Source organism: Isosphaeraceae bacterium EP7 (assembly GCA_038400315.1).
Lineage (GTDB): Bacteria > Planctomycetota > Planctomycetia > Isosphaerales > Isosphaeraceae > EP7.
Genome location: CP151667.1, coordinates 1,614,805 through 1,845,490 on the forward strand (window position 1 = coordinate 1,614,805; position 230,686 = coordinate 1,845,490).

Sequence of the window (230,686 nt, forward strand, 5' to 3'; positions counted from 1 at the left end):
ACGAGGAACCCTAGCCTCTCGGCGCCTCCGGGTCAATGATGGCGACGCCTTCGGGGGTTGTTCCGGGGTGACGCATCGGTCAAGATGTGAGATGAGTCGCCCCAACACGGAGGTCTCCGCCATGCCGCTTTCCGCTCGCCGCAGGCCAATTCGCGTCGCAGGCGTCTCGCACCGGCCGGGCTCGGGGACCGACACGCCGGAGGGGACCGACCGGTTGATGGCCAAGGCCGGCATGCTGATCGAGCGGGCGGCGCGGATGGGGGCGGACCTCGTTGCCTTCCCCGAAATCTACCCGCAAGTGACCGTCGTCGACCCCTACCATCACGCCGAGCCCGCCGAGGGGGGGACGCTCGATCGGGCTCGCGAGCTGGCACGCAAGCATCGGCTCTATCTCGTCTGGCCGAGGGTCGAATATTCGACCGAGCGGGGGATCCGCAACACGTCGATCCTGATCGATCGCGCGGGTGACGTCGTCGGCCGATACGACAAGATGTTCCCCACTCCCGGTGAGATGCAGCAGGGCGCGATCCCAGGGACGGAAGCCTCTTGCTTCGAGACCGATTTCGGCCGAGTCGGGATGCTGATCTGCTTCGACCTGAATTTCAGGGAAGTCCGGGAGTCGCTGGCGGCGGGAAAGCCCGACCTGGTCGTCTTCTCGTCGATGTACCGGGGCGGGCTCCAGGCCTCGGCGCTGGCGTTCGAGCTGGGATCGTTCGTCGTCACAGCCATCGACGCCGAGCTGGGGCAGGTGATCGACCGCTGCGGGCGAGTCCTGAAGGAATCGACGTATGAGACCTTGACGCTGGCGTCGATCAATACCAACAGCGTCGCGCTCCACATGGACGACAACTGGGGAAAGATGGACGCGATGCTGGCCAAGTACGGGCCGACTCTCTCCTTCGACTACCACACTCGCGAGGGCTTCTACGTCATCGAATCGACGGGACAGGCCGACGTCTCCGAGATCAGTGCCGAATTCGGGCTGATCCCGGCGGACGACTACTGGGCGCGAACCCGTCGGGTGAGGGCGGAGGCCCTGGCGAAATTCGACAAGGCCCGTGCAGCTCGCGGGTGAGCCTTCGTTTTCAGCGTTTTGGCGGCAGCAGCTCGACGACCGCGGAGGTCATCGCGGCGATGCCGGTGCGGATGCTTGGTGCAGGGTCGGGGGCGAAGAGGGCCGAGTGCAGCGAGGGGAGGGGCTTGTCGCTGGCCTTGAACTCGGCGACACGGGCCGCTGGGATTGTGCCCAGGCGGAACATGAAGGTGGGGACGCCGTCCCGACCGTAGAGGCCGAAGTCCTCGGCCCCCATCGTGGGATCGACGTTGACCAGATTTGCCTCGCCGATCGCGCGTTTCAGGGCGGGGACGACCTTGGAGACGAGGTCGGGCGTGTTGATGGTCGGGGCGGTCCCGTACGCCACGGTCACCGAGGGCGCGGGGGCCTTGTGGCCCTGGGCGAGCGCCTCGGCGCGGCGGCGAATCCCGCTGAGGAGCAGGTCACGGATGTCGTCGCGGAAGGCGCGGATCGTGAGCTGGAGGCGGACCTCGTCGGGGATGATGTTGTGGCGGGTCCCGCCGTGGATCGAGCCGACGGTGACCACGGCGGGCTGAATCGGGCTGATCTCGCGGGAGACGATCGTCTGCATGTCGAGGACCAGCAGCGACGCGAGCACGATCGGGTCAACCGTCTTGTCGGGCATCGCGCCATGGCCCCCTTTGCCGCGGACGACGACGTCGAGCGAGGTGGAGCCCGCCATCGCCGGGCCTGAGATGTAGCCGATCTTGCCGGTCTCGAGGTCGTGCGCGACGTGCAGGGCGAGGGCGAAATCGGGCCTGGGAAAGCGAGTATACAGGCCGTCTTCGAGCATCGCCTTGGCGCCACCGATGGCTTCCTCGGCAGGCTGACCGATCAGGATGACGGTGCCCGACCATCGGTCCTTGTGGTCGACCAGCCAGCGCGCGGTGCCGACGAGGCAGGTCATGTGGATATCGTGGCCGCAGGCGTGCATCACGGGGACGGCCTGGCCCGCGTCATTCTTGCCGGTCGCCTTGCTGGCATAGGGAAGCCCGGTCGCCTCGGCAACGGGCAGGGCGTCCATGTCGGACCGGACGAGGACGACGGGCCCGTTCCCGTTCTTCAGGATCCCCACCACGCCGAGCTTGCCGACGTTGGGGGTCACCTCGGCGCCGAGCCCGGACAGCTCGCCGGCGATCCGCTTCGCGGTCTCGACTTCCTGATAGGAAAGCTCGGGGTGGGCGTGCAGGTCGCGATAGAGGGTGACCAGGCCGTCGATCTTGCCATCAAACCAGGGGTCCTGCCCCCTGGCCTCGACGGCGATGATCGCAAGGAGGCAGGAGGCCAGCAGGGTGCGGGTCATCGTTGAAGGTGCCTCGTGGGGTGGTCGGCCCGGTCGTCCTCGGTCGCGGCCCGGTCTGGGGCGTTATTCCAGGCCCATCTGCTTGTTGTAGGCGAGCGCCTTGGCGTGCTCGGCCTCGGGGATCTTGCCGCAGCGTTGGTAGATGACGGAAAGCGCGGTGTAGCTGAAGGTGTCGTCGGGCTCCAGTTCGACCACCTTCTTGGCGTGCATGATCGCCTTCTCGGTCTCGGCCAGGTCGGTGAAGAGCTTGGCGAGCATGCCGTGGCCGATGGCGAAGGCGGGGTCTTGCGCCACCGCTTCTTCGAGCTTGACGACGGCGGCGGGCTTGTCGCCGGCGTCCCTCAGGTCAACGGCCTGGTCATACAACTCATCGGGCGTGGGCATAGGGCGTGGCTCCGCGGCGGGTCTCGACTCTCGGGCAATCAAGTTTAGAATGCAGCGGCCCGGATTGACAGGGGCCGCCCAGACGACCGACCACCACCCACGAGCCAACCGACCGATGAAATACAACCCCCTGGGCAAGACCGGCGTCCTCGTGAGCGAACTCTGTCTGGGCACGATGACGTTCGGCGAGGGCTGGGGATTCGGCGGGATCGATGCGCCCCAGGCCGACGCGATCGTCGGGGCCGCCCTCAACGCCGGGATCAACTTCGTCGACACGGCCGACGTCTACAGCGAGGGGCAGTCGGAAGTCCTGCTCGGCGGTGCGCTCCAAGGCGAACGACGCGACCGGGTCGTGCTGGCGACCAAGGGATTCGGCCGGATGGGCAAGGGGGCCAATGACACGGGCCTGAGCCGCTACCACCTGATCCGCGCCTGCGAAGCCTCGTTGAAGCGCCTGAACACCGACCGGATCGACCTGTATCAGATCCACGGATCGGACGCGGCAACGCCCATGGATGAGGTGCTTTATGCGCTGGACATCCTGGTGAGGTCGGGCAAGGTGCTCTATGTCGGCGAGTGCAACCTGGCCGCATGGCAGACGGCGCAGGCTCTGGGTCGGTCCTCGACGCTGGGCCTGCCGAAGTTCGTGAGCGCCCAGATGTATTACAGCCTGGTGGGCCGGGACGTCGAGCACGAGGTCGTGCCGCTCTGCCTGGATGAAGGCCTGGCTCTGCTCCCGTGGAGCCCGCTGGCGGGCGGGTTCCTCACCGGCAAATACCGTCAGTCCCAGGCGAAGCCGCCCGAGGGAAGCCGGTACGCAACGAGCAAGTTTGGCGAGTTCCCGCCCCGCGACAAGGAGCTTGGCGAGCGCGTGGTCGACCGGCTCGTCGAGCTGGCCGAGGCACGAGGAACCACGCCGGCCACCCTGGCGATCCGCTGGCTGCTGTCGAAGCCCGCGGTGGCGTCGGTGATCATCGGGATTCGAAGGCTGGAACAGCTCGCGGATAACCTGGCGGCGACGACCCTGGAGCTGACTCCCGCGGAGCTCGACTCGATCGACGAGGTTTCGCGGCCCGCCGCGTTGTACCCGGCCTGGATGATCCAGCGGCAGGCACGGAATCGGGTCATTTAATGCGGGAATTATGGCTCAAGGTGCGAGCCGGCGCGGCCGACAAGCGACGTTGACGGGTCGCCAAGGCTGGCGTACCATCCCGCCCGCTCGGGTCGTCTGATCCCCGAGGAAGACCTTCAGGGAGGGAGGCACTCGCATGCACGTCGCGCTCGCACTTCTGGCCATGTCCGCGGCCCCGCTGGCCGCCAATCCGCAACCGCCCACGCTCGACAAGCAGGTCTCCTTCGAGATCCGCGTCGTCGAGATGAAGGGGCTGGGCTGGAGGGCCGACTTCCAGCAGCAGCTCAAGCCCGTCTCGACCCGCGAAGGCAAGTCGGCCTGGACGATCGACCAGGTGGTCTTGAAGTCGCTCCTGGAAGAGTGCAATGAGACGACCGCCGCGCCTCGGGTGACGACCTTCGAAGGGGCGGACGCCACGGTCAAGACCGGCAAGCCCTGGAAGATCGTCTCCTCGGTTCGAGAGGTCGTCGACGCCCCCAAGGGCGTGATCAAGGGTGCCGCGTACCTCCCCAAGGTCGCGTCGGTTGACAGCGGCGACTCGGTCAAGGCCTCGGGCCGTCAGCTCGAGCAGGGGATGCTGGTCGACGTCTCCTGGGACGTGCAGCAGGTGCTTGCGTTGCACAACGTCACGCACAAGGGGGTCGAGGTCGAAGGCCAGGGCAAGATCAACGCGCAATATCAAGTGCCCGAGATCGTCAAGGACAGCTACAAGGGCGAATGGCTCGTCCCCGAAGACAGCGCCCTGGTGCTGAGCATGGGCCCGCGCACGGTCGCAGGCCCCCTGAACCTCGCCCAGGTCCGCGAGCGGGTCCTCGTCGTCACGGCCCGTCACGTGTTGACCCCGGCCGAGGAGAACGAGGCCCTGACCAACCAGGCGACCTTCTCGACCCCGCCGGTCACCGCGCCCGAGCCCAAGGCCTGGATGCCGACCCCGACCCCGCCCAGCCGCGCCCTGCCGCAGGCCCCCGCGGTCGACGGCTCGCTCCCCCCGCTGCCCGACGACACAATGCACGTGACCCCCGAGAGCGGCGACGTCGACCCCAAGGCCACCCCGCAGATGCGGGCCCCCGAGAAGAAGCCCGGCGAGGAGGCACCGAAGGCCGTCAAGCCGGCTGGCGAGCCCGAGAAGCCGGTCGCCGATGCCAGCCATGTTCCCGCCCCTCATCGGGCGACGGCTCGGGTCGAACCGCCGGTCAGCGGTGGCCCCGTTCTGTTTGGTGAGAACTTGGCCGACGTGGGACCCGATCGCCAGGAACCCTTCCAGAATCGGACGTATGCCGACATCGTCATAGATGTTAAGGAGATTGCTGCGGGGAAACTCATCCCCGGGGTTGGTTCTAAGAGCACCGACGACCTTATCCTCCAAGGAATCTACCTCCAGAGTGCTCTGAATAAGGCCAAACAACAGTGCGATCCCACGACCCAGCGATCTGTTGCAACCGGAGGGTCCGTGTCACCGGCTTGCGCGGCCAGCAGTTCTGATTTTGATAAATCATTGTCGGTGGCGGCGGACGGCTTTCCCTTGGCGGATTACATGCGCGAGATCGCCATCGGGCGAGCTGAGCCCTTCCCAAACGGGTCACATGGGGACATCGTCACAAAGGTCGATGAGTCGCCCAAGGGCCGGGCGATGTTCAGCACCGCAGCCTCTAGCTTCACCGACCGCCATCCCGAGCTTCTCCATCCTTCGGCGACCGTCTTCGACTCGCAACTGCTCAAGTCCGGTCTCACCGAGAAGATGGGTGCGATCATGAGCGCGAAACTCGATTTCGACGCCGAGGCACTCAGCCGACTCCAGACCGAGACGAAAGTCACGCGGATCCCGATGGCCGGAAATCTGGCCCTTGAGATTACCGCCCGCGTGGTGCCCGCCCCCAAGGTGGCCAGCGACGCGGCCCCGGAATGCCCTCTGGCGAAGTAAGCACGTCAGACTCAACACAAGCCGTCGAGACCCGCCCGCGCCGCTCGCTGAACCGGCGCGGGCGGGTCTGTTCGCACCTTGAGGTTCTGGCCCGTACGGATACGTTGGCTTATGATCTGGGGTCATTCCGCCCCATTCGAGACATTTCGACGAGGTCCGCCGCCATCATGCCCGACCCCCGCTGGGATACGCTCGCGGAGTTGCTGATCAACCACTCCACCAGGCTGGCGCGGGGGGAGAAGATCCTCATCGAGTGCTTCGACCTGGAGGATAGCACCCTGCCTCGGCTCCTGGTGCGCAAGGCGGCCCGCAAGGGGGCGCATGCGCTGGTGGAGACGAAGGATACGCGGGTGGTGCGCGAGATGGTGCGCAACGCCACGGCCGAGCAGATGCGGCTGATCGGCGAGACCGAGCTTTATCGGATGGAGCGGGTCGACGCGTATATCGGGCTGCGGGGGGCGCGGAACATCAACGAGATGTCGGATGTCGCGCCCGAGCAGATGAATTTGTATAACACGCACTTCCTCAAGCCGGTGCACTTCGACTGCCGGATCAAGCACACCCGCTGGTGCGTCCTGCGGCTGCCCAACGCCAGCATGGCGCAGCAAGCCGGAATGAGCACCGAGGCGTTCGAGGATTTCTACTTCGACGCCTGCACGCTCGACTATGCGCTGCTGTCGAAGGCTCTGAAGCCGCTGGTCGACCGGATGAACGCGGCCCGCGAGGTGACCATCACCGGGCCCGAGACTGACCTGCGGTTCTCGATCGAGGGCATCCCCGTGATTCCCTGCGCCGGAGAGATGAACATCCCCGACGGCGAGGTCTTCACCGCCCCCGTGCGCGACTCAGTCCAGGGCTACGTCCAGTTCAACACGCCGACCGTCTACCAGGGGAACTCGTACGACTCGGTCCGGCTCGAATTCAAGGACGGCAAGATCATCCGGGCCGACTGCAAGGGGGGGGACGTCAAGAAGCTCCGAAGGATCTTCGAGACCGACGACGGGGCGAGCTACACCGGCGAATGGTCGATCGGATGCAACCCTCGCATCCTGCATCCGATGCGCGACATCCTGTTCGACGAGAAGATCGCCGGCAGCTTCCACCTGACCCCGGGCAATGCCTACGACGAGGCCTTCAACGGCAACCGATCGAAGATCCACTGGGATCTCGTCCAGATCCAGCGCGAGGAGTACGGCGGCGGCACCATCTCGTTCGACGGCGTGCCGATCCGCGTCGACGGCAAGTTCATCCCCGAAGACCTGCAGGCGCTCGACCCCGAGTGAGGCCCGGTTGCTCGATCAAGGGCGGGCGGCGGCCGTCGCGGTCGGTGGGCTGATCCAGAGATAGTGGCCGACGAGCAGGCCGCCGACGAACGAGAGCGCCAGGCCGAGCAGGACGAAGAACATCCAGGCCGTGACGACCGACGGCGAGAGGGTCACCTCTCGGCCCCGACCGCGACGCGACGCGATGTCACGGTCGACGACCCTGGGCGGATCGAGGCGGATCTCGGCGGCGATGATCTCGTCGGGGATGAACGGGGCCGTCTCGGGCGGCTGGACGAGCAACTCGGCCGAGAAGGGGGGGGCGACGTCGGTCGAGGCGCGGAAAGGGCTCGATTCGCGGCGGATCACCGGGTCGACGAGCCTGGTTGGCGCGATCTCGATTGAGCCCAGGTCGAACTCGAGGACGGGGTCGCCCGAGAGCCGCTCGGGCGTTGATGGGGCCTGAGCGGGAAAATCAAATGACCCGGCCGGGACAGGGGCCGGCGGCTCGATGGCGGATTCCGGGGCCACCGATTCGACGGGCTCGGCTTCGGGGGTCGGGACGAGCAGCTCGGCCCGGCAACGCGGGCAGGTGGCGGTACGGCCGACCTTTGAGGCGGAGACGCCCAGGAGCTGGTCGCAACGGTAGCAGCGGAATCGGACGATTGGGGCAGACATCGCGGATCAATCTCCGGGGTCGTTGCTGCACCGCTCCAGGTTATGCCCGGGCGATCCCGACGCCAATGGGCGTGATCCCGCCGGGGCCCGATCCCGATCGATTGAACCAGCCGTGCGCCCGAGGAAGATCCGGCGCGAGCGACGGCGGGTGTCTGCTTGACCGGCCGGGTCGGTGCCCCACAATAGAATCGTTGCCAGGGATCCCGTTGACGCGCAACCTGACGCGGCCGGGCCGAAGACACGCGGGCGCGGGAGGCCCTTCTCGATGCGACGGATGCGCAAGTTGCTGGAGAGGGCGGCGTTCGGCCTGACGCTGACCGGCCTGGTCGTCGCGGCCAGGGCGGACATCGTCACGCTGAAGAACGGGACCGTCCTGAAAGGGGCGGTCGACAAGGATAACACGGTTGTCTCGGTGTTTGACGGCCTGAAACGGGTGATCGTCCGCGACACCAAGATCGCCAAGACCGATCCCGAGGCGACCTACGCCAACGCCGAGTCGTTCCGGTTCATCCAGCCGCTGGAGAAGCACGCCGGCAGCATGCCCAGGTACGCCATCGGCATTAAGGCCGGCCCCTGGAGCGACCGTGCGAGGCGCAGCTACCAGTATGTCGGCCCCAAGTCTTCGAAGCCCGTGGCCATGACCCAGGCGATCATCGACCTGGGCCCCCGGATCTCGAAGCTGCGCGGCGTCGATGAGTTCTGGACCGGGCAGATCCCCACGTCGACCCTCCCGCGCGACGTGGTGATGGGCCTGCTTGGCAATATTATCCAAAAGGAAAATAAGAGCGAACGACTGGCCAAGGGCCGGTTCCTGATCCAGGCGGAGTGGTACCCCGAGGCGATGGCCGAGCTGGCCTCGATCGAGGCCGATTTCCCCGAGGAGAAGGAGAATATCGGCGTGGCCTTGAGGAACATCCGCGACCTCGAAGCCCGCCGGGTGCGGGCCGAGATCGACGTGAGGCGCTCGGCGGGGCAGCCGAAGAAGGTGGCCGAGCTGCTGAAAGGCTTCCCGACCGGCGAAGGGGTCTCCGAGGAACTGCTCCAGGAGGTGCGCGACCTCCTGAAGCAGGACGAAGATCAGGCCGCCGCGGATCGGGCCCTGGCCGAGCAGATCAGGACACTCCCCGATGAGCTGATCGAGGTCCAGGACAAGGCGGACTGGAAGAATCGCATGATCGAGGTCCTCCGGTTCTTCGACGAGGCACCCGATGCGATCCGCCCGAGGTTCGAGCCCCTGCTCAAGGCCGACTCCAGCCTCGATGCCCGGGGAAAGCTGGCGCTGGCCGTCTCCGGCTACGTGCTCGGGGCCGAGGGGGCGGTGTCCAATCTGGACGACGCTTCGACGCTCTGGAAAGCCCGCGACATCGTCCGACGCTATCTGGCCTCCCGCCCCGAGGATGACCGCCCGGCCATGGCCGCCGAGCTGCAGGCGCTAAGCAGGCCGGGGCCCGACGGGGCGACGCTGCCGATGGATTTCACCACGGTCGGCCGCATCGCCAGGGTGCTGCCGCCCCCGTTAATGGACTCGAAGGAATCCCCGAAGGCCATCCGGACGCATCGGGTGCGCGACGACGCGAGCGAGTCGCCGACGGAATACACCCTGATGCTTCCGCCGGAATATCACCCGCTGCGGAGCTATCCGCTCGTGGTCGCGCTGCACTCGGGCCGGGGCCCGGCGTCGGCGATCGACTGGTGGCAGGCCGAGGCGACGCGTCGCGGTTACATCGTGCTGGCGCCGGAATACAACCTGCCCGACCAGTCGCCCGACTATCGCTATTCCGCCACGGAACATGCGGCGGTCGAGCTGGCCTTGCGCGATGCGCGGCGGCGGTACTCGGTGGACTCCGATCGCATCTACCTGGGCGGCCAGTTGCTGGGAGGGAACATGGCGTTCGACTTCGGCCTGGCTCACCCCGACCTGTTCGCCGGAGTCGTCGTGGTCTCGGGCCTCCCCGCGAAGTACGTCCCGCGCTACACGCAGAACGCACAGAACCTCCCGCTTTACGCAGCTTACGGCGAGTTTGCTCCTGCGGCGAACGAAGTCATCTTCGGTACGCTGCTCAAGCCGCTGATCTCCAAAGGCTGGGACGTGACTTACGTCGAGTATCAGCGGAGAGGGCTCGAGGAGTTCCCGGAGGAGGCCGTCCCGGCCTTCGATTGGATGGACCGGCGGCGGCGAGACCCCTATCCCAAGGCATTCAAGTTCGATTCGGCGCGGGGGAGCGACAATCGGTTCTTCGGCGTGGTCATCGACTCCCATCACAACGGCCGGACCACCGAGCCCGATGCGGTCGACCCCGTGGGCAAGAACCTCAATCCGGCGCGTGTGGAGCTGAAGATCGGCGCGAGCACCAACCTGGTGAACCTCAAGACCGCCGGCGTCCGCAGGCTCTATATCTGGCTGGGGCCGGCCGAGGTCGACTTCTCGAAGCGGGTCGAGCTGCGGGTCAATGACAGCCCCAAGCCCGTCTACCGGGCCGTTCCCCCCGTCTCGTTCGGGCCGATGCTGGACGACCTGCGGATCCGCGGCGATCGGCAGCAGATGTACGCCCTGAAAATCCCGGTGGGATAGTCGCCACGTTGGCGGATGGGCATGATTAATGCGATCTGGCCCGGCCGGCCGCCCGCATCCTCAAGTGACGGATGCAGGGGCCGGGCCGTCCGTGCTGCAAGAGATTCCGAGGGATTGACTCGTGACCGATGACTTTCGCACGCCGGAATGGGTCCGCGACGCGGTGTTCTACCAGATCTTCCCCGACCGATTCGCGTCGAGTCTGAGCGTACCTAAGCCGAGCGGGCTCGATGCATGGGGTTCCGCCCCGACCTACTACTCATACCAGGGCGGCGATCTTATCGGGGTCGTCGAGAAGCTCGATTACCTCCAGGATCTCGGCGTCAACGCGGTCTATTTCACCCCGGTCTTCCAGTCTGCGTCAAACCACCGCTATCACACGCACGACTACGAGAAGGTCGACCCCATGCTTGGGGGGAACCAGGCGCTGCGAAGGCTCGTGGACGAGGTGCACGGGCGGGGGATGAAAATCGTCCTCGACGGCGTGTTCAACCATGCCAGCCGCGGCTTCTTCCAGTTCCACGACATCCTCGAGAATGGGCAGAACTCGGCCTATCTCGACTGGTTCACCGTGACCGGCTACCCGCTCAACGCGTATGAATCGAAGAAGCCGCTGGGCTACCACGCCTGGTGGGGGCTGCCGGCCCTGCCCAAGTTCAACATCAAGACGCCGGCGGTGCGGGAGTTCATCCTCGGCGTCGCCCGCAACTGGATCGACTTCGGCATCGACGGCTGGCGGCTCGACGTGCCGGGGGAAATCGAGGACGACGACTTCTGGCGGGCCTTTCGCGAGCGGGTCAAGGGGGCGAACCCCGACGCCTACATCGTCGGCGAGATCTGGCGCGAGGCCCGGCACTGGCTGCAGGGAGACATGTGGGACGCGGTGATGAACTACGTGTTCACCCGCGCCTGCATCGGCTTCTTCATCGGCCGCGAGATGGACGTCGCCGAGGTCAAGCAGACGAGCTTCAAGGCCATTGAGGTGGCCGATGCTCCCCAGTTCGCGCAGAATCTCCGCGACCTGATCGCCCTGTATCGGCCCGAGGTCACGGCCGTCCAGCTCAACCTGCTCGACAGCCACGACATGGCCCGGTTCGTCACCCTGGCGGGCGGCGACCAGTCGGCCCTGAGGCTCGCGACCCTCTTCCAGATGACCTACACAGGCGCCCCCTCGATCTATTACGGCGACGAGGTCGGCCTCTCCGGCGGCCACGACCCGGCCAACCGAGGCGCCTTCCCCTGGGGCCATCGAGACGACTGGGACACCGCGTTGCTGGCCGACTTCCAGAAGATGATCGCGCTCCGGCATGCCAGGCCGGCCCTCCGTCGCGGCAGCTTCGAGATTCTGCACGCGGCCGATGACGTCTTCGTCCACCTCCGGGCGCTGGGCGACGAGAAGGTGGTCGTGGCCTTCAACGTGTCCAGGTCGACCCGAGTGGCCGATGTCAACGTTTCCGGCAAGATCGCCGACGGCGCGGTGCTCGACGAGGTCTGGGCCGATGAGTCGGTGCGGGCCGAGGCGGGGATGCTGCGTGGGATCAAAATCCCGCCGCGATCGGCCAGGGTCTTCGCCACGCCGGCGGGTGCCCATCGATGAGCGGAATCGACGAGATCCCCCCCTCGTGGCGCATGCCCGAGGGGGTGGATGCCTCACTCTGGACTTATGCGCGATCGGTGCGGCTCGCGGCGGAAGAAGACTCCTACTTCGACGGCCACCCCTTGTTCCGTGTCGACCGCCAGTTCCTGCTCGACCGACTGACCGAGCCTGGTCGGCTCGTCGACCTGGGATGTGGCGCGGGCCGCCTCACGCTGGAGTTCGCCCGCCGTGGCTTCGATGCCGTCGCGGTCGACCTGAGCCGGCCGATGCTGCGTCAGGTCGGTGCAAAAGGGGCGAGTGAGGGCCTGGACGTCCCCAGGGTCGAGGCGAATCTCTGCCACCTGCCGTTCGGTGCGGACGAGTTCGACTCCGCCCTGCTGATGTTCAGCACCCTGGGGATGGTCCGAAACGAGCAGGCGCGGGATCGCGTCTTGGAGGAAGCCGCGCGCGTCCTCCGCCCTGGAGGTCGGCTCTTCCTGCATGCGCACAACCTCTGGCTGAACCTACACGACCCGCAGGGGCGAGCCTGGTTGATCGGCCGAGGGTTCCGATCGCTGGCCCGGAAGGCCGGCCGGGGCGACCGGACGATGACCTATCGGGGGATCGCCGGGATGACGGTCCACCTCTTCACCTGGGGCGAGCTTTCATCGGCGATCGGTCGGGCCGGGCTGGTCATCGAGGAGGCCCTGCCGATCAACGAGATCACGGCCGAGCCGATCAAGCGGCCAGGCTTCTTTCCCTCAATCCGCGCCGGTGGGTGGCTCGTCGTGGCTCGCAAGCCGGGGGCCTGACCGTCAGATCTGGTAGTCGAGCACCGACTGGATGTCGTCCGGCCCTTTGGTGGCGGTCCCCCGGAACCTTAGGCGTGGGTCTTCGATGGTGACGGTGGTGTAGGGCTCGACGGTCCGCGTGATCCAGGCCGAGGAGCCGATGACCGAGTGGTGGCCGACCACGGTCTTGCCGCCGAGGATGGTGGCATTGGCGTAGATGACCACCTCGTCCTCGATGGTCGGGTGCCGCTTGATATTGCGGAGGATCTCCCCGGTCTTCTCGTCGCGCGGGAACGAGAGGGCCCCGAGGGTCACCCCCTGGTAGAGCTTGACCCCGTCGCCGATCTGCGTGGTCTCGCCGATGACCAGGCCCGTCCCGTGGTCGATGAAGAATCTGCGGCCGATCGTGGCGCCGGGGTGAAGGTCGATGCCGGTCTTGGCGTGCGCGTATTCGGTCATCATCCGGGGGATGAGGGGGACTTCCAGCTTGTACAGCTCGTGCGCGATCCGGAAGACGGCAATGGCCGCGAGCCCCGGGTAGCAGAAGATGATCTCGTCGAGACCCTTGGCCGCGGGATCGCCGTCGTAGGCGGCTTGTGCATCGTCGGACAGGATGTTGCGCAGTTCGGGGATCGTCTCGAGGAACCGGATCGCTTTGAGCTGGGCCTCGGCCTCGAAGTCGGTCTCCAGGTCCTGCGAATCGCAGCTGTGCCTCATGGACCGGGTGATCTGCTGCGTCAAGCGGTCGTGGAGCGAGTCGATCAGGTCGCCGACGTGATAGCCGACGTTGCCCATGTGCAGGTTCTGGCGCCGGCCGTAGCCCGGGAAGATGATCTCGCGGAGGTCGGCCAGGATCTCGACGACTTCCCGATAGCTGGGCAGCGGCGTATGGCCGAGGTGGTGGATCCGGCCGCACTCCTCGTACGTCTCCAGGATCCGCTCGGTGAGGGCGGGCAGTGTCTCTTTCAGTCGCGTTTCGGTCGACATGGATGGACCATCCCCCGCCGTCGTCGCGACGGCCCGCCTGGCGTACATGCGTCGAGCGATTGTAGGACCCACGCCGGCGTCCGGTCAATCCGAGCCCCCGACACTCGACCTCGACATCCCGCCGCTCCTGGTTGCCGAGCCCTGCCTGGAGGTTACGATTGCTCCATTCACCCGCGAGACGCCGCGCGAAAGGCCCCGACGATGCAGCCAGCGAAGCTCGATCCGACGCCCCTCTTCGACCTCTTCCGGGGGAACTATGCCACCGAACTGCTGACCTCGGCGGTGGCCCACTTCGACGTGTTCGGAACGCTGGCGGATGGCCCGATCGGCTTCGAAGCGTTCTGCGAGGAACTCGGACTGGCGTCCCGTCCTGCCAATGTTCTGGTCACGGCGCTCCGGGCCATGGGCCTGATTGCGGTCAACAAAGCTGGCCAGCTTAAGGCAACGGAGCTGGGCTCGACGTTCCTGGTCCCCGCGGTCGGGCACGACATCGGCGGTTATCTGGGCCTGGCGGCGAAGTCGCCCGGTGTGGTCGAGATGGTCGAGCGGCTGCGGACGAACCGGCCGGCAAACGCCGAGGAAGGGGAGCCTGGCGCGGCGTTCATCTTCCGCGAGGGCCTGGCCTCGGCCATGGAACTCGAGGTCGAGGCGCGTACGCTCACGCTGGCCCTCGCGGGACGGGCCCGCAACGTGGCGCCCGTGCTGGCGGACGTCTATCCGCTCGACGGGGTGAGCACCTTGCTCGATGTCGCCGGCGGTTCTGGACTTTATGGAATCGCCTGGCTCCTGCGGCATCCGGACCTGCGTGTGATCCTCTGGGACCGGCCCGAGGTCCTGAAGGTTGCCGCCGAGCTGGCCGCCGAGCATGGCGTGGCCGACCGGCTCGACCTGGTCGCGGGCGACATGTTCAGCGACCCGGTCCCGGCCGGGGCCGACGCGATCCTCCTTTCCAACGTGCTGCACGACTGGGACGTTCCCGAGTGCCGCATGCTCGTGAACAAATGCGCCGAGGCCCTGGGTCCGGGGGGCCGACTCTTGATCCACGACGTGTTTCTGGACGACGACCAGGGCGGCCCGTTGCCGATCGCGCTTTACTCGGCGGCCTTGTTTACCACCACCGAAGGCCGGGCCTATAGCCGCGCGGAATACGCCGGCTGGCTCACGGACGCGGGTCTTGAGCCGGCCCAGAGTGTCGCGACGCGGGTCCACTGCGGGGTCTTGCCCGCGACGAAGTCGGGTGCGGCCTGAGGGTTGCCGTTCGATTCGACTGGTCAAGCCGGGCGCGGCTTCGGTAGCCTAGGCACGACCAGAGCATAAGTTGAAGGCCGACGCCGGTCCGGCGGGCCGGGCAGCCCTTTGAGAGTTTTGACCGCCATGATGATCAAGGCAAATGACATCCGTCGGGGAATGGTGATCACGATGGAGGGGACCGATTACGTGGTGGTCGACTTCGCCCACCACACCCCGGGCAACCTCCGCGCGATGGTCCAGACCAAGCTGAGGAACATGAAGACGGGCACCCTGATCGACAAGCGGTTGCGCTCGGTCGACCAGATCGAGGTCCCCTACGTCGAGACGAAGGAGTACGAATATCTATACTCCGCCGGCGACGAGCACGTCTTCATGGACAGCGAGACCTTCGACCAGATCTCCTTCTCGCCCGAGATCCTGGGCACGGCGATGCAGTACTTGCTGCCCAACAACAAGGTGATGGTCAAGTACGTCGCCGACAAGGCAGTTTCCATCGAAGTGCCTGCCTCTATTGATCTTGTGGTCACCGACACCCCCCCCTCGATGCAGGGTGCGACGGCGACCAACCAGTACAAGGAAGCGACGCTGGAGACCGGCCTCAAGGTGCAGGTCCCGCCGTTCATCACCCCCGGCACGAAGATCAAGATCGACACCCGCACGGGTGAGTACGTCGAGCGCGTGACCAAGTAAGGTCAAGCCATTTGAGGGCCCGGGACTGCCCGGGCTGGCGAGTTGAGAGAAGCAGGTTCAACGAGGGCGGGGCAGCACGGATGGCCCGCCTTCGATGGCCTGGCAGGCTAGGGCCGGGGGAAGGCCGCGACGTCGCGGGATCGGGCCGGTGATCGGTGGCAAGCTGGCGGCGGCCTGAGTAAGATCGTGCCCCAACCGGTCGAAGGATCCTGCCGGCAGGTCGATGCTCCACATCCACTGAATCGACGACACTCGGCAAACTGAGCATAAGGAGGTGCTGCTGTGCAGAGCCAACCCGAATCGACCCTGGTCGTCTCGCCCGACGATCGTCTCTCCAGCCTCGATCAGTCCCTCTCCGCTCAGACTCCCTCGACGCCGCAAGCCGCCGCCCCGATGGGCCTGCTGACCCGCGCCCGCCTGGCCCTGAAGCTGGCCATGTGGCCGGGGACGAATTGGGTGAGCCGCGACAAGTCGAAGGTGATCCACCACCTCCTCGTCGGCTCCGACGACCAGCCCGTCCGAACCCTCGATTGCGGCTGCGGCAACGCCTACTTTGCGTATGAAGCCTTCAAGCGAGGTGCAACCTGCACCGGGATCACGATCTACGACTGGGAGCGGCGGAAGTGCGAGGAGATGCGGGACTACCTGCAAGTTCCCGAAGCCCGCATGCAATTCCAGGTCGGCCGCCTGGACCTGTTCGCCGATGACCCGTCGAACCACGAGAAGTTCGACCAGGTGATGATGTTCGACGTCATCGAGCACATCATGGATGCCCGTGCGGCCCTCCGGCAGGTGCATACCCTGCTCGACGACGACGGCTTCGTCTACCTCACGACCCCCGACCGCGACTGGCAGGGCAACGCGTCGCGCGGCCGGGTCTCGCGGACCGAGGACGGCTGGCACGTCCGCAACGGGTTCACGTTCGAGCAGCTCGAAACGGTGCTGGAGGAGAGCGGCTTCGAGCCGATCGACCGCCTGCGGTTCGGGACGAACGGCTCGACGCTGGTGACCCGGCTCCAGCACTCCGTCTTCCGCTCGTGGATCGACCCGCTGACGGTCCTCTTCTTCCCGCTCCTGAAGCTTCTGTCGCTGGTGCCTGGGCGTGACACCCATACGATCTTCGTCCTGGCGCGCAAGCGGCAGATCTGAATCGTCCGCCGAACACCCTCTTGCCCCGCGAAGCGAGACCCCTCGATGGCCGACCCGCTGCGTCTGATGGTCGTCGGGGCGCATCCCGACGACGCCGATTACAAGGCGGGGGGCCTCGCGGCGCTCTATCTGGAGCGAGGGCATGAGGTCCTGTTCATCTCGGTGACCAACGGCGAGTCGGGCCATCATCGGATCAGCGGCCCCGAGCTCGTCGAGCGGCGGCGGGCCGAGGCGGCCGAGGCGGGGCGTCGGGCGGGACTGACCTACGAGGTCTGGGACAATCCCGACGGTCGTCTCGTCGCCGATCTGCCCCGGCGCGAGGCCCTGATCCGGTCCATCCGCCGGTTCAAGCCCGACCTGCTGCTGACCCATCGACCCAACGATTATCACCCCGACCACCGCCAGACGAGCCTGATGGTGCAGGACGCTGCCTACCTGCTGACAGTGCCGCCGATCTGCCCCGACGTGCCGCACCTGCGCCGCGACCCGGTGATCGCCTATCTTTCGGACACATTCAGCCGCCCCTATCCGTTCCACCCGACGGTCGCCCTCGACATTGGCGCGGCCTGGGATCGTAAGATCTCGATGCTCGACGCCCACGTCTCGCAATTCTACGAGTGGCTGCCCTACAACATGCGAATCGAGGACAGCGTCCCGGCCGATGCGGCGGCACGTCGCTCGGGCCTCGAAGAATGGATGAGGACGGGTTCGCTCGAGCTTGCAGGGCGGATCAGATCAAAACTGGTCGCAACCTACGGTCCCGATCGAGGGGCCTCGGCCACGCTGGTGGAGGCGTTCGAGGGGTGCGAGTACGGGGCCCCGCTGGACGAGCCGGCGATTGCAAGGCTGTTCCCGATGCTACCCACGGGCGACGAAGTGACCCGGTAACGGGCGCTAGACCCGCGCCGGGGCCGGGGCTATCATCGAGTTCGATGCGGTTGATGGCCGTCGTTACGCCGTTGGAGTCAGCACCTTGGATGCCGTCACGCGTCTGCTCTCGGATCTCGTCTCGATCCCCAGCGTCAACCCGATGGGGAGATCCCTGAAGGGGCCGGACTTCCTGGAGACGAGGATCGGAGACTACCTCGACTCGTACTTCCGCGACCTCGGCGTCTCCTACACACGCGAGCCGGTCGCCCCGGGCCGCGACAACATCATCGCCCGGTTCGAGCCGCCCGGTTCAAGGTCGACGCTGCTCTTCGACGCCCACCAGGACACGGTGCCCGTCGACGGCATGACGATCCCTCCGTTCGAGCCCTCGATCCGCGACGGCCGGCTGTACGGCCGGGGCTCCGTCGACATCAAAGGGGGCCTGGCGGCCATGCTCGCCGCGTTCTCCAGGCTGGTGCGCGAACGCCCCGAGGGGGCTGCCACGGTCATCATGGCCTGCACGGTGGATGAGGAATTCACCCACATCGGGTCGTCGGCGCTGGCCCTGAATACGCGTGGGGCCGATCTCGCGGTGATCGCCGAGCCAACCCTGCTCGACCTCGTCGATCGCCACAAAGGGGCCGTTCGGTGGAAGATCAGGACCGCCGGCGTGGCCTGCCACAGCTCGACTCCGCACCTGGGCGACAACGCGATCTACCGGATGGCCGGAGTGCTCGACGCGCTCGCGGAATATGCCGGCGAGCTGGCACGGTCGGAGCCCGACAAGGTTCTCGGGCCGCCGAGCCTGTCGGTGGGGCGGATCGATGGGGGGCTGAGCGTCAACGTCGTACCAGACTGGTGCGAGATCGACATTGACCGGCGCCTGATCCCCGGCGAGACCGGCCCCGACGCGATTGGAAGGGCCGAGAGCTACGTGAAAGCCCACATCGCCAGGCCCGATCTCGTGGAATTTCTGCCGCCCTGGGTGAACATGCCCGCGCTCTGCCCCGACGCCGAGCGACTTGGCCCCTGGCTCAACCCATTGAAGGCCGCCATCCAGTCGATCCGTGGCGTCGCGCCCAGCGTGCACGGGGTGCCGTTCGGGACCGACGCGGGCCCGATCGGCGCGACGGGGCTCCCGTGCGTCGTCTTCGGCCCCGGGGATATTGCCCAGGCTCACACGAAGGATGAGTGGGTGGATCTCGACCAGGTGAGGGCCGCAGCAGAAATCTATCACGCGATGGCAATCGAGGTGGGCCGGGCCGGTCGCTGAGGCCTTCGAAATAAGGCAGCCCCGGCGGTCGGGAACCGCCGGGGCCGATCGTCTGCCGGGACAGGGAGGGACGCCTCGGAGAGGTTGGTCGCCCGGAGAACGTCATCGCGGCCTTGGCCGCGATGGCGGGTTCAGAAGACGTCGAGGGTGAAGTGATTCCCCTCGTAGTACTTCATCTTGTTCAGGCCATGCCAGCCGTTGGGATGACGGACCCCGAGGTGCCGCTTGCCGCCGTAATAATTACGGTACATCGGACCCTGGATCTGGGGGACGATCCGCTGCTCACGCGGGTAGACGTACCAGCCGTCGTGCAGCGAGCGGTATTCGTGGCCATTGCCGGGGACCTGCGGGGGCGTGTAGGGCCAGTGCAGATAGTCGCCCCAATCCTGGGCCTGCGCCGAGGCGGAGACGCTGAGGATCGCGATGGCCAGCAATGCAATCTTGCGGAGCGAAGTGAGCGACACGATCCACCTCCGTGTAGAGAGTCGATTCGCAGACGTTGGGAAGCATGACACGCGGACGGATCGCGGGCGGGAACGGGCCGAACTTTTTTCGGGGCGGGCGACGGGTTGCGCCAGGTCCACGGATGACGACACCTCCGGGAGTTCTGACGATGGGACGATTCCGACCGCTCGACGGGATGATCCAACTGCTGGCGGTGGTCGCGGTCGCGGCGATGATCGGCGAGACGTCTCGCGCCGAGGCTCCTCGTCCGGAACTCGACCGACTGAGGAATCACGTCGAGGTCCTCGCCTCGCCCGCCTTCGAAGGTCGACGTGGGGCAGGGGCCCGCAAGGCCGAGGCTTACGTGCTCGACGCCTTCAAGAAGCTGGGCCTCGAACCGCTCTTCGGCGACTCGTTCACGCAAGACGTCCCCGATAACGACCCCGCACGTATCATCGGCCGCAATGTCGGCGTGGTCATGCGCGGCTCAGACCCGGCCCTTCGTGATGAGTACGTCATGCTCGCGGCGCATTACGACCATCTGGGGGTACGCGACGGCGTCCTCTATCCGGGTGCCGACGACAACGCATCGGCCGTGGCGATGTTGCTGGAGACGTCCAGGTCGTTCGTCGAGGCCGACGTGAAGCCGCGCCGGAGCGTCATCTTCATGGCGTTCGACCTGGAGGAGTTTGGCCTATTCGGATCCCGCTATTTCGCGGCGCACCCGCCCATGCCGCTGGAACAGATCAGGCTGTTCATCACCGCCGACCTCATCGGCAGGTCGCTCGGAGGGGTCTGCGAGCGTGACCTCTTCGTCATCGGCGCCGAGAACTCACCCGGCGTTCGCCCCTGGATCGAGGAAGCGTCCGTGGGCCGCGACCTGCGGGTTGGGCAGCTCGGGGCCGACGTCCTGGTCCTCGACCGTAGCGATTACGGCCCGTTCCGGAGCCGCAAGGTGCCGTTCCTCTTCTTCTCCTGCGGCGAGAGCCCCGACTATCACAAGCCGACCGACCTGGCCGAGACCCTGAATTATCCCAAGCTGGCCGAGGTCAGCCGGGTGATGCACGACGTCGTCCGCAAGGCCTCGCTCGCCGATTCGATCTCGGGCTGGGTCGCAACCCCGTCCAACACGCTGGACGAGGCGGTCACCGTGCGCGATATCCTCACGACGCTCCTGAAGCATGAAACGAAGCTGAGCGTCGGCGCGGCCCAGAAGTACCTGATGAAGGCGACGTTGCGCACGCTCGAAGACGCCATCGGCCGGGGGACCCTCACCCCCGAGGAACGTGCCAGGATGGTGCAAGTCGTCCGGCTGGTGATGTTCTCGGTCCTCTAGCATGCGGACGGGTCGCCCCCGTCAGTCGGGCCGGATCCGAGGCAGGGCGGGGGGAATCTCGCGGATCTGCGGGACATCCGGCTCGATCAAGGGCATCGGTTCGAGCTGAGGAATCGCCTGCGGGTCGCCCGGCCGCGGCGCCGGGGCGTCATCGACAGGATCAAGGCCGAGGCCCGGCATCGGGGCGTCCGGGTTGCCGAAGTCGAGCGGGTCGGACGGGCCTCCCGCCGGATTGGCCGCGACCTGCCGCTCCTGGGCGTCGACCATGGACAGGAGATACGCGGGCCAACCCTGCCCGACGGCCGCCTCGATGATCACGACGGGGTGGTCGCCAACCATCTCGATGCGTTGAGGGGCGGCGGGCTCGGTCGCCTTGAGATAGTTGAGGGTCGCCCTGGCACGGTCGAACTCGCCGCGGGCGGCGAAGAGCTGGGCCCGAAGCCCGAGTGCACGCTGACGTTGTCGGGGAGTCTCCAGGCCGGGCTCGATCGCGGAGAGAGACGCCTCGGCGGCCAGGTAATCGCCCTTGAGATAGTCGAAGAAGAGGCGGGCCTCTGCGAGCGCACGCAGGGTCGAGGGTTCGGCGGGGGGGGCGTCGGCCGGCCTGTCGCACATGGCTCGGCCAAGCCTGCCGATCTTCTTGAGACGCAGGCCGGCTTCAGACGTGAGGGGGAATTCGCCCACGACGGGCAGCCAGGTCGGTCTGGCGATCGGACGCCCCTCGTCGGTGGGGGGGACCGACGGGTTGGCGACAATCCCGCGTGCCGCCGAGGCGAGCGTGGCGATCCAGTCCAACCGCGCATCGTCGTCGGCCGCGATCAGGGTCGACTTGTTGGTCTCGAGGTCGAAGACCAGCGGCGGCGACTGGCTCTCGATCGGCCCGAGCCTCATCGCCAGACCCTTGCCCGACGGGGAGACCGCCAACGAGCCGATCGGCAAGGCGATATCAACGGGATGGAACTGGCGGTAGACCTGATTGGCACGCGGCAGGCACCAGACGATCGTCGTGTCGCGCCCTTCGATCGCGGTGGCGAAGAACGCGTTGTCGCCGTCGCGATCGAGCGCCATCGAGACCCCCTGGAGCGACTTACCTCGGGTCAGGGTCTCGGGGACGAGGATCCGGATGGGGAGGGGGACCGGCGGCGTCTCGTCGACCCTGACCCGGATCAGGTCGGCCTGCTCCGAAGGGATCCGTGCACCTCGCGCCTTGGGCCGGCGCGCGACGGCGAAGACCGAGAGCCCGTCGCGGGACCACGCGGCCGGCTGCATCGAGGCCCCGACATCGGCCAGGTGTCTCGGGGCTCCCAGTGAGGCGTCGAGGCAATAGAGAGCCTGGGGCTCCCCCCCCCGGACGTACGCCAGACGGCCGCCGACCGGCGACCAGCTCGGCAGGTAGGCATCCTCAAGCACCTTGACCACCCGGCCGTTCTCGGCCCGGACGATCGCGAGGCCCCTGGGCTCGAGCGTGGGGACGGCCAGATATCGGCCATCGGGGCTCCAGGAAACCGCCAGGCCGGGTAATTCGGCGAGATGCTCATTGTCGAGCGGCAGAGGTTGGCTGAACAGCTCGCGACGTCGGTCGAGCCCCTCTCGGACGACCAGCTCGTAACGCCCGCGACCACCCGCCTCGGGGACCACCTTGACGTAGGCGATCGCCGAGCCGTCGGGGCTCCACCCGGGGGACGAGATGGGGGCCGTCGATTCCTCGATCAGGACCGGCGTCGAGCCGTCGGTCCGGGTCGCCCAGAGCCGGTATCCGGTCGGCTTCTCGACGCTCGCAGGGCGTCGCGCATCGGACTCGAAGATCCAGCCGGCGGGAAGCCTCGACCCGGCGGGCCGCACCGCGGAGGTGTAGGCTAGCCAACGCCCGTCGGGCGACCAGAAGATCGGGGAATAGAGGCAGCCGGAGAACGCCGTGACGAACGCGGCCAGGCACGTCGCCCGGGCGAGATGGGTCTTCATCGGCGGTCTCCCTTGCGGGGCGGGGAATGTCCGGGCGGGTCGCCTTCGATCATATCCGCCGTGGTCCGGGGCGTCGATCGGGTCGCGGAGTCGAGCCATTTCAAGCAACAGATTTCGGAAACAGGGCTAAACGGGTAGTCCAGGAAATTTGGGCGAAATCGGCGAATTCGGTCCTTCGGTTTGACCTTGGCCGTAGACGGAGTAAAGTTTCCTCGAAGGCAACGAAGACTCGTCTCGGGCCGCTCGCCCCAGTGCGGGGCCGTCCGAGAGACTGCTTGTAGTCTCGGCGTCTGCTTCTTATGGTGTAAGATTCGTCCCGGGAGCCGCCGGGTGCATCCTTTGCCCGTCGGATCAACGGAGATCCCCGGGGCGGCCAGTCCACAACGCGGGGCCTTCCATGCGTTTCGTGCTCATTGATCGCATCATCGAGATCGAGTCGGGCCGGTCGTTGGTGGCCTTGAAGAATCTTTCGCTCGCGGAAGAGTATCTGGCCGACCACTTCCCCGGTTTCCCGGTGATGCCGGGCGTCTTGATGCTCGAGGCATTGACTCAGGCCGGCGCCTGGCTCCTGCGTGAGATGGAAGACTTCGAATATAGCGTGGTCGTCCTGAAGTCGGCGAAGACGATCAAGTACGGAAGCTTCGTCGAGCCCGGACGGCAGCTCTCGATCAAGGTCGAGCTGCTCTCGCAGGAAGGCCGCGACGCCGTCTTCAAGGGGACGGGCACGGTCGAGGGGCAGTCGGTGGTGCAGGGGAAATTCACCCTCACGCGCTACAATCTCCGGGAGAAATCTCCCGGACTTTACGCGACCGACGCCGCCCTGGTCGCCCACCTTCGCGATCTCTACTCCAACTTGCTGAAGGGGTCGGTCGGCTCCAAGGCGATGACCCGGATCGTCGTCCAGCCTCAGGCCACGACCACCACCTGACCGCCTTGGGGAGGGGTGAGGCGTGAGGGTGGAGTTGCAACGAATCGTCATAATCGACACAATGTTCCTCGCCCACGAGCCTCAGGCCCGACCTCGACCGAGGCCGGCAACCCTCCTCGCGATGTCTTCGACGAGCCCGAGGCGACGTTCTACGATCGAACGGCAGGACTGAAGTCCATTCGATCGCCGGCCGATGTAGTGAGGTAACTTGGTTGCCTCGGCGTCGATCGGGCGCTGACCCCCGCGGAGAGGGTTGTGGCGTTCCCGCAATTCGAGGATTCTATGCCTTCACACGACGAGATTTACCAGAAAGTTCAGACGACCCTGGTCGACGCCCTGGGCGTTGATGAGGACGACATCACCCCGGGGGCAACCCTTCAAGGTGATCTCGGTGCCGAGAGCATCGACTTCCTCGACATCGTCTTCCGCCTCGAGCGGAACTTCGGCATCACGATCCCCCGCGGCGAGCTCTTCCCCGAGAATGTCGTCTCCGACCCCGAGATGATTTCCGGTGGCAAGCTGACGGCCAAGGGCCTCGCCGAGGTCAAGGCCCGGATGCCGTACGCCGACCTGACCGAGTTCGCTTCGAACCCCGAAGTGGACCGCATGGGCGACCTGTACACCGTCGAGATGCTCGTCCAGTACGTCTCCAGCAAGGTCTGAGCACCTGCTGGTCGAGCTGACCCGAGGCATCCGACATGACCCGGCTGACGCAACGGCGTCAGGCGTCAATTCGATTGACCTGACGCCGTGGTCGTCTCCTCCTTGTCCGACGCTCCTCGAACGCGTTTCCTTCACGCCGGCACCCGCCGGCCCGTCCGGTCTGCGCGGATACACCCGACCATGCGCTGGATTTGGATCGACAAGTTCCTCGAGTTCCGAAGCGGCGAATTCGCCCGAGCCGTCAAGAATTTGACGCTCGCCGAGGAGCATTTGCACGATCATTTCCCGGGATTCCCGGTGATGCCCGCCTCCTTGATTATCGAGGGGTTGGCACAGACCGGCGGAATCCTGGTCGGGGAAGCCAATAACTTCACCGAGAAGGTGGTCCTGGCGAAGATCCCTCGGGCCGAGTTCTTCGGCGTCGCCTGCGCCGGCGATCAGCTGATTTACGAGGTGACGCTGAAGGACCTGCGTGAGCAGGGCGCCTTCGTCGAAGCCAAGGCGTTCCTGAACGGTGAGCTCCTGGCCGACGTCGAGATCTTCTTCGCCCACCTCGATAAGTCGCGGGTCAACCAGATCTTCGGGTCCAAGAATTTCGTCTTCACCCAGCAGATGCTCACTGTCCTGAACCTGGCCAAGGCCCAGGCGGCGGCCAAGGAAGTGGCGGCCGCTGCGGCCCTGACCGTACCCGCCGACGGGCAGGCCGACGGGGTGACCCCCGTGCCCGCCTCGACGTCCAACGACGGCATCTGAGGGTGACCTCTGCCCGTCTGCTCGCCATCGACCCACGAGTCTCCTCCGTGTCTCCCCTTGACTTAGAGCGCCCGTAGACCATGGCCCGCAACGACCGCCGAGTCCTCATCACCGGCTTGGCCGTGATCAGCCCCGTCGGCATCGGCGCCGAGGCCTATCGCGCCAGCCTTGCCGAACGTCGAGGTGGGATCGGTCCCATCCGCTCGTTCCCCGTCGCGGGCCTGCCCAGCTCCGCTGGCGGCGAAATCGCCAATTTTCGCGCCCGCGATCACGCCGTCCCCAAGCACGCCAAGGCCCTGCAAAAGAGCCTGAAATACATGGCGCGTGACATCCAGCTGGCCGTCGCCGGGGCCGAGCTGGCCATGGCCGACGCCGGCTTGATCGATGGCGGCGTCGATCCGACCCGGATCGGGCTCGACCTCGGTGCGGGGCTCATCGCCACCGACCTGGACGAGCTGGCCCCGGCCATGCAGAAGGCCTTCCCCAATGGGAAGACGCTCGACTACAAGGCCTACGCCCGTGAGGGGATCCCCCTCATCCCGCCGATCTGGCTGCTGAAGTATCTGCCCAACATGCTGGCGTGCCACATCTCGATCCTGATGGATTGCCAGGGGCCCAGCAACTCGATCACCGAGAACGAGGCCGCCTCGAACCTCGCCATCGGCGAGGCGACCCGGATCATCCAGCGCGGTCGGGCCGACGTGATGATCGCCGGCGGGGCCGACACCAAGATCCACCCGATGAGCCTCGTCCGGATCGGTCTGGCCGAGCAGATGAGCAACTGGGCCGGTGATCCCGCGGCCGCCTGCCGCCCATTCGACAAGGATCGGGCCGGCATCGTCCCGGGCGAAGGGGCGGGCATCCTTATCCTTGAAGAGGCCGAGCACGCGGCACGCCGCGGGGCCAAGGTCTACGGCGAGATCCTGGGCGCCGGTTCCGGCTGCGATGCCCATCCCGCCGGCGGACAGGACCCCGAGGGGAAGGGGACCGAGGTCGCCATCCTCGCCGCGCTCCGCGACGCGGGCCTGAAACCCTCCGACATCGGCCACGTCAACGCCCACGGCTCGGCCACCCGGATCTCAGACCTGGCCGAGGCCCGCGCCATCCGCCGTATCTTCGGCGACGGCCAGTCGGTGCCCGTGACCGCGCTGAAGGGCTACATGGGCAATCTCGTCTCGGGCTGCGGGGTCGTCGAGGCCATCGGCAGCCTGCTCGGCGTCAATTCGGGTTGGATCCCCTCGGTCCTGCATTGCGACGAGCAGGATCCCGAGTGCGGATTAGACCTGGTCCTTGGCCAATCGCGGCCGACCGACAATCCGATCTTCGTGAACACGAATCTCACACGCAACGGTCAGGCGGCCGCCCTGGTCATCCGGGGTCAGCGGTCGTCGGGCTGAATCCCTCCCGGGTCGGCCTCGTACTCTCCCACCGTCCGTCGCATCGACCTCGGGCAAGGAACTTCGCATGCATCGTCGAGTCGTGGTCACCGGGATGGGGATGGTCACGCCGGTCGGAAATGACCTGGAATCCTCCTGGAAGGCGTTGCAGGAGGGGAAGAGCGGCGTCGGGCCGATCTCGCTGTTCGACGCCTCGTCCTTCTCCACCAAGATCGCCGCCGAGGTCAAGGATCTCGATCTCTCCAGGTATGTCGCCGACGTCGACCGCTGGAAGCATTGCAATCGGAACACGATCCTCGCCATCGCCGCCGCCACGATGGCCATCGCTGACTCCCGGCTCGAAGCCTTCGACGGCCTCGACCGGACCAGGTTCGGCATCTATCTGGGATCGGGCGAAGGCCAGCAGGACTTCCCCCGGTTCGCCGCCCTGATCTACCAGACGACGCAGCACCTGGCCGCGGACGACAAGCAGAACGGCCGGGTCGAGACCGCCTCGTACATCAGCGAGGGGGTCCACTTCCTGGACAAGATGCACGAGGCGGAGCAGGAGCCGGGGACTCCCTCGGGACACCTCGCGAGCCTTTTCGGCGCCCAAGGGCCGAACTCGAACTGCCTGACCGCCTGCGCCGCCAGCTCGCAGGCCATCGGTGAGGCCGTCGAGATCATCCGCCGGGGCGAGGCCGACGTCATGCTGTCGGGCGGCACCCACAGCATGATCCACCCGTTCGGCGTCACCGGCTTCAACCTGTTGACGGCCCTCTCCACGCGCAATGACGAGCCGACCCGTGCCAGCCGCCCGTTCGACCGGGACCGGGACGGGTTCATCCTCGGCGAAGGGGCGGGGATGATCGTGCTGGAAGGCCTGGAGCACGCCCTGGCTCGCGGGGCCACGATCCACGGCGAAGTCGTCGGTTACGGCTCGACGGCCGATGCATTCCGCCTGACCGACACCCACGACGAGGGGCGGGGGGCCATCGCATGCATGAAAGAAGCCCTGGCCGATGCCGGCCTCCAGCCGACCGATATCGACTATATTAACGCCCACGGGACCAGCACGTCGGTCAACGACTCGATCGAGACTCTCGCGATCAAGGGGACGTTCGGCGACGCGGCATACCATGTGCCTATCTCGAGCACGAAAAGTATGATGGGTCACCTCATCGCGGCCGCTGGCAGCGTCGAGGCGATCGTCTGCTTGCTCGCGATTCGAGACGGGGTGGTCCCGCCGACGATCAACCTGGAACATCCGGGCGACGACTGCGACCTCGATTACGTGCCCCACACGGCACGCAAGAAGGACGTCCAGGTCACCCTGTCCAACAGCTTCGGCTTCGGCGGCCAGAACATCTCCTTGATCCTCAAGCGATATACTGGCTGACGTCCCAGGTTCACCTAAGACGACTCAACTCCTCTCGCCCGACCCACCGCCGTCCCGATCGAGCACCGAGACTCCTCCCCCAGCGACGACTCCGGAGCCCCGCCGTGCCATCCCCCCTGACCCTGGCCGTGCTTCTCCCCGTGCTGGTGGTCTTACTCACCGTCGCCGGGTTATTTGCCTATATTTGGTTGCGATACGGCCCCGTCGTGGCCCGGATTTTCGAGGAGAAGCCCCTGTTTCTCCCGCTCCGGATCGAAGCCAAGCCCGGCGAGGAGGTTCGATTCCGGACCTCCGACGGGCTGACGCTGGCCGGCACTTATCTTCCCAGGCGTACGCAATCGAGGGCCGGCGTCGTCGTCTTCTCGCATGAGTACCTGAGCGATCGCTGGGGCGTTGTCCCCTACATCGACGGGCTCCGCGACCTGGGCTTCGACCTCTTCACCTTCGATTACCGCAATCACGGGCGGAGCGAGTCGAAGACCGACTACGAGCCGCTCCAGTGGGTTTCCGAATACGAAATCCGCGACCTGAAAGCGGCCCTGGCTTACCTGCGGACGAGGCCCGATGCCGACCCCGCCGGCGTGGGCCTCTTCGGGGTCAGCCGCGGCGGCACGACGGCCCTCTGCGTGACCGCGGCCGAGCCCTCCGTCTGGGGTGTGGCCACCGACGGCGCGTTCCCGATCCGCGGCACGATGATGGCCTACATCCAGCGCTGGGCCGAGATTTACATCCACTCCCGGAGCATCTTCAACAAGATGCCCAAATGGATGTACCGGTTTGTCGGCTGGGCGGGCCGGTCCCGTTCGGCACGTCGCTTGAATTGCTCGTTCCCGGATGTCGAGCGGGCCACCCGACAGATCGCCCCTCGCCCTCTGTTCATGATCCACGGCGAGAAGGACGCGTACATCTCGCCGGCCATCGCCCGGGGCCTCTTCGACGAAGCGGGCGATCCCAAGGAGATCTGGATCGTCCCGCTGGCCAAGCACAACCGGAGCCGCGAGCGTCAGCCCGAAGAGCACTTCGCCAGGCTCTCGAAGTTCTTCCGTGCGAATGCCCCTCGCAGCATTTCCGAGCCCGTTCGACAGGCCACCGAAGTTGTCCGCGAGGAAACGAAGGTCACCGAGCCCGTCATCGCGACAACGGTCTCGGCCTGACCTCGAGCACCGAGTCCAGCCAGTCGATCAGGTCGGTCATGTACCGGTCGGGATCGGGCTCGAATTCCAACGTGTGATGCGCCTCGGGATATTCGATGACCTTCCGGTCGGCACTCGCAAGTTGATCGAAGTAAGCACGGGTTTGAATGTTGTCCACGATCCGGTCCTGGCCGCCCAGCATCAATAAGATGGGCTGGGTGACCTTGGCCGGGATCTTGCGGACCTTCAGGTCGAGGAACGTGCTCGCCGCGAGCAGGCCGGCGGTGGCCACGCGCAGCGACAGCGAGTCGGCCGCGATGAAGGCCTGGCCGGCTGGCTCGGCGGTGAACAGGGCGGGGTCGGCCAGCGGGATCGGGAACGTCTTGCGGCGGTTGGTGGCGAAGGCCACCGCGATCCGCAGCTTCTCGACGAAGGAGACCCCGACCCTCGGCCTCAAGCCGGGGCAGATCAGGGCGAGCGCGTCGATCCGGTCGGGCCAGAGGCCCGCGGCGACCACCGCGAGCTTCCCACCCCAGCTGATCCCGGCAAGGGCCAGCGGCACGTCCGACTTGCCTCGGACGAAGGCCGTGAACTCGCCGACGTCGTCGACCAGCCTGCGGGACGACGGAGTATGGCCCCGATCCTGGCGATTGGCCCCCGAGCCGCGACGGTCGGGAAAATAGGCGACGTAGCCGCGACTGGCGAGGTTCCGGCCCATCCTGTGGTACCAGCCGCCGTGGCTCTGCACGCCGTGGAGGACCACGCAGGCCCCCCTGACCGATCCTTCGGGATGCCAGGTGGTGACGTGGATCGGGTAGCCGTCGGAGGCCGTCCAGGTCTCGGAACTCGGTTCAAGCATAGTCGAGATGCACCTTCCTGACGGTCAACGCGTCGAGGCCCTGCTCATCCACGGTGACCCCGAGCCCGGGCCCCTTGATCGGCCAGGCAAGCCCGTGGATCGTGAAGTTGACGCCCTTTGTCGTGATATTCCTCGCCAGGACGTGGCGGTCGTACGAGCCCTCGACGTAGCGGAGCCCGCGCAGATTCGAGGCGACATGTCGGCCGGCCGCCGAGAGCACCCCGGTTTCGCCCGGGTGGCAACCGAGCTGCACACCGAGGCCGGCGGTGTGGGCCATCGCCACCAGTCTCAGGCTCGGGAAGATTCCTCCGCACTTGGAGAGGCGGACATTGAAGAGGTCGGCTAGCCCCGCCTCGATGGCGCGCCGGCCGTCGGGCTCTCCGCAGAGCGACTCGTCAAGCATCACCGGCACGCCCAGCTGGGGTCGGAGTGACGCCAGGCTTCCAACGTCCTCGTGCGAGACCGGCTGCTCGAGCGCCGACGGTCGGCTGCCCAGGAGCGGGGCGACTCTTTCGATCAGCTCATGGGGTGCCCACGATTCATTGGCGTCGATCCGGATGTTCATCCAGGGCCCCAGGACCCGCCGCAGATTTCTGAGCCGTCGGGGGTCATCCTGCCCATCAACGCCTACCTTGATCTTGGTCTGCGAGAACCGGTAGAGGCGAAGTTTGAGGGCCGAGTAGAGCTCGCGCCGTGGGTCTTCGGCCGTGATCGCGCCGCTGTACCAGACCACGCCTGGCTTGGCCCGCAATGGAAGGCCCGGCACCTCGGCCATCCGGAGCGCCTCGCTCGCGGAGACGCCGAATGCCTGGCCGTAAGCGTCCAGGATCGCCAGTTCCAGGGCGCACCGGGCGGCGTTGCCGTCCATCCCTCGGGGATCGTCCTCGATCGAGGGGAGCGTGAAACGCTCGAGCGAACGGACGACACTCCGCATGTCAGAGGGTCGGCCGATGGCCCGGGCGACATCGACGCCGGAGAGGGCCCGGAAGGCCGTCTCGATGGTCTCGCCCGTGACGTAAGAGCGCGGGACCCCCTCGCCGACTCCGACCCGGCCGTCATCAAGGCGGACGCGTACGATCAGGTTGTCGCTGGTCGTCCGGTCGTGCGACGCGTGCTTGATGCGGCGTTTCAGCGGGACCGCGACGTGGTGAACGTCAATGGAAGAGATCAGCATTCGACGGCCCGATCGCGATGCATCGCACGCCCCTGCAAAAGAGCCGATCCGGGACTTCAACCGGCAACGGCGAGCCTCGGCTTCGAAGCCCGATTTGTTCGTCCTCGCCCGTCCAAACCGGCGATCCTCACCGACCCGTCGCCGACGTCCCTGACCCGTTGAGAAGGTACAGGCCCATCCCCAAGATGACCAGCCCAGCCGCCAGACCCAGGGCCCTCGACCCTCGACCCTTCGGTCCGAGGATTGATGGGACGATACGCCCGGAAGCCCAGGCCACCGTGGCCAAAACCAGCCCCATCCCCAGGCCGAACGCAATCAGCAGGATCAGCCCCAGGCCGAGTCGGCCCAACGCCTCGGCCAGCACGATCAGGCTGATGGCGTCCCAGCAGGGGACCAGGCCCGCGACTAGCCCCAGGCCCGCGACCTGCCACGCTCCTTTCATGGGAGGGAGGTCGTCCGTGGGAGCCTCGGCATGCTCGGGGACGCCCGAGACCCAGCGGCCCAGCTTCCAGGCACCGATGGCCGCGATCAGAAATCCGGCCACCCGAGTCAGCCCGTCGTCGATCTCGGCATATCGAGCGGTGCGCGTGGCGCGCAGAAGGCCGGCGACCGCGATCACGGCCCCGGTGTGGGTCAGCGTCACGGCCGACGCCAGAACGAACGCCAGGCCTCGTCCGCCGCCTCGACCCACGGAGACCGCCGCCACCAGCGACTTGCCATGCCCCGGCTGGAGCGAGTGCGCCGCCCCCAGGCCGATCGCGATCAAGATGAGAGCCGCGACCGACCAGCCACGCTCCGCGTCCAGGAGGCTCGCAGTCTGCCTGGAGAGCCAACCCCGCTCTTCCTCAGGCCGAGGCGGCTTCTGTTCGCTGACCTGGAGATTCGACGCAGTTCGTACTGGTCCAGGAGCCTGCGATGGTACGTAGAAGACCTCGACCTGCTTCGTCCGCTTTTCCTCGGAGTCGGAGAGCTCCCAGACGGCGCGGATGGGGATGTCGCCGACGTTCGCCGATAGCTCATCTCCGGTCAGCGTGATGCCGGGTTCTCCGGCGATCGCCAGCCTGCTTGTCCCTTCGCTGGCCGCGTAATTCGTGTCCTGGAGCCTGAGCCGACCCTTGGGCGGGATCCCGGCGATCATCCGGAACTCGAAGCGAGGGTGTCCCTCGACGACGACGTGGGAGCGATCGATCTTCAGGGCGATCTCGGCTCCGTCCACCGAGACGAGCAAGCCCTTTGCGTTCAGCGGGCCGGTCACCTGGGCGTAGATCTCGAACAGGGATCGTCGGTCGAGATTCGGCGGGATCTCGGCGAGGCCGCGCAAGTCCTGGACGAGCGTCAGCTCGGCCAGACTCACCTCGTACTCGACGATCAGCCGGCCGGGCTCGATCCGTGCCTGGATCGATCGGTCGACTCGCGCGTTGGGGATGTCATGGCCGCGAGCGTCGACCGCGACCACCGCAAGCCAGAAGATGAGTGCGGCGAGGCGGCGCATCGTGGGCACCGGCCTCAGTAGAACTTCTGGAGCGCCCGCGCGACGACGTAGATAACGACGTGCTTGCTGACCGGCTTGGCCAGCACGCAGAAGGCATGCGCCGAGAGGGCTTTGCGAAGAAGATTATCGTCGCTGGCCCCGGAGACCAGGATCATCGGCAGCATCCCCTTGATCTGGCGGACGATCTCCATCGTCTCCAGGCCGGTGAGGCGGGGGAGATGCATGTCCATGAGGGCCAGGTGGATGACGTTATGCTGCGCGATGTCGATGGCTTGCTCGCCACTCTCCGCCAGCAAGGTTCGATATCCTTGCGGCTCGAAGATATCGCGCAACGTTTCTCGGGCGACGGGGTCGTCGTCCGTGATCAGGATCGAAAATGGATGATCGGCAACCATGGCCACACATCATTCGCTGATGGAGCTCGGAACCGGGGCAAGAGGGGGGTCTAGCAATTCCATTGCCGGAGTCTTGCTCTTCCATTTTATGCGGCCGGTTTGGTGACGGAAACAGCTTTTCCCAATCGGGTTAAAATTTGTGACAATTTGGGGATTTCGATCCCCAACTTTCACGCCGCCCGTTCGGTGCTCGCCAGAATGGCAGTCACTGCGTCGTCGTCTTGACGGGCTCGGTGCTGCTGCCCCGCGCAAGCCGGCCGAATAAGCCCGAGGGCTGTCCCCATCGGGCGTTCGGGTCGAACGCATCGACCGAGGCGAGTTCGGGCAGATCGACCTTGGGCGGGTCGAAGACATACCGCTCCAGGAGTTGTCCCTGGGCGTCGGCCGCCAGGACCATCGCGGGCAGTGAGGTGGTCGTGTCGAGGTAGACCCGCCAGTGCTCTCCGCTCGGCGTCACGCGAGTCAGGACGTAGCAGGCGCGGCCAACTTCCTGCGGAGACTCGACTCCGGCGTATTTCACCCTGCCCACGGCCGGGTCGTTCGATCGAGCGGGTGCCTCGACGTTCGCCAGAATCGTGTCGAAACCCGCCTCGGTAATCGGGTGCCGACCGCTGCGCATCACTAGCGGGCTGTCGGGTGCCAGCGAGAGCCTCGGAATCAGCGGATTGGGCATCTTGACGTGCATCTTGGCATCCGGCCCGTTACCGGCAAAGAGGACCTCGCGACCCTTGTTGGGGCCGTCGGGCCACTCGATCCGGACCGCCCGAGGCGACCTCAGGATGCTCAGCGTGATGTCCTCGACCGGCTGCAAGTCGGAGCCGACCCGCTCCTGGCGGCGGACCTTGACCTGATAATTGCCGATCGCGTCGAGCTTGGATCGGGCATCGGCCAGGACCTGCCTCATCTTGACGTCTTCGTCTTCGTCTTCGTCTTCCGACTTCGGCCCGGGCTCGTTCACGGGAGCCCCGGCGATGACCGGCGGGACGTCGACGGGCGGGACAACCAGCTTGGGCACCGAGATGTCCGGCAGGTCGAGCGGCGGCAGGGCATTGGGGGCGGGCCTGGTCGCTGCGGCCCGGATCCTCGAAGATTCCTGGGCCGCGAGCAGGGCGCCCGGGGTCGGGGAATCGGTCGGACCCGCCGCGGGCGGGGTCGACGGATGGGCCGTCGAACGGGTGACCGTTGCCTTGCCGTCGGCCGAATCCAGGTCGATCAGGTCGCCGACCAGCGATGGTCTCGAGGTCTGGGCCCGGGGAGTGAGGTCGCCCGCGACCGGGATCGGGATCGGTCCCGACGTGCTCGCCGACGGCCCGGGGACCACGACGTCCTTGCCCAGGGTCGGCCGACGATGGTCGCGGAACCGTGAGCAGCCATGCAAGGCGGGCGAGACGGCGACGAACGAGGCGAGCAGCAGATGGGCTGCCCGCCGGCGGCGCGCGCGATCCTTCGCGGAATTCATTGCGAGATCCCTCCCTCGACCGGCTCACTCCGCTCTGAGTTCGCGGCGCGGCAACGTCATATCTCAATCGACCGTTCCGGACAACCCGAGATCGAGGGCCTCCGGTCAGGTCGGCCCCGCCTGCGTGGGCTCGTCGCAGACCTGGAAACCTTGCAGGGCTTCCAGGTCGGGCATCAGGAGCGGCTGCTTATATTGTTCGACGGTCCCGCCGCTCCTCGCCAATCGCTTCCGCTGGAAATCGGCCCATGATCCGGCGGGGATCCGGCGTGCGCGGATCGGGGCGAGGCGGAGGGTTGATCGCTTATTCTCGTATTCGACGTTCAGAGCCTGAAGCTGATGCTCCATCTCCGAGGCCATCCGGCACGCGAGCTCGGAGTCGGCGTCCCCCTCCTCGATGAGCAGGACGTAACCGGGCGGGTCTCCCCACTCCGGGAGCAGCAGGAACGACTTCAGCCTGATCCCGAGCGCCCGCTGGGCCAGGTCGCCGGCCGCCACGACCTGGAACTCCGAGAGCTTCTCTCCGGTCAGGCTGGAGTAATGGGCCCCTTTGTTGAGGAACTCGATAAGGGGGGTCTCGCCCCGGTAGCCCGCGCACCGCACCAGGTCCTGGATGTGGTAGCGGTAGAGCCCGCCCGCCGTGGTCGGCAGGATGAAGTATCGCTTCCCCTCCTCGAGCTCGGTCGCCCCCAGCACGTCGGGCTGGTCGGCGTCCCCCTGGTCCTCGGGGATGAACTCGAAGTAATGATGGCGGATGTCGAGCAGGCCCGCGGCCGTCCCGTCCTCGATCGGGATGGTCATCCGCCCTTCCGACGCGATCAGGCCGACGTCGCGCACCGGCGTCTCGCCGAAGTATTCGGGATAGCCGCGCAGGTACGAACCCATCGTGCCGCCCGTCCAGTTGGAGAGGAACTGGAGGTTCGGCCAGTAATCCTTGGGTAGCAGGCGGCCCGTCCGCTCGACGATCCGCTCCAGCCGTCTGGCCGCATTGGGGCGTCGCCAGCGAGTCCGGGGCCGGATGGCCCGGCGCACCTCGTCGGGAATGGTCCATTTCTCGGAGACCGTGCCGTCCGCGAGGTCGCGGATGAGCGTCTCCTTCTCGCGATCGCCGAGGCGAGCGATGGCCAGGATCGTGCTCGGATTGGCTGCGATGACGGTGCCGACGTCGCGATACGCCGAGAGCCTCAACGCCACATAGTATTTGGATTCGACGTCCTTGATCCGCGACGCCGACGGGTGCATGCAGTAGACCGTCCGGACGAGGAGGCTCTGCATCTGCGACGTCAGGCCCGTGATCGCCCCGCAGGGAATCCCCGACGGTGTGACGCTCTCGCGCCAGTCGCTGGCGAGCTGGAGAATCGGCTTGAGCCCCGCAGTGAGCATCGCGGGATGGTCGTCGAAGGCACGAATTCCCCAGATCGTCCAGCCCTCGCGATAGCCGTCGAGCGACTCCTGGGTTACCGGGATCGTCTTGGGCCGGGCCGTGGTGCCCGACGTCATCGCGAACATCCGGACCGTTGTCCCGGCACCGAAGAGGGCGCCGATGTCGCCCTGCCGGACCCGCGCGATGTACGGCTCGTGGCCGTCGTAACCCCGCACGGGCACATGCTTCCGGAAGTCCTCGATCGACTTGATGGCGCCGAAATGATGGTCCCGGCCGAAATCGCTGCCGGCGTGCCGCGCGACCATGCCCAGTAGCAGGCTGCGCTGGACGGCGCCGGCGCGGGCGGTCTGTTCAAGAAAGCTGGCCGCCAAGGCACGCGAGCGATTCGTGAGCGGAAGTCCGGCGAGTCGACGGATCGTGCCGATCATTCGGGTTCGACCTCGGCTCTAGGACCTGGAGAGAATGGGAGGGATGGGCCGGCGCGTTCGATCGGACGCCGACATCATGAGGCGAATCGTAGCAGGCGGAGAATCTCTGTCAACGCAAAGGCCGCCGCAGCCGGTGATTCCTCCGGTCCGCGGCGACCTGATCGGCGTCGTTGGCCAGTCAGGGACCGGTCAGGGTCGGGTCATCTCGGACTTCTTGGCCTTGAAGCCCGCTTCGATCAGCCCGAGGGTCGTCTTGGTGTCAAACCCTTCGACGATCGTCACATCGACACCGCGGCGGTCGATCGCGTAATCGGTGCCCCTCACGGAGCGGCGGAGGGCGTCGGCAGGTTGGTCGGGGGTCTCGGCATCGGCGTTCATCTTGGTCGCCTGGAACCGCGCGTAGCCCTGGGCAAATTCCTTGGCGTCTTCCTCGGTGTCCCAGGTCAAGGCCCAGACGAGGCCGAGCTTGCCGCCGGGCTTCTCGAAGACGGCGTAGCGGTCGCCGTCCCAGCCGGCCGCCGCCTTCTTGCCGCCGTGCTTGTTCAGCAGGACGCTCGTCTGCATCTCGCCGACCACGTTCCGGCCCAGCTCTTTCCAGTCAGGGCCGGCGTCGAGCGTGCCGAGGTCGATGAGGGTGGGGACGTCGGGCTTGGCCTGGTACTTCTCGGGGTGGAGGATCTGCTCGGTCGACAGCGGCGGATTCTTGTACGCCTCGTCGATCCCTTCCCAGCCCTTGTCATTCGTCAGCTTGGAGACGAAGACGAGGCCGCGGAGGTAAGGGAAGACAAGCGACTCGATGAGCACGGGCGGGGCCTTCTTCAGGCTGGCGCCACCGGCGAACTTCATGAACGGCATGATGAACGACATGGTTCGTTCGAGGTCGGCCGAGGGGAGGACGGTGATCGCCTTGCCCTGCCAGTCGTCCATCTGCGCGGCCATCATCGTCAGGGTGGCCTCACCCTCGATGAGGGCCGAGACCGCCATCGCGGCGTCGTCGTTGCCCTTGGCCGCCTTCTGGAGTGCGGCGAGGTCGTAATGCTGGTCGGCCAGGGCGTGCGTCAGCTCGTGGGCGAGCACCGTCTTGTTCTGGTCCTTGTCGAACCCGCCGGTCCGGCCGAGGAGCTTGTCGAGGAACCCGACCGGCTTCTTGTCCTTCTCCTTGACCTCGGGCTCGCGGATCAGGTGCATCGTCTTGGTCCGAGGGTCGTAGAACGCGGCGATCTCCTCGGAATAGACCTGGACCATCGTCGCCTTGAGGTCGGCGTTGCGCGGGAGGAAGCCGAGGGCCTTCATGCCCATCTCCATCGCCCGGAACTCGCCCGGTGTCGAGTCTTCGTCCAGCTCCTTGACGAGGAAGTCTTTCAACGCTTCGCGTGCGGTGACGTCGCGCTTGACCTCGGTCTTGAACGGCAGCTTGCGCATCACGGGCAGGAGCTTCTCGAAAGCCTGCTTGTATTTGAGGACGGCCTGGTTGGTATCCGCCTTGTCGGCGAGGTCGTCCCCCTCCTTCAGAAGCGTCTTGCCCGCCGTAATTCCCGGTTCCGTGTCGTCCGCGGCATGGGCCCGTTGAGTCAGGGCCAGCGCGGCCGTCAGGAGCGTCAAGGCGGCGACCCGAGTCAGCAGCATGGTGGGAGGCCTCGTCCAAGGGGGTCGAATCGGAGTCGTGCCCCGCGTTCAGGCTTCGCCAGATTCGGCGAAGTTTCGGGGGAGGGATGATCCATCATTCATTATGGACGAGGCCGGTCTCGGTCGGCTAGCGGGGGGGGCGAGGAGACGCCGGCCTGGTTGGCCGGGGGATTTCCCTGGGCGGCCCGTTCCGCGGGGAACGGCACGGCCAGAAGCTGCTTGGCCGCCCGGACCCAGACCTCCCTCAGGTCGCGGGCGGATCCACGCTGTGAGATCTTCATCCCCTCGTCGTACGCGAGGATCCCCAGGATGTCCGGCTCGCTCATCCCCTTGGACCGCATGAACTCGATCCGACCATTTCGCGTGAATTTCGTCTTCCGCGCCGAGCCCTTGAAGGCCTTCGCCACGGCGTCCTCGATCTCGGGCTGGACCGGCAGAAGCGACCGCTCGCGAAGCTCGCTAACCTGCGTCCCGAGCGCATCGCCGCGTCCGGCCAGCACCCGCCGCAGCTCGGCGCGGAACCTGGGACGCTGGGCATCGGCGCGCTTCCGCGCCTCGGCGACCTCGACCTTGCGACGTTCGAGGCTCTGCTGCTTGTCCCGCTCGGCGAGCTTCGGCTTGATTGCCTCGATCGCGCGGATCTCGGCCTTGCGCTCGGTCGACTCGCGCTGGATGTCCTTCAGGACCTGATCGCGGGTCAGCTTCGGAGGCTCGGCCGCCGGTTTGACCTCGGCAACTTCGGCCTTAGCCTCGCCCGGGTCGACGGCGTCCGGCGGCGGGACGAGGGCCTCGATGCCCGCCAGGGGTTCGCTCTCGGGCGCCGCGATGGGGGTCGGGGACGGCGGCAATTGCGTTGGATTCGCCGCTGCGAGGGGAGCAAGGGGGGCGAGTTTCGGTTCCGACGGATGGGCAAAGCCGATCGAGGCGGGCTTCGAAGGCTCGCCCTCGATGTTACCGAGGACGATCGAGGGATCGAGGATCGAACGGATCTCGAGCTGAGGCCGCTCGATCACCGGGACGGGCTCGGGCCCTTTCGACTCGTCGGAAACCTGAGGCTCGGCAGGGTTTACCGGCCGGGTCGCGACTCGATTCGATGGCCCCTCGGTGGGATGGGGGAAGCTCTGCCGATAGACCAGGATCCCCAGCGCGGCGGCGATGAGGAGCAGGGCGGGGAGCATGACCAGCGGGACGCTGGCTCCTCCCTTCTGCACGATCACGATCCGAGCTTCGCCGGCCTCGGGAGCGTGCAGGATCGGGGTCGGGTCGACGGCCAGTTCCCCGGATTCGTCCGCCGCCGGTCCCTCGTCAATTCGAGTCTCGGCCATCGCAGTCTCTCCAGAACGAAACGAACCCGGCGAAGCGTCGGTCATCTCGAAGAGGGCTCATCCGCCGCCGGATCCGCCCACGCCCGTGCCTCGGATCGTCTGGCCCATCGGGTCGAGCGCCGCCATGATCTGCTCGGCGGCCGGCAGCGGTGACACCGAGCCTTTGAAGGAATCGGCGAGGGGACCGTACAGGTCCGCCACCTCGTCGCCCGTCTTGCCGGCGACAGACAGGGCGACCTCACGGACGGTCCGGCCCGTCTTGTAAGCCAACTTGGCGATCGCCGCAGCGCGATCATAGCCCACGATCGGTGCCAGCGCCGTGCACATGGCCAGGCTCCGCTCGATCGACTCCGCGCATCGAGCCTCGTCGGCAATGAGGCCGGCGACGCACTTATCCTGGAGGTGTTGAGCCGCGGTCGTCAGCAGCGCGATCGATTGCAGCAGGTTGTAGGCGATCACCGGCATCATCACGTTCAGCTCGAAGTTAGAGCCGACTCCATTGGCCCAGGCGATCGTCGCGTCGTTGCCTACGACCTGCGCGGCCACCATCATCACGGCCTCGGGGATGACCGGATTGACCTTGCCCGGCATGATCGAGCTGCCCGGCTGAAGCTCTGGCAGGACGATCTCGCCAATTCCACACCGCGGGCCGGAGGCCAGCCATCGGAGATTGTTCGCGACGTTGGACAGGCTGATTGCCACGCTCCGGAGGGCCGCCGAGGCCTCGAGCGCCGCGTCGCGACCGGCCATCGCCTCGAAGGGGTTGTCGGCGGGCCTGAAGGTCAGGCCGGTCTGCTGGGTGAGCCGGGCAGCCATCCGCTTCGGAAAGTCGGCGTGCGTGTTGATCCCCGTGCCGACGGCCGTCCCGCCGATCGGCAATTCCGCCAGGGCTAGCCCGGCCGCCTGCAATCGTCGGATCCCTTGGGCCACCTGCGCCGCGTAGCCCGAGAATTCCTGGCCCAGCCGGATCGGGACCGCGTCTTGCAGGTGGGTCCGGCCGATCTTGACGATCGGGTCGAACGACCTGGCCTTGGCGTCGAGCCCCTCGCGCAGCAATTCCAGCGAGGGTATCAGGTGTTTCGAGATCCCCTCGAGCGCCGCGACATGGATGGCCGTGGGGAAGACGTCATTGGACGACTGCCCCATGTTCACCGAGTCGTTGGGGTGGACCGGGGACTTGCCGCCACGGCCGGCTCCGAGGATCTCGTTGGCGACCCCGGCGATCACCTCGTTCGTGTTCATGTTCGACGACGTGCCGCTGCCTGTCTGGAACACGTCGACGACGAACTGGGAGTCGTACCGCCCCTCGGCCACCCCCTGTGACGCCTGGGCGACGACCTCACCGATCTCGGCGGCGAGCAGCCCCAAATCCATGTTCACCTGCGCCGCGGCCCCTTTGATCAATCCCAGGGCCCGGATCATGGCTCGCGGGATGCGCAGGCTGCTGATCTGGAAATTGAGCTCGGCCCGCCTGGTCTGGGCGCCATAATACGCCTCGGCCGGGACCTCCATGCTCCCCATCGAGTCGAGTTCAGTTCGCGTCATGGCGGTCCGCCCGGGTCATCGTTCGGCCCGGGCAAGCCCCCCGGACCGTCTCTCTAAGTCCCGGCGATCTTACCAAAATGAGCCCCTCTGGGCACACCCAAGAGGTCTCTACGGGGTCCGCATGCGGACGGATCGGGCGATCCCGGAGAGGCGACTGACCAAACCGCCCCGCGCTTCGGGCCAACTGTAAGTTCAGGTACTCAGGCCGAAGTCTTCGCGTCCACGACTGGCCAGAGACCAACCCGGACGTGATCCACGGGCGGATGGGTCGGGCAGGCCATTCGACGGAGTGAGACTGAAGACCGATCATGGGCATGACGGCTTGTTGAATCAGGGGGGAGTCGAGATGAATCCGACAAATTAGGTCCTCACGACGCGTTGAGGACCTTGAGAGTTGTGATCCATCCCGAATTGAACTCTCCACGCCTGGGATCTCCACGAACCATATCTCCATCGTGGCCCGGCGCACCACATCGCACTCCAACGCCTTCATCACCTTCAGATTCAGCCTCGCCCCTTTGACGTGGATCGTCTTGATTAAGCCAATCGTGGAGGGAATGCCCTTCCAACTCAACGACCGGGCGAATCCCACCAACGGCTCGATCGATTCCAGCAGCGGCCTTCTCTACGAAGACGGCCCGGGACGGAGTCGCGCGGCTCGGAACGTCTGACGGACGAACCGTTTCACCCGGCGTCTTAGCCCGATCGCATCGAGAAGCCCGATGGCGGCGCGGGAGGAGGCGTCGAGGCCGGCGTAAAGTCCCAGGAGCATGAGGTGGCGCAGGCTTCGGCGAAAGTGGAAGAGGTCCGCAAATGGGATGCTCCGGGTCGAGAAGACCTCCTTGTGCAGCCCATCTCCATCGGCGAAATCGAATGTCCGGTGCTGGCCCTCAGCGAACAGACGTTCCAGCGCGAGGTAGAGCAGGACGATCCCCGGGGACCAAGGATTGAACTTGGGGTCATGACCGGCATATCGGTACAGGAGGTCATTCCCTCGCGCCACGCAATGAAGAAAGGAGACGGGATGCTCGCGGTGGAAGAGGATGAAGGAGCGCACCATGTCCTCGGAGGCGAGCCGCGATAACTCCCGCAGTATCCCTGCCGATTGAGCCCGCTGAGAATCGCTTGTTGGATCGGCAACTCGGCGTAGGCGTAACCACAGGGTCGATCATCTGACGGCAGACCAAGTCGGTTCCGATGCGAGCGGTCTAACTTCGGTCCTCGGCGATTTCCATGATGTCGTCCAGGAGTCGACGCATGCGGACCTCCGCAAGGCGACGCCCCCCGACGGATGAGGCATCGAGGCAGGTCATGCCGCATTGCAACTCAGGCAACATCTCGCCGATGGTGACCCGGCTCCAGCCGAGATGGTCGTCGGCCCGGCGTCGGGTCGCCCCATCCCATGGCCTTGGCGGCCCTGGCCATGAAGGGTCGCTTCTTGCTGCGATTGTGGATCTTGAAGGTGTCGATGAGGACGGGAAACTTCTCGGGGAGGACGCACACCGTCGCTCCTGAACTCACTGGGGGTAAGTCGTCAGGATACGGGATACCGATTTGCTTTCAAGGCATTAAAATGCATGAATACCAGGAACGTGGGAATGCATGGCAAGCGAGGAGGACCACCCCTCAAGCCGGCAGTGCCACGTTCGTCAGACCGTGTCGGGGCCCGGTTGCGAGCAACTCAGCCCGGGCTTGGCGGTTGGTTGGTCGGCCTCCGGAAGGGGCCAGGAGACGAGCTGGATCTCGGGTCCCTTGATGGCCAGGAAGGGGCAGGGCGGGTGCTCGGTCCAGGTCCCGCTGTTGAGGTATCGGACCCCGTCGACCGTCACGTCGAGCGCGAGATGGGTGTGGCCGCAGGTCACCGCGAGGAAACCCTTGCTCCGGGCATAGTCGATCGCCCGCTGCTGCACGAGCTGGCTATTACGCTGGAATTTCTTGGTGACACGCCGCAGCCAGCGGGACGCCCGGTGGGGCATCGACTTCTGGAAGTAATAGTAGATGCCGCATGCGAAGTTGGTCAGGAACGCATAATTGGTGACGACCGTGTCGAACTGGTCGCCGTGCAAGATCAGGAGCCGGACCTGGCCGTTGTCGAAGACGTACTCGTCATGGATCTCGACGCCGACGATGTGACTGACGATGTCGGCCGCGCCGTCATGGTTGCCGCGCAACCAGACGACCCGCACGTCGTCGCGGTCTGAGTTCCTGCGGATCTCCTTCAGGCAGGCGAAATGCCTCTTCGAGAGGCGCTTGAAGTTCAGGTCATCGAAGATATCGCCATTGATGATCAGCTCGTGGGTGTGGTCGAACGCCCAGGTCAGGAACTCCTCCAACAGCCTGGCCTGGCAGACGTCGCTACCCAGGTGCAGATCGCTCAGCACGATGCCGTCGTAGATCAGGTCACCGATCGGCACATGCGCGGTCTTCAGGTCGTCCATCGTGGCCCTTGATTCCGAATGTTCGTGGAGGGCAGAGGTCGGGTCTCGGTCCTCTGCGAGGGTCTCAAAAACGTCGGCCGCGTTCGGCCCGCTACCAGCCGGCGTAATAGGCCATCCCGGGATAGTCGCGGACGAACCCCGCCTCGGCCAGCCAGGGGGCCGCCGGGCTCGCCAGCGTGGCAGCCCCGTTGTAGGTTTCGACCTTCAGGACCCGCCGACTGGAGGTCGCCAGGCTTGGCAGCAGGCCGACCGCGGCCTTCAACTCGGCCTCGGAGGCCGCACCCAGCCCGGTCAGCCGCTTGCCCGTCCCCTCGACGATCAGGATCGGCCGGCCGCCCATCAGGACGATCCAGTTCGAGGCATTGCGAAAGAGCCTGGCCGTCCCCCCTTCGAGCAGCGGCACGTCGAGCGGCGCCCCCGAGCCGTAGAGGTTGGCCGGGTCCAGGGTCGGAAGCAGGATCGGGGCCGCCGATTGGCCGGAGTTCGCCCATCGCGCAAGAGACTCGATCGTCTCGGCCTCTGCGAACTGGACGCCCGAGAGTCCCTCGACGAAGTGGCCCCGACGCAGCTCGCCGCGCATCTCGGCCCGGTCCAGGAACGGGAAGAGCTCGCGCCAGGGGGGGCACCAGGGCTCGACCGCCACGGTCTCGCGGCAGAGCACGCCGAATCGATCCAGGACCGCCGCCGCCCAGGCCAGGGCCGAACCTTCCGCGTCGCCCTCGGGGGCCGAGACGAGTGACCAGCGCCCTTCAGGACGATCGGTCACCGGCCGCCTGGGCAGCCGCCCACGCGTGCGCGACGCCGCTTTCGCCTCCACCAGCGCCTCGGCGCGTGCCCGCGATCCCGGACGGACCGGGTCGAACCGGTCATTGGTGACCAATCCACGGGCGACCAGCGTCGCCAGCGACGATCGAACGCGGAATGGTTCCATCGATGCTGAACGCGCCAGGTCGGGCACGAACGAGGCGCCGAGCGTTCCCAGGGTCGCCAGAATTGTCGCCGGATCACCCGAGAGCAGCTCGGCCCCTTCGACCACGGTCCAGTGGCCGGGAAAGTCGCGTGGGAGGATCGAGACCGAGGGGTCGGCGCGGGCGTCGGGGGCCTCGGCCCGCCAGGTCCAGCCGCCCGACGTCAGCGCCGAATCGAGCCAGGTCGGGCGATAATCCCCGAGGCGCCTGGGTAGCACGTCCGACTCCCAGACCTCGGCGGGAAGGGGCCGCCCTCGAAGCTGGTCCAGGACCGTCGTCAGCGCCGCCTCGCCTCGCAAGGGCGCCTCGGCCGCGACGTGCTGGCGGGCCAGGACGAAGGCCGCGAAGACCTCGGGCGCCACGGCGAGGGCTTCTTTTCGGCGCAACGCGATCGTGATCCGCCGGGCTTCTTCCAGGTTCCGCCGGTCGGCCCAGCGCACCCCGTCGGGGTCGTCTACCCGCACGAAATCCTCGGCATGTGCCCGTCGTTCCAGCACCTCGGTGGCGATCGCGGGGTCGATCGGGTAGCGCGAAGTCAGCTCGGCCAACCCGACCAGGGCCCTCGTCCGCATGTAGCGGCCCAGCACCGTCGCCATCGCCAGCTCGTCGGGCGGGTTTGCGAAGGCAAGGTCGAACGTGGCCAGGTCTTCGGCGTGGATCCAGCGACCCGGCCTCGCGGTCCCTTCCAGGTCGATCCGGCAGGCCCGATGATCGTCGGCCAGGTCGCGGAGAAACCCGGCCATCGGCCCGACCACCTCGTCGTCGTCAAGGTCCCCCAGCCGCCTCAGTGTTTCGGCCATCTCCTCGACGCTCCGAGGTGGTCGGCCCACCCCGCGCAGGCGGCCGTCGACCCGGCCAATGGCCGCTGGGTCGAGCCAGTTGGGGTCGGTCGAGGCCGACGCCAGCAGCGGGTTGAGCATCGCCTCGTCCACGGCCCTGGTTGTTGTCCCCCGATCGGCACGCTTGGGCTCGTCCCATTCGTACATGAATTTCAGGGTGAATTGGAAGGTCAGCTCCGAGGTGAACGGCGAGGGGATCTCATTGCGCCGGCCGACCACCTTGATCTCGCCCGAGGCGAGCCTGTCCAGGAAGATCCGGAGCCTGGGAAGGTCGAGGTCGTCGTCGATGCACTCGCGGTAGGTCTCGACCACGATGGGGAAATCGGGCGACTTGCGGACCACCTGGAGCAGGTCCTTCGCCCGCAGCCGCTGGAGCCAGAGCGGCGTCCGCTTGGATGGGTCGGGACGTGGCATCAGCAGTGCCCGGCCGGCGTTCTGGCGGAACCGCAGGCCGAACAGCGGGCTCTCGCCCAGCGTATCGCGGATCAATCGCTCGGCCAGGGCACCATCCAGCCCGCTCAGGATGTCGAGCGGCGGGTCGTCCATCCTCGGCAACCGGATCAGCACCCCGTCATCGGCCGAGAGGCAGGCCGCCTCGATCCCGTACCGCTCGCGCAGACGCTCTTGCAGCGCCAGCTTCAAGGCGTTGTGCAGCTTGCCGCCGAAGGGGGTCAGGATCGCCAGCCCCAGCTCTCCTGCCGGGTCGTCGAACGCCTCCACGAGCACCGTCCGGTCGTCGGGCGCCGCGCCGGAATGGCGGACCTGGCGGCCGACGTAATCTCGCAGGCGTCGGGCCGATCGTGCATCCAGCCGACACTCCTGTTCCAGCCAAGACAGGAGCGATTTGTCGTCCAGTCGCCCCGAGATTTCTCGGGTCAGCACGCCAACCGCCTCGCCCAGCTCGGCCGAGCGTGTCGCCCCTTCGCCGCGCCAGAAGGGCATCAGGGCGGACCTGCCCGCGGCCGGCGAGACCACCACCTTCTGCGGCTCGATGGCGTCAATCTTCCAGGTCGACGTCCCCAGCACGAACGTCTCGCCCACCCGTCGTTCCAGCACGAATTCCTCGTCGAGCTCGCCAAGCTTGGGCCCGTTCTCGCCGAGATAGAGCGGATATTGCCCCGTGTCGGGGATCGTCCCGCCGCCGACCAGGGCCATCCGCTGGGTGCCTGGAAGGGGAGCGAGCGCATTGTGCACGCGATCCCAGCTCAGACGCGGGCGCAGGTCGCGGAGCGACGCGGCGGGGAATCGGCCCGAGACCATCGCCAGCACCGCCTCGAACGCCTCTGGCGTGAGGTCGCGGTAGGGGTAGGCGCAGCGCATCAGGTCGAACAGCGCGGGGACATCCCAGCGATCCATCCCCACGCAGGCGACGACCTGCTGCGCCAGCACGTCCAGGCAATTCGTCGGCACCCTGAGGGCCTCGACCTGGCCTGCGATCATGGCCCTGGCCAGGGCCGCGGTCTCCAGCAGGTCTCCCGTGGTCTTCGCCAGCATCCGACCACGGCTCTTGCGGCCGACGATGTGACCCGCGCGGCCAACCCGCTGGAGCCCGCGCGCGATGCCGCCCGGCGACTCGACCTGGCAGACGAGGTCGACGGCCCCCATGTCGATTCCCATCTCAAGCGAAGCTGTCGACACGACCGCCGCAAGCTCGCCCTGCTTCAACGCGTCCTCGGTGCGTCTCCGCTCGTCCAGGTTCAGGCTGCCGTGATGGGCACGGACCAGCGGAGGATGCTCGCCGTCATCGCCGGGGCCGCGATCGACCTCGGCCTTCTCATTCAAGCGGCTGGTGAGCCGTTCGACGATCCGCCGATTGTTGGCGAAGATGATCGTCGACCGATTGGCGCGGATCGACGCCAGCAGGTCATCCTCGATGGCCGGCCAGATCGACCCCCCGGGCGGGCCGTCGCCGCCGGTCAGGGTCACCTCCAGCTCAAGCTCCTTGCGCCTTCCCGCGTCCACAATCGTCACCGGCCTGGGGACGAGGCGTGTTGAGCCGTCGGCCGTCGTCTCGATTGAACGGCCGCCGAGGTAGCGGGCGACCTCTTCTAGCGGGCGCTGGGTGGCCGAGAGGCCGATCCGCACGAATCCGGCCGGGTTGATGGCCTGGAGCCGCTCCAGCAGGATGGCCAGGAAGACCCCTCGCTTGTTGGGGCAGAGGGCGTGAATCTCGTCGACGATGACGTGCTCGAGTGCCCCGAGAGTCTCACGGGCGCCGCTCGTCAGCAGGAGGTGGAGCGATTCGGGGGTTGTGATCAGGATCTCGGGCGGACGACGACGCATCCTGGCCCGCTCGGCCTGCGGAGTGTCGCCTGTTCTCAGGCCCATCGACAGCGGGCGTAGCGGGGTTCCGGCCGCCTCGGCACCGGCAAGGATCCCTTCGAGCGGGTCCTGCAAGTTCCGCGCGATGTCGGCGTTGAGTGCCTTCAACGGCGAGATGTACAGGATCCGCGTCGTCGGCCGCGAGATCGGGTTTCGCCAGAGGTGGTCGAGGCCCGCCAGGAATGCCGCGAGCGTCTTGCCCGAGCCCGTGGGCGCGAAGAGCAGGGTATTCTCGCCCGCGGCGATCGCCGGCCATCCCTGCCGCTGCGGCGGGGTCGGCTCGCCGAAACGGGCGCGAAACCACTCTGCGACCGGGGGAAGGAACAACCCCAGCGGATCGCCGACGCCCTCGGCCTCGGCCATTTCCGGTCGCACTCGTCGATTCGTTCTCACTCGACGATTATGGACCATCGAGGCCCGTCGAACAATCCGTTACTGAACAGACGATTCCGTCGGGACCGTTAAACCTACCGAGTGACACTCGGCGTCGATCGCGTCATCGATCCAACCGCGGAGCATCTGGGCGACGCTCCGCTGATTCCGCCTCGACAGGGCGATCAACGCGGCGACCCTGTCGGATGAGAGGAGCAAGCCGATTTCGATGACATTCAAGCGATCGCTACTGCCCAAATCCAGTGCGGAACCGCCCGCCATTGCGGCGATCCTGGTTCGTTCCATCGGATGTTCCCCCCGGCCTTGGGAGTTTCTTACGAGACGAGTCGGTAAGTAAGGCAAATCGGGGGCCATCTCGTTGACCAGGTCCGTATTTTACCGGAACACGGTGATGACCAAAATGACCGCGATGCCCAGTAAAACGGCAACCAGAATGAAAGCATAGAGCCAGCGTGAGTCGTCCTGGTTCGCGTCGGCCCCGACCTTTGGACGCAGCGTATCTCGAGGATTCACGATCACGGCGGACCTGGGCTTGGGCAATGGTCGGGACATTGGAGCCGGGGCGGGGGTGGGGTCGCCGAGGTCTCGCAGATTGGCCAGGCTGATCCCTGAATCTTCGGTCATCAAGAGTCGAAGCTCGTCGTCGTCGAGCTCGGGGGGAGGCGGCCGGAACGCACGCGCGGCATCGGCCTCGGCACCGAGGATGGCGCGGACGATGGCAGGGTCGGTCCAGCGGGCGAGGTCAACCCGCAGCTCGGCCGCTGACTGATAACGATGGTCGGGCTCCTTGGCCATCAGCTTGCGGACGATCGCCCCGAACGTGGAAGGGACGCCGCGAGCGACCGTCTCCAACGGGTCGGCCTCGACCATCCGTTGCTTGAAGATCTTGTTGACGACGTCTCCCCCTTCGAACGGGGGGCGCCCGGCCAGGGTGAAGTAGAGCGTGCATCCCAGCGAATAGAGGTCGCTGCGGCGATCGGCGTGCGAGGCATTGCCCAGTTGTTCGGGGCTGGCATAGTCGAGCGTGCCGATGACGGTGTTGGTCTTCGTCAGCCGGTGAGCCTCCTCGTCCATGTCGCGGGCCAGGCCCAGGTCGAGGATCTTGGCGTCGCCTTCGGGCGTCACCATGATGTTCGACGGCTTGATGTCGCGATGGACCAGGCCCCCTCCGTGGGCGGCCTCCAGGCCGTCGAGGATCTTGAGGAAGAACCGGGCGGCGTCGGGCACACGCAAGGGGCCGCCGTCGTCCGACTTGACGACGTGGTAGAGGCTGTCGCCGGGGATGTACTCCATGACCATGAAGTAAACGTCGCCCTCGTTGCCCACCTCGAAGGTCCGTGCGAGGTTGGGATGATTGACACGGGTCGAGAGTTCCATCTCGCGCTGGAACCTGAGCAAGCTCTGCTCATCCTCCTGCGCTCGCTTGGGGGGCAAGACCTTGATCGCCACGAGGTCGCCGCGCTTCGGCCCTCGGGCGAGATAGACCTTGCCCATTCCCCCTTCGCCCAGGGGCCTGAGGATGGTGTAGCCGCCCACGAAGAAGCCGCGCGTGGCACCCGCCAGGATCTTGCGAGCCTGGTAGGACGTCAACAAGTCCTTGGAGATCAAGTGGCGGGCAAGCCTGACGGCGGCTTCAGGATTCTCGGTCGGCGCAACGGCCGCGCGGGCCCGCTCCAGGTCATCGGGCTTGACCAGGGCGGAGCGGGTCAGATTCTCGACGAACTCGTCGAGTCGCGGCATGCCCCGTCACCTCTGGTCGCTTGGGTCGGGGAATCGGCCGAAGTCCGGCCGGCACTCCGCCGATCGGCCGTCACTCGACGTGGACGACCAGGCAGGTGACATTGTCCTTCGAGTTATTGGCCAGCGCGCGATTCATCAGCAATCGGGAGGCCAGTTGTGGGTCGTCATTTTCCGCAAGGATGGTCGCGATGTCCGCGTCCTCGACGACTCCGGTCAGGCCGTCGGAGGCCATCAGGAACCGATCACCCGAGGCGATTGGCAAGACCCGGACGTCGTCGGGCCCGCCCCTCGCGTCCTTACTTCCCAGATACAAGTACAGCACGTTTTTGAACTTGTGGAATGGGACCTCGGACCGCGAGATCGTCCCGGCCTCGCCCAGGGCGTCGGCCAGCGAATGGTCCTTGGTCAACTGCTCCAGCTTGCGATCGCGCAGGCGATAGGCCCTGGAGTCGCCGATCCCGGCGACGTAGACGTGGTCGCGGCGAAACTGGGCGAGCACCACGGTGGTGCCCATGTTGGAATATTCGGCGCCGATGTGCGACTGGGCCAGGATCTCCTGGTTGGTCACGGCCACCGCTTCCTTGATCGCACGCGACGTCTGAGGCTGGTCGAGCGCCTCACCCACCAGGCGTTTGGAGAGCTCGCGCGGGATGAGGGTGACGGCCATCGAGCTGGCCTCCTCGCCGGCGAGTTGCCCGCCCATCCCATCGGCGACGATGAGCAGGCTCCCCAGGTCGAGCACCGAGGGACTCTCGAAGTCGACGTCCTTGCGGCCATCGTGGCGCACCGGCGGCAGGCCGGGGACGAAGAAGTTGTCCTCGTTGTGCTCGCGGTAGCGCCCCACGGTCGAGACCACGCCGACTTTGAGTCGCAACGGCCCCGCTGACGTCTTGGGCGTGGGATCGCCGGGCGCCAAGCGGCCCGCGGCGTTCGCGTGGGCGCCGACGTCGGGGGAAAACAGTTTACGCATCCAGGTCGCTAGGCCCACCTCGTCCGCCCTTCTCGTCACGCCGGACGCCCGATCTTCGCTCGACGGCGAGCGAACCTGGGCGAGCGGGGGCAGGGTCATCGCTCGGCGACCGGGGCTAGCCCCGGGTCATCGTCGGGCATGCCCACTCGATCAGATCTTCGACCCCGACCGAGCGATATGTCAGCAGCAACTCACCCGCCTCGAACCCGGCCGTCTGACCGTGATATCGGTTCATCGACTCCACCAGCCGAAAAATCCGGCTTTTGGCCGCCGGGAATTGGCTGCCGTACGCCCGGATGGCCTCAAGCTTGATGTCCATCGTCTGGCCGATGTCCGAGATGATTGACCCGGACGATTCCGGCAAGTCCAGGCTATTCAAGGCGATCGGGAAACTCAACTGGTTGGAAACCGAATGGACCGGCAGATTGTCGAAGTGCTCGTCCCACTTCGTCAGGCGACTGTAGAAGACCGCCGCGTCGGTGATCAGCATCGCCTGATAATGATCGGGAGATGCCATCACTGTCTTGCCGCCGAAGCCCAGGACCAGCCTGGGCCGGTGCCTGCGGAACACCTTGGCCAGCGCCACGCGGGCCTCGAAGGAGTCGAACAGCCGCCGGTTGGGCAGGTTCAGGTTGATCCGCTTGTGGACTCCGAGGATCTCGGCGGCGCGCCTGGCCTCCTCCATCCTGGCATCGGGGCCGGGCGAGAGCGGAGTCGGCTCGCCATCGGTCAAGTCGACGATGCCGACCTTGTAGCCCTTCAGGGCCAAGTTGGCGAGCGTCCCCCCGCAGGCGATCTCCACGTCGTCGGGGTGAGCCCCGACGGCGATCAAGTCGAGCTGAATATCGCCCGAGTCAGACGTGCCCAAAGCCAGTTCCCCGAAACCATTCGTCCCGAGAGGGACGGCAAGCTCTCTATTATAGAAGACGAACCCGGCCGTGGGCAACGCGCGCCCAATTTCGGCATATCCACTTCTGAGCGTTTCCGTTCAGTCGGCACCTTCGGGCTTCTTGACGACCGCCAGCAGGAACGACGGCATCACCGGCTCGAATCGGACGCGCTCGAATTGCTCGATCCCGCGGCTCACCGCCACGTTCCAGAGCTTGACCTCGCCGGCCAGCGACTTCAAGGTCTGGTAGGCCGTCAGGAGCCCGTCGATCGTGGCGACATTCACGGCCATCCGCCCGCCCATCGAGAGCCTTGCGTAGGCCGCGTTCAGCACGGCGTCGACCTGCCGGCCGGTGCCGCCGATGAAGATGGCGTCGGGATCGGGCAGGCCCACCAGGGCCTCGGGAGCGCGGTCGACGATGGGCCGGACGTTGGTGACGCCGAACGCCTCGGCATTGGCCGAGATCAGGGCGGCGTCGGCCGGGTCGGGCTCGATCGCGTAGACCACTCCCTGATCGGCGAGCTGGGCCGCCTCGATCGCCACCGAGCCGGAGCCCGCCCCCACGTCCCAGACCACGCTCGAAGGCCGGATGTCGAGCTGCGCCAGGGCGATCGAGCGGACCTCGGCCTGGGTGATCAGACCGCTCTTGGGCTGGCTCTGCACGAATGCGTCGTCGGGGTTGCCGAAGATCCTGAATTTACCCGATCGGCTCGCCTGGTCGGGCCGATTCGGCTTCCGGACCAGGATCAGCACGTTCAGGGGGTTGAAGTCCAGGTCGACCAGCTCGTCCAGCTCGGCCTGCGTAACCCGCTCGTCGGCCGAGCCCAGGTTCTCGCAGACGTAGGCCCGGAAGTAGTCGATCCCACGCTCCAGAAGCGCCTTCGCCAGCCGCTTCGGCGTGTTCTCGTCGCTGGAGAAGAGGCCCACCTTCTCGGCGGTCCTGATCCGGTCGAGCACCGCGGCTAGCGGGCGATCGGCCAGGCTGGTGAGGTAGGCGTCTTCCCAGGTTTCCTTCACGCGGGCGAAGGCGAGCTGCATGCTGCTGACGTGCGGCACGACCTGGAACTGGTCCTTGCCCAGGCGCTCGGTGATGTAACGGGCGACCCCGTAGAAGAGGGGATCGCCGCCGCTGACGAGCACGGGGTGGTCGAACTCCAGGGCATCGCGCACCTGGCGAACGGCACGGGGCATGTCGGGGTCCAGTTCGACGAGCTTGGCCTTCGTCGGCCCGATCAAGCCCAGCGTGGTCGTCGCGCCCAGGATCACGTCGGCCCCCGAGAGCACAGCGCGAGCCGCCTCGGTCAGGCCAGAAAGGCCGTCGTCCCCGATCCCCAAGATGACCAGCTTCGCCCGAGACTCGGCCACCGCCCGCCCTCCCATCGCCTACATCGACCGGGACGACCGCCCCGGCGCAACCCAAGGATGCGCCACTCGGGCCGTGCGTTGCAACCCCTCAACGGGCCGGTTCGTTACGCTCACTCGGGCACCCCTCGGGGGCGCATGGCAGCAAGTAGCCTTCGATCGCCTGCGCGAAGACCTCCGCGTGCGTAAAATGAGGCTGGTGCCCGATCAACGGCATCAGGACCCCCGTCGCCCCGGGCAGTTGGGTCCGCAGCAGATCGAACTCCGACTGGCGAACGATCCGGTCCTCATTCCCGTGCAGCAGCAGGATCTCGACCGGGATCTGGGCCAGCTTCGGCCGCAGGTCAAGACGCGTCAGGAGCGACGTCCGATGGGCAATCCCGGCGATCGGCGTCAGGCCGTTCTGCTCCAGGTAAATCGGCCAGCGGTCGGCGATCACCCGGGGGAACTGGTTCTTCGAGTTGTGCTCGAGGATGGTTCGTCGCAACGGCAGTCGGTCGATCGTCCCCGGCACACGCCGGCCGACCGCCAGGGCCAGCTTCTCGGCGAACGAGAATTGACGGTGGGCGAACGCGCCTTGCAGCACCGCCTTGGGGAACCGTCGAGGCTCTCGGAGCAGGGCACCGAGCGTCACCGTGCTGCCGAAGGAGGTGCCGACCAGGAACACACGGCCGATCCGCAGGTGCTCGATCAGGTCGAAGACGTCGTCGACCAGATTCTCATGGGTGATCGAGGCCAGTTGGGCGGTGTCGTCGGGGTTGTCGCCGGGGTAGTCGAGGACGATCGTCCTGAATCGCGCGGCCAGCCGGTTGAGGGTCAGGGCGTAGCCTCGATACGTCGAGGCGATGCCCGGCAGCAAGATCAAGGGGGGGCCGGCGCCCAGAACCCGGTAAGTCATCCGGTGCCGCGGGCCTTGCCATTGGCCCACCTCGGCCTGGGCGTCGTAAGCGGCGATCTCGGCACGGAAATCGGCCGGGGCGGGGCAGGCAGGGCGGGCGCCTTCGTCGGCGTCCGGGGGGCTCGCGTTCGATGACACGTCAGGGCGCCTCGGTCGTCTGGTAGGAGACGCTGGCGAAGGAGACGCAGCAGGTGCGGCCTTCGTCCACGGCCTGTTGGTAGTTCAGGACGAGTCCCTCGGCCGGGCCCATCGCCTGAAGCATTGTATACGTCGCCGCCAGGCCGCAGACACGCCAGCGATCCTGGACCTTCGTCGCATGGCCGAACCAGCCAGCCGCGTCGCACCCCGTCGCGTGGCCGAGCATCCCTTCGTCGAACGAGCGAATCGTCCCCAGCAGTTCGGCGGAGACCGGATCGGGGTCGCCGAACTCCGGCCCGACGTGGCAGAGGTCGATCCCGGCGATGTAAACCACCTTGCCGGGGGCCTCGCGCTCGGCCTGCTTCAAGGCCTCGATGAACTGGCGGACTTCGGCGTCCTCGATCGGCTCGGCTCGGCGTATCATCAGGTCGTAGAACGACCCGACCAGGATCGGCACGATCCGGAACGGCCGGTCGCCCAGCACATACTTGAGGAACACCGCCTGGAACTCGACGGAGTGCTCCATCCGATGCGCCAGCTCGTCGTCGAAGTAAGTCGGCCCGGCGAACTCGGCGATCCGGTCCACATAGTCGCGATCGGTTTCGACCAGCCCGAGCGGGGTGTCAAAATCCTTCCGCGTCAGCACGAATCTGCGAGCGCACGCCTGATGTGCCACTCCCAGGATGACGAACGTGTCGGCATCGGATCGTTCGGCCAGCGCCCTGTACGCCCAGCTATAAGCCCGACCGCCTCGTCGGAAGTCGATATGAGGGCTGAGGATCCCGCGCAGTCGCCCGTCCACGTCGCCGACTGTCGGCTCGCCCGCCCCCCCTTCGCCGGCGAAGCACTGGAGCAGCTGGGCCTGGAGCGAACGCTGGGTGCTGGCGTAGGAACGACCCGCGAAAGCGGGCGGGCGCACGCGGCTCTCGGCGTAATCTCGGCGGAACGCCTGGAAGGTCGGGCCGTCGAGCACCAGGGCCTGGTCGAGCTGCTCCGTCAGGGATTCCAGGTCGGCCAGGTCGATGAAATGGCCGGTCTCTCGAAGGGCGAGCGCCTGGATCGCGGCCAGCGTGCGCGTGCCGTCGAAATGTTGGACAACCCTGATCCAGGCGTCCCACGGGACCAGCATCGGCTGGGCGAAGAGGCCCAGAGGGTCCTCCAACGCGACGAAGGACCGCCCGTCATGGTCGAGCCGCCTACCGGAGAGCGGGCGGAGCTTGGGCCGGTCGAGAGGAGGCATTTCAGCGATCCTCGAAAGGCCGGGGAGCCTCCGAACGTCGCGTCAGGCCCGGATCCGCGATCCAGCGGCCGTGCGCGAGGAACCCCCGCCGGGATTGTCGAGGTCGGGCGGGGTTGCGTCAAGCCTGCCCGCCGCGTGGGCCGACCGGCGGCCCGGCGATCAGCGGATTGGTCCAGGTTTCCGGCGGCAGGTCCCGGGGAGTGATCACTGGCATCGTCGGGGCCTCTCGTTCTTCGCGGGGCCATCATGGGTCGGCACGGAATGGTAGGCCCCGGATCAAGTCTGGTGCGTTTTATCGACGCGGGCCGCGAGACCTCAGACCGTCCGAGACGATCTGGAGCCATTTTGGAATCTCTGCTAATGTGCGCCGGCGTCACGCCCGACGGACGAGCCGATTGCTCGGCGGCGGGCTGTACACGGAAGGAGTGACCCATGCGACGGATCGTCTGGACGTTGTTCTCGCTGACCGCACTGACGACGATGGGAGTGCGCGCGGCGGGGCAGACGGCCGCGCCGGCGCCCAGGAACGCGCCGCAGGCCCAGGCCCGGCCCAAGGCCGCGACTCAAGGTACCCCGGCCAAGCCCCAGGAAGCCAGGATCCCCAAGCCCGCGGTCCCGCCGCTCTCGCCGGCCGAGATCGCAGCCCGCCAGAAGAAGATGGACGACCTGCTCGTCCGCTGGGAAGCGTCGAGCAAGAAGGTCACCCAGCTCGACGTCCACATGACCCGGATCGACAGATCGGAGAACTGGCCCGCCGAATGGTACGACGGCCGGGCCATCCTCAAGGCTCCCCACTTCGCCATGATCGATTTCCGCGCCATCGAGATCGATCCCGCGACGAAGAAGCCGGTCAAGGGGCCCGACGGCAAGGCCAAGAGCAAGGCCCACCAGAAGGTGATCTGCGACGGCTCGAACGTCTGGGAATACAAAGACGAGACCAAGCAGATCTTCATCTTCCCGCTGGGCAAGGAGCAGAAGGAGAAGGCCCTCCTCGAAGGTCCGCTCCCCTTCCTCTTTAACATGCGGGCCGCCGAGGCGACCAAGCGGTACAAGATGACCTGGAAGGAAGAGAAGAACGACGCCACGATCATCGAGATCGTCCCACGCCTGGACATCGACCGCGACTCGTTCAGCAGGGCCTTGGTCCGGCTGAACAACACGACGCTGATGCCCGACGCCATGATCCTGTATGACCCCAACGGCAACGACTGGCAGGAATACAGCCTCGACGACGTCCGGCCCAACGCCAAGATCAACGACGACAATTTCAAGGGCGTGATGCTCGCCGGCTGGAAGGTCGAGAAGAACTCGCCGACCAAGCCCGGAGCTGCCACGCCGGCGACGGCCCCGGCAAGCGCCGACCCCGCGTCCCGTCAGCCCTCGGCCCGTCGCGCCCCGGCCAACCCGCCCAAGACACGCTGAGATTCGCGGATCTCGCCCGTCTACGGGCGTGTTTGACGGTCGTTCCGGGGGGGCCTATAATGGGCTCGTCGGATCGGCCTCCCCGGCCAAAAATGCAGGGGGCCGGTCGACTGCGGGGGGTGGTGGCATGGACCGCCCGCCCCCGGCAACCGACCGTCGCCCGCCTGCCCGGCGTGGCGGCGAGATCCCGGAGGGAGCCTCCCGGCCATGATTCGCACCGTCCTCAAGCGACTCTTCCCGGCCCTCCTCTTCACGCCGGTCGTCCTGGGCTTCGCCGTCGCGGCTCGCGCCCAGGACGGGCCCCCTCGGGCCGAGAATCCCGACAAAAACGGCCCGGTCGAGCCGGCCGAGGTCGTCCCCGGACAGTTCTTCCCGATCATCGAGCCCATCGACGGCGACCTGATCGAACGCACCGCCATCGCGGCACGCCAGGTCATCGACCGAGCCCGCACCGAAGAGTCCAGGCCCGTCCTCGTCTTCGAGATCAGGCCCGGCACCGCACAGCCCGGCAAGGCCAGCTTCGGCACCGCCTGGGACCTGGCCAACGTCCTCTCCACCCGGCTCGCCGGCGCGCGGACCACCGTCGCTTACATTCCCGAGCCCCTCACCGGCTACGCCGTGCTGGCGGCACTCGCTTGCGACGAGATCGTGATGGCCCCCGGCGCCTCGCTCGGCCCGATCACCCCCGAGGGCGAGGTGGTTGACCAGGCCGCCGTCGAGCCCCTGAAGATCCTCGCACGCCGCAAGGGGCGCGAGCCCGACTTGCTGCTGGGCATGCTCGACAAGGAGGCCGACCTGCGGGCCGTCCGCGCCGACAACAAGCAGGTCCACTACGTCCTGGCCCAGAACCTCGCCGAGTTCAAGGCCTCGCACGTCGTCCTCGACGACCAGCCCGCCTGGGAGGGGGGCCGTCGCGGCGTGCTCTCCGCCGAGCGGGCACGCGACGAGGGGTTCGTCAAGCTGCTCGCCGAGAACCCCTCCGACGTCGCCAACGCCTATCGACTGGCCGGCCAGGCCTCGGGTGCCGACCCCACGCTCGGCCAGGTCATCCGGCCCGTCTGGATTGAGATCGAGGGGACGCTCGACAGCGTCAAGGAGTCGTACCTCCGCAGACGCATTGAGCAGGCAAGGCAGGAGAAGGCCAACCTCATCTTCTTCGCGATGGATAGCGACGGCGGGATCGACAAGTCGGCCGATAACATCGCCGACCTCATCGTCAACACCAAGGACATGAAGACGGTCGCCTTCGTCGACGGCAAGGCGATGGGCGTCGCGATCCTGGTCGCCCTGGCCTGCGACGATGTCGTGTTCCTTAAAGGAGCCCGGATGGGCGACGTCAGGCGCCTGATCACGGGCCGTCGAGGGCAATCCGAACCCCTCTCCGACCTGCAAATCAGCAGCCTGGCCAGCCGCGCCGAGACCCTGGCCAGGCAGAACGGCCACCCCTCCGCCGTCGCCCGCGCGATGGTCGACCCCGAGAGCATCGTCCTCCGCGCCAAGGACCACAAGACCGGCGCGGTCGTCTACGTCCTCCGCACCCAGGTCGAGGCCGAGCCCGCGCGATACACCGTCGACGAGACGATCAAGGACGCCGGCGATGTCCTGACCGTCACCGGAGAGGACGCCGCCTCGTTCGGTCTGGGGCAGGTCGTCAACGATCGTGAGGACTTCAAGGGGCTCTACGGCCTGAGAGGCAAGACGATCAAGGTCGACGGCCCCACCTGGGTCGACGGCCTGGTGACGACCCTGAATGACCCATTCGTGAGCTGGATCGTCCTGTTCGTCGGGCTCTTCATGCTGGTCCTGGAGCTGAAGCTGCCGGGAATCGGCCTGCCCGCGATCACGTCGGCGCTGGCCTTCATGCTCTTCTTCTGGAGCCGATACCTCAGCGGCACGGCCGACCAGCTCGAGATCATGCTGTTCGTCATCGGCATGGCCTGCCTGGCGATGGAGCTGTTCGTCTTTCCCGGGTTCGGCGTCTTCGGGATGAGCGGGATCCTCCTGATCCTGGTCAGCATCGTGATGGCCAGCCACACGTTCATCTGGCCGACGCAGGAGTATGAGTATCGCCAGCTCGGCCAGACGCTCCTCCAGATGACCCTGGTGCTCGGCACGGTTGGCGGCGGCGCGGTGGCCCTGGGCCGTTACTTCCCGTCGATGCCCATCTTCAACCGGCTCATCCTGAAGCCCGAGCCGTGGGACGCGCCGTCGGACCCGACGGTGAAGCCCTCGGCCGACGGGATGCTCGACTCGCTGACCTTCCTGATCGGCGAGACCGGCCGCACGACCTCGGTGCTGCGGCCCAGCGGCAAGGCCAGGTTCGGCGAGCTTCTGGTCGACGTCTCGGCCGACGGCTTCTATATCGAGCGCGATCGGCTCGTCGAGGTGGTCGAGGTTCAGGGCTCCCGCGTCATCGTCAAGGCAATGGGGAGCTGAGCCGGAGGCGCCCCGTTCCGGGGCGCTCCGGGCGTGCCGGCGGCGTCCGTTCGCTCGACAGTGCGACGCCGGCTGTGCTACATTCGCGGCGATTTCCGGGAGAAATTGGCCGCGCGATCGCTGCGCGAACTCCCGGAAACAGGGAGCGAACACCATGCATCAGGGACGTCCGATGACCATCACCCTCTTCGGCCTTGCCGCCGCGACCGGCCTCGCCTTGATGTTCGCGGCCGGGTCCGCCGAGGCCGCCGACGCCAAGACGATCGTCGTCTTCGACACCAGCGCCGGCCCGATCGAGATCGAGGTCGACGGCGAGAAGGCCCCGATCAGCGCCGCCAACTTCCTCAAGTACGTCGACTCGGGCTTCTACGACAACCTGATCTTCCACCGCGTGATCCCCGGATTCATGGTCCAGGGCGGCGGCATGGACGACGCCATGAAAGAGAAGTCCAAAGGTCAGGCGGCCCCGATCAAGAACGAGAGCGGCAACGGCCTGAAGAACTCGCGCGGCGCGCTGGCCATGGCCCGGACGAACGACCCGGATTCGGCCACCAACCAGTTCTTCATCAACCTCGTCGACAACGACTTCCTCGACAAGGCCCGGTACGCGGTCTTCGGCAAGGTCATCTCGGGGATGGACACCGTCGACGCGATCGCCAAGCAGCCGACCGCCACCAAGGGGTTCCACGAGAACGTGCCGACGAAGCCGATTTACATCAAGTCGGCCAAGCGGAAGGCCAGCTGAGGCCAGCGAATCGGCCGGCAGGGAGGTGTCGCAAATGAGTCTGGGCTCTCAGCCTTGACCCATGCCGGCGGCCATCCTACGATAGTCGCGTTCGAGGGGCGGCGTGCCGATATAAGGTGCGTCGCCCCCTCAATTTTGCCGATCAAGATCAACGCGCCGACCCTGGAAAGGAGCGGAACGTGGCTCACGTTGTCGCCGAGCCCTGTTTTGACTGCAAGTACACCGACTGCGTCGTCGTCTGTCCGGTGGACTGTTTCTACGAAGGCGCGCAGATCCTCTACATCCACCCCGAAGAGTGCATCGACTGCGAGGCCTGCGTGCCCGAGTGCCCGGTCGAGGCCATCTTCCACGAAGATAACCTGCCCGACGACTGGAAGGACTTCACGGCCCTGAACGCCGAAGAAGCCCCCAAGTGCCCCTGCATCACCGAGCGCAAGGACGCCCTCGAAGGCGAGTCCTGCACCAAGGCCGCGAAGTAACCGGAACCGCCGCCCGGCGGAATGCGGAATGACGAAACCCCGGCCAGACGCCGGGGTTTTGCATTTCGAAGCCGATCAAATGCGACAGCAAGCCCCCCGTCGAGGCGGGCCCAGGGCTGGGCTTGCGTCGGGGGCAGGATCAAACTCGATCGCTCAGCGACGTTCGTCGCTGGAGATCGACTCGCCGCCATTGCGGGTCATCATCTTCACGAGGACGAGCTTGTTGATCTGGTTGGTCACCTGGCTGACGCTGCCGTCGCAGAAGGCGAAGTTGACCAGGCCCGGGTGCTTGCTCATCCAGTAAGTGTAATAATTGACCCCGGCGATACGGATCGGCTTGTTGAGCGTCCGATCCATCGTGGTCCGGACGCAGCAGTCGAACCCCTGCGACCAGGTGCCGACGAGCGACTCGCCGAACATGATCGTGTTCGACGTGCCGTCGGTGATGTCGGCAAGCCCGGTCTTCGAGTTCATGTAGTTGGTGCCGTTGTCATAGATCCCGCAGAGGGTCGTCGGCGGGCTTTCCACGCAGTCGGGGAGAGTGCCTGCGGCCATGTTGAATCGGTAGTCGGACGGCCCGAACTTACTGATGGTGCTCGCGGTCCCGGACGTGGTGGCGGTGGCCGCCGCCTTGCGGTTCGAGGGGCAGACGAACAGGTCGAGCGTCCGCCTGAGGCTCGTCGAGTTCGACCATTCCGGCTGAACCACACCCTTGGCGTCGAGGTAGGTCGGCGGGACCTGGAAATTCATCTCATCGAAGAGATTGCCCTGCTCCATGTGGGTGAGCAGGCCGGGCAGGCCCCCCCACTGGGTCGGCAGTGCGATATTCGGGGCGCAGACCGGGTTGTTCGGATCGGACTCGAAGCAGATCCATCCCGCGGGGAAGTAGTTGAACGAGTCGTGATATTGCTGAGCGGCGAGGGCGAGCTGCTTCAGGTTGTTGATGCACTTGGCCCGATTGGCCGCCTCGCGCGCCTGCTGCACCGCCGGCAGGATCAGGGCGACGAGCACGCCGATGATCGCGATGACCACCAGCAGCTCGATGAGAGTGAAACCGACACGTCCGCGCTTGGAGAGAGGCTGGCGACGCATGACGCGACCCCGCGATGAGGACAAGGGACTGACAACCGTCGTCGATTGCTAAGATAATCCATCCACCCCGTCAATGTCACCCTCGTCGGAGAAAGATTCGTGGCGATGACGGGCTAAGCCAGCTCGACCGTCCAGTAGGCATCGTCCAGGAAGCTCTTCCAGCTGAGGTAACGCCGGTTGGCCAGCTTGAGGCGGAGCGCGGGGCTGGTCCTGGGCTCGACCGGCTCGCGGATCAGGCGCATCGAGGCCTCCGTCGGCGTGCGGCACCCCTTGCGCACGTTGCACTTGAGGCAGGCGCAGACGAGATTCAGCCAGCTCGCCCCGCCCCCCTGGCTGCGCGGGACGATGTGATCGAGGCTGAGCTGGGCGGTGGAGAACCGCTTGCCGCAATACTGGCAGCGATTGCCGTCGCGGGCGAAGATGTTGCGGCGGTTGAATTTGACCTTGCGGCGCGGGAGCCGGTCATAGGCCAGCAGGCGGATGACGCGGGGGACCTGGATCTCGAACTGGACGGTGCGGACGTAGTCGTCTTCCGGCTTGCGGAAGGCGGCCCTCGCCTCGGACACTTCGCGCCAGGACGGGAAGTCGAACGACTGATACTGGCCGTCGTCGACGGTGACAACCTCGGCCAGCTCCTTGACGAGCAGCCGGAAGGCCCGTCGCGCCGAGATGACGTGGACGGCCATGAAGAATTTGTTGAGGACCAGGACGCTGGAGTCGAGCGGCTGGAAAGCTCCGAGACTCATAAACGAGAGGCTCCCCGGTTACCGATCTTCTAGAATCGGGCGGTTCGCGGGTCGACCGTCGCTGGGCGAGGTCGGGTAGCCGGGGGTCGAGGCCGGCCGTCGTTTTGGTCGTTGGGTCGGGGTGTCGCGGCCCCGGGCTCCTGAGCTGGTTCGAGGGCAATTCTCCGTTGACGTCCGAGGGTCGGGCGGGGCCCGTCTCGCTTCATGATGACCCCTCGGCGGGCGACCGTCCAGGTTGCGTCGCCGAGGGGGCGTGGATGGGGCTCAGGCGGAATGGCGTGCGAGGGCTTCGCGGACGGCGGCACCGACCTCGGTGGTCGTGGCCTTGCCGCCCAGGTCGGGCGTGCGCGGGGTGCCTGCGGCGAGGACCGCGGTGACGGCCTTGCGGATGGCGGCGGCCCCCTTGGGTGCGTCCAGATGGTCCAGCAGCATGGCCAGTGAGAACATGGCCGCCAGGGGGTTGGCGATGTTCTTGCCGGCGATATCGGGGGCCGAGCCGTGGACCGGCTCGAACATGCTGGGGAATTTGCGATCGGGGTTGAGGTTGCCCGACGCGGCCAGGCCCATCCCGCCCTGGAGCACCGCGCCCAGGTCGGTGATGATGTCGCCGAACATGTTGGTGGTGGCGATGACGTCGTACCGCTCGGGGCTGACGACCATCCGCATGCAGCAGGCGTCGACGTGGTTGTAGTCGGCCTTGATGTCGGGGTACTCGGCGGCCACCTCGTCGAAGGTGCGCATCCAGAGGTCGTGGGCGAAGGTCAGTACGTTGGTCTTGGCGACCATGGTGACCTGCCCCTTGTGCCCCTTGTCGCGGTCGGCCTGGCTGAGCCCGGCGAAGGTCCGGGCCTTGGCGCGGCCGCGGGCCAGCTCGAACGAGTAGCGGATGCAGCGCTCGACGCCGGCCCTGGTGTTGATGGAGGTCTGGATGGCGACCTCCTCGGGCGTCCCTTTATAGGTGAACCCGCCGGCGCCGACGTAGAGGTCCTCGTTGTTCTCGCGGACCACCACCATGTCGATCTGCTCGGGCCCCTTGTTCTTGATGGGGGTCTCGACGCCCGGGTAGAGTCGGACGGGACGCAGATTGATGTACTGGTGGAAGGCGAACCGGATGCGGAGCAGGATGCCCTTCTCCAGCACGCCGGGTGCCACGCCCGGGTGGCCGACGGCGCCCAGGAACAGGGCGTCGCAACGCTTCAGATCATTGAGGACCGAGTCCGGCAGGACCTCGCCGGTCTTGAGATAGCGCTCGCCGCCCAGGTCGAACTGGACCAGCTCGGGCGCCTGGCCGTCGAGCCCGGCGACGTCCGCCAGCACGGCCAGTCCTTCACGCACCACTTCGGGGCCGACCCCGTCTCCCGCGATGACTCCGATCGTGGCCAACACCGCCTCCGCTGTCCGATCTAAAGGGGAGAAGCTTGGAATTCGAGTCACCGACTGTAGCGGCGACCGTGTAGGTCGGCAAGGGGCGCGGCGCGGGCCGGGGTGTTGCAACCGTGCCGCAACCCGGGACGGCGCGTTGACAAGGGTCGGGACTGCCGCATAATTCCAAGGGTTCAAAGCCCGCGCACTTCTCTCCTTCCGTCTCGGGCTCATCCGGCAGGCTCTATCTCCGCGTCGCCGGGCCCCGGGCCAGTTTGCCCGGGTTCTCCCCCCATTCTCCGCCCCAGGGAGGCGTCCGCCATGGCGACTTCGACCGAGAACACACCCCCCGGCAAGAAGGACACGCGTGGCCTCTCCTCGCTCAGCGAGACGCTGCTGGAGAAGTCGATCCTCCGCCGGGGGCTTGCCACGCCCCAGGAGCTGGCCCACTGCAAGGAGCTGCGCAAGCAGATGGCCGCCCGGGAGGAGTCCAAGAACCTACTCGAGGTGATGCTCGAGGCGCGGGTGCTCACCAAGGGGCAGGGCCTCAGGCTGCTGCAAGAGGTGGGCGCCGAAGCGACCGCGCAGAAGCTTGAGATCCCCGGCTACCAGATCATCGACAAGCTGGGCAAGGGCTCGATGGGCATGGTCTACAAGGCCAGGCAGACCAGCGTCGACCGCATCGTCGCGGTCAAGGTGCTGCTCGACGCCCTGGCCAAGAACAAGGAATTCATCAAGCGGTTCGACCGAGAGGCCAAGATCGCCGCCAAGCTGTCGCACAGCAACATCGTCAACGCCATCGACGCCGGTCAGATCGACGACCACCACTATTTCGTGATGGAATACGTCGAGGGCGCCACGATCAAGGACGAGCTGGAGAAGGGCAAGATCTTCGACGAAAAGGTGGCCCTCAAGGTGGTGCTGGCGGTCGCCGAGGCACTGAAGCATGCCCACGAGCGCGGCCTGATCCACCGAGACATCAAGCCAGAGAACATCATCCTGACCCGCGACGGCAACGTGAAGCTGGCCGACCTGGGCCTGGCCCGGCTGACGGCCGACGAGAAGTGGGCGATGGCCGAGGCCGGCATGGCCATCGGCACCCCCTACTACATCAGCCCCGAGCAGGTGCGCGGGCAGGTCGACGTCGACATTCGCGGCGATATCTACAGCCTGGGGGCGACCCTCTACCACATGGTCACCGGCAAGGTGCCCTACGACGGCGCGACGCCGCCCGAGGTGATGCGCAAGCATGTTGATAAGAACGTTAATTTCATCCCGCCCGACCACGTCAACACCAAGCTCTCCAGCGGGCTGGGCGTCGTCGTCGAGACGATGATGGCCAAGAACAGGGACAACCGCTATCGCAACCCGGACGACCTGATCATCGACCTGAACTGCCTGACCCAGGGCGAGTCGCCGATCCTGGCCGGCTCGAAGATCGACACCCTCGCCAGCCTGGCGGAGGGGGATTCGGCCGACGGCGAGGGATACGGCGGGGTCGCGGCGAGCGAGTCGGAACTGATCGAACTGGCGGGCTACGTGAACAGCCGCAACACCATCATCGCGGCCCTCGCCGCGATCCTGGCCCTGTCGCTGGTCACCAACGTGATCTTCCTCGTCCGGGGCTGACGGCGTCCTGATCATGCCTCGACGCCGGCGCTCCTGCACCCGGCGTCAACCAACCGGCCGCGACGAGGCGGCCCTCCGGTTTCACGTCGATCTCGGTCGTTTCAATTCTTGCTGAAATCCAGCGTGCGGCTCAGGTCGCGGCCAAGCGGGTCGTTCAGATATTTCTTGTGGCAGCAGGCGCAGAGGTCGAAGCGGAAGGCCTTGTTCACTGGGGTGGCAAGCTCGTCGGAGCTCAGGTTCTCGTCCTGCCGCAGCAGGGCGGAGACCGCTTCCATGGGGTCGGCGTCGAGGTCTTCTTCGGTGATCGAAGTCGGGTCGAAGCCGGGGAAGGCCTCGATCCGAACGACGTAACGAGGCTGGCCGCAGGCGGTCAAGTCCGTGCCGCAGAGATCGCACGAGATGTGGATCATTGGCGTGGAGTCCCTCGGTGGTAATCCGGTCCAGGTTGCCGACGGGTAGGCCGGTCCAATTCTAACCCGACGAGCCGAGCCCTCCAAGGCGATTGGTGGCCTCGACGTCGAAAAAGGACGAGATTTAGGCGTCCCCACGCCACCAGTCCACTGATGAACAGTATGGAGGTGGCGGAGGCAAGCAGCCCCATGCGCACCTCGGCCGGCTCATAGCTCAGGTCGATCCGGTGGCTCCCCGCCGGCACGTCGACAGCCAGGAACGGCCCTTCCGACGACGGCTCGGCGGCCGGCCCGTCGTCAACCCTGACGACCCAGCCTGGGCATGCGATCATCCTCACGACCAGCCGGCCCGCCCGGTCGGACCGGGACCGACAGACCACCCGCCCGCCGTCGACTTCGATCTCGAGCGTCCCGCCCGGCTCGACCGTGGCGAGCGGCATCCCATCCACGGCGGCGATCCAGGTCTGTCCCACTCGTTCGACGGCGCCGAACAGCCCGGCGGGCGGCTCGGTGGCGCCGACGAGCGCCATGACGCCGGCACCACGCAGCCGATCGAGGCCTCGATACGCCGTGCGCCAGGTCACGTCGCGGCGGCTGCTCCTCATCCTCGGGTCGGGCTCATAAATCGGCTCGAACCAGTCGAGGGCGGCGGTCAGCTCGATCGAGTCATAGCAGCGGGCGTCGGCGATGCCATAACGCATCAACGAATTCGGCGGCCACTCCGCGCCGATGCCGACCACCCGGCTTCCCGTTCCCAGGTCCTTCAGGAAGTCGACCACCGCACCGCCCGGCCGATATTGGACGGCATTGATTGATGGGTTCAGCCCGACGACGAACACGAGCAGGTCTGCCGCGACGAGTCCGCACAGCCCGGCGCGGCCGGCATTCGCGCCGATCCGCCCTCGTCGCATCAGCCCGATCAGGATCAGCAGAACAAGCCCCTGCGCCGCGATCCAGCCGTAATACCGGGGAACGAACCAGAGCGTCGAATCCACCTGCCGGCCGGCACGTTCGAGATAGGCGGTCAGGTCGGCGCCTTCGGCCTCGGCGGCGGCGGCCCGATAGTTGGCCTCGGCGCGAGTGCGGAGCTGGGGCTCGAAGCGGGGCAAGGCAACGGCCACCATGATCGATCCGACGGCAATCAACGCCCACATCCAGCGCAATCGACCGAGCAAACGCATCCCGACATGAGCGCCCAACGAATCCAGGCCAATCCCTCCCAGCAGCGGCAGCGCGAACGCCAGCCAGACGCTCAGTCTCCGGTTGTCGGCCACCCCCAGCACCGGCAGGGCCCTCAGTAAGTTGTCAACCGGCGGGATGCGGAACGCGGCCAGTGCGCCGACCGCCGCCAGCGCGACCAGGAACCGCACGCGCGGATTCCGACGGCGGGCCGCCCAGGCGAGCGGGGCCAGGCAGACGAGCGTCGCCAGCCCCGCATATCCGCCCGCCGATTCGTTGATGTTATGAACCCCAAGCGCCCTGGCCAGGTTCGGCTGCCCACGCCGCTGGCTCCCATACGCATAAGGGATTGCCGTGCAGACCGCGTCGAGCAGCCGGGGCGTCGCCAGGCTCAACGGCGAGCCCCATTCCTGCCTGCGATCGGCCAGGATCGGGCTTCGGGTCAGATAGACGCCCAGCGGCACGATCTGCACCGCCGCCAGCCCGATTCCGAGTGCGATGCCCGCCGACCAGGCCGGCCATGCCCGTCGGGCCCGGCGGCTGGTCCATCTCCAGGCGGCATAGAGGCCGGCGGCGAGCAGGGCGTGCGCGGCGGTCTGGACCTGCCCTCCGAACAGGATCAGCGAGGTGACGACGGCCAAGCCGGCCGTTCGTCGGGCGCCGGGCCGAGCCAGCACTCGGTCGGTGGCCAGGATCAGCCAGGGGATCCAGACGGCGACCGACGCGGCGGGGTAGAGGAGCCAGAGGCTGATGAACCCCGTGAACGGGTAGACCAAACCAGCAAACCATCGGCCCCACACCTTCAGGCCCCAGCGGCGTCCGAGCAGGAACATCCCCAGTCCGGCGACCCAGAGCCTGGCGGCGGCCATCGGCGCATGGGCGTCGGGCAGGGTGCCGAGATAGGCGATGAGGTGGAACGGGTCGAAGATGGCGCTCTGACCGTTGGCCAGGTGCGGGGCGCCGCAGCCGATCCAGGTGTTCCAGAGCGGAAGCCGACCCTGCCTGATCTGCCGGCGGCTTTCTTCAAGCCAGGGCTCGAACTGGAGGGCCGGATCGGTCAGCAGCCGATTGGCCGGCTCGAAGCGTTGGGCGTTCTCGCCTCCCAGGCTGGCGGTGGTCAGCAAGACATCGGACGGGCTGAGCACCCCGTCGCCGAAGAGGCAAGGGGCGAAGAGGGCGCAGAGGATGAGGAGCAAGGTTGCGCCAAAGGCGGCGGTTTCGCGTCGATGGCTCATCGGCCTGAAACCTCCGAATCCCCGGGTGATCGATGGCTGGTCGGATGCGCCGGGTTCGTTTCGTCGTGAAAACCTGGGACCCGAATCGATGTTGCTCCACGGATGCCATGCCCTCGCGCCGCGTGAGCATGAAGCGGGGCGGCCTCGCCCAGGCTGCCCGACCGGCGTATGCTCACGCGGCGCGAGGGCATGGCACACGGAAACGGCCCAGCACACGGGGATGGCCCGCGATGGGATCGTTTGCTCGCGTTCACGTCAGACCTGGCGATTCGATGAGGGACCATGCAGTCTCGTTTCGTCGGATCCATCACTGGGTCATTCAGAAGAGCGTTAAAGGTCGAGCATTCGTTTGAACAAGACCATGAGTGCGGACAGCGTGAAGACTCCCGCGGCGATCCGATAAGGGCGAGTCCGGCCGGCGGCCTTGAACTTGCGCGGGTCGAGCTTGCTGGTGCGGTTGGCCAGGACGAAGAAGGTGACGGCCGCGATCGTGAGGAGGCCGCAGAGGCGCCACTCGGCGACGGCGGGGCCCTCGGTGCCGAAGACGAAGTCGGCGGGGACCTGCAGGGCTCTCCCCGTCGAGCCGATCAGGATGGTGGTCAGTCCTTCCTGCATGTGGGACATCATGACCAGCGTGAACAGGCCGGCGCCTCCCAGGGAACCGGCCAGGACGGCGGCGATCAGGCTGCCGGATTTCGACATCGGGACCCCTCCGGGGCCTGGGCTTGGGCGGTTGCAGGCGAAGGGACGGGCACGCGAGATCGCTGGGCCCGAAGATCTCTGGAGACCATTGAAGCCGAGCGTGCGCGGGACCGGGGGGACGGGACATAATACCCAGAGGGTCATGACGAGGTCACCTTGTTCGCCTCGGCCGACTCGGCGTCTCGCAGCTCCTTGGAAGTCGGGCGGCGGAAGGGGGCGGCGGGCGACGAGCCGGGGAATGAGGCGGGACGGTCGGGGTTGGGCTCGGTGAGCGGCTGGACGCGCGAGAGGAAGGCGTCGATGCCGGGCGTGTTGCTGCGGGCCTTGCGGGGCGGGGTCGGGCTGCGGGGGGGCTCGGGGCTCAGCCTGGCGGGGAAGGATTCGAGGGGAGTTGACGTCTTGTGCGCGAGGGCCCGGTCGTGGGAGTCGGGGTGGCCGGCGGTCGGGCGGTCGACGGGGTGGTTGTAGGTCTCGGGGTTGCTGAGTGGTTTTCCGGCGGTCCCTGGATAGGGAATGTTCGGGGCGCCGTCGAGCCAGTCTCGGCGATAGACGGGCTGGCCCTCGGTGTAGGCGACCGGGCCGGGGAAGGGCTGCATCTGCGCGAGTGCGGGGTGGTCGAGGCGCATCGAGGTGAGGCTGGGTTTGGGGGGGAGGGTCAGGGTCTTCGGGTCGCCGTCCCAGGCGTCGGGGGCCTCGGCCCAGCGGCCCTCGACGAAGACGACGCCGTTCTGGTCGACGGGCGTGGGGTTCGGTCGGTAGGCGCCGATCCGTTCGTGATAGGACAGGTCGACCCGTGATTTGGCCAGGTCGCGCAGCGAGCGGCTGATGGCCAGCTCGGCGGAGGTCTGGTAGCGGCGCAGGTTGACCCCTTCGCGGCCGGTGTCGACCAAGGCGCGGTCGGCGGCCTGTTCGCGGTCGAGCCGCTCGATCTCGGACCAATCGGCGGCCTGGGCGCGGAGCGACTGAATGGACCGGTCGACGTGGGAGATGAGGTGTCCACGCGCCTCGGCGGCGTCCGGCGATGCGGAGAGCTGGTTGAGCAGGCGCGCGACGGTCGGCGAATTCGCGGGGAGGAGCGAGGGATCGATGACGAGTCGGAGGCGATTGGCAAGATCGGGACCAGGGATCTCGCCGCCCGAGAGGGCCGCGTGGGCGTCTTCGAGCAAGTCGACCAGCGCGTGGCAGCCGGCGGCATTGGAGCGCAGGAGGACGACGGCGTAGGCGCTGGGCTCGGCCGCGAACAGGCGTTGATTGCGTTCGTGGTCGGCGGCGGTCTGGGCCTGGCAGTCGGAGGCGGCGTGGCGGGCGCGGTTGAAGATGGCGGCGTTCTCGTGGCGGCGGGCGCGTTCGAGCTGGACGACGGCCGTGACGGCGGTTTCCACCAGCGTGCGCTGGGCCTGGCCGTCGGGGCACATGTCGCGGTTCCAGGCGGCGAGCTTGACGTTGCGGTCCTTCTCGTCGTCGGGGAGCATCACCGTCCCGCGACTTGTGAGCCCATGCTTGAGCGAGTTGCGGCGCGAAGCGGTCTTGCCCTCGGCGGTCCGGGGTCCGGTGGACTTGGCCGCGCGGATGCGGTTGGCCTCGATCTGGGCGGGCGTGGCGGGCATGGGTGGGGTCTCGTCGTTGAGAGCCTTGAGTGCGTCATCGCGGTAGAAGGGGGACGACGCGTTGCCGACGGACTCTGCCCGTCGGTCTTTCGTCGCGCGAAGCGCCCCTCTATTGAAAGACAATCCTTTCGGCGCGCGATTTCCTCCCTACTTTTTCGGAATTCTCGAAAAATAATCCGCCAGATGAGCGAGCACGATGGCGACCGAAACCCGCGAAGCCTCGACGGGACGAGGCGCCCACAACCCGTCGAGCGTCCAAGGCCCGGTCCGCTCAGGCTCACGCCTTGTGAACAGGGAAGAGATGGTCCTGGCTGACTGACCCGATTGAGATGACATCGGCCCGGGAAGGGCGCTCCGACGGTCCGCCCTGCGCGATGTTTCATCGACGCATCGCAGCGATTAGGGGAGGAGTTCTCTATCTAGGCATCAAGCTATTCAGGTGCGTTGTTTTTTGTCGAAAACGTCCCGAGGAAACCTCATTCGGGACGAAACGGATGGTGCCCCGAATTCAATTGTGTAAGTTTTGAATGCTGTCGGATGTAATCGACGAACTCCGAGCGACTCGCTCGCACATGGATGGCCGCGGTCGAGGATTCGGGCAACTGGTCCCCCCCCCAGGCACCGGAAAACGCGATGACCATCACGATCACGAGGTTTCACCTCCTCGCGCCCCTGCGCGCCCACTCTCCCCGATACGGCCGTGAGATCCCCCGCTTCGACGGCGTTATGCGGGCTTCGCTCCCGAGTTAGACGCCCCTCCGCGTCAACACGGGCACGGCGAGGATCTCGCTCGTTCGCCCCGAGACAGTCTCGCGGATCCGAAGGGACTCCGCCTTGTAAGTTTAAAACAGAACATATTCAAATGAATTATTGGCGCGGAGCTAAGCTGTGCATCGGGACCCCTCAGTTGAGACGATTCGAGGCCTGGCGGTGGTGCTCGTCGTGCTGTTCCACTCGCTGGTCTCGGTGGACGGTGCGCACCTGAGCGACGCGGGTCTCTCGGCCCTCAGGTGGCTGATGGCCCCGCTGGTCCTGATCAGGATGCCATTGTTCGCGGCGATGTCGGGCTACGTCGCCGGGCTCGGGTCGGCGGGCGCGGACCCGAGCCCGAGGCGATTCATCGCGGCGAAGGCCCGGCGGCTCCTCGTCCCGTTCGCCTCGATGCTGACGCTGACCTTGCTGGTGCGTGCCGCTCGGAACGGACTGAGGCCGGACAAGTACCCGATGGACTGGGATCCGGGCGTGCTGCTCGGCCACTTCGTCTACGGCTTCGAGCACCTCTGGTATTTGCAGGCGTTGTTCCTGATGGTGGTGGGGTTCTCGGCGCTGGACCGTCTCGGGTGCGTGCGGACGGTCGGCGGCTGGATGGCGACGACGTGCGTGGCGGCGGCGCTCGCCCTGCTGCTGCCGGACTGGCGGATCTTCAATCTGCACGAGGCCCTGGCCCTGTCGGCGTCGTTCCTGCTCGGCGTCGGGTTGGCCCGCTTCCCAGCGATGATCTTCACGCGGACCACGATGGTCGCCTGCATGCTGGCGACCGCGGTCGGTTTCGCCACATTCTTGCTGACCAAGTCTGGCCACCTGGAGGTCCCCGCCGGCCGGAACAGCCTGGTGGGCGTCCTGACGGCGATGGCGGCGATCCCCGTGATCTTCCGCCGGAGGCTGATTCTCCCGGTCTTGCCGACGCTCGCGAGCTATTCCTACTCGATCTACCTGTTCCACACCCTCGGGCTCTACTGGGGCTACTGGCTGTCGATCAAGCTCTTGCAGGGCCATGACCGCCTGCTGTTCGTCCTGTTCAACGCCATGTTCGCCATCGTCTTCTCCGCGGCCGCCCACCACGTCGTGACCTCCCACCCGATGCTCGCGTTCCTGTTCCTGGGCGAGAGAACGAAGGTTAAGGTACGGGCGCCCAGGCCTAGGCCGGCGGCCATCAGAACGATCCTGGTCGGCCAGGTCTCCTGAGCCTCGCGGCGATCGCCGAGCCCCGCTCGGGGGAGAAACACCCACGTCGGCTTGACTTCTCAGACTGGTTGTCTTAGCCTTTGACGGACAAAGACAATCTGTCTCGGGCGAGGATGGCGATGGCACGGACCCCGCGCGATGTGACGGAGGCGGAACTCGCGGTGCTCCAGGCGCTCTGGGACCTGGGGCCTTCGACGATCCGGCAACTGACGGAGGCGACCTATGCGGACGAGGGGGCCTCGCCGTACGCGACGGTGCAGAAGCTGCTAGAGCGGCTTGAAGGGAAGGGGATCGTGGCCCGCGATCGGTCGACCCAGGTGCACGTCTTCCGCGCGAGCGTCGACCGCGAGGCGCTCATCGGCCGTCGGCTCAGGGCGGTGGCCGACACCCTCTGCGGCGGCTCGCTGACTCCCTTGCTGACGCATCTGGTCCAGGCCAACCGGCTGAGCGAGCAGGAGCGGGCCGCCCTGCGCAAGCTGATCGACAAGATGGGGCCCTGAGCCCAGGCGGGATGGACCGATGGCCATTCGAAGCGGAATCGCGGGCCGCTGGATGCTCGGGGCGACCATGCTGCTGACGGTAACGAGTCGGGGTCAGGACGCACCTCAATTGCGGGCCCTGGACGCGGTCGACGCGCAGGACCGGGCCAGGAGCGAGGCACGCGCGAGGGAGGCGGCTCCCTCAGACGCGGCAACAATCGGCCACCCGCGTTCCGGCACCGCGACTTCGGCGAGGCTGAGAGCGGAGTTGGCGGCGACGCGGAAAGCACGCGTTGGCGCCTGCGTGGAGTCGAAGAAGCGACTCGACGCGAAGATCGCCCGGCTGTCGGCGGAGCTTACCTCGATGGCCGTCAGGTCCGTGGATGGTGGCGCGGAGGTTGCGGCGGACCGGGACGAGCGTGAGTTGCGCGGGCTGGAAGAACGTCTGGCGATGTTGGTCCGGCGAGCCGGCGCGCAGGAAATCCCCTCGTCGGAGTCCGATGACGAGATGGCCGAGCGGCTCGAGCTTGAGCGGGAGATCGGCGAGGTTCGGGCCGGGCTGGAACGGTCGAGAAAGGCCCTGAAGAGGGCGGTTCGGCCAGTTCCTGGGGTCGAATCGAGGCCTGTTCCGACAAACCGCGATTGACGGCGCGGGCGGCCGACGGTTTGCTTGGCGTGTGGATCGACGCCGGAACCGGATCGGGGTGAGACTGCGATGGATAAGCGAACGAAATTCCGCGCGTTGCTGGCGTTCTATCTGGGATGGCTCATGCTGCTGGGGACCGTCGGCTACCTCTCGGGTAAGAAGCCGACGGTGAGGCCGACCGCGCCGGCGCGGTCGGCCCAACCCTGAAGTCGCCAGGCCGGTCAGAGGACGCGGCAGAGCAGGCAGCTGAGGTAGTCGGTCTCAAGGCAAGAGGCGGCGACCGGATGGTCGAGGGCCGCGCCTCGCTGCTCGAGGATCTGGATCGGCCGCTCGGAGAGCTCGGCGACGCGGCCGAGGAGGTCGGCGAACATCCGCCGGTCGACCAGGCCCGAGCACGAGAACGTCACCAGGATGCCGCCGGGCTCCAGCACGGAGAGCGCCAGTCGGTTCAGGCGGAGATAGGCCTTGAGGGCGTCATCGACGTTGGCGGCGCTGCGGGCGAACTTGGGGGGGTCGCAGACGACCATCCCGTAGGTCGTTCCGGCCGCCTTCTGGGCCTCCAGGAAGTCGAAGACGTCGGCCTGCTCGAAGGTGGCGGGCAGGTTGTTGCGCTCGGCATTACGCCGGGCCAGGGCGAGCGCCGGCGCGGAGGAGTCGACCCCCAGCGCCGAGGTCGCGCCCGCGGCGAGCGCATTGAGGGCGAAGCCGCCCGAGTAGGTGAACAGGTCGAGCACCGACCGCCCCTTGGCGAGCGCGGCGGTGGCCCGGCGGTTGTCGCGCTGGTCGAGATAGAAGCCGGTCTTCTGGCCGGTGGCGAGGTCGACGGCGAAGGTCAGGCCGTTCTCCACGATCTCGATGGGGCCGTCGGGCATGGTGCCGCGGACGGGCCCATCGCTGACGACGAGCCCTTCGCGTTGGCCGATCCCCTTCTCGGTGCGGAGGATGACCCCCTCGGCGCCGGTCCGCGCGATCAGGTGGTCGAGGATCAGGTCGCGGCGCTCGTACAAAGCCCGGCTGGTGAACTGGACTGCCAGCCAGCGGTCGAAGCGGTCGACGGTGAGCCCGGAAAGGCCGTCGGCTTCGCTGAAGACGAGGCGGCAGGCGGAATTGGGGGCCGACGAGAGATCGAGGACGTCGTTGCGCAGGGCGAGCGCGGCGTCGAGGCGGCCGAGCCAGAAGGCGTCGTCGAGCGGCTGGTCGTCCCAGCGGTAGAGCCGGACTCGAATGGCGCTTGCGGGATTGAAAAGGCCGCGTGCGACGAACTGGTTCTCGTGGCTGACGACGACGACCTCGTCGCCAGCTGCGGGCTCGACGTCGACCCGGGCGATCGACTGGACGTAGACCCAGGGGTGGCGGGCGAAGAAGGGGCGGGCCCGGCGAGGGCCGAGCGTGACGCGGACGGGTGCGGACATGGGGGCCGGCTCGATCTGGGAGAAAGGAACTAGGTGCGTTGCGTCGGGCCCGGCTTGCGCCGGGTCAGTTCGGTTCAGGACGGGTGCAGGGCAGGCCCGTTCAGGGGGCCTGCTCGCGGCTGGCAGTCTCGAACTCGGAGAGGTAAGCCAGGGTCCGCTCGAGCTGACTCTGGTAATGGCGGACGCGGAGCAGGCTCTTGATCCGGCAGAGCAGCTCAACCTTATTGACGGGCTTGGTGAGGAAGTCGTCGGTGCCGGCCTGCACGCCGCGCTCGAAGTCGGACGGCTCGTTGAGCGCGGTGACCATCAAGATGAGCAGGTCGCGGGTGGCGGGGTCGGCCCGCAGCTTCTTGCAGACCTCGAAGCCGGAGAGCTTGGGCATCATCACGTCGAGCAGGATGAGGTCGGGGCGGTCGGCGGCGACGGCGCGCAAGGTGTCCTCGCCGTCGAATGCGGTTTTGATCTCGCATTCGACGTCGGACAGGTACGCCTCCAGAAGCTCGACGTTCTGGATGTTGTCGTCGGCGATCAGGATTTTGGGCAACGGCTTCGGCAGGTCCAAGGTCCATGCCTCCAGGGGCGGCGGGCTGCCGGACGCGGTCGGCGCCGGCCGCGCCGCGAAGCAACCGATCTTACCGCCCTTGGGGCCGGGCTGGAATCCGGAATCGAGACCGGCCCCCTGGATCGTGGGCGGGACCGATTCCGCCGACGCGCAACTTTCGGATCGCTTGCCGATGCCATTCGAGCGGGTAGAATTGGGGGTTGAGGCGAGACGGGCTCTCAGGGCGGCGGCCCGCACGGTCGCCGCGTCTCGTCATCGCCCTTGGGTCGGGAGGTCATTCCATGCCCTTGGCCGAGATCGATCGCCAGTTGCTCGACCGGTGCCTGAAGAAGGAGCCGGGGGCCTGGAACGACTTCGTCGATCGTTACATGGGCCTGATCTACCACGTCATCCACCACGCATCGCATGCGCGGAGCGTGGTCCTCAGCCAGCCAGATATCGAGGATATCGCCGCCGAGGTCTTCCTGGCCATCGTCGACGATGACTACGCCGTCCTCCGCCGCTACAAGGAAACCGCGGCCCTGCCGACCTATCTGACGGTGATCGCCCGGAGGATCTGCGTCAAGGAGATGGTCAAGCGGTTCCGCGAGGCCGAGCTGGGCCACACCTCGGCGCATCGCGCGGGGCTGGAAGACGAGATCTCCGGCGAGGCCGAGCCAGTCATCGCGGCCGAGGAGCTCGACCGGATCCTAGGCGAGCTGCCCGAGCGTGAGGCCGAAGTCGTCCGGCTCTATCACCTGAAGTACCAGAACTATCGCCAGATCGGCAAGCAGCTCGGGATCCCCGAGAACTCGGTCGGCCCGATCCTGGCCAAGGCCCGCAAGAAACTCCGCCTGACCGCCGAGCAGCGGGCCTCCTGAGGCCCACGCGTCACCGGGGGGAGACGGCCCGAGCCGAAGGCCAGAGCCGACGGAATTTGGCCGACGCTCCCTCCTTGATCGGCTTGCCGTGGCCGAAGCAAGCGACCTCGAAGTCAAGTTCCGAGAGCCTGGCCAGGCTCTCGCGGCCCTCGGCCAGGTCCTCGTAGAGCGGGCTCAGCCCGAGGCCGAGGACATTGGCCGCGGCATCGGCGACGAGCAGGACGCCCCCCTGGTGGGGCCAGAGCAGGGCGACCTGCCCCGCACAATGACCAGGCGCATGGATCGCCCGCAGGCCGCCGCCCACCGGCAGGATCTCGCCATCGGCGATCTCGTGCTCGACCTCGGCGGCTTCCAGGTCGTTGGGGGCGAGCCGAAGGATCAGGTTGCCGATCAGCCAGTTGCTAATCCCGGGGGCCGGCTTCAGCGGTCGCTTGCATCGACCCGCGCGGACCATCTCGGCGTCGACGGGGTGCATCCAGGCCTCGGCCCCGGTCCTCCGCTTCAGCTCCGCCAGGCTGCCGGCGTGGTCGATGTGGCAATGGGTGACCACGATCGACCGCAGGTCGCCCGGATCACGGCCGATCGACCGGATCGCGGCCACGATCTCGTCGGCCTTGCCGGGGTATCCGGTGTCGACCAGCGTCAGGACCTCGTCGGCCTCGATCAGATAGGCGTTGACCGAGCCGATCGCGATTCGGTGGAGGCCCGGGACGACTGGCTCGATGGACATTGTGGGTAAATCCTCGGGGGCTCATCGGTTCAGGGGCTGACCTCGATCTCGATCGGCCCGTTGCATCGCAGGCAGTCGGTGGCGGATTCTGCGGCCCGCGCGAATCGATTGGCGCAGCTCTCCGGGGTGGGCGTCAAGGCATTGGCGTGTCGTCTGAAGATCGATCCCGCAGATCTCGTGTCAAACAACCGGGAAACAAATGATGGCGATCCATATTGTGCCGCGATACAGTCCAAGGTCTCTCCGCGAGTGACACAAAGGCCGGGGGGCTGCCAGGGCGGCAGGCCTGCGGCCGTTCATCTGGATACGTCTTGAGGTGCCATCGTGGTAGTGAAACGACTTTTGAGGCCGGACGACCGCGCGAGTCAAACACGTGCGGGGTTCACCCTGATCGAGCTTCTGGTGGTGATCTCGATCATCGCCGTGCTGATCGCGCTGCTGCTGCCGGCGGTGCAGAGCGCACGCGAGGCGGCCAGGCGGGTCCAGTGCGTGAACAATCTCAAGCAGCTCGGGCTGGCGCTCCACAATTATGAGAATGGCGTGGGTGCGTTCCCGCCGTCGGGCAAGTCGACCTATTTCGGGTCGAGCCCGCCCAATAATCAGTACGTCGACGGCGTCGGGCTGCTGCCGAGGTTGCTTCCGACCCTGGAGCTGACCACGACGTTCAACGCCATCAACTTCTCGATCGAATACAACCACATCTCGGGCGGCAACTTCACCGCCTATTCCACCGCGATCGCCGCATTCGTCTGCCCTTCGGCGGTCCGTGAGCCGTCGGGGAGCCGCGACTCGCCCGACCCGGCCGACCCGGCTTCGATGCAGGCGGGCCAGGGATATGGTGTGACCGATTACGCCGCCACCTGCGCGACGACCATCGACCCGCAGGGGCGGGCGGGCGGGCCTTGCAGCACTCCGATTGCCATCTACCGCAACTGCAATGCGCGGGTGGACGGGATGCTGAAGCAGGGGAAGACGCGGATTTCCGAGGTGACCGACGGCCTCAGCCAGACGATCGCCGTGACCGAGGACGCGGGGCGTGACGCGCGGTTCATCGGGGCCTACTCGGAGAACTACGTGACGCCGGTGCTCTCGTATACCCGGCCGGTGCCGCCGGGACTGCGTCGATTCTGGCGCTGGGCCGAACCCGACGGCGCGGTCGTCTCGTCGTCGGTGATCAATAACAAGGGAACCCCCAGCCACGAGAACACGCAGCACCCCCAGTCGGGCACGTCCGGGGCCGACGGAGCCGGGGCAAACGACGAGATCTTTGGGTTCCACCCCGGCGGCGTCAACGCGCTGATGGGCGACGGCTCGGTCAAGTTCCTCAAGGAGACGGTCAATATCGTCGTCCAGCGCTCGCTGATCACGCCCAATCAGGGTGAGATCATCTCGGCTGACGCGTACTGATCCGGGACCAGGCCGATCGGGGCATCGCAGGACGCGTTTGCCCCGATCGCATTGCAACGATGTCCCCGCGCAAGGCCGCCCTATTTCCCGCCGCTCGACGGCGACAGTCGTTTCGTCATCTCATTCATTCGGGATGCGAGTCAAGCGACTACAGCGCCCAATCGATGGGCGGAAGCGTATTCCACCAGGGCAATTTTGCTCGCGCCTGGCTGTATGCCCTTCGCCACGGCTTGCCCACCGCCGCGTTCAGCGCCGCCTCCAGTGAAGCCAGGGGGTACTGCTCCAAAGTCGCACCGAGGTCGATTAAAAGGCTCTCGTCTTCCTTGGATCGTCCGGCCAGTTCAGCCGCCGTGGCGCCATCGCGGCATAGCTCAGCCAATGCCCTGTAGCTAATGTCCGTGAACTCGGACCTCGCCATGGCGTGCAGGTTTCGACCGGCATCGTCCGGGCTCGCGGTCATCAACCCGCCGGGGCAGGGAAACCCGGAATCGTCGCCGGCGAGGATGACGGGATCGCCCAGCCAGGCACCCCGGAACGAGGTCGTGTCTCGCCCATAGCAATCCGCGATGAGGAGTTTCAAGGACCCGATGCAGTGATCGCCACGCAGCACTGAGGAGATCTTGACCGCCTCGCCGAACCGCGACGGGTCCAGATATTGCCGCCTCACCGGGTTGACGACCAAGAAGTACGCTCCCACGCGTATCCTCCCTCTTACCAGCGATAGGGAACAGGTCGACGAGGGCCGGCCCGAGCGGGACGATCGCGGTGACCGCACGTGCCAGATAGCCGCGCGGATCCGGTCCCCGATGACATCGTCTTCCCCAACCTACGTCGCGGACGTGATCGTGGAGATCACCTTCCGCGATTGCAAGCAGGACGACGGGGCTGGCCAGCAGCAAGCGCGAATGATCTGAGTGAACGTCGGAGCGTCCCACATCTTTCTGTGTACGCCACGCTGACCATGGCCCGGGCCTGGGACCGGAGCGATGAAGGATCTGGTGGTCCTTCGGGCTTGCTTAGGGATAGCCCATCTCGGCGCCCGAGACACGCGGACAAGGGACGGCCCTGGTGTCGGGAAGGCTGGGCGAGGAAAAGCGAGCGGTTCTACCTCGCGGGGCTGCCAATGTAGAAATTCAAGTCGTTGCCGACAGGCTGCTCGACCTGGCGGTTGACATCGAGGTTCTCTCGGAAAATACAGCGGGGAATGAGAGGTGAGAATTCATGCCCCGTTCTTCGTCAGCGGAGATCGAGGGTCCACGCCCTTGCTGAACACTGCCCTGGATGGAATGGGGGGTGGTCCCACACCCCGACCGTCCCAGGGCCGGGTGTGCCCCCCACGCCATCCAGGGCAGGAAGGCGAAGATATCGAGACTGAGATTCAATGTCAATAAATTCGTCGGTTGAGACGGGAGAAATCCGGGCTGATGGGCTGGATTTCGTGCCGTGGGGTGTGAACGGGTTCTGTAGGATCGAGCGTGAGGCGGAGGCTGCCAGGCCTCCGGGGTCGAATATTGGGATCAAGCGTCTAGCGGAGGGACTGCTCATGGGCGTCCGACACGAGGATTCAGGGCCCGAGCGGGGCGACGCGGGGGTTTCCAGGCGTGCGTTCGGGCGCACGGTCGCCGGGATCGGCGCCGGGCTGGCTTCGGCGGGCGGTTTGCTGCCCTCGATCCTGACGCCCTCGATGGCGCGTGCCGAGGCACGGGCGGCGGCGAAGGGGAAAAATGCCGGGGCCGAGACGGCCGTCAAGCGGTTCTATGACACCCTGACGGACGAGCAGAAATCGACGATCTGCTTCCCGTTCGAGCATGAGCTGCGGAAGAAGATCAACGCCAACTGGAGCATCACCAAGCCGTCGATCGGCAGCGACTTCTACAAGCCCGACCAGCGCAAGCTGCTCGACGAGGTCTTCCGCGGAATCACGAGCCCCGACGGCTACGAGCGGTTCATCACGCAGATGGACGACGACTCGGGCGGCTTCGACGCCTACAGCGTGGCGGTCTTCGGCACCCCCGGGACCGGAGAATTCGAATGGGAGCTGACGGGCCGCCACCTGACGGCGCGGGCCGATGGCGACAGCGTCACGGGCGCGGCGTTCGGTGGGCCGATCGTCTACGGCCACGGCGCCGGGGACGGGGAGAAGGGGCTTCCGGGCAACGTCTTCTACTACCAGACGCAGAAGGCCAACGAGGTCTTCAAGGCGCTCGACGGCACCCAGCGCAAGGCCGCCTTGCTCTCCAAGGCCCCCAAGGAAGACAGCGTCAAGGTGCAGGGGGCCGAAGGCTCGTTCTCGGGCCTGAAGGTGGGCGACATGTCGTCCGACCAGAAAGAGCTGGTCGAGAGCGTGATGAAGGTCTTGCTGGCCCCCTATCGTGAGAGCGACACCGAGGAGGCGATGGCGATCTTGAAGGACGGCGGCGGCGTTGACGCCCTGCGCATGGCCTTCTACGAGAGCGACGACCTGGGCGGCGACCACGAGTGGGATCTCTGGAGGCTGGAGGCGCCCAACTTCGTCTGGCACTTCCGCGGGGCCCCGCACGTCCACTGCTATGTGAATATCGCCAAGAAGGCCTGAAACCCCAGGCCTGACGTGATATGAACCCGACCGCGGCCCGGCCCATCTCGGCCTGGCCGCGGTCTTCGTTTCGAAGGCCCCCATCGGAGGACGGCCTGAGTCTGGTGGTTCGCTTCGTTCAATCCTTCGAAGCCGGCTGGGCGCCGTCGTTGCGGGGGGTGAGCAGAACCGTCTTCAGGTCGAAGACGGCGTTGTTGATGGGCCCGTCGGCGCGGATGTCCAGCGTCTGACGCCCGGCGTCGAGGTGGACCTCGGCGACGAAGGCGGTCCGGTAGCGGTCCCACGAACCGGGGGCCGTGGGGCCGACGACGGACGAGAATTCGCGGCCGGGGATGCGGATCAGGTAGCGATTTCCGGCCGATTCGTCGGGGCAGGCCCACTCGATCGAGAGGGTATAAGTTCCCTCCCTGGCGACGTCGAGCGACCAGGAAGCTCGATCGCTCGGGGACGACCAGAAGCCGAGATTCGCATGCTCGGGCTCGAACGCGAGCGTGTCTCCATAGATCGATGCGGCGCTCGCCACCAGCCGGATCGAGCCGTCGGCCTGCTGGGCGACGGTGCGGGGCGTGTTGCCGGGGAACGACCTGGGGGCCGCGCCCTGGCCTCTCAGATAGGCGACGAGGTCGGCGAGCTCGCCCGGCTTGAGGTCGCGCTCTAGCCCTTCGGGCATGAGTGACTTGCCGCCGAACTTGAGGGCTTCGATGTCGGCGCGGAGGAGGACGTCGAGGCGACCGCCGGCCGACTTGAGGGTGACGGCGTTGGCGGTCTCCGATGCCAGGATTCCGCTCAGGACGCGGCCATCGGAGAGCGCGGCGGAGGCCTCGACATAGCGGGCGTCGACGTCGCGGTTGGGGTCGAAGATCGCGGCGAGCAGCCCTTGCGGCGAGAGGTCGGTGAGCGCGGCCAGGTCGGGGCCGACTTCGTGGCCCACACCGCCCAGCTTGTGGCAGGTCGAGCAGAGCCGGCCGAAGACGACGGCCCCCTTCTCGACACTGCCCGCGCCGCTCCCTTCTTCGAGCCTCGCGGCGACCAGCTCAGCGCGGGCGGTGTCGCGGCCGAGGCCGGGGAGCGTCTGGGCGCGGGCGCGGATGGCGTCGTCGGGGTGATCGACGAGCTGTTTGCGGCGTCCCGCGTCGATCGATCCGGCGGGGATCAGGTTCTTCGCCAGGGCGTCGAGCAGGAGTGACGTCGAGCCGGGTCGAGCGAGGAGCGCGTCGAGCAGGTCGCCGCGATCGGCCGGGGGGAGGGCCGGCCAGGCGGCGAGGAGCCTGGCACCGGCGTCAGGGTCGTCGATCCTGGCGAGCCGGGCGATGGCTGCGGACCGGAGCGCGGGCGGGGCCTCGGCGGTCAGGAAGCTGGAAACAAGGGCGAGATCGGCGGGGAGCTTGCGAGGTTCGCGGCCGAGAAGACGGACGGCGAGGGCGCGGTCATCGTCGGGGATGGACTCGCGTCCGACGATCTGACGCGCGACGCCGAAGGTCGGGAGGAGGGGGGAGAGGTCGAGGTGGCGGCTCTCGGCGAGCTCGGCCAGCGCGGAGAGCCGCCAGGTCTGGGGATGCTCCGGATCGAGCTTCGCGAGAAGCGGGAAGAGGCCAGCGAGCGCCTTCGCGGTGCCCGGCGTGGCGGGCGCCGCGGCCAGCGTGGCGACGAGCGGGCTGACGAGTCGAGAGTCGGGCGTGCCCTGGCCGGCCGCCCCGAGCACGGCGGAGAGGACCTCGGCCGGGAGCCTGAATGCGGAGCTGAGCACGGCTCCCCGGATCCATTCGTCTTCGGGATCGCGGAGGGCGATGCGGGCGAGGGCCGCGGCGGAATGGGGATCATTGGACGCGCCGAGGGAGAGGGCGAGCTGATAACGGACGATGAGTGCGGGGTCGGATTCGAGGGCCAGGAGGCCTTCGAGGATGATGGATCTGCCGGCGACGCGGCGCCCCGACAAAAGGACTGCGTGACGCCGGACTCTGGCGTCGAAGTCCTTGAACGATGCAATCAGGAGGGTGTCGGGCAGCGATCCGAGGGTGTCGAGGATGCCGAGGGCCTGGAGGCGGACGCTCGGGCGGGGCGAGTTGGCGGCGAGGCGTGCCAGGGTCGGGACGGCCAGCGTGTCGGCACGGTGGAGGAGCAAGCGATGGACGGTGTCGCGGCGGGTGCCGCTGGAATCGTCAAGCGCGGCGGCGAGGGCCGGCGTGTCGAGGGTTTCGAGGCTGGCGGGGGCGTGGCGCGAGGCGTCGGCCTGTCGCGTGACGCGATAGATGCGGCCGAGGTCGGCGCCGGCGCGGACGTCGAGGGTGGCGAGCTGATCGGGGCTGATCCAGCGAGGGTGTTCGATGACGTGCCGGTACATGTCGACGACGTAGAGGGCGCCGTCGGGACCGGTGCGGGCCTGGACGGGCCGGGACCAGGGGTCGGTGGAGGCGAAGAATTCTTGATTGTCTGGGGTGAGTGCGCGTTGACCGGCGAATGTGACGCCGTCGTCGGTGAGGGTCTCGCGGTGAACGAGGTTGTGGACGGGCTCGCAGACGAAGAGGTTGTTCTGGTATTCGGGGCCGAGGGAGTCGCCCCGGTAAATGCAGATCCCGCACGCTGAAGTGGCGTAATTCAGGCTCTCGGGGTGGTTGAATCGCTCCTGCGGGGTGCTCGCCGGATAGAGCTTGTTGGGGTCCTCGGATCGGGGGACGTAGACGGACGGGTCGGGGGTGGCGACGCGCGGATTACGTCGCGCGGCGTCGTCGGGGAAGGGGAAGTGATTGGCCAGGGCGCTGTTGCTGCACCCGAAGGCGTTGCCCCAGTCGTCGCGGACCCGGCCCTGCTGGCTGAGGCCCGAGACGGGCTCGACGGTGCCGCGGTCGGGGTCGAACCGGAGGTCACGGCCGCCGAGGTCGACGACCTGGCCGGTGAGGGTGGACCTGATCGACCCGCCGAGCAGCCCGTTGGCGGCGTGGACCAGGCCGTCGAGGCCGAGGTGGAGTCCGTTGATGCGAGCCTGATAGTTCTCGGAGTTGAAGCCTTCGAAGAGCACCCTGCGGATGTCGGCCTTGCCGTCGCCGTCGGTGTCCTCGGCGTAGAGGATCTCGGGGGCGGCACAGATGAGCACGCCCTTACGCCAGGCCATGATCCCGGTGGGGAAGGGGAGGTCGTCGAGGAGGGTCGTCGCGGTGTCATATCGGCCGTCGCCGTCGGCGTCCCTGAGCCGCTTGACGCGGCCTCCGGGCTTGAACTTGCGGTCGAGGCCTGTGGGGTAGTCGTACATCTCGCAGACCCAGAGCGAGCCGTCCCCCCCCCAGTCGATGGCGACTGGGGAGGTGACCAGGGGCTCGGCAGCGACGAGTTCGGCCTTCAGGCCGGGCGGGAGCTTGATCGACCTGCGCGACTGATCGGGCGTCTTGGGAGCGGTCCCTTTGACCGGGGCTTGCGCCTTCGCGTGGAACTTCGGCGGCGAGATGGCGAGGACCTGCGCGATGATCGCGTCCTCGACGCCGGGCTTGAGACGGGTGGGCCAGCCGTAGTAAGCCATCGCGCCGATGGCCTCGTAGCCGCCTTCGCGCAGGATGCGCTCGGAGGGGATATAGCAGGGATCGTCATTTGTGTATGCGACGACCCAGAGCCGGGCGGGATCGAGTTCCTTCTTGAGACGCAGGACGTAGTCGACCACGACCTCGCCGGGGAGGAAGACCATCAAGAGGTCGTCATCGAAGGCCCAGGTCTGGACGGAGTAGGGGATGGAATCGATGGGGGGCGTTCCGGCCTCAAGCTGCTTCAGATAGTTGGATGCGTTGTAGCCTGGGGCACCGCCGGCCTTGATGGTTTCGAGATACTGCTCGCGGGTGGGGAGGGTGTCGAATGGGAGGCGGAACGACTTGAGAGTCGCGGCGGGGGGACCTTCCAGGGGTTTCAGCGGGCCGGCGATGAGTCGCGCAACCTCCTTGCCGAGCTTCTCTCCGTGGGCGTTGACGACGGCCTTGCCGGGCGTGCCTCGAAGCTTGGGGTTGGCGTCGGCCCCGCAGCCGACGATGGTCAGGGCGACGACGCCGGGGTGGTCACGCTCGATGGCGGCCTGCGCGACGCCGGCCCAGTCGGCGTGAATCGTGTTCTCCGATGGGTCCATGGTGGTGCAATGGCATGCGTAATTGACGAGCACCGCGCGGGGCTTGCCGTCCGTCCCGCGGGCGACGAGGACCGGGACGGAGTGATCGACGGGGCCGCCCTTGGTCCGGCGGTTCTCGGCGAAGTCGACCGAGCCTTGCGACCAGCCGAGGGTGGCCGGGGATCGGGCGGCGAGGGCGTCCAGGCAGACCTTCTCCAGCTTGTCCGCGAGGCCGACCGTGTAGCGATCGATCGTGGACTGCTCGAGATCGGTATACTTTCGTCCGAAGATATTCGGCGCGAGGCCCGTGATGCAGGGGGCGCTGTGGGTGTGCGAGGCGGAGACGGTGAGCCGTTCTCGGGGCAGGCCGACCTTCTTCTGGAGCCGGGCCGAGAGGTCGGCGACGAGGTCGTCGGTGACCCCGAGGAGGTCCGCCGAGAGGAGCAGGACGGGCCCCTGGGCGTCCGATCCGATGGCGATCGCCTTGGCGCGGATCGGCTGGTCGATCCCCTTGGAGGGGCCGGAACGTCCGAGGTAGCCGTGCAGGCGGATGGGCCCATCGGGAGAAATGTCGACCTGCGCGACCCCGACGTCGACGGCCAGGGCCGTTCCATTCATCGTCGCGAGGGAGAGCAGAAGGATTGCCGCGAGCCGGGATTGCATGGAGGGGGTGTCCTGGGAGGAGGTGGGGCGGGGTCTGCCTCACATGCTGACGGGGCCGTGGCCTCGGGTCAACCGACGAGTTCGCCCCGGCGGTCCAGACGGTCCCGGCGGTCCTGGGTCGTGTCGGGCTGGCATGTCCGATGGAGTTCGGGGAGGAGGCCAGGACGCGTCAATGGGATCGAATCGTGAGATTTCCAAGGTGAGGCGGCAGGGGATGGGTCGGGCTGCTTGAAAGACTCCCGGAATTTTGGCGAAGGAGTAGGCTTCGCACGCGTCGGCGCAGGCTACAATAACCGCCGAGCCCCGGAGGAGTGCGGGGGACTTGCCGAGTCGGATACGCCTTCTGAGTGGAGGGGCCGATGAGTGAAGGCGAGAGGCCGAGGCGATTCGGACGACCGTCGCGCCTGGCGCAACTGACGGTCGCGATGGCGTGCGTCGTCCCCGCGGGGCACGTCGCGCTGGTGAGGGGACCGGCCTGGCACGAATCCGTGCTCGCCTGGCGCAGTGCGTGGAGAGTCGAGTTGATGGCCGCGAAGCTGCGCGACACCAACGCGGCGGAGCGCGCGGCGGGGCTCGACGGCCTGATCACGGCGGGCCCCGTGGCCGAACCCTGGCTGGTCGAGGCCGCGACCGAGGAAGACGTCGAGGTGCGCTTGCTGGCGATCCAGGCGCTAGGGCGGGTCTCACCAACGCCGACGACGGCGGCGATCGACGCGTTGCGGGCGAACTTCCGCAATCTCGACGTGCGGGTGAGGCGGGCCGCGGTCGATGTCCTGAACCGGGTCGGCGTCGAGAAGGTCACGCGGGCGCGTGCGGAGCTCTATTGGGCGCTCGACGACGAGGACTCGGAGGTCCGGTTCCACTCGGCACGATTGCTGACGCGGATGGAGACGGAACCGGTCGAACCGGCAATCTGGGTGCTTCTGGAACTCCTGAGATTGCCCGAGGACTCGACTTCGTTCGGGCGAATGGATGCGGTCGATGCCCTGAGGCTCGCGGGGCCGAGGGCCGAGCGGCGGGCCGTGGCCGAGCTCATCACGCTCGTGAGTAGCAAGGATGTGAGCACGCGTCGGTCGTCGGTGGAGTGCCTCGAGCGGCTGGGGCCCAGGGCGGCCGAGGCGGTGTCGGCGCTCGAGGGGGCGATGAAGGATGAGGATCAGGCGGTGCGGTGCATGGCGACGTTGGCGCTCCTCGAGATCGAAGTGTGGGAAGAACGGCGGACGCGATCGCTGCTCGTGAGCCTGGCGGGTTCGGCCGACCTGCCGCCGACGGTCTCGGCCCGAGTGCGTTCGATCGTGGATTCGGGCCCTTTGAAATCGAATTCCAAATTTTTGTTTCGCGACGTCGTGCAAGGGATTCAGATCGGCGGGCGAGATCGCGGCTCCTCTCGATTTATGCCCCTGGGAGTCAACAGGCCGTCGAGGCTGGGCGCCATGCCTTGACGCCCGGCCTGCCTCGGTCGGAACTCGCTCGTGAGTCGCGGCCCTCGGGAGATCGGGGGGCGAGAATGACATCAACGCATGCCGAATCGCGAGAAGACAGCCGCGTGGTCGGAGGGCCAGCGGGTGGCGTGGCGGTCCACCACGGTCGAGGCTTCGACGTCGAGGGCATCCCCCTTCCAGAAGATGAAATCGATGCGGTCCTGGATCTGATCAGGGAAGCGCGGCGACCAGGTCCGGTCCTTCGATCGGTCGGCCTCGGGGTTGGCGACGCGGTAAGCGTCGCGAAAGCCAGCAGCCTCGATGATCGCGGTGACGGGCCAGCGGACGGGGGGACCGAATCGGGCTCGATTCGCCTCGGTATAATCGAGGTGCGAGTTGCTGTTGAAGTCTCCGGCGAGGATGACCGGGACGCCTGGAAGGTCGGCCATCTGGTCCTTGATGCCGTCGAGGATCGCACGCACCTCGACGGCGCGGGTGGGCCCGTCGGCGGCGATGAGGTCGGCGGGCGACCTGCCGTCGCGCGAGCGAGGGTCGGTCCAGATGTCGTCGACGTAGTGAATCCAGGCGGTGAAGACGGCGAATTGCCGGCCGTCGGGGCGCTCGATGAGGGCGCCGACGCAGTGGAACGGCTTGTAAACGGACAGGTCGCGCTTGATGGGCCAGCGGCTGAGGATCGAGACGTTGGTGCCGCGCGGGTGGAACGCATAGCCGAGGTGGTCGGCGATCACCTGGCCGCTGCCGTAGGTCTCGACCATGGCGACCACGTCGGCCTCCGTGGCCTTGATGACGTCGGCGATGCTCTTCTGCTTGGCCGCCTTGACGGCGGGATCAGTCGCCGACTTGGCCTCGTCGCCGCCGTTCCAGATGTTCCAGGCGAGGACGCGGAGGTGGTCGGCGGGACCTGCCGCGAGGGTCGCACGGGAACAGGCGAACAGGACGGCGAGGGCGAACGCGGTCGTGGATCGCGACCCTTGGTGGATCATGTGTCTGCGCTCGTGGTGTGGGACGTGTTGCGAACACAAGAGAGGGGCGAACTCGACGGTCAGAAGACCTGATTGAGCCCCATCCAGAGAATCGGGCCGCGGCCGGTGCCGATGGGCTGGGCGATATCCAGGCGGAGAGTGGCGCGTTCCAGGAAGGAGAAGAGGGTGGTGTCCAGGCGGAGGCCGACTCCGATGCCGCTGACGACGCCCTGGTCTTTTCCGCCGAGGAACGACTGGCCGACGTCGTAGAAGACGGTGCCGAAGAGGTTGCGGAAGGAGAGGGCGTGGTCCATCACGTCGCGGTCGATGTTGCGCCACAGGGGCGCACGCCATTCGAGCGTGATCAGCCAGACGGCGTTGCCGATGTCCTGGCTGAGGTCGAGAGCGCGGAGTCGACGGCCGCCGCCCAGCCGGAAATAGGGCTCGGTGTCTGGGAAGCCGATGCCGCCGTAGGCTCGGAAGGCGAACCGCGAGCGTGAGAAGTAGCCCAGGCCCTCGGGAAGCGGCCGGACGATGCCGTACTCGGCGGAGATGCGCTCGTAGCTATACTGGGATCCGAATGCCTTGAATCCATACTCGGCGTTGAGGTCGATGAGCTGGCCGCCGACGGGGTCCCAGAACGGGAAGAGGGTATTCAGCCGGTAGCGGGCGCCCACGGCGGTGAGGCGGCCGTTGACCGGCCGGCCGTCGTCGCCGGCCCAGAATTCATTGCCATTGCCCAGGTAGATCTCGGCGAACCCCTGGTCGTCGGCCAGGAAGCTGGAACTCTCCAGGAAGCGGTGGCGGAGGAAGATGCGCCCGCCCGAATGCCGTTTGTCATTGTAGAAGTTGTACATGCCCTGTTCATAGAAGACGCCGACGGCATCCTTGGGCCCGGGCAGGTGGAAGAGGGTGGCCTGGCCGCCGAAGATGGCCTCGTTGAGCGCGGGCTCGACGCCGGCCCAGCCGATGATCTGCCACTTCTCCAGCCGCTGGAAACCGGCCTTGAAGCCGCCGCGGGCGTACTGGTCGATGAACGGGCCTGCAACGAGGCTGGGCTTGTCGTAGGCCTGGAACTGGCCGGCGGTGTCCAATGGAGTCATGAACGGCGTGACGCGCCAGGCGACCTCGGGCTTCCATCGGTTGTTGTCGGGCACGGCATCGAGGAGTGCGTGCTCGGGGTCGACGATCACCTGCGTGGGGGCTCCGGGCGCGACCAGCCGGACGGTCCAGGTCTTGCCGTCGCGGTCGACCTTGGCTCCCGGGATCTCGTAATGTTCGAGCTCGGGCCAGATGGGGACGCGGACTTCCGACTCCCCGGCGCGGCACATCACGACGGTGGGCTCGACCATCTCGCCGACGTGGGAGAGCTGCACGGTGACATCTCGGCCGGCCTGGGTGGTGAGCCCTGTCTTGACCGACGCGACCGACCAGTCGCCGTCCTTGTGCTCCACGAGCCAGCCGTCGAGGAACGCGGGCCAGTGACCTTCGGGATCGAATTCATTAAGCTCGCGCTTCAGGTCGGCATACGAGAACGTCTTGTAGGCGTAGTCGCGGTAGATATCCTGGAAGAAGGCGAAGAAGCGTTCGGGACCGAGGCGGTTGTGGACCATCTCGACGACCTTACCGCCGCGGTCATACGCGAGGCAGAAGAGGTTGCCGAGGTTGCCCATCTCGTTGATGTCGCGGAGAGCAGAGCCGGTGCCACCGCGGGCGCGCCAGCCGTAATAGCCGGAGAGGCGCATGTCCTCGCGGCCCACGGTGGGGAGCCAGTTGAGGGCGGTCGGCCAGACGATGAGCGGTGCGTTGCGGCCGTTCTTGGAGTCGAGCCGCAGGGCGGTGAAGCAGGTCACGAGCCCTTCGTCCATGAACGTCTCGCGGAAGCCGTCTGTGCCGACGACGTTCCAGAACCACTGGTGGCAGGTCTCGTGCGTGGCCAGGTGTTCGATGTAGCGGCGGCCGACCGAGGGGAGGCGTAAAACGCGGTCGTCGATGAAGACGAGGCCCGAGCACTCGTTGCCGTTCCAGCCGAAGAAGCCGGGCGCCATCTCGTATTCTTCGTCGTAGTAGGGCCCGAACCAGCGCTCGTACTGGGGGATGACCTCGCAGGCGGAGTCGAGCAGATAGGCGGCGTTGTCGTGGTGCTCGGGCAGGGAGACGACCCGTACGAGGGTGGAGCCGGCGCGACGCTGGTTGACCTCGAACCTGTTGGAGCAGGCCAGGGCGAAGTCGCGCGAGGGGCTGCCGCCGATGGTGATCAGCTTGCGGCCGGGCGCCGAGGGCTGCTCCTCCGAGATCCGCCCCGTGGACGCGACGACCTGATCTTTCGGAAGGTCGAAGGTGACGTTGTAGTGCGACGCCTCCTGGTGCCAGGGCTGGTGCCAGGGGACGAATGGGGTGCGCGACCACCCGCCGTCGTCGTGATAGGCCAGGACCGGATACCAGTTCATCAGGTAGGTGACGTCGCGATAGTGGCCCCAGCGCCCCCACTTCTCGGGCAGCGAGAGGGTGAAGTCGACCTCGCACTCGATCGACTTGCCGGGCGCCAGCGGCCCCGAGAGGGGGACCGACATCAGGGTGTCGATCTTGGGGTCGAAGTCATGGCGGGCCGGCTTGCCCGCGATCCGGACCTGGGAGACTTCCAGGCGTCGGCCCTGGGCGTCGAGCGCCTCGTCGGGGCTGAGTCGGAGGACTTCGAGCGTCTTGGACAAGGCGGGGATGTCGGCGGGGTCGACCTTGAATCGCGGGTAGACGTGGAAGACCAGCTCGTTCACGTCCACCTTGGAGCGGTTGGTGAACTTGACGACCTGGCTGGCGCCGACGCTCTTGGCATCGAGGTCGAGGCGGGCGTTGATCCGATATTCGGGGAGGCCCGCGGGGATCGCGGGTCGCAGGGGAGGGCCGAGCGGGACGGGCTCGTCGGCCAAGCCGTTGCTACCGATCAAGGACGCCAGGGCGATCGCGAGGATGGCCTGCGTGCGGATTCCGCGGCGGATTCGGCTCATCCTGCCCGCTGCCCTCTGCGACACGGTCGGGGCGCGCGGACGTGATGTCCGAGGGGGGCGCGGCCGCCGACTCGCCGGGGAGGTTAGCGGAAACGTAGGAAATCGAACAGCCGAAGCGATCGGCGATCAGACGTGGGTCAGCACCAGGGTCGCGTTCTGGCCGCCGAAACCGAAGCTATTCGAGATGGCCGAACGGAGCGGCTTCTCGCGAGCGGTGTTAGGGACATAGTCGAGGTCGCAGTCGGGGTCGGGGCAGGAGTGGTTGATGGTCGGCGGGATCACGCCTGAGTCGAGCGAGAGGGCCGTCGCGGCGGCTTCGAGGGCGCCCGAGGCGCCGATGAGGTGGCCGATCATCGACTTCTGCGAGCTCATGGGGACGGCCGAGGCGCGGTGGCCGAAGACCTGCTTGACGGCGACCGTCTCCATCAGGTCGTTCAGGCGCGTGCTCGTGCCGTGGGCGTTGATGTAGCTGACGTCGGCGGGGTCGAGCTTCGCTTCACGCAGGGCCGATCGCATCGAGATCGCGGCGCCCTTGCCATTGGGGTCAGGCCGTGTAATGCCGTAGGCGTCGAACGACGAGCCGTATCCGGTGATCTCGGCGTAAATCGTGGCACCACGACGCTTTGCACGCTGGAGGCTCTCCAGCACGAGCACCGCGGCCCCCTCGCCCATGACGAATCCGTCGCGTTCGCCGTCGAATGGGCGCGAGACCTCGGTGGCGGGCCGAAGGCCGGGGCTGAGAGCCTTCATGGCGGCGTAGGCGACGAGCAGATGGGGCTCGAGCCGGCTGTCGCAGCCGCCGGCGAGCATGACGTCGGCGTCGCCGCGGCTGATGAGGCGGAAGGCCTCGCCGATGGCCTGGGTGCCGGCGGCGCAAGCGGTGACGATGGTGTTGTTCGGGCCCATCGCCGTGTGCAGGATCGAGAGGTGCGCGGCGGCCATGTTTGGCAGGTGACGGAGCAGCCAGAGCGGGTCCATCGACAGGGCGCGCGACCTGGCGAATTCGGCCGCGTCGAACTCGCCGTCGCCATTGAGACTCGCGGCGATGGGGCCGACCAGCTCGCCGATGTCCATCGGCGTGATGCCGGTGCCCATGCAGACACCGAAGCGAGACGGGTCGAGTTTGCCCGTCTCAAGGCCCGCGTCCTCGACAGCCATGGCGCCGGCGCCGACGGCGAATGTCACGGCCCGGCTCATCATCTTCAGGTTCTTGCGTTGCGAGCCAAGGTAGGGGCCGACGTCGAAGTTCTTCACCTCGCCGGCGATCTTGATCGCCAGACCAGTGGTGTCGAACCCCTGGATCGGCCCGACCCCCGATCGTCCCTCGACGATCGCTTCGGCGAATTGCTTTCGGCCCAGGCCGTTAGGCGAAACGATGCCCAACCCGGTGATGACCACCCGACGCATGAGACACCCCATCTCGTCGCGCGACTTCCGTGACTCGCCGACGTCCAGTGGACTCGTGGCTTCGCACTCTTGCAGCCAATCACGATGTAGCGAACTCGAATCCACTCGCCAGCGAATCGACTCGCCGGCAAGCTTCGCCCTATCACCCCAATCTAGCACCCCGCCGTCGGAAATCAAGTCTGACTAGGAGTTCTGGGAAGATTGGGGAATAAATATAAGTTCCGTAATCCTCGCCCGTTGTACCCTAGCTAATGGTTGACTGACGAGGGGTTGAAGCCCGTGGTAAGATCGTTCGACCTGGCGGCGGGGCGACGGAGGGGGGGAACCCGGCCGGGCGACCCTTGCTCCAGGCCTTGAGGAGTCGGGGAGATGTCGCTGCCGCTTGCCGCCCGTTCCACGTTGATCGCCCCGTCCGCAACCCTGGCGATGGCCGCCGCGGCGAAGAAGCTCAAGGCGTCCGGGGTGGACGTCCTGGACTTCGCGCTCGGCGAGCCCGACTTCGATACTCCCAAGAACGTTCAGGACGCCGCGGTGCGCGCCATCCGCGAGGGGAAGACGCATTACACCCCCCCCGCGGGGATTCCCGAGTTGCGGTCCGCGCTGGCCGATCACTACACGAAGGCGGTCGGGCTGGCGACGAAGGCCGAGCAGGTTATCGTCTCGAACGGCTGCAAGCAGTCGATCCATAACGCCTTGATGGCCCTGACGGGACCGGGCGACGAGGTGATCATCCCGGCCCCGTACTGGGTGAGCTACGCCGACCTGGTGAAGCTGACCGGCGCCGAGCCCGTGATCGTGCAGACGACCGACGCGGCCGAATTCAAGCTGACTCCCGAGCAGTTCCTGGGCGCCGTGACGCCCAGGACCAAGCTGTTGATGATCAACAGCCCGTCGAACCCGACGGGCGTGGTCTACGGCCGTGGCGAACTGGAAGCCCTGGCCGACGCCGTGCTACAGACGAACGTTGGCGTGCTTTCCGACGAGATCTACGAGCAACTGACCTACGGTGACGCCCGGCCAACTTGCTTCGCCACGCTGCGACCTGGCCTGGCCGACAGGACCGTCACACTCAGTGGTGTCAGCAAGACTTATGCCATGACCGGCTGGCGTATTGGGTGGGCGGTGGCTCCGCTGGAAGTATCGAAGTTCATGGGCGACCTTCAGAGCCAGGAGACGAGCAACCCGTGCTCGGTCAGCCAGTGGGCGGCCCTGGAGGCGGTTACCGGACCGCAGGACGCCGTGGTCGAGATGAAGAAGGCTTTTTCCGACCGACGGGCCTACGTCCTGGATCGCGTGAAGCGTTTGCCTGGCGTGACTTGCGTCGAGCCGGGCGGGGCGTTCTATGTCTTCATGAACGTCACGAACCATTTTGGTCGGACCTTGGGCGGTTCCGTGGTGAATAATTCCACGGACTTCTGCCTGACGGCGCTCGCCCAGGCGCACGTGGCCCTGGTGATGGGCTCTGCGTTCGGGGCCGAGGGGTTCGCCCGGATGTCGTTCGCCACCGATCTGAAGACGATCGGCCGCGGGTTCGACGCCCTGGAGCAGTTCCTCGCGAGTTGAGTCGGGCGACGTCTCGTGCCGATTGATGCTGGTGACGGGGTGGTGCGGACGGAGGCAGGCGGTCGACCTTGCCCGATTTCCTGGATCGGGTTATGGTCCGACCGCCCTTCCGCTGGCCTACCTCCCCGCGCCGCATCCCGGAACGACGTCCGCTCTCACACGCTGGTCAGCCTGCCAAGTCCCGATGTCGGGGCACCCGGGCGGGCTGAACGGGGAGGTTTCCGGTCATGCATCGTCGGCACGCTAGCCTCGGCTTGCTCGCACTCCTGGCGACGGGTTGCCACGCCGGGAGCCTGCGCACGGCGCCCAGGCCCGAGGTGGCGTCGCTCACCCCGCAGGCCGAGATGACCCGGGATCAGGTGCTCGCAAGGCTCAACGCGAATGCCGCGGCGATCACGAGTCTTGAGGCCTATCCGGCGCTGACGGCCGTAATGGATGACGGGACCAAATACGGCCTATCCGGCCGCCTCCTGTTCGAGCGCCCGCGTAACTTCAAGCTGGTGATGCGGCATAGCGGCACCACCCAGGTCGACCTCGGCTCGAACGATCAGGGGTTCTGGATCTGGACGAAGGAACGCCGCGGCGACGACAAGAGCATTCTGTTCGGCACCTATGATGCCGACGGGGCCAGCACCACCGGCGCCAACATGCAGCCGGATTGGATCATCGAGGCCATGGGCCTGCGCGAATACAGCGAGCAGGACCGATCGAAGATCTCGATCGCGGCCTCGCCCACCTTGCCCAAGGGATACACCCTGAGCGAGCGTCTCACCTCGTCCACCGGCCAGAACCTGCTAAAGCAGACCGAGGTCGACGCCTCCGGCCTGCCCCGCTCGCGTAAGCTCTATTTGCTGGACAAGACGCAGAAGACGCTGCTGGCCGAGGCCTCGATCGCCCATTATCAGCAGGTGGCAATGGCCGCAGCCGACGAGGCGAGCACGCCCGTCCAGGCTCATGTGCCCGACTCGATGAAGCTAGTCTGGTACCTGCCGCAGAGGCTCGAGCTTCAGGTCATGTCGATGGCGAAGCTGGCTCCCAACGTGGCGATGAAGCCCGGCGCCTTCGACGAGCCCACCTACACCGGCTACGCCCGCCGCTCGATCGACCAGAGGGAAGCCCTGGCCGATGCCTCTGGCACCGGCACCGAGATTCGCGAGTCGTTGCCGTCCCACCCGTCGGCCAAGATGGGCGAGCCCACCCCGCTCGGCCCCGACGGCTCGAAGCGGACCTCATTCGATCCCGAGCCCATGGGCGCAGACCTCCCCGCCTTGCCCGCCGAGGCCAAACCCGAGGCCACCCGTGGCCTGATCCGCCCCGCCACCCCCAGGCCTCCGGTCTCGCAAGGCGAGGTGTCGGATCGTGAGGCCTTCCTCGAGATCCCCAATAGCCTGGCACGCTGAGGGTTCGCGAGGAGGCGTTCCTAGCTGTCCCCGAGGGAGTGGGTCAATCGCGTCACGGGTCCGGGGGATGTTAGCGCTCGCTCGATTTCCGCCTTTGGGCGGCGGCACGAAGCGTTCGGACATGAGATCAAGCTGACCAGTCGCCTTCCTGGCTCGGTCAGGCGAGATTCATGTCTGGCCGAACCCGATTCGGTTCGCCATTCTCGGGCAAGCGACCCCTTGCATGCAACGTAACCACGACGGCCGCGCCGACCATCGTGGGATGGTCGGCGCGGCCGTGTTGGCGTTGGTGGGCTGATGGCTTGATCAGCGGACCTTCTTCAGGAGGGCATCGACGTCCTTGGCCATGGCGGGGGTCAGGGACGCGGATCGGGCCTTGGCCTTCTCCAGATAGGGGACGGACTTGGTCGCCCGGTTGCGGTCGAGGGCGAGGAGACTGCCCATGTGGTAGTTCAGGGCGGGTAGGTCGGGGGACTGGTTCAGGCCCCGGGCGTAGGTTTCCTCGGCGGGCTTGAGCTGGCCCATACCCTGCTGGATCGAGCCGAGGGTGTCGAAGAATTCGCCGGGCAGGGTCGAGGGGTCGGCCCGCTTGAGGAACGCGTTGGCGAGATCCAGGGCGTCCTGGCCACGCTTGAAGTAGGAGTGGAGGATCCAGGCCTTGTTGTTGACGGCCTCGACGGAGGTGGCGTCGACCTTCAGGACCTTGTCGTACTCGACCAGGGCTCGTTCGAGCAGCTCCTTCGCCCCGTTGGAGGAGGGGTCAGACTCGGCGATGGCGAGGAGCAGGTCGCCGAGGTTGAGATGGACGGCCGGCAGGTCGAGGAGCTCGGCGGCCTTCTCGGCCCAGGGGAGGGCCAGGTCGGGCTTGCCGCCGCGCTGGAAGCCGATGGCGAGGGCCAGGCAGGACTGGCCCTTGGTGTCGCGGCCGCCGGCGGATTCTGCCAAAGCCTTGGCCTCGACGAGATCCTTGGCGGCGGGGTCCTTGCCGGGCTCGCCGGATCGGACGAGCAGCTCGACGAGCTTCGACAGGCTGGTCGCGTCGTCGGGGCTGACCTTCAGGGCGTCCTTCAACGTGGCGATGGCCTGGTCACGCTGGCCCCCGGCGATCTGGACCTCGGCGAGCTGGTAGTAGAAGTTGAGCTGGTTGGGCTGACGCTTGATGGCCGCGGCGAGAAGCGAGGTCGCCTCGTCGCGATTGGTCGACTGCTGGGTGGGCGAGCCGGGTCGCTTGACCAGTCCTCGCGCCTGGAGGACCAGGGCGTCGGGGCGGTCCTGGTCGGTGTTCAGCACGGCGGACGTCTGCTTGAGGGCCTCGTCGAACTGGCCGAGGGACAGGTTGGCCTGGGCCAGCAAGAGTCGGACGTCAGTCTGGCGTGGGTTGCGCTCGAGGGCTTCGGTGTACGAGTCGGCCATCTCGCGGGTCTTGTTCTGCACCTGGTAGAGCCGGGCGCGGAGCAAGGGGCCGGCGGGCGACGACGGATTCTCGGTGTCCATCTGCTGGGTCAGGGTCAGGGCCCGTGTCAGGTCGCCCTGTCGGGCGGCCAGCTCGGCCTCGGCCTGGGTGAAGGAGAGGTCCTTGGGGAACTTGATCCGCATCTCGCGGATGAGGGTGGCCGACTTCTCATTGAGCGTCTTCTCGGCGGCGGCGTCATTCTTGCGGCCCGCATCGACGGCCTGCTGGACGACGAGCTGGACGAGCAGATGCGCGAGCCTGGGATCGTCGGGCTGGTCGGTGCGGAGGTCGCGGACGACGGCCTCGGCGGCGGCGTGGTTGCCGCGGTCGCGGTAGACGTCGGCCAGGAGCCGGCGGAAGGGGCTCTTGGGGGCGGCCTTGACCTTGGCTTCGACGAAGGCGAGGGCGCCGTCGGAGTCGTTCTGGAGCATCAGGACGCGGTAGCGGGCCTGGACCAGCTCGATGGAGTCGGGCTTGCGTTCGAGGCCGCGGTCGAGCGTGGCGGCGGCCTGTTTGAGGCCGTCGAGGCCCGGCGTGGCCAGGTTCTCGAAGGCCGCGAGCATCAGGAAGAACGCGGCGGGCGGCTCCTTCGACCCGGAGATCGCCGAGCGGAGCAGGGCGATGGCGTCGGCCGGCTTCTTGGCGGTGCCGAGGATCGAGGCCTTGCTGACGACGGCCGCGGGCTGCGCGGGGTCGGCGGCCAGGACGAGGTCGAGCTGCTTGGTCGCCTCGGTGGCCTCGTTGTTCTTGCGGAAGAAGTCGGCGGCCCGGACCCGGTCGCCGGGGGTCGGCGGCGTCTTGGCATCGCCCAGGATCGCGACGATCTCGGCGCGGGCGGTTCCCCAGTCACCCTTGGCGGCCTCGGCCGTGGCGAGCTGCCAGCGGAGCGACTTGTTGACCGTGCCGGTCTCATTGGAGGAGAGCAGCTTGGTGTAGCGGGCGATGGCGTCGTCGAAGTTGCCGCTCTCCAGCGACATCCCGGCCAGGGCGCTCTCGGCGGCCGTGGTCAGGGTGATCCCGGAGTCAAGTTCCTTCGTCGGCTGATCCCGGACGATGGCCTCGAAGACCTTGGCGGCCTCGGTGGTGCCGCCGACCTGGCCGTCGACCTGGGCCTTCCAGAACTGGACGACCTTGTTGCCGGGGTCCTTCACCAGGGCCTGCTCGAAGTGGGCCGAGGCCGAGGGGTAATCGCCGCGCGACATGGCGAGCTGGGCGTCAAGCAGGTCGGCTGCGGCGGCTTCTTTCCAGCGGGCCCTGATCTTGGCGATGGTGGCCACGACGGCCTTCTCGTCCTTACGCCTCAGGTCGAGGATGGCGAGCTGGACGAGCGGGGCCGAGTTGTCGCAGCGGGTCGCGGCCGCGCTGAGCAGCTCGCGGGCCTGATCGGGCTTGTCGAGCATCTCGGCCAGGATCTGGGCGCGAAGCTGGATGGCGCCGATATTGTCGGGCTGCTTCTCGAGGAAGGCCTTCAGGACGGCGTCGGCCTCGTCGTACTTCTTCTCGCGGGAGAGGAGCGACGCCTCAAGGCTGGCCAGCTCGCCCGATTCGGGATAACGCTTGCGGGCGGCGGCAAGCACTTCCTGGGCGTTGGTCGTCTTGCCGATTTCCATCAGGGTCAGAACGGCGAGGTGCTCAGCCTGGGCACCGGCCTTGCCGTCGCCCCTGAGCTGCTCGATCCGCTTGATGGCGACATCCTGGCGGCCGAGAAGGACCTCGATCTGGGCGATCCGGAGGCCGACGGCGGGGGTCGGCTTCAGGCCGGCGGCGAACGCCTTCTCATACTCGGCGAGCGACTGGATCAGGTCGGCCTTGGTGCGGCGCGACTGGGCGATCTCGCCGGCCAGCAGGTGGACGGTCCCGGCGATCTCCTTGGGAAGGCGGCCCGAGTCGAGCTGCGTGAGCAGGCGCTCGACGACCGGCTTGGCCTCCTCGGGATAGCCGGCCTGGACCATGGCCCACGCGGCCCAGATCTGATACTGGGCGTCGATCGGCCCCTTGCGAAGGGCGGCGACGAGGTGCTGACGGCCGAGTGCGGCCTCTTGCGAGAGGATCAGGGCCACGCCGTAGCGGGCCTCGGCCTCGGGGACTTCGGGCAGCAGCTCGGTGGCCGCCTTGAGGTGGACGATGGCCGATGTGCGCATCTTGGCGGCCGCCGGCGTGAGCGTCAGGCTCCCGGTCGGGCCGGGTTCATTCGCCGGGTCAGCGCCAGGGGTGCCGCCGGGGCCGCTGGCTCCGACGAGGCCGGACTTCTCCAGGTCGATGGCCCCCTGGAACAGGTGGGCGAACCCCTGGTGACGCGGGGACGAGCTGGCGAGGAGATCGTCGATGAACGGCTTGGCCACCTCGAACCGCTTGGGGTCGGTCGGATCCGACAGGGCGGCCTCGACGGCGATGGCCTTGAGGTTGTTCACCGAGTCCGCGAAGGCGGGCTGCTTGGCCAGCTTGGAGCCGAGCCCCTGGGCCACGACCTCCAGGCAGCGGGCCCGTTTGCGGCGGAAGCGGAGGTGATTCGCGTAGGTGACGCACAGCGAGGGATCGGCGCCGCCGGGGCGGGCGAGGGCCCGCTTGAAGACCGAGTCGGCGACCTCGTCAATCGAGCCGACCATGGCCTCGACGGCCGGGAGCATCGGCGGGGGCTGAGTCGCGGAGAGCTGGCTGAGCCCGCGCTGAACGCCGTCGACGATGCCTGCGAGGCGGGCCAGCCGCATCGAAGGGACCTCGGGCAGCGAGGCCAGAGCCTGGACCTCGGCCTGGAACGCCTTGACGCGTTCGGCCTTGAGGGCCATCTCCGGGGCGACCTGGAGGTCCATGGCCCGCAGCCTGATGAGGGCCATCTGGTCGAGCGGGTCGGTGCCGAGCGTCATGGCACGGGCCCGCACGAGCACGGCGTCGCGGCCGGCCTCGTCCTTGGCCAGGTCGGCGACCCTTGCCTTGATCCAGTCGGTGCGTGCCGAGGTGGGCGCGGCGGCCTCGACAACGGCGAGGTGCTTGCTGACTTCGGCCAGGCTGGGCGTGGATTCGTCGAGCTGCTCGAGCGCCAGGACGTCATGGGCGGGGGCGTCCTTGGGATCGAGGGCGACGACCTCCTTGGCCCAGCGGGTTGCCTCGCCCAACTCTTCCTGCTGAATGGCGTCGGTCAGCAGGAGCCTGCGGGGCTGGACGCGCTTCTTGTCGAACTTGGCGGCCTGGGCCAGCGAGCTCAGGCGGTCGGCGCGGAGGGCGGCGGCCCGCTCCGGCTCGGCGGTCTGCTTCTCCCACTCGCCGAACATCTCGGCCAGCTCTTCATGCACCGCGGAGGCCTTGCCGTCGGCCTGGAGGGCGCGCTGATACTGGATCTTGGCCCGCTCGAAGTTCTTGGCGGTGCGTTCGACGCGGGCCAGGCCGACGAGGTCGGACGACCCGACGGGGGCCATGGTGAGGATGACCAGGCCGGCCGCGGCGATCACCACGAACAGGCCGGAAAGCAGCAGCAACGGTTTCCAGCGGACGGTCATCGGGCTCAACTCCTTGGGCTCGCGAAACCGGGCCACGCCCTGGGCTTGAATGCCCCCCGCCATCGACCCTCCGGGTCGCGTCGGGAGACGCCCTGGGGCGCGTCGTTGTCAATCAAAGGGAGCGGTTCGGGCGCGGCGGCTCGATGAGTGACATCAAGACGAGTGCCGCGGACCTGGGCGAGAGATCGCCAGTGGGAAGGGGAGACGAGCCGGAAGAGGTGGGGAGATGTGCGCGGTTGGGCAACGCCATTCGCCCCGAAAACCCCGGTGGGTCGCGATCCTTCGCCTGGAAACTCGGCCGTGGCCGCCAGCATAGAAGACCCGCGGCGCGATTGACAAGCCTCCACCCAGGTTCTCGCCCGGATTCCTCCGAGCATGGGGGCATGTCGTTACGCGCCGCGAGCAGTTTCGCCGACGGCTCATTCTTCATTCGTGAAATCGCCGGACGAGGCGACGCGATTTGCTTGCGAGATGGCTCAGCGACGGGCGGTGGTCGAGGAATCTCGGAAGAGGAACGCGCTCAGGTGCAGCGAGTCGGGGAACCAGTAACGCAGGCCCGACCTCGACGCAGAGAACTTGGGCAACCCGCGCACCAACGTCCGGTTGTTCTTCCAGCAGTGCGGGCAGAAGCCCCGATCGGCCACGTCGATGTCCGCATACCGCGTGGGATTCTTCAGAAAAGCGGCGCGGCTGGGTTCGTCGGCGAACGTGTAGAGGTGGCCTCGGTAGAGCAGGCCGAACCGGGGATCACCCCGCCGGAGGTCCCCTTTGTCCACCAGATTCACCGGGCAGTTCCCCTCGTTGCGGGGGACGAACCGAGACGGGTCGGAGAGGAACTTCGAACGAGCCTGGGCGTTGGCGAAGCGATATTCCGACCCTTCGTAGCTGGCCTTCATCAGCTCGCGGCCCGGCACGATCTTCCGGTCGGAGACCAGCGAGACGGGGCAGACGCCGTCGAGCTTGATCGCCGCGAGCCTCGACTCGGCGGGGTCGGGCAGGGGGCTCTTGCTCGGCCGGCCGTCGGCGGAGAGCGAGCCCGCGAGGAAGCCGTCGAAGGCCTCCGCCTCGGCGAAGCCTTCTTGCCTGGCGATGATCTGGCCGGACGGGGTGACGATCACCGTCGAGGGGAGGACGCTCAGGCCGAGGTCCAGGGCATACTGTTCGTGCGTCTCGGTGCTGAGGGTGACGGGGATGAACTGGGCCCCGGCGCGTGACCGGACGCGGGGGTCTCGGAACGTCTCCTCGTCCATCTTGTGGCAGTTCTGGCACCAGGGTCCGGTGAACTGGATCCAGAGCAGGCGATTCGAAGACAGGGCTTCCGCCTGGGCGCGGGCGAGGTCGGTGCGCCAGGCGATGGGGGTCGGCTCGGCCCCGAGAAGGTTCGGACAAACGGAGAGAAGGAGGAGGGAAATCATCGGGGCGACAAAGCGATGAGCGACCCTCGTCGGTCGAGTATTCCGTTTGGGCATTCGGCGGCTCCGTCAAGGCGGCGGCGGGATGGAGTCGGTGCGCATTGCAGGTCGAGGGGGAAAGGGGCACTCCATCCCTGGAGCTGTTCCGCCCCTTGGAAGGGCGGAGCCATGCCGTTGGCGGGGGGCGAGGTCAAGGTGTGCTCTTTCGATCGGAATGCACCCACCGCAACCTCCAGAAGAATAAAGGAGTTGCAAACATTCGAGGGCCGTCCGCGACGGCTCGGCCGATTCGACGTCTCGTCGCGGTGAAACGCGTCCGACGATGTCTGACGATGTCGCCAGACGCAACGATCCGAGCGATCGGGGGGCTGCCAGCGCGTCGATTGACCGTCCAACCGGTTCTGGTACGATGGTGGTGCGTCCCATAATCCCGGCATGGCCGGGGTTTGGGGCGGGAGTGAGTCGGGCTGCGTTGGCCGAAAGGTCGTCGCCGTCCGCAGTTCGTTTCTCTGTCCTAGAACCGACGTGTCGTCGCGAGACGGAGAGCCACCCGACCCTTGACCGGGCCGGGACGGTGACCGTGGATCCTGCGCGGCGATCGACGAAATGTGGATTTCAACGCGACGAGGCTCCCCGGTGCAGTTCCTGCTCATCCTCACCTGCTGGGCTTGCGACCGGACGAAGCTGCGGCACGCAGCCACGTCCCTCCGTCGCGTGCACCGCGGCGCGGGGTGGATGCTGGCGACCGCGGGTCCTTCGTCGATGCGAGACGGATGCTCGGTGGGCGGTCTTCCGTCAACCGGGTTGAACCGAGGTCGCCCCCGGCCTGGGCCGCTCCTGCGAATCGACGCAGGGATGGTCCGCGGCGGGTGTCCCCGATCGAGTGGCGATCCCCTGCGCCTCGCCCGTCTCCGCCGGTGTTATCCGCCTCGTTGATCGAGCCTTCGATCCATCCCCCGCCGCGCGGGCCTACGAGGGCCCGTGGACCACTTCGCCGCCGACTTCACGCATTCGATATACGTGAAAGGTTAGGCCCGTCATGGACGGGGCAATGCTCGCCAGCCTCTCCGGGGCCCTCGCCCTGGGGATCGCCGCCGGCTATGGCGGCTGCATGGCGTTGATCCGGACCCGGGCCAGGTCTGCCCGTGGCCTGGCCTCGGAGATCCTCGCCGAAGCCCGCCGCGACGCCGACTCGGTCCGCCGCGAGGCCGACATCCGCGCCCGCGATGAATCGTTCAGCCGCCGCGAGGCCCTCGAACGCGAGGTCGACCAGACCCGCAAGGGCCTGCGCGACCTGGAAGCCCGGCTCGAGAAGCGCAACGACCTGCTCGACCAGAAACTCGACCTGATCAACAAGAAGGACCGCGAGTTCGAGACGGTCCAGAAGTTCCTCACCGACCAGCAGGAAGAGCTCGGGCGCAAGAATACCGAGGTCAAGCAGCTCCTCGTCGACCATCGCGAGACGCTGCACAGACTCTCGAGGTTAGGCCCCGAGGAGGCCCGCGAGATGCTCCTGCGCCGGCTCGACACCGAGATGACGCACGAGACCGGCGGCCTGATCCTGAAGCATGAACGGTCAATGCACGAGACTTGCCAGCAAAAAGCCCGCGAGATCCTCGCCAGCGCCATCCAGCGGTATGCCGCGGGGCACACGGCCGAGACCACCGTGAGCACCGTCGACATCCCCAATGATGACATGAAGGGGCGCATCATCGGCCGCGAGGGGCGCAATATCCGCGCCTTCGAGAAGGCCACCGGCGTCGACGTCATTGTCGACGACACTCCCGGGATTGTCATCGTCACCGGGTTCGACAACCTGAGGCGCGAGACGGCCAAGATCGCGCTGGAGAAGCTGATCCAGGACGGCCGGATTCACCCGACGCGAATCGAGGAAATCGTCCTGGAAACCCAGGAGGAGATGGAGCGGCACGTCCGCCAGCTCGGCCGGGCCGCCGCCCAGGAGGCCAACGTCTCGGGCCTGCACGACAAGCTGCTCGACTACCTGGGCAAGCTCAAGTTCCGCACCAGCTACAGCCAGAACGTGCTGAGGCACTCGATCGAGGTGGCCTACCTGACGGGTAACCTGGCCGAGGAGCTGGGGCTCGACGGCGCGCTCGGCCGTCGTTGCGGGCTGCTGCACGACATCGGCAAGGCGGCCGATCACGAGATGGAAGGGGGGCACCCGCAGATCGGGGCCGACCTGACCAAGCGCTACGGCGAGGGCAAGGAAGTCGTCCACGCGGCGCTCGGCCATCACGACGACCTGCGGGCCGACACGCCTTATACGGTCCTCGTCGCCGCCGCCGACGCCATCAGCGCCAGCCGTCCCGGCGCCCGCCGCGAGACCCTGGAGAAGTACGTCCGCCGACTCGAAGAGCTGGAAGCCCTGGTGCACGGCTTCCCCGGCGTCGAGCAGGCCTACGCGATCCAGGCGGGCCGCGAGGTTCGCGTGATCGCCGACAGCGGGCGGGTCAACGACGAGGACGCGGCCAAGTTGGCCCGCGACATCGCCAAGGCGATCCAGGCCCAGCTCACCTATCCGGGCGAGGTCAAGGTGACCGTCCTGCGCGAGATGCGCATGGTCGAGTACGCCCGCTAACTCGAACAATCTCAGACGGATCGGCTTGCAATCATGTCCCTGAATATCCTGATGATCGGCGACGTGGTCGGCGGGCCCGGGCGCAAGCTCGTCTCGCAGCTCGTCCCCCGGCTCATCCGCCGCTGGAACCTCGGCCTGGTCGTCTGCAATTCGGAGAACTCCGCGGGGGGCTCGGGCCTGACGACTTCCTGCTACGAAGAAATCGTCGAGTCTGGTGTCGACGTCATCACGATGGGCGACCACATCTACCGGAAGGATGACATCTACGCGCTGATCGACCGCGACCCCCGGATCCTCAAGCCGGCGAACTATCCCGAGGAGTCGCCGGGCTCCGAATATTTCATCACCAAGGCGCGCGACGGCACGCCGGTCGCGGCCTTCTCGCTGATGGGCCGGACCTTCATGAAACCGGTCGACGACCCCTTCCGCGCCGCCAACCGGGTACTCGACAAGATCGGCACCCAGACCAAGGTGATCCTGGTCGACCACCACGCCGAGGCGACCAGCGACAAGCAACTGATGGGCCGACACCTCGATGGGCGGGTCTCGGCCGTGATGGGGACGCACACGCACGTCGCCACCGCCGACGAGCAGATCCTCAAGGGGGGGACCGCCTATCAGACCGACCTCGGCATGACCGGCCCCTACGACTCGATCCTCGGCCGGCGCGTGGACCGCGTGATGACGTCGACGATGACCCTCATGCCCAACCACTTCGACGTGGCGACCGGCGATCCCCGGCTCTGCGGGGCCTACATCGAGATCGACCCGGCCACGGGCAAGGCGACCTCGATCCGCCGGGTCTCGATCGACCAGGCCGAGGCCCAGAAGATCATGACCGCCTGACCCCCCGCTCAGGTAATGAGCCGCCCGCCGAACAGGTCGATCATCCGGGCAACGCTCCGCTCCAGGCCGAGCCGCGGAGCAACGGGATCATCGAATCTGCGACCCTCGATGTAATGCCAGCGGATCCAGCTCTCGCCCGCGAAGAACGCCGCCGCTTGCTCGAAGACCGGGATTGCTCCGAGTTCTTCATTCGAGAGCGGACGCACGGCGACGTAAGCGTTCAGGGCGGCGTCACGGACAAGTCGATCATTGCCGGCCCAGTCCGGAAGCAAACGGCCGAGGTCGGCCGCGACCGTGTCAAACTTCATCGCCGCGAAGTCGATCAGGCCGGTCAGCTTCGGGCCGTCGAACAGGAAATGATCGGGCCTCGCGTCGCCCAGGCAAGGCTGGACCGGGAGCAGGACGTTGATTTGTTCGACCAGGCGATCATCGAGCGCCTTCAACGTCCTCCTCGCGAGCAAGATCCAGGCCCTCGCAGCCTGTTCACATTGATCGGCCCGAATGCAGGCTTCCAGTTCGTTGAAGCCGAAGGCGTCCAGGGAATCAAGCGATTCCATCCGGGCATTCATGCCGGAGGTCAACGTGCTCATCGCGTCGCGGCCCAGGGCTCGATGAAGGCGGGCCAGCGCGGCGAATGCGATCCGAGTCCGGGCGAGGTCTCTCGGCTGGCTCTGATCCGGCGCCCCCGGTAGCCATGGGACAAGCTCCCAGAATCGCGCGGACTCCTCGACGAAGGTCACTCGATCCGAGTTGAAGAAGGGGACGGGGAGGATCGGGCCGAGAACGGCGTCGCTCGCCGATGCGTCGAAGAGGTAGGCGTGAATTTTCCGGATGCTGCTACGTCGGCATTCCAGGCTCCGAGGGGCCGGCCATGCCTTGAGGCCGAGTGTGCCTAGCTCGGACTTGAAACGCCAGAACGACGCGCCGCTGAATCCGCCGGCATTGCCCAGGGGCTCAATGCGTGACCGCGGCTGGAGCATCCTGGGATAGTGCCGGAGTGCCCGAGTCGGATCGAGCGGTGGCGGGGGTGTCTCCATCGGCGTTTCGGGCCTCCTCGACGGAGTTCTTCAAAGCGTGGATCGCCCCCATTAAGCGCTCGGTCGCCCTGATGAGTGTCGCATGGTCGCGGTCGTCCGCGGCATCGAAATCGGAGAGGTCCACGGCGGGCCCGTACACGACCCTGGATTGCGAAGGGGCGATGAGGCAGGCGACGAACTCGTTGCTCTCGGGGGTCCCGTGGAGATAGGCCGGGATGACGGGGACCTTGGCCTTGAGGGCGAGATAGGCGACGCCGCTTCGACCCTCGCCGATGACCCGGCCGGACTGAGCGGTAATCTTGCCTTCGGGAAAGAGTGGGACGACCCGCCCGTCGGCCAGCGCCCGCAGCGCGGCGCGGGTGGCGCCCAGGTCGCGGCCGTCGCGTTTGACGGGGATGCAGCCCAGCAGCTTGCAGATGGGGTGGTAGAGCCGGTTGTCGTAGAACTCGCGGGCGATCATGAAGCCGAGCACGCGGCGGGCGCCGACCTGGAGCAGGAAATGGTCGATGGCGCTCGTGTGGTTGGCGATGAGAATCGCCGGTCCCCGGGCGGGCAGGGGGGCCTTCACGGTCGGGTCGAGGTGGTGCCAGAGGGTGCAGTAGGTGGCGTTGATCCACCAGATGAACGTGAGTAGGCCGTGGATCTCGGGCCGGGGCCGGACGCGGGGCATCATCAGCCGAGGGGCAAGGAGCATCCCTGCGCTGGCGACCAGAAGCGCGACGAGATCCATGGAAATCCGGGCTCCTCAAGGGTCTCGATCGTCAAGGGCGGCGGCCCCGCTAGGGGTCGTTGAAGCCCGGCGAGGCGCAGCACGAAACCCCGCCTGATCGGCGGGGCTTCTCGTCAGTTTATCCTACGGATGGCCCGGCGCGTCGTAAATCAGGCGTCGCGGCGGAGGCTCAGCCGACGGCGGCCGCGAAGGCCCAGGGCCAGGCAGGCGACCGTCCAGCACAGGATGGTGGTGGGCTCGGGGACGGGGGCGGCCGACGAAGACGCATAGAGCTGGGCGGACGTGATGCTCGGCGCCACGTTCATGGTGAATCCCGAAGCGACGTTCTTGAAGTTCCGGCTGAGCAGGTCCTGCACCGCGGCGGCGCTGAAGACGGGGTCGGCGGCGTTCAGCAGCGTCGGGTCGGCGGAGCCCGAGTCGATGAACGTGCCGGTCGCGTCGTGGTGTTCGGCGATCCCGAAGGCGTGCATCATCTCGTGGGCAACGTTCTCTCCCACGGCGTCGGCAAGCTGCTTCGGGGACGTGGCACCGTGGAACTGATCGATGAAGGTCATCCCGTTGCCGCCGATCTGGGTCTCTCCGAGCTTATCGAGGACCGGGGTGCCTAGAGTCGCCGAGTCGGGGGTCGAGACGACGCTGAGCGTATGCGGGGCACCGGCGTTGGGGTCGAGGGTGAAGCTGGCCGGGACGCCGCTACGCTGATAGGCGGTGCTGACCCGATCGAGCACTTCCTGGGAGAACGCAGCTTGCTGGGCGGCGTTCGGAGTGTTGCCGCCATAGATGCTCTTGACCAGGCCGCTCTGGTACCAGGGCTGGGCCGCGTAATTCGTCGAACTGCCGGGCTGAGCGAACGGCCCCGAGGTGAAGTTGATGAATCCGTCGGGGACCGAGGAACTCGAGGCGGAACTGGCGGGAATGGACATCGGCAGAGCGACGGCGGGGGCAGCGGCCGGGGTGGAGATCACGGCGGCTGCCCCCGACGTCGCGGCCGGGGTCGTTCCGAGGCCGGGCGTCGTGGCCCATCGGCCCATGTTCTGCCAGTCGGGGGCGGAGGACGACGTGGCCACGGCGGCCGCGGCCGGAACCGTTGTCGGCTGGGCGATGTAAGGAGTGACGACGGTCGGGATGAGCGACGAGACCGTCGAAATCGGGGCGGAAGGGGCCAACTGCGCCGAGTTGAGCACGACTCCGCTGGCCGGGCTCCAGGTTGTCCAGCGCCAGGTGCCGTTGGTCAGTGCAGCCCCACGAGCCGGGAAGCCGACGGCAACCGCAGCGGCGAAGCCCAGAGCCAAGGTCTTGACGAAGGACATGCGAACCTCCTGTTCGGAGTGCGTAAATGGCACCATCCTGGCGCCATCTGGACCGCGGACTGGCCGTGCGTCCGGCCGAGGCGTTCCGATCACGGATCGCCAAACATTCTTCCGACCAAACCTGATCGGCCCTGGAGCCGACGACTTCGTGGGTTGATCTGGGGAATACACCAACAGAGAGCAAGACATGCGCCAAAGCGATCATTTGCCCGAAGATTGCCTCGAAACAGGACGGTTTCAACGCCGATTTTGCGACACAATCCATGATTTTGATTCGATTTGAGGAAATCGAACGATTCGACCCCGAATTCGATCCGAGATACGGCGTGGTCGGCAGTGATTGGCCCGAGGGTCGAAAGTTACAAAGAGGTGGTAAAAAGGGGTCGTAACGGCAGGTCATTCGGCAAAAACGACACAGCCAAACAAATCCTCAGGAGGAAAATGCAGGGTCTTTGACTCAAGTTTTCGCCGGGTGGTGGCGACGACCAATTTTCCAGGAGGCCATCAGACCCGAAAAGGTTACTAAGCGTCAACTGGCTCATCACTTGCGTCAAGCTAAGGGCCGGTCGAGATCGAATCCGAGCGTGGCATGACGCCCCCAGTAATCTCGCCCGGCATACGATTGAACTGGCCTGGAAATCGATTTGTCTGGCAGGCCTTTTGCTCAAGAGACACTCGACTGAAACCGACAGGCACCGGCCCTTCGATGAGCTGGCGGTGCCCGGCGTAAGTCCAACCGATTTGTCCTTGTCTCAGACGTCCTGATTCTCAATTCAGAGCTGAGTCGCGGATGTGGGCGATGACTGGACAACCGTGTTTCGAAGGGTACCGATGCCGTCGATCGACATGCGGATGATGTCGCCAGGGGTCAGCCCGAATTCATCGGGTGGGACGACTCCGGTGCCTGTCAGGAGAATCGCCCCATCGGGGAAGGCGTTGTCGCGGGAGAGCCAGCCGATCAGTTCGTCGAAGGTTCGCTTCATCTTGGCCGCCGAGGTTTCAGACTGGACGACGATCGCGCCGGCTCGCTCGATCTCAAGGCGAATGCCGATCTCGGCAACGGCGGGCATCCCCTCCGCGAGCGTGATGACGGGGCCGAGGCCACAGCATGCATCGTGGACCTTGGCTTGCGGCAAGTAGAGCGGATTCTCCCCCTCAATGTCGCGCGCACTGACGTCATTGCCGATCGTGAAGCCGACGAGCCGCATGGTAGGCGACAGGACGAGCGCCAGCTCGGGCTCGGGAACACTCCAGCGCGAATCGCTCCGCACGCGGATGGCCTGGTCGTGGCCGATGACGCGCCTGGCGTTCGCCTTGAAGAAGAGCTCGGGACGAGGAGCCCTGTACACGAGGTCATAGAAGCTGGCGGCCTTCTCCGACTCCTCTTCGCGCGCAATTTTGCTGCGTTCGTAGGTGACCCCGGCGCCCCAGACCTCCTGGTCGTCGATCGGTGCCAGCAGCTCCACCTGGTCGAGCGATAAGGTGACGCCCGCAGGCACGTGCGCCCGTGCGTATGAGGCGGGGTCATCGGAGTGGAGCACGTCGGCGAGGCGTCCCGCATCCGGGGCGAGAGGGCGGACGACCGACTCCTCGACGATGCCAACGCGCGGGGACGGGTCCGACTTGGTCCGAAATCTAGCGAGCTTCATCGCGGTTCCGATCCAGCTTGGTTTCGTCGAGGTCTCGACGGGCAGGGGGGCGGTTGGGTCGCCTCGGCCACCAAACTAGACCGTCTCCCGGCGCGACCGTCAACGGCCGGGCGAACTTGCGGCGACCGTGATGTCGTCCCCGAATTCAAGTTCAAGGTTGCACGGGCCGATTGAATCAGTGGTGCCGGGTGCGACAGCCCGAGGGACGGCTCGCCTTCGAGGCTCGACGTTCAAGGGATCGCGATGGTCATCGAGACGGCGTCAGGAAATCCAGGGAGGCGGTCCCATGAACGAAGCATCCCCCGCGATGGTCGCCCAGGTCGCCGAGATCGTCCGACTCGTCGGCAAGCTCGCTCCCGAGACCAAGGTTTCGTCCGAGTCGAGATTGTCCGAAGACTTCGGGATCGACTCGCTCGACCAGGTCTCGATCCTGATGAAGATCGAGGATTCGTTCGGGCTCGAGATCAATGACGACGACGTCTCGGGCCTCCAGACGGTCGGCGAGCTGGCCGATCATGTGGCGCGGACGAAGGCGGCGGCGGCCTGAGAGCGTGGCATGGAAGTCGGACTCGTTCGATCGATCGGGGAGTGGCTGGATGAGGCGTCGCCTACATAATTTCCGCAAGGCCATGCTGAAGTTGGCCCTCCCCCTGATCAGGCGACTTCCTCCGCAATCCGCCACCCGGGCGCTTGCGCAAATCGGCCACGTCGAATACGCGATGTCGAAGAAGTTCCGGCATCGGTTCGACACCGCCATCCAGCACGGGGCCATCCATTTCGGGGCGACATGGGACCCGTCGAGCCTTGGCCCTTCGCTCGCCGGTCGTCAGATTCTCGGTCGTTCTTATGATCTCCTGCTCGACGGGATGGATGACGAGACCGTTGCCCCCCTGATCGCCGTCGAGGGGCGTGAGATCCTCGACCGGGCGCTGGCCGGCGGGCGTGGCGTGATCCTGCTGATCAGCCACTTCGGGTCGAACGTCATCCCGACTCACTGGCTCTATCGCAACGACTATCCGGTCCGCTGGCTCACCGAGCGGCCTCGCCACCTGTCCGATTACATGAATCGGAAGCTGGAGGTCGAGGGCCAGCGCGAGCTGTTCCTGTCGAGGCGTGCGACCCCATCGGAAGGGGCGGCAACAGTCCGTCGCGCAGCCAAAGCGTTGCGAGCGAACATGATCCTGAAGGTCGCCTGCGACGTGCGATGGCAGGGGCCGAGTTCCGTCCCCGCGCGGTTCCTGGGCCAAGACCTGACGTTCGCCGCGACCTGGGTGCGACTCGCCGCGATGACCGGTGCGCCGGTCGTCCAGTCCTTCGGCCGGATCGCCGACGACGGGAACTACGCCATCGAGTTCCTCCCCGAGTGGAACGTCCCCACGACCGGCTCGAAAGAAGACGAAGCGGCCATCTGGGTCCAGCACGCGCTCGACCGGATCGAAGAACGCGTTGGCGTGCATCCGGCAGACAGCAACGACTATTTCTTCTGGCGAGAAGAGACCCTGGCCGGGGCCTGAGCGCGGCCCGGATGTCGGCTTGACCTTGCCGGCCCGGGGCGAAAGGGGTAGACCACCGCCTCGCCCGGCGTGAGCCGAGACTTGGCGCCACTGCCCCGGCGCGCCCGTATCGGGTCCCTCTCCCATGATCTCAACGTCGAGATTCGCCAAAGTTTGGCCCTGGCTCGTCCTCCTGCTGGCCATGGCGCCGGCGATCTGGCACTTTGTCGACTTCCCCGACGACCTCGACGGGGAATATCCGTCGATCCTCCGGCCGACCTTCAGCGCCCGGCCGCCGTCGGCCTACCGCCTGGCCGAGCCCGGCGACACGATCGACCGGGTGGGCATCTACGCGTCGGCCGCGGGCCTGGTCCTGACCGCGTTCGGATGGGGATTTGCCTGGCGTAACGGGACCCGCACGGGGCTCTGGCCGGCCTCGTTCGCGGTGCTGCTGGCCGCGGGCTGGCACGCGTCAAACCCGATGCCCACGGCCGACGGCTGGCACGGCCTGGGATGGGCCGCGTTGCTCGATCCGGCCGCCCCGATCGGCCTGCGGATCGGGCTCGGCCTGGCCGCGGTCGTGCTCATCACTGTGGCGGCCGTTTCCGCCCACACATCGCGGCCGGATCGGCTCAAGCCGGGGGTGGCGTCGCTCGGACTCGTCGGCCTCGGCCTGATGATTCTCCGCGTGCTGAACATGCCCGACGTCGAGCCGCTGGGCTACTGGCCGCGCTGGTGCTTCGCCTGGGGCCTGATCGCCTGGGACCTTTCGCTGCTCAAGAGCCTCCCGGCGATTTCCCTCGTCGGAAAGAAGGCGCGTTGGGGCCTCGCGGTGGCGGGCCCAGTCGGCTGGGTCGTGCTGGTGCTGGCGGGAATCCAGCTCTCGTGGTATCACCGCCCGCTATCCCGGCTCAAGGAGATCGTGCCGGGTGCGATTTATATCAGCGCGATGCCCACGTATCGAGGTCTGGAAATCGCCCAGGAGCGGCACAAGTTCAAGACGATCATCAACCTCTTCGCCGAGGACACGCCCCGGCGTAGCCCGATCTTGCCGCAGGAGCTGAAGTTCGTCCGAGAGAACGGGATCGCCTACTACAACAGCCCGGCCGATGCGTCGAAGTCGGACGAGTTCCTGGACATGACGCTGGCCCTGGCCCGCGATCCCGCGGCCTGGCCGATCCTGGTCCATTGCCACGGCTGCATGGATCGGACGCCCGCCTGGGTGGGGATCTACAAGTTCGTGGTGCAGGGGAAGCCGCTCGACGGGATCTTCCGGGAGATCGAGGCCCATCGGGGACATCGACCCAAGGCATCGGTGACCTTGCTGTATAATCGTGTCCTCCCTCCGCGAGCCCCCGGGCAATACGCCGAAGATCCGACGGCGCCGATCCTCCGCGAGATCGCGCACGGGATCGTCGATCCTCACGACGCGGCGATCGCCTCGAACGAGGGGCCGAAGGCGAACCCGCGGCTGGCCCGCGGTGTCCCTGGTGCGGCCCACTCACCCGGGAAACTTGACGGGTCTCCGGATCAGGCTAAAGTTCCCCAAGATGCCGCAACAGTCCCCAACCGCGAGTCCTCAGGGCACCATGACACCCCGAATCCCGTTCAGTGACGCGGCAAACCGGACCTCACCGCCGGCCATCAGCGAACTCATGCAGGTGGCACTCGCCAATCCGGGACTGATTTCCCTGGCCGCCGGATTCGTCGACCAGGGGTCACTCCCGGTCGGGCCGGTCGCCGAGGCGATCGCCTCCATCGCGGCCGACCCGGTCGAGTCCAGGCGTGCGTTGCAGTACGGGACCACCGCGGGGGATCGAGGCCTGAGGTCGCAGATCGTTGGGCTGCTTGAGCGGAGCGAAGGGGTGAAGCCCGGCACCTACGCCTCGGCGCACGACCGGATCCTGATCACGACCGGCTCGCAACAACTGCTCTATCTGGTGGCCGAGGCCCTGATCAATCCCGGCGACATCGTGATCGTCGAGGCGCCCACGTATTTCGTCTATCTGGGCGTTCTCGAGACCCAGGGAGCCAGGGCCGTCGGCGTGCCGATCGATGACGGCGGAATGCGGCTCGACGCTCTCGAGCAGACGCTCGTCGAGATTGAAGCCCGCGGCGAGCTGGATCGGGTCAAGCTGATCTACACGATCAGCGAGCACTCGAACCCCTCGGGCATCAGCCTTGCGGCCGACCGGCGAGGGCCTCTGGTCGAGCTGGCGAAACGCTGGTCGAAACGCCACCAGATCTTGATCCTCGAAGACGTGGCCTATCGCGGGGTCTGCTTCGACGGTCACGAGGCGCCGAGCGTCTGGAGCCATGATCCCGAGGGTGAGACGGTCATCCTCGCCCGTTCGTTCAGCAAGACATTCAGCCCCGGCCTGAAGACCGGCTTCGGCGTGCTGCCTCCCGCACTTCACGCGGTGGTTCACCGGCTCAAGGGGAACCACGACTTCGGATCGTCGCACCTCAATCAGCAGATCCTCGACCACGTCCTTGCCAGCGGCACGTTCGACCGGCACCTCGCGAAGCTGGTGGCGATGTATCGCCGCAAGCGGGACGTGATGCTGGGTGCACTTGAAACCTACTTCGGCGGGGCGGATTCCGGGGTCAGCTGGACGCATCCGCACGGCGGGCTCTTCGTCTGGCTCACGGCCCCCGAAGGGGTCGACACCGGGCCGCACGGCTCGTTCTTCGCCCGCTGCCTTGAGCGCGGGGTGCTGTACGTGCCCGGCTCGTATTGTTATGCGGCCGAGGGGAGCCCAGCCCCCACCAACCAGGCCAGGCTTTGCTTCGGCGTTCCGGGTGAGACCGAGCTCAAAGAGGGAATTCGCCGGCTGTCGGCGGCGATGTCCGATTGCCTGATCGAGACGGTCTGAGGTTCCCGGGGTCGTCTCGGGGATGGCCTCCAGCCGATAACCCATCCATGTGGCTTCGAGCTGGGAATTCCTCTCGACCGTTTCGGCCCGACGTGGCATTCTGTGCGCGACATGCGCCCCCTCCGAGGGATCGGAGTGGGGCACGGTCACGAGCCTGGACGACCTGTGGCAGGGATGCGAGGGTTGCCCGTGATCTGGGGTAGTGCACACGGCCTGATGCAGGGGGGAATGCTCCGCCTCGGCGGCATCGTGCTGGCCTCGGCCTGCGGGATGTCGTTGCTTGGTGTCGTCTCCCGGGGCACGATCAAGATCGTGATGCCCGTCGACCCGATCGGCGGCCCGCCGCCCGAGGGTCCGGGCGCCATCGATCGCCGGCCACCCGTCCAGACCAGGCAATTCGAGACGGTCTCCGATCGCCCGTGGCGGCGGAAGACCCCCGTCTTCGGCATCCTCCAGCGCTACATCCTGGGCGAGATCTTCCGCTCGTTCCTGCTCGCACTGACGGCGATCACCGGCATCTTCGTCCTGTTCATGGTCATGGCCCAGGCCACCAATGCGGGTCTCTCCCCTCGCGACATTCTCAGGCTGATCCCGTTCGTCGTGCCGACGAGCTTGCCCTATACCGTCCCCGTCGCGCTCCTGTTCGCGGTCACCGTGGTCTTCGGCCGGATCGCCGCCGACAATGAGGTGGTCGCCATCAAGACCGCCGGCCTCAGCGCAATGGCCGTATTGAAGCCCGCCTACGCCTTCGGCCTGGCGCTCAGCGTCTTGCTCTTCTTCCTCAGCGGCGGCCTGATCCCCAAGGCGAACAACTACGCCAAGAAGGTCGTGTTCGAGAACTTCGAGGATCTGATCTACAAGACCCTCAAGAAGGACCGCGAGCTGAATAACGGCTTCCCCTTTTATATCAAGGTTCGCGACGTCGTGGGCAAGACCCTGATCGAGCCTACCTTCAAGCGACGCGCCCCCAAGCTCGGGCCGAACTCGTACGACGCGATCGTGCAGGCGGCCACGGCCGAGATCCAGTTCGATCTCGACGCCCACGTCGCCAAGGTCTATCTCAACGGCAGCACGATCCAGACGACCGGAACGTCTCAGGTCGTCGCCCTGGTTCATGACAAGATCCTGGAAATTCCGATGCCCGGCGACAACAAGATGTTGCAGGACAAGAAGGTCCAGGAAATGACCACGTCCGAGTTGAAGGTGCGGTACGCCGAGAACAAGGTGAAGATCGCCACCGAGCGGCAACGTCAGGCGATCGAGTCGGCCATGTCGATCGGCGCGGGGATGTTCCAGAAGGTGAACTGGGCCTCGGTTCAGAAAGTCTTCATCGACTACAACTACTGGGAACAGGAGTGCAACAAGGTCGAGACCGAGCGTCAGCTCAGGACGGCCCTCGCCGCCGGCAGCATCTTCTTCGTGATGCTGGGCGCGCCGATGGGGATCCGGGCGGCACGCGGCGACTTCCTCAGTGCATTCATCGCCTGCTTCGTGCCGATCATCATGATCTACTACCCGCTGACCCTGTTCGGCGTGAACCTGGGCAAAGAAGGGGTCATGACCCCCTGGGTCGCCCTCTGGGTGGGCAACCTCGTCCTGGCGGTGCTGGCCCTGCTCGTCATCCGTCCGGTGTTGAAGCATTGAGCGATCGCGTCCGGGGTCGGACGTTGTGGCGTAGGGCTCGGAACGAGTTGCGTGGAGAGTAGGCCGATGAGAATCCTCGACGGAGAGCGAAGCAGGGCCCTCCTCAAGGCGTATCTCATCACGATTATTTCATTGGTCGGGTCCTACGTCGTGATCGACGCGACGACCAATCTCGACGAGTTCCTGCGGATTGAAGACGGGAACCTCGGCCTGTTCCTGAGGATAGGGCAGTTTTACTGCGTCCGCCTGGGCGATCTCATCGTGCGACTCAGCGGCGTGGCCATCATCATGTCGGCGGTGGCCGTGTTCGTCGTCCGGCCGATGGTGAAAATTTGATCGGACGAATGACCTCTCGAACGTGGTGGCGTGGGGCGATGACCAGGGAACGTCGGGCGTACGTGGCGGGAGAAGGCCGATGAGAATCCTCGATCGCGAGCGATACAAGGCCTTCTTCAAGGCGTATGTCATCTGCTTCATCGTGCTGGTGGGGCTCTACGTCGTCATCGACGCATTCACCAATCTCGATGAATTTCTGAAGATTGACGACGGCTCGTTCGGGCTGTTCAGGCGGATGGGCCGGTTCTACCTGATCCGCCTGAGCGAGTTTTACGACCGCCTCTGCGGCGTCATCAGCATGATGGCGGCGATTTTCACCGTCACCTGGATGCAGAAGAACAACGAGCTGCTGGCGATGCTCGCCGCCGGGGTCGGCACCAAGCGGGTCATCCGGCCGGTCCTCATCTCCGCGGTGATCGTCAGCCTGCTGGCGATGGCCAACCAAGAATTCGTCCTGCCGAGCATCGGCGAAGAGCTCCAGAAGTCGCACGACGACGACGGCACGCGGCGGGTCGGCGTCTACGGCCGGGCCGACGGCAACCGGATCGAGATCGACGGCCAGCTCGCCGACCGCAAGGCCAGGACGATCTTCCACTTCAGCGCCACCTTTCCGGTGGCCCTGACCGGACGCCTGACCTGGGTCGAGGCGGCCCAGGCGCTTTACGTCCCGCCGAATCACCCCGATGCCCCGCTCAAGGGCGGCTGGCTGCTGAGAGGGGCCCGGATCAGGCCCGAGGACGACGAGTTCCGCAGCGAGGTCCTCGTCCCGCTCGAGACCGATGCGGGCTTCGCCCCGCCGGTCGGGGTACTGGATGACCTCGGGCACGCGACCTACTTCCTCAAGACCGACCTCCCGTTCGCGGCGGTGACTCGCAAGCGGGACTGGTACCGGTTTGCGACCACGCCCGAGCTCTTCACGTCGTTGACCGACCCGACCACCGAGCCCGAGTGGCTGGACATCAACGTGGCGCTGCACGGCCGGTTGCTCAGGCCGATGCTCGGGCTCTGTCTGATGTTCGTCAGCCTCCCGTTGGTGCTGGGTGGGAGCGGGCGCAACATGTTTATCAACCTGGGGATGTCGCTTGGGACGTCGGGCCTGTTCTACGGGGTCACGTTCCTGATGCAGTACCTCGCCGGCACCGACGTCGTCTCGGCCGAGCTGTCGGCATGGGCCCCGCTGATTGGCTTCGGCACGTTCGCGACGGCCCGCTGGGATGCGATCAGGACCTGAGCCGACTGGCCCCCTCGAATCCGGTCCCGCGCCGGGGATGGTCATGGCGTCGGCCTGCGCCGTTGCATTAGACTGGAACCCAGGTTGGGGCGTCGCGGTTGGACGCCCGTCGACGGCCCTGGGCCCTTGAAGATGAATGATTTGACGTGGGCGTTCGTGCTGCTGGCCATCGGCCTGTTGCTCGTCGTCGCCGAGGTCTTCGTCCCCTCGGGCGGGCTGATCGGCCTGCTGGCTCTGGGCTTGCTCTGCCTGAGCCTCTGGAACGCGTTCCGCTACTCGACCGAGGCGGGATGGCTGTTCATCCTGGCCGATCTGGGCCTGCTCCCCGTGGCGCTCATCGTCGCGGTGAACCTCTGGCCCAAGACGCCGTTCGCCAAGGCGACCTTCCTGAGGCCCCCGGACGCCGAAGACCTGGCCGAGCCCCCGAACGCCAGCCGGTTGGACCACCTCATCGGCGAGTTGGGCAGGACCCTGACCCCGATGCGGCCCTCCGGTATGGTCAACTTCGAGGGCAGACGCCTCGACGGCATCGCCGAGGAGGGCATGATCGACGCCAACGTGATGGTCCAGGCTGTGCGCAAGCAGGGGGCCTATCTCATCGTCAGGCTCGCAGGGGAAATCCAATCTCCGCTCGCCTCGATCGACCTGGAAGAACCGCTGCCTGCCGTCGACCTGAGTGAACCGCTCGACGAATAATCCGGAATTCCACGCGGCCCGCGCCGCGAGACTCGTTCGGCCTACGCACCCAAGGATTCACCGCTATGGATGCCATACTGCTGGCCCAGGGCCCGGCCCAGGCCTCCACCTCGTTCCTGGTGATCATCGTCATCGTGACGATCGCCCTGTTCTCGCTGTTCGCGTTCATCTTCTTCGCCAAGTACTTCAATCTCTGGATCCAGGCCAAGATGACCCACGCCAACGTGGGGATCTTCGAGCTGATCGGGATGTCGTTCCGGAAGGTGAACCCCAACATCATCGTCCGCTCGAAGATCATGGCCATCCAGGCGGGCATGACCGAGAAGGATGGGATCACCACCCGCGGCCTCGAGGCCCATTACCTCGCCGGCGGCAACGTCCCCAACGTCGTCCGGGCGCTGATCGCCGCCAATCGGGCCGACATTCCCCTGAGCTACAAGCGGGCCGCCGCCATCGACCTGGCCGGGCGAAACGTGCTCGACGCCGTGCAGACCAGCGTCAATCCCAAGGTCATCGACTGCCCCGACCCCACCAAGGGCCGGCAGACCGTCGACGCCGTGGCCAAGGACGGCATCCAGCTGAAGGCCAAGGCCCGCGTGACCGTGCGGACCAACATCGACCGACTCATCGGCGGTGCCACCGAGGAAACAATCATCGCACGCGTCGGCGAGGGCATCGTCACCACCATCGGCTCGGCCATCTCGCACAAGCTCGTGCTGGAAAACCCCGACTCGATCTCCAAGCGAGTGCTGGAGAAGGGCCTCGACGCCGGCACTGCGTTCGAGATCCTCTCGATCGACATCGCCGACATCGACGTGGGCGACAACATCGGCGCCAACCTCCAGGCCGCCCAGGCCGAGGCCGACACCCGGGTTGCCCGTGCCAAGGCCGAGGAACGACGCGCCTTCGCCGTCGCCATGGAGCAGGAGCACATGGCCTCCGTCCAGGAGAACCGCGCCAAGGTCATCGCCGCGGAGGCCGAGGTTCCCCTGGCCATCGCCGAAGCCTTCCGCAAGGGTAACCTGGGCATCACGGACTATTACCAGCTCCGCAACATCCAAGCAGACACAGAGATGCGCAACTCGATCGCGGGCGGAAACTCCAAGCGCGACTCGACGCCGGCCGGCAGTTAAGCCCTGGCAGACACCCTTGGCCCGCACCACGAGAGGCGTCCCATGGACCCGGATGAGCTGATCCGCGCAGTCGTCCCTCTCACCTTCCTGGCGATCTGGGCATTGACCTCGCTGTTCAACCGCGAGGCCAAGCCCTTGCCCCCGAGGGGCGGCACCGCGGGCGGCCCACTCGGGCCCTATGCCCAGCCACCAAGGCCGCAATCCGCCCCCCAGCCCTGGCAGCCCGCTCAAACGGGCCCCGCCGCGGGCCAGAAGCAACCGACCATGCGCTGGGGCGGGCCCGCCGGCGGCCGGCCCCAGGTCGACGACGACATCCTGATCATCCGCGACAAGCCCAGTCAGGCATTCCAGCGGGCCAAGCCCGCGAGGCCGCAGAAGTCGCAGCGCAGTCGCGAGCCGAAGGCCCACCAGGCACCGGCAACCGACATCGACTCCATGAAGATGGAGTCAATGACGCAGAATCTGACCGCGGATCTCGGCAAGGAGCTTCAGCTCGACAAACTCTCAGCCGGCGTGACGAGCGCCCGGGCGGTCGGGCGGAACGACGAACGACCCGCGACGATGGCCATCACCACGCTCCTGAACTCGCCCGAGCGGGTGCGTGAGGCCTTCATCCTCAAGGAAATCCTCGACCCGCCCGTCTCCCTCAGAGGTCGGGTCATCAGGCGTTGAGGGCTCACGCCGGATTCGAAGGGCCTGACGGCTCCCCCCCGAAGTAGGCCCGATCGCGGGCCTCCCACGCCGAGTAACCGAGGTGCTCATAAAGCTCGGCCCGATCCATCATGGCGCCGAGGGACGACCGTTGCGTCCCTCGGTCGCGCAGCTCGGCCAGCACATCACCGGCGGCCTTCATCGCGGCCCGGAAGGCGGTCAGCGGATAGAGCACCGCCTTGTAGCCGTAGCCTGCAAGCTCGTCGAAGTCGAGCAGCGGCCCGCGGCCGAACTCGGTCATGTTGGCGATGAGCGGGGCTTTCACCTCGCGCGCGAACCGCTCGAACTCGGCGGCTGACTCCAGCGCCTCGGGGAAGATCATGTCGGCCCCGGCGTCCAGGTAGGCGCGGCTACGCGTGACAGCCGCTTCGAAACCCTCGACCGATCGTGCGTCGGTGCGCGCGATCAGGACGAAGTCGGGGTCGGATCGAGCGGCCACTGCGGCGCGGATCTTGGCGCACATCGCGTCGACACCGACAAGTCGCTTTCCCGAAAGGTGCCCGCAGCGTTTGGGCATCTCCTGGTCTTCCAGGTGCAGACCGGCCGCGCCTGCCCGCTCGTAGAGCGTCACCGTACGCTCGACATTGATCGCCTCGCCGAAACCGGTGTCGGCGTCGCAGAGCAAGGGTAGGGACGTCGCTCGAGCAAGCACCGCCGCCTGGTCGGCGAATTCCGTCGCCGTCAGGAGCCCGATGTCGGGCACGCCGGCCCAACCGGCCGAGAGTGCCCCGCCCGAGAGATAGATCGCGTGATAACCCAGCCGCTCGGCCATCCGGGCCGTCAGGGCATTGAAGGCACCCGGGATCATGATCGGCCCGGCGTCCAGGGCCGCCCTCAGCTTCGCACCCGGGGACGTCATCGGTCGGCTCCCAAAGTCGGCCAGAAACGGGCGTTACACGAATGATTTCGGGGTGATCCCGCGTCGAAAATCGCGACCACGCAGATCGGGACGAATGTGTCGGCTCAAATTGACCGATACTCTGAACGAGGCGGGAAATCCGGCACGCCCAGGATGTGACGCGACCGTAGGTTGCGATTGACGTCATGCGTGCCGCGAGATAGTTTCCGGCCGGAGCCGATTGTCGCCGGTACGTCGAACGGAGTCGACCCGGTGCAGTCTGCGGGAGATGGTAGCCATGCCGCCAACGAGCCCGAACGCGGCGTCAAGGGACGACGCCGGCGCGGACGACCCCTGGCTCTTCCTGGTGGGGACCGACGGCCACGACCGCGACATCCTCGACATTCACGGCGGCGACGCACGTGCGTCCAGGATGATGCTCCAGGTCCTCGGCCCCGCGCTGGAACTCCTCGGGCGTTGGCGTACGATCGAGAGGCCGTCCAGCAGCCTTCCGTTCGTCGCTTCCAAAGCGAAAAAGGACGGGATGCGGCCGGTCCATGTCTCGTTGCGCCACCCCCACGAGACCTACCTGACGCCGGCCTCGCCCACGGTCATCCTGTGCAACTGGCCATTCCCCGACGTGCCGGGTCGCGCCTTCGGGATCGACACGCGTCACCACTGGCCCCGGATCCTGGCCCACACCGACCTGCTCGCCGGGACCAGCCGCCGAAGCGCCAAGGCCTTCCGCGAAGCCGACTTGCCTTGCCCCGTCGCCCACGTCCCGATCCCGGCCCCCTCGGCGACCGACGCTCCGCCGCCCTGGTCGACCGACGCTTCCTGGACCTTGGACTGCTGCCACGTCGTCATCAACGGCGGCCAGCAGCACATCTCGTCCGTCGCGACCGATCCGTACGAGCCCTCCGAGGAGTCGGCCTTCGTCCCGCCCCGTCCCCGCCTGGGGTCGAGAATCAGACACAAGGCAACCCAGATCGCGAAGTCGGGGTGCGGCAAGGTCGAACAGACCATGCCCGCCGGCGTCAGGGCCCGCTTCGTGAAGACCAAGGGGGCTGTCGTCAGGCTCCCCTGGAATTCGCCGAGGCGCCTGCCCGTCGCGGTCCTCCGCAAAGTTTACGGGCGTTACTGCGCCGGAAAGCTCGATAGCCGCCTGCACGCACGCCTCGTCTGGCTGAAGCGAGCCATGCGTCGGATAGAGGGCCCCGTTCCCGTTGCTTCGGTCCATGTCGAGCCATCGCTGCCGCCAATCCCATCCGCACCGCTGACCTTGAGCGGGATCACTTACACGGCGATCCTCGACGTGATGGACCCCCGCGAGGACGTGTCGAGCCTGCTCGAGTCCTTCGTCCGGGCCTTCGCTCTCAGGCCCGACGTGACCCTGGTCATCAAAGTGCTCACGTCTCCCCTCGCCGCTCCTCACGCTGTCCATCTGATGAGACATCTGCTCCACGTCATGGGCATCCCCGCCCTATGCCGCATCGTCGCGGTCACCGACGACATCGACGAGAAGGCCCTGCTCGGCGTGACGACCTACCATGTCGATTCCAGCAAGGCACGCGGCGGCGCCCTCGGCCTGCGACGGGCCCTGGCCTGGGGGCGACCCGCGCTGGCTCCCACGCACACCGGCCTGGCCGAATTGATCGACGACCGGGTCGGCTTCTCCGTCTCGTCAGCCCCTGAGCCCGCCTCATTCCCCCGCGATCACGAGCGCCGGGGCGAGACGACCTGGTTCCAGGTCTCGGTCGATGATCTGAGCGCCCGCCTGGTCGAGAGCCTCGCCCTCGTCGAGGACGGATCAGAATCTTATGCCGAGATGTGCCGGTGCGCGGCCGAGAAGATGGCCGAGCAGTTCTCGCCCGAACGAACCGCAGAAGCCCTCGGCCGTGCCCTCGAAACCCTGGTCGAGGCTCGTCCAGGTGCCATGGCCTGGTCCTGCTGAACGAGACCCGATCCTTCGGGAACACAAGACGAGCCACGCCCCGACATCGACGTCGCGGCGTGGCTTCTTGTCATGAGACGCCGGCGTATTCCCAGTGCTCTGTCCATCGTCCGTTCGATGGGTTGAGCGTTGATCGTGAGAATGCTTCGCCACGAAAAATGCCCCCGCCGGATGGGCTGGGGGCATGATCGTTTCGGAAGATATTGATCAAGAGCACTCGATCAGGCGGCGTCGGACTCGCGGCGGAAGCTGGCGGCATCGTCCAGGCGGTCACCCTGCTCGGCGACGAGCTGCTGGAGCACCTCGACCTGCATCTGAAGGCGAAAGACTTCGTTCAGCAGGCTGTCGAGCACGAGGTTCGTCTCGTTCGAAGGGGTGCGTGCGGCGGCCTGAGTCTCGAGGGCATTGAGCATGCATTTGGAGAAGAAGCCCGAGGCCTTCGCCTGCACCGGGTGACGCAGGGGGCCAGTTTTCCGCCAGGCGGCGGACATCGACCTCTGGAACCAACGCTTCATGACGATCTCCTCCCCGTGGCGTGGGTCCCTGGATTAGCTGGCCATCAGCCTGAGCGAAGGCCCGGCGGCGACCACACCCGCACGTCGTGATTCGTGGATTCGCTCGATCGCGTCGCGGAACTGCCCCGCGACGACGTCGAAGCCGTGGATCCGATCCACATATTGGATTGCACCAGCTCCGACCCGCTGCCGCTTCGAGACGTCGCGACCATACGCCCGCAGCGTCTCCCCGAGCTCTTCGACGACGGGCCGCAAGCCCGGTAGCCGAATCGCGGCGCTCTGGGGAATCTCGCCCGCGAAGGCAGCATCGTTGATGATCGTGGGGATGCCCGCGAGGAGCAGGTCGAACAGGGCGCCAGGCGCTCGATAGGGAGCATTCGGTTCGTGGAGATTGACGGCCAGGTCGGTCGCGGCGATCAGGTCGGCCATATCCGCGGGGCGTCTCAATCCCATCAGCCGGACTCGATCCGTCAGTCCAAGCCGTCCCACTTCGGCCCGGAGCCGCCCGTCATCGGCCTCGGGGCCGGCAACAACCAGGATCGCGCCGGGATGGTCCGCGAGAAGCAACCGGAACGCTTCGAGCGTTTCGAGATTTTGCGTGTCGGCATGGATCACGCCGAACTGGCCGACGACGAGGTCGGCCGTCGGAAGGCCGAAGCGGGCGCGAACGTCGCGGCGCCTGGCCTCGGAGACGGGCCTGGATGTGAGGGGCGTCGGGATCACGTGCACCTTGCCGGCTAGGGCAGGGGCCGCGGCGAGCCAGCGTTCGGCGGCCCAGGCGGACGGGACGATGAGCCCCGCCGATTCAAGCAGCGAGCCGAGAAGAATCCCGGGTTCGAACGGGATGGTGCCGAGGGGCCAACGTTGCATCGCCTCGATCGGGCGGAGCCGGGCAGGGAGGTCGCGGGCGGACTCGAAGCCGAAATAGTCGCAGGCGGAGAGGTCAAACTCGCCCGCGAAACCGGGGACCGTCTGCCGCCAGGTGGAGAAATCGGCCCAGCCGAAGTCATGCGCGAAGAACAGGTTCCGCCCCAGCGGCATCGAGCCCTCGGCGAGCATCTGGGGGTGCCCGCTCATCACGAGGACGCCGCGATAGTTCGCCACGTCGTCGAGTCGGCCAAAGATCCGCCGATCGTGCCGACCGACGTCGCGCCGGCCGAGCGCAGGACGGGGGACGTCGCCCGTGTCGTGGAACAGGTCGACCGTCGCGTGGGCGGCCAGCGCATCGAGCCAGCGCGAAGGGTCGTCGCCGGCCGGCGTCGGGCGGTGCCAGTAAACCGCGACGCGAGGCCTGGGCTGGCGTCGTCGCGACGAACGCCGATCGCGGGCGATCCGTTCGAAGACTCCAAGCGCGATGTCGGCCGACGCCTCCCACGAGAAGCTCTCGGCGTGCCGCTGACCGCGATCGCTCAGTGTCGCCCGATAGGCATCGTCGCCCAGGACCTGGAGCATGTGTGCCGCGATCGCGTCGGCATCGTCGGCCTCGGCGAGCAGTCCGCCGGAGCCTGTCGCCTCGATGAGCGACGAATTGTTCCCCGCGATCACCGGGGCACCGCAGTGCATCGCCTCCAGAATCGGCAGGCCAAACCCTTCGTAGAGCGAGGGGAAGACGAACAGGCGGCACCGCTGGTAGAGCGTCCGCAGTAGCTCATCGGTGATGTGCTTCGACAGCACGACGGGATCGGCGATGCCGGCCGCCCGCACGCGGGCCCGGAACAGCTCATCGTGCCCGTGGCTCATCTCGCCGACGAAGACGAGCTGGTGCGAGTCCTGAATCGCCTTCGGCAACTTCGCGTAGGCATCGATCAGGATGTTCTGATTCTTGCGGTCGTTGATGACGCCGACGGTCAATACGAATGGCTTGGTGATGCCCAGCCGATGCAGCAGGTCGCGGACCTCGGCGGCGGGGGGCTCGCGGCGATCGGGGACGAAGAAGGTCCCCTGGCCGGCGCTTCCGATGGCGACGACACGATGGTCGTCCATCTCCAGCAACGAGAGGCAATCTCGCCGCGTCGCCTCGGAATTCGTCAGCAAGGCGTCGTAATTCCGCAGCGGCCTGAGCCGGCGGTGGAATCGCGCCGAGTAGGCCGCATCGAGCAGGTATCGCTCGGGGAAGACGAACGGGATCAGGTCGTGGACGACTGCGAGCAGTGCGGGGCCACCGGGCGGCGGCGATGGGAGCGACAGGCTCAGGCACATCTCGAGCGGATTGGGGATCAGCAGTGCATCGATCGAGTCTGGGTTGAGCCTGGCGATCCGGGCCAGCGAGTCGAGCATCGTCGCCTCGCCGCGCGACGCATCGGGCCGGACCACCCGGATCGACGCGTTGTCCGACTTGGGGATGAACTCGGTCGAGAGTCCGTCCTGGGCATACAGGATGAACTCATGATCGGCACCCCGCGTGTACATCGCGGTCATCAGATTGCCGACGTAGCGGCCGATCCCGCGCAGGCGGCTCTCGGATTGGTTGCCCGACATCTCCACGCCGATGCGCACGCGACATCCTCCAGACGGTTGAAGCGGGGGGTACGACCGGTCAGGCGTGACGATGGGCCGCCTTCGGCACGTGATGCGGGGCCGGAATGCACGACTTCGCGGCCGACGACGACTTGTTCGCGGCGAAGTCGAGCAAGACCTGGGCACAACGATCCCAGTTATACGTCCGGTCGAGCGGGCCTTGCGGGATCTCCACTGGGCCAGCCGCTTTGAACTCGAGCCAGGCCTGATCGAGCGTCGCCGGGTCGCACGGGTCGAAGAAGTGGACCCCGGGACCGGTGAACTCTCTCAGCGAGCTGTTCCCGCTGGTGAGCACCGACGTCCCATGCTTCAGGGCGTCGAGTACCGGGAAGCCGAACCCCTCGTACAGAGACGGATAGATCGTCCAGCCCGCCTGCTGATACAGCTTGCAGAGCTGCGCGTCTGAGACATATCCCAGAAACTTGACCTTGCGCCCGGCGATCTGTTCAAGCTGCGTCAGCTCGTCGTGGCTGAGCATCCAGCCGAGACCGCCGACCCACCAGAGTTCGACGTCGCGAGGGAGGACCGAGGTCTCGCGGAACCAGTTCAGCAAGAAACGTGTGTTCTTGCGGGGCTCGAGCGTGGAGACCGCCAGGCCGATTCGCTCGGATCGCTTGATCGGTTTCTTGTGGAGATGCGAGCCCACGCACATGCTCGGGCCGGGGTAAGCCGTGACGACGCGTTCGGGCTCGACCGAGCTGAGCCAGGCGGCGTCGGCCTTCGTCGAGTGCGAGTCGGCCATCACCAGGTCCGACAGCGGGAGCGCGTCGGCGAAATAGGTCCGGAAAGCGATCCGCGTCAACTCGGTGCAGGTGTCCGGCACGATCAAGGGGGCGAAGTCGTGGAGGACGCTGACCTCGCGATCGAAGATTTTCCAGTCGGGCCTGTGTGCGCAAAAGAGGCCGATGGAATCCTTCGGCGGGGTTGCCAGCGGGCGCCGCGGGGCCTCGCGGACGATCCTCGTCCAGTCGTTCAGGTCCTGGTCGTGCGACCAGGTCAGGTCGGGGCCGGGAATCACCTGCTCGCCGGTGGCGAAGATGAAGAACCGGACGGGCCATCGCTGGCCCAGGGCCATGGCGAGCCTCGCGGTGTAGCGGGCAATGCCGGTGACCTGGGTGGCCTCGAAGACCGAGGCCTCGATGTAAATTGGAGGGCCGGTAGCGACCCCTTCAGGCTGGGCGAAGGCCAACGCACGTCCTCCCGTCACGGATCATGTTCGAGCGGAGAGTCCCGGATCGCATCGGAACACGATGGTTCGGGCCAGGCGCCCCGGGTCGCGGACGGCGTCGGCCGTCGACCCGGAACCTGGCGAGCGGGCCCCCGCGAGGGGGGCCCATGCCGGATCAACGGCCGGCGGAATGGGCCTTGTCGGCCTTGGCCCGCAGGGGATTCCAACGCAGGAACCAGGGGCGACGCGGGGCCGACGCCTGGGCGACGTCGATACGCACGGCGGCGGACTTCACCCGGTCGTCGCCGTCGGTCAGCATCGCCTGGACCCCCTGTTTGACGCGCGGATCCTCGAGGACCGAGGCATCCGCCGTCTGCAAGGCGCGGGCGATGTAGTACCGGTCATCCGGGTTGGGTGCGTGGCACGAGGCCACGACACGGACCAGGATCTCTTCGGGCGTCATGGCCTCGGTCACGCGGAACTGGCCGAGGTTCGCGGGCAGTTGCTTGACCGCCAGGTAGTCGACCACCGTCGAGGGCTGGAGGTCGCCGACCTTGACCGGCGAGAGGCGGTCGCCTTCCACCAGGTAGTTCTTGTATCCGAATGACTCGAGCTTCGCCTTGAGCGAGTCGGGCACCAGGCCGTAGAAGTCCAGGGTATGCCCGTTGGACTCGACGAGGATGGGCGGGGCGTCGGCGCGAGAGAGCAGCGATCTCAGCCCTTCGAGGCCGGCGACCTCGGACCCCTCGATGTCCATCTTGATGAAGTCGACCTTGTCCCAGCCTTGCTCGGCAAGCAGGTCGTCGATGGGCAGCGCGGGGACGGTGATCCGCGGGAAGTTGGTCAGCGGGGTGGCGACGTGGCCGTAGGGGCCGTACGAGCAGAACTCCAAGGAGCCCAGCTTGTCGCTGACCGCGGCGTTGACCAGCCTCATGTTCGTGAAGTTGTTTCGCTCGATGCTCGCCTGCAGGACCGAGGCGTTCGTCGGCGAGGCCTCGACGGCCAAAACCTCGTAGCCGTTGGCGGCTGTCGCGAGGGCGAACGTGCCGATGTGAGCGCCGAGGTCGAGGACCCGCCCACCCTTCGGCAGGATCGTCTCAAGGAGCTGGAACAGCGGCATGTACGTGGGCGGATAGACGCCCGCGTCCAGGTGATGGCTGATCCAGTCCGGCGCATCGACATCGGTCACAATCGAAAATGTGATCGAGTCGTTGAACCGCACTCCGTCGCGAATCTTGCTGCGCGAAGGGTCAACCGGGGGAGCCTGATACCGCCGGGGCGCCGATCCGTCCATGGATCTCTCTCCTCGAGTCCGAGAGCGAAAATTGCTCGTCACATGCCCTATCGGGCGTATTTCGGCATCGTCTTAACCTTTCGATCCAAATCTCACAACCCGAGTCCCATTGACAACCGGCAGAATCCACCGCTCGATCAACGCAAGATCCCGATCGTTTCGTGCGGATTCGGGTCATCAACCAGTCGGCCCAGCCGTTCCCAGACTCGGGTTGAGCCGTCGACCCCGATCGCTGGGATGGACAGCTCGTCGAACTTGCTGCGGAGCTGGTCGTCTGTCAGCGGGTTCTTGTCGTGACCCGGCGGGAACGACACCTCTTCGCTGAGGGTCGTCCCGTCGTCGAGCCTGACGGTGACCCGGTTGGGGATGCCCGCCGGATAGCCGCGAGTTAGGTCCGGATCTTCGACGACGCTCGTGCGAGCGATCAGAGCGAGTAGGGCGGGGTCGTTCAGTCTCTCGGAGTTGAACTGTCTCGCTGTGATCTCTCCGTCGACGAGGGCCACGGCCGTGCAATAGGGCAGGCTGTGGTCGGCCGTCTCGCGGGTCTGCGGCCGCCACTTCTCGGGATCCTTGCCGATGATCTCGACGGCCACCTTGAACGTGGCGATTTCGATGGACCTGACGCGCCACGGATCGCCGATCCGTTCACGCAGCTTGAAGGCGGCGGCGATGGCCGATTGGCTGTGGTATTCGGCCGGGACGAACTTGATCGACGTCTTCGGCAGCATCCAGTCGGCCGCCGAGGGCCCGCCGAGCTTGTCGAGATGAAAGGGCCCTGAGACCTGTTCGAAGAAGCCCATCTCGCCCTCGAACAGTGGGGCCGGGCCGGTCATCCCTTCCGCGGCAAGCTGCGCGGCGAAGATCGCGTTGCGGGACTCGTGAGCGAATGCGCATCCCTTCCACATCGAGAGCTCGCCGGCCCGCGTCAGCCGCAAGGCAGTCCCGGTCGTCCCGGCGATTCCCAGCGCGTGCACCGACTGGGCGTGAGAGAGTTTCCACAGACGCGAGACCGCCAGAGTCGAAGAGAGGCCACCGTAGGTGACGTGGTCCCAGCCGCGTGCGCGAATACTGGCGGCGTCGCAGAGTCGGCACTGCACCTCGTAGGCCACGGCCGCGGCGGCGATCCAGTCCTTGCCGTTCGCCTTCGCAAGCTCTCCGGCGGCCATGATGGCAGCCCAGTTGTCGCTGGGGTGCGCCGGCTCCAGGGAAAGGTAGGTGTCATTGCAGTCGAGGTAGCGGATGTGCACGCCGTTGGCGAACGCCGCCCAGTCGGCGCTGCTCCGGCCGCCGCCGATCAAGGAGGTTCCCGGCGAGCCCGCGACGGCCAGCGCGGCGGCCCTGGCGATCCCGGGGGCGGGCTCGGCCATCGCCCCCGCGGCGCACGCGAATGTGTCCTGGAGCCGGCGACGGGCCTCGACGATCACCTCGTCCGGCAGTTCTTCGAAGCGGGTCGACAACGCGAAGTCGACGAGCCGATCGGCTAGGTCATTGGCCATCGTCGTGATCTTCCCGGGGCCTGCGTCGTGCCCGGAATCGAAACGGCCGGGCCGCTTCCATTGGGGACGATGGCGGGGCCGGAGTCAATCACGCTGGGGGATTTTCGCGGCGGCGCTCTGCCGGTTCGGCGTGAGGCCGATGTGCTCCAGCAAGATCCGGTGCACTTCGCCGATCGCGATCGGGTCCTTCTGAACGCCGTGATCGGACCGGACCACCAGCTCTGACTCGACGCCGTCGATGTGGGCGCTGGTGTAGGGGACGACGCCGTCGGTGGTGACGTCCTTGGGCCTCGGGCGATTCGAGCCGATGATCGAGTGGAACGTCACTTTCGGCCCCGGCTTCATCTTCAGCAGAGCCGGCAGGACCTCGGCGTGCGGCGAGAGGGTCTCGATGCTCGTCGGCATCCGCTGGAAATTCTTGCGCTCGAACGCGTCGGGGTTGTCCTTGCTCAGCCTGGCGAGCAGTGTCGAGATGTGGTCGGGGTCTGAGATAAGGCTCGTGCTGAGCCGCCCGACCATCCCCGCGGCGATATCCGAGCCCCGATGCGGCGTCGCCAGGAAGACGACCCGGCGCACGAACGGCAGGGGCTTGAAGAAGAGATATCGCTTCAGTTCGGCCCGTACTTCCGGCGGCCCGAAGATGTCGTCGAACGCTCGGTCGGTGTTCAGTCGCCAGAAGAGGTCGCCGCTATCGACCACCATGGAATGGCTGAGCAGACCCCCCATGCTGTGCCCCAGCAGCACCATCTTGCCGAACGCCGCGTCGGTGCCACCTCGGTTGAACGTGACCTCGGCGCCCTGGAGCGCCTCGCGGAGGCTGGCCATCGCAATCGGCATGGGCAGGCCGGTCGGATAGACGTAGAGCATGAACTGGAACCGTTCATTGACGCGCGGATCGCGCAGCAACTCGTTGATCATCGGAATCCAGGCCAGCGGGCTCGACGCCAGGCCGTGCACCATCACCACCGGGATCTTGCCGGTCTCGTAGGGACGCAGCAGCATCAGGCCGGTCCGTCCCAACGCCTCGCCCGGCTTCAGCAGCCCGGTCCAGCGGAACTTGGCCAGGTCGGTTCGCGACCACATGTACGCCAGCGGCGTGGTCAGGTCGCTCTCGACGACGAGCTTGGACGACTCGATGCCGAAGGTCCGGTAGACCAGGGGGTCGACCAGCTTGAGGGTGCACTCCCGCAGCTGCTCAACCTCCGACTCGTCGGTGTCCTTCAGGCGTGAGTTGGGCTGGATGATGGCCGTCAGTGGGAAGGCCATCTCGGGCGGGTAGAATTGCTCGTGCTCACGCGCCGCGGGGTCCGACTTACGGACGCCGATCAAAGGGACGCCCACGCCGTAGAGGAACGCCTTGGACGGTAGCCCCTCGACCTCGAAGTCGCTGGCGAGCAGCAGTTCGTTGAGGTCGGCCTTCGTCCAGGGGGAGGTCTCCAGGACGACCTTGATGGTCTGCTCCTTGCCGTTCACCTTCAGCTTCACGTCTTCATTCGGCGAGATCTTGCCGCTCGACTTGGCGGCGCGGATCAGGCGATCGAGCCCCGCATTGTAGAAGTCGCAGGCCATCCGATACCGCGGGTCCGACGGAGAACGCCCGTCGGCCATGTCGGGATCGAACAGGAAGTCGTAAGCATACGCGACCGTGTCGAGGTAGCGATCCAGGGCCCCCGGCTTGCGCTTGCGGTCGAGCTTGCGTCCTTCGACCCACGACAGCTCCGCAAGCGCGAAGACAAGGTCGGGGTCGGTCTGCAAGCGTGCACGCCGCTCCAGGCGCGAGATCGCGCCGTCGGGGCTGGTTTTGTACATCCCCTCGAGGTCGAACCGCTTGAGGGTCTCGACCGTGCGTTCGCCGGGGCGGTCCATCGCGGCGATCGTCCGCTGCCACGAGGCGTGGACCCGGTCCCCCTTGCTGGGGGTCACCGTGATGGTGTCGGCCCAGCCGATCAGGGACAGCGTCAGGGCGAGGGAAGCCAGGGACATGGGCGGGTCACTCCATCGACCCGGGCCCGACGCGGAGAGGGGTCGCGCGCCGGACTCGTCGCCTTCGGACACCTGTCACGACCGGCCCGTCCCGGACCGATCGGCTCTCTTCTACTGCGACCTCAGCCGAGCTTGCCCGTCTTAGGCACCAGGCAGATGGCTCTTGTAGTAGTCGATGACCTCGGCGATAGGCCCGTCGGCCATCACCCGGCCCTTCTCCATGCAGATCCCGCGGACGCAGAGACGCTTGAGCGTGTCCAGGTCGTGCGAGACGATGACGACGACGTTCGATCGGTCGAGCAGCCCGGCGATCCGGTCCTTGGCCTTCTGCGCGAAGGTCGCGTCGCCAGTGCCCAGAGACTCGTCGATCAGGAGGATGTCCGGGTCGATCTCCGTGGCAATCGCGAAGGCGAGACGCATGTACATGCCGGTTGAATAATACTTCAACGGCAGGTTTGCGAACTCCTCCAGGCCCGTGAACTCGATGATCCCGGCGACCTTCTGCTCCATGATCTTGCGCGAGTAACCCAGCATCGCGCCGTTGAGCAGGATGTTCTCCGTGCCCGACAGCTCGGGGTTGAACCCCGCGCCCATCTCGATCAGCGGGGCCACCGACCCGCTCACGTTGAGCTGGCCGCTGGTCGGCGGATAGATCCGCGCCATCAGCCTCAGCAGCGTGCTCTTGCCGGCCCCGTTATGGCCGATGATGCCCACGCGCTCGCCGCGGCCAATCCGCAGATTGACGTTGCTGAGCGCCCAGAATCCGGAGATCGCCTCGGGCGTGTCGCGGCGCAGGATCAGGTCGAGCGCCGCTCGCTTCAGCGAATATTGCTTGTCGTGGTAGCTGACGAATTTCAGCGAGACGTCCCGGAGCTCGACGACGGACTCGGCCGACTTCGACGCCCGGGCGTGCTCAGAGTCGGAAGACCATCTTGTCTTCGTTGCACTTGAATGCGGCATAGCCGATCCCCAGGCTCCCCGTCGCGATGGCGGCGGCAATCAGCAGCAGCGACCCCTGCGGCCACTGTCCGTCCGAGATGATCCCTTGAAACAGGCGGATGAACGGGAACGCGGGGTTGATCCAGAATTTCCAGGCCTGCCCCGCACCCATCGTCCGCTCGTCATAAATGATCGGCGTGGCGAAGTACCACGCCTGCAGCACCACGCTCACCAGGTGGCCGCAGTCGCGGTAGAACGTGTTCATCGTCGCGACGATCAATCCCAATCCCAGCGTGAAGGCCGCCCAGAGCAGGACCACCAAGGGAAGCATCAGCATCGGCAGGTGAAACTGCGCCCCCATCGGCTTCAGCATCAGGAACAGGGCGACCATCGACAGCACGAATGTCGTCAGGCTGATCAGCACACGCGTCAGCGGGAAAATCAGTTTGGGAAGGTAGATTTTGCGGATCAAGGATTCATTGACGATGATGCACAACGAGCACTCGGACAGGCTTGCCGACAGGAACATCCACGGGACCATCCCCGAGAAGAGATAGATCGCGTAGCTCCACATCGACTTTTCCGACATCATCTGGCCGAAGACCAGCGTCAGCGTCGTCATCATCAGGATCGGGTTGAGCAGGGTCCAGAAGAACCCCAGCACCGACCGCTGATAGCGGATCTTCAGGTCCTGCGACACCATGTTCTGCACGACCGGCCAGAACCGGGTCAGCTCACGGCGATCCTTGGCGATCGTCACGAGCCAGCGCAGGTGTCCCTTCGACGCCGGCGGCGAAGGGAAAAACTCGGTATGCGGAACGGTGGCGGCCGTGCGGCTGTTCATCGTTCGGGCTCGTCCCTGATATTCGCCGCGATTCCATTCGCGGGCGGGTCGTCATGACCCGGCCAACGGCGGCATCCTATGCCAGGTCCGCCGTGGGCGGAAGACCAAACGCGGGGGGCTTCGGCCACCCCGCCCAACGATGGTTTTCGGGCTCAGTCGCTCTCGGGGTGACGATCAAGCGAACGCACCGCGACCCGGCCAGCCATCCTGACCTTCTGGTCGGTCGAAAGCTTCTTGAGGTACGAGCCCTTCAACGCGGACAGCCAGCGGATCTCTCGACCGTCGTAGCTGATCTTCACGTGAGTCAACACAGGGGCGGGTGTGGCAAGCGCCCGACCGATTCCGGGGCCGACCTCGGCATTGGAGAAGATCGGGTTGTAGGCCAGGCCCATCGCCGCGGCGAAGGCGGCGTAGTCGATGTGAGCCAGCTCGGTGGCCGTCGTCCTGCGATAGACCGGCTCCTGGAGCATCTGCATGTAGTGGTATGCGCCGTCTTCCAGCACGAAGAACTTGACCGGCAGACCGGCCCGCGCGGCGGTCGACATCTCCATGCCCGACATCAAGAAACAGCCGTCGCCCGTCACGCAGACGACCCGGCTGCCGGGGCTGACCCGCTGCGCCGCGATCGACGCGGGGATTGCCCAGCCCATGCTCTGGTTGTTGGCGGGCGCGAAGTAACGGCGGGGGCCGGGAAGCTCGATCGCCTCGCTGGCCCAGTGCGTCGAGGCCGTCACGTCGACGAAGAATAGCTCGTCGGGCCCGAGCGCATCACGCAGGCTCGAAAGCAGATACATCGGGTCGACGCACGGGTCGATCTGCGGCTGGCGGTAGTTGCAGCGGTCGACCGTCCGCGCCGCTTTGATCTTCTGCCAGAGCGGCGGGCAAGCGGGCCTGGCAACCGAGGCCCCATCGGCCAGCAGCCGGTCCAGGAACAGGGGGGCATCGGCGTTCACCGCGACGTTCGCCGGGAAGTTCCGGTTCAGGTTGTGCGGGTTGGCGTCCACGTGGATGAGCGGCTTGATCGGCAGCGAGTAGTTGGCCGTCGAGACCTCGCTGAACCGCACGCCGACCGCCAGGACCAGATCAACATCCTTGAAGGCCGCCTCGGCCGCCGGCGTACCCTGCTTGCCGTAACCCCATCCCACGGCCAGCCGATGATGGTCGGCGATGACCCCCTTGCCGCTGACCGAGGTCGCCACGGGGGCCTGGAGAAGCTCCGCAACCGCATCCAACCTGGTCCCGGCGTTCACGCAACCCTGGCCGGCATAGATCCCGACCCGACGTCGCTTGTCGCCGAGCATCGCCAGGGCGCCGCGGTAGGCGGCTTCGTCGAAGCAGAGCGGGGCGGGGGGGGGCGGGGCGAAGTCGAAGTCCCACGACTGTGTGAGGAATGGGTAGGGGATCACGACCGCCGTCGGGCCCGGCTCGCCGGCCCTGGCCAGGCGGAATGCCTGAGAGATGGCTCCCGGGATCTCGGAGACGTGGTGGACCTCGAACACACCCTTGGTGATCGGCCGGAGCAGGGCGGTGTTGCTCAGCGAATGGACCTGGCCGACCGGCGCACCCGGTCGACGGTCGACATCGGTGACCAGCGCCACGATCGGCACGCTGTCGAGCAGGGCTTCGCCGATGCCCGTCATCGCGTTGGTCAGGCCGGGGCCGGGCACGACGCTGAAAACGCCGACCTCGCCGGTCACGCGGGCCGCGGAGTCGGCCATCACGCTCGACGAAGCCTCATTGGTCACGAGCAGATAGGGCAGGCCATAGGTCTTCATCGCGTCCCAGAACTCGTTCGTCTGGGCACCCGGGACGCCGAAGACGCAACGCACGCGCTCGCAGCAGAGCGCCGCAACCGAAGCCTGGGCCCCGTTCATCTTACCGCGGACGCAACCGTTCTGGACGGCCGCGTGGACATGATCGGCCTGCGCCGGCGTCGTCGAGGACGCGACCGCGGCCACGGCCCCGGCCGTGCCAATCACTCCCAGCATCTCGCGTCGATTCAGCGGCAGAGCTTCCACGGGCATCCCCTCCCTAGTTTGCCCCGGTCGACCGGCGACCGACGAATCCATCCGGCTTCCTATCGTCCTCGAGGCGTCGTCGACTGTCCCGGATGAATCGGGTATTGATCGACTCTCCCCGCCTTTCGCTCGTATCGCAGCGATTGCGGCGGTTGTGCGGCCAGGGCGAGTCGAGGACGAGCCCCCGTCGGCGGAATTGATCCCGTTCATCCGGCCACGGGTGGGTCGAGTCGATCGTATTTCCTCGGTCGGGTCAGGGGCTCCAGAGAGCACCTCCCGCCGACCGATCGTCGTCGGTCAACTGGATTTACGAGGCTTTCGGGTCCAAACCCTTGTCCATTTCGGGGCGGCAGGTCATGATAAGGGGCGAATTGACGACAATGTTGTACGCAGCGTGTAGGCCCGAACGAGCCGGGCCGAGGCGTAGCGTCGACCCTTTTTCGACTCGCCCCGCCGCCGGGAAGGATGATTCGGAATGCCCCCTGCCGCCCTGGTCGACCCCGAGACGATCGACACCTCGCGTGTCCTGGTCGACCTGGATGGACTCCGCAAGGCCAACACCCAGCGCTTCGAGATGGAGCAGCTCACCGCGATCGTCCGCATCGATGACGAGCAGAAGCTCATCATCGGCTACAAGGACGTCTCGCCGGACGAGTTCTGGGTCCGCGGCCACATGCCCGACTACCCATTGATGCCGGGTGTGCTGATGTGCGAGGCCGCCGCCCAGATTTGCAGCTACTACTGCGACCACATCAAGCTGGTTGAAGATGGCTTCGTTGGCTTCGGTGGGATGGAAGACGTCCGGTTCCGTGGCCAGGTCAGGCCCGGCGACCGCCTGGTGATCATCGCCAAGGCTCTCCGGCTCAACAGACGCCGGACCATCTTCGAGACCCAGGGGTTCGTCGGCACGAACATGGTCTACCACGGCCAGATCATCGGCGTGCTTCTCACGCCCGCTCCTGCGGATCAATCCTAGAGTGAACCCCCCATCTCAGATGCCAGGCGACCAGCGACCGGGTCGGACGATGCCTTTGCCCAAAAGCTCAGTCGACACGTCGCGGACCATCCTTGAACCGCCGGCACTCTCGGGCCACATGGATTGGGCCTCCCTCTTCGGCAATGAGAACCCCGTCGAACTCGAGGTTGGATCGGGGAAAGGGCTCTTCCTGGCGAACGCCGGGACCAGCCGCCCAGGTCATAACTTCTTCGGGGTCGAGATTGCCAAGAAGTACGCCTATGAGGCGGCCGTCCGGCTGGCCAAGGCCAAGCTCGACAATGCCAAATTGCTGGCCGGCGATGCTCGCCAGTTCATGGCCCTGCACGTCAGGCCGCAGAGTCTCCACGCCGTCCACATCTACTTCCCCGACCCTTGGTGGAAGGCCCGCCACAAGAAGCGCAGGGTCTTCTGCGAGGGGTTCGTCGTCGACACAGAGCGGCTGCTGATGCCCTTGGGGCACCTGCACGTCGCCACCGACGTCGAGGAATACTACGGCGTCATCCGCGAGTTGATGGACGCCCACCCTCGGTTCACCGAGCTGCCCAGGCCCGAGCCCAACACGCCCGAGCACGAGCTGGACTACCTGACCAACTTCGAACGCAAGTACCGCATCGAGGGCCGGCCCATTCACCGGGCCCTCTATCGATTCGAGGGATGAGCCCGACCATTGAAGGTCAGGTCGTCAGACGTTCGTAGGCCCGGGAGCCGCCGGCGCCATTGGTGTGGTACGACTCGAGCGAGTCGATCTCGTACAGCCTCTGGCCGATCTCCGTCGGATACGTCCCCGTGACGCACGCACGGCAGAGGCGGTCGGGGGCGAGGCCGATCGATCGGGCAATCGCCGAGACTGGCAAATACCGCAGGCTATCTGCGCCAAGTTCCTTGGCCATGGCCTGTTGCGCCTCTTCCGAGACGCTACCGTCGGGCATGTCGGCGTACTTGGGCGCGAACAGCTCGTCCCGCCTCGACATGTCGATGCCGTAGTAACACGGCGCGAGGATCGGCGGGCAGGCGATCCGTAGGTGGATCTCGCGGGCGCCGCCGCGGTCGCGGATCTCGTGGACCAGGGCCCGCATCGTCGTCGACCGGACGATGCTGTCCTCGACGAGCAAGACTCGCTTGCCCGCGAGCACCTCGGGCAGCGGGGTGTATTTCAGGCGTGCCTTGGCGGCGCGGTCGGCGGTCCCTTCGATGAAGGTCCGGCCGACATAGCGGTTACGCATCAGGCCCTCGACCGAGGGCAGGCCGAGCGAGTAGGCCAGCGAGTCGGCCGCGGCCTTGGCCGTGTCTGGAACGGGCACGACGATCGTGTCAGCGTCGAGCGGCACGTCTTCTAGGGCGGCCAGTTCCTTGCCAAGCGCGGCCCGACTCAGGTAGACCGAGCGGTCGTCCATCGTGCTGGCGACGTTGGCGAAGTAGATCCACTCGAAGAAGCAGTGGGCCTTCTTGGGAGACTCAGCGAACCGCTCGATCCGGACGCCATCGCGATTGGCGATGGCCAGCGTCCCAGGCTCGAGCGAGCGGATGCCCCGGAACCCCAGGTTGGCGAGCGGGACACTCTCGCTGGCGGCGGCGAAGAGCGGGCCATCCTCGGCGATGCAGAGCGGCCGGAACCCCATCGGATCGCGGGCCACGACCAGGTCGCCGACGGCCGAGAGCAGGACGATGTTGTAGGCGCCGTCGAACCGCTTCGCGAGCCTGGAGAAGACCGCCCGCCAGTCGATGTCCATCCCCTCGGACTGGATCTCGTGGCTGAGCGTGTGCTGGATGATCTCGGTGTCGGTGTCTCGCTTGAGGTGGTAGTCGCCCGCGTCGAGCAATTCCTGTTTCAGCTCGTGATAGTTGGAAAGCTGGCCATTGAAGGCGAACGCGAACCAGCGGGCCTTGCGCCCGTGCTCGCGTTCGAAGGGTTGCGCCAGACTCCGATCGTCCCCGCCGCAGGTTGCGTAACGGACGTGTCCGATCGCTGCGTGCCCTTCCAGGCCACTCATGATCTCTTCGAACTGGGCCTTGCGATTGAGGCAGAAGGCCTCGGCCACGGTGCCGAGTTCCTTGTACGTCTTGAGCAAGGCATCGCGGCCCACATGGTAACTCGTCATGCCCGCGGCCAGCTGGCCCCGGTTTTGCATGTCGAGCAGCATTCGTGGGATCAATCGCGAGGCGCTATGGATGTCGCCGACGATCGGCACGAGGGGGGACGCGGGGCGTCCTCCGGCGTGGTAAACGGCTGCGACACCGCATTCGTGGTTCAGTTCATCGCCCATATCGGGTCCGGCCCCATAGGACATGGACCCGGGCGAGGGCGCCGAGTCATCGAAACCAGGCGGGACGTCGACGACGACATCCCAGTTCCACTAGGCCACCGCGAGACTACGATTATAATGTCGGCCTGACCTACCGACAACCTTCACGACCGCGGTCGACGAGCGACCGGATCGACAAACCAGCCTGGTAGAAGCCTTTAGGGGGCCCGGCAATTGGCCGAGATCCCGAGGCTTTTTCCGGACACACGGGCGACACCGACGGATCGGCACCGCCCCGGAGAGATCCATACGATGACCAGGGACCTGGTCCGCCACGATGTCGCATATTCGTCTCACACATGGGTCGTGAAGGTCGGGACCAGCGTCCTGACCGGCACCGACGGGCGACTCGACCCCGCGCGCATCGCCCAGCTCTCCGACGAGATCTGTGCCGTCACCGCCACCGGCCGCAAGGTCGCGCTCGTCAGCTCGGGCGCCGTCGGTGCCGGCATGGGGCGCCTCGGGCTGCGCAAGCGGCCTGATAACCTTCCCCAACTCCAGGCCGCCGCCGCCGTCGGTCAGGCCGACCTCATCCGCGCCTACGATGAGAATTTCCGCCGGCACGGTCGACAGGCCGCACAGCTGCTGCTGACCCACGAAGATTTCGACAACCGCCCGCGCTACCTCAACATGAGGAACACGCTGACGGCCCTCTTCGAGTTCGGCGCCATCCCCGTCATTAATGAGAACGACACGATCAGCGTCGACGAGATCAAATTTGGCGACAATGACCGGCTCGCCGCCATGGTCACCAACCTGATCCAGGCCCCCTTGCTCGTCATCCTCAGCGTGGTCGATGGCCTCTGCAAGGTCGACCCCGGCTCCGGCGGCATCGGCGACGTGATCCCGCTCATCATGAATCTCGACGACATGACCCTCGGGTTCGCCGGCACCAGCACAAGTGCGCTCGGCACGGGCGGGATGCGTAGCAAGCTCCAGTCGGCCCGGCTCGTCACCAGGGCGGGGGGCTCCGTCATCATCGCGTCGGGCAAGAAAGACAAGCCCCTCACGCGCATCCTTAACGGAGAGCCAGCCGGGACGCTCTTTCTGGCGCAGGGACGCACCGAGGCCGCTCGAAAGCGCTGGATCGGCCTGACCGTGCGGCCCCGCGGGCACATCGTCGTCGATCCAGGCGCGCGCAAAGCCCTGGAGACGGGCACGAACAGCCTGCTCGCGATCGGCGTCGTCGATGTGGTCGGTGAGTTCGAGAAGGGCGACGTCGTGTCGATCCTCGACGTCGAGGGCCACGAGTTCGCCCGTGGCCTGACCAACTTCGCCACCGCCGACGCCATGGCTGTGCGCGGGCTGCACACCAAGCAGGCCCGCAAAGCCCTGGGCGCCGCAGGCTACGACGAGGTCATCCACAAGGACAACCTCGTCATCTTCCACTGAGCCAAGGTCCCCCCGATCAGGGGAGCTTCAAGCCGTCGAACTCGAACGGGATCTCGGCCGAGCTGCGGATCATTCCGTAGTAGCGGAGCCGAGAGGGCGTGGCCTGGTTCGTCCCTCGCGACGGCACAGTCAACGTGATCCGGGTCCCGTCGCCGTCGCCCTGCATGCCCGAAGGGAACCAGGCCAGCACGTCGCCCTTGTCGTCGAGCACCTCGAGCTGCTGGGGATTCTGCACGTCCATCCTGACGTCCTGTCCGGGCTCGTTGGCTCCGGATATCGTGCGCGTCAGGGTCACCTCGATCGTGGTCGTGGACATTTCGGGGTGGACCTTCACTTCGTGCAGCACCACGGTCGCATCCTCCCCGCGCACGCTTCTGCCCATCGCCCCCACCAGCGAGACCTCGAGCGCATCCGGCTTCCTCGTCGAGAGCATCACCGGCACCGATCCTCGGAGCTTTTTCATCCGAACCCCCGGCGACTTCGGCCGGGTCATCGGGATCTGGAGCTGGATCATAGGGGTCAGGGTGGTGCCGAAGACGTTGGGCATTTGCATCACCGGCAGCTTCACGTCGCCCGGCTTCCACGACTGTCCCTTATCGTCGGTCGCCTCGATCAGCTTCGCGGCGCCGGCCTGGAGCATCGACATCCGCGGCTCGGCGATCACTTGCAGCGTCGCCTGGCACTGCTCTCGGATCGTCACCCCGGCCACCCCGCCGACATCCTGCAACCGCAGGCCGCCCGGCGGGGTCATCGAGCCGCCCGCATGGCCGAACGAGACATCACGCCGGAACGTCAGGCCCGTCAGCATGACCCGGAACGGCCCCTGGTCCGACACCAGCCCCGGGGGCCGGAAGCTGCCGTCGCCGTCCAGGACGATCATCGAAGGTTCCCGACGCCCCGCAGCCGGCTGGAAGTTGGCCGTCGACTTCGCCTTACCCGCCTCGCAGACCCGATCCAGGGCCTTCCAGAAGGTGAGGGGCTCCGCCGACTCGATCCGCAATGGTCGCCTGGCCCAGGTCGGGTCCGACCCCGCCGAGACGTGGATGTTCAGGCCCTCGCGCTCATTCCAGTCCTTCAGGATCGCCTCGATCGTCGGCTGCTTGCCGTCGAGGCGGATTTCCGTCGCCTGGGTAAGCTGGGCGCTCTCGATCTTCTCGTAAAGGGCCAACACCCGCGAGCGGATCTCCGCGTCAGGGTCGTCGCGTGCGAGCCGCAATGCGGTCAGCGCCGACTTCCCCAGCCGCTCGATGGCCGCGGCGGCGTCCTCGCGGTCGCGGAACCGGGCAGACCCCAGCCTGGCCACGAGCGCATCGGGGTCCGAGTCGGCCGGGCTGAGCAGACCCAGGACCGCCGCCATCAGGAACGTCGTCACCATCGGCGTACTCCGTCGGTCGGCCGTCAGATTCCCTCGATCGTGGGCCCGCGACGCACCGGGTATCATAGTCGAAGCCCGACTCGCCGTCATGGACCCGGGCCCTTGAATCGCATGGATCTCGGAGACAGGTCGATGCCCGCGCCGATCCAACAGCCCTCGCGGTCACCCCTCGAAGGGTTCGAGGCCTTGAAGGCGGCCCTTTCCGCGTGGGAGCCCGCGCTCGACCTGGACGTCCTCCGCGGATGCCCTCGACTTTACGAGCCCGACGGGACGCTGCACGCCGTCTGCCTCTCGGAGGCCGCGACGTTCGTCACCGATCGCCGCGAGGTCGAAGTCCGCCGGGGCGACCTGATCGTGCTGCCCAGGTCCGTCGGCGTCGACGTCCTCCCCTCGATCGACGCGATCACCGTGCGCCACGACGGCCCCCAGCCGTTCCACTTCCGCGAGCGGTTCATCCAGGTCTGGACCTTCGAGCACCTCGCCGCACCCGCACGCTCCCCGGATCAGCCCCGCCATACGCTCCTGGAAACGTCCGGGCTGCTGCACCGGCTAGGATACGCAATCCTGGACGCCGTCGGCGGCGAAACGATCTCGATCGAAGCCCGTGAGGCATGCCACATCCTGGTCGGCCTCGGCGGCGAGCTCCGGATCGAGATCCAGGGCGAGCCTTCGAGAATCCTCGCACTGGGAGAGGTCGCACTGGCCCCCCCATGGCTCTCCTATCGGGTCGACGGGACGGGGAGGTACGGCGAGCTGAGCATGATCTCGGAATTTGCCCACGAGGGCAGGGCCCTGGAACGACGCCGCGAGACTGGCCGGGTCAGCCCCGAGTTTGGCGTTCGTGCCGCCGAGGGCACCGAACCCGCAGCGGAAGATATTCGCGGCACCCCGCGGGCGTGAGTTATCATTGAGTCCGACGGCGGCGGATGGATCTGGGCGTGTCCCTCGCCGAGTGCAAGGGTGTCGTCGCCCCCGCCTCGCCCGACCTGACCCGCCCCATTGGAGGCGTTCGATGTCGCGTCCCGTACTGCGAATCTTCGGCACGCTCTTCTCGGCCGCCGGCCTGGCCGCGACCTCCGGCGTCGCCCTGGGCCAGGATCACACGGCTGACCCCTACAAACCTTACAACAACCAATACCAGTCGTTCGTCTATCCCTCGATCCCTTCGAACCTCGCCCTCCCCGGCCAGGCGCGGATCTATAGCGACTACCTCAACGGGGCGTTCAGCGAACGCGCCCGCGAGAGCGAACTGTTCCGCGACGAAGAGAACATCTTCGACCGCGGCACGGGCGGCACGTCGGGCACCCCCGGCTCGTACGTCGGCGTCCCCTACTACCGGGCCTTTCGCCAGCACGACAAGGCCTACGGCCGGTCCGTCTCTCCGAACCAAGGGGGCGATCGCCAGTTCCAGAGGGACCGCGAACAGCTCGCGCAGCGGCGGCAAGACGCGTCCCAGGAGAAAGACCCCAGGAAACGTGCCGAGCTCCTCAAAGTCATCGAGCGAGACGAGTTGAAGTCGTTCCGCAGCGGAAACGAAGGGCGCAGCGGCACCTTCTCAAACCAGGCCGACCTAGGTGAGGCGAGGGATCGCGACGCCCCGGGCCTCCGCGTCGAACGCAACACCGACCCCGCCCGCCGGACCTCACGCACCGCCCCCTCGGCCGCACGCCCCAAGACGCGCCGTCCACCCGTCGCGCCCCCCTTGATCGCCGCCCCGACGCCCGAGGCGTCTCGCCGCCCCGCGACGCAGGACCGCACCAAGGCCGCCCGCCGGACACAGGCCGGAACCGCCGCCGTCAAGCCGCCGGCCACCGCCGAGCCGACCCCCGAGCAAATCTTGGAGCGAAGCGAGCGGATGTCGCGCGAGACATCGCCCGCCATCCCTCCCCCCCCTCCGATCCCCTGATCGGCCGGGCGGGCATGGCCCACCTTCACATCGGTAGGATCAAGAGCCAATCGGGCTTACGTCGGGAGAGAACTCGCTCCCCCCTTGAGGTTTCGAAGCTCCTGAGTAAGATGAGTCGTGTCTGAAGTGAGCCGACGTTCGTCTGGCGTGCCTCTCCTTTTTTTTCCTCGACTTTGTGAAACAGTTCACAAAGTTGGCGCGAACCGTTGAGGGGTCATGGGCACCGAGTTCACGCCGATCTTCGTCTTCATCCTCGTCGCCTTGATGACCGGGGTGGGGATGCTCGTCTCGAGTGCCCTGATCGGGCCCAAGAAGAAGACGGCCGTCAAGCAGATGCCGTACGAGTCGGGCATGGACCCGATCGGCGACGCCAAGCAGCGGTTCGACGTCCGCTACTACCTCGTCGCCATCGTCTTCCTGCTCTTCGACGTGGAACTCCTGTTCCTCTATCCCTGGGCCGTGGCCCAGTGGAGCTTCAAGACGGCCGCCCAGATCGCGAATGAGGGCGGCGCCGCGGCATCGGCCGTGGCCGGCGTGGGCATCCCCCCCGAGTTCCGCGGCCTGGTCTTCGGCGAGATCATGGTCTTCATCGTCGTCCTGGTGGCGGCCTTCGCCTACGCCTGGCGCAAGGGAGTCTTCGAATGGCGTTGAACATTGCCCCGGCCAAAGCGGGCAGCACCGCCGTGGCTCTCGGGTCCTCGGCCGACGCCGAAATTCCCGAGAACATCATCCTCACGTCGCTCGACGCGGTCGTGAACTGGTGCCGCAAGAACAGCCTCTGGCCCATGCCATTCGCCACCGCCTGCTGCGGGATCGAGCTGATGGCCGTCGGCGCCAGCCGGTTCGACATCGCCCGGTTCGGCGCCGAGGTCATGCGGTTCAGCCCCAGGCAGTGCGACCTGCTCATCGTCGCCGGCCGCGTCAGCATGAAGATGCTGCCGGTGCTCCAGCGCATCTGGCTGCAGATGCCCGAGCCCAAGTGGTCGATCAGCATGGGCGCCTGCGCCTCGACCGGCGGGATCTTCGACACTTACGCCGTGGTGCAGGGCGTCGACCGATTCATCCCCGTGGATGTCTACATCCCCGGCTGCCCCCCCAGGCCCGAGCAGATCCTCAGGGCCGTCATGGACCTGCAAGCCAAGGTCCAGAGTGGTGGCACGCTCGCCGGTAACAGCGGCCTGCCCGAGCTGCTCGAACGCGAGAAGATGCTCGTCGAGAAGCGGACCCTCCCCATCGGCTTCGCCCTCACGCCCGAGCGTGGCGACGAGGAGCGATTCGGCACCAGGGCGCCCGGCGGCGAGGCCCCGGTCGGCCGCGACGAGACGAAGTAACGACCCGAATCGCCCCGACGCCCGACGCGGGCCGGCCCGAACCGACAGACACACGGGAGCAGCCAGACGGATGAGCGCCTCGACCGAGACTGAGACCGACGACCGCCATGCCTCGACCTTCGCGACCCTCTCGAAGGTGTTCGGCGACGGCGTCTTCTCCACCTCGCGATCCCGCGGCAACGTCCGCCTTTTCGTCCCCAAGGAGCGGCTCATCCCGCTGCTGACCACCCTCAAGGACGAGTGCGGGTTCTCGATGCTCGTCGAGCTCGGCGGGGTCGATTATCTAGGCTACCCGGGCCACACCCGCAGCCGGTTCGAGGTCCACTACGTCGTCAAGAACCTCGACACCACCGAGCAGCTCATCATCAAGGTTGGGGTCGACGACCCGGCCCCGTCGATTCCTTCGGTCTACCCGCTCTGGCGGGGTGCCGACTGGATGGAACGCGAGGTCTACGACATGTACGGGATCACGTTCGATGGTCACCCCGACCTCAGACGAATCCTGATGCCCGACGAGTTCACCGCCTTCCCGCTCCGCAAGGATTACCCCCTGCGTGGCCGAGGCGAGCGGCACAACTTCCCCAGGCTGACGCGCGAGAACTCGTGACCAGGGCCGGACTCCCCGCCGGCCCCCCTCAACCGAACATCGACGCCCGACCGCCCCGTCTCGTCCCCAGGTGCGACCCACAATGCCGGCGAACTTGCTCGACGATCCCGAGCTCGAAGCAGAGTCCAAGCCCTACCTCTGGACCTTGAACTTCGGCCCGCAGCACCCGGCCACTCACACGACGCTGCGCCTGGTCCTCGACCTGGATGGCGAGCGCATCGTCCGCGCCACGCCGCACATCGGCTACCTGCACTCCGGGTTCGAGAAGCTCGGCGAGCACCTCAACTTCAACCAGTACGTCACGGTCGTCGACCGCAAGAACTACATCAGCCCGCCGATGAACGAGGTGGCCTGGCACAACGCCGTGGAGAAGCTCCTCGACATCGAGCTGACCAAGCGTTGCCAGTACATCCGGGTCATCATCGGCGAGCTGGCCCGCATCAGCGACCACCTTCTGTGTACGGGCGCCGCGGCGCTCGACCTGGGGGCGTTCACCGCCTTCCTCTTCGCGTTCAATCAGCGTGAGCTGATCTACGACGTCTACGAGGAGATGTCGGGCTACAGGTTCCACCCCGGCTACACCCGGGTCGGCGGCCTGATGTACGACTTCAACGACAAGGTGATCGGCCGGATCCGCAAGTTCCTCGACGCCATGCCCCGCGTCCTGTCGGACATGGAGAAGCTGCTCTTCCGCAACAAGATCTTCCTGGACCGGATGAGGGGCGTCGGCACGCTCAGCCGCGAAGACGCGATCAACTTCTCCGCCAGCGGCCCCATCGCCCGCGCCAGCGGCGTGACGTACGACCTCCGCAAGGACGAGCCGTACCTGGCCTACAACGACTTCGACTTCATCGTCCCCTATGCCACCGAGGGCGACTGCTACGCCCGGTTCCAGGTGCGCATGGAGGAGATGGTCCAGAGCATCTCGATCGTCAAGCAGGCCATCGAGAACCTCCCCTCCGGCCCGTACAACGTGCCGATCGCCGAGAAGTTCCCGCTGCCCGACAAGGGGACCTCCTACAACAGCATGGAAGGCCTGATCCAGCACTTCGAGCTGATCATGCCCAACCGGGGCCTGGAGTCGCCCAAGGACGAGATCTACGCGGCCATCGAGTCGCCCAACGGCGAGCTCGGCTATTATCTCGTCACCGACGGCAGCAAGACCGCCTGGCGGACCCGGACCAGGCCCCCCTCTTACATCCACTTCCAGGTCTTCCCGCACATCATCAAGGATCACCTGCTGGCCGACATCGTGGCCGTGCTCGGCAGCCTGAACATCATCGCCGCCGAGCTCGACCGCTAGGTCGACCCGACGCAGCGACGACCTGACATTCCTTCGAACGGCCGAACCGACCGACTTCCCCAGGACCTCACTCGATGCCCGCCGAAGTGACAAGCCCGATGCTCAGCGAGGCGATCCGCGACAAGATCCGCGCCTTCATCCCGCGCTACCCGAGCAAGCGGGCCGTCACGCTCCCCGCGCTGCACATCGTCCACGAGCACTTCCGCTGCGTCCCGTTCCAGGCCATGGCCGAGATCGCCGAGATCCTCGAACTGGCGCCGGCCGAAGTGCACGACACAATGAGCTTCTACGGGTTCTTCCCGCAGGCCCCCATCGGCGAGAAGCGCCTCTGGGTCTGCCGGTCGATCTCGTGCATGCTCCGCGGTGGCGACGAGACCCTCGAAGTCGTCTGCAAGAAGCTGGGAATCCACAACGCCGAGACCACCGCCGACGGCAAGCTGAGCGTCGAGTTCGCCGAATGCCTCGGCATCTGCGACTTCGCCCCGGCCGCCCTCTGCGACACCGGCAAGATCTACGGCCCGCTCGAGACCGAGGCCCAGGTCGACGCCATGCTCGAAGACCTCGGCCGCTAGCCCGACAAGGGAAAATGGGGACCGGCTCCGCAGCGAAGTGAAGGTGCCTGTCCCCTTTTTCCCGCCCGACTCAATTGCAGCCCGCACACACGACCCCGCACGAGACGAGACGGCCCAGGCACGCGACCGAACGCCCCGCGCGACCGCCCGCCGCCAGGCAGGAGATTGACCCTTTGGCCGCATTCGAACCGGTCCTCTCCCGAAACTGGGACGTCCCCGATAGCCACACGCTGGGCGTCTACGAGTCCCGCGGCGGCTACCAGTCGGCGCGCAAGGTCCTCTCGTCGATGTCGCCCGACGACGTCGTCAACCTCGTCAAAGCGAGCGAGCTGCGGGGCCGCGGCGGCGCGGGCTTCCCCTGCGGCCTGAAGTGGTCGTTCCTGCCGAAAGACCGGCAGGAGACCCTCATGTGCATCAACGCCGACGAGAGCGAGCCGGCGACGTTCAACAACCGGATCCTCATGGAGGCTGACCCCCATCAGCTCATCGAGGGGATCCTCATCTCCTGCTTCGCCACCAAGGCGACCGCCGCCTACCTCTACGTCCGGTTCGAGTACATCCACGCCTACCGCATCCTCGAGCAGGCCATCAAAGAGGCCCGCGACGCCGGACTGCTGGGCAACAACATCCTGGGCTCGGGCTACAACCTGGAGATCTGGGTCCACCGGGGTGCCGGCGCCTACATCTGCGGCGAGGAGACCGGCCTGATCGAGAGCCTGGAAGGCAAGCGGGGCTGGCCCCGGATCAAGCCGCCGTTCCCGGCCATCGAGGGAGCCTTCCGCAAGCCGACGGTCGTCAACAATGTTGAGACCCTCTGCTGCGTCCCCCACATCGTCGAGCGCGGGGCCGACTGGTTCAAGTCGATCGGCACGCCCAAGAGCTATGGCCCCAAGCTGTATTGCATCTCGGGCCATGTGAACAAGCAGGTCTGCGTCGAGCTGCCGCTGGGCGCCACCACCAATCAGCTCATCGAGGATCACGCCGGCGGCGTCTGGAAGGGCCGCAAGGCCAAGGCCGCCGTCCCGGGCGGGATCAGCATGGGCCTGTTGTCGGCCGCCGAGCTGGATGTCCCGCTCGACTTCGAGGCCCTCCGCTCAACCGGCTGCCTCGGGCTGGGGACCGCCGCGGTCACCGTCATGGACGACCAGACGCGGATCATCGATTACCTGTACAACACCGCCCGCTTCTTCGCCCACGAGAGCTGCGGCCAGTGCACCCCCTGCCGCGAGGGGACCGCCTGGATCTACAAGGCGATCAAGCGAATTCGCAACGGCGGCGGGCGGATCGAAGACCTCGACACGCTCGGCCACCTCTCGGCCAACATGGGCATCATGCCCGGCACCACCATCTGCGGGCTGGCCGACGGCGCCGCCTGGCCGCTCAAGAATGCCCTGGCCAAGTTCAGGCCCGAGCTCGAAGAGTTCATCCGAGACCATCAGTCGCCCGACTACGCCGTGACCCCGCTGCAGCAGGCCATCTCCAACGGCACACCGGGCGACGCGGCGGTCGCCAACTACCTGCCGGTGATCAGCGCCCCAGGGTCGATCCTCCGATCGCCCGAGAGCCGCTGACCCGCCTGGACAGGCACGAACGCAAGGCCGCCGAACACCCGACCAACGACCCGACGCGAGACAGGGAACACGCCCGATGGCGACGATCCTCATCAACGGCCAGGAATACCCCCTCCCCGAGGGGGAGAAGCTCAACGCCATCCAGGCCGCCCAGCGCATCGGGGTCGAGATCCCCTACTACTGCTGGCACCCCTCCCTCTCCGTCGTGGCCAACTGCCGGATGTGCGAGATCGAGGTCGGCTCGAAGGACCCGAAGACCGGCGAGATCCGGATGGTCCCGAAGCTCGTCCCCGGCTGCCAGACGCCGGCCAAGGACGGGACCGTCCTTGTCACCGACAGCCCCAAGGTCGTCGAGCATCAGCGGATGATCATGGAGCTGCTGCTCCTGAATCACCCGCTCGACTGCCCCGTCTGCGACCAGGCCGGCGAGTGCGGCCTGCAAGACTACAGCTACTCCAACGGCCAGGCCGTCCACCGGTTCGTCGAGGAACGGGTGGTCAACCCCCGCAAGGAGGTCGCCGAGACCATCCAGCTGAACGCGGACCGGTGCATCATGTGCACCCGCTGCGTCCGCTTCACCCGCGAGATCACCCATACCGGCGAGCTGCAGGTCATCAGCCGCGGCAGTCACGCCGAGATCGACATCTTCCCCGGCCACCCCGTCGCCAATGCCCTGGCCGGCAATGTGGTCGACCTCTGCCCGGTCGGGGCCCTGCTCGACAAGGACTTCCTCCACAAGCAGCGCGTCTGGTTCCTGTCCAAGCACGACGGCGTTTGCACCCGCTGCTCCACCGGCTGCAACATCAGCTCCGAGGAGAATCGCGGCGAGATCTGGCGGTTCAAGCCTCGCAACAATCCGCTGGTCAACGACTACTGGATCTGCGACGAGGGCCGATACAGCTACAAGTCGGCCAACGACCCCAGCCTGCTCACGGCCATGTACGCCCGGATCGGCAACGAGCTGGGCCCGGTCCTGACCGACCAGGCGCTCAAGTCGGCCGGCCAGGAACTGACCAAGGTCGCCAGCGAAGGCGGAAAGATCGCCGCCGTGATCTCGCCGTTCCTGACGGTCGAAGAAGCCTACCTGCTCGCCGGTTACATCAAGGGCCTCAGCCCCGACGCCGTGCTCGCCCTCGGAGCAGTCCCGGTGGTGGGCGAAGACCAGACGTTCACGCCCGACAAGGTCAAGGGGCGTAACGGCGACACCAGCTTCCTGGACCCGAAGCCGTTCACGATCCACGCCGAGAAGTGCCCGAACCGCAAGGGTGTTGAGGCCGTGCTCGCCCACTTCCAGGGCGAGGTGATCGACTTCAACGCCCTGACGGGGCGGATCGCCGCCGGCGAGTTCAAGGCCCTGTACTACACCTCGGGCTCGCCCGACCTCTGGGCCGATGAAGAGGCCGCCCGATCCTTGCGATCAGGCGTCAGCTACCTCGTCGTCCAGGACACTCTCGTCACGCCGCTGGCACAACTGGCGGACGTGGTGCTGGCCTCGGCCACATTTGCCGAGAAGGCCGGCAGTTACGTTAATGCCGACGGCCGGTTGCAGTATGCCGAAGCGGCCCTACCGCCCCGCGACGGCAGCCTGCCCGACCTGGACATCCTGGCGATCCTCGGCGGCCGCTCCGGCGGGCCGGTGGAATCGTCGGCGGTTCTCGCCGAGCTGGCCGCCAAGATCCCGGCGTTCGGCGTCGCCGCGGGCGGCAAGCTGCCGACCTACGGCGCCTTGCTAGGTGACGCACCCGCGCCTTTGCCGACCAATGGCGACGCGCCGACCCCGTTCATCGACGCCTGGTCCAAGACCAGGGCCCAGATCGGCACCCGCTCCGGCGCGGGCGCCACCCGCTGACACGTCGGCCCGGCCGGCGCCCCGACGGGCGTCGGCCTTGCCCGGTCCCTCGCGAACCGTCCTCAGAGGTGAGTCTCCCATGTCGTTCTGGGCCCTGGTGGCAATCCTGTTCAAGATCGGCGTGGTCGTCGGCATCACCCAAGGGGCGGTGGCCTACCTGATCCTCGTCGAGCGTAAGATCGCCGCCTGGGCGCAGGACCGCATCGGGCCCAACCGCGCGGGCCCGTTCGGCCTGCTCCAGCCGCTGGCCGACGGCGCCAAGATGATCCTCAAGGAAGACGTGGTCCCTGGCTACGTCGCCAAGCCGCTGTTCATCCTGGCCCCGCTCATCTCGATCGTGGCGGCCATGGTCGGCTTCGCGGTCGTCCCCTTCGGCCCCGTCACCCCGATGCCCGCCGACCCCGGGTTCTTCGACGTCCTGGGCCAGTTCCAGATCGCCCCGGGCGTGGACATCGGCATCCTGTATATCCTCGCCGTCGGCAGCCTGGGCGTGTACGGCGTGATCCTGGCCGGCTGGGCGTCCAACTCCAAGTACTCATTCCTGGGCGGGTTGCGCTCGAGCGCGCAGCTCATCAGCTACGAGATCCCGCTGGGGATGTCGATCCTGGGCATGGTCATGATCGCCGGCTCGCTCGACCTGAACACGATCGTCAACTGGCAGGACCGCCACGTCTGGGGCATCGTCGCCCAGCCGCTGGGGTTCCTCCTGTTCCTGATCAGCTCGTTCGCCGAGACCAACCGCCTGCCGTTCGACCTTCCCGAGTCGGAGCAGGAGCTCGTCGGCGGGTTCCACACCGAATACTCGGCCATGAAGTTCGGCATGTTCTTTCTGGGCGAATATCTGCACGTCATCACGGTCAGCTACCTGATCGTCATCCTGTTCTTCGGCGGCTGGGATATTCCCTACGTCTTGACCCAGGACCAGACCGGCCTCGTCTTTGCACTGATCAAGGCAGGCGTCCTGGTGTTCAAAGTGGCACTGGTGATCATCTTCATCATGTGGATCCGCTGGACCCTTCCCAGGTTCCGGTACGACACCCTGATGGAGCTGGCCTGGAAACGGATGATCCCTCTGTCCATCGCCAACTTGGTTCTGACGGCCATCGTCGTGCAGATCGTCCGCTCCTGGGCCTGAGCCCGAGCCGTCCTAACGAAACGAACCCGAGCGTTCCGCAAACGGAGCTGGAGACGGCCGTGCGACCCGATGACCCTAGCCTGAAGCGGATGATCCCGCCGACCCTGAAGCTTCACGAGAAGTTCTACCTCCCGCAGATCGTCGGCGGCCTGCTCGTCACCGGCAAGCACATCCTGTCGGCCTCGCTGGGCAAGGGGGCCATCACGGTCTCGTACCCCGAGGACCAGCACGTCCCGTCGGCCAACTATCGCGGCGTGCACCGGCTGAACAAGGACGAGCAGGGGCGGGTCAAGTGCGTGGCCTGCATGCTCTGCGCCACGGCCTGCCCGGCGCACTGCATCGACATCGTCGGCGCCACCGCCCCGGAATCCTGGTCCGACCGCGAGAAGTACTGCGAGAGCTTCGTCATCGACGAGCTTCGCTGCATCTATTGCGGGATGTGCGAGGAAGCCTGCCCGGTCGAGGCGATCGAGCTGACCGGCCTGTATGACTTGACCGGCCTGTCTCGCGAACAGATGATCTTCGACAAGACCAAGCTCCTCTCCGTCTTCGACCTGACCCGCGACGCCGAGCCGATGCGGTACACCACGCCGCCCCCCAAGGCCGGCCCGCGCCCGACCGAGGTCGAGCCATCGGGCCTCCCCGGCCCCAAGGCCTGACGGCCTGACTGGCATCTCCAACCACCGAACGCCGAAGCGACCGCCCCGAGATCGAAGGACCCAGACGCCGTGAACATCCCCACCTTCGAACTGGTCGTCGCTCTGCTGAGCATCGCGCTGGGGGCCGTCGGCACGTCGATGCTGCTGCCCCACCAGCACGGCCGCCTGAGCACCCGGCAGGCCTATACGCTGGGCGGCTCGCTCGTCGGGGCCTCGATCCTGCTACTGGCCCTGCTCTGGAAGCCGACGGGCTTCGGGCTCATCCCCGGCCTCTTCTTCTATGTCCTGGGCATCGCCTCGGTGGCCGGCGCGATCCTGAGCATCACCAGCCGAGACCCCATCTACAGCGCCCTCTGGTTCGCCTGGGTGGTGCTCTCGACCTCGGGCCTGTTCCTGCTGGCCGGGGCCCAGTTCCTGGCCGCCGGCACGATCATCGTCTATGCAGGGGCGATCATCGTCACGTTCCTGTTCGTGATCATGCTGGCCCAGAAGGAAGGGCAGGCGACCTATGACCGGTCGGCCCGCTCGCCGTTCCAGTCGACCTTCTGCTGCTTCCTGCTGCTCTGGTCGCTGACCTACGCCCTGCTCGTCGCTCGGTCGCCGGCCCTGGCGCCGGCCGCGGGCCCGTCAACGGCCGTGGCCTCGTCCACGAACTGGCTCATCCCGGGCAACGAGATCGGCGTGAGGAGCAAGGCGAGGGCTGGCCAGGGGATCAACCTGGTGCTCGCCCGCTCGCTCAGCCCGACATCCAGGCTCAACTCGCCGCACGTGGCGGGCCTCGGCGGCACGCTCTACACCGACCACCTGGTCACCATCGAGCTGGCCGGGGCCCTGCTGTTCGTCGGCCTCGTCGGCGCCGTGGCGATCGCCGCCCCGAAGCCGCAGATCCGGCCGGCCAACGCCCCGCACACGTACTGAATCGCACCGGCTCCCTTCCCACCCGAACCAATGCGAGCGACCGACCCGTGAGCATGTTCAGCGAAGACATGTTGGTCAATTACCTGATGATCGGCGCCGCGCTGATGGCGTTGGGGATGCTGGGCTTCCTCTCGCGTCGCAACATGATCGTCATGTTCCTGTCGGCCGAGATGATGCTCCAGGGCGTCGCCACCACCCTCATCGCGTTCGGCCGCTACCACGGCAACTGGACCGGTCAGGTCTTCACCATCATCATCCTGACCGTCGCCGCCTGCGAGGCGTCGATCGCCCTGGCCCTGATCATGGGGCTGTTCAACCGCAGGAACTCGCTCGACGTGACCCTCTGGCAGGACGTCCGCGAGCCGGGCACGCTGCCGCACGTTGACGCCGCCAGCGAGGCCGAGCCGCTCGTCGCGGAGCCGGGCCCCGAGACCTACCCGCACCTCACGCCCGCGGGCATCGAGCCGGCCCACCCGGCGCAGCCCTGGATGAAGCGGCGGAGCTGACGGCCCTTTTTCGATCGCGGCGAGACTCGAACGCGCGACGGTTGGCGGAATGACCCCGGGCCCGACGCGGCCGGGATGGGAGCGGAGGTCCGATGAGCGTCCTGGTCCGGAACTGCTGGCTAGTCCCCTTCCTGCCCCTGCTGGGCGGCCTCGTCGCCGCGCTCGGCGGCAACCGCCTGAAGGAGAAGGCCCACCTGCCGGTCGCCCTCGGCATCGGCCTGGCGTTCCTCTACTCCCTCGGCCTGCTCTTCTCCGCCGACCACCCGGCCAGCACGGTTGTGTATGACTGGATCAACGTCACCGGCCTGACCGTCCCGGTCGAGTTCCGGGTCGACGGACTGACGACGATGATGCTGTCGATGGTGACCTTCGTCGCCACGCTCGTCGTCATCTTCGCCGGCGGGTACATGCACGGCGACCCCGGATACACCCGGTTCTTCGCCATCGTCGGGCTGTTCGTGGCCTCGATGACCGGCCTGGTGCTGTCGAGCCACTTCATCCTGACCTACGCCTTCTGGGAGGGCGTCGGTGTTTGCAGCTACCTGCTGATCGGCTTCTGGCACTCGAAGCCGTCGGCCGCCGCCGCCGCCAAGAAGGCGTTCATGGTCAACCGGGTCGGCGACCTCGGCTTTGCCATCGCCATCTTCTGGATGTGGTCGAAGGGGATCGGCCACAGCCTCTCCTACGACTCATTCCTCGGTCCCGAGAACCTGGCCGCCCTGGCCACCTCAGACAAGGTGGGCATCGCCTTGCTGCTCTTCTGGGCGGCCACCGCCAAGAGCGCGCAGGTCCCGCTCTACGTCTGGCTTCCCGACGCCATGGAAGGGCCGACGCCCGTCTCGGCGCTCATCCATGCCGCGACGATGGTCACCGCGGGCGTCTACCTCATCGCCCGGTCGAGCCTGCTCGTGGCCGCCGTCCCCGGCGTCCAGCTCCTCATCTGCATCACTGGCTGTGTGACGGCCCTGCTCGCCGCCGCCATCGCGCTGACCCAGACGGATCTCAAGCGGGTGATGGCCTATTCGACGGTCAGCCAGCTCGGGTTCATGTTCATGGCCCTGGGCGCCGGCTACGGCACCGTTGGCCGGCTGGCGGTCGTCGCGGCGATGTTCCACCTGTTCACGCACGCGTTCTTCAAGGCCCTGCTGTTCCTGGCGTCCGGCAGCGTGATGCACGCCATGGGGGGCGTCATCGACATGAGGCGGTTCTCGGGCCTGCGCCACAAGCTGCCGATCACCCACTGGACCTTCCTGGTCGGCGCGCTCTCGCTCTGCGGGATCTTCCCGCTGGCCGGCTTCTGGAGCAAGGATGAGATCCTGGCCGCCCTGAACGAGGCCTCGCACGTCGCCAAGGCGGCCGGCCTGCCCGGATACGGGGCGGCCTACGCGGCGATCTACTGGACGGCCCTGTTCACCGCGTTCCTCACCGCCTTCTACACCGGCCGGGCCTACTTCCTCACCTTCTGGGGCCCCGAGAAGCTGCCCAGCCCCGATGATCCCGAGGCCGAGCCGGACGACGGTCACGGGCACGGCCATGACGACGGACACGATGCCCACCACGTCGGGCACGAGTCGCCGCCGTCGATGACCTACCCGCTGATCGTGCTGGCCTTGTGCACGGTGGTCGTCGGCCTGGCCTTCGGCCCGACCCACCTGTTCGAGCACCACCTGCTGCACACCCCCGGGTTCGAGACCACGCTCGGCCACCCTGAGCATGCTCACGGCACCGACTGGCAGAGCGTGATCCTGGGCTCGATCGTCGGCATCACCGGGTTCGCCATCAGCTACGTGCTCTACGGCAAGCGCAGCCCCGTGCCGGCGCAGCTCGCCGGCCGGTTCAGCGGGCTCTACCGGGCCTCATACAACAAGTTCAGGATCGACGAGGCGTATACGGCCCTGGTCATCGGGCCGACCGCGGTGCTCGCCTCGATCGCCCAGTTCTTCGACACCTACGTGATCGACACCCTGGTCGCGGCCGTCTCCTGGATCCCCCGCCTGGCGGGTCGATTCGTGCTCGGGCCGTACCAGAATGGCCTGATCCAGTTCTATGCAGGGGCCACGGCGATCTGTGTCGCAGGGCTGCTCTTCCTGTTCCTGCTTTATTGACTTGAGCGTGGGCGTCGTTCCTCCATTGATCGAACCGAAGCTGCGTCTGAAGGGGTCGAGGGCCGCTTGATGTCCACACTCTTATTGATCACTGTGCTCATCCCCCTGGCGGGGAGCGTGCTGCTCTTCAGCCGGCAAGACCTGCCCGCGGCCACCGCGCGGATGATTGCCCTGGGAGTTGCGCTGGGCACGCTCGCCCTGTCGCTCGTCTTCGTGTTCGCCTTCGGCGTCGACACGGCGGGGCCGCAGTTCGCCTACAAGGCGGAGGATGGACACCTGGGCTACCCCTGGCTGGTCAGGCCCGACGTCCGGTTCGCCCTGGGCCTGGACGGCGTGGCACTCTCATTGTTCGCCCTCACGTCGCTGCTGATGATCACGGCGATCTTCTCGTCGTGGGAGTCGATTAAGGAGCGGGCGGCCGTCCACTATGCGTTGCTGCTGGCGCTCGAAACCGGGCTGCTGGGGCTCTTCGCCAGCCTGGACGTGGTCCTCTTCTACGTCTTCTTCGAGTTCACGCTCATCCCGCTCTTCTTCCTGATCGGCCTGTACGGCGGCCCCGACCGGCGCCGGGCGTCGGTCACGTTCTTCCTGTACACGCTGGCGGGCAGCCTGCTGACCCTGCTGGGCGTGATCGCCCTGGTGGCGATCAACTACCAGTACAACCCCAGCCACACGCTGACCTTCTCCATCGCCGAGCTGACCGAAGGGCTCGCCCATGTCGAGTGGGGCGCCTGGAACCTGTCGTCGAGCTGGACGACCAGCCCGCAGGCGCTCATCTTCCTGCTCCTCTTCGCCGGGTTCGCCATCAAAGTGCCGCTCTTCCCGTTCCACACCTGGCTGCCGCTGGCGCACGTCGAGGCGCCCACCGCGGGCTCGATCCTGCTGGCCGGCGTCATGCTCAAGGTCGGCGGCTATGGCTTCCTCCGGTTCAACCTGGGGATGACCCCGCTCGGCCTTCACCTGCTGTTCCCGATGCTCGCCGTGCTGTCGGTCGCCGGCATTCTGTACGGGGCGCTGGCAGCTTTGGCCCAGTCGGACATCAAGCGGCTGGTGGCGTACAGCTCGGTCAGCCACATGGGGTTCATCGCCCTGGGCCTGTTCTCCGCGACGCCCACGGGCATCGAGGGGGCCGTCATTCAGATGATCAACCACGGCCTGACGACGGGCGCCCTGTTCGCCTGCGTGGGCATCGTCTATGAGCGGTACCACACCCGCGAGATGTCGCAGATCGGCGGGCTCTGGAACCGGATGCCGGTCTTCGCCTTCTTCCTGATCATGGCGTCGCTGGGCTCGGCCGCCTTGCCCGGCCTGAACGGGTTCACCGGCGAGTTCCCGATCCTCATCGGCATGTACTCCGCCTGGCCGGCCGCCGCGGTCTGGGCCGCGTTGGGTATGGTCCTGGGAGCCTACTACCTGCTCTCGATGCTGCAACGCGTGCTGTTCGGCCCCTTGAAGGAGCCCGGCGGTCACGACCACGGTCATGCACCGGCCGGCGAGCACGGCGTCGACACCCACGAGGCGCCCCGGCCGCTGGGCTGGCATGAGATCGCCGGCCTGACGCCCTTGATCGTCCTGATCGTCTGGATCGGCATCGCCCCGAACATGATCTTCTCCCGCATCCGTCCGTCCGTTCAGCTCGTCGAGGCGAGGCTTCTGGCCACCGCGCCCGCCAAGGCCGTCGCGGCCATCGCCCCGACCCAGGCCACGACCCCGAAGACGGCACTCGCCCAGGACACGGCCCGATGACCGCCACCTACGCGCTCGAAGTCGCCCACAGGACGCTGATCATCCTGGCGCCCGAGATCATCCTGCTGGCCGTCGCCACGGCCATGATGACCGCCGGCGCGTTCATCAAGCGACCAAGGCACTTCTGGTCGATCCTGTCCGCGGGCACCCTCGTCTTCGCCATCATCCCGCTGTTCCTGCACCGGAACGCGGGGGTCGACATTTATGCGTCGACCGTCCTGAACGACCCGCTCTCGGGCTATTCGAGGCTCTTCTTCCTGCTCACCGGCCTGATCGTGCTGGCCCTGGCCCACGACCAGGTCGACGACGCCCGGGCCCCAGAGTTCTTCGGCTCGCTGCTGATGATCCACGCGGGCGCCATGATCGTCGCGGCGTCCAATGAGCTGGTCCTGATGTTCGTCGGCCTCGAACTGATCAGCATCCCGACCTACCTGCTCCTGTACCTGCTGAAGCGGACCTCGGCCACGCAGGAAGCCGCCACCAAGTACTTCTTCCTGAGCATCTTCTCGTCGGCCCTGCTGCTGTATGGGATGGCCTACCTCTACGGCCTGACCGGCGTGAGCAACCTCAAGGGGATAGCAAACCTGGTCGAGTATGCCCCCGGCGTGCCGAACCCGCAGCTTGCCCTCATCGCGCTGGTCTTCATCATGGCGGGCCTGGGCTTCCGCGTCGCCGCGGTCCCGTTCCACTTCTATGCCCCCGACGTCTACCAAGCCTCGCCGACGATCCTGACGGCCGTGCTGGCCTGGATCCCCAAGGCGGTCGGGTTCCTGGCGATCATCCGCATTCTCATCTGCGTGCTCGCCGGCGCGGGCGTCGAGAACCCGACGGTCGATAAGGCGATTACGCTGGCCTGGATCATCGCGGCCATCACGATGACCCTGGGCAACACGGTCGCGCTCGGGCAGGAGAACCTCAAGCGGTTGTTCGCCTATTCGTCGATCGCCCACGCGGGCTACTTGATGATCGGAGTGGCGGTCGCGTTCCGCACCCGGCCCGGCTCGACGGGCATCTACCTGGGCATCGAGGGGATTCTCTTCTACCTCTTCGCCTACGCGTTGATGACCCTGGGTGCCTTCGGGGTGATCCTGGCGGCCAACACCGGCAATCAGGCCGTCGAGAACGTGGACGACCTCTCCGGGCTGGGCCAGTCGCAGCCGTTGCTGGCGCTCGCCATGACGATCTGCCTGTTCAGCCTGGTGGGCATCCCGGGTCTCGCGGGCTTCTGGGGCAAGTTCAGCATCTTCGGCGCGGCGTTCTCGGCGGGCCCGGTGGCCGACACCCGGATGCTGCAAGTCCTGACGGTCATCGCCGTCCTGAACTCGGCGGCCGGGGCGTATTACTACCTCCGGATCGTCGTGAACATGTACCTGAAGCCGGCCCGCATCCCGCATGAGCTGCGAATCCCGTTGCCGACCGCCCTCGCCATCGGCGCCTGCGCCTCGCTGACCCTGATCCTGGGAATCTTCCCCGGCTCGATCATCCGGATCACCCACGAGTCGGCCGTCGCGGCCCTGAGCCACCCGGTTCCCGAGTCATTGCCCGCCGGCGAGGTCGCTCCGGTGACCGTCGTCACTCCGGTCACGGCTCGCTGACGCGGTCTCTACGCCTGGAAACGCGCCGAAGGCCCGCGTCGGGGATTCCTCCTCGACGCGGGCCTTGTTCATAGATTGAGTGCCGATGCCTCAGCCGCCGACGGAGAGGCGCCTGACGACTTCGGTGAGGTCGCCCGTCTCGTCGAAAAGGGCGAGTTGCTGCTCGGCGCCAGAGTGCCCCCGGACCATCTCGGCGGCATGAGTCAGCTCGGCCACGCACCCGAGTTGCCGGGCCGCCGGCATCAGGTGGTCGATGAGGTGGGCGAGCAGGTCTCGGGCGGCGACCGGGCGCAGCGTCCAGGGATCGACGAACTCGGCCCCCATGCCGAATCGGGCCGCACGCCAGCGATTCTGGCGGATCAGGACCTGGTGCATCTCGGGGGCCCAGGTCGTCTTGCCGGTCTCTTCGAAGGCGAACGACCAGACCAGGCACTGGATCAAGGCGGTCAGGCCGAGGGCCGAGGGGAGATTGGCGGGAAGGTCGCAGACGCGGACCTCCAGCGTCCCCAGCTCGGTGTTGATCCGCGCGTCCCACCAGAGCTCGTGGCTGGTCTGGATCGAGTCCGAATTCTTCAGCTGGTCGAACAGCCTGACATACGCATCCCAGCTCCCGAACTCGGGCGGGAGGCCGCCGTTGGGCAGCCCTTCCAGCAGCTCGACCCGATTCGAGTGCAGGCCGGTCGCCCTCGCGTTGAAGAACGGGCTGTTGCACGAGAGGGCCAGGATCATCGGCAGGAACGGCAGCAGGCGATCGGAGGCCCGGATCGCGGCCTCGCCCGAGGGCACGCCGACGTGGACGTGCATGCCGAACGTCACCGGCCGCAGCAGGGTTTCCTTCAGCCGCTCGGCCAGCATGTAGTAGCGCGGGTTGGGGGTGATCTCCTGCTGCTGCCAGCGTGAGAACGGATGGGTCGCCCCCCAGAAGACGCGAATCCCGTGCTCCGAGGCGCTATGGACCACGGCGTCGACCTTCTCGGACAGGTCGGACTCGATCTCCGACACGGTCCTGCATGGCTTCGAGTTGATTTCCAGGTAGCAGCGCAAGAGCTCGGGTTTCACCGAGTCGCGCAGGGCCTGGGGCACGCCGTCGTGGACGACCTCATAGGCGTTGGAAAGCTCCAGGGTCGTCTTGTCGACGAGTTGGAGCTCGACCTCGACGCCGAGGCTCGGCCAGTCGTTCCGATGGAAATCGAGGGGCATTGGGGGGCGAACTCCACGGATTTCGGGCGACGATCGGATGGGAGCCGCCGACGGTTCGGCGTTGCCGGGCGAAGCCCCGGGACATCAGGGCGAATCCTCGGCCGGACGCAGGCCTCTCATCCCGTCGAATCCTCGACATCGGGGCAATCGTCGTGCCGCCCGGGGCCGCCGTCGGGCCTCGCTGTGTCTCCGGGCGAGCCGGGGCGGTCGACCAGTTGCAACCCAGCGGAGCTGAGGCGGCTGAGGATGATCGGCCAGTTCTTCTTGAAGCTCTGGGACTCCATGGTGTGCGAGCACTCGATCGTCTCGCGATCGAACCGGCCGATGACCCGGACCCCGCCCGCCGTGTGGATCAGGGCCCGCTTCACCTGATTCACGCTCTTCGCCACGACGAAGAATCGTCCCATCGCTGCCCCCGGTTCCCGCGGCCTTACGCCATGTGATACGCTCGGACACGACGAGCATACCGTGAACCCCTCCCGAGCCCAAAGCCGATGGCCGACGCCCCGACGAACATCCGGGCCCTGCAAGCCGAGCAGGTCCTTGAGCTGACCTGGCCCTCCGGCCAGACCGACCGCCTGCCGTACCGAGGCGTACGCGGCGAGTGCCCCTGTGCCTCGTGCAAGGACGAGTGGACAGGCGCCCAGATCCTCGACCCCGCCACGATCCGCGAAGACCTGAAGCTCGAAGGCATGGAGCCCGTCGGCACCTACGCGGTTCGGTTCTCCTGGAGCGACGGCCACTCCTCGGGGCTTTATACCTGGGAAACCCTGGAACGCCTCGGAGCGTCGGCCCGCCCGTGACTCCTCCGCTCCTGACCGTGGCCATCCCCACGTTCAACGGCACCCGCCACCTGGCCGAGGCCGTCCGCTCGATCCTCGCCCAGGCCCACGCCCCCTTCGACCTCCTCGTCTGCGACGACCGCTCGGACGACGGCACCACCGACCTCATCCGCGACCTCGCCGGCGACCGCGTTCGGATCGAGATCAACCCCGAACGGCTGGGCCTTGCCGGCAACTGGAACCGCTGCGTCGAGCTGTCGCGCACCCCGCTCGTCGCCGTCTTCCATCAAGACGACATCATGCATCCGGGCCACCTCGCCGCCCGCCTGGCGAGGTTCGCCGCCCCCGACGGCGAAACCCTGGCCTTCGTCTGCGGGGCCGCCGACGTCATCGACCAGGACGGCAAGCCGGTCGACCCCGAGGTGGTGGAACACGGTGGGCTCGGTCCCGACGACCGGACCTACGCCGCCGGTGAATTGCCGACCTCTCTCGCGATTTCCAACCCGCTCCGCTGCTCCACCGTCACCCTGCGTGCTGAGGCCCACCGGCAGGCTGGGGGCTTCGACCCCGCCTTGCGTTACGTTGTCGACTGGGACTTCTGGATCCGCCTGGCCCGGGTCCACCCGGTCGCCTGGCTGGCGAGCCCGACCGTGTCGGTGCGATGGCATTCCGGCAGCGAGACCCATCGGTTCAAGGCCAGCACGGCCGACCTCGACGAGACGCGGGCCCTGCTCGAACGGCTCGCGGCCGAAGATCGGGGGACCGTCCCGCCCGTGGCCCGGCGTCGCCTTGCCAGGGCCTACCTCAACCGGGCGTATGACGCCTCGCACGCGGGGGCAGGGGCCCTGGGCCGCCGCTGCCTGGCCCAGTCCCTGGCCCTTAACCCGGCCCTCACCGCGACAATCCTCGCCGATCCAAGGCTCGCGGTCCGGATGTTGCGACTGGTCCCGGGCCTCGGGAGTGGGAACCGGGACATCCAGGCTCGTTGAAGATCGGCATGGAGTGCTCTCACCCGACTCTCGCGAATTCCCAAGGGCCTAGGCATCGGGTACAATTGATCCGTTCAGGACCCGTCGGGGGAGATGATCCGGCGATCCGCCGGTGCTCCTCCGAGGAGGTCCCGTCGCTTGAAGGAGACGATCATGTCGGAACTCGGCAAGCACAAGCTCACGGACGCCCTCCCCCAGAAGCCGCACGAGAACGACGAGGACAAGGGGGGCCAACCCCATCCGACGCACGACACCGTCGCCGAGCAGGCGCGCGAGCAGCAAAAGCTCGAGGAAGCCAAGAACGCTGAGGCGTCGATCCGCGACCGCATGGTCGACATCGGCCGCGGCAATCAACAGTCGGGCCGACAGGGTCAATAATTAGGCCATCCAGGCCCGTCGAGCCCTTTGAACCGCTTCGCCCGGCGCCAACACGCCGAGCGGCACGCGACTCAAGCCCGACCGACAATTCCTGGACTCGTGCCCAGGGCGCAATCGTCGGCAGCGCGGGCGCAAGGCGCCGCCTCTTCGACTCCGTATTGTCAAAGATCGAACCGGTTAAGAGTGACGCAGTTGGCCCAAGACCGGGCAAGACGGCTGGTCATTTGAGCAATTCTCGTAGGGTGGGCACTGCCCACCGCGGGGGCTTGCTCCTGGTGGGGGGTGCCCACCCTACGCAGAACTCCCAGGCTTACGGCAAACCGGTCCAGCTGATGGTCAACTGCGTCACCCCGATCGGAGACGGCGGGCTGTCTCTCGTTTCAGGCGGCCGGGGATGGCACCAGGCGGAGCAGATCCGGGCGAGGCGGCCGAACCAAGACCGTCGCGGGCCGGATGCGCCGTCGTTCGGGCATTGCGAGCGGCTTCGAGATCGATTGGAACGGGCTCGGAGCGACGAGCGAGCGGGCCAGGCGGCGGAGCAGGCCCGAGAGATGAGCTCGATCGGCGAACTGGGTCGGAGCCCCGCGATGGATTTGATCGGCCTGAGTGTCCCGGGCAACCCGACGGCGGGGGGCCGCGTTACTCGAAGCCTTTGAGCCTTCGGCGCGGGGGCCCGGGGCGGGCTGGGGGCGTTCGGATCGAGGTACCGGATCGTGCCCCGCGCGATCCCGACCGGTTCCCGGGCCGGTCGTGGGGCCCTCGGGATCGGTAGGCGGGGGAGTCGAGTCGGGGTCCGTGACCGGACTCGGGACGGGGCCATTCCAGACGTAGGGGTAGGGGACCTGGCGGGGGCGTTCGATGTAGTCGTGCGTCATGGTCGGGGCGGGCGCGGCCTTCTGGCGCCCCTTGTGGAGCATGTCCAGCGCCCAACGCTGACGGCGGTAGCTGGCAGTCTCGTACCGCCTGAGCAGGACCAGGCTGGGGTCGTCGGTGGCCATCAGGCCCATCGTGGCCGCCTCGCGCAAGTCATCATCGATCGCGTCGAGAGCCTCCTCCTGCCGCGCCGCGAGACCTTCCAGCTCGCACTCGACCAGATCCCGCAAGTGGGACATCAGGTCGGCCCCCGCGGGGGTGTCGAGCGGGCTGTCCATCGCGCGCAAGTCGGCATCAACCCCCATCAGATCCAGAGCCAGCGACCGTTGCTCATCGGTCCAATCCCCCGCCTTCTCCAGCACCTTGCCCAGCGCCCGCCAGCGCACGATCATCCAGTCGCATCCCGACGCGGTGGACGCAAGCCGGGCCGCAACCTCCTCCGGGCAACCCGCCAGCGTCTTACCCGGCTTCGCCACCTCGGCCCTCCGCTCATCGAGCCAGCAGGCCCCGGCCCGCCGAGCCCGGACATCACGCACCAGCCGCTCCTCGATCCGGCACCGATCGATCCGCACGCTCTCGTTCGCGATCGTCTCGACCAGCCCCATCTCGAACGCATTCATCGGCCGAAGCGACGACACCCACTGCTCGGCCCGTTCCCGGGTGGCCTGCGCCTCGTCCTCGGGCACAACCACCTCGGCCCCCGCCAGCCCATGAATCAAGCGATTCCGCCGAGACTGAGCCTTCCCCTCCTCGGTCCTCGGCCCGGTGCTGCGCATGGCATTGCGTCGATTGGCGTCAATTCGCCTCTGGCTCACTTCAATCTTGCCCATGATGCTTCATCGCTTCCTGGGGTGCGGATTCGAGGGGGCCGAGTTCTCGCCGGCGTCGGCGGATCGGCACGGCCGACGTGACAGCACGAGAGATGGGGATCCGGCAATTTATATCCCTCAAGCGGGGAAAACCTTCCCGACATAATCGCCAAATTAAAAAAAATGCGGAAGATTCTCGATTTCCGAATAACGGGGCTTGAGAAAAACGACCGGACAGGATGTGACCTTTCTCCTACGTATCTTATTTGTCAAAACATGCAGTTTATCGAATGTCAATCAACGACTGTCAATCAGCCTGCCCGCCGCCCGCTTGCAACGGCGCGAGTCTTCCGATCAAGAGGCCGGAAGCAGGATTGATCCGGCAAGCCCGTTCTAGCGATTCCGGAACGTCGTCGACCACGCCGGCGACTCTGGTCGAGTTTGAGGACCGAATCGGTCATTGTTCTCGGCTTGTTCCGGCGAAGTCGAGGAGAAGTCTTCGAGTAGATCCGCCGACCGCTCCAAGATTTCTTGATCCCTTGAATCGGATGGGGCCTTGCCAGTCTCCGGCCTCGAACGCCCGATTTTCGGGCGGAGCGGGCCCACCTCGTTGAACGGGAAAACAAAGACGAATGCCTCATTTTGCGCCCTTCGATGGCGCAATTGTCGAGCCGCAGGTCGAGGACTTGCTTGGGCGTCGCGAGCGTGTTATCAAGGCATCATGCAACGCGAGGGCCTCCGGCGGCATGCGACATATGGGGACGCCGACCCTACCTCGAGTCCCTTTATTTTTAAAGGTGATCATGAGGTCATGTTAGCATTGATCGAATTCCACTCGGCGATGCCCCATTGATTTCCCCCCCTCCGAAATGTGACAGAACCAGAGGAGGAACGGAGAATGGCCCCGCAATCGTTCGAAGACACGAGCCCATCGGGAGGTGGGCTCGGGTATTCCGCGCGGCCTGGCACGGCAGCCCGAGAACGGGACGGCGGCACGGGGAGCCCGAGGGGTGACGTCGATTTCGATCGTCTTGACTGGGATCGGTTCTATGCCGATTGCAATGCGGTGATCGTGGCCGCCCTCGCGCGCCAGCCGATCCAACCGGCCGACCGGGAGGATTGCCGCCAGCAGATCTGGGTCGAACTCCTGACGTCGCGAATGTCCGGGTTCCGCGGCGGCAATCTTCCCGCCTGGCTGACGACGCTCGCGCGGAACCGGGCGATCGACAAGGCCCGTCGGGCTCGCCGGCATCCGGTCGAACTGCCGAGGCTCGAGCGGGAAGGGGCGTCGGCCGAGTCCTCGGAATCGAGCCCGGCGCAGCAGGCCGAGGCGGTCGTCCGGGTGGCGCTCGACCAGCTGGAGAAAGAGATCGAGTCGCTAAATTTCGCCATTTTTGTCCTCCACTCCATCGATGGTCTGTCGTTCGGCCAGATCGCCGGCGCATTGAGCCTGACCCCCGACCAGGCCCGCGCACGGAATCATCGCACCAAGGCGAAATTCCGCCGGATCGTCGAGATGTCAGGCGCTCACGGCCAGGTTGAGGGAGAGGGTCGCGATACGCCGACTCGTGCACTCGGGATCGCGTACTCCCCGAGGAGCAGCCATCGGCGGGATCAGTCGGCCGCGTGCGATATCGGGTGCTCCGTCACCACTCCGCCTCGCACGCGCTGAGCCGCCAGAGCAAGTGCAGGCGGGCTGGGCCGACTCCTGGACCGAAACGCCTCGGGGCGAGGTCCGGTCCCTCGTCATAATATTAGATGGGACGCGACGGATTCCTGGTGGACCCGCGCCGAGGCGGGCACGGATTTCGAGGCCCGTTTTAAAGACCCGCGAATCTGGCGAAGTATTTTAAAAAAACTCCCGATGCTGCGTAACAAAGCGTGAGCGTCGGCGATGAATGGGTAGAACTTGGGAGTTGCGACGGCGAAGTTGCAAAATAGGCCAGGACCTCTCCGGTCTAATCTGCGACTCGCGGCTTGAAATCAAGGCGGGAGATAGCCATGAGCACGATCACGGAACCCAGCATCGACCCGAATATCGAAGCCCAGGCCCGCGAACTCTATCTCCAGAAGCAGCGAGAGTTTCTCGATGCGATGAAAGGTCGCGAGGGCGACAACGCCGCAGCGGCGGCGCAGGACCTGGAAACGTTCGTCAAGTCCTCCGTGGGGATCACCTGCAAGATTTTGACCGTATCCGAGCCCTTCATCTGGGGCCAGGCGACGGCGGAGATCTATTACACGAGCAATGGCACCAAGCTGTCGTTCTACGGGACGGGGTGGGGAATTGGGCTCGGGGCTGGAGCAGGCGGCGGCGGAGGTCTTGGTACCGACGATCCGAACAACCTCGTCGGCGATACTCCCTTCGAAATCTTCTTCACCACGGTTCAAGCGACGATGGTTTGCTACAAATCAGACGGGGTCGTCATCAGCCTTTTCTGCCCCGGTGCATTCCCCGGAGCGGGATACCTGAAAGGCACCGGCACCTGGAAACTCGGATGGTGAGCGTGATGAGGCCCATCCCCTCAACCTCGGCCTGAGACCGATCCGCGGATCCGGGCCGGGGGTGTTGTCGGGAACCACGTGTGGCCCGGCCACCGAGCTGCCCCTCTAAACAAGTCCATCCGGATCAAATGTACCCGACTGGGCGGCCCGGCGTTGACGCAATTCCGAGCGGCCGCGATGGTGACGTCGGGGAAAATAGAAGATTCCAAACTGTCGATAAGATCATGATTTCAGCCTGATCTGAGGCGTGTCCGGGTTCGGCTTCGGCATCTGTCAGATGATCCATGGTGATGTCGCGGCTCGATCAATCGCCGATAAACGTGTCAGACGTTCGCGAGATCCAAAGCCACTCGCATCGGCCCTTACCCATTAATTTATTATCATTCTAGATTGTAAAATCCCCCCCAAGACCGTACGGATCGGGGACATGGAGACGGGGAGGGTGGGCATCGCCCACGGCGTCCGGGTTCACGACGGCGGACTCCCGGATCAAGCTCAAGCGGCTGGACCCTGTCCCGGAACCCGTTGATTCGGGTGTGGCAGACGACTTGCGGTGACGCCCGGGTCGCTGGGCATGGGGTGCCCGAAGCGTTGCATCGGTCGGCCCCTCTGGAGACGATCGCGTTGCCCGTTCGATCATGAATCGGGCAGAGACCGCGAGTGTTCGTCGTGTGACCCCGCCAGGGTTTGCGAGCCTAAAAAAGAATATCAGTCATCGGCGCCAGATTGCGGTCAAGTCGAATCGGTGGGGAACCATTCGCCGTTTCGACGAAATCGGAAGAGGGCTTTCAGGTCTTGGAGCGTGGGACTGGTCGCGGCCCGGGCGGCGGGGAATTCGTCCGGAATGACCTTGCAGCTCGAATCGACGTTCGCTAGAAACGTGATCTGAATCACATCCTGATCGACCATAAATGCTCTGCAAATCAGGTGCACAGATGCGAGCACTCAAGCAATTAAGATCCGCGTTGATGGCGCTCGCCATCGTCGGAATCGCGACCTCGCAGTCCTCCGCCGGGGTGCTGTATGAGACCGGTTTCGAACCCCCGACGTTCACGCCGGGCCTGTTCCCGGGGCAGGACGGCTGGTTCGCGGGGCTCGGCCCGGACGCCGCCACGATCTCGACCGCGTTGCCGAAGGATGGGCTGCAGAGCGTGCGGATCGATGGGTCGGAGCTTCAGGAATTCTCAGGATTCCACTTCGGCTCCTACGCTCGACCCCTGAACTACGACCCGCTCGCGAGCGGCACGCCGATCGTCGTCCTGTCTTCGGACATCAACCTGACCGGCACCGAATCCGCCACTTGCGGCCTCTCGGTCGGCCTGAGTGCCGTCTTGAACGGAGAGTTTGTCGCCAACATCCTGTTCGGCGTCCAGGGGCAGAACGGGACCCTCGTTTCCTACATCTCGAACATGGACGGTTTCTCGATTAACGGCCCGGCGTACACGTTCGGCGAATGGGCGAACGTGACGGCCGTCTTCGACTTCGCGAACAGGACGGCCACCGGCTACTTCAACGGCCAGCTCATCGGCGAGGTGACCTTCACGGCCGGCATCGACGAGGGCATCCCGGCGATGAATATCGCCCTGGGATCGTCGGCTCCCATCCCCGGCACCATCGGCTATGTCGACAATTTCTCGCTCATTGCCGTCCCCGAACCCGGGACGTTGTTGATGCTGGGCATCGGAATCCTCGGCCTCGTCGGGCATACATCGCTCCGCGGCAGGGGATGGAGGGGGCGAGCCGCTTGAAAGGTGGGCGCTCCGGATCGTTCGACCGGGCTCATCGGATCGATCCGGGTTGCGGGACGGATGCAGCGGCGGGGATTTGGGGGGCAGGTGTGATGTCGGCCGGATCGGGGGGGGCGAGGCGGCGAGGATGCATCGAGGTTCCCTTTCTCGTTGGCCGGATTCGGGCCTTGTGTCGGCATGGGTTGACGTGCGATCATGTTGGCTTGCGCCCGGCCGGCGCGTAGAATCGGCCATGGACCCTCGCGACACCTCTTCCATGAGCCTTGATCTCGTCGCCACACCCCCGTGTTCGAGCCGGCGAGCCGAGGCCAATGTGGCCCGGACTCAGTTGCCGGTGCTCCAGCCGATCGACATCATGCCGCCCCATCTGCCGGCGACCGCCCGCGAGATGAAGGCGCGGGGGTGGGATTGGGTGGATGTGGTGCTGGTCAGCGGCGACGCGTACGTCGACCACCCGGCGTTCGCGATGGGGATTCTCGGGCGCGTGCTGGAGGCGGCCGGGTATCGCGTGGCGGTGCTCAGCCAGCCCGATTGGCGGAGCGCGGAGCCCTGGCGGATGTTTGGTCGGCCTCGTCTGTTCTTCGGCATCAGTGCCGGGAACATGGACAGCATGATCAACCATTACACGGCCAACAAGAAGGTCCGCAACGACGACGCGTATAGCCCGGGGGCCCAGATCGGCCTCAGGCCCGATCGCGCGACGATGCCGTATTGCCAGCGGGCCCGCGAGGCCTATCCGGGGGTCCCGGTGATCGCCGGCGGGGTCGAGGCCTCGCTGCGGCGGCTGGCGCATTACGACTACTGGAGCGACACGGTCAAGCGGTCGATCCTGCTCGACAGCAAGGCCGACCTGGTCGCCTTCGGCATGGGCGAGCAGTCGATCGTCGAGATCGCCAGGCGGCTGGACGCGGGGGAGACGGTGCGGGACCTGCGCGACATGCGGGGGGTAGCCTATGCCCTGGGGGCCAAGGAGGCTCCTCCGGAGGCGGCGATCGTGCTGCCTTCGTTCGAGGATATCAAAGCCGACCGCCACCTGTTCGCGAAGGCGACGAAGATCATCCACCAGGAGACGAACCCGCTCAACGCCAAGACCCTGGTGCAGTACCACGACAAGCAGGCGGTCGTCGCCAACCCGCCCGGCCTGCCGATCAGCCAGGAAGACATGGACCGGATCTACGGCCTGCCGTTCACGCGCAAGCCGCACCCGATGTACAAGGGGCAGACCATCCCCGCGTACGAGACGGTGAAGGATTCGGTGACGATCATGCGCGGCTGCTTCGGCGGCTGCACCTTCTGCTCGATCACGGCGCACCAGGGGCGGATCATCCAGTCGAGGTCGAAGGAGTCGATCCTGGGCGAGCTGGCCAGGATGGGCAACGACCCGAACTTCTCGGGCGTCGTCTCCGACCTGGGCGGGCCGACGGCCAATATGTACGAGATGCGCTGCACCAAGCCCGAGGTCGAGGCCAAGTGCAAGCGGCTCTCGTGCGTCCACCCGAAGCTCTGCAAGCTGCTGGGCACCGACCACGGGCCGCTCGTGGACCTGATGCGTGAGAGTCGCGACGTCGAAGGGATTAGCAAGGTCTTCGTCGCCTCGGGCATCCGGATGGACCTGGCCCAGCTCTCGCCCGAGTACATGGACGAGCTGGCCGCGCACCACGTCGGCGGCCACCTGAAGGTCGCGCCCGAGCACACCGACACCGAAGTGCTCAAGCGGATGAAGAAGCCCAACCAGGAGGACTACTCCGGGTTCGCCGATGCCTTCCGCGAGGCCAGCGCCCGCGTGGGCAAGCCCAAGCAGTATCTGGTCCCTTATTACATCGCGTCGCACCCGGGCAGCGACCTGGCCGCGATGATCGACCTGGCCTTGTTCCTGAAGCGCAACGGCTACCGACCCGACCAGGTGCAGGACTTCATCCCGGCCCCGTTTGATATCGCCACCTGCATGTATCACACGGGCCTCGACCCGTTCACTGGTGAAGAGGTCTACACGGCCAAGCACCTGAAGGACCGCAAGCTCCAGCGTGCCCTGTTGCAGTTCTTCAAGCCCGAGAACTACTTCGAGGTGCGCGACGCCCTGATGAAGGCGGGCCGCTCCGACCTGATCGGCGCGGGCTGCGACGCCCTGATCCCGGCCCAGCCCCCCCAGGCCGCGGTGCGGGCGAGGATGATCAAGGCGAACAAGGCCCTCGGCGAGGGGAAGTTCGTTCATCAGATCCCGAATTCTGAATCCAGCAAGGGCTACCGACCGGGACGCAAGACGGCGCGCCGTCAGGACAAGAAGCGCTGACACGGGATGGCGGCCGTTCAGACCCGCGACGATCGCCAAGATTTGACCGCCCGATCAGCCGCCTCGGGCTCGCCCCGAATGTTCAGAGGTTCGCCAGTACCTGGCCTCACGACATCAGGCGATCAGACGATTGGCACTTAGGTTTTCGGAATGCACTTTCCCGCGATGCGTTCGGGCAATCGCTCGGCTTGTTGATCGATCTATGCCAATAGATCCACTTGGGTTTGATCGCGGAATTCCCGAGAAAATCGATTCTGGGAAGTCGAGTGAAGTGCGCCCCCGGGACCGGACCGCCCAGACGGGGCGGTTACGGTTCAGCGACTTCCTCGGCTCGCAGAAGGAGTCAAGGCGTTTCATTCGGCCTCTGGTCGTGATGGATCACCTCAACGCAGCTTCGCGATGTTCCTCCAAAAGTGCTCCAGGCTCTCAGTGCCCCCGAACAAGGTCGTGAAGATTGTCGAGTCGGCGAGCAAGATATCACCGCCTCGGTTACCATCCGGCGGCATCCAGATCAAGGAATTAAACTCTCGGTTCCCCGCCGCGGTGAATGGATGCGGCCGGGACATGTCGATCGGTTGCATGGCCAGAACACGGATCTCTTTCGCATCCTCTTCCGTCACTGCATAGTGCGGCAGATGCAAATGGAAGTTGAACGTGGTCACGCCATTCAGTAGCCCGAGCGAGTCGAGATCCTTGTTGATGGTCAGCGGAGCGATCTGATCGGTCCCCTGCACGATGGCGGGCCGGAGGCCGAATTGATTGAGCACGGGCACTCCGAGTCCCTGCATCAGCGAGCGCGTGTACTGGCCGAAGCGCTGCTGGCGCGGCACGAGTTCGTCGCCGTGATGCTTGTACTCGATCTGACGCTGCTTGAGATCAGCGGTAAAACCGACGTCGTGGTGCGGTGCCAGGAGCAAGCACGTGCCTTCCCGTTTGAGCCATTCCCGGATCGCCTCGATCTCCCCCTGCTCGGCTTCCTGCTCAGAGACGAGGTGGTCGAGGCCGAACACCATCAAGGTGTCCGTGTCCGCGAGGACCGTCTCATCGATCGGGAGCTTGTAGCCCGCCTGATCGATGCGTTGATAGACAGCCACCGGATGCTCGGTCGTCTCGCCCACGACCTGCTGGAAGGCGACGGTGGAGCGGTGGAACAACTCGAGTGTGCCGGCGATCCCCTGGAGGAAGTTCATCCTGTCCCACTCGGACTTCTCGAAGCTCGGCCAGGCCACCCGGCGAACCTCGGTCATGGTCGAGAAACGATTATCCAGGTCGGTCGGATCACGGTTGGCTTCCCACGGATAGCTCCACGTCCAGTAGATGCTGAAACGGCGTCGACCCGGCGTGTAAGGACGCCGGACGTGGTTCTGGTTATAGGTTCGCCCGGTCTCGTTCGCCGCACTCATTGCGATGTCCTCAAGATGTCCACGGTTTCAGTGCGGATTCGTGCGGCCGTCGGGCAGGGTCGCGAGGTACCGGAGCGCGTTGAGGCCGGGCAGGAAGAAGTACGCCCCGCCCCGGACGGTCGTGAATGCCGGCAGCCCCGTGATCTTCTTGCGGATCGGTCGCCTGGGGATCTTGTATTCCAGCGTGCCGTCCTGGTTGCCGATGATCGGGTCGCGTTCGTTGGCGAGTTCGTGGAAGTTCTTGTCGTTGGCCCACACGTTTTGAGCGAACTCGAACTGGCGGATAAGGCTCCCGCAGATCACGAAGGCCGCGATCCCGCGTTCCAGGCCGTCCTCCGGCTCGCCCTCCGGCAGATGCGGCCCATAGGTCGCCCCACGACGGATCATGCGGCGCCGGTTCATGTTCGCGGCCGTGTCCCGCGGATTCATGCGACGGATGTGTGATCCCAAGGGCACGGCGTAGCCGAGGGGGTCCGATTCCTTGTAGTTGAAGTCATTGTTGCGTTGCGGGTCGGCCCCGAGGGCCGCGTCGTCCTTCTCCGGTGCCAGGACGAGCGGGGCGCCGCTGCGCCATCGGCCCATGAGCTTGGCGGCGATGAGTTCCTGTTCCTCCGACGTCTGGCCGTGCTCGCGGAGGAAGTCTCGGAACGCCCCCACATGCTCCTCCAGGCGGCGGTAGGCGGCGTAGCTGCCATTGAGGCGGAGGATCTCCGGCTCGGGTTGGCGGGCCACGTTGCCGTCCTCGTCGGGGTAGCCGAGAACGAATTCCCCGGCCTTCAGGGGGCTTCCGGAACCGGGTGTCGGCTCATCGCCCGAGCCCTCGATGACCGGCTGCGACATCCGGTCGCGGTAGCCGAAATGGTCGTGCGCGTAGCCGAACGGCGGAGTGGCGTCGAGATCGAGCGACGAGAGTACCTCCACGCCCCCGCATTTCGCGACGAGGTCGAGATGCTCCGACTGGCAACGCTCCCGTTCTGCTTGATCGCGGGCGAAGAGGATGGCGATGGCGTGGAGATCCGGGCTGGCCAGGCCACCCACCCAGTGGTCGGGGTGGTTCGCACCCGTGTCGCCAAGGACTTCCGCCCGGGCGACCATGCCCTGCTTGAACTCCTCGGGGAACGAATCCAGCGACGCCTCGCCCAGTCCCAGCGCCCGCAGGCCGTTCCAGGTGAGGCCCACGGTCACCCAGCGGCTGTTCGCGTCCATCGAGGCGCGTGCCTCGGCGGCCGACTGGACCGTCGGCAGGATGCCCGTGAGCCAACTCCGGCCGGCGGAGGGGGTACGAAAGGATAAGAACTCGTAGCGCGCCGCGAGCGCCGGCGCCCGGGCGAGCAGGATATGTTGCAAGTCGTCGAGTTCCAGCACGTCGCATCCCCTGTGGACTACTGCATCTGGTCGAGCATCGTGGAGAATGCCGCCTTGAGCCTGAGCGCTTTCTTGATCTCGTCGGCACTCACGTAAGGATACTCCCCGTATTCGAGGAAGCTTGGGCACTGGTGTTCCCGGACGAATTTGACGAAGGCCGCGGGGTTCGACTTCCAATCCTCGGGGAACCCTTCGAGGTTCTCGAAGATCGTGTTGATGCCGTATTTCGAGAAGAGTGAAACTGCGTCCTCGGTGTACTTATCGAAGTCGGTGTCGAAGATGCCCTGATACATGAAGTATGTTTCCGCACCGATGTCGAATAGCACCCAGCGCAGGTAGTGCAGCTTGAGCACCTCGAGGGCGTCGGGCAGGCCGGCGATGGTTTCCTCGATCTTCTTCCCATACGCACGGATAGTCTCCTCCGTGCCGGGCTTGATCTTCGCGATGATCGTGAAGCCATAACACGCGGGAGTCTTGGGGTAGATCGGACCATACCGTCCCTGCTTCTCGTCGAAGAATCCCCCCTTCGGGATCGCCTTGGCGGCGGGCTTCGTCCAATCGTGCTGCATGTCAGTCTTCCTGTCTGTCTTGTCGAGGGTCTTTGCTTGGTTTTGCTGGATTTCGAGCACGCCCATCGGCACGACTCACGCCCGATTGCCGCCTCGCGAGGCCTCGAACGATCACTCACGGGACGACCAGGGTGTGAATGCCATCAGGCACGATGACCTGGTCGATCGAGTCGAGGAAGGGCGCGAGGATGAAAGTATTCCGTACATCTCCCCAGCCCTGTTGTGACAACTCGTGCCTGTGGCCTGGATTCGAGAGGACGGTCCACGCGAAGGGAGGCCGGCCTTCCCGCACATCGCGAACTCGACCGCGAATCTCGAAGAAGAGGGAGCAGGGCGGTTGGAGGATCAGCCGGAAAATCATCGGCCCGCCCGAACGACCGATGAACGTTGCCCAACTCCGCCTGAGGGCCTCCGCCACGACTGGCCTTCTCGGCCGCGCACCTTCGAATTGGCCCGGATTTCCCCGATGGGCCTTGGCTTCACCGTCGGCGACCTCACTCTGGTCTTCTCAGCACATATTGGACTCGTCCCGAAACCCCCCGTCCAGATGTCGGCGGGGAACTCGGGGTGCTCGGAGGGCCGCCCGCCCGATGGAACACACCGGTCGACTGCAGGACACGAACACACACCAGCTTTGCGCGCTTCGGTTCAAAACACAGACGTGCTTCCGCTTTAGCAGGAGGAACACCCTCCTCGTGATCGACATGGCAGCGACGAGGAAGTTGGAGGATAGCCACCGGTGATCGCAATCCTGCTGCTGCGAGCGCCGGGCATGCCAATTCCTGAAGCACGAGGACGCCTGACATCGCCACCGCATGTGACTGGTCTGGGATAGACTCCTTCACCGGGGAAGAAGTGTCTGTCGCCAGAGGTTTGCAGGATCGAACGATGCAGCGGGCGTTGATGCAGTTCTCTAAGCCCGACAACGACTTCATGGTGCATGAGGCTCTGCTCAGGGCAGGTCGAGGAGACCTCATCGGAAACGGCTGCGACTGCCTGATCCCGTCACAACCGTCCAAGGCGGCACTGAGTGCGCGCAAGGAGAAGACGAATCAGTCGCTCGGGGAGGTGAAGTATGTCCGCCAGATCCCGAATCCCGAATCCAGCAAGGGCTACCGACCGGGGCGCACGACAGCGAACCGTCAGTCATCGAAACGCGAACGGAAAGGCGGCGGTTCAAGCCCTCGACCGTAACCAGTCTTTGACCGTCCTATCAGCCGCCTCGGGCTCGCCCCGAATCGTTGTATGTTCGCTAGGAGGCTTGACGGCATCGGTTGATCAGACCGAAGAGCGCGGCGCCACGCTGAAGGAAATCGTCACCGTCCGGCTGCTCACCCTTCGAGCGTCAGAGTTCGACACAGGGCGTTCCAGAGGCTCGACTGAGCTGTGCGCCATCCGGAAAGGACCTGAGCGAGCCTGCATGTCTGTTATGTCCACGGCGGACGGACCCGGCTTGTAGATTCAGTGAAAGCGCTCGCTGCGAACAACCCGGGTCGCGGCGGGCAGTCGAAGTCGTCCCGACCCCGGACCCCAACGAGCCGTGATGCCGAACCACCAGGGGCCGGGAGGACACCGGCCGACCGTCCCCCCCGCCACCGCTTCCCTCGGGCTTCTACGGTTCGAGGAGGATGCGGCGAATCTCGGCGATGGCGGCCGGATTGGTCGGCATCTTGACGTGGCCCTCGTCGATGAGGAGTTCGCTGGCGACCCCGCCGATCCGGGAGCTAGTCAGAGGCACGATGCCGTCACCGGGAGGCCTGAGGTCGTGCTTCTGCTGGAGACCGACGATGTTGTTGAAGGTGACCGCCGGCGATCGCGGCAATTGGTCGAGGGTCATGAGTAAAGGGTGCTCCTTCTCGAGCAAGTCGATACTGGTGACCGGCCGTGCGAACCCGGGGCGGAACGCGCCGGGGTTGTCACTGCGGACCCGGCGATAGGCCTCCCGGGTATCGTCCGGCAACTGGACCAGCGAATCGGCCAGCCGGCCGATGGCGGCGTTGGCCATGCTCGCCCCGCGGTGAGGGGTCGCCAGGTAGATCACCCGTCCTATGGATGGCTGCGGCTCGAAGAAGAGGGTCTCGGAGAGCAGCCGGCTCGTCTCTGGCTCGAGGGAAAGCGACTCCAGCGGGCGAGAGAACACCGTCTCCCAGATGGCCTGGCTGGACCCGGTGACCTGGGCCTTCGAGACCAGTCCACCCATGCTGTACCCGACAAGCACCATCCGGCCGAGAGCCGGGTCGTTATTGCCGGGATCGAAGGTCGCTCGGGCTCGATTGAGATCACCGCGCAACAGCCGCGCGCTGCGGAGGAAGTTGTTGCCCGTCGCATAGGAGTAGGCCCAGAACTGATACCGGGCGTTGAGCACCGGGTCGGATCGAAGGTCGTTGAGCATCTGCGCGAAGTCGAGGGGCGTGTTGCGTAGGCCGTGGACCAGGACCACGGGGATTTTGCCGGGCTGGTATGGCTCGAAGACGTACAGGCCCTCGCCCTCCCCAAAGTCGCCGGGCCGTAGGAACGCGAGCGAACCGATCCGCGACCCTCGGGATGTCGCCCAAAACTGAGACATCGGCGCGTCAAAATCCGCTGCCAGTCGAATTATCCGAGATCCCAGGGCCACTGCGTCGACCCGCCAGGGGTCGATCAATTCCAGTTGATCGCCGGCTGGGTCGGGGGCCGCGGCACCGAACCAGGCCGCCAGGTCGGGGCGGAGGACCGCCGTGGCGGCGAACGGGTGGCTCCGCGCCAGGAAGGGCGTCGTCTTGTTCAGGTCCACGCGCTGGACCACCTCGACGGCCCCGAACCCAGTTCGTGCGTGCTGCGTTTTGATGCCCGGCATCGGCTCGATGGTCGCCGGGTCGACGAGCATCGAGAAGTCCTGCGGCGACCAGACGAACCCCCGGTGCACGATTGGCACCACGACCCGGCGACCATCCCGGACGATCTCCAACCGCGATCGCGCATCGATCCGCCCGAACGCCGCTGCGGCCTGGAGGCATCTGTGGAGCGAGTCGTTGTACAGGCAGATTGCCTCTCGACACGCGGGCGAGTCGAGGTTGTCCTCGTTCAGTGCGAGTACGCCATAGGCTTCGACGGCCGCCGCGTAGAACAGGTCGACGCCGTCGGCGCAATCCTCGACGATGGCCCGCGACGCCCGCTCGCTCAGGGCGATGGCCCGTTCCAGCGAGGGCGACGCCACCGATTCGGACGCCTCCGACACCGACGCGATGCACACTCCCGCGAGGACTAGGGCAACGAAGTGCCCCCCCCAGACAGACCGCCTCGCAGACGGCACCAGAATGTCACTCATCGACGCTCGCTCCATCGAGCAGTCCGGCTCGCCGGCAGTGGCGCGATGGGCTGTCCTCGCCCCCGAACTCTCGTCCTTGATCTCCCCGCCACGCCAGGCTCCGGTCGTAACGCTCGCGAAGCGGCACGACCGCCTTCAACTATCGCTAGCCCTGGCATAAATCCTGATGCTAACTTGGCATCCCGCCGAGTTGGGATTGCCGGCTACGCGAGTCGTGGGGTCTGTATGGCCGTCTTCTTGTTCTCGAAGCGGGTGGCCCGGACAATTCGACGGACTGTCCTCCGCCGGCGAGGCCACTCGCCTCAGGGAGCCCATGCGACGGACCAGTAAGCACACACAGCGATCCGAAAGCAGGACGTCGAGTCAAATGAGTGCTCATCCGGTCGAGCAGACCTCGCATGGGGCGGGGAAATGGGGACGAGGGGGAAATGGGGACACAGGCTAGTTTCAACCTCCCTCCAGGTCTCTCCCGAAAGAGGTCAGGTCCGGCTGGCCCGAGGGATGTTTCGCCCGAATCCTTGGCAAGAGTCGAAACCAACCGTATCGGCCTTGGGCATCATCGCCCCGCGCTCCCGGGAACCGTGACGTTATTGCGGACCACGAACTCATTCCGGTCTAAACCGGCCGATGCCCGTTTTCAATCGTGGCGACCAGGAAACGCCAGTAGGACGATTAAGCTGAGTGTGAGACGGCAATGTTGGTGCCCGGCAGTAGTCACATGCTATTCGTGAGATCTCCGCGTATACTGGGCTTGATGGAGATCGTCCATAACATCGCCTCGTTCATGTCTCACAGGGGCCTCGACCCGTTCACGGGTGAAGAGGTCTACACGGCCAAGCACCTGATGGACCGCGAGCTCCAGCGTGCCCTGTTGCAGTTCTTCAAGCCCGAGAACTACTTCGAGGTGCGCGACGCCCTGATCCCGGCCCAGCCCCCAAGGCCGCGGTGCGGGCCCGGATGCTCAAGGCGAACAAGGCCCTCGGCGAGGGGAAGTACGTCCACGAACTGAAGCCGCAGGGGTCCGCCATCGGGCAGGACCATCCCACGCTGACGAACAACGCCCGGCCGGCCGCGAGGCCCGCGAACGAGGGCGGGCAGGGGGGCGGCTATCGCCCGGGCCGCAAGACGGCCAAGCGGCGATCCCGCTGAAGTCCGCATTCTTCCACATCGTCTCCGCGATCACGACCGAAAGGATGGGCGACGGCGGAGCAATCAGCCCGCCACGCCCGACGCAGGCCTCCCCTATGAACCGACCCCGAAATCGTCCCAAGCCCACCCGCAACCGGCCCGAGCCGGGCCTGATCAAGCCGTCTAGCCGGCCTGAGCAGCCGCTCATGGTCGAATACATCGCCGGCTCCGAGTCCCAGCAGAAGCCTGCCGGCGACCGCAAGCCCAGGGGCCAGCGCGGCCGGGGCGGCAAGGGGAAGGCACCGCCCAAGCAGCCGCAGTCGACGGAACGCCAGGGGCAAGGGCAAGGGGGCGGATCCAAGAGCTCCGACCAGCAACAGCAGAAGAAGCGCGGGTCGCGGCGGCCGGGACCGGGTCAGGCTCATGGGCCATTGACCCAGGATCGCGTGCGGACCGACCAGAGCCGGCGTGCCTTCGAAGGGGCAGGCCGGGGCCGCGACATGACCAAGGGCTCCCAACGTGACGCCCCTGTCGTCCCCCAGGTCCGCGTCGCGCAGGTGATCCCGCTGGGGATGCTCGCCGAGGAGACCGCTCGCATCGCGGGTCAGGTCGAGGCGGCCGTGATCAACGAGGGGAAGCGGGCCGACCGCCTGCTCTCGTCGCTGCTGCGCACCAGGCGCGACCTCGCCTTGCCCGACCAGCGATTCATCGCCCGGGCCACGTTCGCACTCTTCCGCTGGCGCGGTTGGCTCGACTCGACCCACGTGACGACCCCGCTCGATCGTCTGCTCATCGCCGGCCTGCTCGATGCGCCCGCCGTCTCGCCCGTGCATCGGATGTGGGCCAAGATCGTCGGCCGCGACCCCGACATGCTCGTCAACGGCGGCGATGCTCCCAACTGGACGGCCAGGGCCGAGGTCCTGAAGCGGCTCGTCGGTCACCACGCGATCAACGCCGACCCCTGGCGTCTCTTCCCCACCTGGCTGCGCGAGCACCTGCCGCTGCCTCCGGGCGGCGCCCCGCCCAAGCAGAAGTACCTCGAGCTGCTCGAGTCGATGCAGCATCGGCCGCCGCTCTGGGTGCGGGTGCAGGGGGCCGATCCCAAGGTGCTCTGGGACGAGCTTTCGAAGTCGGGGGTCCGCCCATGGATCCACCGGACCCTGCTGGGATCGGGCAAGCTCGACCCCGACTCCGACGTCCACCACCTGGCCGCGTTCACGCGCGGGCATCTGGAGATCCAGGACCTCGCCTCCCAGGCCGTCGGGTTCGTCTGCGACCCCGACCCGGGCAACCGCTGGTGGGACGCGTGCGCTGGGGCAGGCGGCAAGTCGTTGCATCTTGCCTCGCTGATGCAGGGCAAGGGGCAGATCGTCGCCACCGACGTCTACGAGCGGGTGCTCAAGGAGACCGTCCGCCGGGCGCGTCGGAGCCCGTTCCGCAACATCACGACGAAGCTCTGGGACGGCAAGCGGGTCGCTGGCAAGCCGGGCAGCTTCGACGGCGTGCTGGTCGACGCCCCTTGCTCGGGAATAGGCACCTGGAGGCGTAACCCCGACGCCCGCTGGACGCTCGAGCGAGAGTCGATCCCCAGGCTGGCCGAGACCCAGGCGCAGATCCTCAAGACGGCCGCCCAGGGCGTGAAGGCGGGCGGGACCCTGGTCTACTCGGTCTGCACGCTCACCCCGTCGGAGACGCGCAACGTCATCCGGCCGTTCCTGGAAGCCCATCCCGACTTCCAACTCGACCCGTTCCCCCACCCGTTCAACGGCGAGCCGACCGACGGGACCTTGCAAATCTGGCCCCAGGACGGCGACTGCGACGCCATGTTCATCGCCCGGATGATCCGCACCCGTTAGTCTCAGTGCCATCGATTTCCCATTGAGGCCGAGACGCACCCCCACGTCCCTGGACCCCGAGCCCTCGCGCGATGATCGACTACGACCCGCACGCCTGGCATGCGCATCTGCTGGACATCAAAGGGTCAATGGTCCGCGAGATCCTCGCGCGGGTCCTGACCTGCGTCGGCTGGTCGGCCGTCGTGGTGCTGGCCCATCTGCGATATCCCTGGCTCATCGCCCCCACAACGGTTCATACCCTTGTGGGGGTGGCCCTGGGCTTGCTGCTGGTCTTCCGGACGAGCTCCTCGAATGACCGCTATACCGAGGGGCGCAAGCTCTGGGGCGGGATCGTCAACGAGTGTCGCAGCCTGAACATGGCGGCGAGGGTCCACCTGGCCGGAGATCCCGACCTGCTCGCGCGTGTCGTGCTCTGGACGGCCGCGTTCCCTTACTCTTGCATGAGGGCCCTGCGCAGCCAGGATGGGCTGGGCCCGCCCGCCGGCAGGCTGCCCGAGGACGAAGTCCGCCGGGCTCTGGACTCATCGCATACCCCTTCGAGCGTGGCTCGAGAGATCGCCCTGGGGCTCGCCGAGGCCCGCCGCCGGGGCTCGCTCAACGACCCGCTCCATTCCGTGCTGGAGCAGAATGTCCAGCGCCTCATCGACCTGATCGGCGGATGCGAGCGAATCAGGAGCACACCGCTCCCATTCGTCTACGTCGTGCACCTGCGCAGGGCGCTCATCCTGTATTGCTACACGCTGCCGCTCGCCCTGGTCGACACGTATGGCTGGCTGACCGTGCCCGCGACGCTGCTCCTGGCCTACACGTTCTTCGGGATCGAGGAGATTGGCGTCGAGATCGAGGACCCATTCGGCTTCGACTGTAACGACCTGCCGCTGGATCAGATTTGCGCCAAGATCGAGGCCAATCTCCTGACCGAGCCCCTGCCGCAACTTGTCGAGCCCGCCGGGGCGGCGGCCTGAACGGGCGAGATCGCCTGTCGGTCGACGCGAGCCGCCCACGCGCGTTTGCGGCGTGGGCGGTAATCATGGAGAGAGGTCTCTTCGGCGGGCCTTCGATCAGCCTCCGCTACCCCAGTTGAAGAAGTAGGGGAACGGGAACGGGCCGGGGCCCGTCACGAAGCGGTCGAGGTCGTAGATCGGCACATAGCAGCCGCCCGCGTAGTACATCCCCACCGGGGCATTGGGGTGGAAGATCTGGCGAGTCCAGCGTGCCGCTTTGCTCTTGGGGATGCAGTTCTGGCAGAGGGTGCTGGCGCCGGGCGAGCCGCGGAAATTGGGGGTGTTGCACGAGGTGCAATTCCCCTTCCAGCGCATGCCATAGAGCCCGCCGTCAATCACCAGATTCGGGTGCTTGAGGTTGGGCGGGTTCCAGCGCGTGTCATACCAGTCGTCGCGGTCCTTGTCGTGCGGCAAGCCCGAAGTAATCGACATGTGCCGATAAAGTAGGCCACTCCGCAGATTGGGGTCGGCGACGTGCGGCTGGGGGACCTGGGCCTGGGCCCGACCGGCCTGGGCGAAGGTCAGGGCGGCCATCGCCAGGGCCAGTGTCGTAAGCTTGGTCAGACTGGGTCGGGTCATCGTCCCTCACCTCCTGTGAGCTTCGGCCTCGTCTTCCGTCCATCCATGGGTCGAGGCCCGGCGAACGGCCGCCGGGCCCCTTTGTTGAAATCCGTCCGGGGAGTGTCCATCCCTCGGCCTATCCCGAACCGTCGGCCCCGTATCAGGGGGTGTAGGGGGGGAAGGAGAGGAAGTCACGCGGCGAGCGGACCGGGTTGATGTAGGGCACATAGCCGGGGGTGATGGGCACCGGCCCGCCTGGCCCGACGAAGTACTGGATCTTGTTGTGGTGGAGCTTGCCCAGCAGGCCCGCCTTCAGGCCGCCCAGCTTGTCGCCGAGGCAGGACTTGCAGCCCTTGCCGCCGCACAAGCCGCAGCCACCCTTGTTGAACAGGCCGAGTCCGCCGCACTTCCCGCAGCCCTTGCCGAAGCACGAGCCGCAAGCGTCGCCGCTGAACAGGCCCTTACCGCCGCAAGCACCGCAGCCGAGGCCTTTGCCGCCGCAGGGGCCGCAGATCTTCGAGAGCAGTCCGCCGTGACCCAGGCCGCAGCCGGGATCGGAGCAGGGGTCGCCAAAGTAACCCTGCGAGGAGGCGACGACACCCTGGCCGCTGGGGATGATCGCCGGCGACTGGTTCGACGCGATCACGACGCCGCCACCGTGGTGGCCATGCTTGCCAACGCCGTAGCTCGATCCGAGCCCGCCGCAGGAATCGCACCCGGCATTGCCGTGGCCGAGACCGCCGCCACCGTGACCGAGGCCACAGCCGCCGCCGAAGAGCCCGCAGCCCTTGCCGAGCCCGCCGCCGCCGTGGCCGCCGAAGTGGCCACCGCCGCCGCCGTGGCCGCCGCAATTGCCGTCGGCACAGTCGCCGCCGCCATGTCCGGCGTGTCCCAGGCCCGAGAACTTCCCTTTGAGCAGGCCGACATGCTTGCCGAGCTTGCCCGAGAGATCCTTGCCTACGTAATGACCGTAGGGGATCGGGGGGGCCATGTACGGACCGCCCGTATTCACGTCGATCGCGGGGGAGAGCGACGGGATCGTCTTGTGGAAGAGCCTCCCGTCGGCCATCACCGATGACGCAGCCAGGCCGACCATGGCCAGCCCGAGCGTAACTCCCCGCCAAATTCCGAGGCGCATGATCACTCCCTTATCGTTCTCGGTGTGCTCCCTCCTGGAGTGTCCGGTCTCGGGCGGCGCCGGCCGCGGACTCCTGTCCATCGGCCGATGTCCCGTGCGCGAACGCCTTGCCCATTTCGGCCACCTCTCCGACGACACCTCGGCGGATCGCTCCGTCAAAGGTTCCATCGAATAGGAAGGTCTGGTGAGCCTGGCAGTCACAGTCACCCAGATGATCGGCGTAAGCTGGGCGACTTCTGAAATGGAACTGGGAATTGGGGCGATCGACGTCGACGACCGGAGGCCGCCGGAGGTCGCAAGCGACGTCCGGCGGCCTCTGGAAATTGCGTTCGAAGGGCAGGGGCCCGCGCGACCTGATTAGCGGCCGCCGTAGACCATCGAGGCGGGCAGCTCGCTGATCGGCCCGCCGGCATTGCCGTAGGAGATCTTGGCGTGCTGTTCGCGGGCCTTCTGCTCGCGGGCCTCACGCCCGGCCCGGCCGATGCCTTCGAAGCCGAAGAGGTGGGCCAGGACCCGGGGGCGGGCGTTGGCACCGCTCGACGCGGGGGTCGGGGCGGGAGGGATCGGGCCGTTCATCGGCACCGGGCCTTGCGGGCGGGTCATCCCGGCGTGGCCGCGGGCGAGCGGGTCAATCCGGTCGGCGACGGAGTAGGGGGCCGGGGCACCCGCGTTGTAGTTGGTCTGCACGACACCGACCGGGACCGGTTCGGCGCCGGCGATGCCCATATTGCCCGTGGGCTGGCCATGGCCGAGGTCGCCAACGACCGCATGACCGGCGGCTTCGTCCGACGACTCGATCGGCATGCCCACCATCGTGACGACCTCGCCACCGGCCGCGGCGGCCTGCTGGCAGGAGGTGCAGACGCTGCCGGCGGGGATCCGGGCGGGAAGGGCGTCGGGCGGCGGGGGGACGAAGATCCCCTGCGAGGCAAGCTTGGCTCGCTGGCACTCGATGCAAGGGCGAGCCTTGCGGAACATGCCTCGCTCGTGTTTGTGGGCATGCGAGTGGCCGGCCTCACCCTCGACGACCGTGACGGCCTGGGTCGGGGCCGAATGGCCGGCGGGCGACCTGGTGGCCGCCGACTGGGCCAGTGCAGAGGCGGGCGCGGCGATGGCGCCGAGCAAGGTCAGGCCGATGGGGACGATCCGACGCATCTGGGAACTCCTTTTCCCGGGGCCGATCCCAGGGGCGTTCGCGACCCTTCGGGCCGGGGTCGCGGTGGGACCGACATCGAAACTCAAGGCAGGAAGGTCGCGGGCTCCGCCGACGACGCTCCGGACGACTCACTCTCATGATCGGCCGCCAGGCCTCCCCGGCATTGGCGAAACTTCCGGATGAATCCCCAAGAACCTCCCGGCGTGCAAATCCGGACCGTCTACGGACCACTCTGGCGTGACGCGTCGCCGCCGAACACAATCCGACGGCCGACCGCCAACCGAACATAGCAACTCGCCCACGGCGTCAGAGACTTGGAGTCAGGATGCAACTCTATTTCGCCGGCCCCCTGTTCACCCAGGCCGAACGCACCTGGAACGCCCTGATGGCCGCGGAACTGTCGGCCGCGGGCCACTCGGTCTTCCTGCCGCAAGTCGAGGTCAAGGCGATCGCATCGCTCGAAGCCGACGCAATCTTCCGGGTCGACATCGACGGCGTCCGAAGGGCGGACGCCCTGGTGGCGATCCTCGACGGGGCCGACGCCGACAGCGGGACCTGCTTCGAGTGCGGAGTCGCTTACGCCCTGGGGATCCCCATCGTGCTGGTCCGGACCGACTTCCGCGGCGGCGGCGATGCCCTCCCCGGTCAGGCCGTCTGTAGCCTGAATTTGATGCTCTCGCAGGCCGCCTCCGAGGTCGTGCATCTGCCGGACCCCGGGACACGCTTCGAGGACGTCGCACGGGCGATCCTCGAGGCCCTGAACTCGGTGCCCGCGTCGGTCGAGCCGATCGGGCGTGCCGCGAAACCCTGAGAGAACCTCGTTTTCTCGATCGGGATTCTGCGTCTTGCCCCTTGCCACCATATCGGCCCCGTGAGACGTTCTGATCGGGACGCCGACGTCGAAAGCTGCGTGAGTGCGATGCTGCGCGGTTCGATGGCGACCGCCCTTATATTTCAGATCCTGGAACTGGTCCCTCCGGAGCAACGGTCCATGCTGCGAATCTCGAAGGTTGAAGCCACGCTTGCCGGCCTGGCGATGATGCTCGCCGGCTCCTTCTCCGCCGAAGCCTACTTCGCCGAGACGCCGACGATCAAGGAAATCATGGGCAAGCTCTGCAAAGGCCCCAAGTCGCTGACGCCGACGATCGCCAAGGAGTTGAAGGCCGAGAATCCCGACTGGACGACGCTGGAGACGCAGTCCAAGGAATTCGCCGTGCTCGCCGCCGACCTGCTGAAAAACACCCCTGCGAAGGGGACGGATGACTCCTGGAAGAAGCTGGCGGGCGACTACTCCACCCAGGCGACCTCGCTGGAGAAGGCGACCGCCAAGAAGAACAAGGAAGCGGCCCTCGAAGCCCACGGCAAGCTGGCCGCGTCCTGCAAGGCCTGCCACTCCCAGCACAAGGGCAAGTGACCGCCGGCACCGGCGTCTCGATTTGAGGCGAGCGAAACCGGTGTGACTGGCGGCCTTTTCCGCCCCGAATCAAATGCCGGAGGCCCGGGGGACACAACTGGTCCCCCGGGCCTCCGGTCATTCGGTCAAAGGGTCTCGGGCCGACGGCCCTTCCGGCTCAGGAGCGGAAGGCGCGGGCCGGGCCCTTGGGGACGGCGGCCTGCCTGAGGGCCACCCGTTGTGCGGCGGCGGCCTTCGCGGCGGCGGCCTTGGCGGCACGGGCCGCCGCGGCTTTGGCGTTGGCGGCGGCACGGGCCGCGGCGGGCGAAACCTTCACCGGGGTTCTCCCGGGGGCCGGGGCGACGGGTGCCGCGGCGGCCGGGGGGGTGGCGGGGGCGACGACCGGCGCGAGGACCGGGGTCGAGATCTGCACCGCGTCGCTGAAGGCCACGTTGCCGCGGCCGTTCATCGAGTCGGTCACCGCGGCACCGTTGATCGAGGCGATCAGGGTACCGTTCTGACGCAGGTTCCCGTTCAGGTTGAACTGGACGGTGTAGGCGTTCAGCCAGGTGAGGCTGGTGGCCCGTGCGGGGTTGGCGGGGTCGACCGCGTCTCCGGCGAGGACGAGGTCGGCGGGGACGATCGATGCGGCGTCGGGGAACCCGGAGAAGGTGACCACGACGGCGTTGAGGCCGTTCCCGCTGATCATGCGGTTGTTGGCCTTGGCGGCCCCGGAGTCGGCCAGTGAGGTGCTGACAACCCGGAAGGTCGCCCCGGCGGCGATTCCGCCGGTGCCGTTGTACTCGAAGGCACCCACGTCGGCCGGCCCGGTGCCGGGGAAGCCCCGGCCCGTGATCCGGACCCGGCCCCTGGAGCGGAAGTCGTTCGCGGGGGCCTGGTTGCCCAGGGCCGCGTCGATGGCCGCCGAGCTGAGCTGGAGGTCGAAGTTCCCGTCCAGGAAGAACACGCCGGGGCCGTCGGCCGAGGGCCTCGGGTCGCGGGGTGCCACGAAGGCGGGGGCACCGGTGAAGTTGCCCAGCGAGTCGGGCGTGGCCGTCAGGATCGCCGGGTTGAACCCGTTGGTGACGTTGACCGTGTCATCGGCCGGGCTGGTCAGGTTCGGGCCGTTGTTGGAGAAGAGGTTGTTGTTCGACGTGATCTTGCCGGCGAAGTTGGCGGAGATCGCGGCGCCCGGGTGGGTGGTCCCCAGGTCCCTGTTCTGCCAGAAGATGTTGTTGACGGTCTGGGCGAGCACCGGCGAGGAGCCGAGCGCACCGACCTGGATGCCCACGGTGTTGAACGTGACCGTGTTGTTGGCCACCTGGATCGGCCGGGTCAGCGAGGTGCCGCCGCCCGCGTCGATGATGGACAGGCCGATGCCGTTGCCGACGATGCCGTTGTCCTGGACGAGCGGGGTGGCGGCGTTGGCCCCGGCCTCGGTCACCTTGATCCCGAAGCCCGAGTTCACGAAGTAGTTCTTCGTGATGAGCATGTCGGAGTTCGTGACGCTCAGGCCGATCGAGTCACCGCTCTGAATCCCCGTCGCCGGGTTGCCCAGCAGCGGAGTCGCGACGGTGAAGCCCTGGAAGGTCGTCACCAGACCCGACGTGCTGATGATGTTGGTGGCCGTCACCGAGGTGACGATGCCGGCCGCATCAGCACTGCTCAGCGGGGCCCGGATCACGGTCTCCTGGGCGTTGCCCGGGATGTAGTTGCCCGCCGAGCTCGACGGATCGACCGACATCACCGTGACGAGCGACTTGAGCGTGACCGCCTCGCCGTAGACGCCCGGCAGGACGGCCACGATGTCGCCGGCCCCCGCCGCGGTGATCGCGGCGTTGATCGACTGGAACGGGTTGGTCCGGCTGCCCTGCGACGCCGTCGGGTCGATGACGTAGCCCAGGCCGCCGACGAAGTAGCTCTTGCTGAGGGCGGGGGAGTAGACCACGATCCCGGTGGTCAGGTCGGTCCCGCCGAGGATGGCGTTGCCGGCGATGTCCGTAACCCGGTTCGTGCCCGAGCCCCGGATCGTCAGCTGGTACTGGTCATTGCGGGTGAACCCGCTGAAGCTGAAGTTGACGGTCATCTGCCCCTGCGTCGTGTGCAGGGTGTTGCCGGCGGCGTAGTAGACGCCCGCGATGCTCGCCGCGTTCAGCGGGATGATCTGATCGTTGCCGTTGCCGAAGATCCCGTCGCCACCGGAGCCGACCAGCTGGACGGTGTTGGTGTTGAACGTCGAGAGGTCCACGTTCTCGTTGAACGTGAGCGAGAAGTTCACCGAGCCACCGACCAGGGGGGCCTGGGTGTTGGGCGCGGGGGTCAGGCCGGTGATGTCCGGGCCCACCGTGTCGATGACGAACCCGGTCACGACGGAGGTCGAGAGATTCCCCGACGTGTCCTGGGCGGTGATCCTGACGGCACTGGCACCGGAGTCGTCCGACGTGCCAAGGATCCCGTCGTTGCCCACGTTGTAGGGCGAGTCGGGGAAGGGGTTGGACGTCGTGACGTTGAAGTTGCCGTTGGCGTCGGTCTGGGAGGTCCCGACGAGCTGGTAGCCCCCGGCCGGCGCGTTGTAGTACTCCAGGTAGACGGTCTGGTTCTGGAGCGGGTTGGTCGGCGGGAAGACGTCGGTGATCTGGCCGACGAACGACGGGGTGTTGTCCGCCGTGATCAGGTCGCCGACGATGTTGGTGTCGCTGGCCGGGTCGAGGATCACCGAGCCGGGGATGAACGACGGGGACGTCGTGTCCACGGTGAAGGTGAGCTGGAACGTCCCGCCGGGGAACCCGTCGCCGGAGGGCAGGGCGATCTGGTTGCCGTTGGCGTCGATGTTCTCGCCGTCGAGGGCGTTGCCCGAGCTGTCTCGGATGACCGACTGTCCGGTCCCCTTCAGCTGGATCCGGTACTCGTCGCTGGCCAGGGCCAGGCCGGCGGCCCCCACATTGATGATGAGGATCCGGGGGTTGAGCGGATCGAGCGTGACCTTGCCGCTGAGGTCGATGAAGGTGTCGAGCGGGCTGTTGCCGTTGCCGAAGATCCCGTCGCCGCCGGATGCCTGGAGGAGCACCGTCAGGTTGTTGATCGTCGTCGGGTCCAGGTTACGGTCGAAGGCGAACCGGATGACCGAGGGGTTGACGTTGATCCCGGCCACGCTGCCGACGGAGTAGAGGTCCACCGTCGTGCCGTCGGGCTTCGTCGCCTGCACGTTCTGGCCGCTGCCGGTGACGGTCTGGAACGACACCACGTGGGGCGGGAAGAGCCGGCGGTACTCGAAGGCACCGATGTCGAAGAACGGCCGGCTGCCGAACCCGGAGTTGGGGGTTCCGCCGTCGTCCTGGCGGAGGAAGCCCGCCTGGTCACGCTCGCCGGCAATCAGCACATAAGAGTACGTGCTGGGGTTGGGGGCCGAGGAGTTGGGGATATAGGTCGGTGCGACCGGGATCGCCACTCTCGAGTAGCTCGTCAGCGTGTAGCCGGGGAGGCTGACGATGTCGGAGGAGGAGAAGAAGCCGCCGAAGCCGCTGGAGCTGGCCATCTGACGGCCATTGGTGCGGTTCCCGTTGGCGTCGAAGATCGGCTGGAGCATGTTGCCGAAGAAGTTCGGCCCCAGCTCCGAGCGGCTGGCGTCGATGGCGCCCGACCCGGGCTGGAGCCGGAAGTCGCCGTTCGCCGGGTCGCGGAACTTCGGGTCGCTGAAGGAGGCACCGGCGTTCGTCGGGAACGAGCCGTCGACCCCGCGATTGGTGTAGCTCAGGTTGCTCCCGTTCTGGAAGAACAGGTTGTACTGGGCGTCGCTGTCGATGATCATCCCGACCGAGGTGATCGCCTCGGTCCGGTTGTTGGAGAAGATGTTGTTCAGGGCGAGCCAGCGAACGCTGGAGTACAGGTTGAAGCTGGTCCCCACCTGGAGCGGCTGACCCGCGGTCTGCAGTCCAGTGTCGGTGTTGTAGAAGGTGTTGTTCAGCAGGGCGACGTAGAAGGGCTGCTGCTGCGAGTCGGCCGTCGTGCTGAACTGGCCGAATGGCCCGACGGTCGTCTCGGAAACCACCCGCACGCCGATCGGCATCGTATTCAGCGTGTTGTTGACCAGGTACAGGTCGACCGGCCGGCCGCGGACGCCGGTCCTGATGAAGGCCGGATCGGTCGGGCCGGGGTTCAGGGCTGGGTTATTGGCGAGCAGGTTGAAGCCCGGGTGGGCCAGGACCCCGGTCTGGCTGAAGTTGGACAGGTTCGTGGTGGCGATCCGCACCGCCAGGGTTGACTGGGAGGCGAGGGTCGGGTCGAAATTCCCCGTGATGGGGCTGATGCCGTTCAACTGGCCCCGGAGATCGTCCGCGTTGGTGTAAGACCCGTCGGGGACGATCGGCGAGCCGTCGGTGGTGGGCGGGCCGGTGTCGATGGCGTTGCGAATCAGGCCCCCGCCCTGGAACTCGATCCGGGTCATGTAGCGGATGTCGGCGTTGTCGATGACGGTGCCGCTGGTCGGGTCGTACAGGTTGCCCGAGGTCTTCGCCAGCCCACCGACGAAGATGATCCCGCCGTCGCCGGCCGCAGCCGCCCCGGTGAACGAGGGGGCCGAGACCGACTGATCTACGCCGCGGACGGTCCGGGCGATCGAGTTGTCCCTCAGCGACGTGATGATGACCGGCACGCGAGACTGCCCGGTCGTCTCGTTGGCCGGCACGCCCAGGATGCGGATCGAGGCGTCCACGCCGGGGTCGATCAGGGAGTCGGCATCCGGGTCAATCCCGTTGTCCACGCCCACGATGAAGCCAGCACCGCCGACCACGCTGCTGGTCGAGCCGCTGACCCCGTTACCGGCCGGTGCATAATCGTTGAGCAGCTTGACGACCAGCGACTCGCCCGGCTTGCCGATGATCTCGCCGTTGGCCAGCAAGGTCCCCGGCACAGCGCTCTGCAGCGTCAGGTTGACGTTGTCCTCGAACTGGAGCGTGCCCTTGAGGATGTACGTCAGGTCGGTGGCGTCCCAGACCGACGAGACCGTCTGGTTGACTGATCCGTTGAGGGGGACGAGCTCGACGATGGTGGTCGTGTTGTCGGTGCCGGTGATGGCGCGGATGCCGTAGATCCGCATCCCGTTGTAGGTGTTCCGCTGCATCACGTTGCCGCGGAAGAACGGGTGGGCGGAGACGAGCGGGCGGAGCGGGTCGCCCGCCGCCAGGGCATTGGGCGTGGCGCCGATGCCCGCGTCCGAATTGTCGAAGAAGTCGTTGTTGGTGATCATCACCCTCGACCCGCCGCCGAAGAAGCGCTGGGACGCGAGGAAGATCACGGGCCTGAGGACGTCGGTGCTGTCGGGCGTGTTGAACGCACCGCCGCCGTAGTAATACTGGGCCTCGTCGGTGACCAGGATGGCACCGTCCAGGACGGTGATGCCACCCCAGCGGGCCGCGTACTGCACGCTGCCCGGGCTGGGCTGGAGGGCCGTGCCGCCGCCGTCGCTATCAAGCGGGGCCACGATCGTGCGACGCAGGGGCTGCCCGGTGGCGGGGTCGATGATGTTGTTGTCCACGTAGTACGTGGTGGCGACGTCATCGAAGAGCGAGGTCAGGACGGCCTTGGCCGATCCGACCTCCGCCGCACGGAAGCCGGTGTCGGTGGCGGCGAAATTCGCATTCACATCGTACTGATCGATGTAGTTGCGGTCGCCGATGTTGATCTGCGAGCCCGAGGCGATCTCGATGCCGGCACCGCGGGTGAACTTCAGCAGCGAGCCGGGCTGGACGTTGATCCTCGCGTTCAGCGAGCCGCTCTGCCCGCCAGAGGCCTCCAGGAAGTAGTTGCCCAGCTGCACGGTCGCCAGGAAGGCCAGCGGCAGCGACTCGTCGAAGACGTAAGTACGCTGGACGCCGCGATCGCGTGCATCGGCGGCGTAGTTGATCGCGTTCGACGGGCTGATGAGACCGTTGATCTCGGGGCGGACGAGGATCGCGTTGAGCGTGTTGCCCTGGAGGCTCACGCGACGGATCAGCGGCCCCCGCGAGATGTCGTCCTCGCGGAACGAGTTGAGGTCGCCCGAGATCGGGGCCTGGGTCCCGACCGTCTGGCCCGAGAAGTTGATGTTCAGGTTCGTCATCGTCGGCCGGCTGTTGAACAGCGTGACCGTGTCATACCGCGTGCCGACGGTCTGCGGGACCGTACCGCCGCCGTACAGCAGGTTGGCGAAGACGAGGCTCGACATCACGTCGTCGGCCCCCGCGGTGCTGGGCAGCACCCCGTCGACCGTGAACGAGGTGTTGCGACCCGAGTTGTTGTACTTGCGGAAGACGATGCCGCCCCAGTCGCCGCCCTGGGGCGCCGAGCTGCTACCGTCCCGGTTCGTGTCGCCCGAGATCGTGTCGTCGGCATACGACGTGAACGTCACCCGGTCGGTGCCCAGCTGGCTGCCCTGAAGCTGGAGGGCCGCCCCGTTCTGCTGCACCAGCAGGCTGGCGTTCTGCATCTTGACGGTGGTGCCCGTGGTCATGACCAGCGTGGTCATCGCGGGCACCGAGGCGCTTCCGTCGTTCAGGATCGGGTCGGAACCCGACGGGGCCTGGATGACATAAGGACGGCGGATGTTCTGGCCGCTGATGGCGTCGGTGACCAGGGAGCCGCGTTGGGCGAGGACGATGACGGGGCCGCCATTGGCCGTGACCAGGTCCCGGGCCGCGATGAACGCCGAGCGGTCGAAGTGCCCGTTGCCGTTGCGGTCCAGGCCGGTATTGAAGCCGGTCCCGAAGTTCGACGCATTGTTGTTGGGCCCCTCGGGGGCCAGCGTCGAGTACGGGCGGGCAGCCGAGCCTGTGGGGTCGTCCGACGAGTCGAACGGATTGTCGATCGCGTCGGGATTGACGAAGACGACGTTGCCGTGCGGGACGATGGTGAACCCGGTGACGAACGCACCGCCGGGGCGGCTATCGCCGGTGATCCCCGGGCGATAAAGCCCGTTGGGCTGAAGGGTGTCGTACAGCAGGGGGTTGTTCGTGTCGGACTGGGTGCCCAGGAACTCGCCGTCGAAGGTGTTGCCGAAGGCGTCCTTCAGGGCGGACGCGCCGGCGTTGGGCATGTAGATCCGGTAGTTGTCGGGCGCCAGGCCCGACGGCAGGATCACACGCAGGCGGCTGGCATAGCCCGGCTGGCCGAAGCTCGTCGAGGTCGCCACGACGTGGTCGAGGATGATCTGGACGCCGCCGACCCTGGTGAACTCGCCGCCCGTGTTGACGTTCCCGTTCACGTCGGTGGTGATGCCGAAGTTGCCGAAGTCGCCGTCGGGTGCGGTGTTCGCCGAGTCGCGAGATCCGAACACCTGGATCGAATTGGCGCTGAGCGATGCGCCGTTCAGCGGGTTGGAGAAGTCCAGGATGAACTGCGAGGGCGGGGCGGCGGCCCCATTGGGGGTTCCCCCGGTCTGCTCGAAGTAAGCCTTGGGCCCCTGGACCGTGCCGTCGGTGCTGATGGCGTAGAAGCTGTTCAGGTAAACCGGCTGGGTCTGGATGTTCAGGGTCAGGACGAAGTCTTGGATGCCCGGGGACATCGGGTCGCCGTCGAAGGAATTGCCCGCGGCGTCAGTCATCCCCACGCCGGTCGCCGGGTCATACTGCTTGATCTTGAAGACGTACAGGCCGGCGGGGAGCGAGCCGCTGTTGAAGGTCAGGTCGATCCGCCCGGTGTACGGCACCGTCGGGTTGGCCCGATTGGTCGTCGGCACGAACACGGCGCCGGTGATCACGCTACTGTAATCGACGGCGGCACCGGTGGCCGGGTCGTAGAGGAACAGCTGATAGTTGCTGACGTTGCTGACCCTGGACGGGTCGAGGGCCGGGAACGACAGCTGCGTCGGCACGAGAAGGCCGGTGCCGACGTTGGGGTCCTGCACCGTGAGCGACATCGTCGTCAGGGAGCCGATCAGCGCGCCGCCCGAGGTCGGGATGCCATTGACGAGCAGGGGCGTGGTGGGGTTGATGCTCGTCGTCGGGCTGGCGCTGTCGATCCGGAACGAGTTGTCCTGGTACGACGAGTAGCCGGCCGCATTGGGGTTGTCCTGGCCGGCGATGACCACGACCCGGACCTGGTTGTATCCGTCGGCGAGGGCCGAGGGGGCGCGGAAGCTGAACAAGCCGTTGGCGTCGGTCGTCGTCTCCATGTCGAAGGAGCCGATGTACCCGCGATTGTTGGCACCCAGGCCCAGGGTGATCGGCTGGCCGCCGTTGAGGCCGTTGAACTGGATCAGCACCCGCAGGCCCGCGACGGTGCCGGGGAAGGTGGTCGCCACCTGCCCGACGAAGGTCGGCCGGACGTCGCCGGTGTTGCCGTCGGAGGGGATCCCGCTGTCGGTGGCCAGCGTCAGGTTGACGATGACCGGCGGGGTCAGCGCGAGCGGCCCGATGTACTGGATGAATGTACCGCCGGCGACGTTGTTGCCCGAGGGGAACGTGCCGAAGAACTCGCCGTCGAGCGTATTGCCCACGACGTCCTTGACCGCGGAGGTCACCACGATCGCGTACAGGTCGGTCGGCAGCGAGAGCTGCGGCAGGGCCGACAGGTCGATCGTCACCAGGCCGGTCGCCGCGTTGGAGGTGAACTTCGCGCCGGGGGCGAGGGCCAGGTTGGTGGTGAACGAGCCGGTACCCCTGGAGGCGAACCCGATGTTGTACGGGGTCACCGTGTTCGGGTCGAGCGCCTCGCTGAACTGGACCAGGATCAGGCGGCCGACGATCTGGGTGTTGACCACCTTGGGGGCGATCGTGTCGGCCAGTGTGTAGCGGAGCGAGTAGGCGACGAGGCCCTTGCCGTCGGCGGCGACGATCGAGTTGTCCGCGAGCGAGAAGGCGTAGTTGCCGTTGGCGGTCGCACCGGCCCGTGCGTAGGTCAGCGGGAAGGAGACCTGCGTGGCATCTCCGGCGACGGGGAAGAAGGGGGTGCCGACGGTGACCGTCACGCCCGAGGGGAGCGACGTCACGATCAGGTCCGACGCGTCGAGCGTCGCGGGGTTGACGTTCTTGGAGAACTTGATGGTGATCGAGGTCGGCGCCGTCGTCACCGTCGAGTTGTTCGCCGGCGTCGTGCTGCTCACCCGGAGCTGGTCAACCTGAGCCAGCGCCGCGGAGGCATTGATGAAGCCGAAGCCCGCCTGGGGCGTCCATGAGCCCTGGGCCTGGCCGTTGAGCGGCGTGGCGGTCGCCGCGAAGGCGGCGCGGGCCTGGTCGATCGTGACGCCGGGGTTGAGCTGCTTCATCAGCGCGGCCACAGCGGCGGCGTTGGGCGCCGCGGCCGACGTGCCGAAGAAGTTGTACAGCGTGTCAACATTGCCGGGGACCACGCCCGGGGTGAACTGGCCGCCGAAGAACGACGTGTTGATCCCGTCGGTCGCGCTGATGTCCGGCTTCTGCCGGCGCTGGATCGAGGAGAGGCGGTTGCCCGTGGCGTCGAAGAGGAAGTTCGCCGGGCCGAATGAGCTGAACGATTCGTTCCGATTCGTGGCGTAATCCGGCGCGAGGTTGAACCAGGGGACGGCACCCACGCCGATCCCGTCGGCCGAGGTGGACTGCCCCGAGGTGGCCGGGTACGACGTGTCGCCGGCCGTGCCGAACTGATGCGAGACGGTGACGTCGGACCGGCTGAAATTCGAGAACCGGACGCGGCCAATCGACGGCCCCGAGATGACCTTGATCACCGCGGTGTAGGAGCCCGCGGGGATGTTCGCGACGAACTCGTCGGGCGTCTGGGTCGCCACGTTGTTGTCGGTGCCCGAGGCCGCGACCGAGCCGTCGGCGTTGAGCAGGAAGAAGTCGACGTTCGACGTCACGCCCGAGGTCGTGTAGAAGGGCTGATCGTACTGGAAGTCGATGGCGCCTCCGGCCGTGACCGTGACCGGCAGCTGCGTGGTCACGCCCGGGCCCGGATCGAAGTCCATGTAGGTGCCCGAGCCCAGGCTGCCCACGGTGGTGTTCGTGGCCCGGAAGGCACTCTCGTAGCCCTGGTCGGCCGAGTTCCCCGCGGCCGAGAAGTACAGGACGTTGTACTGGTTGCGGACGTCGGAGACGGCCTGCGAGATCACGCCGTCCTGGAAGAACGGCTGGCTGCCGTAGCCGACGTCGTCGACGATCACCTGGGCACCGGCCGCGGCCAAGGCCCGGATGTTATTGGCAAAGCCGACGGGGCCGGTGAACGCCGTCGCGAAGAAGAGCTGGGCGCCGGGGGCGAGGTCGTAGATCTCCTCGAGCATCGCCCGGCCTTCGTCCGTGCCCCCGTCGCCGGCGGCAAGGTCTTCCAGCACCGTCACGTTGCTCGGCAGGTCCCCAGTCTGCACCGAGCCGGCCAGGCCGACCAGGCCGTTGGGGTTGGTGACCAGGTTGACGCTGTCCGAGAGGACGCCGATCTTGACCCCGGCACCGGTCAGGCCGAACTGCGTCCGGGCCGTCGCCACGAGCATCGACGTGTCGGCCTGGTTGGGGGCGATCCCCTGCGTGGCGAGCTTGGGCCTGAGGATCGGCGCGACGGCCAGCACCTGCGGGGTCCTCGCCAGCGTCGGCAGGTTGGCGATCGGGATCGTCCCCTCGGCGACGTTCGTGACCGTGTCCAGCGCCCCGACGGTGAAGCCGAGGTTGGTCAGCGCCGTCAGGCCCGCCTTCATGTCGCCGTTAATCTTGACGTCGATGCCGACCCGGTTGCCCTTGATCTGGACGACCTCGGCGAGGCTCGACCGGAACTGGACCGGGAACCCGGCACCCTTGAACTCCTGGTAGACCGTGACCAGCTTCGTGCCGAGATTGGCCAGCGGCCCGTTGACCGTGTCCGCCTGATTGCCGTTCGTCGGCGTGAAGAGCGGCGTGACCGACGCGTTGCCGTCGAGCAGCCTTCGCTCTTCCAGGGCCTCGACTCGAGGGACCCCGTTGATCCGATTCCCTGAGGCGCCCTTGCGGCGGTCCTGATCTTTCCCGTCACCCTTGTAGCGAGCCATCGCGACAGACCCCCCGGTAAGCCCTTGGAATCCGACCTCCCCGGGCCCGGCCGACGTGCGGCGCCGGCCTTCGGCGGGGACGGGAAATCCTTCGTTGCGAGATAAATCGACGAGTTCAAACGCAAACCGCACCGGTCGTCGGCCGCCGGGGCTCGCTGCCCAGACGACCCTCGAGCGACTCAACCCATCCTTGAGCTGTCAACGACCAGTTTCCTTCGGCGGTCCCTGTCTCAAAATCGAGCCCCGATCGGCCGAATGGCCTCGCCCTGCGGGCGCAACCCTCCAACCCCCGAGACCCCGCCATCGCCCCGCACAGCACCCGGCCCCGACGTCACACCCTCGACAACGATGTCTCGGAAGGAAGTCGAAGAGCCCATGAGTGCGAGATTGACTGCGTGCATGCATGTCATCCTAATGACTACGACCGGTCCGTCAACAAAATTCTTTGCAAAAATCCGCGTGAGAAGTGCGTCTGAGAAGTTGTGCCAGGCGAATTCGAGGACCGGTGCGTGCCGCGGTGCGATGGCGAACCAAGACGAATGTGTCACCTGGCCAGGGGAAGTCAAACTTCGTCGGAGCACCCGTTCCCCTCTTTTTCCGAAACCGCCCGCGCCGCTCATCCGACCGGTTTTTTAGCCACCACAGGCCCTCCGGCGCCTCTCCACGCGAGAAGATCGACGTCTCGATCTTGATCCTTTCCGCCGGAATCGGGCCGCAATCGCGCGTCAGAGTCGCCGCGACCGGACCGACATCGCGAAGCGTGAAGAATTGATCATGGCGAGGAATCCGTCTCCTCGCCCGCCATGTTTCCTAAAGTCCACAGCGCACGATGGCGGGCCTGGACGGGCTCGAAACCGCGAAGGTCGGAGATCGGCCGGGTTGCATCGCATCGCCTGCCGTCGATAATGGCCGAGGCTAACCGGGGGGGCCGCAAGATGATGCTCGATGCAGACGGGCTCCGATCCAGGTTGATCGCGGCGGTCCCCGTGCCGTTCGACCGCGAGGGGCGGATCCATGCCGGGGCCCAGGCCTCGCAGGTCCGCGCGATGGCCGCCAGCCCGGCGGGGGGGGTCGCCGTCTGGGCCCACACCGGTCGCGGCCTGATGCTGACGATCGACCAGCGTGCCGAGGTCCTGACCGCCTGGAAGAGCGGCCTGGCCCCCGGCCAGCTCGTGGTCGCCGCCGCGGGCTCTCCCCCCAGGGAGCGAAATCCCGAGGTCGTCATGGCCAACTCCCTGGCGATGGCCAGGCAGGCCGCCGAACTCGGGGCCGACGCGATCCTCGTCCACCCGCCGGTTGCCTTCCGCGGCTTGCCCACTCAGGACCGGCTGATCCTGGAATATCACGCCAGGGTGGCCGAGGCCGGCCTCCCCTTGATTCTCTTCTATCTGTACGAGGCCGCCGGCGGCATCTCTTACGGGCCGACCACCTTGCTACAACTGCTGGCGAGGCCCGAGGTGCTCGGCATCAAGCTCGCCACGCTCGACAGCGTGATGACCTACCAGCAGGTCGGGGCCCTCATCCGCGAGCGTGCGCCTGAGAAGCTGCTGATCACCGGCGAGGACCGGTTCCTTGGCTACAGCCTGATGTGCGGCGCCCAGGCCGCCTTGATTGGTATGGGCGCCGCCTGCGTTGACCTCCAGCACCGGATGATGCGTGCCTACCTGGACGGGGCCGCCGCCGAATTCCTGGAGTTGAGTCGCAAGGTTGACGACCTCGCCCAGAACACCTTCATCGCCCCGATGGAAGGCTACATCCAGCGGATGCTCATCTGCCTCGTTCACGAGGGCGTCATCCCCTCCGAGGCCGCCCACGACCCTTGGGGCCCGAAGCTCCCCGCCGGCGAGAGCGACCGGATCGCGGCCTGCCTGACCCGGATCGGCCGACCTTGAACGAAACGAACCCGGGCCGCCCCCACCTCCTGCCCGCACGCCCCGACCTGCCCGCGGCCACCACCGCTCGGCTGGCCGACGACTCGGCCCGCTTCGCCCTGGAGGGCCTTCCCGCCGACCTGCCGGCTTACCTCCTGGACGCATACGGCCTGGACGTCTCGGCCCGCTACGCCGGCCTGCCGGTGTCCAACCCCTGGGGCAAGGGCTCGGGCCAGCTCTCGATGAGGGCCAGTCAAGTTCAGGACGCCGCCGACGCCGGCCTCGGCTTCGTCGTCCTGAAGACGGTCATCGCGCAGGACGCCGAAGGCCACCAGTCGATGGGAGCCTGGGCCGTCAAGGAAGCTCGGATGGTCGCCGAGCCCATCCGCGGCCGGCAGACCGGCGCCCGGGGCTGGACGGTCACCTGGAAGGGCAGGGGCTGGTGGCAGCCGTTCGACGACTATCTGGCCCTGGTGCGCGAGTCGGTCGCCATCGGCTTGGGTCGGGGGATGGTCGTCGCCCCGTCGGTCAAGTATCACCTGCCCGCCCCCGGCGAGACCTCCTGGCGTGTGGCCGAGTACCGCGACACCACCCGCGCCCTCGTTGACGCCTGCCGCGCCGCCGGCCTGACCGGCCCGATCCCGCTGGAGAAGGACTTCTCGCCGACCCTCGCGGGCTCCGACCGGGCCGGCGCCCGAGAGACCATCCTCGACTGGCTCGCCCGCGTCCCCGGCCTCATCCGCGAAGGGGCCGCCCCCGACTCCGTCCGCCTCGGCCTGAAACTCTTCAATGCCCTGGACACTGACGACTTCCAGCGCCGGATGCTCGGGGCCGTGCACGTCAGCGACGGGGCCGATTTCCTCATCTACGGCAATCGCCTGTTCGACCCCGATCGCGAATTCGACGGCAAGAAGGGGATCGCCTATGGAGGCCCCGACCTCAGCGATCGCAACCTCGCCATGCTCTCCGCTCTCAGGGCCGATCAGGCTGCCGGCCTTACCCCACCCACGCCGATCGAGATCAGCGCCACCGGCGACATCAGCTCGGGCCGCCTGGCCGTCGAATACGCCCTTCGCGGCTGCACCAGCTTTCAGCTCCACACCTTCTTTCAGCTCCCCGACGAAGCCTACACAATGAGGCAGGGGCCCAAGCTCTCCAGGGCCCTCCACCAGCTCACCTTCGACCCCCTCGACGGCTTCGTCGCCTGGCTACTCCACGCCTCAGGCCGACTGGGGACGAAGCCCCGATTCCTCGATGTCGCCGAGGTCGGTGCCCGCGCAGCCCTGACCTCGGCGGACCTTGCCTGACGGTCAGGCCGGCAGGATGCCCAGCATGGCCAGTTCCTCGACGAGGCTCGGAGTATCCCGGTAGACGATCCCCGTCAGACCGGCGGCCCGAGCCCCCTCGATGTTCTCGGTCAGGTCGTCGATGAAGACGCATTCGGCCACCGGCCGACCGGCGGCGTCGGCGCAGGCGTGATAAAAATCGGCCGATGGCTTGATATGGCCGACCTCGTAGGAGAGGACAAGGCGATCGAAGTGGGACAGGGCGTCGGCGAACTGGCTGCGGAACTGGGCCGCGTGCAGGTCGTTGGTGTTCGAGCCCAGCACCAGCGTGTATCCGGCCCGCTTCAGGTCCGCGACCAGCCCGGCGACGGGCTCATTGAGCTCGAAGATGTCGGCCCAGGCCGCGGCGAAGTCGTCGTGGGACAGGCGCAGGCCGACGAGGTTGGAGACCTCCCTGGAAAACTCGGCCGATGTCATCTTACCCGCCTCGTACCGCTTGACCAGGCCGTCGAACCCCAGTCCGTGGGCCCGCGCCAGCAGGTCGGCCCCCGAGAGGCCGATGCCCTCGCCCAGGCGTTCGGCGGCCTTCTTGTAATCGAAAAAGGCCAGGACGTTGCCGAAATCGAAGATCAGGGCGGGCTGCATCGGTCGAGGGCTCCGGGTTCCAGACATGCCGGCGATCGGGACCCACCCGGTCGCCCCTTGACCGGCGGCCGCACATGGCGTCCGATTGCCGGGGAGGGGCCGCCTTCGCGGCCGGCATCGTCCCGAGCATACCCGAGGATCGCCCCGATGTTCTCCCTCCTGCTGACCACCCTGCTCATCACCGCCGCGCCCGCCGAGGTCCGCGTCGAGCCGCTCGCCTTCGACATCAACGCCCTCAAGCAGCGCCCGCGGGTCGAGTTGAAGGTGAAGGAAGGGGATGCGACGGTCACCTATTCCGGAGTTCCGTTGGCCGTCGTCCTGGAAGGCCAGTTCAAGTCAGCCCGGCGGATGGCCGACCTGCGGGCCCTGGGCGACGCCGTCATCCTCATCCGCGGCTCAGACGGCTACCAGGCCGCCCTGGGCGCCGCCGAGGCCGCCACCGATCCCAAGGGCGAACGCTATCTCATCGCCTTCGAACGCGACGGCAAGCCGCTCGACGCGAAGCAAGGGCCCGCCAAGCTGATCATCCCGGCCGAGGCGGAGCACGTCCGATGGGTCCGGATGATCGACTCGTTGACCCTCGTCCGACTCAGCGACCTCAAGCCCACGCCCAAGTCCTGAACTCGCCTCGTCTCAGGGGGTCACGGGTGTCGCCGTCGCCGCAGGCAGGTCGTCGATCTTGGCCAGGCCCCGCCAGATCTTGGGCGAAACCCCCTGGGAATACGACCGGACGCCGCCGTCGAGCAGCAAGACGTGGACCCCGCGGACATGCCCGCTCGACGCCCCCATCTGCGCCGTCCGGCCCGATGCGGACACCAGCGAAAGAGGGGCACCGGGCTGAATCGCGTGGTTCAGGTGCGTCGAGGGCCAGCCAGGCAGCGACCAGTTGGAACCGGCGTCACCCTTCCAGGTTGCGCCGGCCGGGGCAGCCTCCAGACCTTCCGGCGGGATTTCTCCCCCGACGATCGCGTAATTCGACGGCACCGCCGTGTCCTGCCCCGACCCGAGGACCCGCTCGCCGAATGCGGCCGTGTACGACAATCCGTCGCCGGCCTCGACCTTGGCCGGCGTCAACACACGCCCTGGGGCGAAAAGCCCATCGCCGCCGTCGACCCTCGACCCGGCCACCGCCCGATAGCTCGATGGTGCGATCCTGGGCGACCCCGCGGCCCCCATCAGGGCCACCGTGTCGCTGGGGCAGATGAAGCCCGCGATGAACTTCGCCTCGCGGTGCCGGCTCGCTCCCGGCTTGGGCTTCCCCTTCGGATCAACCTCGCTGAAGTCGTCCACCCCCAGCAACGTGAGCATCGAGCCCAGCGGCGACGAGTCGGGCGCGAACGGTCCGGGGCCGAACTCGGGGGTCGTCGGCAGGGCTCCGGTCGCCGCCATGTACTGGTTCATGGCGGCCCCGATCTGCATCAGGTTGGCCTCGCAGCCGACCGACCGCGCCACCTCCCGGCGCCTCGGCAGGTCGGTCAAGATCAGGAGCCCCAGGATGCCGAGCACAAGCACCACCACGACCACTTCCGCAACGCTCACACCGCGCCGTCGTCGCCCCGGTTGCATGAACGGACCACCTTGATGGAGACCTTCGGACCTGATGAGACCGTCCACCATCCTACCGCATGATCCGGCGAGATCGCAGGGCCGAGGCTTCTCGGATCAAGCGCGATCGTCCCCCTCGGGCCATGCAACGACCTCGCCGTTTCCCCCGCTCCCCGCATTTGCCGACCGTCGCCGGTTCAGCTCGTCCTCGAGCAGTTGGAGCCGCGCCAGGCGGATGATCTCGCGGTGTCTCAGCGCATAGAATCGGGTCTCGATCCAGTCCCTCATCGCCAATCCGAGCAAGAAGAGCAGAAGCGCACCAACGCCGATCCAGATTCGCACGAAGTCGAAATTCGGGCGTCGCGGCTCGCCGGGATGGATCCGAGTGCCGACGACGACGCCCACGGCCAGGAGCAGCATCACCAACCCGCCGATCAGTCGCCGCCTGTCCTGCCTCCGGAAATACCCGTCGTCCTCGTCGGAGAGGTCGTCGAACTGGCGGCGTTCGCGGTCGCGGATCTGCCAGGCCATGAGGGCCCCGGCCGCCAGCGCGACCAACGCCCCCACGATCAGGCTGACCACGTCAGGTCGGTTGGAGAGCGGCATCTGGTCGGCCCCGAGTGGCACGCCCCGGTGCCCATCGGCGCGGGGCGTCGCTCAATAAAGGTCGGAATTGTTGGTCAGGCGCTGCTCGACCAGGTCCCCCTGGCGGGCAATTTCGAGCATCGTCGCCCGGATCTCCTCGGGGCGGACGTGCTCCCTGGCGAACGTCCGGGTCATCACGTACATCGACTCGCCGCCGATGGTGCGGATCGAGATTGCCCCGTGGGTCAGCTCGGAATTCAGCTTCAGGGCAAACTCGTGGTGCATCGACTTGGCCGGGGCGCAGACTCCGAAGACGGTCAGGAGCCGCTCACCCTCGCCCGACTCGTGGAATTCCAGGTAGACCTCGTGGATCCGGTCGCCGGGCAGCGGGAAGACGAGCCTGTAATTGTCGGCTCCCCCCTGGATCAGGCAATCGACCCCCGCGAGGCTCTCCTTGATCAGGGTGTCGGGATCTCGCAGGCCGGAGATCACCAGCCGCAAGTCTTCGGACAGCTCGCCGGCCGTCTCATACCGATTGTCGGGCAGCTTGGCCAGGCAGCGCTTGAGGATCGCCACCACCGACTCGGGGACGTCGGGCGCGAAGATCCGGATGTCGGGGGCCGGCACGTTGCGGTGCTGGCGGATCAGCTCGATGACCCGGTCGGCCGTGAACGGCAGGCGGGCCGAGAGCAGGTAATAATACATCACGCCGACGGCATAGAGATCCGACCGGGCGCTGGCGGCGACGCCGCTGAACAGCTCGGGTGCCATGAAGGTCGGGCTGCCGGCGACCGTGTTGTTGCCCAGGCCGTCAAGCTCGCTGATGCGCCTGACCAGGCCGAAGTCGGCCAGCTTGGCCAGCCCCGAGGGGGTCAGCAACACGTTAGACGGCTTGATGTCGCGATGGACCAGGCCCGCCTTGTGGGCGGCCCCTAGCGCCTCGACCACCTGCCGCACCAGGCATGACGCCTTGACCGGCTCGAAGGCACCCTCGTGCACCAGGCCGTCGCGGAGGGTCCGGCCCCCCGAGATGTATTCCATCTCGATGAAGTGGTAGCCGCGGTCGCTCCCCAGGTTGTGGACGGTGACCACGTTGGGGTGGGCCAGATTGGCGACGGCGCGGGCCTCGGCCCAGAACCGCTCGTGCACCTGCGGCTCACGCTTCACCAGCCCTGGGTTCATCACCTTGATGGCGCAGGGCCGCAGGAGGCCCATGTGCTGGGCCTTGTAGACGCGGCCCATGGACCCGTGGCCAAGCAGCCGGCCGAGCCGGTACTGGCCGAACGGACGATTCTGGATGTCGTCGACAAGCGGGAAACCATCGGAATCGGCGACGGCTTCGCCGCCCCGGTACGCGACCGTTTCCTCGACCTGTTCGGCGAACTGTGTTGCGATCATGACCCTTTCCTTGGAGGACGGTCGGCCCAGCCTCTCGGCCCCGGCCAGCGTCGCGACCCCAATTGGTCGCTGTCCCGATCCTCTCGATTCGACACGCTCGTTGAGTCTAGTGTTCGCGGCAAAACCAGACAGTCAAGTCGCACAGGGCGCAACTTTGACAATCGTCATGGAAGGGCCACGATCCACGACTTAGAAATCCGCGTCATCGGGGAGAACTTCGTCCCGACGCGCCCGAGATTATCGATCTCGAATATCCGGCCCTGGAATCTCGCCTGGAGATTCTTCGGACACGGCCTGGGGTGAGATTGAGGGGTGGGGGTGAATCCTGGGCGGCCGATCATACGATTCCGGGGAAGTTTGGCAACCCTGGAATCGACCCGAGCATCCTCGCATGCAGGTAGATATCGGAGAAACGAAGCCACGGGCGACAACTGAGTCCGTTCATCGAGCTCGACCGCCGACCTCGCGAATCTCGTCGGGTGGCGTCGAGGAGGCTGCTCCCCCTGACCCTAGTACGAAGTTCGGAGCGTATGGGTCGAAGCCGGCAAAAACAAAATCGACATGCGTCACACCGATCGCCCCGTCCGCCCCTGAGTCATGGGGAAGGGACGGACGAGGTTCGAGGCGTTCATTCAGCATAACGGCAAGGTCGAGGGGCCTGCCGCGACCGATTCTTGAGGAATTCGACGCGGACGTCGCCGGAGACCGTGTTCACGCCGCTGGGATGGCAGCTCCTCCGAGCAAGTGTCAGCCCCTGGGTGGCCGTCAAGGTCGTCTATGTCGGATTGGGCCGGGCGATCAGCGGTGAGCCCTTCGAACGCGAAACGGCCGTCCCGTTGGTTGGGACGGCCGTCTCGGGGTTGCTCGTCATGCAGTAGGGGGGTGGGGTCAGGCGTTGTAGGAGGTCGAGGAGGTCGTGCCGCCGCGTCCGGTCCAGTTGGTGTGGAAGAACTCGCCGCGGGGCTTGTCGACCCGCTCGTAGGTGTGGGCGCCGAAGAAGTCGCGCTGGGCTTGCAGCAGGTTGGCGGGGAGCCGTCCCGTCCGGTAGCCGTCGTAGTAGGCCAGGGCCGACGACATGGCGGGGATCGCCACGCCGCGGGTCGCGGCGGCGGCGATGACCCGACGCCAGCCGGCCTGAGCCTTGTTGATCTGGTCGGTGAAGTAGGGGTCGAGCAGGAGGTTCGCCAGCTTGGGGTCGCGGTCGAACGCCTCCTTGATCTTGCCCAGGAAGGCGCTGCGGATGATGCAGCCGCCCCGCCACATCAGGGCGACGGCCCCGTTGTTGATTTCCCAGCCGCTGTCCTTGGCCATCGCGTTCATCAGGGCGTAGCCCTGCGCGTAGGAGATGAGCTTGCTAGCGTAGAGCGCCTGCTCGATGTCGTCGACCAGGGCTTTGGCGTCGCCGTCGTACTTGGCTTCGGGGCCGGTCAGAACCTTCTCGGCGGCGACCCGCTCATCCTTCTGCGACGACAGGACGCGGGCGAAGACGGCCTCGGCGATGAGCGTCAGGGGCGTGCCCAGGTCGAGCGCCGAGTTGACCGTCCACTTGCCGGTCCCTTTCTGGCCGGCCGTGTCGAGGATCAGGTCGACCATCGGCTTCTTGGTCTCGGGATCGACGAACCCGAGGATGTCGCGGGTGATCTCGACGAGGTAGCTGTCGAGGATCCCCTCGTTCCAGCGGGCGAAGACGTCGCGCTGGGCGGCGGGGGCCATCCCCAGCAGCCGGTCCATCAAGGCATAAGCCTCGCAGATGAGCTGCATGTCGCCGTATTCGATGCCGTTGTGCACCATCTTAACGTAGTGGCCGGCGCCTTCGGGCCCCACCCAGTCGCAGCAGGGGGTGCCGTCGTCGACCTTGGCGGCGATCGCCTGGAAGATCGGCTTGACGTGCGGCCAGGCCTCGGGGTTCCCCCCAGGCATGATCGAGGGGCCCTTCAACGCCCCCTCTTCGCCTCCGGAGACGCCCGTGCCCACGAACAGGATCTTGTGCCCGGCGAGGGCTTTCGTCCGGCGGGTGGTGTCGGGGTAGTGGGTGTTGCCGCCGTCGATCAGGATATCGCCCGGGTCCAGCAGCGGCGCGATCTCGTCGATCACGGCGTCGACGGGGTCGCCCGCCTTGACCATGATCATGATCTTGCGCGGGGTCTTGAGCGAGGCCACCAGCTCTTCCACCGAGTGGGTGCCGACGATCTTCTTCCCCTTGGCACGCCCACCGACGAAGTCGTCCACCTTCGACGTCGTCCGGTTGAACACCGCGACGGTGAATCCCCGGCTCTCGATGTTCAGGACCAGGTTCTCGCCCATCACGGCCAGGCCAATCAGGCCGATATCGGCTGTCGGTTCCGCCATCTCAGTCATCCACCTTTGGGGTCTGTCGCTCGGTCAGTTGAAGGTCGTCCGGGGTTCCGCGGCTCAGGCTCACGCCTTGCGGTACGTCTCCGGCACGTAAGCGGGGAGTGTCTTGGGGGCGAAGGTCTGCGAGATCCGGGCGAACCGGACCAGGCCGTTCACCGTGGGCACCGTCACCCAGTCCTGACCGATCAGGGGCTGAGCATAAGCCAGGTATTCATCGGTGACGTCGCAGCCCGAGGCCGAGATCCAGGCCTTGGGGAAGCTCCGGTCGAAGTTGGCCACCTTCTCCAGCGGAACCTTGTCGAACTCGATGGAGTAGGCCCCCTTCGACCGATCGCGGAGGATCGTGGCCATGTAACCGTTGCCCGCGGAACGCGCGATGTCCACCGCGTAGCGGCCGACGCCATACGCCTCGTCGAGGTCGACGACGCTCGCGTACGCGATCGCGTGCCGCTGGTCGGTCCCGGGCACCTGGCCTCGCGCCTTGCCCGGGACGGGGAACTTGAGCGTGTTCAGGTAGTTCACCACGCTCTGCGCCACGGTCGTCTGGCTGGCGCTGAACTGGACGTGGCCGAAGTTGTCTCGGGTCGCCCCCAGGTCGCCGACGTCGAAGCCTTCGCTGACGACCACAATGCAGCGGCCGTCGCTGGAGAGTTGGTCGAGCACGTTCTTGCCGAGCTGTTCCAGGTTCAGGCCAGACTCGCTCAGGTAGATCTGCAGCGGCATCTCGCGATTCGGGTCGGCCAGCCGCGCGGCGGCGGGGATGAACCCGATCTTCCGGCCCATCGCCTGGATGACCAGCACGGGGTCGGCCGGGCTGCTGCCGCCGTTCTCCTCGTTGGCCTGCCGGACGTACTGGGCATAGTACCGGGCCACCGAGCCGTAGCCGGGCGAGTGGTCCAGCAGGGTGAACTCGGGGTCGCCCAGGTCGTTGTCGATCGTCTTGGGGACGCCGACGGCCACCAGGTCGAGCCCCTTGTCCTGCGCCAGCAGACTCACCTTGTGCGCCGTGTCCTGCGAGTCGTTGCCGCCGATGTAGAAGAAGTAGCCGACGTCGTGGGCCTTGAGCACCTCGACCACCCGCGCGAAGTCCTCGTCCTGCCCGGACTTCAGCTTGTATCGGCAGGTGCCGATGCTTCCGGCGGCGGGCGAGGTGCGCAGCAGCGAGATCTCCTCGGCGGAGCTGGCCGACAGGTCGATCAGCTCCTCCTTGAGGACCCCCTCGATGCCGAACTTGCCGGCGTACACCGTGCCGAAGGTCTTCGAGTCGTCGCGGCACGCCTCGATGATCCCGCGCAGCGAGTTGTTGATGACGCAGGTCGGGCCGCCGGACTGGGCCACGACGACGTTACGCGCGGGCATGGGTGCTTCCCCGGATCATTCGGGACAAGGGTCGAGGTTCAACGGACGACGTCACCTGGAAACGACGGACCAGGGGGGATTCTCGGGCAGCAGCGACTCGAACCGGGCGACTTGCTCGTCCATGTACGAGCCGCCATACGTCCCGGCGAAGAACCTGGGCAGGGCCTCGTCGTGGAACCGCCGCCAGGACTCATCCTCGTGGCCCGGGTCGATCGGGTAGAACAGGACGCCCACCGCCTCGGCCGCCTTGCGATCGCCGGGCGCATCGCCCACCATCAAGACCTTGTCCTTCGCCCACTTACCCTCGGTCGCGTACTGGAGGTGTTCTTTCTTCACCCCGAGCTCTTGCCCGGCGATCAGGCCGACGTACTTCGACAGCCCGTGCTCGCTCCACTCGCGCTCCAGGGCCTCGCTCGGGGTGGCCGAGACCACCATCACGTCGGCCTTCCCCTTGAGCAGCTCCAGCGAAGGCACGACGAAGGGGAAGGGGGGGACGTCCTTGACCATCCGGCCGACCGTCGCGTTGACGGCCTCACTCCATGCGTAGGTCAGGGTCAGGTCGGGGTCGCCGGTCTCCTCGACCGCCCGCTTCAGGGCGGGATTGCCCAGCTTGGTCTCGCGGTCGAGCCAGTCGCGCACGCCTTGGAGCCTCGGCAGCACGAAGTTGCGGGCGGCGACCTCGGGGCGTTCGGCCAGAAGGTCGAGCGTCTTCGTCAGCGCGGGGAACCGGTTGATCCCGCGGTACTTTGAGTACAGGTTGACGAACTCGGCCGCCTCGCGCGCATACTTGGAGATGGCGGCCAGGCCATAGTACTCGATGATGTTGGGGATGAAGCATTCCTTTTGCTTCACCTCCATGCTGTCGAAGACGCAGCCATCGCTGTCGATTCCGACGAAGAAGTCGTGGTTCTTCTTGAACGCGCGGAGCGCGGCGTGGGGGTCGTTGGCGGCTGTCATTCCCTGATCCCTTCGGCGCGGGACGGGGGCCCGGCCCGCGTGCCCGGGGTACCATCCGTCTTGCGTTTGTTGCGGGGCCGGCCGCCGGAGCCCCGCCGACTCGCCCGGCGTGCGGCCGGGTCGGCCCACGGGCCGAATGGTAGTCGGCCGACCGCCCAATGTCCAGGAGCCGCCGGCGTCGCGACGTCAACCCGTCGACGAGCCTCCCGAGGAAACGGAGGAGACTCGGGCCTATCGGGCGATCCCGGGACGGAGTAAGAGGAAGTGCGACCCGAAGCCCCAAGATGGCGGATCGCGACGAGTCCCGAAGACCGACGACAGCGACGAGGACGACCTCATGACGACGAGACAGGCCGGAGCCGCCCTAACTCTCCTGGGTACCTTGATCTGCAACGCCGAGGCGTCGGACGCCGGCCGAGAAACAGGCGGGGTGACGACGGTGGCGGTGCCCGGCGGCGGCAAGCCGGTCGTGGCCAGGGTCGGCCCTGACGGTGCGATCCACCTCCTCTTCGATTCGTCGCACGGGCCCGGCTACGCGAAATCGACCGACGGCGGCCTGACCTTCGGCCCGACCATCCCGGTCCTTGGCGATGGTCCGCGCGTCTCGGGCCTGGAATATTCCGCATGGGACCTGGCCGTCGGCCGGGAGGGCCGCATCCACGTGGCGATGGGTACGAACGCCTGGAAGCTCAAGCTGCCCCAGGACGAGTGGGGACTCTTCTACGCCAGGCTCGACCCCGGCTCCGACGCCTTCACGGCCGTCCGAAACATCAACAGGAAACCCAGCGAGGGCTTCAGCCTGGCCGCGGACGGCGCGGGCAATGTCACCGCCTGCTGGCTCTCGGAGAAGCTCTACGCCAGCGTCTCGCGCGACGACGGCGAGACATTCGCGCCACCGATGGAGATCGATCGGCGTTTCAACCCGTGCGACTGCTGCACGACCAGCGCCGCGTACGGGGAGGACGGGCGCCTCGCGGTGCTCTACCGCGAGGAGACGGCGAACGAGCGGGATATGTACCTGGTCCTTTGGGACCAGGCCGGCGGCCGCGTGGAACGGAAGCGAGTCGGTCGCACCCCCTGGAAGATCGACGGTTGCCCGATGACCTACTACTCGGTCAACGCCCGACCTGGCGGTTTCGTCGCCGCCTGGCCGACGAAGGGCGAGATCAAGTACGCCACGCTCGACGGCAAGGGCAATCCCTCCGGCCCCGCCGAGATCAGGACGCCGGGGATGTCGGGGATGCGGACCGGCGTCGTGGCCCTCTCCGGCATGAAGGGGGGCACGCTCGTGGCCTGGACGCGAGACGGCCGCCTGGGATGGCAGTCTTACGGCGCCGACGGCGAGCCGTCAGGACCCGCCGGATCGGCGGCGAGCGTGGGCAGCGGCGTGGCGGGCGTGCCCCGAGCGGACGGCGGATTCGTCCTGTTCCGCTGAAACCTCCGACGATCTAGCCGATCGAAGGGCAAGGGGCCCCAACCGGCCCGCTTCACGTCCGAGGGAGCGGGCTCAACCCCGACGACTTGACTTGTCCGATGCCCGGGGGCTGATATTGTCGGGCCGTTGAGATAGAGTGAATGGCTGGGCAGCGCCGGGCGAGGGTCGCCCGGCAACCCCGGTTCGGGACGTCCGATCCGGCGAGGGCGCCGGATCAGGCGGGCAGGGGAGTGCGGTCGTGGCGACGTCCGAGAAGCCCAAGTCGACTGGCGGAGCGGGCCTCGACCTCGTCTCGGTCATCCGCAATTCCGGCATTCTTAGCGAGCGACAGCTCTCCGACCTCCGCGCCCGGATCCTCTCCGGCGACCTCCCCACGGCCGCCCCCGCGCTGGCCGAGCGGCTCGTCGACAGCCGGCTCCTCACCGAATATCAGGCGAAGCGGCTCCTCGCCAACAAGCCGCACGGCCTGACCGTCGGCAAGTATGTCATCCTCGACCGGATCGGCTCGGGCTCGATGGGCCGCGTCTTCAAGGCGCACCATCAGTTGATGGGTCGGGTCGTCGCGTTGAAGATCATCGCGCCGGAGATCCTCACCAACGAGCGTGCCCTCGCCCGCTTCCAGCGCGAGATGCGCCTGGTCGGCCGACTCGACCACCCGGGCGTCGTCCGCGCCTTCGATGCCGACCAGGTCAACGGCGTCAGCTACATCGTGATGGAATACGTCCAGGGCCGCTCCCTGGGCCAGATCTACAAGTCCGAAGGGGTCTTCGCCCCCGTCGACGTCGTCAGCTACGGCGTTCAGGCTGCCCGCGGACTGGCCCACGCCCATGCGCAAGGGGTCGTCCACCGCGACATCAAGCCTTCGAACTTGATGCTCAACGAGGAGAAGCAGGTCAAGGTGCTCGACCTCGGCCTTGGCGTGCTGATGGAGGCCGACAACCAGGCCACGTTCGCCACCGCCGACGGGATCGCCGTCGGCACGGTCGACTACATGTCCCCCGAGCAGGCGAGCGGCAAGGAGGTCGACGGCAGGACCGACCTCTACTCGCTCGGCTGCGCGATGTATCACCTCGTCAGCGGACGCCTGCCATTCCCCGGCGACTCCCCCATCGAGCGCCTGGGCAAGCGGATCAACGGCCGACCCGTGCCGCTCCAGGAGGCGCGGGCCGACCTGCCCCCCGGCTTCATCCGAGTCATGGACAAGCTGCTCGCCCATCATCCCAAGGACCGATACCAGAGCGGCACCGAGGCCGCCGACGCCCTGGAATCCCTCCTACGCCGCTCCACCAAGAAAGCCGTCCCCGCCCCCGTTGCACCGCCCGCCGACGCCGAGCCCGCGACCGTCGTCTCCCAGCAGCCGCGCCAGATCGTCGAGGTCGAAGTTTACCCCGAATACCCTGCGTGGTTCCGACCTCTCGCTGAGCTCGCCGAGACGAGGCCGAAGACCGCCCTGACGCTGCTGCTCGGATCGGCCGCCGCCTGCATTGGACTGGGAACCCTACTGGGCTGGGCTGCGTTCTGAGACCTCGAGCAGCATGGGCGGGCATCGTCAAGGCATTGCCACGCAAACGACCCCCGGACCCTCGATTGAGGAGGGTCCGGGGGTCTACTTGCTTGCGACCTAGAGATCGAGTCGTGAACCGGTCTCAGCGCGGGGGCTGAGACTTCATGACCGACTCCAGGGCTTCGAGCAGCCGGTCGTTCTCCTCGCGACAGCGGACGGCGAACCGGAGGTGGCCCTTGGTGAGCACTTCCAGGCCGGGGCCGGTCAGGATCGAGCCCATCTCCAGGCCGGCGTAGTTGGAGCACTCGCGGATCAAGACGCCGCGGCGGGCCATCGCCTCGTGCACCTGCACCGAGGTCCAGGGGGTATCGGTCAGGCTCACGAGCAGGAAGTTGGGGAAGCCGGCGGCGTCCTCGGGACGCTCGCGGCCGGGCCAGGCGGGGCGGAGTCCGGGGATGTCCCAGAGGGCGTCGAACATCCGCTCGGATTCTTCGATGACGATCCCGCGCGTCTCTTCGATGTACTCGTCGTCATTCAGGCATTCGACGGCCGCCAGCTCGGCCGGCACGGTGATCGTCCAGGGGTCCTGGAACCGCTTGAGGCGGTCGACCATCTCGGGCGAGGCGAGCGCGTAGCCCACCCTCAGGCCGGCGATCGAGTAAATCTTCGTCATCGACCGCATGACCATCAGGTTGTCGCGATTGACGACGTCGCCGCAGAGGGTCCGCTCGGCCTCGTCGGGCAGGAAGGCGAGGTAGGCCTCGTCGACCACCGTCAGCAGGGCGCCCGAGGCGTCGACGTGGTCGAGCAGCGTCTTGCGGTCCCAGGCCCGGCCGGTCGGGTTATTGGGGTGGCCCGTCCAGTTGATGCCCGAGGCCTGCTTGGGGAAGTAGTCCTGCTCCCAGCCGATGATGTGCGTCTTGTGCACGTCTACCCGCAGGTTGTTCAGGGTCGAGGCCCGGCGGTACTCGGCGTAGCAGGGCTCGATCAGGTGTGACATCGCCATCCGCGGGTCGCCCAGCTCCTGGGCGTGCTGGGCCAGCACGTCGCGCAGCGAGGCCGCGATCAGGCTGATCAGCTCGGTGGTGCCGGCCCCGACGATCACGCACTCGGTCGGCACGCCGTGGAACTCGGCCACGCGCTCCGTCAGCCGCAATGCCCCGGGCTCGGGATAGCGCTCGATCTTCGCGTTGGCCTTGTACGCGGCGGCCATCGCCCCCTTGGGGGCTCCCAGCCCGTTCAGGCTGACCGAGAAGTCGATCATGGGCAGGTTGCCGAGGCCGTAACGCCGCCGGACCGCCGTCATGTTGCCGCCATGCGAGATCGGATTCATCAGGGCCGATGCCTCTGGTGTGTGCGGAGTGGGTGGGATGTTCTGAAGGATGGCTGGGGGAGTTGCGTCAGTGGTGGGCCGTTGGGGCCGCGTGCGAAGGCGCGGGGCGGGCCGCCTTCTCGTTCTTCGGCGGCTTGGCGAAAAGATTCGCCAGGGCGCCCGCCAGCTCGGGGAATTTGAAGGTGTAGCCAAGCTCCTGCGCTCGCTTGGGCAGCACCTTCTGTCCCTTGGTGACCACCTGGGCCACCTCGCCAAGTCCGGCGTTCAGCAGGAGATCAGGGGGGCCGAACGGGAAGAACGGCCGATGGAATTGCTTCGCAAGCGCCTTGCCGAAGTCCACGTTGCGAACCGGGTTGGGGGCCGTCCCGTTGATCGGACCCTTGGCCTCGGCGTTGTCCAGGGCCAGCAGCATCAGCCCGACGATGTCATCCAGGTGGATCCAGCTCATCCACTGACGGCCCGTGCCGGGCACGAGCGCCGAGTGAGTGCCGCCGATCGGCGAGCCCATCAGCTTGAAGATGGGGGTCATCACCTTCAGAGCCCCTTCGCCCTTGGCCAGCACGACACCGGTGCGGATCGTCGCCAGGCGGGCGAAGCTGGCCGCGGGGGCGGCGGCCTCTTCCCACTCGCGGCAAACCCGGGCCATGAAGTCGGAGCCAGGTGGCGAGGACTCGGTCAGTTCCTGGTCGTCGGTCGGGCCATAATAGCCGATCGCCGAGGCCTGGACCAGCACCTTCGGCTTGACCGTGGCTTGGGCCATGGCGGCCACCACGTTCTCGGTGCCGTAGACGCGGCTATCCCGGATCGTCCGCTTGACCTCCGGCGACCAGCGGTCGGCGAACAGGTTGTGCCCGGCGAGGTTCACCACCGCATCGCAGCCGTCGACGCCCGCGTCCCAGGGGCCGGCGTGGGCGGGGTCGCCTTGCAAGACCTGGACCCCGCGCAACTTGGGGTTGCGCCGGGCGGAGTCGGCGTGGCGTGAGAGCAGTACCGGCGTGTCGCCCCGGCCGATGAGCCGCTCAGTCAGGCGCCTGCCGATCAACCCCGTGCCGCCCGTGATGAAGACCCGCATCTGAACGGCGCCCCCGAAGCATCTCGATGTGTCGCCGACCCCCGCGAGGTCGCGCCTCAGCCTGTCGACCGAGGAGTTCCCGACGGATCGCGTCCGCTTTGAGCGGTGCCGGCGCAATGCAACGGCCCGCCCACGGCGATCCATCTTGGCGCGACCGGGGCCCCGCGTCAAGCAGCCTGATGGATGCCGCAATTCCCCCCTGATTATGGCGTACTCCGCGAGGTTTCCAAGAAATTCTCGCGGTGAAGGCCGCCAGATCCTCCTCCGGGCTCGACGAGTGCCTACCCGGAACAGCGGGCCTCGCCATCACCAAACCGGCCAGGTTCCGGGCCCGAAGGGTGGTGACCTGCCGCATTCGCGTGTGGTAAAATTCCTTCGGATGGAGTGGGTGCGAGCTTACCCCTGTCACGCCTTGCCCCCGTCGAACGCGGGCCGCCGGACTTGGGTCCGCGAGAACAGGGGTGACCGAACCGCCGGCCGACGACGAGTGTCGGCTTCCCGGGAGCTCGCACGACCGCCCAAGATGACCGGATCGCTCGCGTGTCACGGGGACGCGACCAGTCGAGCCGGCGGATCAGGCCTTAACGGGCGGGCGAACTCGCATGGCGAACGAGTCCAGGTCAGCGGCGGCGGGCGAGGCGGCCGTGGACCCTCGCCTCGAGGCGCTCCGCGATGACCAGATCGAGCGCTGGCGGTCCGGCGATCGGCCATCGGTCGAGCAGTATCGGGACGAGAACCCCAACCTGAGCTGGAACTCCAACGTCCTGCTCGATTTCGTTTTCGGCGAATACCAGATCCGCCAGCAACTGGGCGAGTCGCCGACCCAGGACGAGTATGCGGAGAGGTTTCCCGAACTGGCCGCGGCCTTCAGGCTCCAGGTCGAGGTCGACATCCTCTTCAATTCACGGCTCGAGCGGCTGAAGAAGGCGTCGGGCGCCGAGGGCGCCCCCCTGCCCAACCTCTTCCGCCAGGAGCAGACGCTCGCCGGCGTGGCCCCGCCTCTCTTATTCCGCAAGCCCGAGCTCGAGGGGTATGACATCCTCGGCGAGCTGGGCCGCGGCGGCATGGGGGTCGTTTACAAGGCAAGGCAGCACAAGCCCAACCGCCTGGTCGCAGTCAAGATGGTGCTCACGGGCTCGTATTCCTCAACCGAGCTGCTCGCCCGCTTCAGCCAGGAATCCGACGCGATCGCCCGGCTCCAGCACGCCAATATCGTCCAGGTCCTGGACGTGGGCGAGAGCCATGGAATCCCCTACCTCACGCTGGAATGGGCCGAGGGAGGAAGCCTGGAGCGGAGGCTCGACGGGACCCCCAGGCAGGTCGAGTCCTCGGCGCTCCTGGTCGAGAAGCTGGCCAGGGCGGCGCACCACGCTCATGTGCGCGGGATCATCCACCGCGACCTGAAGCCGGCCAACGTCCTGTTCACCGTCGACGGCGTGCCCAAGCTCACCGACTTCGGCCTGGCGAAGATGCTGGACAGCCCGCTGGGCCAGACGCTCACCGGGCACATGCTCGGCACACCCTGCTACATGGCGCCCGAGCAGGCCCGAGAGGGAGCCCGCGACGTCGGCGCCGCGGCCGACGTCTATTCGCTGGGGGCGATCCTCTATGAGCTCGTCACCGGCCGGCCGCCGTTCCGCGCCTCGACCCCGGCCAGCACCATCCAGCTCGCCCTGACGCACGAGCCCCCCGCACCTAGCAAGATGCGCCCCGACCTGCCGCGCGACATCGAGACGATCATCCTGAAGTGCCTTCAGAAGGACCCGGGGCGCCGCTACTCGACCGCCGACGAACTCGCCGACGACATCATCCGGTTCACCCGAGGCGAGCAGATCCGCGCCCAGCCCGACTCCTTGACCGTGCGACTGATCGGCTGGGCGACCCGCCACCCGGTCTACGCCTCGTTCGCGGGGGCCTCGGCACTCACAATCCTGATCCTCCCGGTCGTCCTGGCCCTCCTCTGGCTGCGCACCCTCGCCGCCCTGATCGAGAGCCGGGGAGAGGCCGACCTCCTCAAGTCCCGCGTGCAGATCGTGCTCAGGAGCCACGCCAACGAGGTGCAGAAGGAGAAGGCCCGCCACGACGAGTTCTCCGCCGCGATGCGCAGGCTCAATGAGAACCTGCTGGCGGGCGACGACCTGCTCGCCCAGTACGAGGTGGGGGGGCCCAGCCCAGCATTCCTCGCGACCCGCAAGCGCGTGCTCGAGCAGTCGACCAGGGCCCTCCGCGACGTGATCCAGCGGCCCGGCGGCCGGTACGACATCGGCGACGAGTTCACCCGCAAGACGCTCGCGCAGCTCCTCAGGCGCCAGGCCACCATCTCCGACGTCCTCCGCCAACCGGGCGACGCCGACGACGCCTGCCGCGATGCGCTCAGGCTGGAGCAATTCATCGTCGATCAGTCTCCCGATGACCTCCAGAAGCGCTTCGAGATGGCCCAATCCTGGATCACGCAGGGGGAGCGGCAGCTCGACGCTCATCGGGGGCGGCGCGCCCTCGAGGCCTTCGATCACGCCGCACGCACCCTCGACGCCATCGTCGGTCACCCCCTCGTCGGCGACTGGCTCCGCCGCTCGAACACCCCCGGACTCAAGCTCCACAACACCGCCGCGAACGCGACCCACCAGGCCTCGCTGATCCACGATGAGCTGAACCAGGTCGGCGAGGCCATCGCCACGCAGCAGCGCTCGGTGCAGTCGCTCCGCTATGGGGTCGCCTACATCCCCGAGGACCGTGCCGACAAGACGGGCCTGGCGAAAGGCCTGGTCAATCTGGGAGAGCTCTACGCCAGGGCCGGCCGCGCCGATCAGGCCGCCAAGGCCGACACCGAGGCCGTCGCACTTCTTAAGGACCTGCTCCAGCCCGGCCTCGTCGTCCCGGCCATCCTCGCGGGGGAGGACTGGCAGAAATTCAGCCGACAGGGCGAGATCCACGAGTGGCTCGGCGCCGCCCAGTCGAGGCTCGGCGCCCAAGACGAGGCCGCGTCTCACCTCCTCCAGGCGATCTCCATCCAGCAATCAATCCTCGACCGCCACAACGGAGAACCCCCCCGCGCCGTCCTCGTCAGGCTCAGGTCGCACCTGGGCCACTGGTCGACCTTCACCCTGGCCGCGCACCGGGTGGCCGACTCGATCGCCGCCGCGCGGCGGCGAGCCGCCCTCGCCGACGGCGAGCCCGGCGAGACCTTCCAGGCGGCCCGGGTCCTCTCCATGGCATTCGCCCAGGCGAACCAGACCTCGAGATACGAGGCCGAAGCCCTCGACGAAGAGGCCGTCGCCCTCCTCCGAAACGCCGTCGTCGCGGGCCTCGCCGTCGGAGCCCCCTTCAGCGACCCCGCCTTCGACGCCATCCGCAACCGCGACGACTTCCGCAGGCTGGCCGACCTGAAGGCCGAGTAACCACCCAGGATCATCCCCGAATAAGCCCCGGCCAACTCCCGTCGCCAGTGGCCGCGACGACCATGAGAGTGAGTGGTCGCTGCTAAGAGGGCGGGTCAGGGACGGCCACGACGGACTCTGCCGTGGCCGCGCCCATCGTTCATTCTTGCCCTGGTGTTGCCGAAAAAAATCGCATTCGCACCTCTAGGCCCCGGACGAGCGTCGTGAATTGCCCTCTATGTTTCGCTCTGCTGGCCGGAGGCCGATTGAGTCCTCCGCCCGGAAGTCCCGATTCGATCCATCCGGCAAGGGATGCGATCAGGCGTCCGACCAGACCTTGTGCGGGCGGCCGGACGCCTGACAGATTGGGTTCTTCTCGCGATCGTGAGTCCCGGGCCGAGGCTCATTACCGCCTTGCGGATCGCTCCAAGGTTGATGGACCGAGGCGGAGCTCAGGAGGGACGCTCACCACTTCCACCCCAGGCCGCCCGCATTCATCGGGCTCGCATCGCGGTCCGTGTAGGTCACGAGCGGCGTATACGCCCCCCCGCTGGCCGGCACCCGGACGAGGCTCGGATACATGTACTTGCCCACCATCCGGCGCATCCCGAAGGCCAACGTAGTCCCATCGGGCGAGATCGCGGGCGGCGAGAACATGTCGACATACTTAGACCCTGTTCCGCCCTCCTTAATGACCCAGCTCCACCGGCCGGTGTCCGGGTAGAACGAGACAATGCCCTTGGTCCCGTCCTTATACCTCGCCGGGCTGAACAGGCGGAATTCGGTGGAAGAGCCCCACGGGGACGTCATGTCGAGCCCGCTCACAGCCGGGTTGTTCACCGTGATCGAGGTTTGCGTCTGGTGGTTGTGGACGGAGGTCACGAACCTGCCGGCGGCGTCACGGTCAGAGTAGGTGAGCCAGGTCCCGGTAGGGTCCCAATCATAGAACTCTCGGAAGCGATAATCGTTGGTCTCGGAGATGACATACTCCAGGCGCGGGTCATCCGACGAGAACGGTATAAAGTCGGGCTGGAAGACGTCCGAGACCGGGCCGTTGTAGCGGTAGTACACCCAGAGTGATGTGCGCGTGTCGTAGACCACGAACGAGAAGAAGCTGTCCCGCTGGTCATTTGAGAACCGGCACCGGGCGCCGTTCTGGTCGAGGTACTGAGGGCCGCGGAAGTTCGTCACGGTCGTGGGGACCTTCCCTTTCTCCGAGATAAGCATGAGGTCCCCGTAGCTGGCCGAGACGCCCGGGATCGGGCCCAGGGGCTCGGCCGTGCCGAAGATTTGTCTGCCCCCCGGATAGATCTCCAGGGCGGTGGTCCTCACCCCCTTGGTAGGGCCGAGGTAGACCGTGCCGGTGCCGTTGCCGGAAACCCGGTACGCGTCTCTCGGGGTGGTGGAGCCGTAGAGGTAATAGATGGTCCCGGGCCCGGTCTGGGTCTGGGCGGCGGTCGTCTGGGCGGCGTTGATGGCCAGGGCCAGCAGGAGGAGGCTGCGTCGCATGGGAGAATTCCTCGTCGAAAGGGTGTTCCGGCACACGTGTCCGTCGCTCTGGGACGGGGCGAAGCCTCGCATCGGGCGGGATAAAGCTCATCACCACTCGCCTCGACCGGGCCCATCGTCGTCCCCTGTAGGTCAATGCGCAATCGGCTCATGGACTACCCAACAGAACGGGCAAGAATCACGGAAATTCTCGGCACGGGGGCCGGTTTGCCCTTCCGGGGTCATGCCAAGAGCGGCGCATGGCGGAACGTAAGTCCCGCCACGCGAGCCATCGAGGGAAGTGCGCGTAGGGGAACCGGTGACCGCCGAAGACGTCGCCCCAAAATCCCGCGATCTCCGGTCAGGTCACCTGGCGACCTCGTCCGCACCGGGCGTCGTCCCGAGCAGGGCGGCGGCCTCGGCGTAGAGGGCACGCGTCGGGGCGTCCCCCTGCTCCGGCTCGAACCCCGGCGGCAGCTTCGCGAACCATCCGCGGGCCTCCTCCAACTCGCCGCCGTGGGCGTGCACCAGCGCCAGGACCAGGCAGGCATGCCCGTCGGGCTCCCAGTCCGGTCGCGCCATCGTCACACGCGCGGCCTGCATCGCCCTCTCCGCCTGGCCCACGCGGTCGTAGGCCAGGGCCAGCGCGAGCCCGCCGGACTGTCCCTCGGAGATGGCGGCCGCGTCCTCGGCGGCGCGGACGGCGAGTTCCCCGTCGAACGGGGTCGACCTAGGGAGGGTGACGAGTTGTCGAACCAGTCGGATCAATGTGATTGCCCGCCGCTCGCGCTCGTAAGGGTGGTGACCGGGCGGGGCCCCCAGGATCTCGCGGAGCCAGCGCTGGCACAGGTCGCGCAACGGCGCCGGGTCTGGCCTCTCCCGCAGCTTTCGCATGAGGTAGCCGAGGGCGCCGCTGGTCCGGATGTGGTTCGGGCCGAAATTTCGCCGGTAGCCCTCGGTGGCCTCGAGCTGGAGGGCGATCCCCTCGTCCTGCCGGCCCCGCCGGAACACGACGGCCCCGAGATAGCCCTGGCTGGTGAGCGTGTCCGGGTGGTCCGGCCCCAGGGTCCGGCGGCGATCCTCGAAGCCACGCCGGAACGCCGCCTCGGACCCCGCAAGGTCGCCCGCCAGCTCCAGGAGCACCTTGGCGTAGATGTGCAGCGTCCGGAGCGCGTCGGGGTGATCGGGGCCGAGGACGCGGGCCTGGTCTGCCAGGACTCCCTCGAGGACCTTCCGCGCCTCGTCCCGCTGGCCCCGGCGAAACAGGGCGTCTCCAAGATCCGAGGCAGCCCGAATCGTCTCGGGATGATGCGGTCCGAGCGCGCGGCGATAGAACGCCGAGGCGCGGCGGGCTAGCTTCTCGGCCTCCAGCCGGCTCGTCGTGGGGACCGTGTCCTGGAAGTTGAGGACCCGGACCAGGGTCGCCTGGGCCGCGACGGTTTGGGGCGCCTCGGGTCCGAAGTGCTGCGACCGGAGCTGGACGACGAGGCGATATTGCCGTTCGGCCTCATGGTAATCGCCGAGGGCGAAATAGGCCTCGCCTAGGGCGTGGCGCGCCGAGGCCTCGACCGGCGGCCGGCGACCGAAGCGGGCGGCGATCTTCCCCTCGCCCCGCGTGAGGATGTCGTGGATCGTCGCGACCCGGCCGCCGTTGTTCTCGGGCGCCGCGCCGCCGAAGATATCGCCGACGAGGAAATCGAGAACGGCCCCGGTGTCGTCCAGGGCTGCGGCCGCCCGCCTCTCGGCCCGCGTCGCTCGGAACGCCTGCCATGCGCTGGCCGCCGTCCCGGCGAACAACGCCAGGGCGACCAGCGCCCCGGCGGTCAGGGCCGCGCGGTGGCGGCGGGCGTACTTCCCTAGTCGGTAGCGTGCCGACGGCGGGCACGCCTCCACCGCCTGGTCGGTCAGGTAGCGCATCACGTCGGCGGCGAAGTCGCTGGCCGTCTCGTAGCGCCTCCTCCTGTCTTTCTCCAGGGCCTTCATGGCGATCCAGTCCAACTCGCCCCGCACGGCGCGGTTAAGTCGACGTGGGTCGGAACCCCGCCGCGTCGAGACCGTTGATAGGGACAAGCCCAGCGTGCTCAGGCGAGTGCTGGGCGTCGGCGGCTCGACCTCGCGGATGATCCGCCGCATCTCGTCGAACGCCGCCCTCCTGAGCGTCTCCGAGTCGAACGGTGTCGTACCGGTCAGCAACTCGTAAAGCAACACCCCCAGTGAGTAGATGTCCGAGCGGGTGTCGACGTCGAGGCCGCTCATCTCCGCCTGTTCGGGGCTCATATACAGCGGCGTTCCCACCAGCTGCGCGAACCCGGTGAAGAGCGTCTTGTCGGTGAGGCTCTGTCCCGTGGCTTTGGCAATCCCGAAATCGATCACCTTCGGTACTGGCACGCCGTCGTGCAGTGTCACCAGGACGTTCGACGGCTTAAGGTCGCGGTGAATCACCCCCTTCTGGTGAGCGTGCTGGACCGCCCGGCAGACCAGCACGAAAAGCTCCAACCGCGCGGCAACGGGCAATTGCTCGCGGTCGCAGAACTCGGTGATCGGGACGCCGCGGACTAGCTCCATGACGAAGTAGGGGCTGCCCGAGTCGGTGGCGCCGGCGTCGAGCACCCGGGCGATGTTCGGGTGGTCCATCAGCGCCAGGGCCTGCCGCTCGGCCTCGAACCGGGCCACCACCTGCTTCGAGTCCATCCCCGACTTGATGAGCTTCAGGGCCACCTTGCGCCGCACCGGTTGCGCCTGCTCGGCCATGTAGACGGTGCCCATGCCCCCCTCGCCGATCGGCTCCAGCAGCTTGTAGGGGCCGATCGTCACGCCGGGTCGCTCGGCTGCGGCGGGCAGGCACACGGTCACGTCGCTGGTGGGCGCGATGAGGAAGTTCGCCTCCTGCTCGCCAACGCGGACCAGCCTCTCCACCCGGCGGACCAGGGCGGCGTCGCCCCCGCAAGCCTGAGCGAGGTAGAACGCCCGGGCCTCGCGGTCCGTGATCTTCCGTGCCACGTCGAAGATCGCCTCCTCGTCGAGCTGCACGGAATCCATCGACCGCCTCCCGGCTGGCTAGCACGTTTCCCCTTCAGTCCAATGCGCAATCGGGCCGCGCTTTACCCAACCCGGCCGGCGAGAATCTCGGTGGCCTTCATCCGTCGGGCCCGTCCGCCTCGTCCCCGAGCATGGCGACCCGCAGCCAAGACCGGGCGTAAGCCCATTCGCTGTCGGCGGTTGAGGTGGAGATGCCGAGCACCTTGGCGGCCTGATCGATCGTCAGGCCGGCAAAGAAGCGGAGCTTGATCAGCTCGGCCTTCCGCCCGTCTTTGACCTCCAGGGCCGAAAGGGCCTCGTCCAGGGCGAGCAGGTCAAGGTCGGGTCCCGCGAGGGCCGGCTCGGCGACGGCCAGGTCGACCCGCTGACGGTCCCCGCCGGCCTTGAGGGCGGCCTTGCGGCGTGCGGCCTCGACCAAGATGCGGCGCATGGCCTCGGCCGCCGCGCCGAAGAAGTGGCCGCGGCCGTTCCACCCCCCGGCATCCCCCGATCCCACCAGCCGCAGGTACGCGTCGTGGACCAGCGCCGTAGCCTGGAGAGTCTGGCCGGGCTTCTCCTTCGCCAGCCTCGCGGCGGCGAGCTTGCGGAGCTCGTCGTAGACCAGCGGCAGCAGTCGCTCGGCGGCCTCGGGTTCGCCGTGCTCGATGGCCGAGAGGATGCGGGTCACGTCATTCATCGCCTGCGGCCGCCCCGAGGTTCACAGTCCGGCGAGAGCAGGTCGCGACCGAGCCGGCCCGGGTTCCTCCCCGGGCCGGCTCGGGGAGAATGAGACGCCGAACCATATTATCCGATGCCCATGCGAGGAGACAGGCCGCCGGGCAGGTGTTGTTCCCCGGCATCACGCGACCGAGGGACCGGCGGGCGGATGGCCATGCGGGGGAGCTTTGCCGGAGATCGTTCCCTTTATCTGGGGCAATCGATGCGATAGAAATCCAAGCCTTCAATCCGATCATGAACTTTAATGAGCGCAATCCCCGACTGGGTCAATTTTGCCGTGGTTCAACGGCATCCGGAAACGGGATGACCCCAATTCCGATCGACCCAACACACGAGTTCGAAAGGCGTCGAGCCAGGTGAGCGACTGACCCCGGGTCTCAACGACCCGGCGGCACGGTCCCCACTTTGCCCGTCCAGGGGGCCAGGAACAGTGGGGCGGACCAGGACCAGACTGACTCGGGATGCTCGTCGATCTGCACCGCGATGTTCCAGCGGCAGGCTTGCAGGTAGACGCCGGGAACTTGCATCAGGAGGCCGGACGATACCATCCAGCAGTCCATCCTCGACCGCCACACCGGGGAGGCCCCCCGCGCCGTCCTCGTCAGGCTCAGGTCGCACCTGGGCCACTGGTCGACCTTCGCCCTGGCCGCGCACCGGGTGGCCGACTCGATCGCCGCCGCGCGGCGACGAGCCGCCCTCGCCGACGGCGAGCCCGGCGAGACCTTCCAGGCGGCCCGGGTCCTCTCCATGGCATTCGCCCAGGCGAATCAGACCTCGAGATACGAGGCCGAAGCCCTCGACGAAGAGGCCGTCGCCCTCCTCCGAAACGCCGTCGTCGCGGGCCTCGCCGTCGGAGCCCCCTTCAGCGACCCCGCCTTCGACGCCATCCGCAACCGCGACGACTTCCGCAGGCTGGCCGACCTGAAGGCCGAGTAACCACCCAGGATCATCCCAGAATAAGCCCCGGCCAACTCCCGTCTTTGGTGGCCGCGATCGAAACCGATCCGCCCCGCCAATACCACCGCCCGCGCGTGGACTGGCCCTCGATAAGCGGGCGACGATCGAGCCCCTGAGGAGCCTGACCGACGCGTCGCAGAAGCCAAGGTTGCAGCCTCCCGGCTGGCGACTCCAGGTGCGGCTCGATCCGCAGCATCGCCCGTGACGCCTCACCGTGATATCCCCGGTCGGCGTAGGCGACGTTGCGCAACGCCTCGGAACCGCCCGGTTCCTCCCACAGACGACTCCCAGGGACAACGGCTTCATCGAGAGCTTCTACGCCAATCTCTTGGATGAGTTCCTGGGTCGCGTGGACTTCGACACCTTGTTGGAGGCGAAGGTGCTGATCGAGCGACGGACGCTGGGATCCTACCGGCTCCGGAACCTCCATAGCCTGAGCGATCGTGTCCTGGATCCCGAGGTCGAATGGCTCCTGGTCGCGGGAGCCGCCAGGGCGTACGCGGCACGATCGCGATGATCGAGGCTGAAATCTTCCAAAGGGGGCGGACCATGCCAGGTGATGGGACGTCCGATCAAGCGGAGCCGGGACGACACGGGTGCCGCCCGGACCACGAATTAATGAGTCTTCATAATAGATTATTCATGCATGATCAAGAAAAGGTCGCCTCAGGCGGGACGCCCGGCTAGCCGGCGGCGGGCAAGGGAGCCGAAGGTGACGACGACGCCGAGTCCCATCAGGACCACACTGGCCGGCTCGGGCACGGCCGCGGCTCCGGAGACGAAAACGGCGCCGATCTGGGTGTTCGTCCCGCCCGGTGCCGCGGGGAAGGCGTTCTGCGAAGCATACTCGCCCGAACGGGTCGTGTAGGCCCCATTCAGCGTGATGGTCGCGAAGAAAGTTGCGTCAGCAAAAAGGGTCTGGCCGTTGTAGGTGAAGGAAATGTTCGCGATCGATGCGCTGTCGACTGGATTGATCGAGCCGCTCGAGGGGACGGGCGTGAAGCCGAGGTTCTGCACCGTGACGCTGAAGTCGGAGGACACCATGACGACGCTGCTCGGATCGGTGACCCCCGCGCCGAAGTCGTACAGGGTCAGGACGTCCCCGTCGGTGAGCTGCTCGGACCCGCCATTGCTCGAGAAAATCAGGCTGTAGGTGAAGACTGAGGCTGCGCCGCCGGGGGCCGGGCTGTCCAGGATTGGCACGAAGCCGGCGTGGGCGGCCGGAGCGGCGGTCCCGAAGGCGACCGCGGCCACCCCCAAGGCGAACTTTTGAAGAAGACGCCAATTCATGTTGATCATCAGGGTTCCTGTATATTTGCACTCGGGCGACGAGAGCATGCGGTGTCCCGGTGGACCTCGGTCGGGCTGTATGCTACGCCTTTCCGCGAATCGAAACCAACGAATTGAACAAACCCTGTTGCCGAAATAAGACATGCGATTCTCAGAAGCCGGCGACTCTGTCCTTGCCGCCGCTGTCGCCGACGATGCGCAGGCAGTACTGATCGAGGGGGAGGAGCGGCGAGTCTTTCGATGATTGGGCGACATGCGGTCGACATCGTGGGCAAGACGACTCGCACCCAGAGCTTAAGAATGAAGTTAATCGCATTCGACTGCTCGAATATCACGCGATCGACCGAGTTGGCATCGGTTAATTCGAGGACGTCGCGTCGATTACTTTAAAAAATAGTTATAATTAGAATAACTTGTATTGAGCCATTCGCGTCTGTTGTGACGAACGCGATCGTGCTGACCTGCCCCGGGAGCATGCTTCGATCGATACCGGGCAGCAATCGAGGCTGCGAACGAGCTTGTATGGGGCCAAGCCGGGTGAGCAAGGGACCCAGGGCTCAACCACCAGGCGGAACGGCTCCCGCCTTGCCCGTCCAGGGGGCCAGGAACGGGGGATCGGACCAGGACCAGACGGAGTCGGGATGCTCGTCGATGTGCACAGCGATGTTCCAGCGGCAGGCATGTAGGTAGACGCCGGGGACTTGCATCACGATGCCAGTCAAAGTCAGGGTCGCCACGGTCAGGCGGCCCCACCTGGTTGCGCAGAGGACGGCCAGCCCCGGCAGGGCCAGCAATGCTAGCAAGGGCTGGGTTTCGACGATGAGGCGAGATCCCCAGCAATAGCCGCCGTACCAGATGCGCCAGGCCGCGATCAGCAGCAGGTGCGCCACGACGATCAGGCCGCAGAGGAGCATGAAGCCGCGAGGGCCGGTCGTGATGCCCAGGGATCGGGCCGAGTGGAGGCAGGCGGGGACCAGGGTGAGCAGGGCCAGGATTGCCCAGGGTTGATAGATCAGAAGGCCTCGGCCGGGGCTCGCCAGCAGGCCCATCAGCGGCCATCCGATGTGCGTGGTCCAGCTTGAGCCGCCCATTTGCGAGGTCGACGGGCCCAGCGGGCTGCCGTAGATGGAGAGATACCAGGCCGCCCAGGGGGCGTAGACCAAAGCGGCGAGGCCCACCACGGCCAGGGCTCGCCTCGGCGATTTCCAGAGCATCCAGAGGCCGAACGGGATCAGGAAGCTCGCCGCCGTGAGCCGGAAGGAGGGGAGCAGGCCGCACGCGACGCCTTGGGTCACGATTCCAACGCGACCGGGCCCCCCTTCGCGGGAGACTTCGGCCAGCAGCACCGCCATCATCGCTAGGATGATCCCGCCGTGCTGCCAGGCGCCTCGCGCCACCGTCGAGAACATCCCCGAGCCGAGGCCCAGGATCAGGGTCGCCAGCAAGGCCAGGGGCGCCGGGGCCAGCCTCGCGGCGATGAGGAAGAAGAGGCCAAGGGCGGTCGCCTCGACCAGCGTCGCGACGATCTTCTCCAGCCGAGCCTGCACCGGGACGGCGAAGAGGTCGGCACCCGCCAGACGGGCCAGGCCAACGACGGGAGTCGCCAGCAAGACCATCCCGGCCGGGTAGGCCGAGTAGACCCGACCATGGCGCCGCGTGAGGTCATACGCCAGGTGCGGACCTCGCCCGAACAGGTTGTCGGGCCGTCCCGGGCGATCGAACTCGTCGAGGTCCCAGTTGCCCTGGGTGACGAGGCTCACGGCGGTCGGGATCACCGGCCGGGTGTCGCCGGAACCCTCGAAGTCGTTGTTCGACAGGTCGAGCAAGATCGCCGGCAAGGTGACGAAGAGCAGGGCCGCCCGCCAGGGAGGGACGCCCCCGCATTCATTGAACTCGGCCAGCGAACCCCACCACGCCCGGACGACGCCCGAGATGCGTGCCCGATAGCCGGCCGAGGCCAACATGAGCACCGCCGGCGCAATCAGCCCGATCCAGGGGGCCGAGGCATAGTTGCCCTTGGCTCGCAGGCAGAGCAGGGCGGCGAAAACGCCAATGCCGGCGACGACGAGGTCGACGGCCATCCTCAGAATCCGCCGCGGGTGCGGGCGACCGGCCCGGGTTGTCCTCGGCTCGAACTCGACGTCCGGGGGCATCGCGGGCTCCTCCGCCCGGTGTCAGGCAACCCGTTTCTTGGAGTCGATCAGGCCGACGATCTGGGCCACGCTGTCGAGGTTCTCCACCCCGGCCTCGTGGGCCTCGACGACCACGTCGAACCGTTCTTCGAGGAACACGACCAGCTTCAACGTGCTGATCGAGTCGAGAATCCCGCCGGTGATCAGCGGGGTCTCATCGGTCAGCTCGGAGGGGTCTTCGCCGGGCAGGAACGTCTTGAGGATGTAGTCGTGGACGACGTTGCGGGTCTCGGTCATCGAAGGCTCCAAGGTTGGGGGGGAGATGAGAATGAAGCGAACAATGGTCGGTGGACGCTGATCCAGATCGTCTGGTTGCCGTTCAGGCGCACTCGGCGCCAAGGCCCGCCGCCATCAGGAGGGCATCGCGCGCGGGGTCTCGACGGATGATGGCCGCAGAGCCACGGCGGACGTCCAGCGGGCGGTCGAAGGCCTCGTGCAGCACCCGTCCTTCCATCACCGTGGGGACGCGCTCGCCGAGCATGGAGAGCAGGGTGGGCGCCACGTCGTGGAGGTCGGCCGAGAGCTGCGTCCCCTTGCGGACGCCGGGGGCGTCGATCGCGATGACTCCTTCGCGGTAATGGGTCGCCGGCAGCCTGGGATCGGGCCGCATCAGGTCGCCGCGAACGCTCCACTTCGCCTGTGCCTGGTAGCCGTCGGCCGAGAGCGCCAGCACGTCGGGCAGCCCGTCGGCGGCGGGGTCGATGCCATAGCGCTCGGCCAGGCTGAAGACGTCGCGGAAGAGCGGGTCGTTGGTCTTGGGATCGCGAGCTTCGAGGAACGCACCGATGACCTCGTCGGTCACGCGGCCGGCGGCCGACGAACCCGGCAGGGCGGGCGTATTCAGGTAGATGGAGCCGGCGAGCTGGCCGAACGGGCTGAATGCCGCGCTCTTCGACCAGTCGCAGCCCACCTGGCCCTCGACCGATCGCGGCGTTCGCATCCCCTCGCCGCTCCCCGTGTGCTTGGCCACCCAGCGCCTCAAGCGGTCGGCGATCCGGCTCGCCCGGTATCGGAACCTTGTGCCGTAGAGCAGGCCCTTCTGCAGGCCCGCCTTGCGCAAGAGTCCGTTGACATTGACCAGCGACCGGCAGGGGCCGAAGCCGTGGTCCGAGACCGCAACAACGGCGGCGTCTCGGCGAGCGGCCAGGTCGAGCAGCCGGCCCACGGCCGCGTCGAGCGCCATCAGGCACCCCTCAACCTCGGCGTTCCAACCCGTCCGGCGCAGGCCGGTGTCGTCGACGTCAAGCTCGGGCCAGAGCCTGTGCTGCAAGCTGTCCAGGTTGTGGAAGTGGACCATCATCGCCGACCAGTCGACCCGCGCATCGGCCCGCTCGGCCGCGGCGGCCTGCGCCTCGAAGATGGTCCGATTCCTCGCGGCCAGCGGGCGCAATTCTTCGAGCGTCCGGGGCCTGGTCTTCCAGACGATCTTGTTGGTGTAGTCGGGGACGTGCTCGGCCAGGTCGGCCCTGAAGTCGGGGCAGCCGGCGAAGGCCCAGTCCAGACTCGGCGCGTCGGAGCCCGCCACCACGATCCCGCGCACTCCCGGCGGCGGGTAGGTCATCGGCAGGTTCATGCTGACGATGTCGCGGCCGGCCGCGTCCAGAGCATGCCAGAGCGTCGGCACCTTCACCCGGCCCGCGTGGTTGGGCCTCACGGTGCGATCGGATGGCTCGATGTAGTTGAATTCGTGGATCCCATGCGTCGCCGGCAGGCAGCCGGTCGAGAATGAGGTCCAGGCGACCGGCGTCACCATTGGGTCCGACGAGCGGAGCGTCCCGGTGGCGCTCCGGCGCCAGAGCGAGGCCAGATGCGGCATCAGGCCGCGGTCGAACAGCGGCCCGAAGGCCGCCATGGTCCCGCCGTCCAGGCCGAGCACGAGCACACGATCAACGGATGCCGACATGGGTTGGCCTTGGCAGGACCGGCCCCGGTTGCCGCCTTTCGCCCCGAACCCCGGCGCGAGCGCCGTGCTTCGGGGCCGCCGCCCTCCGTGGCGGTCGGGGCATCCTGGAGCGCCAAAACGAGGGAGATTGGCGCGCCGGCTCCCGGGATGGCGGGACCGTAACCGGACTTCCACGATCGGTCAATCCCGACACTCGCCACCCGCGCAATCCGGAAATTCCTCAGAAACCTCAGACTTCGATTCAAGTCGATCCGGCCGGACCGCCGATATTCAGCGTTGTCGACGGCGTGTGCCCAGTGCCGCTCCGTCTCCCCCAAGGCCCCGGACGCCTCCTCGTCCGGCCAATGTACCCGAGGGTGTTGCACGATGACCGCACGGACGCGGAACCGATCGCCCCTCGCACGGACCCTCGCCGCCGGGCTCGTCCTTTGCGCCGCGGGGCTCGAAGGGTGCGGGCTGACCAGCAAGCACGCCGCACGCAAGATCGAGCAGCGAGGGGAGTTCGACCTCAACCAGCCCCGAGAGCTACAGATGGTCTCGCTCCCCCCCTATGTGGTCGAGCCCCCCGACGAGATCGAGGTCATCGCCAAGCCCGCCTCGCTCGACCTGCCCAATACCACGGCCATCGTCCGCCAGGACGGCGTCATCGACCTCGGATTCCACGGCGACGTCTACGTCTCGGGGCTCACCTTGAGGCAGGTCGAAGAGAAAATCGCCGACCTCCTCCGCTCCGAGGCCGCCCAGCTCAACATCGCCGACCCCGTCGAGGTCTCCGTCCGGCTCGTCAACGGCAGCCAGAGCAAGACCTACTACGTCCTTGGGGCCGTCACCTCGCAGGGCAAGTTTCCCATCACCGGCAGCGAGACCGTCCTTGACGCCATCCTCCAGGCCGGGCTACGTACGAACAGCATGCCCGAGAAGGCCTACGTCACCCGCCCGCATCCCACGGGCGGCAAGGACCTGATCCTCAAGATCGACTGGGAAGGGATCCGCGAGCGCGGGGACACCACCACCAATTACCAGATCTTCCCGGGCGACCGCATCAACGTCCCCGGAGGAAAGCCCCCCGGGCTCCTCAGCAGCCTTATCGGCGGCTGAGACCGGGGATGCTCCGATTCAGGCCCAGGCGGTTCTCGCCCGGTTAGCCCGCGAGAAAAGGGGACACACTTCGGTGCCGGAGTGTCGGCCGTCCCCATGATCTCGACGGGCACTCCAGCCAGTGTCAGGCCTGGTCGCGGACTGTTTTGGCCAGCGGAGACGAGTCGAACTTCTCCAGAAGCTCGGCCACGTCGCGATAGACTTCCTTGCAGCCGGCCCGCCGCAGGTCGGCCTCCTTGAAGCCCCCGCTCAGCACGCCGATCGAGACGATCCCGGCCCTCTTCGCCGCCTCCGCGTCGTACGGGGTGTCGCCGATCACGATGGCCTCGCTCGGGTCGAGGCCGCCGCCACGCTCGAGCGCCGCGTTGAAGATGTCCGGGCTCGGCTTCGACTCCTCGGCGTCGGCCGACGAGGTCGACGCGTCCACCAGGTCCTCGATCCCGGCGATCTCCTCATACTTCTCCAGCTCCGACTCGGTCGCGGAACTGGCCAGCACGATCGTGAGCCCTTCAGCTGCAATCCGTTCGAATAGCTCGCGGACCTTCGGGAACGGCTTGATCTTCGGCAGATATTCCGTCTTGAGCAGCTCCGAACGCTCCTTCTCGATCGCCTCGCCGGCGTACTCGACCATGTCTTCAGACAGAAAGACCGGCATCAGCTGGTCGCCACCCTTGCCGATCTGTGCCCGAATCTTCTCGACCCGGACCTCGTAACCGTACTTGGCGAAAATCTGCTGCCATGCCTGGGCATGGAAATCGACCGAATCGATGAGCGTCCCGTCGACGTCG

General features: G+C 66.7%; 175 protein-coding genes (1 of these 175 cut by a window edge). 89 read left to right on the forward strand and 86 right to left on the reverse strand.

From position 1 onward, the window contains the following. The first annotated feature begins 121 nt into the window (after nucleotides 1-121). Nucleotides 122-1,075 carry a carbon-nitrogen hydrolase family protein gene (locus tag EP7_RS06280; protein WP_463526889.1) on the forward strand — a complete coding sequence of 318 codons (954 nt, stop codon included), beginning with the start codon at nucleotides 122-124 and terminating at the stop codon, nucleotides 1,073-1,075. Nucleotides 1,076-1,085: 10 nt separating this feature from the next. Here the strand turns inward: EP7_RS06280 and EP7_RS06285 are convergent, their stop codons facing one another. Together EP7_RS06285 and EP7_RS06290 are read right to left on the reverse strand one after the other, a co-directional pair. Continuing rightward, a complete protein-coding gene (locus EP7_RS06285) occupies nucleotides 1,086-2,378 on the reverse strand; it encodes a M20 metallopeptidase family protein (protein ID WP_463526890.1) in 1,293 nt (430 codons plus the stop codon). A 63-nt stretch (nucleotides 2,379-2,441) separates the two neighbouring features. Continuing rightward, nucleotides 2,442-2,762 carry a tetratricopeptide repeat protein gene (locus EP7_RS06290; protein ID WP_463526891.1) on the reverse strand — a complete coding sequence of 107 codons (321 nt, stop codon included), beginning with the start codon at nucleotides 2,760-2,762 and terminating at the stop codon, nucleotides 2,442-2,444. Nucleotides 2,763-2,877: 115 nt separating this feature from the next. Between EP7_RS06290 and EP7_RS06295 the strand changes: the two genes are divergently transcribed. From EP7_RS06295 to EP7_RS06305, 3 genes are all read left to right on the forward strand, one after another. Next, nucleotides 2,878-3,894, forward strand: a complete 1,017-nt coding sequence (locus EP7_RS06295; protein WP_463526892.1) for an aldo/keto reductase — start codon at nucleotides 2,878-2,880, stop codon at nucleotides 3,892-3,894. Between the two features lie 136 nt (nucleotides 3,895-4,030). Beyond that, a complete protein-coding gene (locus EP7_RS06300; protein WP_463526893.1) occupies nucleotides 4,031-5,815 on the forward strand; it encodes a hypothetical protein in 1,785 nt (594 codons plus the stop codon). A gap of 167 nt (nucleotides 5,816-5,982) precedes the next feature. Beyond that, nucleotides 5,983-7,098, forward strand: a complete 1,116-nt coding sequence (locus EP7_RS06305; protein WP_463526894.1) for an aminopeptidase — start codon at nucleotides 5,983-5,985, stop codon at nucleotides 7,096-7,098. Nucleotides 7,099-7,113: 15 nt separating this feature from the next. Here EP7_RS06305 and EP7_RS06310 read toward each other — a convergent pair whose 3' ends face one another. Further along, complete coding sequence (locus tag EP7_RS06310) at nucleotides 7,114-7,755, reverse strand: hypothetical protein (RefSeq protein WP_463526895.1); 642 nt, start codon at nucleotides 7,753-7,755, stop codon at nucleotides 7,114-7,116. Nucleotides 7,756-8,020: 265 nt separating this feature from the next. Here EP7_RS06310 and EP7_RS06315 point away from each other — a divergent pair, with 265 nt between their 5' ends. The 3 genes from EP7_RS06315 to EP7_RS06325 all read left to right on the forward strand — a co-directional run bounded on the left by EP7_RS06315 (nucleotide 8,021) and on the right by EP7_RS06325 (nucleotide 12,715). Then, the gene (locus EP7_RS06315) at nucleotides 8,021-10,327 is read left to right on the forward strand and encodes a carboxylesterase family protein (protein WP_463526896.1); all 2,307 of its coding nucleotides are present in this window, start codon (nucleotides 8,021-8,023) and stop codon (nucleotides 10,325-10,327) included. A 121-nt stretch (nucleotides 10,328-10,448) separates the two neighbouring features. Continuing rightward, nucleotides 10,449-11,924, forward strand: a complete 1,476-nt coding sequence (locus tag EP7_RS06320) for a glycoside hydrolase family 13 protein (RefSeq protein ID WP_463526897.1) — start codon at nucleotides 10,449-10,451, stop codon at nucleotides 11,922-11,924. Further along, nucleotides 11,921-12,715, forward strand: coding sequence for a class I SAM-dependent methyltransferase (locus EP7_RS06325; protein WP_463526898.1), 795 nt, complete (start codon nucleotides 11,921-11,923; stop codon nucleotides 12,713-12,715). Before EP7_RS06320 ends, EP7_RS06325 begins: the two co-directional genes overlap by 4 nt. Before the next feature lie 3 nt (nucleotides 12,716-12,718). Here the strand turns inward: EP7_RS06325 and epsC are convergent, their stop codons facing one another. Continuing rightward, nucleotides 12,719-13,681 (reverse strand): serine O-acetyltransferase EpsC, encoded by a 963-nt coding sequence (gene epsC, locus EP7_RS06330; RefSeq protein WP_463526899.1) that lies wholly within the window; start codon nucleotides 13,679-13,681, stop codon nucleotides 12,719-12,721. 201 nt (nucleotides 13,682-13,882) lie between these two features. On the opposite strand from epsC, the gene EP7_RS06335 reads away from it, so the two are divergent. The 5 genes from EP7_RS06335 (at nucleotide 13,883) to EP7_RS06355 (ending at nucleotide 18,914) form a co-directional block, all read left to right on the forward strand. Next, nucleotides 13,883-14,929, forward strand: coding sequence for a methyltransferase (locus EP7_RS06335; RefSeq protein ID WP_463526900.1), 1,047 nt, complete (start codon nucleotides 13,883-13,885; stop codon nucleotides 14,927-14,929). A gap of 126 nt (nucleotides 14,930-15,055) precedes the next feature. Beyond that, nucleotides 15,056-15,622 carry an elongation factor P gene (efp, locus tag EP7_RS06340; protein ID WP_463526901.1) on the forward strand — a complete coding sequence of 189 codons (567 nt, stop codon included), beginning with the start codon at nucleotides 15,056-15,058 and terminating at the stop codon, nucleotides 15,620-15,622. A 282-nt stretch (nucleotides 15,623-15,904) separates the two neighbouring features. Then, the gene (locus tag EP7_RS06345) at nucleotides 15,905-16,771 is read left to right on the forward strand and encodes a class I SAM-dependent methyltransferase (protein ID WP_463526902.1); all 867 of its coding nucleotides are present in this window, start codon (nucleotides 15,905-15,907) and stop codon (nucleotides 16,769-16,771) included. Nucleotides 16,772-16,816: 45 nt separating this feature from the next. Beyond that, entirely contained in the window at nucleotides 16,817-17,659 is an 843-nt protein-coding gene (locus tag EP7_RS06350) for a PIG-L deacetylase family protein (RefSeq protein ID WP_463526903.1), read from the forward strand. Between the two features lie 85 nt (nucleotides 17,660-17,744). Beyond that, a complete protein-coding gene (locus EP7_RS06355; RefSeq protein ID WP_463526904.1) occupies nucleotides 17,745-18,914 on the forward strand; it encodes a M20 family metallopeptidase in 1,170 nt (389 codons plus the stop codon). Between the two features lie 131 nt (nucleotides 18,915-19,045). Here EP7_RS06355 and EP7_RS06360 read toward each other — a convergent pair whose 3' ends face one another. Continuing rightward, nucleotides 19,046-19,378: a hypothetical protein gene (locus EP7_RS06360; RefSeq protein ID WP_463526905.1), complete on the reverse strand. Its 333-nt coding sequence runs from the start codon at nucleotides 19,376-19,378 to the stop codon at nucleotides 19,046-19,048. 149 nt (nucleotides 19,379-19,527) lie between these two features. Between EP7_RS06360 and EP7_RS06365 the strand changes: the two genes are divergently transcribed. Further along, the gene (locus EP7_RS06365) at nucleotides 19,528-20,694 is read left to right on the forward strand and encodes a M28 family peptidase (RefSeq protein WP_463526906.1); all 1,167 of its coding nucleotides are present in this window, start codon (nucleotides 19,528-19,530) and stop codon (nucleotides 20,692-20,694) included. A 21-nt stretch (nucleotides 20,695-20,715) separates the two neighbouring features. Here EP7_RS06365 and EP7_RS06370 read toward each other — a convergent pair whose 3' ends face one another. Continuing rightward, nucleotides 20,716-22,656: a hypothetical protein gene (locus tag EP7_RS06370; RefSeq protein ID WP_463526907.1), complete on the reverse strand. Its 1,941-nt coding sequence runs from the start codon at nucleotides 22,654-22,656 to the stop codon at nucleotides 20,716-20,718. A gap of 397 nt (nucleotides 22,657-23,053) precedes the next feature. Here EP7_RS06370 and EP7_RS06375 point away from each other — a divergent pair, with 397 nt between their 5' ends. From EP7_RS06375 to EP7_RS06400, 6 genes are all read left to right on the forward strand, one after another. Beyond that, nucleotides 23,054-23,584 (forward strand): 3-hydroxyacyl-ACP dehydratase FabZ family protein, encoded by a 531-nt coding sequence (locus tag EP7_RS06375; RefSeq protein WP_463526908.1) that lies wholly within the window; start codon nucleotides 23,054-23,056, stop codon nucleotides 23,582-23,584. Nucleotides 23,585-23,866: 282 nt separating this feature from the next. After that, nucleotides 23,867-24,247 carry an acyl carrier protein gene (locus tag EP7_RS06380; protein ID WP_463526909.1) on the forward strand — a complete coding sequence of 127 codons (381 nt, stop codon included), beginning with the start codon at nucleotides 23,867-23,869 and terminating at the stop codon, nucleotides 24,245-24,247. Between the two features lie 180 nt (nucleotides 24,248-24,427). Next, on the forward strand, nucleotides 24,428-25,000 hold the full coding sequence (locus tag EP7_RS06385) for a 3-hydroxyacyl-ACP dehydratase FabZ family protein (RefSeq protein WP_463526910.1): 573 nt from the start codon (nucleotides 24,428-24,430) through the stop codon (nucleotides 24,998-25,000). A gap of 80 nt (nucleotides 25,001-25,080) precedes the next feature. Continuing rightward, a complete protein-coding gene (locus EP7_RS06390) occupies nucleotides 25,081-26,397 on the forward strand; it encodes a beta-ketoacyl-[acyl-carrier-protein] synthase family protein (RefSeq protein WP_463526911.1) in 1,317 nt (438 codons plus the stop codon). 67 nt (nucleotides 26,398-26,464) lie between these two features. Further along, nucleotides 26,465-27,775 (forward strand): beta-ketoacyl-[acyl-carrier-protein] synthase family protein, encoded by a 1,311-nt coding sequence (locus EP7_RS06395; protein WP_463526912.1) that lies wholly within the window; start codon nucleotides 26,465-26,467, stop codon nucleotides 27,773-27,775. Between the two features lie 104 nt (nucleotides 27,776-27,879). Continuing rightward, the gene (locus tag EP7_RS06400; RefSeq protein WP_463526913.1) at nucleotides 27,880-28,929 is read left to right on the forward strand and encodes an alpha/beta hydrolase; all 1,050 of its coding nucleotides are present in this window, start codon (nucleotides 27,880-27,882) and stop codon (nucleotides 28,927-28,929) included. On the opposite strand, the gene EP7_RS06405 is transcribed toward EP7_RS06400, so the two are convergent. From EP7_RS06405 to amrB, 18 genes are all read right to left on the reverse strand, one after another. Beyond that, a complete protein-coding gene (locus EP7_RS06405) occupies nucleotides 28,904-29,767 on the reverse strand; it encodes an alpha/beta hydrolase (RefSeq protein WP_463526914.1) in 864 nt (287 codons plus the stop codon). The two genes, EP7_RS06400 and EP7_RS06405, sit on opposite strands and share 26 nt — an antisense overlap. Further along, a complete protein-coding gene (locus tag EP7_RS06410) occupies nucleotides 29,760-30,941 on the reverse strand; it encodes a mandelate racemase/muconate lactonizing enzyme family protein (RefSeq protein ID WP_463526915.1) in 1,182 nt (393 codons plus the stop codon). The genes EP7_RS06405 and EP7_RS06410 overlap by 8 nt, the downstream gene beginning before the upstream one ends. A 127-nt stretch (nucleotides 30,942-31,068) precedes the next feature. Further along, on the reverse strand, nucleotides 31,069-32,433 hold the full coding sequence (locus EP7_RS06415) for a nickel/cobalt transporter (RefSeq protein WP_463526916.1): 1,365 nt from the start codon (nucleotides 32,431-32,433) through the stop codon (nucleotides 31,069-31,071). Nucleotides 32,434-32,447: 14 nt separating this feature from the next. Beyond that, on the reverse strand, nucleotides 32,448-32,828 hold the full coding sequence (locus tag EP7_RS06420; protein WP_463526917.1) for a response regulator: 381 nt from the start codon (nucleotides 32,826-32,828) through the stop codon (nucleotides 32,448-32,450). Between the two features lie 205 nt (nucleotides 32,829-33,033). After that, nucleotides 33,034-34,287, reverse strand: coding sequence for a DUF1571 domain-containing protein (locus EP7_RS06425; RefSeq protein ID WP_463526918.1), 1,254 nt, complete (start codon nucleotides 34,285-34,287; stop codon nucleotides 33,034-33,036). A gap of 105 nt (nucleotides 34,288-34,392) precedes the next feature. Continuing rightward, nucleotides 34,393-36,096: a GH3 auxin-responsive promoter family protein gene (locus EP7_RS06430; protein WP_463526919.1), complete on the reverse strand. Its 1,704-nt coding sequence runs from the start codon at nucleotides 36,094-36,096 to the stop codon at nucleotides 34,393-34,395. 189 nt (nucleotides 36,097-36,285) lie between these two features. Further along, complete coding sequence (locus tag EP7_RS06435) at nucleotides 36,286-37,722, reverse strand: hypothetical protein (RefSeq protein WP_463526920.1); 1,437 nt, start codon at nucleotides 37,720-37,722, stop codon at nucleotides 36,286-36,288. A gap of 101 nt (nucleotides 37,723-37,823) precedes the next feature. Further along, nucleotides 37,824-39,047 (reverse strand): hypothetical protein, encoded by a 1,224-nt coding sequence (locus EP7_RS06440; RefSeq protein ID WP_463526921.1) that lies wholly within the window; start codon nucleotides 39,045-39,047, stop codon nucleotides 37,824-37,826. Nucleotides 39,048-39,104: 57 nt separating this feature from the next. Next, nucleotides 39,105-40,592 carry a class II fumarate hydratase gene (locus EP7_RS06445; protein WP_463526922.1) on the reverse strand — a complete coding sequence of 496 codons (1,488 nt, stop codon included), beginning with the start codon at nucleotides 40,590-40,592 and terminating at the stop codon, nucleotides 39,105-39,107. 625 nt (nucleotides 40,593-41,217) lie between these two features. Continuing rightward, entirely contained in the window at nucleotides 41,218-41,754 is a 537-nt protein-coding gene (locus tag EP7_RS06450; RefSeq protein ID WP_463528373.1) for a GNAT family N-acetyltransferase, read from the reverse strand. A gap of 487 nt (nucleotides 41,755-42,241) precedes the next feature. Then, the gene (locus EP7_RS06455; protein WP_463526923.1) at nucleotides 42,242-43,030 is read right to left on the reverse strand and encodes a UDP-2,3-diacylglucosamine diphosphatase; all 789 of its coding nucleotides are present in this window, start codon (nucleotides 43,028-43,030) and stop codon (nucleotides 42,242-42,244) included. A gap of 91 nt (nucleotides 43,031-43,121) precedes the next feature. Continuing rightward, on the reverse strand, nucleotides 43,122-47,522 hold the full coding sequence (locus EP7_RS06460) for a DEAD/DEAH box helicase (protein WP_463526924.1): 4,401 nt from the start codon (nucleotides 47,520-47,522) through the stop codon (nucleotides 43,122-43,124). A gap of 405 nt (nucleotides 47,523-47,927) precedes the next feature. Then, a complete protein-coding gene (locus tag EP7_RS06465; RefSeq protein ID WP_463526925.1) occupies nucleotides 47,928-49,292 on the reverse strand; it encodes a serine/threonine protein kinase in 1,365 nt (454 codons plus the stop codon). A gap of 70 nt (nucleotides 49,293-49,362) precedes the next feature. Beyond that, a complete protein-coding gene (locus EP7_RS06470) occupies nucleotides 49,363-50,280 on the reverse strand; it encodes a PP2C family protein-serine/threonine phosphatase (RefSeq protein WP_463526926.1) in 918 nt (305 codons plus the stop codon). Between the two features lie 97 nt (nucleotides 50,281-50,377). Beyond that, nucleotides 50,378-51,130 (reverse strand): PIG-L family deacetylase, encoded by a 753-nt coding sequence (locus EP7_RS06475; RefSeq protein ID WP_463526927.1) that lies wholly within the window; start codon nucleotides 51,128-51,130, stop codon nucleotides 50,378-50,380. A 120-nt stretch (nucleotides 51,131-51,250) separates the two neighbouring features. Beyond that, a complete protein-coding gene (gene cbiE, locus EP7_RS06480) occupies nucleotides 51,251-52,516 on the reverse strand; it encodes a precorrin-6y C5,15-methyltransferase (decarboxylating) subunit CbiE (protein ID WP_463526928.1) in 1,266 nt (421 codons plus the stop codon). Between the two features lie 88 nt (nucleotides 52,517-52,604). Continuing rightward, a complete protein-coding gene (locus EP7_RS06485) occupies nucleotides 52,605-53,549 on the reverse strand; it encodes an alpha/beta fold hydrolase (protein ID WP_463526929.1) in 945 nt (314 codons plus the stop codon). 1 nt (nucleotide 53,550) lies between these two features. Continuing rightward, nucleotides 53,551-54,789 carry an AmmeMemoRadiSam system protein B gene (gene amrB / locus EP7_RS06490; protein ID WP_463526930.1) on the reverse strand — a complete coding sequence of 413 codons (1,239 nt, stop codon included), beginning with the start codon at nucleotides 54,787-54,789 and terminating at the stop codon, nucleotides 53,551-53,553. Between the two features lie 432 nt (nucleotides 54,790-55,221). Here amrB and EP7_RS06495 point away from each other — a divergent pair, with 432 nt between their 5' ends. The 4 genes from EP7_RS06495 (at nucleotide 55,222) to EP7_RS06510 (ending at nucleotide 59,871) form a co-directional block, all read left to right on the forward strand. Continuing rightward, nucleotides 55,222-56,211, forward strand: a complete 990-nt coding sequence (locus EP7_RS06495; RefSeq protein WP_463526931.1) for an outer-membrane lipoprotein carrier protein LolA — start codon at nucleotides 55,222-55,224, stop codon at nucleotides 56,209-56,211. Nucleotides 56,212-56,418: 207 nt separating this feature from the next. Then, on the forward strand, nucleotides 56,419-58,647 hold the full coding sequence (locus EP7_RS06500; protein WP_463526932.1) for an NfeD family protein: 2,229 nt from the start codon (nucleotides 56,419-56,421) through the stop codon (nucleotides 58,645-58,647). Between the two features lie 172 nt (nucleotides 58,648-58,819). Beyond that, nucleotides 58,820-59,392 carry a peptidylprolyl isomerase gene (locus EP7_RS06505; protein ID WP_463528374.1) on the forward strand — a complete coding sequence of 191 codons (573 nt, stop codon included), beginning with the start codon at nucleotides 58,820-58,822 and terminating at the stop codon, nucleotides 59,390-59,392. Nucleotides 59,393-59,571: 179 nt separating this feature from the next. After that, nucleotides 59,572-59,871, forward strand: a complete 300-nt coding sequence (locus EP7_RS06510) for a ferredoxin family protein (RefSeq protein ID WP_463526933.1) — start codon at nucleotides 59,572-59,574, stop codon at nucleotides 59,869-59,871. Nucleotides 59,872-60,024: 153 nt separating this feature from the next. Here EP7_RS06510 and EP7_RS06515 read toward each other — a convergent pair whose 3' ends face one another. From EP7_RS06515 to EP7_RS06525, 3 genes are all read right to left on the reverse strand, one after another. Then, the gene (locus tag EP7_RS06515) at nucleotides 60,025-60,963 is read right to left on the reverse strand and encodes a DUF1559 family PulG-like putative transporter (protein ID WP_463526934.1); all 939 of its coding nucleotides are present in this window, start codon (nucleotides 60,961-60,963) and stop codon (nucleotides 60,025-60,027) included. A 113-nt stretch (nucleotides 60,964-61,076) separates the two neighbouring features. Next, nucleotides 61,077-61,709, reverse strand: a complete 633-nt coding sequence (locus tag EP7_RS06520; protein ID WP_463526935.1) for an HNH endonuclease — start codon at nucleotides 61,707-61,709, stop codon at nucleotides 61,077-61,079. Nucleotides 61,710-61,973: 264 nt separating this feature from the next. Continuing rightward, on the reverse strand, nucleotides 61,974-63,092 hold the full coding sequence (locus EP7_RS06525) for a 3-isopropylmalate dehydrogenase (RefSeq protein WP_463526936.1): 1,119 nt from the start codon (nucleotides 63,090-63,092) through the stop codon (nucleotides 61,974-61,976). Nucleotides 63,093-63,392: 300 nt separating this feature from the next. Here EP7_RS06525 and EP7_RS06530 point away from each other — a divergent pair, with 300 nt between their 5' ends. Beyond that, nucleotides 63,393-64,700: a serine/threonine protein kinase gene (locus EP7_RS06530; RefSeq protein ID WP_463526937.1), complete on the forward strand. Its 1,308-nt coding sequence runs from the start codon at nucleotides 63,393-63,395 to the stop codon at nucleotides 64,698-64,700. A 101-nt stretch (nucleotides 64,701-64,801) separates the two neighbouring features. Here EP7_RS06530 and EP7_RS06535 read toward each other — a convergent pair whose 3' ends face one another. The 4 genes from EP7_RS06535 to EP7_RS06550 form a co-directional block, all read right to left on the reverse strand. Next, nucleotides 64,802-65,110, reverse strand: coding sequence for a hypothetical protein (locus tag EP7_RS06535; protein ID WP_463526938.1), 309 nt, complete (start codon nucleotides 65,108-65,110; stop codon nucleotides 64,802-64,804). Continuing rightward, entirely contained in the window at nucleotides 65,107-67,524 is a 2,418-nt protein-coding gene (locus tag EP7_RS06540) for a hypothetical protein (RefSeq protein ID WP_463526939.1), read from the reverse strand. Before EP7_RS06540 ends, EP7_RS06535 begins: the two co-directional genes overlap by 4 nt. Nucleotides 67,525-67,854: 330 nt before the next feature. Continuing rightward, nucleotides 67,855-68,226, reverse strand: a complete 372-nt coding sequence (locus EP7_RS06545; RefSeq protein WP_463526940.1) for a hypothetical protein — start codon at nucleotides 68,224-68,226, stop codon at nucleotides 67,855-67,857. Between the two features lie 140 nt (nucleotides 68,227-68,366). After that, nucleotides 68,367-69,833: a hypothetical protein gene (locus EP7_RS06550; protein ID WP_463526941.1), complete on the reverse strand. Its 1,467-nt coding sequence runs from the start codon at nucleotides 69,831-69,833 to the stop codon at nucleotides 68,367-68,369. 888 nt (nucleotides 69,834-70,721) lie between these two features. On the opposite strand from EP7_RS06550, the gene EP7_RS06555 reads away from it, so the two are divergent. The 4 genes from EP7_RS06555 (at nucleotide 70,722) to EP7_RS06570 (ending at nucleotide 73,130) form a co-directional block, all read left to right on the forward strand. After that, complete coding sequence (locus tag EP7_RS06555; protein ID WP_463526942.1) at nucleotides 70,722-71,798, forward strand: acyltransferase family protein; 1,077 nt, start codon at nucleotides 70,722-70,724, stop codon at nucleotides 71,796-71,798. Nucleotides 71,799-71,917: 119 nt separating this feature from the next. Further along, nucleotides 71,918-72,298, forward strand: a complete 381-nt coding sequence (locus tag EP7_RS06560; RefSeq protein ID WP_463526943.1) for a BlaI/MecI/CopY family transcriptional regulator — start codon at nucleotides 71,918-71,920, stop codon at nucleotides 72,296-72,298. A 19-nt stretch (nucleotides 72,299-72,317) separates the two neighbouring features. After that, entirely contained in the window at nucleotides 72,318-72,923 is a 606-nt protein-coding gene (locus tag EP7_RS06565; protein WP_463526944.1) for a hypothetical protein, read from the forward strand. Between the two features lie 69 nt (nucleotides 72,924-72,992). Then, on the forward strand, nucleotides 72,993-73,130 hold the full coding sequence (locus EP7_RS06570; protein WP_463526945.1) for a hypothetical protein: 138 nt from the start codon (nucleotides 72,993-72,995) through the stop codon (nucleotides 73,128-73,130). A gap of 14 nt (nucleotides 73,131-73,144) precedes the next feature. On the opposite strand, the gene EP7_RS06575 is transcribed toward EP7_RS06570, so the two are convergent. Together EP7_RS06575 and EP7_RS06580 are read right to left on the reverse strand one after the other, a co-directional pair. Further along, entirely contained in the window at nucleotides 73,145-74,335 is a 1,191-nt protein-coding gene (locus EP7_RS06575) for a class I SAM-dependent rRNA methyltransferase (protein ID WP_463526946.1), read from the reverse strand. Between the two features lie 100 nt (nucleotides 74,336-74,435). Continuing rightward, nucleotides 74,436-74,897 carry a response regulator gene (locus EP7_RS06580; RefSeq protein WP_463526947.1) on the reverse strand — a complete coding sequence of 154 codons (462 nt, stop codon included), beginning with the start codon at nucleotides 74,895-74,897 and terminating at the stop codon, nucleotides 74,436-74,438. 281 nt (nucleotides 74,898-75,178) lie between these two features. Here EP7_RS06580 and EP7_RS06585 point away from each other — a divergent pair, with 281 nt between their 5' ends. Then, on the forward strand, nucleotides 75,179-75,757 hold the full coding sequence (locus tag EP7_RS06585) for an RNA polymerase sigma factor (protein WP_463526948.1): 579 nt from the start codon (nucleotides 75,179-75,181) through the stop codon (nucleotides 75,755-75,757). A gap of 10 nt (nucleotides 75,758-75,767) precedes the next feature. Here EP7_RS06585 and EP7_RS06590 read toward each other — a convergent pair whose 3' ends face one another. Next, nucleotides 75,768-76,487, reverse strand: a complete 720-nt coding sequence (locus tag EP7_RS06590) for an MBL fold metallo-hydrolase (RefSeq protein WP_463526949.1) — start codon at nucleotides 76,485-76,487, stop codon at nucleotides 75,768-75,770. Nucleotides 76,488-76,817: 330 nt separating this feature from the next. Between EP7_RS06590 and EP7_RS06595 the strand changes: the two genes are divergently transcribed. Further along, a complete protein-coding gene (locus EP7_RS06595; protein WP_463526950.1) occupies nucleotides 76,818-77,894 on the forward strand; it encodes a DUF1559 family PulG-like putative transporter in 1,077 nt (358 codons plus the stop codon). A gap of 148 nt (nucleotides 77,895-78,042) precedes the next feature. On the opposite strand, the gene EP7_RS06600 is transcribed toward EP7_RS06595, so the two are convergent. Then, nucleotides 78,043-78,591 (reverse strand): hypothetical protein, encoded by a 549-nt coding sequence (locus EP7_RS06600; RefSeq protein ID WP_463526951.1) that lies wholly within the window; start codon nucleotides 78,589-78,591, stop codon nucleotides 78,043-78,045. A gap of 846 nt (nucleotides 78,592-79,437) precedes the next feature. On the opposite strand from EP7_RS06600, the gene EP7_RS06605 reads away from it, so the two are divergent. After that, nucleotides 79,438-80,469: a DUF3500 domain-containing protein gene (locus EP7_RS06605; RefSeq protein ID WP_463526952.1), complete on the forward strand. Its 1,032-nt coding sequence runs from the start codon at nucleotides 79,438-79,440 to the stop codon at nucleotides 80,467-80,469. A gap of 118 nt (nucleotides 80,470-80,587) precedes the next feature. Here EP7_RS06605 and EP7_RS06610 read toward each other — a convergent pair whose 3' ends face one another. Then, nucleotides 80,588-85,213: a PVC-type heme-binding CxxCH protein gene (locus EP7_RS06610; protein ID WP_463526953.1), complete on the reverse strand. Its 4,626-nt coding sequence runs from the start codon at nucleotides 85,211-85,213 to the stop codon at nucleotides 80,588-80,590. Nucleotides 85,214-85,572: 359 nt separating this feature from the next. On the opposite strand from EP7_RS06610, the gene EP7_RS06615 reads away from it, so the two are divergent. Next, nucleotides 85,573-86,655, forward strand: a complete 1,083-nt coding sequence (locus tag EP7_RS06615; protein WP_463526954.1) for a HEAT repeat domain-containing protein — start codon at nucleotides 85,573-85,575, stop codon at nucleotides 86,653-86,655. A 71-nt stretch (nucleotides 86,656-86,726) separates the two neighbouring features. Here EP7_RS06615 and EP7_RS06620 read toward each other — a convergent pair whose 3' ends face one another. From EP7_RS06620 to EP7_RS06630, 3 genes are all read right to left on the reverse strand, one after another. Continuing rightward, complete coding sequence (locus tag EP7_RS06620) at nucleotides 86,727-87,638, reverse strand: endonuclease/exonuclease/phosphatase family protein (RefSeq protein ID WP_463526955.1); 912 nt, start codon at nucleotides 87,636-87,638, stop codon at nucleotides 86,727-86,729. Between the two features lie 59 nt (nucleotides 87,639-87,697). Beyond that, nucleotides 87,698-90,622, reverse strand: a complete 2,925-nt coding sequence (locus EP7_RS06625; protein ID WP_463526956.1) for a M1 family metallopeptidase — start codon at nucleotides 90,620-90,622, stop codon at nucleotides 87,698-87,700. A 126-nt stretch (nucleotides 90,623-90,748) separates the two neighbouring features. Then, the gene (locus EP7_RS06630) at nucleotides 90,749-92,029 is read right to left on the reverse strand and encodes a beta-ketoacyl-[acyl-carrier-protein] synthase family protein (RefSeq protein ID WP_463526957.1); all 1,281 of its coding nucleotides are present in this window, start codon (nucleotides 92,027-92,029) and stop codon (nucleotides 90,749-90,751) included. A gap of 369 nt (nucleotides 92,030-92,398) precedes the next feature. Here EP7_RS06630 and EP7_RS06635 point away from each other — a divergent pair, with 369 nt between their 5' ends. Together EP7_RS06635 and EP7_RS06640 are read left to right on the forward strand one after the other, a co-directional pair. Next, on the forward strand, nucleotides 92,399-93,592 hold the full coding sequence (locus EP7_RS06635) for a pyridoxal phosphate-dependent aminotransferase (RefSeq protein WP_463526958.1): 1,194 nt from the start codon (nucleotides 92,399-92,401) through the stop codon (nucleotides 93,590-93,592). A 227-nt stretch (nucleotides 93,593-93,819) separates the two neighbouring features. After that, a complete protein-coding gene (locus tag EP7_RS06640; RefSeq protein WP_463526959.1) occupies nucleotides 93,820-94,992 on the forward strand; it encodes a hypothetical protein in 1,173 nt (390 codons plus the stop codon). Nucleotides 94,993-95,298: 306 nt separating this feature from the next. On the opposite strand, the gene EP7_RS06645 is transcribed toward EP7_RS06640, so the two are convergent. Both EP7_RS06645 and EP7_RS06650 read right to left on the reverse strand, forming a co-directional pair. Next, complete coding sequence (locus EP7_RS06645) at nucleotides 95,299-100,002, reverse strand: tetratricopeptide repeat protein (RefSeq protein WP_463526960.1); 4,704 nt, start codon at nucleotides 100,000-100,002, stop codon at nucleotides 95,299-95,301. A 413-nt stretch (nucleotides 100,003-100,415) separates the two neighbouring features. After that, nucleotides 100,416-101,354, reverse strand: coding sequence for a thioredoxin family protein (locus tag EP7_RS06650; RefSeq protein ID WP_463526961.1), 939 nt, complete (start codon nucleotides 101,352-101,354; stop codon nucleotides 100,416-100,418). A 1,036-nt stretch (nucleotides 101,355-102,390) separates the two neighbouring features. Here EP7_RS06650 and rny point away from each other — a divergent pair. Then, complete coding sequence (gene rny / locus EP7_RS06655; protein WP_463526962.1) at nucleotides 102,391-103,950, forward strand: ribonuclease Y; 1,560 nt, start codon at nucleotides 102,391-102,393, stop codon at nucleotides 103,948-103,950. A gap of 33 nt (nucleotides 103,951-103,983) precedes the next feature. Then, complete coding sequence (locus EP7_RS06660) at nucleotides 103,984-104,796, forward strand: TIGR00282 family metallophosphoesterase (protein WP_463526963.1); 813 nt, start codon at nucleotides 103,984-103,986, stop codon at nucleotides 104,794-104,796. Between the two features lie 8 nt (nucleotides 104,797-104,804). Here the strand turns inward: EP7_RS06660 and EP7_RS06665 are convergent, their stop codons facing one another. The 4 genes from EP7_RS06665 to EP7_RS06680 all read right to left on the reverse strand — a co-directional run bounded on the left by EP7_RS06665 (nucleotide 104,805) and on the right by EP7_RS06680 (nucleotide 109,522). Then, a complete protein-coding gene (locus EP7_RS06665; RefSeq protein WP_463526964.1) occupies nucleotides 104,805-105,833 on the reverse strand; it encodes a phosphotransferase enzyme family protein in 1,029 nt (342 codons plus the stop codon). Then, a complete protein-coding gene (locus EP7_RS06670; RefSeq protein ID WP_463526965.1) occupies nucleotides 105,751-106,563 on the reverse strand; it encodes a lysophospholipid acyltransferase family protein in 813 nt (270 codons plus the stop codon). The genes EP7_RS06665 and EP7_RS06670 overlap by 83 nt, the downstream gene beginning before the upstream one ends. 149 nt (nucleotides 106,564-106,712) lie before the next feature. Next, a complete protein-coding gene (locus EP7_RS06675; protein ID WP_463526966.1) occupies nucleotides 106,713-107,873 on the reverse strand; it encodes a hypothetical protein in 1,161 nt (386 codons plus the stop codon). 773 nt (nucleotides 107,874-108,646) lie between these two features. Further along, nucleotides 108,647-109,522, reverse strand: coding sequence for a fumarylacetoacetate hydrolase family protein (locus EP7_RS06680; protein ID WP_463526967.1), 876 nt, complete (start codon nucleotides 109,520-109,522; stop codon nucleotides 108,647-108,649). A gap of 286 nt (nucleotides 109,523-109,808) precedes the next feature. Here EP7_RS06680 and EP7_RS06685 point away from each other — a divergent pair, with 286 nt between their 5' ends. The 10 genes from EP7_RS06685 (at nucleotide 109,809) to EP7_RS06730 (ending at nucleotide 119,603) form a co-directional block, all read left to right on the forward strand. Then, a complete protein-coding gene (locus EP7_RS06685; RefSeq protein ID WP_463526968.1) occupies nucleotides 109,809-110,069 on the forward strand; it encodes an acyl carrier protein in 261 nt (86 codons plus the stop codon). 49 nt (nucleotides 110,070-110,118) lie between these two features. Next, nucleotides 110,119-111,036 (forward strand): lysophospholipid acyltransferase family protein, encoded by a 918-nt coding sequence (locus tag EP7_RS06690; protein ID WP_463526969.1) that lies wholly within the window; start codon nucleotides 110,119-110,121, stop codon nucleotides 111,034-111,036. A 124-nt stretch (nucleotides 111,037-111,160) separates the two neighbouring features. After that, on the forward strand, nucleotides 111,161-112,630 hold the full coding sequence (locus tag EP7_RS06695; protein ID WP_463526970.1) for a protein-tyrosine phosphatase family protein: 1,470 nt from the start codon (nucleotides 111,161-111,163) through the stop codon (nucleotides 112,628-112,630). Further along, on the forward strand, nucleotides 112,605-113,891 hold the full coding sequence (locus EP7_RS06700) for an aminotransferase-like domain-containing protein (RefSeq protein ID WP_463526971.1): 1,287 nt from the start codon (nucleotides 112,605-112,607) through the stop codon (nucleotides 113,889-113,891). The genes EP7_RS06695 and EP7_RS06700 overlap by 26 nt, the downstream gene beginning before the upstream one ends. Nucleotides 113,892-114,080: 189 nt before the next feature. After that, entirely contained in the window at nucleotides 114,081-115,535 is a 1,455-nt protein-coding gene (locus EP7_RS06705; protein WP_463526973.1) for an LptF/LptG family permease, read from the forward strand. A 66-nt stretch (nucleotides 115,536-115,601) separates the two neighbouring features. Next, the gene (locus EP7_RS06710; RefSeq protein ID WP_463526974.1) at nucleotides 115,602-115,871 is read left to right on the forward strand and encodes a hypothetical protein; all 270 of its coding nucleotides are present in this window, start codon (nucleotides 115,602-115,604) and stop codon (nucleotides 115,869-115,871) included. A gap of 79 nt (nucleotides 115,872-115,950) precedes the next feature. Next, on the forward strand, nucleotides 115,951-117,102 hold the full coding sequence (locus EP7_RS06715; RefSeq protein ID WP_463526975.1) for an LptF/LptG family permease: 1,152 nt from the start codon (nucleotides 115,951-115,953) through the stop codon (nucleotides 117,100-117,102). Nucleotides 117,103-117,234: 132 nt separating this feature from the next. Next, nucleotides 117,235-117,798 (forward strand): NfeD family protein, encoded by a 564-nt coding sequence (locus EP7_RS06720; protein ID WP_463526976.1) that lies wholly within the window; start codon nucleotides 117,235-117,237, stop codon nucleotides 117,796-117,798. A gap of 65 nt (nucleotides 117,799-117,863) precedes the next feature. Next, nucleotides 117,864-118,931 (forward strand): flotillin-like protein FloA, encoded by a 1,068-nt coding sequence (floA, locus tag EP7_RS06725; RefSeq protein WP_463526977.1) that lies wholly within the window; start codon nucleotides 117,864-117,866, stop codon nucleotides 118,929-118,931. A gap of 42 nt (nucleotides 118,932-118,973) precedes the next feature. Then, on the forward strand, nucleotides 118,974-119,603 hold the full coding sequence (locus EP7_RS06730; RefSeq protein ID WP_463526978.1) for a hypothetical protein: 630 nt from the start codon (nucleotides 118,974-118,976) through the stop codon (nucleotides 119,601-119,603). 4 nt (nucleotides 119,604-119,607) lie between these two features. On the opposite strand, the gene prpB is transcribed toward EP7_RS06730, so the two are convergent. Continuing rightward, a complete protein-coding gene (prpB, locus tag EP7_RS06735) occupies nucleotides 119,608-120,501 on the reverse strand; it encodes a methylisocitrate lyase (RefSeq protein ID WP_463526980.1) in 894 nt (297 codons plus the stop codon). Between the two features lie 277 nt (nucleotides 120,502-120,778). Here prpB and EP7_RS06740 point away from each other — a divergent pair, with 277 nt between their 5' ends. Continuing rightward, complete coding sequence (locus EP7_RS06740; RefSeq protein WP_463526981.1) at nucleotides 120,779-122,434, forward strand: glycosyltransferase; 1,656 nt, start codon at nucleotides 120,779-120,781, stop codon at nucleotides 122,432-122,434. A 221-nt stretch (nucleotides 122,435-122,655) separates the two neighbouring features. Here EP7_RS06740 and EP7_RS06745 read toward each other — a convergent pair whose 3' ends face one another. From EP7_RS06745 to EP7_RS06785, 9 genes are all read right to left on the reverse strand, one after another. Beyond that, nucleotides 122,656-122,949, reverse strand: coding sequence for a hypothetical protein (locus EP7_RS06745; RefSeq protein ID WP_463526983.1), 294 nt, complete (start codon nucleotides 122,947-122,949; stop codon nucleotides 122,656-122,658). Nucleotides 122,950-122,982: 33 nt separating this feature from the next. Continuing rightward, a complete protein-coding gene (locus EP7_RS06750) occupies nucleotides 122,983-125,445 on the reverse strand; it encodes a glycosyltransferase (RefSeq protein WP_463526985.1) in 2,463 nt (820 codons plus the stop codon). Nucleotides 125,446-125,485: 40 nt separating this feature from the next. After that, nucleotides 125,486-126,655 (reverse strand): glycosyltransferase family 4 protein, encoded by a 1,170-nt coding sequence (locus EP7_RS06755; RefSeq protein ID WP_463526987.1) that lies wholly within the window; start codon nucleotides 126,653-126,655, stop codon nucleotides 125,486-125,488. Between the two features lie 154 nt (nucleotides 126,656-126,809). Continuing rightward, a complete protein-coding gene (locus EP7_RS06760; protein ID WP_463526989.1) occupies nucleotides 126,810-127,928 on the reverse strand; it encodes an FkbM family methyltransferase in 1,119 nt (372 codons plus the stop codon). Nucleotides 127,929-128,065: 137 nt separating this feature from the next. Continuing rightward, nucleotides 128,066-129,424 carry an MmgE/PrpD family protein gene (locus tag EP7_RS06765; protein WP_463526991.1) on the reverse strand — a complete coding sequence of 453 codons (1,359 nt, stop codon included), beginning with the start codon at nucleotides 129,422-129,424 and terminating at the stop codon, nucleotides 128,066-128,068. An 84-nt stretch (nucleotides 129,425-129,508) separates the two neighbouring features. Next, the gene (locus EP7_RS06770) at nucleotides 129,509-131,407 is read right to left on the reverse strand and encodes an esterase/lipase family protein (RefSeq protein WP_463526993.1); all 1,899 of its coding nucleotides are present in this window, start codon (nucleotides 131,405-131,407) and stop codon (nucleotides 129,509-129,511) included. Nucleotides 131,408-131,548: 141 nt separating this feature from the next. Further along, a complete protein-coding gene (locus EP7_RS06775; RefSeq protein ID WP_463526995.1) occupies nucleotides 131,549-132,367 on the reverse strand; it encodes an ABC transporter ATP-binding protein in 819 nt (272 codons plus the stop codon). Next, entirely contained in the window at nucleotides 132,321-133,190 is an 870-nt protein-coding gene (locus EP7_RS06780) for an ABC transporter permease (protein ID WP_463526997.1), read from the reverse strand. Before EP7_RS06780 ends, EP7_RS06775 begins: the two co-directional genes overlap by 47 nt. A gap of 152 nt (nucleotides 133,191-133,342) precedes the next feature. Then, nucleotides 133,343-135,208 carry a thiamine pyrophosphate-binding protein gene (locus tag EP7_RS06785; RefSeq protein WP_463526999.1) on the reverse strand — a complete coding sequence of 622 codons (1,866 nt, stop codon included), beginning with the start codon at nucleotides 135,206-135,208 and terminating at the stop codon, nucleotides 133,343-133,345. Nucleotides 135,209-135,683: 475 nt separating this feature from the next. On the opposite strand from EP7_RS06785, the gene EP7_RS06790 reads away from it, so the two are divergent. Both EP7_RS06790 and trmB read left to right on the forward strand, forming a co-directional pair. After that, nucleotides 135,684-136,184, forward strand: coding sequence for a 3-hydroxyacyl-ACP dehydratase FabZ family protein (locus tag EP7_RS06790; RefSeq protein ID WP_463527001.1), 501 nt, complete (start codon nucleotides 135,684-135,686; stop codon nucleotides 136,182-136,184). A gap of 49 nt (nucleotides 136,185-136,233) precedes the next feature. Beyond that, a complete protein-coding gene (gene trmB, locus EP7_RS06795; RefSeq protein WP_463527003.1) occupies nucleotides 136,234-136,863 on the forward strand; it encodes a tRNA (guanosine(46)-N7)-methyltransferase TrmB in 630 nt (209 codons plus the stop codon). A 16-nt stretch (nucleotides 136,864-136,879) separates the two neighbouring features. Here trmB and EP7_RS06800 read toward each other — a convergent pair whose 3' ends face one another. Continuing rightward, a complete protein-coding gene (locus EP7_RS06800) occupies nucleotides 136,880-138,469 on the reverse strand; it encodes an amidophosphoribosyltransferase (RefSeq protein ID WP_463527005.1) in 1,590 nt (529 codons plus the stop codon). A gap of 291 nt (nucleotides 138,470-138,760) precedes the next feature. On the opposite strand from EP7_RS06800, the gene proB reads away from it, so the two are divergent. Then, the gene (gene proB / locus EP7_RS06805; protein ID WP_463527007.1) at nucleotides 138,761-139,900 is read left to right on the forward strand and encodes a glutamate 5-kinase; all 1,140 of its coding nucleotides are present in this window, start codon (nucleotides 138,761-138,763) and stop codon (nucleotides 139,898-139,900) included. 16 nt (nucleotides 139,901-139,916) lie between these two features. Here proB and EP7_RS06810 read toward each other — a convergent pair whose 3' ends face one another. Beyond that, complete coding sequence (locus EP7_RS06810) at nucleotides 139,917-141,275, reverse strand: hypothetical protein (RefSeq protein ID WP_463527009.1); 1,359 nt, start codon at nucleotides 141,273-141,275, stop codon at nucleotides 139,917-139,919. Nucleotides 141,276-141,407: 132 nt separating this feature from the next. Between EP7_RS06810 and EP7_RS06815 the strand changes: the two genes are divergently transcribed. From EP7_RS06815 to EP7_RS06890, 16 genes are all read left to right on the forward strand, one after another. Then, complete coding sequence (locus tag EP7_RS06815) at nucleotides 141,408-142,175, forward strand: hypothetical protein (protein WP_463527011.1); 768 nt, start codon at nucleotides 141,408-141,410, stop codon at nucleotides 142,173-142,175. 112 nt (nucleotides 142,176-142,287) lie between these two features. Continuing rightward, complete coding sequence (locus EP7_RS06820) at nucleotides 142,288-143,181, forward strand: hypothetical protein (RefSeq protein WP_463527013.1); 894 nt, start codon at nucleotides 142,288-142,290, stop codon at nucleotides 143,179-143,181. Between the two features lie 216 nt (nucleotides 143,182-143,397). Continuing rightward, nucleotides 143,398-143,832 carry an NADH-quinone oxidoreductase subunit A gene (locus EP7_RS06825; protein WP_463527015.1) on the forward strand — a complete coding sequence of 145 codons (435 nt, stop codon included), beginning with the start codon at nucleotides 143,398-143,400 and terminating at the stop codon, nucleotides 143,830-143,832. Further along, nucleotides 143,823-144,512, forward strand: a complete 690-nt coding sequence (locus tag EP7_RS06830; RefSeq protein ID WP_463527017.1) for an NADH-quinone oxidoreductase subunit B — start codon at nucleotides 143,823-143,825, stop codon at nucleotides 144,510-144,512. Before EP7_RS06825 ends, EP7_RS06830 begins: the two co-directional genes overlap by 10 nt. 70 nt (nucleotides 144,513-144,582) lie before the next feature. Continuing rightward, complete coding sequence (locus EP7_RS06835) at nucleotides 144,583-145,119, forward strand: NADH-quinone oxidoreductase subunit C (RefSeq protein ID WP_463527019.1); 537 nt, start codon at nucleotides 144,583-144,585, stop codon at nucleotides 145,117-145,119. An 82-nt stretch (nucleotides 145,120-145,201) separates the two neighbouring features. Beyond that, nucleotides 145,202-146,422, forward strand: coding sequence for an NADH dehydrogenase (quinone) subunit D (nuoD, locus tag EP7_RS06840; RefSeq protein ID WP_463527021.1), 1,221 nt, complete (start codon nucleotides 145,202-145,204; stop codon nucleotides 146,420-146,422). 74 nt (nucleotides 146,423-146,496) lie between these two features. Next, nucleotides 146,497-146,994, forward strand: a complete 498-nt coding sequence (locus EP7_RS06845; protein WP_463527023.1) for an NADH-quinone oxidoreductase subunit NuoE family protein — start codon at nucleotides 146,497-146,499, stop codon at nucleotides 146,992-146,994. A 173-nt stretch (nucleotides 146,995-147,167) separates the two neighbouring features. Next, nucleotides 147,168-148,565, forward strand: coding sequence for an NADH-quinone oxidoreductase subunit NuoF (nuoF, locus tag EP7_RS06850; RefSeq protein ID WP_463527025.1), 1,398 nt, complete (start codon nucleotides 147,168-147,170; stop codon nucleotides 148,563-148,565). 76 nt (nucleotides 148,566-148,641) lie between these two features. Continuing rightward, nucleotides 148,642-150,414: an NADH-quinone oxidoreductase subunit G gene (locus EP7_RS06855; protein ID WP_463527027.1), complete on the forward strand. Its 1,773-nt coding sequence runs from the start codon at nucleotides 148,642-148,644 to the stop codon at nucleotides 150,412-150,414. A 79-nt stretch (nucleotides 150,415-150,493) separates the two neighbouring features. Then, complete coding sequence (gene nuoH / locus EP7_RS06860) at nucleotides 150,494-151,549, forward strand: NADH-quinone oxidoreductase subunit NuoH (RefSeq protein ID WP_463527029.1); 1,056 nt, start codon at nucleotides 150,494-150,496, stop codon at nucleotides 151,547-151,549. A gap of 59 nt (nucleotides 151,550-151,608) precedes the next feature. Continuing rightward, a complete protein-coding gene (locus EP7_RS06865) occupies nucleotides 151,609-152,208 on the forward strand; it encodes a NuoI/complex I 23 kDa subunit family protein (protein WP_463527032.1) in 600 nt (199 codons plus the stop codon). A 69-nt stretch (nucleotides 152,209-152,277) separates the two neighbouring features. Beyond that, complete coding sequence (locus EP7_RS06870; RefSeq protein WP_463527034.1) at nucleotides 152,278-153,126, forward strand: NADH-quinone oxidoreductase subunit J family protein; 849 nt, start codon at nucleotides 152,278-152,280, stop codon at nucleotides 153,124-153,126. A gap of 53 nt (nucleotides 153,127-153,179) precedes the next feature. Continuing rightward, nucleotides 153,180-153,632: an NADH-quinone oxidoreductase subunit NuoK gene (nuoK, locus tag EP7_RS06875; RefSeq protein WP_463528375.1), complete on the forward strand. Its 453-nt coding sequence runs from the start codon at nucleotides 153,180-153,182 to the stop codon at nucleotides 153,630-153,632. 92 nt (nucleotides 153,633-153,724) lie between these two features. Continuing rightward, nucleotides 153,725-155,737, forward strand: a complete 2,013-nt coding sequence (gene nuoL / locus EP7_RS06880) for an NADH-quinone oxidoreductase subunit L (RefSeq protein ID WP_463527036.1) — start codon at nucleotides 153,725-153,727, stop codon at nucleotides 155,735-155,737. Nucleotides 155,738-155,806: 69 nt separating this feature from the next. Next, nucleotides 155,807-157,483, forward strand: coding sequence for a complex I subunit 4 family protein (locus EP7_RS06885; protein WP_463527038.1), 1,677 nt, complete (start codon nucleotides 155,807-155,809; stop codon nucleotides 157,481-157,483). Next, nucleotides 157,480-159,078: an NADH-quinone oxidoreductase subunit N gene (locus EP7_RS06890; protein ID WP_463527041.1), complete on the forward strand. Its 1,599-nt coding sequence runs from the start codon at nucleotides 157,480-157,482 to the stop codon at nucleotides 159,076-159,078. The genes EP7_RS06885 and EP7_RS06890 overlap by 4 nt, the downstream gene beginning before the upstream one ends. 90 nt (nucleotides 159,079-159,168) lie before the next feature. On the opposite strand, the gene EP7_RS06895 is transcribed toward EP7_RS06890, so the two are convergent. Both EP7_RS06895 and EP7_RS06900 read right to left on the reverse strand, forming a co-directional pair. After that, nucleotides 159,169-160,278 carry a carboxylate-amine ligase gene (locus EP7_RS06895; RefSeq protein WP_463527043.1) on the reverse strand — a complete coding sequence of 370 codons (1,110 nt, stop codon included), beginning with the start codon at nucleotides 160,276-160,278 and terminating at the stop codon, nucleotides 159,169-159,171. 116 nt (nucleotides 160,279-160,394) lie between these two features. Beyond that, nucleotides 160,395-160,685: a hypothetical protein gene (locus EP7_RS06900; RefSeq protein WP_463527045.1), complete on the reverse strand. Its 291-nt coding sequence runs from the start codon at nucleotides 160,683-160,685 to the stop codon at nucleotides 160,395-160,397. Between the two features lie 87 nt (nucleotides 160,686-160,772). Here EP7_RS06900 and EP7_RS06905 point away from each other — a divergent pair, with 87 nt between their 5' ends. From EP7_RS06905 to EP7_RS06915, 3 genes are all read left to right on the forward strand, one after another. Continuing rightward, nucleotides 160,773-161,081 (forward strand): DUF971 domain-containing protein, encoded by a 309-nt coding sequence (locus EP7_RS06905; RefSeq protein ID WP_463527047.1) that lies wholly within the window; start codon nucleotides 160,773-160,775, stop codon nucleotides 161,079-161,081. Next, nucleotides 161,078-162,049 carry a glycosyltransferase family 2 protein gene (locus EP7_RS06910; RefSeq protein WP_463527049.1) on the forward strand — a complete coding sequence of 324 codons (972 nt, stop codon included), beginning with the start codon at nucleotides 161,078-161,080 and terminating at the stop codon, nucleotides 162,047-162,049. The genes EP7_RS06905 and EP7_RS06910 overlap by 4 nt, the downstream gene beginning before the upstream one ends. A 138-nt stretch (nucleotides 162,050-162,187) precedes the next feature. Continuing rightward, the gene (locus EP7_RS06915; RefSeq protein WP_463527051.1) at nucleotides 162,188-162,427 is read left to right on the forward strand and encodes a hypothetical protein; all 240 of its coding nucleotides are present in this window, start codon (nucleotides 162,188-162,190) and stop codon (nucleotides 162,425-162,427) included. Nucleotides 162,428-162,807: 380 nt separating this feature from the next. Here EP7_RS06915 and EP7_RS06920 read toward each other — a convergent pair whose 3' ends face one another. Continuing rightward, nucleotides 162,808-164,130, reverse strand: coding sequence for a hypothetical protein (locus tag EP7_RS06920; protein WP_463527053.1), 1,323 nt, complete (start codon nucleotides 164,128-164,130; stop codon nucleotides 162,808-162,810). Between the two features lie 877 nt (nucleotides 164,131-165,007). On the opposite strand from EP7_RS06920, the gene EP7_RS06925 reads away from it, so the two are divergent. The 4 genes from EP7_RS06925 to EP7_RS06940 all read left to right on the forward strand — a co-directional run bounded on the left by EP7_RS06925 (nucleotide 165,008) and on the right by EP7_RS06940 (nucleotide 170,649). Then, entirely contained in the window at nucleotides 165,008-165,781 is a 774-nt protein-coding gene (locus tag EP7_RS06925) for an RNA polymerase sigma factor (protein ID WP_463527055.1), read from the forward strand. 329 nt (nucleotides 165,782-166,110) lie between these two features. Beyond that, nucleotides 166,111-166,611, forward strand: coding sequence for a hypothetical protein (locus EP7_RS06930; protein ID WP_463527057.1), 501 nt, complete (start codon nucleotides 166,111-166,113; stop codon nucleotides 166,609-166,611). Between the two features lie 968 nt (nucleotides 166,612-167,579). Next, on the forward strand, nucleotides 167,580-168,359 hold the full coding sequence (locus tag EP7_RS06935) for a PEP-CTERM sorting domain-containing protein (protein WP_463527059.1): 780 nt from the start codon (nucleotides 167,580-167,582) through the stop codon (nucleotides 168,357-168,359). Between the two features lie 355 nt (nucleotides 168,360-168,714). Then, nucleotides 168,715-170,649, forward strand: a complete 1,935-nt coding sequence (locus EP7_RS06940; protein WP_463528376.1) for a YgiQ family radical SAM protein — start codon at nucleotides 168,715-168,717, stop codon at nucleotides 170,647-170,649. 383 nt (nucleotides 170,650-171,032) lie between these two features. Here the strand turns inward: EP7_RS06940 and EP7_RS06945 are convergent, their stop codons facing one another. Genes EP7_RS06945 through EP7_RS06955 form a run of 3 tightly spaced genes read right to left on the reverse strand, consistent with a single transcriptional unit; the run spans nucleotide 171,033 to nucleotide 173,986 of the window. Next, a complete protein-coding gene (locus tag EP7_RS06945; RefSeq protein ID WP_463527061.1) occupies nucleotides 171,033-172,052 on the reverse strand; it encodes a hypothetical protein in 1,020 nt (339 codons plus the stop codon). A 27-nt stretch (nucleotides 172,053-172,079) separates the two neighbouring features. After that, nucleotides 172,080-173,417, reverse strand: coding sequence for a Dyp-type peroxidase (locus EP7_RS06950; RefSeq protein WP_463527063.1), 1,338 nt, complete (start codon nucleotides 173,415-173,417; stop codon nucleotides 172,080-172,082). A 17-nt stretch (nucleotides 173,418-173,434) separates the two neighbouring features. Next, complete coding sequence (locus EP7_RS06955) at nucleotides 173,435-173,986, reverse strand: hypothetical protein (protein ID WP_463527065.1); 552 nt, start codon at nucleotides 173,984-173,986, stop codon at nucleotides 173,435-173,437. Between the two features lie 804 nt (nucleotides 173,987-174,790). On the opposite strand from EP7_RS06955, the gene EP7_RS06960 reads away from it, so the two are divergent. Continuing rightward, nucleotides 174,791-175,180: a DUF3362 domain-containing protein gene (locus EP7_RS06960; protein WP_463528377.1), complete on the forward strand. Its 390-nt coding sequence runs from the start codon at nucleotides 174,791-174,793 to the stop codon at nucleotides 175,178-175,180. 418 nt (nucleotides 175,181-175,598) lie between these two features. On the opposite strand, the gene EP7_RS06965 is transcribed toward EP7_RS06960, so the two are convergent. Next, a complete protein-coding gene (locus EP7_RS06965) occupies nucleotides 175,599-177,182 on the reverse strand; it encodes an esterase/lipase family protein (protein WP_463527067.1) in 1,584 nt (527 codons plus the stop codon). A gap of 1,068 nt (nucleotides 177,183-178,250) precedes the next feature. On the opposite strand from EP7_RS06965, the gene EP7_RS06970 reads away from it, so the two are divergent. From EP7_RS06970 to EP7_RS06980, 3 genes are all read left to right on the forward strand, one after another. Then, a complete protein-coding gene (locus EP7_RS06970; RefSeq protein WP_463527069.1) occupies nucleotides 178,251-178,442 on the forward strand; it encodes a hypothetical protein in 192 nt (63 codons plus the stop codon). A gap of 95 nt (nucleotides 178,443-178,537) precedes the next feature. Beyond that, on the forward strand, nucleotides 178,538-180,277 hold the full coding sequence (locus tag EP7_RS06975) for an RsmB/NOP family class I SAM-dependent RNA methyltransferase (RefSeq protein WP_463527071.1): 1,740 nt from the start codon (nucleotides 178,538-178,540) through the stop codon (nucleotides 180,275-180,277). 71 nt (nucleotides 180,278-180,348) lie between these two features. Then, the gene (locus tag EP7_RS06980) at nucleotides 180,349-181,242 is read left to right on the forward strand and encodes a bestrophin family protein (RefSeq protein ID WP_463527073.1); all 894 of its coding nucleotides are present in this window, start codon (nucleotides 180,349-180,351) and stop codon (nucleotides 181,240-181,242) included. 96 nt (nucleotides 181,243-181,338) lie between these two features. On the opposite strand, the gene EP7_RS06985 is transcribed toward EP7_RS06980, so the two are convergent. The 3 genes from EP7_RS06985 to EP7_RS06995 form a co-directional block, all read right to left on the reverse strand. Next, complete coding sequence (locus EP7_RS06985) at nucleotides 181,339-181,860, reverse strand: hypothetical protein (protein WP_463527075.1); 522 nt, start codon at nucleotides 181,858-181,860, stop codon at nucleotides 181,339-181,341. Between the two features lie 142 nt (nucleotides 181,861-182,002). After that, on the reverse strand, nucleotides 182,003-182,980 hold the full coding sequence (locus tag EP7_RS06990; protein WP_463527077.1) for a hypothetical protein: 978 nt from the start codon (nucleotides 182,978-182,980) through the stop codon (nucleotides 182,003-182,005). Between the two features lie 357 nt (nucleotides 182,981-183,337). Then, nucleotides 183,338-184,135: a hypothetical protein gene (locus EP7_RS06995; RefSeq protein ID WP_463527079.1), complete on the reverse strand. Its 798-nt coding sequence runs from the start codon at nucleotides 184,133-184,135 to the stop codon at nucleotides 183,338-183,340. A 326-nt stretch (nucleotides 184,136-184,461) separates the two neighbouring features. On the opposite strand from EP7_RS06995, the gene EP7_RS07000 reads away from it, so the two are divergent. Both EP7_RS07000 and EP7_RS07005 read left to right on the forward strand, forming a co-directional pair. Then, on the forward strand, nucleotides 184,462-184,947 hold the full coding sequence (locus EP7_RS07000) for a nucleoside 2-deoxyribosyltransferase (RefSeq protein WP_463527081.1): 486 nt from the start codon (nucleotides 184,462-184,464) through the stop codon (nucleotides 184,945-184,947). 180 nt (nucleotides 184,948-185,127) lie between these two features. Then, nucleotides 185,128-185,550 (forward strand): cytochrome C, encoded by a 423-nt coding sequence (locus tag EP7_RS07005; protein ID WP_463527082.1) that lies wholly within the window; start codon nucleotides 185,128-185,130, stop codon nucleotides 185,548-185,550. A gap of 157 nt (nucleotides 185,551-185,707) precedes the next feature. Here the strand turns inward: EP7_RS07005 and EP7_RS07010 are convergent, their stop codons facing one another. Then, nucleotides 185,708-196,492, reverse strand: a complete 10,785-nt coding sequence (locus EP7_RS07010) for an Ig-like domain-containing protein (protein WP_463527084.1) — start codon at nucleotides 196,490-196,492, stop codon at nucleotides 185,708-185,710. Nucleotides 196,493-197,427: 935 nt separating this feature from the next. Here EP7_RS07010 and EP7_RS07015 point away from each other — a divergent pair. Beyond that, a complete protein-coding gene (locus EP7_RS07015) occupies nucleotides 197,428-198,384 on the forward strand; it encodes a dihydrodipicolinate synthase family protein (RefSeq protein WP_463527086.1) in 957 nt (318 codons plus the stop codon). Beyond that, nucleotides 198,381-199,670: a beta/alpha barrel domain-containing protein gene (locus tag EP7_RS07020; protein WP_463527088.1), complete on the forward strand. Its 1,290-nt coding sequence runs from the start codon at nucleotides 198,381-198,383 to the stop codon at nucleotides 199,668-199,670. Before EP7_RS07015 ends, EP7_RS07020 begins: the two co-directional genes overlap by 4 nt. A gap of 3 nt (nucleotides 199,671-199,673) precedes the next feature. Here the strand turns inward: EP7_RS07020 and EP7_RS07025 are convergent, their stop codons facing one another. Continuing rightward, a complete protein-coding gene (locus tag EP7_RS07025) occupies nucleotides 199,674-200,294 on the reverse strand; it encodes an HAD family hydrolase (protein WP_463527090.1) in 621 nt (206 codons plus the stop codon). A gap of 147 nt (nucleotides 200,295-200,441) precedes the next feature. Between EP7_RS07025 and EP7_RS07030 the strand changes: the two genes are divergently transcribed. After that, the gene (locus EP7_RS07030) at nucleotides 200,442-200,915 is read left to right on the forward strand and encodes a molybdopterin-dependent oxidoreductase (protein ID WP_463527092.1); all 474 of its coding nucleotides are present in this window, start codon (nucleotides 200,442-200,444) and stop codon (nucleotides 200,913-200,915) included. A 12-nt stretch (nucleotides 200,916-200,927) separates the two neighbouring features. Here EP7_RS07030 and EP7_RS07035 read toward each other — a convergent pair whose 3' ends face one another. From EP7_RS07035 to EP7_RS07045, 3 genes are all read right to left on the reverse strand, one after another. After that, nucleotides 200,928-201,833, reverse strand: a complete 906-nt coding sequence (locus EP7_RS07035) for a DUF1559 family PulG-like putative transporter (protein WP_463527094.1) — start codon at nucleotides 201,831-201,833, stop codon at nucleotides 200,928-200,930. A gap of 123 nt (nucleotides 201,834-201,956) precedes the next feature. Then, nucleotides 201,957-202,445: a hypothetical protein gene (locus EP7_RS07040; RefSeq protein ID WP_463527096.1), complete on the reverse strand. Its 489-nt coding sequence runs from the start codon at nucleotides 202,443-202,445 to the stop codon at nucleotides 201,957-201,959. A gap of 51 nt (nucleotides 202,446-202,496) precedes the next feature. After that, nucleotides 202,497-203,822, reverse strand: coding sequence for a serine/threonine protein kinase (locus tag EP7_RS07045; protein WP_463527097.1), 1,326 nt, complete (start codon nucleotides 203,820-203,822; stop codon nucleotides 202,497-202,499). A gap of 707 nt (nucleotides 203,823-204,529) precedes the next feature. Here EP7_RS07045 and EP7_RS07050 point away from each other — a divergent pair. Beyond that, a complete protein-coding gene (locus EP7_RS07050; protein ID WP_463527099.1) occupies nucleotides 204,530-204,700 on the forward strand; it encodes a hypothetical protein in 171 nt (56 codons plus the stop codon). 10 nt (nucleotides 204,701-204,710) lie between these two features. Here the strand turns inward: EP7_RS07050 and gnd are convergent, their stop codons facing one another. The 3 genes from gnd to EP7_RS07065 all read right to left on the reverse strand — a co-directional run bounded on the left by gnd (nucleotide 204,711) and on the right by EP7_RS07065 (nucleotide 208,493). After that, nucleotides 204,711-206,171, reverse strand: coding sequence for a decarboxylating NADP(+)-dependent phosphogluconate dehydrogenase (gene gnd, locus EP7_RS07055; RefSeq protein WP_463527101.1), 1,461 nt, complete (start codon nucleotides 206,169-206,171; stop codon nucleotides 204,711-204,713). A gap of 69 nt (nucleotides 206,172-206,240) precedes the next feature. Next, complete coding sequence (locus EP7_RS07060) at nucleotides 206,241-207,536, reverse strand: diphosphate--fructose-6-phosphate 1-phosphotransferase (RefSeq protein WP_463527103.1); 1,296 nt, start codon at nucleotides 207,534-207,536, stop codon at nucleotides 206,241-206,243. Nucleotides 207,537-207,587: 51 nt separating this feature from the next. Next, nucleotides 207,588-208,493: an HAD family hydrolase gene (locus tag EP7_RS07065; protein ID WP_463527105.1), complete on the reverse strand. Its 906-nt coding sequence runs from the start codon at nucleotides 208,491-208,493 to the stop codon at nucleotides 207,588-207,590. Nucleotides 208,494-208,830: 337 nt separating this feature from the next. On the opposite strand from EP7_RS07065, the gene EP7_RS07070 reads away from it, so the two are divergent. Further along, nucleotides 208,831-209,928, forward strand: coding sequence for a hypothetical protein (locus tag EP7_RS07070; RefSeq protein ID WP_463527107.1), 1,098 nt, complete (start codon nucleotides 208,831-208,833; stop codon nucleotides 209,926-209,928). Nucleotides 209,929-210,166: 238 nt separating this feature from the next. Then, a complete protein-coding gene (locus tag EP7_RS07075) occupies nucleotides 210,167-211,450 on the forward strand; it encodes a serine/threonine protein kinase (RefSeq protein ID WP_463527109.1) in 1,284 nt (427 codons plus the stop codon). Nucleotides 211,451-211,574: 124 nt separating this feature from the next. On the opposite strand, the gene EP7_RS07080 is transcribed toward EP7_RS07075, so the two are convergent. Continuing rightward, on the reverse strand, nucleotides 211,575-212,765 hold the full coding sequence (locus EP7_RS07080; RefSeq protein ID WP_463527111.1) for a pyridoxal phosphate-dependent aminotransferase: 1,191 nt from the start codon (nucleotides 212,763-212,765) through the stop codon (nucleotides 211,575-211,577). Nucleotides 212,766-212,832: 67 nt separating this feature from the next. After that, on the reverse strand, nucleotides 212,833-213,837 hold the full coding sequence (locus EP7_RS07085) for a TIGR01777 family oxidoreductase (protein WP_463527113.1): 1,005 nt from the start codon (nucleotides 213,835-213,837) through the stop codon (nucleotides 212,833-212,835). Nucleotides 213,838-214,481: 644 nt separating this feature from the next. Between EP7_RS07085 and EP7_RS07090 the strand changes: the two genes are divergently transcribed. Beyond that, on the forward strand, nucleotides 214,482-217,235 hold the full coding sequence (locus EP7_RS07090; RefSeq protein WP_463527115.1) for a serine/threonine-protein kinase: 2,754 nt from the start codon (nucleotides 214,482-214,484) through the stop codon (nucleotides 217,233-217,235). 444 nt (nucleotides 217,236-217,679) lie between these two features. Here EP7_RS07090 and EP7_RS07095 read toward each other — a convergent pair whose 3' ends face one another. The 4 genes from EP7_RS07095 to EP7_RS07110 form a co-directional block, all read right to left on the reverse strand. Next, nucleotides 217,680-218,723, reverse strand: coding sequence for a hypothetical protein (locus tag EP7_RS07095; RefSeq protein ID WP_463527117.1), 1,044 nt, complete (start codon nucleotides 218,721-218,723; stop codon nucleotides 217,680-217,682). A 345-nt stretch (nucleotides 218,724-219,068) separates the two neighbouring features. Continuing rightward, complete coding sequence (locus EP7_RS07100; protein WP_463527119.1) at nucleotides 219,069-221,741, reverse strand: serine/threonine protein kinase; 2,673 nt, start codon at nucleotides 221,739-221,741, stop codon at nucleotides 219,069-219,071. A gap of 97 nt (nucleotides 221,742-221,838) precedes the next feature. Beyond that, nucleotides 221,839-222,417 carry an ECF-type sigma factor gene (locus EP7_RS07105; RefSeq protein ID WP_463527121.1) on the reverse strand — a complete coding sequence of 193 codons (579 nt, stop codon included), beginning with the start codon at nucleotides 222,415-222,417 and terminating at the stop codon, nucleotides 221,839-221,841. 418 nt (nucleotides 222,418-222,835) lie between these two features. Further along, nucleotides 222,836-223,006, reverse strand: coding sequence for a hypothetical protein (locus EP7_RS07110; protein WP_463527123.1), 171 nt, complete (start codon nucleotides 223,004-223,006; stop codon nucleotides 222,836-222,838). 109 nt (nucleotides 223,007-223,115) lie between these two features. On the opposite strand from EP7_RS07110, the gene EP7_RS07115 reads away from it, so the two are divergent. Both EP7_RS07115 and EP7_RS07120 read left to right on the forward strand, forming a co-directional pair. After that, entirely contained in the window at nucleotides 223,116-223,394 is a 279-nt protein-coding gene (locus tag EP7_RS07115) for a hypothetical protein (RefSeq protein WP_463527125.1), read from the forward strand. Between the two features lie 235 nt (nucleotides 223,395-223,629). Beyond that, the gene (locus EP7_RS07120; RefSeq protein WP_463527127.1) at nucleotides 223,630-223,932 is read left to right on the forward strand and encodes an integrase core domain-containing protein; all 303 of its coding nucleotides are present in this window, start codon (nucleotides 223,630-223,632) and stop codon (nucleotides 223,930-223,932) included. A 149-nt stretch (nucleotides 223,933-224,081) separates the two neighbouring features. Here EP7_RS07120 and EP7_RS07125 read toward each other — a convergent pair whose 3' ends face one another. The 4 genes from EP7_RS07125 to EP7_RS07140 form a co-directional block, all read right to left on the reverse strand. Next, nucleotides 224,082-224,705 carry a PEP-CTERM sorting domain-containing protein gene (locus EP7_RS07125; RefSeq protein WP_463527129.1) on the reverse strand — a complete coding sequence of 208 codons (624 nt, stop codon included), beginning with the start codon at nucleotides 224,703-224,705 and terminating at the stop codon, nucleotides 224,082-224,084. A 557-nt stretch (nucleotides 224,706-225,262) separates the two neighbouring features. Continuing rightward, nucleotides 225,263-226,858, reverse strand: coding sequence for a hypothetical protein (locus tag EP7_RS07130; RefSeq protein ID WP_463527131.1), 1,596 nt, complete (start codon nucleotides 226,856-226,858; stop codon nucleotides 225,263-225,265). 21 nt (nucleotides 226,859-226,879) lie between these two features. Then, nucleotides 226,880-227,134 (reverse strand): ornithine lipid biosynthesis acyl carrier protein, encoded by a 255-nt coding sequence (locus EP7_RS07135; protein ID WP_463527133.1) that lies wholly within the window; start codon nucleotides 227,132-227,134, stop codon nucleotides 226,880-226,882. Nucleotides 227,135-227,216: 82 nt separating this feature from the next. Then, the gene (locus EP7_RS07140) at nucleotides 227,217-228,800 is read right to left on the reverse strand and encodes an alkaline phosphatase family protein (protein WP_463527135.1); all 1,584 of its coding nucleotides are present in this window, start codon (nucleotides 228,798-228,800) and stop codon (nucleotides 227,217-227,219) included. 366 nt (nucleotides 228,801-229,166) lie between these two features. Here EP7_RS07140 and EP7_RS07145 point away from each other — a divergent pair, with 366 nt between their 5' ends. Beyond that, the gene (locus EP7_RS07145) at nucleotides 229,167-229,898 is read left to right on the forward strand and encodes a polysaccharide biosynthesis/export family protein (RefSeq protein ID WP_463527137.1); all 732 of its coding nucleotides are present in this window, start codon (nucleotides 229,167-229,169) and stop codon (nucleotides 229,896-229,898) included. A gap of 124 nt (nucleotides 229,899-230,022) precedes the next feature. Here EP7_RS07145 and EP7_RS07150 read toward each other — a convergent pair whose 3' ends face one another. After that, on the reverse strand, nucleotides 230,023-230,686 hold the 3' portion of the coding sequence (locus EP7_RS07150; RefSeq protein WP_463528378.1) for an HAD family hydrolase. 17 nt of this gene lie beyond the right edge of the window; the window shows 664 of its 681 coding nt (coding positions 18-681); its start codon lies beyond the right edge, outside the window; the stop codon is at nucleotides 230,023-230,025.

What these genes read in the sequence shown, in the direction of transcription:
- EP7_RS06585 (WP_463526948.1), top strand. Translation starts at nt 75,179, where the DNA reads ATGCCCTTGGCCGAGATCGATCGCCAGTTGCTCGACCGGTGCCTGAAG.
- EP7_RS06635 (WP_463526958.1), top strand. Translation starts at nt 92,399, where the DNA reads ATGTCGCTGCCGCTTGCCGCCCGTTCCACGTTGATCGCCCCGTCCGCA.
- EP7_RS06530 (WP_463526937.1), top strand. Translation starts at nt 63,393, where the DNA reads ATGGCGACTTCGACCGAGAACACACCCCCCGGCAAGAAGGACACGCGT.
- EP7_RS07015 (WP_463527086.1), top strand. Translation starts at nt 197,428, where the DNA reads ATGATGCTCGATGCAGACGGGCTCCGATCCAGGTTGATCGCGGCGGTC.
- EP7_RS07010 (WP_463527084.1), bottom strand. Translation starts at nt 196,492, where the DNA reads ATGGCTCGCTACAAGGGTGACGGGAAAGATCAGGACCGCCGCAAGGGC.
- EP7_RS06930 (WP_463527057.1), top strand. Translation starts at nt 166,111, where the DNA reads ATGAGCACGATCACGGAACCCAGCATCGACCCGAATATCGAAGCCCAG.
- EP7_RS06325 (WP_463526898.1), top strand. Translation starts at nt 11,921, where the DNA reads ATGAGCGGAATCGACGAGATCCCCCCCTCGTGGCGCATGCCCGAGGGG.
- EP7_RS06300 (WP_463526893.1), top strand. Translation starts at nt 4,031, where the DNA reads ATGCACGTCGCGCTCGCACTTCTGGCCATGTCCGCGGCCCCGCTGGCC.
- EP7_RS06815 (WP_463527011.1), top strand. Translation starts at nt 141,408, where the DNA reads ATGCCCGCGCCGATCCAACAGCCCTCGCGGTCACCCCTCGAAGGGTTC.
- EP7_RS07145 (WP_463527137.1), top strand. Translation starts at nt 229,167, where the DNA reads ATGACCGCACGGACGCGGAACCGATCGCCCCTCGCACGGACCCTCGCC.
- EP7_RS07085 (WP_463527113.1), bottom strand. Translation starts at nt 213,837, where the DNA reads ATGCGGGTCTTCATCACGGGCGGCACGGGGTTGATCGGCAGGCGCCTG.
- EP7_RS06625 (WP_463526956.1), bottom strand. Translation starts at nt 90,622, where the DNA reads ATGAGCCGAATCCGCCGCGGAATCCGCACGCAGGCCATCCTCGCGATC.
- EP7_RS06570 (WP_463526945.1), top strand. Translation starts at nt 72,993, where the DNA reads ATGGATAAGCGAACGAAATTCCGCGCGTTGCTGGCGTTCTATCTGGGA.
- nuoH (WP_463527029.1), top strand. Translation starts at nt 150,494, where the DNA reads ATGTCGTTCTGGGCCCTGGTGGCAATCCTGTTCAAGATCGGCGTGGTC.
- rny (WP_463526962.1), top strand. Translation starts at nt 102,391, where the DNA reads ATGGACGGGGCAATGCTCGCCAGCCTCTCCGGGGCCCTCGCCCTGGGG.
- EP7_RS06790 (WP_463527001.1), top strand. Translation starts at nt 135,684, where the DNA reads ATGCCCCCTGCCGCCCTGGTCGACCCCGAGACGATCGACACCTCGCGT.
- EP7_RS06350 (WP_463526903.1), top strand. Translation starts at nt 16,817, where the DNA reads ATGGCCGACCCGCTGCGTCTGATGGTCGTCGGGGCGCATCCCGACGAC.
- EP7_RS07030 (WP_463527092.1), top strand. Translation starts at nt 200,442, where the DNA reads ATGTTCTCCCTCCTGCTGACCACCCTGCTCATCACCGCCGCGCCCGCC.
- EP7_RS06660 (WP_463526963.1), top strand. Translation starts at nt 103,984, where the DNA reads ATGTCCCTGAATATCCTGATGATCGGCGACGTGGTCGGCGGGCCCGGG.
- EP7_RS06540 (WP_463526939.1), bottom strand. Translation starts at nt 67,524, where the DNA reads ATGAGCCATCGACGCGAAACCGCCGCCTTTGGCGCAACCTTGCTCCTC.
- EP7_RS07125 (WP_463527129.1), bottom strand. Translation starts at nt 224,705, where the DNA reads ATGAATTGGCGTCTTCTTCAAAAGTTCGCCTTGGGGGTGGCCGCGGTC.
- EP7_RS07000 (WP_463527081.1), top strand. Translation starts at nt 184,462, where the DNA reads ATGCAACTCTATTTCGCCGGCCCCCTGTTCACCCAGGCCGAACGCACC.
- EP7_RS06390 (WP_463526911.1), top strand. Translation starts at nt 25,081, where the DNA reads ATGGCCCGCAACGACCGCCGAGTCCTCATCACCGGCTTGGCCGTGATC.
- amrB (WP_463526930.1), bottom strand. Translation starts at nt 54,789, where the DNA reads ATGCCTCCTCTCGACCGGCCCAAGCTCCGCCCGCTCTCCGGTAGGCGG.
- prpB (WP_463526980.1), bottom strand. Translation starts at nt 120,501, where the DNA reads ATGACGTCCCCGGGTGCGAAGCTGAGGGCGGCCCTGGACGCCGGGCCG.
- EP7_RS07060 (WP_463527103.1), bottom strand. Translation starts at nt 207,536, where the DNA reads ATGCCCGCGCGTAACGTCGTCGTGGCCCAGTCCGGCGGCCCGACCTGC.
- EP7_RS06985 (WP_463527075.1), bottom strand. Translation starts at nt 181,860, where the DNA reads ATGACCCGACCCAGTCTGACCAAGCTTACGACACTGGCCCTGGCGATG.
- EP7_RS07100 (WP_463527119.1), bottom strand. Translation starts at nt 221,741, where the DNA reads ATGGATTCCGTGCAGCTCGACGAGGAGGCGATCTTCGACGTGGCACGG.
- EP7_RS06710 (WP_463526974.1), top strand. Translation starts at nt 115,602, where the DNA reads ATGAGAATCCTCGACGGAGAGCGAAGCAGGGCCCTCCTCAAGGCGTAT.
- EP7_RS06675 (WP_463526966.1), bottom strand. Translation starts at nt 107,873, where the DNA reads ATGTCCTTCGTCAAGACCTTGGCTCTGGGCTTCGCCGCTGCGGTTGCC.
- EP7_RS06925 (WP_463527055.1), top strand. Translation starts at nt 165,008, where the DNA reads ATGGCCCCGCAATCGTTCGAAGACACGAGCCCATCGGGAGGTGGGCTC.
- EP7_RS06630 (WP_463526957.1), bottom strand. Translation starts at nt 92,029, where the DNA reads ATGCGTCGGGTGGTCATCACCGGGTTGGGCATCGTTTCGCCTAACGGC.
- EP7_RS06410 (WP_463526915.1), bottom strand. Translation starts at nt 30,941, where the DNA reads ATGCTGATCTCTTCCATTGACGTTCACCACGTCGCGGTCCCGCTGAAA.
- EP7_RS06435 (WP_463526920.1), bottom strand. Translation starts at nt 37,722, where the DNA reads ATGCTGCTGACTCGGGTCGCCGCCTTGACGCTCCTGACGGCCGCGCTG.
- proB (WP_463527007.1), top strand. Translation starts at nt 138,761, where the DNA reads ATGACCAGGGACCTGGTCCGCCACGATGTCGCATATTCGTCTCACACA.
- EP7_RS06505 (WP_463528374.1), top strand. Translation starts at nt 58,820, where the DNA reads ATGACCATCACCCTCTTCGGCCTTGCCGCCGCGACCGGCCTCGCCTTG.
- EP7_RS06460 (WP_463526924.1), bottom strand. Translation starts at nt 47,522, where the DNA reads ATGGCCGAGGCCGAGGGCGTCGGCGATCCGCTGGGGTTGTTCCTTCCC.
- EP7_RS06590 (WP_463526949.1), bottom strand. Translation starts at nt 76,487, where the DNA reads ATGTCCATCGAGCCAGTCGTCCCGGGCCTCCACCGAATCGCGATCGGC.
- EP7_RS06890 (WP_463527041.1), top strand. Translation starts at nt 157,480, where the DNA reads ATGACCGCCACCTACGCGCTCGAAGTCGCCCACAGGACGCTGATCATC.
- EP7_RS06535 (WP_463526938.1), bottom strand. Translation starts at nt 65,110, where the DNA reads ATGATCCACATCTCGTGCGATCTCTGCGGCACGGACTTGACCGCCTGC.
- EP7_RS06515 (WP_463526934.1), bottom strand. Translation starts at nt 60,963, where the DNA reads ATGCGTCGCCAGCCTCTCTCCAAGCGCGGACGTGTCGGTTTCACTCTC.
- EP7_RS06405 (WP_463526914.1), bottom strand. Translation starts at nt 29,767, where the DNA reads ATGCTTGAACCGAGTTCCGAGACCTGGACGGCCTCCGACGGCTACCCG.
- EP7_RS06445 (WP_463526922.1), bottom strand. Translation starts at nt 40,592, where the DNA reads ATGACGCGAACTGAACTCGACTCGATGGGGAGCATGGAGGTCCCGGCC.
- EP7_RS06715 (WP_463526975.1), top strand. Translation starts at nt 115,951, where the DNA reads ATGAGAATCCTCGATCGCGAGCGATACAAGGCCTTCTTCAAGGCGTAT.
- EP7_RS06310 (WP_463526895.1), bottom strand. Translation starts at nt 7,755, where the DNA reads ATGTCTGCCCCAATCGTCCGATTCCGCTGCTACCGTTGCGACCAGCTC.
- EP7_RS06680 (WP_463526967.1), bottom strand. Translation starts at nt 109,522, where the DNA reads ATGAAGCTCGCTAGATTTCGGACCAAGTCGGACCCGTCCCCGCGCGTT.
- EP7_RS06975 (WP_463527071.1), top strand. Translation starts at nt 178,538, where the DNA reads ATGAACCGACCCCGAAATCGTCCCAAGCCCACCCGCAACCGGCCCGAG.
- EP7_RS06560 (WP_463526943.1), top strand. Translation starts at nt 71,918, where the DNA reads ATGGCACGGACCCCGCGCGATGTGACGGAGGCGGAACTCGCGGTGCTC.
- EP7_RS06425 (WP_463526918.1), bottom strand. Translation starts at nt 34,287, where the DNA reads ATGAATTCCGCGAAGGATCGCGCGCGCCGCCGGCGGGCAGCCCATCTG.
- EP7_RS07065 (WP_463527105.1), bottom strand. Translation starts at nt 208,493, where the DNA reads ATGACAGCCGCCAACGACCCCCACGCCGCGCTCCGCGCGTTCAAGAAG.
- efp (WP_463526901.1), top strand. Translation starts at nt 15,056, where the DNA reads ATGATGATCAAGGCAAATGACATCCGTCGGGGAATGGTGATCACGATG.
- trmB (WP_463527003.1), top strand. Translation starts at nt 136,234, where the DNA reads ATGCCTTTGCCCAAAAGCTCAGTCGACACGTCGCGGACCATCCTTGAA.
- EP7_RS06740 (WP_463526981.1), top strand. Translation starts at nt 120,779, where the DNA reads ATGCCGCCAACGAGCCCGAACGCGGCGTCAAGGGACGACGCCGGCGCG.
- EP7_RS06760 (WP_463526989.1), bottom strand. Translation starts at nt 127,928, where the DNA reads ATGGACGGATCGGCGCCCCGGCGGTATCAGGCTCCCCCGGTTGACCCT.
- EP7_RS06900 (WP_463527045.1), bottom strand. Translation starts at nt 160,685, where the DNA reads ATGGGACGATTCTTCGTCGTGGCGAAGAGCGTGAATCAGGTGAAGCGG.
- EP7_RS06465 (WP_463526925.1), bottom strand. Translation starts at nt 49,292, where the DNA reads ATGCCGCGACTCGACGAGTTCGTCGAGAATCTGACCCGCTCCGCCCTG.
- EP7_RS07140 (WP_463527135.1), bottom strand. Translation starts at nt 228,800, where the DNA reads ATGTCGGCATCCGTTGATCGTGTGCTCGTGCTCGGCCTGGACGGCGGG.
- EP7_RS07045 (WP_463527097.1), bottom strand. Translation starts at nt 203,822, where the DNA reads ATGATCGCAACACAGTTCGCCGAACAGGTCGAGGAAACGGTCGCGTAC.
- EP7_RS06995 (WP_463527079.1), bottom strand. Translation starts at nt 184,135, where the DNA reads ATGCGTCGGATCGTCCCCATCGGCCTGACCTTGCTCGGCGCCATCGCC.
- EP7_RS06605 (WP_463526952.1), top strand. Translation starts at nt 79,438, where the DNA reads ATGGGCGTCCGACACGAGGATTCAGGGCCCGAGCGGGGCGACGCGGGG.
- nuoL (WP_463527036.1), top strand. Translation starts at nt 153,725, where the DNA reads ATGAGCGTCCTGGTCCGGAACTGCTGGCTAGTCCCCTTCCTGCCCCTG.
- EP7_RS06770 (WP_463526993.1), bottom strand. Translation starts at nt 131,407, where the DNA reads ATGTCCCTGGCTTCCCTCGCCCTGACGCTGTCCCTGATCGGCTGGGCC.
- EP7_RS06520 (WP_463526935.1), bottom strand. Translation starts at nt 61,709, where the DNA reads ATGAGTCTCGGAGCTTTCCAGCCGCTCGACTCCAGCGTCCTGGTCCTC.
- EP7_RS06855 (WP_463527027.1), top strand. Translation starts at nt 148,642, where the DNA reads ATGGCGACGATCCTCATCAACGGCCAGGAATACCCCCTCCCCGAGGGG.
- EP7_RS06690 (WP_463526969.1), top strand. Translation starts at nt 110,119, where the DNA reads ATGAGGCGTCGCCTACATAATTTCCGCAAGGCCATGCTGAAGTTGGCC.
- EP7_RS06800 (WP_463527005.1), bottom strand. Translation starts at nt 138,469, where the DNA reads ATGGGCGATGAACTGAACCACGAATGCGGTGTCGCAGCCGTTTACCAC.
- EP7_RS06945 (WP_463527061.1), bottom strand. Translation starts at nt 172,052, where the DNA reads ATGAGTGCGGCGAACGAGACCGGGCGAACCTATAACCAGAACCACGTC.
- EP7_RS06765 (WP_463526991.1), bottom strand. Translation starts at nt 129,424, where the DNA reads ATGGCCAATGACCTAGCCGATCGGCTCGTCGACTTCGCGTTGTCGACC.
- EP7_RS06500 (WP_463526932.1), top strand. Translation starts at nt 56,419, where the DNA reads ATGATTCGCACCGTCCTCAAGCGACTCTTCCCGGCCCTCCTCTTCACG.
- EP7_RS06615 (WP_463526954.1), top strand. Translation starts at nt 85,573, where the DNA reads ATGAGTGAAGGCGAGAGGCCGAGGCGATTCGGACGACCGTCGCGCCTG.
- EP7_RS06685 (WP_463526968.1), top strand. Translation starts at nt 109,809, where the DNA reads ATGAACGAAGCATCCCCCGCGATGGTCGCCCAGGTCGCCGAGATCGTC.
- EP7_RS06980 (WP_463527073.1), top strand. Translation starts at nt 180,349, where the DNA reads ATGATCGACTACGACCCGCACGCCTGGCATGCGCATCTGCTGGACATC.
- EP7_RS06825 (WP_463527015.1), top strand. Translation starts at nt 143,398, where the DNA reads ATGGGCACCGAGTTCACGCCGATCTTCGTCTTCATCCTCGTCGCCTTG.
- EP7_RS06280 (WP_463526889.1), top strand. Translation starts at nt 122, where the DNA reads ATGCCGCTTTCCGCTCGCCGCAGGCCAATTCGCGTCGCAGGCGTCTCG.
- EP7_RS06730 (WP_463526978.1), top strand. Translation starts at nt 118,974, where the DNA reads ATGGACCCGGATGAGCTGATCCGCGCAGTCGTCCCTCTCACCTTCCTG.
- EP7_RS06305 (WP_463526894.1), top strand. Translation starts at nt 5,983, where the DNA reads ATGCCCGACCCCCGCTGGGATACGCTCGCGGAGTTGCTGATCAACCAC.
- EP7_RS06990 (WP_463527077.1), bottom strand. Translation starts at nt 182,980, where the DNA reads ATGCGCCTCGGAATTTGGCGGGGAGTTACGCTCGGGCTGGCCATGGTC.
- EP7_RS06920 (WP_463527053.1), bottom strand. Translation starts at nt 164,130, where the DNA reads ATGGGCAAGATTGAAGTGAGCCAGAGGCGAATTGACGCCAATCGACGC.
- EP7_RS06835 (WP_463527019.1), top strand. Translation starts at nt 144,583, where the DNA reads ATGAGCGCCTCGACCGAGACTGAGACCGACGACCGCCATGCCTCGACC.
- EP7_RS06550 (WP_463526941.1), bottom strand. Translation starts at nt 69,833, where the DNA reads ATGCCCGCCACGCCCGCCCAGATCGAGGCCAACCGCATCCGCGCGGCC.
- gnd (WP_463527101.1), bottom strand. Translation starts at nt 206,171, where the DNA reads ATGGCGGAACCGACAGCCGATATCGGCCTGATTGGCCTGGCCGTGATG.
- EP7_RS06335 (WP_463526900.1), top strand. Translation starts at nt 13,883, where the DNA reads ATGCAGCCAGCGAAGCTCGATCCGACGCCCCTCTTCGACCTCTTCCGG.
- EP7_RS06620 (WP_463526955.1), bottom strand. Translation starts at nt 87,638, where the DNA reads ATGATCCACCAAGGGTCGCGATCCACGACCGCGTTCGCCCTCGCCGTC.
- EP7_RS06935 (WP_463527059.1), top strand. Translation starts at nt 167,580, where the DNA reads ATGGCGCTCGCCATCGTCGGAATCGCGACCTCGCAGTCCTCCGCCGGG.
- EP7_RS06415 (WP_463526916.1), bottom strand. Translation starts at nt 32,433, where the DNA reads ATGCGCCGCCTCGCCGCACTCATCTTCTGGCTTGCGGTGGTCGCGGTC.
- EP7_RS06700 (WP_463526971.1), top strand. Translation starts at nt 112,605, where the DNA reads ATGACACCCCGAATCCCGTTCAGTGACGCGGCAAACCGGACCTCACCG.
- EP7_RS06295 (WP_463526892.1), top strand. Translation starts at nt 2,878, where the DNA reads ATGAAATACAACCCCCTGGGCAAGACCGGCGTCCTCGTGAGCGAACTC.
- EP7_RS06970 (WP_463527069.1), top strand. Translation starts at nt 178,251, where the DNA reads ATGCTCAAGGCGAACAAGGCCCTCGGCGAGGGGAAGTACGTCCACGAA.
- EP7_RS06420 (WP_463526917.1), bottom strand. Translation starts at nt 32,828, where the DNA reads ATGGTTGCCGATCATCCATTTTCGATCCTGATCACGGACGACGACCCC.
- EP7_RS06385 (WP_463526910.1), top strand. Translation starts at nt 24,428, where the DNA reads ATGCGCTGGATTTGGATCGACAAGTTCCTCGAGTTCCGAAGCGGCGAA.
- EP7_RS06395 (WP_463526912.1), top strand. Translation starts at nt 26,465, where the DNA reads ATGCATCGTCGAGTCGTGGTCACCGGGATGGGGATGGTCACGCCGGTC.
- EP7_RS07130 (WP_463527131.1), bottom strand. Translation starts at nt 226,858, where the DNA reads ATGCCCCCGGACGTCGAGTTCGAGCCGAGGACAACCCGGGCCGGTCGC.
- nuoD (WP_463527021.1), top strand. Translation starts at nt 145,202, where the DNA reads ATGCCGGCGAACTTGCTCGACGATCCCGAGCTCGAAGCAGAGTCCAAG.
- EP7_RS06565 (WP_463526944.1), top strand. Translation starts at nt 72,318, where the DNA reads ATGGCCATTCGAAGCGGAATCGCGGGCCGCTGGATGCTCGGGGCGACC.
- EP7_RS06885 (WP_463527038.1), top strand. Translation starts at nt 155,807, where the DNA reads ATGTCCACACTCTTATTGATCACTGTGCTCATCCCCCTGGCGGGGAGC.
- EP7_RS06365 (WP_463526906.1), top strand. Translation starts at nt 19,528, where the DNA reads ATGGGACGATTCCGACCGCTCGACGGGATGATCCAACTGCTGGCGGTG.
- EP7_RS06830 (WP_463527017.1), top strand. Translation starts at nt 143,823, where the DNA reads ATGGCGTTGAACATTGCCCCGGCCAAAGCGGGCAGCACCGCCGTGGCT.
- EP7_RS06645 (WP_463526960.1), bottom strand. Translation starts at nt 100,002, where the DNA reads ATGGCGGGGGGCATTCAAGCCCAGGGCGTGGCCCGGTTTCGCGAGCCC.
- EP7_RS06285 (WP_463526890.1), bottom strand. Translation starts at nt 2,378, where the DNA reads ATGACCCGCACCCTGCTGGCCTCCTGCCTCCTTGCGATCATCGCCGTC.
- EP7_RS06940 (WP_463528376.1), top strand. Translation starts at nt 168,715, where the DNA reads ATGCCGCCCCATCTGCCGGCGACCGCCCGCGAGATGAAGGCGCGGGGG.
- EP7_RS07105 (WP_463527121.1), bottom strand. Translation starts at nt 222,417, where the DNA reads ATGAATGACGTGACCCGCATCCTCTCGGCCATCGAGCACGGCGAACCC.
- EP7_RS07095 (WP_463527117.1), bottom strand. Translation starts at nt 218,723, where the DNA reads ATGCGACGCAGCCTCCTCCTGCTGGCCCTGGCCATCAACGCCGCCCAG.
- EP7_RS06290 (WP_463526891.1), bottom strand. Translation starts at nt 2,762, where the DNA reads ATGCCCACGCCCGATGAGTTGTATGACCAGGCCGTTGACCTGAGGGAC.
- EP7_RS07080 (WP_463527111.1), bottom strand. Translation starts at nt 212,765, where the DNA reads ATGAATCCGATCTCGCATGGCGGCAACATGACGGCGGTCCGGCGGCGT.
- EP7_RS07005 (WP_463527082.1), top strand. Translation starts at nt 185,128, where the DNA reads ATGCTGCGAATCTCGAAGGTTGAAGCCACGCTTGCCGGCCTGGCGATG.
- EP7_RS06545 (WP_463526940.1), bottom strand. Translation starts at nt 68,226, where the DNA reads ATGTCGAAATCCGGCAGCCTGATCGCCGCCGTCCTGGCCGGTTCCCTG.
- EP7_RS07025 (WP_463527090.1), bottom strand. Translation starts at nt 200,294, where the DNA reads ATGCAGCCCGCCCTGATCTTCGATTTCGGCAACGTCCTGGCCTTTTTC.
- EP7_RS06720 (WP_463526976.1), top strand. Translation starts at nt 117,235, where the DNA reads ATGAATGATTTGACGTGGGCGTTCGTGCTGCTGGCCATCGGCCTGTTG.
- epsC (WP_463526899.1), bottom strand. Translation starts at nt 13,681, where the DNA reads ATGTCGACCGAAACGCGACTGAAAGAGACACTGCCCGCCCTCACCGAG.
- EP7_RS06955 (WP_463527065.1), bottom strand. Translation starts at nt 173,986, where the DNA reads ATGCAGCACGATTGGACGAAGCCCGCCGCCAAGGCGATCCCGAAGGGG.
- EP7_RS06380 (WP_463526909.1), top strand. Translation starts at nt 23,867, where the DNA reads ATGCCTTCACACGACGAGATTTACCAGAAAGTTCAGACGACCCTGGTC.
- EP7_RS06895 (WP_463527043.1), bottom strand. Translation starts at nt 160,278, where the DNA reads ATGCCCCTCGATTTCCATCGGAACGACTGGCCGAGCCTCGGCGTCGAG.
- EP7_RS06665 (WP_463526964.1), bottom strand. Translation starts at nt 105,833, where the DNA reads ATGGAGACACCCCCGCCACCGCTCGATCCGACTCGGGCACTCCGGCAC.
- EP7_RS07110 (WP_463527123.1), bottom strand. Translation starts at nt 223,006, where the DNA reads ATGGTATCGTCCGGCCTCCTGATGCAAGTTCCCGGCGTCTACCTGCAA.
- EP7_RS06370 (WP_463526907.1), bottom strand. Translation starts at nt 22,656, where the DNA reads ATGAAGACCCATCTCGCCCGGGCGACGTGCCTGGCCGCGTTCGTCACG.
- nuoK (WP_463528375.1), top strand. Translation starts at nt 153,180, where the DNA reads ATGTTCAGCGAAGACATGTTGGTCAATTACCTGATGATCGGCGCCGCG.
- EP7_RS06810 (WP_463527009.1), bottom strand. Translation starts at nt 141,275, where the DNA reads ATGGTGACGACGTTCCTGATGGCGGCGGTCCTGGGTCTGCTCAGCCCG.
- EP7_RS06650 (WP_463526961.1), bottom strand. Translation starts at nt 101,354, where the DNA reads ATGATTTCCCTCCTCCTTCTCTCCGTTTGTCCGAACCTTCTCGGGGCC.
- EP7_RS06695 (WP_463526970.1), top strand. Translation starts at nt 111,161, where the DNA reads ATGATCTCAACGTCGAGATTCGCCAAAGTTTGGCCCTGGCTCGTCCTC.
- EP7_RS06745 (WP_463526983.1), bottom strand. Translation starts at nt 122,949, where the DNA reads ATGAAGCGTTGGTTCCAGAGGTCGATGTCCGCCGCCTGGCGGAAAACT.
- EP7_RS06640 (WP_463526959.1), top strand. Translation starts at nt 93,820, where the DNA reads ATGCATCGTCGGCACGCTAGCCTCGGCTTGCTCGCACTCCTGGCGACG.
- EP7_RS06610 (WP_463526953.1), bottom strand. Translation starts at nt 85,213, where the DNA reads ATGCAATCCCGGCTCGCGGCAATCCTTCTGCTCTCCCTCGCGACGATG.
- floA (WP_463526977.1), top strand. Translation starts at nt 117,864, where the DNA reads ATGGATGCCATACTGCTGGCCCAGGGCCCGGCCCAGGCCTCCACCTCG.
- EP7_RS06315 (WP_463526896.1), top strand. Translation starts at nt 8,021, where the DNA reads ATGCGACGGATGCGCAAGTTGCTGGAGAGGGCGGCGTTCGGCCTGACG.
- EP7_RS06905 (WP_463527047.1), top strand. Translation starts at nt 160,773, where the DNA reads ATGGCCGACGCCCCGACGAACATCCGGGCCCTGCAAGCCGAGCAGGTC.
- EP7_RS06845 (WP_463527023.1), top strand. Translation starts at nt 146,497, where the DNA reads ATGCCCGCCGAAGTGACAAGCCCGATGCTCAGCGAGGCGATCCGCGAC.
- EP7_RS06575 (WP_463526946.1), bottom strand. Translation starts at nt 74,335, where the DNA reads ATGTCCGCACCCGTCCGCGTCACGCTCGGCCCTCGCCGGGCCCGCCCC.
- EP7_RS06775 (WP_463526995.1), bottom strand. Translation starts at nt 132,367, where the DNA reads ATGCCGCATTCAAGTGCAACGAAGACAAGATGGTCTTCCGACTCTGAG.
- EP7_RS06780 (WP_463526997.1), bottom strand. Translation starts at nt 133,190, where the DNA reads ATGAACAGCCGCACGGCCGCCACCGTTCCGCATACCGAGTTTTTCCCT.
- EP7_RS06430 (WP_463526919.1), bottom strand. Translation starts at nt 36,096, where the DNA reads ATGATCGGCACGATCCGTCGACTCGCCGGACTTCCGCTCACGAATCGC.
- EP7_RS07135 (WP_463527133.1), bottom strand. Translation starts at nt 227,134, where the DNA reads ATGACCGAGACCCGCAACGTCGTCCACGACTACATCCTCAAGACGTTC.
- EP7_RS06440 (WP_463526921.1), bottom strand. Translation starts at nt 39,047, where the DNA reads ATGGCCGAGACTCGAATTGACGAGGGACCGGCGGCGGACGAATCCGGG.
- EP7_RS06670 (WP_463526965.1), bottom strand. Translation starts at nt 106,563, where the DNA reads ATGGATCTCGTCGCGCTTCTGGTCGCCAGCGCAGGGATGCTCCTTGCC.
- EP7_RS06375 (WP_463526908.1), top strand. Translation starts at nt 23,054, where the DNA reads ATGCGTTTCGTGCTCATTGATCGCATCATCGAGATCGAGTCGGGCCGG.
- EP7_RS06455 (WP_463526923.1), bottom strand. Translation starts at nt 43,030, where the DNA reads ATGGACGACCTGAAGACCGCGCATGTGCCGATCGGTGACCTGATCTAC.
- EP7_RS06495 (WP_463526931.1), top strand. Translation starts at nt 55,222, where the DNA reads ATGCGACGGATCGTCTGGACGTTGTTCTCGCTGACCGCACTGACGACG.
- EP7_RS06820 (WP_463527013.1), top strand. Translation starts at nt 142,288, where the DNA reads ATGTCGCGTCCCGTACTGCGAATCTTCGGCACGCTCTTCTCGGCCGCC.
- EP7_RS07070 (WP_463527107.1), top strand. Translation starts at nt 208,831, where the DNA reads ATGACGACGAGACAGGCCGGAGCCGCCCTAACTCTCCTGGGTACCTTG.
- EP7_RS07040 (WP_463527096.1), bottom strand. Translation starts at nt 202,445, where the DNA reads ATGCCGCTCTCCAACCGACCTGACGTGGTCAGCCTGATCGTGGGGGCG.